Here is a 191,947-nt window from a genome sequence, read left to right on the forward strand (position 1 = left end):
GCTCCAGGCCGTCATCGGTTTCGGGCAAGCGCGCCCAGGCCCGCAACGGGATCTCGGGGATCGGCCACGGCCACGGCGCCAGGCCGCTGGACAGGTCGAGCCAATCAGCCTCGGCAATCCCGTAGTGCATCACTGCCTTGCGCAGCCGGCCACCGTGTTCAAGCATAAAATTGCGCCCCCGCGCAGAGGATCAGCAGCCACAACCAAACGCCGCGCTGCACCAGTTGCCAGCCGCGGTCGATGGAGTCCGCACTTGCCGGCGAGCCTTCGCCAAGTGGCGGGCGCTGGTGAAGTTCACCGTGATAAATCGCCGCGCCACCCAACTCGACGCCCAATGCGCCGGCACCTGCCGCCATTACCGGTCCGGCGTTGGGGCTATCCCATGTCGGGCCTTGGGTGCGCCAGCATTTAAGCGCCAGGCCGGTTTTGCCGAGTACGGCGTAGGTCAACGCGACCAGCCGTGCAGGAATATAATTGAGTACATCGTCAATCTTTGCCGCCGCCCAGCCGAAGCGCTCAAAGCGTTCATTGCGATAGCCCCACATGGCGTCGAGGGTGTTGCTCAGGCGGTAAAGCACCACGCCCGGCACACCGGCGACTACAAACCAGAACAACGCAGCGAACACCGCATCGCTGCCGTTTTCGAGTACCGATTCCGTCGCAGCACGCGCCACTTCGGTGCTGTCCAGCTCGCTGGTCTGGCGGCTTACCAAGTAACTCACGCGCTTGCGCGCTTCATCCAGGTCATCACTGCGCAGCGCCTGCGCCACCGGAATCACATGCTCGCCGAGGCTGCGCATGCCGAGCGCCAGGTACAACGCCAGAATCTCGAGGACCCAGCCGATATACGGCGCCCACGACAACGCGGTGGCCAGCAGGGTCAGCGGCACCACCGCAATACACCACGCGGTCACGCCATGGCTGCGCCAGCCACGGCCACCGGTATTAAAACGTTGCTCGATGCGCCCGGCGAAATTGCCGAACGCCACCAGCGGGTGCCAGCGCCTGGGCTCGCCCAGCAGCGCGTCCAGCGCCACGGCAGCCACACACAGCAAGGCCACACTCATTGACTTACTCCCCACACATTCTCATACAACATGTCACTCAAAGGCCGCGGTTCGGTCCAGCCTTCGAGCTGCAACATCGGTGCCGGGTAGAACTCCTCGACCGGCCCCAAGCACAACACCGCCAGGGGTTTTGCGCCGGGCGGCAAGCCCAGCAGGTCGGCCAGCGCTTGCGGTTCGAACAGCGACACCCAGCCCATCCCGAGGCCTTCAACACGCGCCGCCAGCCACAGGTTCTGGATCGCACAGGAGAGTGACGCCAGGTCCATTTCCGGCAAGGTGCGACGGCCAAAGATGTGGCGCTCGCGGTCATCCATCAGCGCCGCCACCAGCACTTCGGCGCAGTCGTGGATGCCTTCGACCTTGAGTTTCATGAACGCGTCGGAGCGCTCGCCGAGTGCTTCGGCGGTGCGGATGCGCTCTGCTTCCACCAGGTGTTGAATCTGCCCGCGCAGGTGGCGGTCGCTGATGCGGATGAACCGCCAGGGCTGCATCAGGCCGACACTGGGCGCCTGGTGCGCGGCCTGGAGCAAGCGATGGAGCAGTTCGGGGGCGACGCTGCCGCCGATGAAGTGGCGCATGTCGCGGCGTTCGGCGATGGCGCGGTACACGGCATCGCGTTCGGCTTGGGGGAAGGCGTTGTCGGTCATGGCCTCATCGGGAGCAAGCCCCCTCCCACAGTGGATGGGGTTCCAACCAGGTCAATTGTAGAAGGGCGCTTGCTCCCTGCCACAGGGGATGGCGGTTCAACCCGGTCAATTGTAGGAAGGGGCTTGCTACCTCCCACAGTGGATGGCGGTTCAACTCGATCAATTGTAGGAGCGGGCTTGCTCCCTTCCACAGTGGATGGCGGTTCAACTCGGTCAAGTGTAGGGAGGGCCTTGCTCCCTTCCACAGTGGATGGCGGTTCAACTCGGTCATTTGTAGGAAGGGGCTTGCTCCCTTCCACAGTGGATGGCGGTTCAACTCGGTCATTTGTAGGAAGGGGCTTGCTCCCTTCCACAGTGGATGGCGGTTCAACCCGGTCAATTGTAGAAGAGGGCTTGCTCCCTTCCACAGCGGATGGGGTTTCAACTCGGTCAATTGCAGAAGGGGGCTGGCTACCTTCCACAGTGGATGGCGGTTCAACTCGGTCAATTGTAGGAAGGGGTTTGCTACCTTCCACAGTGGATGGCGGTTCAACTCGGTCATTTGTAGGAAGGGGCTTGCTCCCTTCCACAGTGGATGGCGGTTCAACTCGGTCATTTGTAGGAAGGGGCTTGCTCCCTTCCACAGTGGATGGCGGTTCAACTCGGTCAATTGTGGGAGGGGGCTTGCTCCCTTCCACAGTGGATGGCGGTTCAACTCGGTCAATTGTGGGAGGGGGCTTGCTCCCGATGGCGGCTTGGCGGTCAGGCGCAAACAATGCGGCCACAGCGCTCGGGTTGGACGGGAAATAAAAATGCACGTAGGAAGCCGTCAGCCGCCCCTGCCGGTACACCGCCTCGGCGCCGCGCCCGCCATTCGGGCTCAGGCCACGGGCGATCGGCTGCCACTCGGTGCTGGTCAGGGAATGGTGATAGGTGTGGCCACGCAACGTGCCTTCCGGCAATTCCACACTTTGCAGGGCCAACGCCGCGAGCTTCTTTTGCATCACCGCATCGCCTTGCAGCAGGCCGACCAGTTCGGCACGTTTGCCATCGACGTCAGTGAGCGAATCGAGCAAATACAACATGCCGCCGCATTCAGCGAGCAACGGTTTGCCGGCCACGTGGTGGCGGCGAATGGCGTCAAGCATCGAGGTATTTTCCGACAATGCCTGGTGGTGCAGTTCCGGATAGCCACCGGGTAAATAGAGACTGTCGACCTCAGGCAATGCGCGATCATGAATCGGTGAAAAGAAGTGCAACTCAGCGCCCATCGCCCGCAACAAATCCAGGCTGGCGCCGTAGGTGAAGGCGAAGGCTTCGTCGCGGGCCACGGCGATGCGCACGCCCGTCAACAACGGCTCGGCCTCGACCACTTCAGGCGCGGCAAACGTCACCGGCGGCGGTACTGCGACTTCACAACTGCTGCCCAGCGCCTGCGCGGCGGCGTCCAGGCGCACGTCGAGGTCATTCAATTCGCTGGCTTGCACCAGCCCCAAATGGCGGCTGGGTAACTCAATTCCGGTTTCACGCGACAACGCGCCGTACCAGCGCAGGCCTTCGGTGAGGCTGCCTTCGAGCAGTTGCGCATGGCGCAGGGTGCCGACGCGGTTGGCCAGCACGCCCGCGAACGGCAGGTCTGGCTGGTAACGCGCCAGGCCCAGGGCCAGGGCGCCGAAGGTTTGGGCCATGGCAGTGCCGTCGATCACACCGAGCACCGGCACGCCGAAGTGGCGCGCCAGGTCAGCACTGGAAGGCGTGCCGTCGAACAGGCCCATCACGCCTTCGATCAGAATCAAATCGGCCTCGCCCGCCGCTTCCCACAGCAACCGGCGACTTTCCTGTTCGCCCACCATCCACATGTCCAATTGATACACGGGTGCACCGCTGGCGCGCTCGTGAATCATCGGGTCGAGAAAGTCCGGCCCGCATTTGAACACGCGAACCTTGCGCCCCAAGTTACGGTGCAAGCGCGCAAGAGCAGCAGTGACGGTGGTTTTGCCCTGGCCAGACGCCGGTGCGGCGATCAATACGGCCGGGCAATGACGGGGCTGATTCAAAGTTCGACGCCCTTCTGTGCCTTGATACCGGCCTGAAACGCGTGCTTGAGCATGCCCATTTCGGTGACGGTATCGCCCAGTTCGATCATTTCAGGCTTGGCACCACGGCCGGTGACCACCACATGCTGCATCGGCGGGCGCGCTTGCAGGTCGCTGAGCACGCGGTCGAGGTCGAGGTAGCCGTGTTTGAGCGCGATATTCAGCTCGTCCAGCACCACCAGGCCGATGCTCGGGTCTTGCAGCATCTCGCGGGAAACCGCCCAGGCGGCTTCGGCGGCGGCGATGTCGCGCTGGCGGTCTTGGGTTTCCCAGGTAAAGCCTTCGCCCATCACGTGAAAACGCACCTGCTCGGGGAAGCGACGGAAGAACATCTCCTCGCCGGTACTAAAGCGCCCTTTGATGAACTGCACCACGCCGCACTGCAGATCGTGGCCCATCGCCCTGGCGAGCATGCCAAAGGCCGAGCTGCTCTTGCCCTTGCCGTTGCCGGTCAATACCAGCAGCAACCCGCACTCATTGGGGGAATTGGCGATGCGCTCGTCGATCACGGCTTTTTTGCGCAGCATGCGCGCCAGGTGGCGTTCGTCGCGGTCGGGGGAATCGGTCATGGCAGCGCTCCGTTGGGGCTGGACAAAAACGGCGGGCAGGAAAAATAAATACAGACAGCCAAGCATCGCCCACCGTGATGCTGTTGGATGATCCAGGCCGGTCTCCGGGCTCATGAGTGGCGCGTTTGCTCTTATAGAGACAGAACAGGCCGACGGCGCGCCTTCCCATATCGCGCACGATACAGTGGCAAAAAGCACCGCTTTGACTCATTTACCGTTGCGGGGGCAGCGCCGGAATCGCGGCAGCACTGTGTACAAGTGCGCTCACTCACCGGCTTCCCTGTTTCACTCTGTCGGCACATGGGCCACAGAGCACCTGGAACACGCCGCGAAGGGTAGTGGGTTGGGGGTGGAGCGTCAATTAAAGCTGGCGTTGCACTTGAACCATCGCATCGCCGCACTCCTCTACCCTTACAGGTATTCAGGAGAAAACCATGCAAAAAACAAGACTCGCCTTACTGATCATGGTCGCAGGCACCCTCGCCGCCTGCGGAGAAAGCTCAACCCTGCAGGTCTCGGACGGCACCGGGCCTTCGCCCACACTGCCTGCGCCGAACAAAACGCTGATCCCCACCGTGAACATCGCCCCCGCTATCGGCTGGCCGGACGGCGTTAAGCCAACCGCGGCGGCGGGTACTCAGGTGGCGGCGTTTGCCGAAGGCCTTGATCACCCGCGCTGGCTGTATGTGTTGCCTAACGGTGATGTGCTGGTAGCGGAAACCAACGCGCCGCCCAAGCCGGATGATTCCAAGGGCATTCGCGGCTGGGTCATGGAGAAGGTCATGGGTCGCGCGGGCGCCGGTGTGCCGAGCCCGAACCGCATCACGCTGCTGCGCGATGCTGATCACGACGGCGTCGCTGAGACCCGTACGGTGTTCCTGCAGAATCTCAACTCGCCGTTCGGCATGACCCTGGTCGGCAACGACTTGTACGTAGCCGACGCAGACAAATTGCTGCGCTTCCCGTATCAGCCGGGCGAAACCGCAATCACCGCAGCCGGCGCCAAAGTCGTCGACTTGCCCGGCGGCAGCATCAACCACCACTGGACAAAAAACGTGGTGGCCAGCAAAGACGGGAGCAAGCTGTACGTGAGCGTCGGCTCCAACAGCAACGTCGGCGAGAACGGCATGGAGGCCGAGCAAGGCCGGGCCGCGATCTGGGAAGTCGACCGCGCCAGCGGCCAACACCGCATTTTCGCCTCTGGCCTGCGCAACCCCAACGGCATGGCGTGGGAACCGCAAAGCGGCAAGCTGTGGACCGCCGTGAATGAGCGCGATGAAATCGGCAGCGACCTGGTGCCGGACTACATCACGTCGGTGAAGGATGGCGCATTCTATGGCTGGCCGTTCAGCTACTACGGGCAGCATGTAGATGTGAGGGTAAACCCGCAAAACCTGGAGATGGTCGCCAAGGCAATCGCGCCGGATTACGCAGTAGGCCCGCACACCGCTTCGTTAGGCCTGACCTTTGCCGAGGGCAGCAAACTGCCGGCGCAGTTCAGCAACGGCGCGTTTATCGGCCAGCATGGTTCGTGGAACCGCAAGCCGCACAGTGGCTACAAGGTGATCTTCGTGCCGTTTGAGGCTGGCCAACCCAAAGGGCAGCCAGTGGATGTGCTGACCGGGTTCCTCGACAAAGACGAGAAAGCCATGGGCCGGCCGGTGGGCGTGGTGATCGATCAGCAGGGGGACTTGCTGGTGGCGGATGACGTGGGGAACAAGGTGTGGCGAGTGTCGGCGACCAAATAGCCCGCCTCAAGCGTCCTGCAAAACTGAAGGTGGGAGGGGCAAGCCCCTCCCACCTTTGAACCTGTGCAATAGCGTCTAGGGATTGCGCGCCAGGCTAGCAGGCAGCACTCGCTTGGCGCCCAGGTAGGCATTCTGCCAATAGGCCTTGGCCAAGGTGTCGAGTTTTACCGTGCCGCCGGTTTGCGGGGCGTGCACAAAGCGGCCCTCGCCCACGTAGATGGCTGCATGGCTGACCCGTGAGCCGCCACCGGTGGCGAAGAACAGCAAATCACCGGCCTGCAGGTTTTGTTCACTGACGTCTTGAGCGCGCATCACGATCAATTCCCGGGTGGTACGCGGCAAGGAGATGCCCGCTGCGTCACGGTAGACGAAGCCGATCAGGCCACTGCAATCAAACCCCGCGTCCGGTGTGTTGCCGCCCCAGCGATAAGGCGTGCCGACCAGGCCCAGCGCACGAAAGAGCACGTCTTCGGCAACTGGCGAGAAATTCTGCGTGGCATAGTTGAACACCGGCTTGGGCTTGACGGCGACAGGCGCAGGCGGCGGTGGGCGGCTTGCGCAGGCGCTCAGAAGCGCGGCGCAAACAAGCAGGATGAGACGGGCCGAGGTCGACATGTGCAAAACAATCCTGGTCTGGATGCGGCTTTCGCTGCCGAACGCTGAAAACCAGAACGCGCAAGCAAAGCTCGCGCGAACGGATTACAACAATGTCCAGGGATTCTAGCGCTTACACGTCAAACTTCAAGTATCACTTTAACTTTACTTACTAGCGGTAACCGCCGCTGGGGCCATCGCGAGTGCGCGCTTGGCCTCAATGAAGGTTTTGCTCCAGTAGCTGTCACCCAGGCTGTCGATGCGAACACCGCCACTGCGACGGCTGCTGGAGTGGATAAACTGGTTATCGCCCAAGTAGATAGCGGCGTGGCTGACACGACCACGGCCCGCGGTACTAAAGAAAAGCAGATCACCGCGCTTGAGGTTATTTCGTGCGACCAACGGTGCATTCACGTTGATCATTTCACGCGTCGAGCGTGGCAGGTTCACGCCCGCCTCTTCACGGAACAGGTAGCCGATAAAACCACTGCAGTCGAAACCGGCTTCAGAGGTACCGCCGAAACGGTAACGGGTACCGATCAGGGACATGCCACGTTCGAGGATGCTGTCGGCCAGAACCGGAAGCTGGTAAGGCTTGCTGCCGGAGAAATCGGCCAGTTCACGTTCAGTCGAGACTTCTTCGTCATAAACGGTAGAAGACTGCGCAGCGACAAATTTTGCTTGGGAATACTGTTGGGTTTTTTGCTGCTCAGCCACCTGTTGAGGGTGGGAGGCGCAACCAAACAACAGGGTAACGAGTGCGAGAGGCACGAGGGGTGCGAAGCGATTTAGCATGGGCACAACCGTGGCTGATGTGTAAAGAAGCCGAGACTATGCCCACTATCACATCGATTTGCAAATTCAATCGTGATCTATGTGACTTCTGGTTTCGACTATGACATCTAAGCCCTTAACACCCTTTACACACTTTTTGTGTGGTCAAACCGGCCCAAACGCAGGTTTCAGGGTGCCTTGAATTTGCCCAAAGCGCTTAAATACAAGGGCCGGCTACCAGCCGAGGGTTTCCTTGAGGAACGGAATGGTGAGCTTGCGCTGAGCCTGCAAAGAGGCTTGATCGAGCTGTTCGAGCAAATCGAACAGTGCGCTCATGCTGCGGGTGCCACGGGTGAGGATAAAGTGCCCGACTTCGTCGGTGAGGTGCAGGCCGCGACGCGAGGCTCGAAGTTGCAAGGCACGCAGTTTGTCTTCGTCGGACAAGGGGCGCATCTGGAAGATCAGCGCCAGGGTCAGGCGCGATTTGAGGTCCGCAAGCTTCACCGGCAACTCTCGCGGTGAAGTCGAGGCCGCGATCAACAAGCGCCGGCCACTGTCACGCAGGCGGTTGAACAGATGGAACAGCGCTTCTTCCCAGTCGGCCTTGCCGGCGATTGCCTGCAGATCGTCCAGGCAAACCAGCTCGTATTGCTCAAGGTTGTCGAAGATGCCGATACCACGGTCCATCAACTCGGCCAACGGCAGGTAAACCGCCGGCTCACCCATTTGCTCAAAGCGCAGGCACGCGGCCTGCAACAGGTGGGTGCGCCCCACGCCATGCTTGCCCCACAGATAGATCAGGCTTTCAGTCCACCCGGCGTCGGCTTCGCATAGTCGCTCAACATAGCCGAGTGCAGCGGCATTGGCGCCTGGGTAGTAATTGATAAAGGTGGCGTCGTCACGCAGACGCACACCCAAGGGCAGCTGAATCGGTTTCATGCTGACTGAACGGCGCTAAACGAACCGTTAGTGGCCTCTGTGTGAAGTTTGCAAAGTTTATACCCGTGGCGCCGGGCGCACAATGCAGCAGACCACAAGCAAAATCAAAGGTTTGCGTTAACTTGGGGGATTTGCGCAAATTATTTGACACGCCGCTCCAGAAACAACAAACCCGGCCTGAGCCGGGTGTGTGATGCAGCGATTACAGATCGGGGTCTTCGACACCCGTGTATACATCCGAATCTTTGTACAGATCGTGCACGTGACGCACCAGCACCATGATCACCGCCGCTACCGGCAGCGCGAGCAGAATGCCAGTAAAACCAAACAGCTCACCGCCGGCCAGGATCGCGAAAATCACCGCAACCGGGTGCAAGCCAATTCGGTCGCCCACCAGCAATGGCGTCAGCACCATGCCTTCCAGCGCTTGGCCGACCATGAACACCGCAACAATCCCCAGCATCGGGTAAAGGTCGCCGCCAAACTGGAACAGCCCCGCCACCAGCGCTGCGCCGATACCGATCACAAAGCCCATGTACGGCACGATGGCAGCCAGGCCTGCGATCAAGCCGATCAACAGCCCCAGCTCCAGACCAATCGCCATCAACCCTGCAGCGTAGATGATGCCGAGTGCGAGCATCACCAGCAGTTGGCCGCGCACGAATGCGCCGAGTACTTCATGGCATTCACCGGCCAGCGAGACCACTTGCTCTTCACGGTCGCGCGGCAACAGGCTGCGGATCTTGGCCATCATGATGTCCCAGTCACGCAGCAAGTAGAACGCCACCACCGGGATCAACACCAGGTTGGTCAGCCACCCGATCAACGCCAAGCTGGAGGCCGTGGCCTGGCTGAGCACCACACCGACAATATCGGTGGTTTGGCCCATGTGTTCACTGATCGCCGCCTTGACCTTGTCGAACTTCCAGAAGCCATCCGCCAGCCCCAGTTTGGACTGGGCCCACGGCATTGCCGTGTGCTGCAGCCAGTCGAGCATTTGCGGCGCCAGCTCGTACAGGCGAAACAGTTGCTTGGCGAGCATCGGCACCAGCACCAACACCAGTGCGGTGATGATCAACGTGAACAAGGCAAATACCGTCACCACACCCCAGGTGCGTGACATGCCGAGTTTTTCCAGGCGATCCACCACGGGATCGAACAGATAAGCGAGCAGCAACGCGACCAGAAACGGCGTGAGTATCGAATGCAGCAAAAATACAAACCCGCACAGCAGGACAATCCCGCCAAGCCACACCCAACGACGCATATCCGCCATACACCACTCCACCTGTTTATTTACTTGCAGCTTCTATATAGGAAGAAAGCTGAACATTTACCAACGAAAACGCAATTGCGCCTGGGGTTCAGGGGCGGCGGCCGGTTGTGCGCCTTCCGCCAGCGGCGGTTGGGCTGACGCCTCACCCGCGGGCACCTCCTGCAACCTGGACAGGCTCAACTGCGTACGCAACTGATCGGCGCTGCCGTTGACGCGATACACAATGCGATCGCCATCGACCCACTGCGGCTGGCCACCAAAAGGTTCGAGCAAATGACTCAGGGCGGCGTAGCGCTCCAGGTTCATGCCCTGCACTTCCAATAATTGTTCGGTACTCACGCCCGGTTTGACGGCAAAGCGTGGCGCGAGCTTTTCGCTGACCGCGAGCAACACGGCATCGGCCACGGCGGCGGTGTCGGCGCCTTGCGCGGTGCCCTGCTCAGTCTTGTCGCCCAGCCACAAGCGCCATTTGGCCTGCCATTGGTTGCCTTCCTGGCGCGCATGCACGGCGAGCAACGCGTCAGCACCGTAGCGCTCGGAGGCTGCGCGCAGCGGTGCTGCGTCGGCACTTTCAAGGTTCGGGGCGGTGGCGACCACCTGTTCGTCAAGGTCACCCAGCGGCAGGCGCAGCGGCAAACCACGGTGTTGCGCGGCGCGGCGCAACGCGCCGGCAACGGCCTGACCATCACCGACCAGGCTGCTGCCTTCGGTGGAGTCGTTAAGCCACCAGCCGAGAATCGACGGGCGATTACTGCCCCAGATCGACAGGCCCGCTTCACGCAGGGCGCGATCGGTGCTCACCGGGTCGAAATCTACTTGCAGGCTTTCCGGCGGGCCGGCGTCGTAGCCGTATTGGCTGATGATTTGCTGCGGCTCTTTGCGAATGGCCGCCAGGCCCGGGCCGTCGGCGGCCTTGGCGTCGCCAGTGAGGCGAATCACCAGGGTTTGCACGGCGCGCTGGGTGGCTTGGTCGCGCTCTTGCGGCGATTGGCTGGTGACCGGTTCAAGTACTTGATAAAGGCCATTGAGGGTTTCGGCGTGACTCGCCAGGCTGACCAACGACAAGCAGCCTACAAAGAACAATTGACACAGACGCATGGAAGATTCCCGAACGACAAATTTAGCGGCTGGAACAGACCGCGTGAACTCGGTTTGGCAAGGCTGTGACCACAGCAACCGGTAAAACATTCACAGGGTCGCGGCAAGTTTTAGCACTGTCATAACGATAGCGTGTTAAAGGCTATACCTTAATACGCACCAAAGCAGACCCGATCAGGATTTTTTTAACCCGCACTTTTTTAAGCGATATGGCCCTGCCCGTCGGCGCGAGGATGGTCGCTGCCCCTCAAGCCTGATAAAATCGCGCGCCTTCGCAGACCGTCAACGGCTGGGCCTTTTACAAAAAGCGCCTGCCCACCCGGTCGTAACCCAGAAATCCCCCCTAAAGGCCTGGATCATGAGCAAGCAACCCTCCCTGAGCTACAAGGACGCCGGTGTAGACATCGACGCCGGTGAAGCATTGGTCGAACGCATCAAGAGCGTCGCCAAGCGCACTGCGCGCCCCGAAGTCATGGGCGGCCTGGGCGGTTTTGGCGCCCTCTGCGAAATCCCGGCCGGCTACAAGCAGCCTGTATTGGTCTCCGGCACCGACGGTGTGGGCACCAAGCTGCGCCTGGCACTGAACCTGAACAAGCACGACAGCATCGGCATCGACCTCGTGGCCATGTGCGTTAACGACTTGGTGGTGTGCGGCGCAGAGCCGCTGTTCTTCCTCGATTACTACGCCACCGGCAAGCTCAATGTCGAAACCGCGACCCAGGTAGTGACCGGTATCGGTGCTGGCTGCGAGCTGTCGGGCTGCTCATTGGTCGGCGGCGAAACCGCTGAAATGCCAGGCATGTACGAAGGCGAAGACTACGACCTGGCTGGCTTCTGCGTCGGCGTGGTGGAAAAATCCGAAATCATCGACGGCTCCAAAGTCGCTGCCGGTGACGCCCTGCTCGCCCTGCCATCGTCCGGCCCGCACTCCAACGGTTACTCGCTGATCCGCAAGATCATCGAAGTGTCCGGGGCCGACATCGAAACCATTCAGCTCGACGGCAAGCCTCTGACCGACCTGTTGATGGCCCCGACGCGTATCTACGTCAAGCCATTGCTCAAGCTGATCAAGGACACTGGCGCGGTTAAAGCCATGGCCCACATCACCGGCGGTGGCCTGCTCGACAACATCCCGCGCGTGCTGCCAAAAGGCGCCCAGGCGATTGTCGACGTGGCCAGCTGGCAGCGCCCGGCAGTCTTCGACTGGCTGCAAGCGCAAGGCAACGTCAACGAAACCGAAATGCACCGCGTGCTGAACTGCGGCGTGGGCATGGTCATCTGCGTGGCCCAGGAACACGTTGAAACCGCGCTGAACGTACTGCGTGAAGCCGGCGAGCAGCCTTGGGTGATTGGCCAGATCGCAACTGCACCGGAAGGCGCGGCTCAGGTTGAACTGAAAAACCTTAAGGCACACTGATGCCAGAGCAGATGCCTGCACGCTGTGATGTCGTGGTGCTGCTGTCCGGCACCGGCAGTAACTTGCAGGCGCTGATCGACAGCACGCGCATCGGCGACAGCCCGGTGCGCATCGCTGCGGTGATTTCCAACCGCAGCGACGCCTACGGCTTGCAACGCGCAAGGGACGCGGGTATCGAAACCCGCTCGCTTGACCACAAGGCGTTCGACGGCCGCGAGGCCTTCGACGGCGCCCTGGTCGAGCTGATCGACACCTTCAACCCCAAACTCGTGGTACTGGCAGGCTTCATGCGCATTCTCAGCGCTGCTTTCGTGCGGCACTACGAAGGGCGCCTGCTGAATATCCACCCTTCCCTGCTGCCCAAGTACAAAGGCATGCACACGCATCAGCGCGCGCTCGACGCGGGCGACAGCGAGCATGGCTGCAGCGTGCACTTTGTGACCGAGGAACTCGATGGCGGGCCTCTGGTCGTACAGGCAGTGGTTCCGGTAGAGTCACACGATTCAGCGCAGACACTTGCGCAACGGGTTCATACCCAGGAACACAAGATTTACCCGCTGGCTGTTCGCTGGTTTGCCGAAGGACGATTGATTCTCGGCGAACAGGGTGCATTATTGGACGGTCAGTTACTCGCGGCCAGCGGCCACTTGATTCGAACCTAGGAGATTTTATGCGTCGCGCCTTGCTCTTCGCTTTTGCGCTGTTCGCCTTGCCTGCCGTGCAAGCAGCAGACCTTCACCCTTTCTCCGCCAGCTACACGGCCGACTGGAAGCAGTTGCCCATGAGTGGTTCGGCCGAACGCAGCCTGACCAAAAATGACAACGGCTCCTGGACCTTGAATTTCAAGGCTTCCATGATGATCGCCAGCCTCACCGAAACCAGCGTCATCCGTTTCGACAAAGATACCTTGCAGCCGGTGAGCTATAGCTTCGAACGTGGCGGCCTGGGCAAGTCGAAGAAGATCAACCTGGACTTCGACCCGGCGGCTAATAAAGTCACCGGCTTTGAAAACAAAGACCCGGTCAACGTCGCCCTGCAAAGCGGCATGCTCGACAAGTCGACCTACCAGTTGGCGCTGCAGCGTGATGTGGCTGCGGGCAAAAAGAGCATGAGCTACAACGTGGTTGAAGGGACAGACGTAGACACCTACGACTTCCGTGTAATCGGCCCCGAAAAGGTCCAAACCAAGGCCGGCACCATCGACGCTATCAAGGTTGAGCGTGTGCGTGACCCAACTCAAAGCAAGCGCATCACCCAGATGTGGTTTGCCAAGGATTGGGGCGGCATTCTGGTTGCCCTGCGCCAGGTCGAAACAGACGGTAAGGAATACAACATCATGCTGCTGGACGGCACCGTTGACGGCAAGGCTGTCAAAGGTAACTGATGCACTGATGCGTGAAAGGGCCTCGCTGAACGCGGGGCTTTTTTTCGCCTGCACTAAAGGCGACCTGAATGGCGGGAGCAAAACGCTTTTTTGTGGAAGCGGGCTTGCTCGCGATGCAGGCACCTCGAAGCATCAGATACACCGAGTTGATGCCATCGCGGGCAAGCCCGCTCCCACACTTGAGCGCCTTCAACATGAAACTTTTGTCATACAAGCCAAGCACCTGCGACGCAATGTCGCGGTTTATGCGGCCTGTAGGACTGTTGCGTTTTTTGCAATGAATAGTTGCGCGCAAAACCAGTTTACTTAGCAAGCTAACAAAACATATAACAAAGGCCTGCGACGACTTGCCGCAGATCAACCAGAGATTGGAGCAAGCAGATGACTGTAAAAGTAACTGAACGCGACGATGCACATATGTCCCACGAAGCGTTGGGCCATGGGATTCACATCTGGGATGTACATCAACAAGACATGCTGGTCGGCATGTTTCACAACGAGAGCGACGCTCATAATTATAAAAACGAGCTGGAAACCCTCGAAATGAAACGCCAGGCACAAAGCTCCTGAAACTTGAAATCTCGCAGCCGCCCGGTTGTGGCGAGCTTGTCGTACCGCTGCGGTTCGACAAGCTCCCAACCAGGGCCGCCTGCAAACAAAAACCCCGCCTGTTGAGCGGGGTTTGTTGTTTTTAACGCTTTACCACATCAAGTCATCCGGGATCTGGTAGGCGGCGTACGGATCATCTGCATCCGGCACCTGGGTTTCGGTGAGGACATTCAGCTGGACGATACGCTCCGGCGCGCGCTCCTGGATCTTCAGCGCCGCTTCACGCGGGATCACCTCGTAACTGCCGCCGTGGTGCACAATCGCCAGCGAGCCGTTGCTCAGCTTGTTGCGCATCAGCGTGTTGACCGACAGGCGCTTGACCTTCTTGTCGTCGACGAAGTTGTAGTAATCCTCGGTGGTCAGCTTGGGCAGGCGCGAGGTCTCGATCAGTTGCTTGACCTGAGCCGTGCGCGCCTTGGCCTCGGCTTTTTCCTGCTGCTGGCGGTTCAGTTCCTGGTCACGCTTGACCTTCTCGGCCTGCGCTTGCTGAGCCTGACGCGCCTGAGTGTCATCGGCCTCGACCTGGCCCTTGTGGACCAGGCGCTGCTGCTTCTGCTTCTCTTTGCCGACCTGCTTGGCCTGCTTTTGGTTGACCAGGCCTGCTTTGAGCAACTGGTCGCGAAGGGAAATGCTCATGGTGCTTACTCACTTAGTTCCTGGCGTTTGGCTTCGCCCCACAGGGCGTCCAACGTTTCGAGGGTGCAATCTTCTATGGGTTGATGCGTGTCGCGCAATGCCTGTTCGATAAATCGGAAACGTCGTTCGAATTTGGCGTTGGCGCCACGCAGCGCAGCTTCCGGGTCTACCTTGAGGTGGCGGGCCAGGTTGACCGCTGCAAACAGCAGGTCACCGACTTCATCGGCGATGGCCACCGCGTCGTTATCAGCCATGGCTTCAAGCACTTCATCGAGCTCTTCGCGCACGTTATCCACCACCGGCAACGCCGCTGGCCAGTCGAAGCCGACCTGGCTGGCGCGCTTTTGCAATTTGGCGGCACGCGATAGTGATGGCAAGGCCATGGGCACGTCGTCGAGCAGGGAAAGTTGCTGCGGTGCGGCGGATTTTTCGGCGCGTTCTTCGGCCTTGATCTGCTCCCAGCGCTGCTTGACCTGTTCTTCACTGAGTTGTGGACTATCCAGCGGCGCGTACAAATCGCCCGTCGGGAACACGTGGGGATGCCGGCGAATAAGTTTGCGCGTGATGCTGTCGATCACCCCGGCAAATTCGAAACGCCCTTCTTCGCGCGCCAACTGGCTGTAATACACCACCTGAAACAACAAATCGCCCAGCTCACCCTGCAGGTGATCAAAGTCGCCGCGCTCGATGGCATCGGCCACTTCGTAGGCTTCTTCCAGAGTGTGCGGCACGATGCTCGCGTAAGTTTGCTTGATGTCCCACGGGCAACCGTATTGCGGGTCGCGCAGGCGGCTCATCAGGTGCAGCAGGTCTTCAAGTGAATACATCAATCAATCTCTGCTGAATTTTTGGCAGCACCACTGTTCAAGTGTGGGAGTTCCCACACTTTCAGTCGGACTTCATGGCGTACGGTTGCGCCGCGTCTCGATGATGTTCGGCAATTGCGAAAGCCGCCCCAGCAGGCGCCCCAACGCGTCCAGCCCAGGAATCTCGATGGTCAAGGACATCGATGCAGTGTTGTCCTCTTTGTTCGAGCGGGTGTTCACCGCCAGCACGTTGATGCGCTCATTGAGCAGCACTTGCGAAACGTCACGCAGCAAACCGGAACGGTCGTAAGCACGAATCACGATGTCCACCGGGTAGGTGAGCACCGGCACCGGGCCCCAACTGACCTGGATGATGCGCTCCGGCTCGCGCCCGCCGAGCTGCAGCACCGAGGCGCAGTCCTGGCGGTGAATACTCACGCCACGGCCCTGGGTGATGTAACCGACAATGGCGTCGCCCGGCAATGGCTGGCAGCAGCCGGCCATTTGCGTCATCAAGTTGCCCACGCCCTGGATCTGAATGTCGCCGCGCTTGCCCGGTTTGTAGCCGGTGGCTTTACGCGGGATCAGCTCCAACTGTTCGCTGCCGCGCTCCGGCTCGACCAGTTGTTGCGCCAGGTTGACCAGTTGCGCCAAGCGCAGGTCGCCGGCGCCCAAGGCTGCGAACATGTCCTCGGCGATCTTCATGTTGGCTTTTTCGGCCAGCTTGTCGAAGTCCACTTGCGGCAGGCCCAAACGGCCCAGTTCACGCTCAAGCAAGGTTTTACCGGCGGCGACGTTCTGGTCGCGCGCCTGCAATTTGAACCAATGAACGATCTTCGCACGTGCCCGCGACGTGGTGATGTAGCCCAGGTTCGGGTTCAGCCAGTCGCGGCTCGGCGTGCCGTGTTTGCTGGTGATGATCTCGACCTGTTCGCCGGTCTGCAGGCTGTAGTTGAGCGGCACGATGCGCCCGTTGATCTTGGCGCCCCGGCAGTTGTGACCGATTTCGGTGTGCACGCGGTAGGCAAAGTCCAGCGGCGTAGAGCCTTTGGGCAAGTCGATGGCGTGGCCGTCGGGGGTGAAGATGTAAACCCGGTCGGGCTCGATGTCCACGCGCAATTGCTCGGCCAGGCCGCCGATGTCGCCAAGTTCTTCGTGCCATTCGAGCACTTGGCGCAGCCAGGAAATTTTCTCTTCGTACTGGTTGGAGCCGGCCTTGACGTCGGTGCCCTTGTAGCGCCAGTGCGCGCAAACGCCCAGCTCTGCCTCTTCGTGCATGGCGTGGGTGCGGATCTGCACTTCGAGCACCTTGCCCTCGGGGCCGATGACCGCGGTGTGCAACGAGCGGTAGCCGTTTTCCTTGGGGTTGGCGATGTAGTCGTCAAACTCCTTGGGAATATGCCGCCACAAGGTGTGGACGATGCCCAGCGCGGTATAGCAATCGCGCATCTCCGGCACCAGCACGCGCACGGCACGCACGTCGTAGATCTGGCTGAAGGCCAGGCCCTTGCGCTGCATTTTGCGCCAGATGGAATAGATGTGTTTGGCGCGGCCACTGATGTCGGCTTCGACGCCGGTGGCCTGCAACTCGGAACGCAACTGGCCCATCACGTCGCTGATAAAGCGCTCGCGGTCGAGCCGCCGCTCGTGCAGCAGCGTGGCAATCTGTTTGTATTGATCGGGTTCGAGGTAGCGGAAGGACAAGTCCTCCAGCTCCCACTTGATATGGCCGATGCCCAGGCGGTGTGCCAGCGGCGCGTAAATATCGAACACTTCGCGGGCCACACGGTTGCGCTTTTCGTCGTCGGCGGTCTTCACCGCGCGAATCGCGCAGGTACGCTCAGCCAGTTTGATCAGCGCGACACGCACGTCGTCGACCATCGCCACGAGCATTTTGCGCAGGTTTTCGACTTGGCCCTGGGTGCCCAGCACCATCGATTGGCGCGGGCTGAGGCTGGCACTGATGGCGGCCATGCGCAGCACGCCGTCGATCAGCTTGGCCACCACGGTGCCGAAACGCTGGCTGACCAATGGCAACGCGATATGCCCTTCGCGAACGCCGCGATAGAGCACGGCGGCGATCAGCGAATCCTGGTCGAGCTTGAGATCGGCGAGGATCTCGGCGATTTCCAACCCGGTGCGAAAACTTGACGTGCCTTCGGCCCAGAGATTCTTGGCCGCATTATTTTGCTGCTCGGACTCACGCGCGAACTCGCAAGCGGCCTTCAAGGCTTCACGGTCCAGTGCCGGGTCGACACTGACGGCATGATCCAGCCATGCCTCGAGATTGATACTGCCGTCGGTGTTGATCGGCTGGTGTGCTCTCACCTGTACCATCTTGCTTACCTTCCCTACGACGCACCTTGAATGCGCCAAAAAACATCGCTGACCTGCTTTGCAACCTTAGGCTACGCACGTTCCCTGACAGGTCACAGCCCAGGAGACTACAGGCCAGTCGGATTAAACGGGCATCCTAGCCCGCTTCAAATAACGCCATGGCCTCGACGTGTGCCGTTTGCGGAAACATGTCGAGGATCCCGGCACGTTTTAGCCGGTAGCCTTGCTTGACCAACTCAACCGTGTCCCGCGCCAGCGTGGCCGGGTTGCAGGACACATACACCACGCGCTTGGCCCCAAGGGTCGCAAGCTTGCGCACAACCTCCAGCGCACCATCACGCGGTGGGTCCAAGAGTACCGCAGAAAAGCCCTGTTTGGCCCACTGCGCGTCGCTCAAAGGCTGAGACAAATCGGCCTGAAAAAACTCTACATTGTGATGCAAATTATTGCTGATGGCGTTGAGTGCGGCCCGATCCACCATGGCTTGCACACCTTCCACCGCCACCACTTCACGCGCCTGTTTTGCCAATGGCAGGGCAAAATTGCCGAGCCCGCAGAACAAGTCCAGCACCCGCTCATCAGGCTGCGGCGCAAGCCATTCCAGCGCCTGGGCGATCATTGCCGCGTTGACGGCGGCATTCACTTGTACAAAATCGCCCGGCCGATAGGCCAGTTCCAGGCCCCACTGATCCAACCGATAACCCAACGCGGTATGCGCCTCGACCGGTTCCGGCTGGCCTTCGCCATGCAGCCACAATTGGGCTTCATGGAAGGCGCAGAATTCTTTGAGTATCAGCAGGTCGGCGTCCGACAATGGCGACATATGCCGCAACAACACCGCAATCGACGAACCGCTGAATAGCTCCACATGCCCCAGCGCCTGAGGTTTGCTCAAGCGGCGCAGCATGTTCGGCAAACGCTGCATGAGCGGTTGCAAGGCCTGTACCAGCACCGGGCAATCATCGATGGCGATGATGTCCTGGCTGGCCACCGCGCGAAAACCCACTTCCAGTTGCCTGGCCTTCGCGTCCCAACGCACGGCCACGCGGGCACGGCGACGGTAGGCAAATTCCGGCCCGCTTAAAGGTGCGGCCCACTCTTGCGGTTCGACACCGGCCACGCGAGACAGTTGCTCGGCGAGCATGCGCTGTTTCAGGGCGAGTTGTTCGTCTTGGGGCAGGTGCTGCACGCTGCAACCGCCGCAGCGGCCAAAGTGCGCGCACGGCGCCGGGCGGCGTAACTCACTGGCCTTGAACACACGCTCGGTGCGCGCTTCGACCACTTTGCCGTGGGCGCCCAATACCCGCGCTTCGACTTCTTCGCCGGCCAGCGCGCCGTTCACAAACCAGGTGCGGCCTTCAAAAAAAACAATGCCGCGCCCATCGTTGGCCAAACGCTCGATGCTCAGGCGTTGTTTTTTGCCCACCGGAATCTGTGGCGCCCGGCTGCCGCCCGTAGGCTGGAAACGCAGGCCTCTCTCGTGCTTGGCCATCAGTTGGGTTCGTCGAAAATGCCGGTCGACAGGTAACGGTCGCCACGGTCACAGATGATCCCGACGATCACCGCGTTTTCCAGTTCTTTAGACAAACGCAACATACCTGCCACGGCACCACCGGCAGACACACCGCAGAAGATGCCTTCTTCACGCGCCAACCGGCGGGTGGTGTCTTCGGCTTCACGCTGGGCCATGTCGATGATGCGGTCCACGCGCACGGCCTCGTAGATCTTCGGCAGGTACTCTTGCGGCCAGCGGCGAATGCCGGGGATGGACGCGCCTTCCATCGGTTGCAGGCCGACAATCTGAATCGCCGGGTTCTGCTCCTTGAGGTAGCGCGAATTGCCCATGATGGTGCCGGTGGTGCCCATGGAGCTGACGAAATGAGTAATGCTGCCGTGGGTCTGACGCCAGATTTCGGGGCCGGTGGAGGTGTAATGCGCCTCGGGATTGTCGCCGTTGGCGAACTGGTCGAGCACTTGGCCACGGCCTTCGGCCGCCATGCGCTCGGCGAGGTCGCGGGCGCCTTCCATGCCCTCTTCCTGGGTAACCAGCACCAACTCGGCGCCGTAAGCGGTCATCGCCGCCTTGCGCTCGGCGCTGCCGTTGTCGGGCATGATCAGCACCATCTTATAACCCTTGATCGCCGCGGCCATGGCCAGGGCGATGCCGGTGTTACCCGAGGTGGCTTCGATCAGGGTGTCGCCGGGTTTGATCTGCCCGCGCAGCTCGGCGCGGGTGATCATCGACAGCGCCGGGCGGTCCTTGACGGAACCGGCCGGGTTGTTTCCCTCAAGCTTGAGCAACAGGGTATTGCTGGTTTCACCCGCCATGCGTTGCAAGCGGACCAGGGGCGTGTTGCCGACGCAATCGGCGATTGTAGGGTACTGCAAGGTCATGGCGTATTCGCAATCCAGACTGCGGGGGCGAACATCATACCGGGAAAGACTGGCAGGCCATATCACGCAAAGTGCGGTGCTTATGGCTTAAAGGAATAAGCAGGCTGACAGCCCTTGTCAGCCGTGGTTTTTCTGGAACACCGCAGGTCCCATGGCTGCGATCTGGCCGTCGATCAGGGCATCGAACGGCGCGAGCAAGGGTTCGAAAGACACCGGCGCTTCCAGCACCTGCAAGGCTTGTACGATCGCCTCCACCGTCGACAACGCCCCTGGCCCCGGCGCCTTGCGCAGCCGGTAGCGGGACGCCGCGCCCTCGGCCAGCGTGACGCGGGGCAAGGCCGCCAACAATGGGTTGAGGTGCAAGAGTTTGCGCGCCTTGCGCCACGTGCCGTCGGGCACCACCAGCAACAGCGGCGGGTCGCCGGGTACATACGTTTGCAGCGGCAGCGCATCGTCAGACGGAAACAACAGCCACGCTTGATAGCCGGGTGGGTTCAACAAGGTCGGCAGGTCCTCGAACACCTCACCCACCACCAACTGCGCATTGTTCAACCCCAACGCGGCCAGCCGCGCGGTATTCAGCGCATGGTTAACCTCACTCGGGTGCTGCAAGAGCAACACGCGGGTGCGACTGTCGAGAGTGGGGATCAGCGGGCACAAACAATGGGTGACGGGCCTGAGGCAGCGGGAGCATTGAGGTCTGGACATGAATTTCAGGAATACAACTATAAGAGCAGGCTTATGTGGAAGCCAGGTGTGTGTGCGGGAGCCGTGCTTGCCGGCGATTCAGGCGCCTCGGTGCATCAGGCAGACCGAGGTGATGCTATCGCAGGCAGGCTGGCTCCCACAAAAGCCAGTGCCCACCTCAACGCCTGTTTCGACCTGCGCTTACCTGCGACGCGGCCTGCGCTGCTCGTCGTCCGTGCGAATCGGCACAGGTTGCAGCGGCGGCTCAATCAAGCCCAGCGCAACGCCGAGGTCATGGAGCCAGTTTTGAATTTTGTCTTTCATGGTTGCCCCCTTTGAGGGTAGTGCGGGTCGGCGGTGGCTATGCAGCCTTACGAAATGTCGCCGCTTCGTACAGATAGTAGCCCTAAGTCCTACGCAATGCTTGAACGAAACCACAACGAACTATTACTGAATTGATTCAAATCCTGACGGATCGTTCAAGCAATCGCGCGCGCGTCCTACAGCACATCGGCGTTGCCTTCGCGCTGCAGGTCAATCCATGCATTGAGGTTAGCGCCGAGCATACCCTTTCGCCACATCAGCCAGGTGGTCGCAGTAGCAAAAGGCCCTGTCAGCGGATGAACGGACACGCCGTCCTTGCCTGGCAGGCTGTCGAGCATGGATTGGGACATCAACGCCACCCCAGAACCGGCAATCACGCAGGCGAGCATGCCCTGATAAGACTCGATCTCAATCGCCCGGCCCATGGCCACGTGCTCGTGCGAAAACCACGCCTCCAGCCGCGTGCGATAGGCGCAACTGCGGCGGAAGGTGAACACCGAGCGCCCGGCAACATCCTGAGGCCCGCGCACGGGTGGGTGATCCGCCTCGCAAATCAGCACCAGGCGCTCTTCGCACAGCGGCACGCCGTCCAGGGTGGCGATGGTCAGCGGGCCATCCACCAGCGCCGCATCCAGACGCCCGGTGATTAAACCTTCCAGCAGTTCACCACTGGGCGCCATTTGCACCTGCAAGTTCACCTTCGGATAAGCCTTGTGATAACGCGCCAACAGCTTGGGTAAATGAATCGCGGCGGTGCTGTACATGCTGCCCAACACAAAGTCGCCGGCCGGTTGCCCACCCTGCACCGCGCCGCAGGCTTCGTCATGCAACGCAAGCAAGCGGGCGCTGTAGTCGAGCAGCACCTTGCCCGCAGGAGAAAGCTGCAAACGCTGGCGCTCACGCACGAACAACTCGACGCCGAGTTGCTCCTCCATCTGCTTGAGGCGTGTCGACAGGTTCGAGGGCACGCGATGCAGGCGCTCGGCAGCGCGTGTGATGGAGCCCTCTTGCGCCACGGCCTGGAAAATCCGCAATTGACTGAACTCCATACCTTTCTCCAAAACTGAACAAGTTACTAACTATTATTCATTTTTACAGAAAGTCAAAGCGTTTTAGGCTGACGGTCTTCGCTTGCACACAGGAAACCTGAGCATGTCACCGCTTATTCGTTTACTCGCGAGTTTTATCGCGCTGATGATGGCCATGGGCATTGGCCGCTTCGCCCTCACCCCGCAAATGCCGCATTTGCTCAGCGAAGGGCAAATCGACCTGACCGGCGCCGGGCTGATCGCCGCCGCCAATTACCTGGGCTATTTTGTGGGTGCCGTGGACTCGACTTTTGCGCGCAGCCACCAGCATGTGCGTGGCCGCCTGTACGGCGGGCTGTGGCTCTGCGTGCTACTGACCCTGGCATCGTATTGGGCCAACGGGTTCTGGCCGCATCTGTTGCTGCGTTTTGGCACCGGTGTCGCCAGTGCGTGGGCATTGGTGATGATCACCAGTTTGAGCCAGCCGCTGGCGATTGCCGCAGGGCGGCCACGCTTGGGTGCATTGGTGTTTGCCGGGCCCGGGTTGGGGATTGTGCTGACCGGGTTGCTGGCGCTGGGCTCGAATGTGCTGGGGCAAAGCTCTGCAACGTTGTGGCTGGTGTATGGGGTGGTGGCGTTGGTCATGCTGTTGGCGATCCTGCCTTTCTTGCCGCAGCCGACCGTTAATAGCGCACCCGCCTCCAGCGTCGGCAGCAATCAAAGCATCGCGCACCTGTGCTGGGTTTATTTCCTGTACGGCTTGGGCTACATCATCCCGGCGACCTTCCTGTCACAGATGGCCACTGCGCAGTTCGACGGCGCGTGGCAGGCGGATTTGTTCTGGCCATGCTTTGGCTTGGCCGCGGCGCTTGGCGTGGTGGTGGTGAGCCTGCGCCGCAAGAGTCCACAGAGCACTCGTCGCTGGCTGATGACAACGTTATGGCTGCAAGCGGTCGGCGTATTCGCCTGCCTGCTGGGCAATGGCTGGGGCCTGGCGTTGGGCGTGTTGCTGTGCGGTGCGCCGTTTCTGGCGTGCATGATGCTGGTGATGCAACGCTTGCGAGATATAGCGCCGCACGGCTATCAGCGCAGCACCGGGCTGTTGACCGCGAGCTTTGCCATCGGCCAGTTGAGCGGCTCGCTGCTCGCCTCGGTGAGCAGCCATCTGAGCGGCGGCCTGCAACCGGCTTTGCTGGTTGCAGGCGCAGGCCTGTTGCTGGCGGGCGCGGTGTTACTGCGCCCTGCCGCTGCTGTCAGCCGACCACCAGCGGCGCGGCTACGCGCACCTGTTCTCGGCGCGCCAGCAACAGAAAAAATAGCCCACCGAGGAAGCACCCGGTAAACCAGGCGAAGTTGGCCATGCCCTGCAACGCCGGTGTGAAGGTAATGGCGACGCCCACCAGCGTCGCGGGAACCAGCGCTTTAACCGCCGTCCAGTTGACCCCGCCGTCGAAATAATAGCGGCCGTTGGGGCTGTCATCGAACAGCGCAGCCACATCGATCTGCTGCTTTTTGATCAGGTAGAAGTCCACCAGCAGGATGCCGAACAACGGCCCGATAAACGCGGCCAGGATATCCAGGGTGTAGTGGATCATCAGCGGGTTGTTAAACAGGTTCCACGGCGTGATAAAGATCGACGCCACGGCCGCGATCATGCCGCCCGCACGCCAGCTGATTTTGCTCGGCGCGACGTTGGCGAAGTCGAATGCCGGCGATACAAAATTGGCGACGATATTGATGCCGATGGTCGCTGTGACAAAGGCAAACGCGCCGAGTAATACCGCCACGCTGTTGTCGATGCGCGACACCGTGGCGATCGGGTCATGCAGCATTTCACCGAACACCGGCAACGTGCCCGAGACGATCACCACGGTGACCAGCGAGAACGCCAGGAAATTCACCGGCAGCCCCCAGAAGTTACCGCGTCGCACGTCTTGCATGCTGCGGCAGTAGCGGCTGAAATCACCGAAATTCAACGTAGGGCCAGAGAAGTACGACACCACCAGCGCTGTCGCTACAACCACTTGGCCAAAGGCCTGCCAGCCCGACAGCGATTTTTCCGACAGGGTAAAGCTGATATTCGCCCAGCCGGCCTTGAACACAATCCAGCCTGCCAGGGCAAACATCACGGCATAGACCAGCGGGCCCGCCCAGTCGATAAAGCGGCGGATGGACTCCATACCCGCCCAGAACACCGCAGCCTGCACTGCCCACAAGCTGAGAAAGCCAAACCAGCCCAAGTAGGATAATCCTGCGAAATGCGGTTCTGCGTACGCCGCCATTTGTGGGAAAAATCGCAGCACCACGATGATCAAGGCACTCGACGCCAAGTAGGTCTGAATACCGTACCAGGCCACGGCGATCAGGCCACGGATCACTGCCGGAATATTCGCCCCGAACACACCGAATGCCAGCCGGCAAATCACCGGATAGGGTACGGCAGCCTGCTGGCTGGGTTTGGCGACCAGATTGGCGATCACCTGCACAATGCAAATGCCCGCGAGCAACGCGATCAACACCTGCCAACTGGCCAGCCCGAGGGCGAACAGGCTGGCGGCGAACACATAGCCGCCGACGCTGTGCACGTCGCTCATCCAGAAGGCAAAAATGTTGTACCAGGTCCACTTTTGCGGCAGTGGGCCAAGGTCTTTGTTGTACAGGCGCGGGCTGTAGCCGTTGGGCAAGTGTTCGGTCATCGCGTGGCTCCTCGAAATACCGGCCTGCGCTCCCGTAACCGTGTGCATACGGGAGGCGGCTCAAGTTGTATACGAGAAGGTCAGCAGAATGCGTGCCAATAGAACACAATCCTTTTGCAACTGGGCTGCATAAGGGTCTAAAGAGATTTAACAGCTGAGGTTATGCTCGGCAACGGTGCACAGCAAACCTGTACACAATCACTTGCGCACCCGATCTGCGCACAGGTAGCCGACCGTGCAGCACATGGCCGTCAGGAACGTACCCCAGGCCATGTCCATGACCGCAAGGCCAGCCGACCAGCCTTGCAGCGTGGCCCAATTGCTCAGGTCGTAAGTGCCATAGGCCACCAGGCCCAACAGCGCACCGAGGCGTGCGGCGCGTTGCCAACTAGCGCTTGGCAACACCACGAACACCACGCAGCCCGTCACATATAAAAGATAGAACAGCACGGCGGGCAACAGGCGTGGCTGATCAAGCATCAGCGAGCCCAGCAGGGACTTGTAGGTCGGGCCCATCAGGACGCCCAGCCAAAGGCCGTCGAGCACCAGGAAGGCGAGCAACGTGCCGAGGTAAGCAAACAGTGTTTTCTTGGTCATTGACGCAAACCTCTGTAGAAGCGAGCCAGAACCGGGCGTTCTCCTCGCTTCTAACAGAGAGCAAACAGCACTTAGCTTAGTTCAATGCGATCCGCGTGAATCACAATCTGGCCTTGCTTGTAGAGCGCACCAATGGCCTTCTTGAAATTGCCCTTGCTGACGCCGAACAAATTGCTGATCACGGCGGGGTCGCTTTTATCGCTGACCGGCAAGCTGCCGTTGTTTTCGCGCAACTTGGCGAGGATCTTCGAGTTGAGGCTGGAGGCCGCTTCCTGGCCAACGGGTTGCAGGCTCAGGCTGATGTTGCCATCGGCGCGGATCTCTTTGATAAAGCCTCTCTCTTCCTTGCCCGGGCGCAGGAACTTGAACACTTCGTTCTTGTGGATCAAGCCCCAGTGCTTGTTGTTGATGATCGCCTTGAAGCCCATGTCGGTGGCTTCGGCCACCAACAGGTCGACCTCCTGGCCCACCTGATAATTGGCAGGCGTCTTGTCCAGGTAGCGGTCGAGGCGCGCGGTAGCAGTGATGCGTTTGGTGTGCTTGTCGAGGTAGACGTGCACGATGCAGTATTCACCGGCAGTCATCTGGCGTTTTTCTTCGGAATACGGCAGCAACAGATCCTTGGGCAAACCCCAGTCGAGGAATACGCCAATGCTGTTGACTTCGACTACTTTCAGACTGGCAAATTCGCCGACCTGGACTTTCGGCGTTTCAGTCGTCGCGATCAGTTTGTCGTCGCTGTCCAGGTAAATGAAAACGTTGAGCCAGTCTTCATCTTCACTGGGGGTATCCTTTGGGATATACCGATTAGGCAAGAGGATTTCACCGTCTTGCGCACCGTCCAGGTACAAACCAAAGTTAGTGTGTTTAACCACTTGCAAGCTGTTGTAGCGCCCGATTAGAGCCATTTCAAATACCCTCATTGCGTGGGCGGCATTCTACCCGAGTTGTGCTCGACACGCCCGCGCGCCTGAAAATCTTAGGCCTGCGCGGCGTGCTGCTGCGCATTGCTCCGCTCGTCTGATACGCCCGCGCCGATTATTTTTGAAGGATATTTGCCAAGCAATTGTCAAGTATTTCCTGTACGATGCCTGGCCAAGTTAATTTTCTACAGGTTAGTGGCCGCCATGCGCGTAAAAGCATCCAACAGCAAAGCAAAGCCAGCTCCCGCCGTTGAAACCAGCGAATCGATCAACAGCCAGATTGCTGCGTTCCTCAAGTCCGGCGGCGAAATCCAGCAAATTGCCAAGGGCGTGAGCGGCCAGACTTTCGGCCCGTCCAAGCAGATCAGCCTGGGTAAAAAGTAACACCCCGCACTGCAACTGGTCCCTAAGCGCCTTGCACTCAAGGCGCTAGGACTAGAGCCTGAAAAACCCCTCTGCACTACCCGGTTTTACGCTAATCGACGAACGGGACTCACCGCCTGGTATTCGCCGGTATGCTTGCACACGTCTAGCACGGGCATTTGCCCGATTTTCCCGGTCACTGCTCCTCGCTTTTCATGGAGTGAAGCATGCTTAAGCCCTGCTTTTTTCTGATAACTGCCCTAGCGGCAAGCCCCTTGGCCGAAGCGCAGGTTTTTCAGCGTGAATTGGGCGATTTCGACCTGAAATTGGGCACTACGCCGAGCCGTAGCATGGCCCAAGGCCTGGTTAAACCGACCAGCCCCGGCAGCGACTCATTTCACGGCGGCCTCGACCTGAGCCACGGCAGCGGCCTGTATATCGGCCAATTTTCACCGAACATGGGCCTTTCATCGGCCGACAACATTGAAGTCGACTCCTACATGGGCTTCAAACGCCCCTTCGACCAGACTCTGGGCTACGAAGTAGGCTTGATCCACTACAGCTATCCCAAGCTCAGCCCGCTCGACAGCCAGGAGTTCTATGGCGGCCTGAACTTGCTGGGCAACCGCTTTGGCGTGTCCTTCAGCAACGACCCGGACCGTCAGGACAGCACATTGTTTGCCGACCTCAGCGGCACGCAGCCCTTCGGTATCGGCGTCAGCATGAAGTACACCACGCATCAGTTGGGCACTCCGGCCGCCGTGGAAGGCGGCTCTATCAGCAGTTTCAGCGATTGGTCGGTACAGTTCTCGCGCGCGTGGAAGGGCGTTGACCTGGACCTGATCTACAGCGGCTCCAGCCTCAGCGGCGGCGATTGCTCAGCCTACTCCGGACACAATTCGCAATGCGATGGCCTGTTGACCTTGAAGGCTGTGCGGTCGTTTTATTGACGGGCTGAACTGTCGCGAGGTGCGTGGGTTCACATGCATTAACCCCCTCTGCGCAAGGACTCGCCCATGTTGCGTCGGCTCAAACTTCTGCTGGTACTGATGACCCTGAGCCTGGTGCTCGCCGGCTGCAATCGCGTGGGCCTGGCCTACCGCAATCTGGATGTGATTATTCCCTGGACCCTCAACGACTACCTGGACATGAATGCCGGGCAGAAGAGCTGGTTCAACGACAAACTCAAGGAACACCTGGCCTGGCATTGCACCACGCAACTGCCGGGCTACCTGGACTGGCTCGACCGTCTGCAACAGATGGTCGACAACAACCAGGTCACCGACGCCGCCCTGCAAGCCCGCACCGTCGAAGCCAAACAGGCGATTGCCGACGTCGCGCGGGAGATTACGCCGTCGGCCACTCAACTGCTGCAGGGCCTGGATGATCAGCAGGTCAAGGAGATGAATGAAGCCTTGGCCAAAGACTTGCGCAAGCGCCAGGACGAATACCTCAAGCCGCCCCTCGTCCAGCAGATCAAGGAACGTGCCGAGCGTATGAGCAAACGCCTGGATGCCTGGATGGGCCCGCTGAGTGCCAGCCAACAAAACCGGGTCACCGCGTGGTCCATCGCCTTGGGCGACCAGAACACCGCGTGGATCGGCAACCGCGCCCATTGGCAGGCGCAATTTATTGCCGCGGTGCAGCAACGCCAGAGCGCCGGTTTCGCGCAGAAAATCGAGCAATTACTGGTTGATCGCGAAAGCCTGTGGACACCGGACTACCGCGCTGCGTATGCCCAAACGGAAACGGCGGCACGCGGTTTGATCGTCGACCTGATGGCCGAGAGCACCGCGCAGCAACGCTTGAAGCTGACGCAGAAGATTGACAGCGTGCGCAGCGACTTCAAAGCCCTGAAATGCCTTAAGGCTGCCAGCAATAGCTGATATTTATAGGAGCGTATTTGTGGAAATTGCTCGCGATCGCGGTGCGTCAGTTGAAAACTACTTACCTGACACACCGCAATCGCGAGCAAGCCCGCTCCCACATTTTGACTGTGTTCTGCTGGTGGGATTGGGTCGGCTTTTCCCGCTTTTGATGGGTAAAATCAGGCAATTGCAGCCTTCGACGCCACTTGATCAAATGTCGCCGGTTCCAGCGCATCGGCCTGCTCGTCCAACACCTGACGCGGGTGGTCGTTACCGGGAATCGAGCTGTCTATCAGCGACAGCAATTGCGAGCCGCGCGGGGTCAGGATGAAGTTCTCACCGTTGCCGCCCTCTTCTTCCGGCCGCGACTCGATAAACCCGCGCTTGAGCAGCAGCGCCTCGTAATCGGCAGCGGTCTTTTTCAGTGTGTCCAGGTTACCGATGGATTCGCCCGCCGTGGCCTTCTCCGCGGCTTCCTGTTCAGCATATTTGCGCGGGGCAAAGCTGCCCTCGCCGTTCTGCACTTCATGCAGCAACCGTTCGATCAAATCCCAGTTGTAAGTCGTCATCCTGATTCCTCCTGTGGGGCGATGGAAAAATAGCCCGTCAAGCGGTGGACAGGCTGCACTTCTCGCCGTTCAGTCGATCAGACGAAGCCGCCAATACTGCGCATAAAAAAACCGGACATTGTCCGGTTTTTTCATATCAAACCAGCGCTACTCGGCAGACGGCGCTTCTGGCTTGCGACGCTTGAGCGGCGCCATGCCGTCCTTGCTCACGAGCGACAGGTTGTCGGTCTTCGGTCGGTTGGCGATCTTGCGCTTGGTCGGCGACTTGGCACCGGCTTTCTTCTTGTCGCCTTTGGCGTCGACTTTTTTCTTCTTCACGCCAACGGCCTTGCCTGAAGCCTTAACCTTCTTCGGCCCGGTGTAGGTGCCTTTGACTTCCTTGATGGTGCGGCGCTCGAACGACTGCTTCAAGTAGCGTTCGATGCTCGACATCAGGTTCCAATCGCCATGGCAGATCAGCGAGATCGCCAGGCCATCGTTACCGGCACGCCCGGTGCGACCGATACGGTGCACGTATTCATCGCCGCTGCGTGGCATGTCGAAGTTGATGACCATGTCCAGGCCATCCACGTCCAGGCCGCGCGCGGCAACGTCGGTAGCAACCAAAATTTTCACACCGCCAGCCTTGAGGCGGTCGATCGCCAGCTTGCGGTCCTTTTGGTCTTTCTCACCGTGCAGCACGAATGCTTTGTAGTCCTGTGCCACCAGGCGACCATAAATACGGTCAGCCGCAGCGCGGGTGTTGGTGAATACGATGGCTTTCTGATAGATCTCGTTGGCCAACAGCCAGTTGAGGATTTGCTCTTTGTGCACATTGTGGTCGGCGGTCACGATCTGCTGACGCGTGGTCGCGTTCAGGTCGCTGACGTTGTTGACCTGCAAGTGCTCCGGGTTATTCAGCACCTTGGCGACCATGTCACGCAGGGTCGAGCCGCCGGTGGTGGCAGAGAACAACATGGTCTGCTGGCGGTTCACACATTCAGCGACAAGGCGTTGCACGTCGTCGGCAAACCCCATGTCGAGCATGCGGTCGGCTTCGTCGAGCACCAGCACTTCGACTTCCTTGAGGTCGAGGTTGCCGGCGTTGAGTTGCTCGATCATGCGGCCTGGCGTGCCGATCAGAATATCCGGCACCTTGCGCAGCATGGCGGCCTGCACCTTGAAGTCTTCGCCACCAGTGATCAGGCCGGACTTGATGAAGGTGAACTGCGAGAAGCGCTCCACTTCCTTCAAGGTCTGCTGGGCCAGCTCACGGGTTGGCAACAGGATCAGGGTTTTGATGCTGACCCGAACTTTGGCCGGGCCGATCAGGCGGTTCAGAATCGGCAGAACGAAAGCGGCGGTTTTGCCACTCCCGGTTTGAGCCGTCACCCGCAGGTCACGCCCCTCGAGCGCGAGCGGGATGGCCGCTGCTTGCACCGGCGTAGGCTCGACAAATTTAAGCTCGGCCACGGCTTTGAGCAGGCGTTCGTGCAGGGCGAATTGGGAAAACACGGGTGCTACCTCGAAGAAATACAAAATATCAGCTGCATAGGGTAACGGTTTCGGGCGTCCAAACCGAGTTTCTTTACGCGAACGGCGCTAATCAGCTGCTTTTTTGTTAAGACATTTGTCCGCGCAACCAACTTCCTCGCACTTAAATGCTCTAATCGGCCCGTGTTGTCTTACAGAAGAATCGGTTTCATCCATGGATATCAAACAGCTCTGGCTCAACGTCCAAGACCTTTGGGGCGCCCTCGACCAGCACCCGCTGCTGCATTCCAGCCTGGGTTTGCTGGTGTTACTGGTCGTGGCCCTGGTGCTTGGAAGGGTCGCGCGCTACCTCATTCTGCATGCGGTCAAATTGCTCGGTCGCCAGCCCGCCCTGCACTGGCTGAATGACCTGCGGCACAACAAAGTCTTCCACCGACTGGCGCAGATGACGCCGTCTCTGGTGATTCAGTTCGGCCTGTACCTGGTGCCCGCCCTGGGCAAGACCGCCACGCTTTTTATCGGCAATGTAGCGCTGGCGTTCACCATCCTGTTCATGACGCTGGCCGTGAGCGCCCTGCTCAACGCCCTGCTGGACATCTACGCGCGCACCGAACATGCACGCACGCGATCGATCAAGGGCTACGTGCAACTGGCGAAGATGGTGCTGTTCGTGTTTGCCGCGATCATTATCGTCGCCACCCTGATCGACCGCTCGCCGCTGTTGCTGCTATCGGGCCTGGGTGCGATGTCGGCGGTAATCTTGTTGGTCTACAAGGACACACTGTTGTCCTTCGTCGCCAGCGTACAACTGACCAGCAACGACATGCTGCGGGTTGGCGACTGGATCGAAATGCCACAGGTCGGCGCCGACGGCGATGTAGTGGACATCACCCTGCACACGGTGAAGGTGCAGAACTTCGACAAGACCATCGTCTCCATCCCGACCTGGCGCCTGATGTCCGAGTCGTTCAAAAACTGGCGCGGCATGCAGGCGTCCGGCGGGCGCCGCATCAAGCGCAGCCTGTATATAGACGCCAGCGGCGTGCGCTTCCTGAATGACGACGAGGAAGTGCGCATGACCCAAGTGCACCTGCTCACCGATTACGTCAGCCGCAAGCAAGCCGAACTCAAGGCCTGGAACGACGCTCAGGGCAACAGCGCGCAACTGTCGGCCAACCGTCGCCGCATGACCAACCTCGGCACCTTTCGCGCCTACGCCTTGGCGTACCTGAAAAGCCACCCCGACATCCAGCCGAACATGACTTGCATGGTGCGCCAGATGCAAACCACCGCCCAAGGCGTGCCGCTGGAAATCTACTGCTTCACCCGCACCACGGCGTGGGCCGATTACGAGCGAATCCAGGGGGATATTTTCGATTATTTGCTGGCGGTGCTGCCGGAGTTCGGCTTGAGTTTGTATCAGCAGCCGAGTGGCAATGATTTAAGGGCCGGGATGTTGCCGGCGGTGTTGGGCGCCAGTCATTTGCCTGCGCCGGACCAGCATCCAACATAAAAGCGCATCTTCCCTGTGGGAGCGGGCTTGCTCGCGATTACGCTGTGTCAGTCGAAAACTACTTGTCTGATGTACAGCAATCGCGAGCAAGCCCGCTCCCACGGCTTGGGTGGCTTCAGCGGTGGGCAGGCGCGTTACGCAGGCCCAACCGGCTGATCCACACCGCCCCCAGAATCACCAACCCGCCCAACGCAAGCCTGCCAAGCGGCTCATGCTGGTTCCAGATCAGCAAATTCAGCAACAGCCCGACCGGCACATGCAGGTTGTTCATCACCGCCAGGGTGCCGCCGTTAACCAGGCACGCGCCCTTGTTCCACCAGTACATGCCCAGCGCCGTGCTGACCAACCCAAGGAACACCAACACGCCCCATTGCAGCGGCGCTTCGGGCAGAAAATTGGTTTTGCCGAACATCAAAAATGCCGGCAACACCACGATCAAGGCACCCACGTAAAAATAACCGAAGCGCCGGTAATGCGGCAGGTCACTCGGGTAGCGTGCCACCAAATGTTTGTACATTACCTGCCCGCAGGCGTAGGTGAAGTTGGCCAATTGCAGCAGCAAAAAACCCATCAGGAAGTGCGGTGTGATCTGGTCGAAACGAATCACTGCCGCACCACCCACCGCCACCAGCGCGGCGATCAGCGCCCAAGGGTTGAAGCGCCGGTTGAGCGCGTCTTCGATCAGGGTCACGTGCAGGGGCGTGAGGATGGTAAAAAGCAGCACTTCCGGCACCGTCAGCACACGAAAGCTCAGGTACAGGCACACGTAGGTCACGCCGAATTGCAGCGCGCCGATCAGCAGCATGCCGCGCATGAACGCAGGTTCTACCGAGCGCCAGCGCGTCAGCGGGATAAATACCAGCCCGGCCAGCACCACGCGCACCAGCACTGCAAAGTAGCTGTCGACGTGACCAGCGAGGTATTCGCCAATCAAGCTGAAGGAAAATGCCTGAATCAGGGTGACAACCAGTAGATAGCCCATGCGCGCCTCATTTCGAATGGGCGGCACCTTAAAGGTTTTCGGCACGTCACGAAACTCGGGGCAAAAAAAACCCGACCTCGCTATAGCGGCAGTCGGGCAGGAGCACTCAGGAGCTACAAGTGCAAAGGGAGGTTCGATACGCTTACTTGAAGGGTTTGCGTGGGGCGATATAAACACCGCACGATTATGTGACGATTAAACGATTAAGCAGCTCACGCAACGAGCTGGGCAAGCAGCGCTTTGGCGTGGTTGATGCCCTTTTCCTGGAAATCGCCGCTCAAGTTCACGCCTTCGGCATGAATGAAGGTGACGTCGTGAATCCCGATAAACGCCATCACCTGACGCAAGTAAGGTTCCTGGTGATCGGTGCTGGCGCCAGTGTGAAGGCCGCCGCGTGCGGTCAACACGATGGCGCGCTTGCCGGTGAGCAAGCCCTGAGGGCCGGTGGCGGTGTATTTAAAGGTCACGCCGGCACGCAACACGTGGTCGAGCCAGGCTTTGAGGGTGCTGGGGATGGCGAAGTTGTACATCGGGGCGGCCATGACCAACACGTCGGCGGCGAGCAATTCGTCGGTCAATTGGTTAGAGCGGTCCAGGCAAGCCTGTTCGATTTCGTTGCGCTGGTCGGCAGGTTTCATCCAGCCGCCGAGCAAGTTGGCGTCCAGGTGCGGCACTGGGTTAAGCGCCACGTCACGCACGCTGATCTGATCCGCCGGGTGCGCAACCTGCCATTGGCTGATGAACTGTTGGGTCAGTTGGCGGGAGATCGAATCCTGCTGGCGGGCGCTGCTTTCGATGATCAGAACATTAGACATGGCTACGTAGGCTCCATCTGTAATTGCTGTAAGGCGATAGAGAAAAGATTAACCAGGGCTCATTCGATAAAAAAGCGCAAAAAACTGCTACAACCCATCCATAAATTTGTTTATAAGCGCAGTATTGCTGTGAACCTGCGCAGCTTGCCGGTTATTTCGGAGCGCACGCCAAAGCGATGCGCATCTTGATAATCGCGCGGGTGAACTTGACCGTGGTGTTGGTGCTTTTACCCGCCGCAACCGTGACTTTGCGAGTACGTGGTGATTCCGGGCCGTTGGTGAAGGTTACCGAACACACGGCATCGTTGGTGCCGTAATTGTTTAGCCGGATCGAACTGATGTCGCCGTCCACGTCGGAAGCGTTGTAGTCCACTTGCACGCCGTCGATCTTTTTAGTCACGTCGATGGGGTACGCAAACGCCGTCATTGGCAGCAGCGACAGCAACACACAACAGAATTTTCTCATTCGGCAGTCTCCAATAAGGACCGCCAGCTTAGGACAAGAGGAGCTCATCTTGAAAGCGCCCCGCGTTACCCTCGATCAATGGCGCACGCTGCAAGCCGTGGTCGACCATGGCGGCTTTGCCCAAGCGGCTGAAGCGCTGCACCGTTCACAATCCTCGGTGAGTTACACCGTGGCGCGTATGCAAGACCAACTCGGCGTGCCGCTGCTACGCATCGACGGGCGCAAGGCGGTGCTCACCGAGGCCGGTGAAGTGCTGTTGCGCCGCTCACGGCAACTGGTCAAAAACGCCAGCCAGCTGGAAGATCTTGCCCACCATATGGAACAGGGTTGGGAGGCCGAAGTGCGGCTGGTGGTGGACGCGGCGTACCCGAACGCGCGGCTGGTACGGGCGCTCACCGCGTTTATGCCGCAGAGCCGTGGTTGCCGCGTACGCCTGCGCGAAGAAGTGCTGTCGGGCGTCGAAGAGCTGTTGATCGAAGGCGTGGCAGACTTGGCGATCAGTGGTTTCAGCATTCCAGGCTACTTGGGCACGGAAATGAGCGACGTCGAATTCATCGCCGTGGCCCATCCCGACCACGCGTTGCACCGCATGAACCGCGAATTGAGCTTTCAGGACCTGGAGAGCCAGATGCAGGTGGTGATCCGCGACTCGGGCCGGCAACAGCCACGCGACGTTGGCTGGCTCGGCGCCGAACAGCGCTGGACCGTTGGCAGCCTGGCCACCGCCGCCACCTTTGTCGGCAGCGGCCTGGGCTTTGCCTGGCTGCCAAGGCACATGATCGAGCGCGAACTCGCCGAAGGTCTGCTCAAGCAGCTACCCTTGGAACAGGGCGGCAGCCGCCACCCCACGTTTTATCTGTATTCAAACAAAGACAAACCGCTGGGGCCAGCCACGCAGATTCTCGTGGAATTGCTGCGCACCTTTGACACCGCGCCACTCGACGCGCCCTTTGCCGCTCCCCGGCAGGCCTGAAACGGAGTTCATGCATGGCCTGGTTCGATCATCAAGGCTGCAGCCTGCATTACGCGGAATATGGCCACGGCACCCCGCTGATCCTGGTGGATGTGCGCGGCCACGGGCGCTCCGACAAAACGCGCGAACGCTACAGCATCCAGGTTGTGGGCTGGGGTGTGCAGGAACGACTGTCGAAAATTACCTGTCCAACGCTGGTCATCAGCGCCGACCACGACGACACCTCCGTGGCGCAGAAACAAATCTATGTAAAACTGCTACCCGATGCGCGACTGGCGGTGATCGAGAATTCCCGCCATGCCACGCCCTTGGATCAACCCGAAGTCTTTAACGCTACCTTGCTCGATTTTCTAAAGACAGTCGAAACCACTACCCAGGATCACTGACCCATGTTGAAAAAAATCGCCTTCTTTGCCGGCTCCGTGCTGTTCGCTGCGAACCTGATGGCCGCCGAGCCCGTCAAGGCACCGCATGTGCTGATCAGCACCACCAATGGTGACATCGAAATCGAACTGGACCCGGTCAAGGCGCCGATCAGTACCAAGAACTTTCTGGCCTATGTCGACAAAGGTTTCTACACCAATACTATTTTTCACCGCGTAATTCCTGGCTTCATGGTTCAGGGCGGCGGGTTCACCACGCAGATGTCGCAGAAGCCGACCGATGCGCCAATCAAGAACGAAGCCAGCAACGGCCTGCATAACGTGCGTGGCACCTTGTCGATGGCGCGCACGAATGACCCGAACTCGGCGACCAGCCAGTTCTTCATCAACGTCGCCGACAATGCGTTCCTCGACCCAGGCCGTGACGCCGGTTATGCCGTGTTCGCCAAAGTGGTCAAGGGCATGGACGTGGTCGACATCATCGTCAACTCGCAGACCACCACCAAGCAAGGCATGCAGAACGTGCCTATCGATCCTGTCCTGATCAAGTCGGCCAAGCGCATCGACTGAGGTCTGCAGGTAGTTTCGTGCGGTGCCCCCAAGGCACCGCGCGCATTTAAACAGGAGAGCCCGCCAGGCGGGCGTCAACTCTAATGCTCTATCGCCGTTTCGAACAACTGATCGATATTTTCCGCGACGCGCCCAGCGCCGCTCCTCCCGACCAAGTCCTGCCCTTTTACCTCTACTACCTGCGCCAGGTGTGGCCGCACTTCGCCGCCTTGCTGGTGGTTGGCCTGATCGGCGCGCTGATCGAAGTGGCGTTGTTCAGTTACTTGAGCCGCATCATCGACCTGGCCCAGGGCACACCGCCCGCTGACTTTTTTCAGGTTCACAGCACCGAGCTGATCTGGATGGCCGTGGTCGCCCTGCTGCTGCGCCCGATCTTCGGCGCCCTGCATGACCTGCTGGTGCACCAGACCATCAGCCCCGGCATGACCAGCCTGATCCGCTGGCAAAACCACAGCTATGTGCTGAAGCAGAGCCTGAACTTCTTCCAGAACGACTTCGCCGGGCGCATCGCTCAGCGCATCATGCAAACCGGCAACTCCCTGCGCGACTCCGCAGTCGCGGCGGTGGATGCGATCTGGCACGTGGCGATCTACGCGATCAGCGCACTGGTATTGTTTGCCGATGCCGACTGGCGGCTGATGATTCCACTGGTGACCTGGATCATCTGCTACAGCCTGGCGTTGCGTTACTTCGTGCCACGGGTAAAAGAACGCTCGGTGATTTCCTCCGAAGCGCGCTCCAAACTGATGGGCCGCATCGTTGACGGCTACACCAACATCACCACCTTGAAGCTGTTTGCGCACACCCAATCCGAGCAGGAGTACGCCAAGGAAGCGATCATCGAGCAGACCGAAAAAACCCAGTTGGCCAGCCGTGTGGTCACCAGCATGGACATCGTGATCACCAGCATGAACGGCCTGCTGATTGTCACCACCACCGGGCTTGCGCTGTGGCTGTGGACGCAGTCGCTGATTTCGGTGGGCGCCATCGCGCTGGCTACCGGCCTGGTGATTCGTATCGTCAACATGTCCGGCTGGATCATGTGGGTGGTCAACGGTATTTTCGAAAACATCGGCATGGTCCAGGACGGCCTGAAAACCATCGCCCAGCCGCTGGCGGTGACCGACCGCGACAACGCGCCGCGCTTGAATGTGCCGCAAGGCGAAGTGCGCTTCGAGCAGGTGGATTTTCACTACGGCAAGCAGAGCGGGATCATTGGCGGCTTGAACCTTGAGATCAAGGCCGGTGAAAAAATCGGCCTGATCGGCCCATCCGGTGCCGGCAAGTCGACCATGGTCAACCTGCTGCTGCGCCTGTATGACCTGCAAGGCGGGCGGATCTTGATCGACGGCCAAAATATCGCCGAGGTGGCCCAGGAGACCCTTCGCGAACAGATCGGCATGATCACCCAAGACACCTCGCTGCTGCATCGTTCAATCCGCGACAACTTGCTGTATGGCAAGCCGGACGCTACCGACGAAGAACTGCTGGCCGCGATTCACAAGGCCCGCGCCGATGAGTTCATCCCGCTGCTGTCAGACGCCGAAGGGCGTACCGGGCTGGATGCGCATGTCGGTGAACGCGGGGTGAAACTCTCGGGTGGGCAACGTCAGCGTATTGCCATCGCCCGCGTGCTGCTCAAGGATGCGCCGATCCTGATCATGGACGAGGCCACCTCCGCGCTGGACTCGGAAGTCGAGGCGGCGATTCAGGAAAGCCTTGAAACCCTGATGCAGGGCAAGACGGTGATCGCGATTGCGCACCGCTTGTCGACCATCGCGCGCATGGACAGGTTGGTGGTGCTCGAGAAAGGCCAGATTGCCGAGACCGGTAGCCACGCCGAGCTGATCGCGCATGGCGGGCTGTATGCCCGGTTGTGGCAGCACCAGACCGGCGGGGTCGTCGGCATCGACTGAAGGCACACTGCCAAAACCCAAGAGGCCCCTGTTCAGCCCTGCCGATAAGGCAGGGCTGCCCTTGCCTCTTCGGCGTAGGCCAAAATCCCCACCCGCTCTTGCGTCAGAAAATCCTCCACTGCATTTTTCAAACCCGGATGGCGCAGGTAATGCCACGAGCGGGTAATCACCGGTTCAAACCCACGAATCAATTTGTGCTCGCCCTGCGCACCCGCGTCAAAGCGTTGCAGGCCGTGGGCAATGGCGTAGTCCATGCCTTGGTAAAAGCAGGTTTCGAAATGCAGGCGGTCGAACTCTGCCAGGCAACCCCAGTAACGACCGTAGAAGCTGTCGCCACCGATCAGGCTGAACGCCATGGCCACCGGGCGTGAACCTTGTTTGGCCAGTACCACGCGAATGGCTTCGGGCATGCGCTCGGCCAACAGGCTGAAAAACTCACGGGTCAAGTAGGGCGACTGGCGGCGCACCGCGTAGGTGTTGGCGTAGCACGCGTAGACAAAATCCCACTGCGCCTCGCTCAACTCATGGCCGTGTAACCATTCGAACTCGATGCCCTGCCCGGCCACCTGCTCGCGCTCTTTGCGCATCTGTTTGCGCTTGCGCGAACTCAAGGCGTCGAGAAAATCCTGAAAGTCGCGGTAGCCGCGATTTTGCCAATGAAACTGGCAACCCAAACGCTGCAACCATCCAGGCTGCACCGCCAGTGCTGCGTCGGCCAACGGGTCGGCGAAGTTGATGTGGGCGCTGGAAAGGCCTTCGATTTCCAGATAGCCCGGCAGGCTGTTCAGCAGTTCAAAACCGTCCTCGGCGCTCCTCGCCAGCAAACGCGGGCCGCTGACCGGGCTGAACGGCACTGCCGTCAGCAACTTGGGGTAGTAATCAATGCCCGCACGGTTACACGCATCCGCCCAACCGTGATCAAACACGTACTCGCCGTAGGAATGCCATTTGCGGTAACTGGGCAGTGCCGCCACCAGGCGCGCGCCCTCCCACTGCAGCAAATGCTCAGGCTGCCAGCCCGATTGCGGGCTCAGGCTGGCGCTGTCTTCGAGCGCGCTCAAGAACGCATGCCGAACAAACGGTTGGGCCTGCGGCACCAGGGCGTCCCAATCCTGCGGGGCGATTTCTGACAGGCTGTTCAGGCGTTGCAACGGCATCGGCATCCTCACTACTTCAGGGCGTGAAAGCCTTGCGAGTATCGCTGATCGCTGCACTTAGCACACCTTGAAATCGCAGGACAAGGCTCGATACGGATAGTTCATTTCTAAATATTTTGTCATCTAGATGACATCACTTTGCCACTCACCCGTCATAAACGATAGTGATACTGGCGCCAGTTTTTAGAGCGCTTGGTTATAGCAAGCGGCTATTTTTCCGTCCGTCATCGGTCGGTTGTGTCCTGGATGGTTTGCCATCCCTCCTCACTTTCGGAGATTGATATGCGTCTTGCTTCCACTAAAACTGCGGCGGTCCTGTGCGGCGGCCTGTTGCTGGCCCTCAGCGTTCCGGCCAGCGCTGCAGTCGACGCTAAATTGCTCGACATGCTCAAGGCCAATGGCCAAATTACCGCTGCGCAGTACACCGAACTGCAAGGCGAATTGGCCAAGGATCAAAAGGAAAAGCAGATCGCACAGCAAGCTCAACAAGAGACCAACGAGCAGATCGCGGCCACCACGAAAAAAACCAACGACCTGAGCGTGTTCGACCAGAAGCTGGCCTGGGCCGCCAAGACTCAGTTCAAGGGTGACGTGCGCTTCCGTCAGGAAACCGTGAAGATCCAGGGCGAATCCAACAACGGTGGCCGCGACAAGGACCGTCAGCGCATCCGTGCCCGCCTGGGTGCCTATACCGAGATCAACTCGCAGGTCGACACCGGCATCCGTGTTGCCACCGGCAGCAGCGACGATGCCCGCTCCACCAACCAGGACCAGGACAACTACTTCGACAAAAAGTCGATCTGGCTAGACCTCGGCTACATCGACTACCACCCGACCCAGATCAAAAACCTGCATGTGATCGGCGGCAAAATGCTGCAGCCGTGGGTCAACATGGGCGACGTGATCTGGGATAGCGACATCAACCCGGAAGGTCTGGCACTCACCTACAAATACCCGCTGGGTAGCAGTGCCGAGCTGTTCGGCAGCATTGGTAACTACAACCTCAAGGACAACGTCGACGGCGACGGCGTGCAGTTTCGTCACGACCTGCGCCTGACTGCCGGCCAGTTGGGGACGCGTTTCTCGGTCACCGACAACCTGAAGATGACCCTGGGCGGCAGCGTTTACGCCTACCAGAACGACAAGGACAGCACTTGCACCACGACCTCCTCGCCTTGCGCACTGGCGGTCAACGGTAACTCGGCCAACGAACAGTTCCGTCTGTACGAAGGTTTTGCCCAGGCAGACATCGGCGGCCTGGCCGTGCCATTGGCGTTCTACGGCCAGTACGTGAAAAACAACGACGCTTCAACCGATCAGGACACTGCCTGGTTGCTGGGTGCCAAGTCCAAGGTGTTTGGTTTCAACCTGGACTACAACTACCGCGATACGCAGCGTAACGCAGTGGTTGGCGCCTTCACCGACTCGGACTTCGCCAACGGCACGACCGGTTCGCGTGGCCACAAGATGAAGGTCAGCTACGACATCGACAAGAACTTCGCCCTCGGCGCCACGTACTTCCTGACCAAGGCTGACTTCGCCAGCCGCACTCAGCGTGATGCCAACACCAACACCCTGCAGCTGGATGCTGAAGCCAAGTTCTAAAAAAAGCAGCGGCAAGTCTCAAGCTTCAAGCGGCAAGCTTCAAGCTTCAAGCTTGCGGCTTGTGGCTTGCCGCTTGTGGCTTGCCGCTTGCCGCTTGCCGCTTTACAAATCTTTCAGGCGCTCGGCCACTAGCCGGTCAGCCACCGCATCAGCATCCTCTACCGGCGCGTCCGGCATGAGCTTCAACGTCGCCTGCAGCAGGCGCATCTGGCGGATGAATCGCCGGCAGTTACGGCAAAACATCAAATGATGGCGCACCAGCAGACGCTCACGAAAGGTCAATTGCCCATCGAGATAGTCACTGGAACGTGCCACTTGTTCTTTACAGGTCAACATTCGCCGGTTTCCTCAAAATGTTCCACCGTGGCAAAGACTTTAAGCCGTGCTCGATGCAACAGCACACGCACATTGGAGAGCGAGAGCGTCAGAAGATTACAAATGTCTTCCAATTCCAGGCCCTGGCGTTCACGCAAGACCAGCACACTGCTTTGCAGCTCCGACAAACTCAGCAACGTATGCTCCAGGCATTTACGCAGCTCTTCTTCGGTCAGCAACGCTTCCGGCGTGTCTTGGTGCCAGGCATAAGGGGCGACGGCCCAGTGGCCATCGTCGGGAACGAAGCGATCATCCCCGAGCGTGCCGTGGGGCGAGGGCAAATCGTCGAGCAATACTTCCCGACGATTCTTTTTATAGCGGCCCTTGGCGGAGTTGGCGGTGATGGTCAGCAGCCAGGTTTTAAGGCTTGAACGCCCTTCGAACCTGGAAAGGTTGCGCACCACCGAAAGCCAGGCGTCTTGAACCACTTCATCGGCATGGCGCTGGCCGACGATGGCATAGGCCACAGCCCGCATCGCGCTCTGGTAGGTCGTGACCATTTCCTTGTAGGCCCGCTGCTCACCCTTTAGCAGGCGTTCAAGCAGGTGCGCATCGTCTGCTGCCGCCATGTAAAACCTCATTGTTCAAGGTGCACGCCGTGTGCAAGATCAGCGCTTGCGCAAGATAACGCTGCCGATCGAGTAACCCGCGCCAAACGAGCTGAGCACCGCCACGGCGCCCTTGGGCAAGTCATCCTGATAGGTGTGGAACGCAATCACCGAGCCGGCCGAGCTGGTATTGGCGTACGTGTCCAGAATCACCGGGGCTTCTTCCACCGTGGCTTCGCGGCCGAGCAGTTTTTTAACGATCAGGTGGTTCATGCTCAGGTTGGCCTGGTGCAGCCAAAAGCGCTTCACATCGCTGACGTTCAACTGGTTTTGCGCAAGGTGCGTACCAATCAGTTCAGCGACCATCGGGCAGACATCACGGAAGACTTTGCGGCCTTCCTGCACGAACAGTTTGTCGGGTGCGCCGATGCCTTCTGGCGCCGTGCGGTTGAGGAAACCAAAGTTATTGCGGATGTTGTTCGAGAACTTGGTCAGCAGCTTGGTGCTCACCACGTCGAACTGATGCTCGGAGGTCGCCAAGTCGGCGCGTTCGAGGATCACCGCCGTGGCGGCGTCACCAAAGATGAAATGGCTGTCGCGGTCGCGAAAATTCAGGTGGCCGGTGCAGACTTCCGGGTTAACCATCAAAATCGCCCGCGCCTGGCCCAACTGAATGCTGTTGGCGGCGTTTTGGATGCCGAAGGTCGCCGATGAGCAGGCCACGTTCATGTCAAAACCGAACCCTTCGATGCCTAGGGCTTCCTGGACTTCGATGGCAATCGCCGGGTAGGCGCGCTGCAAGTTGGAACAGGCGACAATCACGCCGTCAATATCGGCAGCGGTCTTGCCTGCGCGTTGCAGGGCTTGTTCGGCGGCGCCGATCGCCATCTGGCAGAGTACCGACCACTCGTCATTGCTGCGCTCGGGCAAGCGCGGGGCCATGCGCTGCGGGTCAAGAATGCCGTCCTTGTCCATGACAAAGCGGCTCTTGATGCCCGACGCCTTCTCGATAAAGGCCGCGCTGGACTCGGTCAAGGCCTGCACTTCACCGCGCTCGATGGCGGCGGCATTGTCAGTATTGAACTGCTGCACGTAGGTATTGAAAGACTGCACCAGCTCTTCGTTGGAGATGCTGTTGGCCGGGGTGTACAGGCCAGTGCCGCTGATGACGACGTTATGCACGGTCGTTCCTCTAAATCTGTCAGGCAGAAGATATTGGTACCGTCGTACCACATTTTAAGTCGTTCGATTCCGTCCAGCGGGCATCAAACTGGCAACGCTTTATTCCATCGCGCCGCGGCTGAACCAGCCCATTACGACGATCCCGGCATTTATAGCCGCCAAGTTTGCCACAAACCCGGAGGTTTAGCGCCATGTCCAGCAAAACCGGACAGGTCTCGGTGGGCGCCTGCTGTGTTGCGAGGTGAAGGTTCACTGTGGCGAGCGGGCTTGCTCGCGTTGGGCTGCGAAGCGGCCCCTTTTACTAACGACCGAGTTTTAACTAATACACCTCGGTGACTGGTTTTGGGGCCGCTGCGCAGCCCAACGCGAGCAAGCCCGCTCGCCACAACAAGCCCGCTTGCCACAACTGTCAGGCTTCGACCAGGCTCCATTGTTTGCTCAGACGTTTGTCGGAAATCGGCACCTTGGTGCCCAATTGCTGGGCAAACAGCGACACCCGGTATTCCTCCAGCCACCAGCGGTAAACCTCCAACTGAGGGTCGCGCTTACCTTCTTGCGTGTGTTTATTCAGGCGGTTCTGGTACTGCGCCCACAACCCGCTCAGCTCGGTGCTCCACACGCGATCTTTTTGCACCTGGCTCGGCAGTTTCTCCAGGCGCAGCTCGATGGCTTTAAGAAAACGCGGCAATTCCTTGAACCACTGCGCCGGGGTTTCCCGCACAAAACCTGGGTACACCAAATGACTCAGTTGTTGCTTGATGTCGTTCAAGGCCACGGCTTGAGCCAAATCGATCTTGCCTTTGAAGCGTTTCTGCAACGCGTGCCAAAGCTTGAGTACTTCAAGGGTCAAGCGTGCCAGGCGCTCGGCGTGCTCGGTCCAGGCGCCGCGCTTGCGTTCGGCCAGGGCGGCCAGACCCGCGCCGTCACGCGGCAGGCTGGTTTCGCCTTCGAGTATGCACGTGTCGAGGCTGGCCAGCAGAATCTCCTCGACCAACCCATCGATGCGCCCCAGCTCGCGGTACATCAGCCCCAACTCAGTGAGGCCCGGCAACTTACCGCGGAGGAATTTCGCCGGTTCGGCCAATTGCTGCATCAACAAACGCTGCAAGGCGCGGCGGTGCTGGAACTCGGCCTCGGCGGCGGTAGAGAAGCGCCCTTCTTTGACCGTGCCGTTGTCTTCGACCAGCGCCGGGTACACCGTCATCGACAGGCCGGCGATCTTTTGCTGGGTCTTTTCAGCCACCGCCGCAAACACCTTGGCCTCCACTGGCTGCTGGCTTTTCGCGGTATTCGGCACGGCCAACGCGGCCTGGCTGGCTTCGGCAAAACGCGCAGTCAGCTCTGCCAAGTCGCGGCCTTCGCCGAGGAACTTGCCTTGCCCGTCGACCACTTCCAGGTTCATCTTCAGATGGTTTTCCACCTGTTGCGCGGCCTCGGCCCACGCTTCATCGCTGACCCGCGCGCCGGTCATGCGCAACAGTTCACGCCCCAGCGCCTGGGGCAATGAACCCTGGGCAAACTCGATACGTTGCAGCGCCGCCTTGACGAAGTCCGGCACCGGCACGAAGTTCTTGCGCAACGCTTTAGGCAGGTTGCGCACCAGCGCGATGCACTTGGCTTCGATCACGCCCGGCACCAGCCACTCCAGCCGCTCCGGCGGCAACGCCGGCAACAGCGGTGCCGGCACGCGCAGGGTCACGCCGTCACGCGGGTGGTTGGGCTCAAAGTGGTAACTCAGCGCCAACGCCAGGTCGCCCAGGTGCAAGGTGTCCGGGTAATGCGCGGCGGTGACTTCACTGGCCTCGCGGGCCAGCACGTCCTCTTCGCGCATGATCAGCAACTGCGGGTCTTTTTGGCTGTTGACCTTGTACCAACTGTCGAACGTTGCGGTCTGGTGAATCTCCGCCGGCAAGCGCGCATCGTAGAAGGCGTACAGCGTTTCTTCGTCGGCAAGGATGTCGCGACGACGCGCCTTGGCCTCCAGTTCATCGAGCTGTTCCAACAATTGCTGATTAGCCGTCAGGCACTTGGCCCTGGATTGAATCTCGCCGCGCACCAAGCCTTCACGAATAAACAGCTCGCGCGACACCACCGGGTCAATCGGCCCGTAATGCACTGGCCGACGCCCGACCACAATCAGCCCAAACAGGGTGATCTGCTCAAACGCGACCACTTGGCCGCGTTTCTTCTCCCAATGCGGTTCGAAGTGGTTTTTCTTGATCAGGTGCCCGGCCAGCGGCTCGATCCAGTCAGCATCGATCTTCGCCACCATGCGCGCATACAGCTTGGTGGTTTCTACCAGCTCAGCGGCCATCAGCCACTGCGGGCGTTTTTTACCGATGCCCGATGACGGGTGAATCCAGAAGCGCCGCTGGCGTGCACCGAGGTAATCGCCGTCTTCGGTCTTTTGTCCAATCTGGCTGAGCAAGCCCGACAACACGGCCTTGTGCAGCTTGGCAAAGTCCGCCGGTTCTTTATTGACGGTCAACTGCATGTCGCGGCAGATCAGGCTGAGCTGGCGGTGGGAGTCGCGCCACTCGCGCAGCCGCAGGTAATTCAGGAAGTTCTTGCGGCACCAGTTACGCAACGGGCTGGCGGTGAGTGCCTGGCGCTGTTCTTCAAAGCCGCGCCACAGGTTCACCAAACCGGCGAAGTCCGAATCGGCGTCCTTCCACTGTGCGTGGGCCTGGTCGGCGGCTTGTTGACGCTCCGGCGGGCGCTCGCGCGGGTCCTGAATCGACATCGCGCTGGCGACGATCAGCACTTCCTGCAAGCTGCCGAGCTTGGCGGCCTCAAGCAGCATGCGGCCCATGCGCGGGTCCACCGGCAAGCGCGCCAGTTGGCGACCCAGCGGCGTGAGCTGGCTGTTGCGGTCCACCGCCGAAAGCTCTTGCAGCAAGTTAAAGCCGTCGCTGATCGCCTTGCCGTCCGGCGGCTCGATGAACGGGAAATCGGTGATTTCGCCGAGCCGCAGGTGCAGCATCTGCAGGATTACGGCGGCGAGGTTGGTGCGCAGGATTTCCGGGTCGGTAAATTCCGGGCGGCCGATAAAATCTTCTTCGCTGAACAAGCGAATGCAAATACCCGGCTCAACCCGGCCGCAACGGCCTTTACGCTGGTTGGCGCTGGCCTGGGAAATCGCTTCAATCGGCAGGCGCTGCACCTTGGCGCGGTAGCTGTAGCGGCTGATGCGCGCGGTGCCGCTGTCGATTACATAACGAATGCCTGGCACCGTCAGCGAAGTTTCCGCGACGTTGGTGGCCAGCACCACACGCCGCCCAGGGTGGGACTGAAAAATGCGCTGCTGTTCGGCCGGCGACAAGCGCGCGTACAGCGGCAAAATTTCGGTGTGCTTCAGTTGAGCTTTGCGCAGCATCTCGGCGGCGTCGCGAATCTCGCGCTCGCCCGGCAAAAACACCAGCACATCGCCGGGGCTGCGCCGCTCGCTACGCTCATAAGCGGCGATTTCATCAAGCGTGGCGAGGATCGCCTGATCGACGGTCAAGTCGTCCTCGACGCGGTTGCCCTCCTCGTCCTGCTCCAGCGTCAGCGGGCGATACCAGGTGTCCACCGGGAACGTACGGCCCGAGACCTCGACAATCGGCGCGTCGTCGAAGTGTTTGGAAAAGCGCTCCAGGTCGATGGTCGCCGAGGTGATGATGACTTTAAGGTCGGGGCGGCGCGGCAACAGGGTTTTCAGGTAGCCGAGCAAAAAATCGATGTTCAGGCTGCGCTCGTGGGCTTCGTCGACGATGATCGTGTCGTAGCGCTCGAGGTAGCGGTCGTTCTGGGTTTCCGCCAGCAGGATGCCGTCGGTCATCAGCTTGATCAGGGTATTGGCGTCGCTCTGGTCTTCGAACCGTACTTGGTAGCCGACCAGCGCGCCAAGCGGCGTGGCCAGTTCTTCGGCGACGCGGCTGGCGACGCTGCGCGCGGCAATTCGGCGCGGCTGCGTGTGGCCGATCAGGCCGTATTGGCCACGGCCGATTTCCAGGCAGATTTTCGGCAGTTGGGTGGTTTTACCCGAACCGGTCTCGCCGGCAATGATCAGCACCTGATGCTTGAGCAGCGCGGCCTTGATTTCGTCGCGCTTGGCGGCGATCGGCAGGCTGTCGTCGTAACGAATCACCGGCAGGCTGGCGCGCCGCGCCGTCACCTGGGCGCAAGACGCCTGCATGCGCGCGACCCACTGCGCGAGTTTCTGCTCATCGGGCTTCTTGCGCAGCTCAAGCAACTGACGCCGCAAGCGTTGGCGGTCGGCGAGCATGGCGTGATCAAGGTTTTTCAGCAGTTGGTCGATAGTGGGCGCTTGGTCAGTCATCAGGTGCGTTTTGGTCATCTATTTATGCAGGGGGCCGATTGTCGCAGAAAAGCAGCGGCAAGCGGCAAGCTTCAAGCGGCAAGTACCTGCCGAATTGCGTTTGCTTGCAGCTTACGGCTTTCCGCTTAATTAGCAATTGTGTCGAGCGGGCCTCTGCGCAACACTCCGCCGCCTTATTGATGGAGGAGCGTTTCGTGAAACCTGTCGACATCCTGTACCTGTTGGGGCTGGCTGCCATCTGGGGCGCTAGTTTCTTGTTCATGCGCGTCATCGCGCCGGAAATCGGCAGCGTGCCGACCGCGTTTTTTCGCGTCTCGATTGCGGCCGCCGGCTTGCTGGTGATCCTTGCGGCAATGCGCGTGAACTGGGACTTTCAGGGCAAATTCAAGACCATCCTGCTGCTGGGTGTGATCAACTCCGGGCTTCCCGCAACCCTGTATTCGCTGGCAGCCCAAGTGCTGCCCGCGGGGTATTCGGCGATCTTCAACGCCACGACGCCGTTGATGGGCGTGTTGATCGGCGGGCTGTTCTTCAGCGAACGCCTCACCCCGTCGAAAATCGCCGGGGTCACGCTGGGCCTGTTCGGCGTGGGCGTGCTGACCCGTGCCGGGCCAGTGGCTTTTGACATGCAATTGCTGATGGGCGCACTCGCCTGCCTCCTGGCCACCACCTGTTACGGCTTTGCCGGTTTTCTCGCGCGGCGTTGGCTGGACCAGCGCGGCGGGCTGGACAGCCGGCTCGCGGCGCTGGGCAGCATGCTGGGCGCTACGCTGTTCCTGCTGCCGTTGTTTGCCTACAGCGCCATCAGCCATCCGCCGGCCAGTTGGGGCGGCGGGCAAGTGTGGTGGTCATTGCTGGGATTGGGGCTGGTGTGCACGGCGTTTGCCTACATTCTTTACTTCCGCCTGCTGTCATCCATCGGGCCGGTTAGGTCGATGACCGTGACCTTCATGATTCCGCCGTTCGGCGTGCTCTGGGGCGCGTTGCTGCTGGATGAACCGTTGTCGATGGCGCATCTGTACGGCGGGGTGTTGATTGCCGGGGCGTTGTGGCTGGTGTTGCGACCGGGAAAAGCCGCCAAAGCGCTATAGCGGCGCACCCAGGCCAATTGCGCGCAAGAGTTTCATACAGCCAACGCAGGTCGCTCGCTACAATGCCTGCCAGTTTTTTTGGAGGCATTCCCATGCTCGCTCTGCCCTGGCTGTACCTGATGCTGCTTTCGATTGGCTACCTAGTGGCGTTGACCTATGGGCAACTGGGCATGCTGGCAGCGGTTTCGATCGCCCTGCTGCTGATCGCCGGGTACGCCGTTCGCCAGCAGCACAACCCTTGGGCGCGTTACCTCGGGCACGGCTTGTTTGTTGTGTTGGCGCTGGGCCTGGCGCTGCACTGGCTGCCGGGTTTCTACAACGGCCTGGGCATCGCGCCGCAGCGTTTTACGCCAGACTCCGTGCCGTTTTCGATGTACCTGAACCAGGACAAACCGCTGATTGGCTTCTGGTTGCTGATGGCCTGCCCATGGCTGGTGGCGCGGCGCTCATTGCGCCTGTCGATCTACGTGACGGCACTGGCATTGACGCTCACGGCAATCACTGCGCTGGGTGGCGCAGCGTTGCTGGGGATCATCAGTTGGGCACCAAAATGGCCGGCGCAAGCCTGGCTGTGGGTACTCAACAACCTGCTGCTGGTCACGCTGGTGGAAGAGGCGCTGTTCCGGGGTTATATCCAGGGCGGCCTGAGCCGGCGCTTCCAGCACCTGCCCTACGGCGAGAACCTGGCCTTGTTGCTGGCCTCGCTGTTGTTCGGCCTGGCGCACGTGGGCGCGGGTGGGTATTGGGTGCTGTTGGCAGGCATTGCAGGCGTGGGTTACGGCCTGGCGTATCGTTTTGGTGGGCTGGGTGCGGCAATTGCCACGCACTTTGGGCTGAATCTGCTTCACTTCGGGTTGTTCACCTACCCGATGCTGGCCGGCTGATTTTCTTGATTGCAAAAGCGCGCACCGTCGATTGTTGCAAATTCAAGTTAAATAAATGCAGATTCCGGCCGACAACCCCTGAAAGCCTTGCGGATTGAACTCTCATGCGTAATAACCAACCCGTTACCCAGCGCGAACGCACCTTCCCCGCTCAGCAACGGTTGATCTCCACCACAGATGCCAAAGGCACGATTACCTACTGCAACGACGCCTTCGTCGAGATCAGTGGGTTCACCCATGACGAACTGGTTCGTGCCCCGCACAACGTGGTACGTCACCCGGATGTTCCGGCGGCCGTGTTCGCACACATGTGGTCAACGCTCAAACAAGGCTTGCCATGGATGGGCATTGTCAAGAACCGCTGCAAGAGTGGCGATCACTACTGGGTTAACGCCTATGTGACGCCGGTCTTCGATGGCAACCAGGTGATCGGCTACGAATCGGTGCGCATCAAGCCCACCGCCGAGCAGATCCGCCGGGCCGAAGCGCTCTACCAACGCATCAACAAGGGCAAGTCTGCCGTGCCACAGCGCGACAAGTGGCTGCCGATTTTGCAGGACTGGCTGCCGTTTATTCTGGTCAGCCAGTTGAGCTTCATGATCGGTGCCTCACTCAACTCGCACTGGGGCTTTGCCCTGGCAGCCGGGTTGTCGGTGCCGCTCGGCCTGCTCGGCCTGAGCTGGCAGCAACGTGGCCTCAAGCGTTTGCTGCGCCTGGCCGAGCAGACCACCTCCGACCCGTTGATTGCGCAGATGTACACCGACAGCCGAGGCGCACAAGCGCGGCTGGAGATGTCGATTCTCAGCCAGGAAGCCCGTCTGAAGACCTGCCTCACGCGCTTGCAGGACACTGCCGAACACCTCAACGCCCAGGCGGCGCAGTCCAACACCCTGGCGCATAACAGCTCCAGCGGCCTGGAACGCCAGCGCGTGGAAACCGAGCAGGTGGCCACTGCCGTCAACCAGATGGCGGCGACCACACAGGAAGTGGCCAGCCACGTGCAGCGCACGGCGGACGCCACTCAGGAGGCCAATCGCTTGACCGGCCGTGGCCGCGACATCGCCGGCGAAACCCGCGAGGCGATTCAGCGCCTGTCCGTGGCCGTGGGCGAGACCGGTGTGACGGTCACCCAACTGGCCAAGGACAGCGACGAAATCGGCGGCGTCGTCGATGTGATCAAAGGCATTGCCGACCAAACCAACCTGCTGGCGTTGAACGCCGCGATTGAAGCGGCGCGTGCCGGTGAGATGGGCCGTGGTTTTGCGGTGGTGGCGGACGAAGTGCGTCAACTGGCGCAGCGTACGGCTGAATCCACCGGGCAAATTCATGCCCTGATCGCCAAGCTGCAGCACACCGCTGCTGCCGCTGTGCAAACCATGGACGCCGGGCATCGCCAGGCCGAAGAGGGTGTGGCGCGGGTGATGGAGGCCGACAAGGCGTTGGTGGGGATCAGTGAAGCGGTGGCGCATATCACCGACATGACCACGCAAATCGCGGCGGCGACCGAAGAGCAAAGCTCGGTGGCCGAAGAGATCAGCCGTAACATCAGCACCATTGCGCTGTTGGCGGATCAGACCTCGGAACAGGCCATGAACTCGGCGCAGTTGAGTGAAGAGCTGACGCATACCGCCAATACTCAGTACTCGCTGGTGGAGCGTTTTAACCGGTAGACCGCTATCGGGAGCAAGCCCCCTCCCACATGTTGAAATGTGTGAACACAGTTCAACATGTGGGAGGGGCTTGCTCCCGATGGGGCCTTAACAGCTGACCAAAAACTCAGCCACTTGCGCCGCCGCAGCCTCCAAATGCTGCGCATGACTAAACCCCGAAGCCTTCAGCGGCTTCAAGTCATGATCCCCCGCCACCAGCCACATCACCTTGATGTTCGGCGATAAGTCATACCCTTCCACCGCCGCACGATTACCCAGCGCATCACGCTCACCTTGCACAACCAGCGTCGGCGTCTTCAGCCCGGCCAGATGCTCGACCCTCGGCTTTTCCGGCTTGCCCACCGCATAAAACGGATAACCCAGGCACACCAACCCATCAGCACCCAGTTCATCGGCCAACAGACTGGCCATGCGCCCGCCCATCGACTTGCCGCCCATCGCCAGTTTCCCAGCGACATGACGCCGCACCTCGGCATGCACCTCGCGCCAGGCATCGAGCAGTTTGGGCGCCGGGTTCGGCGGGCGTTTACCGCCGTCCAGGCGGCGTTGCGCCATGTACGGGAACTCGAAGCGCAACACGTTCACGCCATGCCCGGCAAGGCGTGCAGCCATGTCGTGCATAAAGGCCGAGTCCATCGGTGCACCGGCGCCGTGGGCCAGGATCAACGTGACGGGCTCGCCCGTCGCCGCAGGCGTCGCGACATCCCACAACCAGCCGCGTTCGCGCACACACTGCGCCCATTGATCCCCGTCAATACTGGCCTTGTGCTCTTTGCCCATGCTTGCCTCGCTTTTTAGTCTGCCTATAACTCCAGCCCAAGTGCCGCATTGGCTTGGGTTGAACCGTGGATGGGGAACCATGAACACTACTTTAAGTACCGCCTATAACTACAAGGTGGTCCGCCAATTCGCCATTATGACGGTGGTGTGGGGCATCGTCGGCATGGGGCTCGGGGTTTTTCTCGCGGCTCAATTGGTTTGGCCTGCACTGAACTTCGACTTGCCCTGGACCAGCTTCGGCCGCCTGCGCCCGCTGCACACCAACGCGGTGATCTTTGCGTTCGGCGGCTGCGCCTTGTTCGCCAGCTCGTTTTACTCGGTACAACGCACCTGCCAAACCCGGCTATTCGCGCCAAAAATCGCCGCGTTCTGCTTCTGGGGCTGGCAGTTGGTGATTGTGTTGGCCGCCATCACCTTGCCGCTGGGCTACACCAGTTCCAAGGAATACGCAGAACTTGAATGGCCGATCGACATCCTGATCACCATCGTCTGGGTCGCCTATGCCATCGTATTTTTCGGCACGGTGATGAAGCGCACCACCAAGCACATCTACGTCGGCAACTGGTTCTTCGGTGCGTTCATCATCACCGTGGCCATCCTGCACATCGTCAACAACCTGGAAATACCGGTCAGCCTGACCAAGTCCTACTCCCTCTACGGCGGTGCGACGGATGCCATGGTGCAGTGGTGGTACGGGCATAACGCGGTAGGCTTTTTCCTCACCGCGGGCTTTCTGGGGATGATGTATTACTTCGTGCCCAAGCAGGCCGAGCGCCCGGTGTACTCCTATCGCTTGTCCATCGTGCACTTCTGGGCGCTGATCACCCTGTACATCTGGGCTGGCCCGCACCATTTGCACTACACCGCGCTGCCGGACTGGGCGCAGTCGCTGGGCATGGTGATGTCGCTGGTGCTGCTGGCACCGAGCTGGGGCGGCATGATCAACGGCATGATGACGCTGTCGGGCGCCTGGCATAAGTTGCGCAGCGACCCGATCCTGCGCTTTTTGGTGGTGTCGCTGGCGTTCTACGGCATGTCGACCTTCGAAGGCCCGATGATGGCGATCAAGACCGTCAACGCCCTCTCCCACTACACCGACTGGACCATCGGCCACGTACACGCCGGGGCGCTGGGTTGGGTGGCGATGATCTCGATCGGCGCGTTGTACCACATGATCCCGAAAGTCTTCGGTCGCGAGCAGATGTACAGCCTCGGGTTGATCAACGCTCACTTCTGGCTGGCCACCATCGGCACCGTGCTCTACATCGCCTCAATGTGGGTCAACGGCATCGCCCAGGGCCTGATGTGGCGGGCGGTCAATGAAGACGGCACCTTGACCTACTCCTTCGTCGAAACCCTGGTGGCCAGCCACCCTGGCTTTATCGTGCGGCTGGTGGGCGGTGCCGTGTTCCTCAGCGGCATGTTGCTGATGGCTTACAACACCTGGCGCACCGTGCGTTCGGCGCAACCGGTCGAAGCCGCGCCTGTCGCGCAGATGGCCTGAGGAGACTGCGATGAAACACGAAACGATTGAAAAAAACGTCGGCCTGCTGATGCTGCTGATGGTGCTCGCCGTGAGCATCGGCGGCTTGACCCAGATTGTCCCGCTGTTCTTCCAGGACGTGACCAACACACCCGTCGAGGGCATGAAGCCGTACACCGCGCTGCAACTGGAAGGCCGCGACATTTACATCCGCGAAGGCTGCGTGCAGTGCCACTCGCAGATGATCCGCCCGTTCCGCGCCGAAACCGAACGCTACGGCCACTACTCGGTGGCGGGCGAAAGCGTGTGGGACCACCCGTTCCTGTGGGGCTCCAAGCGCACCGGGCCGGACTTGGCCCGCGTTGGCGCGCGCTACTCGGACGACTGGCACCGTGCGCACTTGTACAACCCGCGCAACGTGGTGCCCGAGTCAAAAATGCCGGCCTACCCGTGGCTGGTCACAGCGAAGGTCGACAGCAGCCACACCGAGACCAAGTTGAAGGTGATGCGCACCCTCGGCGTGCCCTACACCGACGACGACATCAGTGGCGCGGTTGCCAGCCTCAAGGGCAAGACCGAGATGGACGCGCTGGTTGCATACCTGCAAGTGCTCGGCACTGCCATCAAGAGCAAGAGGTGAGCCATGGGATTTGAATTCGATGCGGGGACTATTCGCGGCCTAGGCACGCTGGTGGTCGCCATCGCGTTTATCGGCCTGTCGCTGTGGGTGTTCAACAACCGCCGCAACGCAGACTTCGAGCAGGCACGCCTGCTGCCGTTTGCCGATGAACCTTCTCCAACCGACGCTCAACCAGAGCCAGCAACAAGGAGCAACCAGCCATGACACCTTTCTGGAGTGCATGGATTTGCGTACTGACCCTCGGCAGCCTGATCGGCCTGACGTGGCTGTTGATCGGCACCCGCAAGGGCGAAACCAAGGGCAGCGTCGACCAGACCATGGGCCACGCTTTCGACGGCATCGAGGAATACGACAACCCGCTGCCGCAGTGGTGGTTCATGCTGTTCGCCGGCACGCTGGTGTTCGCGGTCGGCTACCTGATCCTCTACCCGGGCCTGGGCAACTGGAAAGGCGTGCTGCCGGGCTACGAAGACGGCTGGACCTCGGCCAAGGAGTGGGACAAGGAAATGGCCCGCGCCGACACCCGGTTCGGGCCGATCTTCGCCAAATTCGCGGCAATGCCGGTGGAAGCAGTCGCCAAAGACCCGCAAGCCTTGAAGATGGGCGGTCGGTTGTTCGCCTCCAACTGCGCGGTGTGCCACGGCTCGGATGCCAAGGGCGGCTACGGCTTCCCGAACCTTTCCGACAACCTGTGGCGCTGGGGCGGCTCGGCCGAGGCAATCAAAGCCACCATCCTGAACGGTCGCCACGCGGCGATGCCGGCCTGGGGTGAAGTGCTGGGCGAAGACGCGGTGAAAAACCTTGCCGCCTACGTGCGCCACGACCTGGCCAAACTGCCATTGCCAGCCGACAACAGCGCCGACCTCGTCGCCGGTCAAGCCGCGTTCAGCAGCACCTGCGTCGCTTGCCACGGCCCGCAAGGCCACGGCGTAGAAGCCATGGGCGCGCCGAACCTGACCGAGCCCGGAGGCTTTATCTACGGCACCAGTTTGGCGCAGTTGCAACAGACCATCCGCCACGGCCGCCAGGGCCAGATGCCAGCGCAGGACGTGCTGCAAGGCAATGACAAGGTGCACCTGCTGGCGGCGTACGTGTACAGCCTGTCCCACCCCGCGCAATAACTACTCGCCCTGCTTGCAATGGTGGCGAGCGGGCTTGCTCGCGTTGGAGTGCGCAGCGCTCCCGGGATTTTGGGGCTGCTGCGCAGCCCATCGGGAGCAAGCCCCCTCGCCACATTTAGCCTGCTGACCACAGGTGATTGCTTGTGTTGGTCCAATACATCCCTGTCCCCTACTGCCATTGAGGTCTACGCTTCCCTGCACAGCGGCCCGATTTTAGTGCGCCTAACCAAGCGCTTCGCAACCTGCTATATTTCTTGTCCACTCGATCAGCTTTAGATTTCTGAAATGTCCTTACACCACATATGGAAAGGGCGCAGAATCTGGCGTGGAACGCATCGGCAGCGGTCAGCCATTGCGTTGCAATGGCCCCTCGATTTCTACATACTGCGGCCAAATTTCAACTATAAAAATACTTAAACCGTGGAACCTTAGAATGAGCGCAGCAATCAGCCCGACTGCTTATAACTATAAGGTGGTTCGTCAGTTCGCCATCATGACGGTGGTCTGGGGAATCCTTGGCATGGGGCTCGGGGTGTTCATTGCCTCGCAACTGGTGTGGCCGGAACTGAATTTCGGTTTGCCATGGACGACCTTTGGCCGCCTGCGCCCGCTGCACACCAACCTGGTGATTTTCGCCTTCGGTGGTTGTGCGCTGTTTGCCACGTCCTACTATGTTGTGCAGCGCACCTGCCAGGCGCGACTGATCTCTGATGGCCTCGCCGCCTTCACCTTCTGGGGCTGGCAAGCGGTTATCCTCGGCGCCATCATCACCCTGCCGCTGGGTTACACCACCACCAAGGAATACGCCGAGCTGGAATGGCCAATCGCGATTTTGCTGGCGATCGTCTGGGTCATCTACGCCGTGGTGTTCTTCGGCACCATCGTCAAGCGCAAGACCAGGCACATCTATGTGGGTAACTGGTTTTACGGTGCGTTTATTCTGGTGACGGCGATGCTGCACATCGTCAACCACGCGTCACTGCCGGTCAGTTGGTTCAAGTCCTACTCGGCCTACGCCGGGGCGACCGACGCGATGATCCAGTGGTGGTACGGCCACAACGCCGTGGGCTTTTTCCTGACTACCGGTTTTCTCGGGATGATGTATTACTTCGTGCCCAAACAGGCCGAGCGTCCTATTTATTCGTATCGCCTGTCCATCGTGCACTTCTGGGCGCTGATCACCCTGTACATCTGGGCCGGCCCGCACCACTTGCACTACACCGCGCTGCCGGACTGGGCACAATCGCTGGGCATGGCGATGTCGATCATCCTGCTGGCGCCGAGCTGGGGCGGCATGATCAACGGCATGATGACGCTGTCGGGCGCCTGGCATAAGTTGCGCACCGATCCGATCCTGCGCTTTTTGGTGGTGTCGCTGGCGTTCTACGGCATGTCGACCTTCGAAGGGCCGATGATGGCCATCAAAACCGTTAACTCTCTGTCGCATTACACCGACTGGACCATCGGCCATGTGCACGCCGGTGCCCTCGGTTGGGTGGCGATGATCTCCATCGGCGCGCTGTACCACATGATCCCCAAACTGTTCGGCCGTGCGCAGATGCACAGCGTCGGGCTGATCAACACGCACTTCTGGCTGGCGACCATCGGCACCGTGCTCTACATCGCCTCGATGTGGGTCAACGGCATCACCCAAGGCCTGATGTGGCGCGCGATCAACGATGACGGCACGCTCACCTACTCCTTCGTCGAAGCGCTGCAAGCCAGCCACCCCGGCTACATCGTGCGCGCCGTGGGCGGTACGTTCTTCGCCAGCGGCATGCTGTTCATGGCCTACAACGTCTGGCGCACCGTGCGGGCTTCGGACCCCAAAGAAGCCGAAGCCGCCGCCAGGATCGCCGTTGTGGGAGCGCACTGATGAAGCATGAAGTCGTCGAAAAAAATATCGGCCTGCTGGCTTTTCTCATGGTTATAGCCGTGAGCATCGGCGGCCTGACGCAGATCGTTCCGCTGTTTTTCCAGGACGTGACCAACAAGCCGGTGGAAGGCATGAAGCCGCGCACCGCGCTTGAACTGGAAGGCCGCGACGTGTACATCGCCAACGGTTGCGTGGGCTGCCATTCGCAGATGATCCGCCCGTTCCGCGCTGAAACCGAGCGTTATGGCCACTATTCGGTCGCCGGTGAAAGCGTGTGGGACCACCCGTTTCTGTGGGGTTCCAAACGTACCGGCCCGGACCTCGCCCGCGTCGGCGCACGTTACTCGGACGACTGGCACCGCGCGCACCTGTACAACCCGCGCAACGTGGTGCCCGAGTCGAAAATGCCGGCGTACCCGTTCCTCGTCGAAAACAAGCTGGACGGCAAGGACACCGCGAAGAAGATGGAAGTCTTGCGCACCCTGGGCGTGCCCTACACCGACGAAGACATCGCCGGTGCCGCCGCAGCGGTCAAGGGCAAGACCGAAATGGACGCATTGGTGGCCTACCTGCAAGGCCTCGGCACCCTCATTAAAAGCAAACGGTGACCTGCATGGATATCGGGATGATTCGTGGCCTGGGCACCGTGGTGGTGATGGTGGCCTTTATCGGCCTGGCGTTGTGGGTATTCAGCCCCAAGCGCAAGGCGGAGTTCGACGAGGCGACCCTGCTGCCTTTTGCGGATGACCCACACGCCGTGAAGCAAGACGAGCAAGCGTCCAGGAGCAACAACCAATGACTGCATTCTGGAGCCTGTACGTCACAGTCCTCACCCTGGGGACTATTTTCGCGCTGACCTGGCTGCTGTTGTCGACCCGCAAAGGCCAACGCACCGAACAAACGGACGAGACCGTCGGCCACTCGTTTGACGGCATCGAGGAATACGACAACCCGCTGCCCAAGTGGTGGTTCATGCTGTTTGTTGGCACCATCATTTTCGCCCTCGGCTACCTGGTGCTTTACCCCGGCCTGGGCAACTGGAAAGGCCTGCTGCCGGGCTACAACTACCTCGACAACGACACGCAAACCCACTTCGCCAATGGCAAAACCGGCTGGACCGGCGTGCACGAGTGGGAAAAGGAAATGGCCAGGTCAGAGGCCAGGTTCGGCCCGATCTTCGCCAAATTTGCCTCAATGCCGATTGAAGCAGTCGCCAAAGACCCGCAAGCCTTGAAGATGGGCGGCCGCCTGTTCGCCTCCAACTGCTCGGTGTGCCACGGCTCCGACGCCAAAGGCGCCTACGGTTTCCCTAACCTGACCGACGCCGACTGGCGCTGGGGCGGCGAACCCGACGCCATCAAGGAAAGCATCCTCAAAGGCCGCCACGCGGTGATGCCGCCTTGGGCCGACATTATTGGCGAGCAAGGCGTGGCCGACGTTTCGGGCTTTGTGGTAACCACGCTGGACGGTCGCACACTGCCTGAAGGCGCCAAGGCCGATGTGGCCAACGGCGCCAAGCTGTTTGCCGCCAACTGCGTGGCCTGCCACGGCCCGGCCGGTAAAGGCACGCCCGCCATGGGCGCGCCCGACCTCACCCACCCCGGCGCGTTTATTTATGGGTCGAGCTTCGCGCAATTGCAGCAGACCATCCGTTATGGCCGTCAGGGCCAGATGCCTGCGCAGGAGCAGTTGCAGGGCAATGACAAAGTGCACTTGCTGGCAGCGTATGTGTACAGCTTGTCGCATCCGGACAAACCTGCCGATACCGAATAACGCCGTAGGGTTTCTGCCCCCCAGGAGAGCCCCATGACCACTCGTAGCTTCGGGCTTGCGGCGCCACAGCGCTAAGTAGTAACGTAACTACATTAAGCCCGATGAAGGGGAATCCCCCATGACAGTCACTACCATTTCCAGCCGTGAATTCAATCAAGACACAAGCGGTGCCAAAAAAGCCGCCCGCCATGGGCCGGTTTTTATCACTGATCGAGGCAAGCCCGCGCATGTACTGCTAAGCATTGAGGACTACCAGAAACTGACAGGCCTCAATGCCGACATCGTTGACCTGTTGGTGATGGCGGAAGCGGCCGAAATAGACTTCAAAACCGAGCGCGCCGTGATCACTCACCGACCCGTGGACCTCTCTTGATGTATCTACTCGATACCAACGTCATCTCTGAACTTCGTAAACCCCACGCGGACGCAAACGTGGTCGCCTGGGCCAAAAGCGTCATTGCGCTGCATCTGTTTATCTCCGCGATTACGCTTAAAGAATTGGAAACAGGCGTACTGCGCATGGAGCGCAAAGACCCGGCCCAGGGAAAGGTGTTGCGTACCTGGCTAAAGCGCCATGTGATACCGGCGTTCGACGCAAGAATCCTGCCGGTCGATGCCGCCGTCGCGCTGCGTTGCGCTCACCTGCAGGTGCCGGACCAGGCCAACGAAAGTGACGCATTGATTGCCGCAACCGCGCTGGTGCATGGCCTCACCGTCGTCACGCGCAATGTCAGAGACTTTATATCCAGCGGCGTTCGGGTGATTAATCCGTGGGATGAATGACCAGCCTGCGCGTAAAAACCGGCGATACTCGCAAAGTCAATTGATCCAGGTCACATACACCATCAATTGATTTACCCCAACGCGACCAAAGGTCGCACCTTTCCAGCGCCATCGAGGGCGTATCATTACGCCACCGCAACACCCCTTGTTTGACCCCGGTTGGCACGTACTGGCCGAGGCAAATTTCCACTGCCGTGGGATGCAATGATGAGCAACCAAATACCGGTAAATGACGTTACCCCGCCTGCCAAAACCGTCGACCTCTATGCCTCGCGAGAGAAAATCTACACGCGCGCTTTTACCGGCGTTTTTCGCAATTTGCGCATGCTCGGCGGCGCCGCGTTGTTCCTGCTGTACTTCGGTACCGTGTGGCTGAACTGGGGCGGCCACCAGGCGGTGTGGTGGAACCTGCCGGAGCGTAAATTCTTCATTTTTGGCGCGACGTTCTGGCCACAGGATTTCATCCTGCTTTCGGGCATTCTCATCGTTGCAGCCTTTGGCCTGTTCTTTATCACCGTGTACGCAGGGCGCGTGTGGTGTGGTTATACCTGCCCGCAAAGCGTGTGGACGTGGATTTTCATGTGGTGCGAAAAGGTCACCGAAGGCGACCGCAACCAACGCATCAAGCTCGACAAAATGCCGATGGGCGCGAGCAAATTCCTGCGCAAATTCAGCAAGCACACGCTGTGGCTGTTGATCGGTTTTGCCACCGGCATGACCTTCGTCGGCTACTTCTCGCCGATCCGTGAACTGGTGTTCGAGTTCTTCACCGGCCAGGCCGATGGCTGGTCGTATTTCTGGGTGGGTTTCTTCACACTCGCCACCTATGGCAATGCCGGTTGGCTGCGCGAACAGGTGTGCATCTACATGTGCCCGTACGCGCGCTTCCAAAGCGTGATGTTCGATAAAGACACGCTGATCGTGTCGTACGACCCACGCCGTGGTGAAGTACGTGGCCCGCGTAAAAAAGGCATCGACTATGAGGCTCAAGGCCTTGGCGATTGCATCGACTGCACGATGTGCGTGCAGGTATGCCCCACCGGTATCGACATCCGCGACGGCCTGCAAATCGAGTGCATCGGTTGCGCGGCGTGTATCGACGCCTGCGACACCATCATGGACAAGATGGACTACCCGCGCGGCCTGATCAGCTACACCACCGAACACAACCTTTCCGGGCAGAAAACCCATACCTTGCGCCCGCGCCTGATCGGCTACGCGCTGGTATTGCTGGCGATGATCGGCCTGTTGGCGGGTGCATTCTTCATGCGTTCGCTGGTCGGTTTTGACGTCAGCAAGGACCGTGTGCTGTACCGCGAAAACGCTGAAGGGCGGATCGAAAACGTCTACAGCTTGAAGATCATGAACAAGGACCAGCGCGACCACACCTACGTGCTCGACGCTTCGGGCCTGCCGGACCTCAAGCTGCAAGGGCGGCGTGAAATCAAGGTCGCGGCCGGAGAGATTTTCAGCATGCCGGTAGAGCTGTCGAGCGCGCCGGAACAGATGCCGTCGACCACCAACGAGGTGAAATTCATCCTGCGCGATGCGGACGACGACAGCGTGCACATTGAAGCCAAGAGCCGATTCATCGGCCCACAGGTCCGTTAACAGGAAGAGCGCAAAACAATGCCCATCGCTAACGCCGCAAGCCCTTGGTACAAGCACCTTTGGCCCTGGATCATCATCGCCATACTGGCCTGCTCGGTGACCTTGACATTGTCCATGGTGACCATCGCGGTAAACAACCCCGATAACCTGGTCAACGACAACTACTACGAGGCTGGTAAAGGCATAAACCGCTCGCTGGACCGCGAGCTGCTCGCGCAAACCCTGCAACTGCGCGCCAAAATGCACCTGGACGCGCTGACCGGCGAAGTCGAGTTGCACCTGACCGGCAACAGCAACCCGGCCACGCTGGAACTCAACCTGATTTCCCCGACGCAGCCCGAGAAGGATCGCAAGATCAACCTGGCGCGCAGTGCCAGCGAACCCGGCCGCTATATCGGCCAGGTCACCGACACGGTCGAAGGCCGGCGCTTCGTCGAGTTGCTCGGCGTCGAGGGCGACAGAACCTGGCGCCTGTTCGAAGAAGAACAGGTCAGCCACGACAAGGACTTGCAGCTGGGTGATGAACCGCTGCAAGGTGCTGAAGAGCTGAAAAAATAAAACCCTGCGCTTCGCGATGAGGCCCTGCCCGCCACTATAGATTTCAAACCATGACCACCCCCTGCTACCACTGCGCCCTGCCCGTGCCATCGGGCAGCCGCTTCACGGCCGTGATCCTCGGCGAACCCCGCGAGCTTTGCTGCCCGGGCTGCCAGGCGGTGGCCGAAGCGATTGTGGCCGGTGGCCTGCAACACTATTACCAGCACCGCAGCGAAGCCTCGGCCAACCCAGAGGCGCTGCCGGTGCAACTGGTGGACGAACTGGCGCTGTATGACCGCGCCGACGTGCAAAAACCCTTCGTGCGCCACGACGGTGAGCTGTCTGAAACCACGCTGCTGATGGAAGGCATCAGTTGCGCCGCGTGTGGCTGGCTGATCGAAAAACACCTGCGCCGCCTGCCCGCCGTGGCCGAGGCGCGGCTGAACCTGTCCAACCACCGCTTGCAGGTCCGCTGGGCCGCTGCGCAATTGCCGTTGAGCCAGCTACTGAGCGAGCTGCGCCATATCGGCTACGTCGCCCACCCGTATCAAGCCGACCGCGCCGCCGAGCAACTGGCCAGCGACAATCGCCTGGCCCTGCGCCAACTCGGCGTCGCCGGGCTGTTGTGGTTCCAGGCGATGATGGCAACCATGGCCACCTGGCCCGAATTCAATATCGACCTGAGCCCGGAGCTGCATGTGATCCTGCGCTGGGTTGCGATGTTTCTGACAACGCCCATCGTGTTTTACAGCTGCGCGCCATTTTTCAAAGGCGCTATGCGCGACCTGCGCACGCGCCACCTGACCATGGACGTGTCGGTGTCGCTGGCGATTGGCGGCGCGTATTTGGCGGGTATCTGGACCGCGCTTACCGGCGTGGGCGAGCTGTATTTCGACGCGGTGGGCATGTTCGCGCTGTTCCTGCTCGCAGGCCGCTACCTGGAGCGCCGCGCCCGCGAACGCACGGCGGCGGCCACCGCGCAATTGGTTAACGTATTGCCCGCCTCGTGCCTGCGCCTCAAAGGCGACGGCCAGAGCGAACGCATCCTGCTGAGCGAACTGGCGTTGGGCGACCGCGTGCTGGTACACCCCGGCGCAGTGCTGCCGGCGGACGGCGTGATCCTCGACGGCCAGTCGAGCATCGATGAGTCGCTGCTCACGGGCGAATACCTGCCGCAACCCCGGCGCAGCGGCGACAGCGTCACCGCGGGCACGCTCAACGTCGACGGCGCGCTGACCGTAGAAGTGCGTGCGTTGGGCCATGCCACGCGCTTGTCCGCCATCGTGCGCCTGCTGGAGCGCGCCCAGGCCGAGAAGCCACGCCTGGCGCAAATCGCCGACCGCGCCGCGCAGTGGTTTTTGCTCTGCTCGCTGATCGCGGCGCTGGTGATTGGCGTGGTGTGGTGGCAACTGGATTCAGCGCGGGCGTTCTGGATCGTCCTGGCCATGCTGGTCGCAACCTGCCCCTGCGCACTGTCGTTGGCCACGCCGACCGCGCTCACCGCCGCCACCGGCACCCTGCACACACTCGGGCTGTTGCTGACGCGCGGGCATGTGCTGGAAGGCCTGAACCAGATCGACACGGTCATTTTCGACAAGACCGGCACCCTCACCGAAGGCGGCCTGGCATTGCGCGCGATTCGCGCCTTGAGCGCGTTAAACAGCGATGACTGCCTGAGCCTTGCTGCCGCGCTGGAGAACCGCTCGGAACACCCGATTGCGCGCGCCTTTGGCCGTGCGCCGCTGGCCGCCGAGGCAGTCTTGAGTTTTCCAGGGCTAGGCCTTGAAGGCCGCGTGGGCGAACGCCTGTTGCGCATTGGCCAGCCCGCTTTTGTTTGCCAACTGAGTGGTTGCACACCGCCCGCATCACCGGACGACGCCGGGCAATGGCTGCTGCTCGGCGACCGCGAAGGCGCCCTCGCCTGGTTCGTGCTGGATGACCGCCTGCGCAGCGACGCACCCGCGCTGCTGGCCGCGTGCAAGGCGCGTGGCTGGCGTACGCTGTTGCTGTCGGGCGACAGCTCCCCGATGGTCGCCAGTGTCGCGTTGGCGCTGGGCATCGACGAAGCTCACGGCGGCCTGCCCCCGGATGGCAAGCTTGCGGTGCTGCAACGGCTGCACAAGGAGGGCCGCAAGGTATTGATGCTCGGCGATGGCGTCAACGATGTGCCGGTGCTCGCCGCCGCCGACATCAGTGTGGCCATGGGCTCGGCCACCGACCTTGCGAAAACCAGCGCCGATGCGGTGCTGCTGTCCAACCGCCTCGACGCGCTGGTGCAAGCCTTTACCCTGGCGCGGCGTACGCGGCGGGTCATCATCGAAAACCTGCTGTGGGCCGGGCTGTACAATGGGCTTATGCTGCCGTTTGCCGCGCTGGGGTGGATAACCCCGATCTGGGCAGCCATCGGCATGTCGTTCAGTTCGTTGATCGTGGTGCTCAACGCCCTGCGCCTGACCCGCCTGCCTGGCGTGCAGGTTAACCGCGCCACCTTGGTAAACCGCCCGCTGCCGGCTTGAGCCGGCCGGGCATGGAGTGCAGATGCCAGCTCTATACGTGATGATTCCGGCGGCGCTGCTGTTGGTGGGCGTGGCCATTTACGTGTTCTTCTGGGCGGTGGACAGCGGCCAGTACGATGACCTCGACGGCCCTGCCCACAGCGTGCTGTTTGACGATCAAGACCCGAACCACTTGGCGGCCGTCGACCAGGCCAACGGCGCCGAGCGACCGCGCAAAGATCCGCCGCATGCTTGAACTCGCGCCGCTGCTGGTCTCGGCCCTTATTCTCGGCCTGTTGGGCGGTGGCCATTGCCTGGGCATGTGCGGCGGGCTGATGGGCGCGCTGACGCTGGCGATTCCCAAAGCGCAAAGCCACCGCAAGTTCCGCCTGCTGCTGGCGTACAACCTGGGGCGCATCCTCAGCTATGCCGCGGCCGGGTTACTCATCGGGCTGGCCGGTTGGGCCTTGGCCAACAGCCCCGCGGCCATATTCATGCGCGTGCTGGCCGGGCTGCTGCTGATTTGCATGGGGTTATACCTGGCCGGCTGGTGGAGCGGCCTTACGCGTATAGAACGCCTCGGGCGCGGCCTGTGGCGGCACATCCAGCCGGTCGCCAACCGTTTGTTGCCGGTCAGCAGCCTGCCGCGCGCCGTGTTGCTGGGCGCGCTTTGGGGCTGGTTGCCGTGCGGTTTGGTCTACAGCACGCTGCTGTGGGCGGCGAGCCAGGGCAATGCGCTGCACAGTGCACTGCTGATGCTCGCGTTCGGGCTGGGCACCTGGCCGGTGTTGCTCGCCACCGGTTTGGCCGCCGAGCGTGTCACCGCGTTATTGCGTCAACGCAGTGTGCGTGTGGGCGGCGGGTTACTGGTGATCGTGTTTGGTCTGTGGACCTTGCCCGGCCCGCATCAACACTGGCTGATGGGGCATTAAATCGCGGTGTGGCAGAGCGCCGCTCGCCGTTGATGCAAGTCAACATGCCATCGCCCGCGCACGCCTAGACTCGGCCCCCTAGCCTATCCGGGGGACCGCCCGCATGCTCGACGCCATTCGTTGGGACACTGATCTGATTCACCGCTACGACTTGGCGGGGCCGCGCTATACGTCCTACCCCACGGCCGTGCAATTCGACAGCCAGGTCGGCACCTTCGACCTGCTGCATGCCCTGCGCGACAGCCGCAAGGCGGCACGGCCATTGTCGCTGTACGTGCATGTGCCGTTCTGCGCGAACATTTGTTACTACTGCGCCTGCAACAAAGTCATCACCAAGGACCGCGGCCGCGCCCACGCCTACCTGCAGCGCCTGGAGCAGGAAATCCAACTGGTGGCCTGCCACCTCGACCCGAAACAGCCGGTGCAGCAGTTGCATTTTGGCGGCGGCACGCCCACCTTCCTCAGCCACGACGAACTGCGCCAAGTGATGGCCAGGCTGCGCCAGCAGTTCAATTTGCTTAACGATGATTCCGGCGACTACGGCATCGAGATCGACCCGCGCGAAGCCGACTGGGCGACCATGGGCCTGTTGCGTGAACTGGGCTTCAACCGCGTCAGCATCGGCCTGCAAGACCTCGACCCCGAGGTACAACGTGCGGTCAACCGCCTGCAGAGCCTGGAAGAAACCCGTGCGGTGATCGACGCGGCACGCACCCTGCAGTTTCGCTCGATCAATATCGACCTGATCTACGGCCTGCCCAAGCAAACGCCGATCAACTTCGCGCGCACTGTCGAGGAGGTAATCAGCCTGCAACCGGATCGCCTGTCGGTGTTCAACTACGCGCACCTGCCGGAGCGCTTCATGCCTCAGCGGCGTATCAACAGCGACGACCTGCCCTCCCCGGCAACCAAGCTGTTGATGCTGCAAACCACCATTGAACAGTTGACCCAGGCCGGTTACCGCTACATCGGCATGGACCACTTCGCACTGCCGGATGACGAGCTGGCGATCGCCCAGGAAGAAGGCACGCTGCAGCGCAATTTCCAGGGTTACACCACCCACGGGCATTGTGATTTGATTGGGCTGGGCGTGTCGGCGATCAGCCAGATTGGCGACCTGTATTGCCAGAACAGCAGTGACCTTAATCACTACCAGAACGCACTCGCCGGCGCGCAACTGGCCACCAGCCGTGGCTGGGTGTGCACCACGGATGACCGGTTACGCCGGGAAGTGATTCAGCAGTTGATCTGCAACTTCAGCCTGGAATTCGAGCGGATCGAACAGGCATTCAACATCGATTTTCGTGGCTACTTCGATGCGCTGTGGCCGCAGTTGGAGGCGGTGGCCGCAGACGGCCTGATCGAACTCGATGCACTGGGCATTCGCGTTCTGCCAGCCGGGCGCCTGTTGGTGCGCTCGGTGTGCATGGTGTTCGACGCCCACCTGGAGCACCAGAACCGGCAGCGATTTTCGCGGGTGATCTGATCACATCGACAACGAGGCAACCTTCATCGAGTCCTCGGCGCTCATGCCTTTCATGGCTTTGGCCAGCGAGGTCTGGGCGCTCATCAGCCCGGCCTGCAGCATGTTGATTTCGCCTTGAATTGCACTGGCTCTGATCCGCGCTTCTTCTGGCGAGAGGCTGCTGTTGGCCGCAACGGCAGCCAGTTGAGCCTGTTTCTCGGCGATCTGCTGCTTCAATTGACGGATCATTTTCAGCACTTGCTTGACGTTATCGGCAAGGCCGCTTTCGTCGATATCGGCATTGGCACTTTTGGCCGAACCCGCGGCCTTGAATGCATTGGCGGAAATAGTCACCGCCACCGCTGGGCTTTCAGGCGCCAGCGCAGTGCCCGAGGCTTGTTTGTCGGTCTCGGCAACCGGCTTGGCGTCCGGCACGTAAGGTACACGGATGGCAGAGGTGTAGGCGGCTATAACAGACATGATCCAGGCTCCGTTGAATAGATATGTCGACTGTATCGGCCGCGATACATAAATATTTATACCGTTGCTGCTTTTTTGTACACGCTGGCCTGATCCACCCCCGGTGCGTTACCCTTACGTCTTATGTGTGTTTTCCCACAAGGATTTAAGAAATGTCCGAGCCAGTTAAACTGCGCGCTCACAGCCAGGCTCACTGCAAGGATTGCAGCCTCGCCCCCCTCTGCCTGCCACTTTCGTTGAATTTGGAAGACATGGATGCGCTGGACGAAATTGTTAAACGCGGTCGCCCGCTGAAAAAAGGCGAGTTTCTGTTTCGCCAAGGGGACAAATTCGACTCGGTTTATGCAGTGCGTTCGGGCGCGTTGAAGACCTTCAGCCTGAGCGACGGCGGCGAAGAACAGATCACCGGCTTCCACCTGCCCAGCGAGCTTGTCGGGTTGTCAGGCATGGGCACCGACATTCACCCCGTGTCGGCCCAGGCCCTGGAGACCACCTCGGTGTGCGAAATCCCCTTCGAGCGTCTCGATGAATTGGCCCTGCAGTTGCCGCAACTGCGTCGCCAACTGATGCGCGTAATGAGCCGCGAGATTCGTGACGACCAACAGATGATGTTGCTGTTATCGAAAAAAACCGCCGACGAGCGCATCGCCACGTTTCTGGTCAACCTGTCGGCGCGTTTCCGCGCACGTGGTTTCTCGGCCAACCAGTTTCGCCTGAGCATGTCGCGCAACGAAATCGGCAATTACCTGGGCCTCGCGGTGGAAACCGTGTCGCGCGTGTTCACGCGTTTTCAGCAGAATGAGTTGCTTGCCGCTGAAGGCAAGGAAGTGCATATCCTCGACCCGATCCAGTTGTGTGCCCTGGCCGGCGGCACACTCGACGGTTGATCCAGACACGTGCGGCCGAGCCAATCGGCGAGGCCGCAGGTATACTTCGAGTCCGTTTTCCGCCTTCAGGACTCTTCGACGATGACCTTCGACTCGTTCGACATCAAATCCTTGATTCGCCCTGTCATCGACTTCCCCAAGCCTGGGGTGATCTTTCGTGACATCACGCCGCTGTTCCAATCGCCCCGTGCCCTGCGCCTGGTGGCTGACAGCTTTGCGCAACGCTACGTCGAGGCCGACTTCAGCCATATCGGCGCGATGGATGCGCGGGGCTTTTTGATCGGTTCGATCATCGCCTACCAACTCAACAAGCCGCTGATCCTGTTCCGCAAGCAAGGCAAGCTGCCGGCTGACGTGCTGGCCGAGGGTTACCAGACCGAATACGGCGAAGCCTTCCTGGAAGTGCACGCCGACAGCCTGTGCGAAGGCGACTCGGTATTGATGTTCGATGACCTTATTGCGACAGGCGGCACCTTGATCGCCGCTGCCAACCTGGTACGGCGCATGGGCGCGAAGATCTTCGAAGCGGCTGCAATCATCGACCTGCCGGAACTGGGCGGCTCACAGCGCCTGCAAGACATGGGCATTCCGACGTTTTGCCTGACGCAGTTTGCGCTGACTGAACGATAAGCGCTTGCCTGGCCTACCGGGCCTGTATGCTTTTGTGGAAAGCGGGCGAGTGTGGCGAGCGGGCTTGCTCGCGTTGGGCTGCGAAGCGGCCCCAAAACCTGCTGACGAGTTTTTCAGGTACACCGCATTGGATTCATGGGGCTGCTGCGCAACCCAACGCGAGCAAGCCCGCTCGCCACAAAAAGCGCGTCGCTACAGTGAATCCAGACTATCCGAGCGCGATCGGCTTACGCCCGGCGAACGAGTGCGCCAAGGTGCCGCCATCCACCAACTCCAGCTCGCCACCCAACGGCACGCCATGGGCAATCCGCGAGGTGATCAGGCCTTTATTGCTGAGTAACTGCGCGATGTAATGCGCGGTCGCCTCGCCTTCGACCGTCGGGTTGGTCGCCAGGATCACTTCGGTAAACGTGCCCTGCGCTTCAATTCGCGCCACCAACTGTGGAATTCCGATAGCTTCCGGCCCCAACCCGTCGAGCGGCGACAAATGCCCCTTGAGCACAAAGTAGCGCCCGCGGTAACCGGTCTGCTCCACCGCGTACACGTCCATCGGCCCTTCGACCACGCACAGCAGCGTGTCGTCGCGGCGTGGGTCGGCGCATTGCGGGCAAAGGTCTTCTTCGGTGAGGGTGCGGCACTGGCGGCAGTGGCCGACGCCAACCATCGCCTGGCTCAACGCTTGGGCCAACCGTGTGCCACCGCTGCGATCACGCTCCAGCAGTTGCAGCGCCATGCGCTGGGCGGTTTTCTGACCCACGCCTGGCAAGGTGCGCAGGGCGTCGATCAATTGACGAATCAGAGGGCTGAAGCTCATGGGCAAAGGTCCGGCAAAACAACGAGACGCGGTTTATACCCGCGCCCCGGTTTAGCGTCAAATGATCAATCCTGCGCGACGCGCACCACCAACTTGCCGAAGTTGCGCCCCTCAAGCAAACCGATAAAGGCTTCCGGGGCCTGTTCCAGCCCGTCGACCACGTCTTCGCGGAACTTGATCTTGCCATCACGCACCCACGGCGCCATGGCGCTGAGGAATTCGGGCTGGCGGTCGCCGTAGTCGTCGAACACGATAAAACCCTGAATGCGCACGCGCTTGGTCAGCAAGGTGCGCTGCAGCGCCGGCAGACGGTCTGGCCCGCTCGGGGCTTCATGCGCGTTGTAACCGGCGATCAGGCCGCACAGCGGAATTCGCGCCTTGGCGTTGAGCAGCGGCAGCACGGCGTCAAACACTTTGCCACCGACGTTTTCATAGTAGATGTCCACGCCGTTGAAGCACGCTGCGGCCAGCTCGTTGGCAAAATCGTCGCTTTTGTGATCCACGCAGGCATCAAAGCCCAGCTCATCGACCACATAGCGGCACTTGTCGGCGCCACCGGCAATACCGACCACGCGCAGGCCTTTGAGTTTGGCCACCTGCCCGACCACCGAGCCCACGGCACCGGACGCTGCCGCCACCACCAGGGTTTCGCCGGCCTTGGGCTGGCCGATGTCCATCAGGCCCATGTAGGCGGTCATGCCCGGCATGCCCAGCACACCCAGCGCCATCGACGGGCTGGCCAAGCCGTTGGGCACCGGCATCAAGTTACGGCCGTCCGAAATGCTGTGGGTCTGCCAACCGGTGGAGCCGACCACCAGGTCACCGACTTCGAATTTCGGATGGCGTGACTGCTCGATACGGCTGACAGCGCCACCGGTCATCACCTCGTCGATTTCCACCGGCGCGGCGTAGGACGGCGCGTCACTCATGCGCCCACGCATATAGGGGTCGAGGGACAGGTACAGCGTTTTCAGCAGCACCTGGCCGTCGGCGAGTTCTGGCAAGTTGACGCGCTCCAGGCGGAAGTTTTCCGGGGTCGGCGCGCCTTGAGGGCGTGAAACCAGGACAATGCGCTGGTTCAAAATGGCTTCTTGAGACATCAAAGGGCTCCTTTATCGAATTCATCGGTATAGGGTGCAGACCGTAAACGCAGCGCCAGGGTTCATATTGAACGCGCACCGCGAGCGTCCTTCTTGTCTGAAGGCTTACGCCAGAAACAAAAATACCAGGCGCATGGCCTGGCATTTGAGTGTCGCCAAGCTAACCCATCAGAACGGCAGCTTCATCCCCGGTGGCAGTTGCATGCCGGAGGTGACACCGGACATTTTGTCCTGGCTGTTGGCTTCGATCTTGCGCACGGCGTCGTTGACGGCCGCAGCGAACAGCGCTTCGAGCATTTCCAGGTCGTCTTCACTGGCGCCTGGCAATACGCTTGGGTCGATGCTCACGCGTTTGATGTCGTGACGACCGGTCATCACCACACTGACCATATCGCCACCGGCTTTACCGGTGACTTCGGCGTTGGCCAGTTCTTCCTGCATTTTGGCCATCTTTTCCTGCATCTGCTGTGCCTGCTTCATCAGGCCGGCCATGCCACCTTTCATCATGGGAATCACCTCAAAGTACGTGGATCAAGTTAGTAGCCCGGTGTTATGACGCTTGGGGCACCGGGGCTTCGACAGGTTCAATAGTATCCTCACGCACGACCGCACCAAACTGTTGCATCAATTGCTGGATGAGCGGATCAGCGTGAATCGAGTTTTCTGCATCACGTTGTCGGTTGATACGCCGGCGGGTCGCGGCCTGGGCCGGGGTTTCCTGCTCGGGCTTGATCAACTCGATGGTAATGGTCAGCGTGCGTGCATGGTACTGGTTCAGGGCGTCATTGAGGCGGCGTTGCTGGGTGGCATTGAACAGGGCGCTGTGGGCCGGGTCCAGGTGCAGCAACCAGTGGTCGCCTTCAATCGAAATCAAGGTGCAGTTGGCGGCGATGCTGCCGGTCATGCCGGAGATCGGCAGTTTCGGGAACAGCTCCAGCCATTGCAATGCCAGGCCGGTGGCCGGGGCCGCAGCGGGCTCCGCCTCGGGCTCGGGTGCAGGCTCGGCGGCGTGCTCACTGGCCAACTCGTCCAGGTAGCTGTAGGCCGAGTCGATGTCCGGCTCGATGTAGTCTTCGTCCAGCGGCGGTTCGTCATCCAGATCAATGCCGGGCGTGGCGGCGTCGACTTGCGCGACGGTTGGCTCGGGCACCGGCGCAGACACCCATTCCGGCGCAGCCGGTACCACGCTGTCTGGCGCAGGCGCCGGCATGGGCGTCAGTTCGGGCTGCTCGCCGGCGGTTTCCAGCACCGGCTCAACGAAAGGCTGCAACTCGGCCTCGGGCTCTGCGGCGTCGTTCCACGGCAAGTCGACCACCGGGGCCGGTTGCGGCTCAGGCTCGATGACCGGTTGCGGTTCGACCACCGGCGCGACCGTTACAGGCGCAGGTTCAGGCACCGGCGCAGGTGTCGCAGGTGTCGCAACCACTGGCGCGACTGCCGCCGTGCCAGCCACTGGTTGGGCGGAATCAACTGTGGCCTGGCTGATCCCCACTGGCTTTAGCGGCTGTCTCGGCGCGTCTGCGACATCGGCGGGCCGGAACGCCAGCATCCGCAGCAGGACCATTTCGAAGCCACCGCGCGGGTCCGGCGCGAGGGGCAAGTCCCTGCGGCCGATCAGGCCCATCTGGTAATAAAACTGCACGTCTTCGGCCGGCAAGGCCTGGGCCAGCGCCAACACGCGGTCGCGGTCGCCATGGCCGTTGTCGACACCTTCAGGCAGCGCCTGAGCAATGGCAACACGGTGCAGCACATTGAGGATTTCCGAGAGCACGCCATTCCAGTCCGGGCCTTGCTCCGACAAATGGCGCACGGCCTCAAGCAGCGCCTTGGCGTCACCTTCGATCAGCGCGTGCAGCACGTCAAAGACCTGGCCGTGGTCGAGGGTGCCGAGCATCGCACGCACGTCGGCGGCCATGACCTTGCCTTCACCAAAGGCGATGGCCTGGTCGGTGAGGCTCATGGCATCGCGCATCGAACCGTCGGCGGCGCGGCCGAGCAGCCACAGTGCATCGTCTTCGAACGGCACGTTCTCGACGCCCAGCACGTGGGTCAAATGCTCGACCACACGTTCAGGAGTCATGTTTTTCAGGGAGAACTGCAGGCAACGCGACAAAATCGTTGCCGGAAGCTTCTGCGGGTCGGTGGTGGCCAGAATGAATTTGACGTAGGGCGGCGGCTCTTCCAGGGTTTTCAACAGCGCGTTGAAGGAATGACTGGAAAGCATGTGCACTTCGTCGATCAGGTAGACCTTGAAGCGGCCACGGCTGGGCGCGTACTGCACGTTGTCGAGCAGCTCGCGGGTGTCTTCCACCTTGGTGCGGCTGGCGGCGTCGATCTCGATCAGGTCGACAAACCGCCCTTCGTCGATCTCGCGGCACACCGAACAGGTGCCGCACGGCGTCGAGGTAATACCGGTTTCACAGTTCAGGCATTTGGCGATGATGCGCGCAATGGTGGTCTTGCCCACCCCTCGAGTACCGGTGAACAGGTAGGCGTGGTGCAGCCGCTGGCTGTCCAAGGCATTGATCAGAGCCTTCAGCACATGGGTCTGGCCGACCATTTCGCGGAACGAGCGCGGGCGCCATTTACGTGCAAGAACCTGATAACTCATCGAAAACCGTCGCAACTGGGAAGCGGAAGCGGGTAATGCTAGCGGAGCAAGGAGAAAATTGCATCCGGCACGCTCGTCTAATCTGACCAGGCTCTGCTGGCTGGCCACGCAAAGGCCTGAACCCGGAGCGTGCAGGCGCGTCGTTCTGGCGCTTTATGGATGTTTTCGCTTGCCGCCCTCGGCGCGGCGCGACGCTTACCCGAGAGGCTTTCGGCTAACGCAGAACAACCCCTTTACGTTATTCTTTCGCGAAATTAATTCAAAATGTAAGGGACTACCATGAACTACTTGCGCTTATTAATAGCGGCGAGCGCACTCACCCTGTGTGTCGCTCCCGCTTTCGCGGCACCCGCACCGGCTCCCGCTGAAGCCAGTGCACCGGCCGAAACCGCCGAACACTTTCTCGGTTCACTCAAGCAAAAGACCGGCTTGATCACCCTGCCGAGTGGCATTGCAACCCTCAAGCTCAACGACGAGTTTTACTACCTCGACCCCGCCGACACCGAGCGCTTGTTAACCGATGGCTGGGGCAACCCGCCCGGCTTCAAAACGCTGGGCATGATCGTGCCAAAGGCCGTCAGCCCGTTATCGGAGCGCGGCTGGGGCGTGATCGTCAGCTACAACGCCGACGGCCACGTTTCCGACGAGGATGCGGCGAAAATCGACTACGCCGAAATGCTCAAGCAAATGCAGGAAGAAGACGTCGAAGACAACAAGCAACGTCAGAAACAAGGCTACGCAGGCCTGCACCTGCTGGGCTGGGCCGAGCCGCCGCACTACGATGACAGCACCCATAAAATGTACTGGGCGCGCGAACTGAAAGCCGATGATGCCAACCAGAACACCCTCAACTACAGCATCCGCGTGCTGGGCCGTGAAGGCGTGCTGGAACTCAACGCAGTCGCCGCCATGGCCGACCTGCCGGTGATCAAGCAGGAGTTGCCCAAGGTGCTGGCCTTTACCAACTTCACCGACGGCAACCTGTACACCGACTTCAACCCGAGCACCGACAAGCTCGCCACGTATGGTTTGGCTGCTTTGGTGGCCGGCGGTATCGCCGCAAAGGCGGGTTTGTTCGCCAAGATCGGCCTTTTCCTGCTGGCCGCGAAGAAGTTTCTGGTGATCGGCGTTGTGGCGCTGCTGGCAATGATCCGCAAGCTGTTCAACCGCAACAAGGCGTAAACCGCACACACAAAAACGCCGCGGTGTGCTTGGCACACTGCGGCGTCCACGGCTCGCTCACGCAACCCGAGGCGCTACTCAGCTATTGGGCGCAGACGGCCGGTTGTATTGATCCTGGCTGATCCAACCGGTGAACGAACGGCCCTTGGCATTAGTGAATTCAACCTGCGCCCAGCCGTCCTTGAATGCCAGCACACCGACTACATCACCCTTGACGATATACGGGCGCTTGTCGGCGTTGGCGGCTGGCGCTTCCAACAAGTGAGCCTTGTCGGCAGTCACGGTCACAAGGCCGATCCATTGCCTGGCGACGGTTTGGGTCAGTTCCAGACCGCTGGCAATTTCAGGCATCAATACGCTGAAGCAGCCGGGATGCTGGCGCCCCTGCTCCACCGTCAACGTCACGCCGTCGGGCGCCGCCGCCACGCTGCCGGGATAGGCCTCGTCGAGCCAGGTCGTCAGCGCTTCGGGCTTGCCTTGCAAATAGAACGCGCAACTGCGGCTCACACCTTCGCCCATTTCTTGCGCGTAAAAGCCCTCCACCTGATGCTCGGGCGTCACCGCCAGCATCAGCCCTTCGTACTGGCCCGAATGCAACTCGGCGCCGCCGGAAACTGCAGGCACCATGGCACACAACGACAACACGCCAATGGCTGGAAAACGGCTCATAGTATTTTTTCCTTCAAGTGCGCTGCGGGCCCGAGCACGTCATCGTCAAGGGCTGACCGCAGCCGGTGCACGGCGTGGTAGAGGTGGCTGGCGGAAACTAACAAGACCGCTTTGGGTTGTCCATCCGGCGTTGCTGCCGGTGAGACCGCTACCAGCGCGGTGCAATACTGCGAAGAGCCACTATCGCACTGCTATTTTTTCTCCAGCGCATCAAAGGCTTTTTTGATTCGTTTGTCGTAGTCGCCGTAGTCCTTGCCGTTATAAAGGGAAGCCATGCCCACGTAGTCCTTGTTCTTCATGGCTTTGACCAACGCCGGGTTCTTGCGGCAAAAGCCGACGAACGCCATCAATTGCTGGCCGGCATTGACCTTCATCACGGTCACATATTCGACCACGGACGCGTATCCGCACGCGGCGAAGTTGAAACCCATGATCTGAAACATGCCCCAGGACGCCGACATCAGCGCCGCGTTCGGGTCCAGGTTAAACGCTGCAATCAGGGTTTCCCACGCCTTCGCCTGGTCCTTGTTATTGGCTCGCCATTGCGGGCCGGCCTTCTGCGTGTAGGGGTAGGACAGCAAGGGATAGGTGGCGTCGTATTTCTGCTGGGTGTACTTGCGAAAGATGTGCCCCTCAAACGCGATCACCGGCATTTTGGCTGGCCCGAACCCTGATCGACCACCGGATTCGACCGTGGCAAACGCCTTGATGAGATTCACCGAAATACCATTGCCCAATTGCGCGGCGGCGCCCTGAAAGTCGGCCTCGGTGAGGGTCACGTTGCCGTCACAGGTGGAGCGCGTGACCAACTGCTGCTTGTCTTGTTCCGGCCGCACCGGCGCGGGCACGGGCGGGCGTTCAGGCGCTCGAACAGCCGCCTGCGCCTTGCGCAGATCCTCGACCAGGCTGTTAAACGTACGGCCTGCCGGGTCAATCACACCGTCGGGCCGACTGACATTGAGGCGACTCGACTGATAATCGCTGATGCGGCGCACCAACTGGGCGTCGCACTTGCCGTTCTCCAACAAGGGCACCGCGGGTTTGGGCGTGATCAGATTAAACAGTCGCTGAATGTATTGAATATCGGCAGGCACATTGCGCGCCTTGCCAAGGGTGCCGACTGATGCAGTGATGCGCGGGGGTAAACTTTGAGGGCTGTTCATGGCAATCATCCTTGTCCAAGAAATGGGCGCCATCACTTCCTTACTACTCCAGCACCACGGTTTTTTTAAAAATACGCATGATTGAAGCTAGCAGGCGGCTGGAGGTTGTCCAGCGCAAAGCCGTCAGCGCTGCGCAACAAGACTGGGCAGGTGACCGAATGAAAGATTTTTTGATTTGAAACAGGAGGGTTGCTTCGAGGAAGAGCGTTATGGAGGCAACCCCACCAGCCACACCCCGGCACACAATGTTCCCGCTGTGGCTGCTGCCTTCCGGCTCTGACCAGGTTCACGGGTAATCGTTGCGGGGGGACCGATGGGGTCACCATAACGACGCTTGCCTCTCGGCAAGCGGGGCCATTGTACCGATCTGATCGGAACTTACAACCGTTGGTGCCAGATTAAAAATATTCGATGGTTCAAGCACTTGCCCACTGCTTTCGTGCAGATCCCGGCAGGCCGGGGCGTGCTTGCGACTACAGCAGAACGGCTTTATCCGCCCTGCCGCCCTCTTCCTGGATCACCAGGTGAATAAAGTGCAGTTTGGCGATCACCGCCGGCGGCAGCACGAACGGGTAGAAATCTGGCTGGCCCATGCTGCGTGACAGTTCGTTGAGCATGCCCGCCAGTTCGATCCAGGCGTTGACGAACGACAAAAACGCCGCACCGCCCGGGTGTTCGGGGTCATACAGGCTGGACAGCGGGAACGGCAGGTAATCCAGGTCCATCTCGCGGGCGCTCATGCCAAAGCCCAGCGCGGTGTCGACGGCATCCATCATGTGCAGGTAGTGGGCCCAGGTTTCGGCCCAATCTTCCCAAGGGTGCATGGTCGCGTAGGCGCTGACACAGGTTTGCTGCCAGTCGGGGCGCGGGCCTTCCTGGTAATGCTGGTCCAGAGCGTCGGCGTAACTGGCGCGTTCGTCGCCGAACAGGTGACGAAACGGTTCGAGCCAGTGGCTGTTGGCGATCAGCCGGTCCCAATAGTAATGGCCGACCTCATGGCGAAAGTGGCCGAGCAAGGTGCGGTAGGGTTCGCGCATCTGCACGCGGATCTTCTCGCGGTGGGCGTCGTCGGCCTCTTTGATGTCGAGGGTGATCAAACCGTTGGCGTGGCCGGTGGTCGGCGCGTTGCCTTGCAGGTCAACGCCGACAAAGTCGAAGGCCAGGCCGGTGGCCTCGTCGACGCTTTTGGGCAGCACTTGCAGGCCCAGGCCGATCAGTTGCGCGACCAGCCGGCGCTTGGCCGTTTCGACTTTGCGCCAGCGCTCGGCGTTTTCCAGAATCGACAGGTCGGGGATCGTGCGATTCAGGCTGCACGCCACGCACAGTGTCGCAGTGCTGTGGGCCGGTATCAGCCAGTTACACGCAGCCGGGGTGTCAAGGTTGGCGCAGCGGCGAAAGGCGCCGGCGTCGAGGTTGTCGTCTTGTAGCCAGGTGCCAGCGACGGGGCCAGGTTGCAGCGAGGCTAACCGACTCTGTTGCGGCTGGTAACCCAGCAGTGCCTGGCACGCCAGGCACTGGCTGTTGCGAAAGAACAGTGCTTGCCCGCAACGGCATTGCCAGACCTTGCTGTTGCGCGAAGATTCGACCATGAACGGCGCGGCGATGCGTGAACTGAGTTGCTCGAAATAGCGGAACATGGCGATCTCTCCCTGGGTGACCAAGACTAGATCATTCAGCCCTCAAAATCGTTCCACTTTATTCAAGGGGCTGCCTTGCAGCCCAACGGGAGCATGCTGCGTCGCCGCAGCAAACGATCAGACGCTGATGTTGTGTGTGGCCAGGAACGCCACAAACGCCTCCTCATCCAGCACCTTGAGCCCCAGCTCGCTGGCCTTGGCCAGTTTCGAACCGGCGCCCGGCCCCGCCACCACGCAATGCGTTTTCGCCGACACCGAACCCGCCACCTTGGCGCCGAGGCTTTCGAGCTTGTCCTTGGCCACATCGCGGCTCATCAGCTCCAGCGAGCCGGTCAGCACCCAGGTGTGCCCGGCTTCCGGCAAGCCTTCGACGAGCTTTTTTTCGCTCTGCCAGTGCATGCCAAAGTCCTTGAGCTGCTGCTCAATGGCAAGGGCGCGATGGGCATTGTCTGCGTTATCAAAAAACTCGCGTACCGCCTTGGCCTGCTTCTCGGGCAGCGCCTGGCGCATGTCGAGCCAGTCCGCCTTGATCACGCCTTCGAGGGTGGTGAATTTATCCGCGAGTTTTTGCGCGGCACCGGGGCCGACGCTTGGCACGTGCAGCTTGTCGAGCAAACCGCCCAAGGTGGTGCTGGCGGCGAATTCGGCGCTCAGGTCGCCCTGCTCCTGCAATTGCAAGGCGCATTCATCCGGCGACAGCAATGCGCCGATCACTTGCTGGTTATGCCCGTCTTCAAAAAAGCTGTGAATCTCGTGAGCCACTTCCAGGCCCACGTCCGGCAGGTAGGTCAGCACTTCGGGCAAGGCCTGCTGCACGCGCGCCAGCGATGCCAGCGAGCGCGCCAGCACCTTGGCCGTTTCCTCGCCCACATCGGGAATGCCCAACGCATAGATAAACCGCGCCAGAGTTGGCATCTTGCTGTTTTCGATGGCGGTGATCAGCTTCTTGCTGGAAATATCGGCAAAGCCTTCCAGGTCGATAATCTGCTCATACTTGAGCTTATAAAGGTCGGCCGGCGAACCGATGAGCTTTTCGTCGACCAACTGCTCGATGGTTTTATCGCCCAGCCCGTCGATGTCCATGGCGCGGCGCGAGACGAAGTGAATAATCGCCTGCTTGAGCTGCGCGCCACAGGCCAGGCGGCCAACGCAGCGGTACACCGCGCCTTCGCTGACGGTTTCCTTGCCCTTGCTGCGCTTGACCAGTTGCGTGCGCTCCACGTGGGAGCCGCACACCGGGCAGCGCTCGGGGATCGGCACGGCTCGGGCCGTTTCGGGGCGGCGTTCAAGCACCACCGAAACCACCTGCGGGATCACATCACCGGCGCGGCGGATGATCACGGTGTCGCCGATCATCACGCCCAGACGCGCGACTTCATCCATGTTATGCAAGGTGGCGTTGGAGACGGTCACACCGGCCACCTTGACCGGCTTCAAGCGTGCCACCGGGGTGACCGCACCGGTGCGGCCAACCTGGAATTCCACGTCAAGCAGCTCGGTCAGTTCTTCCATCGCAGGGAATTTATGCGCAATGGCCCAGCGCGGCTCACGCGCGCGAAAGCCCAGTTCACGCTGGGAGGCGATGCTGTTGACCTTGAACACCACGCCGTCGATTTCATACGGCAGGCTGTTACGCCGCTCGCCGATGTCGCGGTAGTAGTCCAGGCAATCCTGAATACCCTTGGCCAGCTTCAGCTCATGGCTGATCGGCATGCCCCATTTCTGTAGCTGGTGCAGGTTGCCAATATGCGTATCACTGATGTCGGTGGTCACGCCGTAGCAGCAGAACTCCAGCGGGCGGCTGGCGGTGATCTTCGAGTCCAACTGGCGCAGGCTGCCAGCGGCGGCATTGCGCGGGTTGGCAAAGGTCTTGCCGCCCACTTCCAGTTGCGAGGCGTTCAGCCGCTCGAAACCGGTTTTGGACATGAACACTTCGCCGCGTACTTCCAGGGTCGCCGGCCAGCCGCTGCCGTGCAGCTTCAACGGGATATTGCGCACGGTGCGCACGTTGACGCTGATGTCTTCGCCGGTGGTGCCATCACCGCGCGTGGCGCCGCGCACCAGTTCGCCGTCCTGATACAGCAAGCTGACCGCCAGGCCGTCCAGCTTCGGCTCGCAGCTGTATTCGACCGCCGCGCCAGCGCCAAACAGATCGCCCACCGGCAGGTCGAGACCTTCGGTAACCCGGCGATCAAACTCCAGCAGGGTGGTTTCATCAAAGGCGTTGCCGAGGCTGAGCATCGGGACCTCATGCTTCACCTGAGTAAACGCCGAGAGCGCCGCACTGCCGACCCGCTGCGTCGGAGAATCACGCGTGACCAGCTCCGGGTGCGCTGCTTCCAGTGCCTTGAGCTCGTGGAACAACCGATCATACTCGGCGTCCGGGATGCTCGGCTCGTCGAGGACGTGGTAGCGGTAATTGTGCTGATCCAGTTCAGCGCGCAGTTCAAGGATGCGGGTGTGGGCGGCGGTCATGGGTGTTCTCTCAGAAAGCAAAAGAGCAGCCGAAGCTGCTCAAATGGTAGTGCGCTTATTCTATCGACAACGCTGTGAGGCAATCCTCAGCGTTTTTGTGTCAGGGCGCGACGCTCAAACTCAACGATGCGCTGACGGTAGTGCTCGATGGTCTGGGCGGTGAGCACGCTGCGTTGGTCATCCTTAAGCTCGCCATTGAGTTCCTGCGACAGCTTGCGCGCTGCGGCCACCATCACGTCGAACGCTTGCTTGGGGTGACGCGGGCCTGGCAGGCCGAGGAAGAAGCTCACCGCCGGGGTGCTGAACAGGTCAATATCGTCCAGGTCGAAGGTGCCCGGCTTGACCGCATTGGCCATCGAGAACAGCACTTCGCCGTTACCGGCCATGCTTTCGTGACGGTGGAAAATATCCATCTCGCCGAAACGCAGGCCGCTTTCCAGAATGTTCTGCAACAACGCCGGGCCTTTGAAGCCGGCGGTGTCACGGCAGATCACGCTGATCACCAACACTTCTTCGGCGGCCGGCTGGTCGTTCACCGATTGGCGTGGCGCACTTTTGGCCGGCGCCTCGTCAGGGAAGTCGTCGTCGCGGCTGCTGAAGCTCGGGCCGTCATCGGCGTCGAGGTTCAAGTCACCCTGATGCGGCTCAGCCACCGCCGCACTCCCGCGTTTGCCACGCTTGGCGGCAGGTTCACGCGCTTCACGCATAGGCGCGCTCATCGACGGCAAGTCATGCTCGTCCAGTTGCGGCTCTTTATGGGTGTCCAGCACACGCGGTGGCCCCAGCAACTCGGCGCTGCCGTCGTCGTCGGGCAAATTGGACAGGTTGCGGTCCAAACGGAATTTAAGCTTGCCCTTGCCACCGCGCATGCGGCGCCAGCCATCAAAAAGAATACCGGCAATGACAATAATGCCGATGACGATCAGCCACTCGCGCAGACCGATTTCCATGTAATCCCGTGCCTCTAATAAAAAATGCTGAAAAATAAGGGGTTTAGCACCGTGCAAACCGCTTTAAAACGTGGCGCCAACTCTATGTTCTGACTGACGTTTTGCCCACGCACACGAAAATTTGACATTAAACTAGCACGACCGTTACACCGTTGGCGAGAAGTGTGTCGGTTTGCCATATTTCTACCCTCGGGAAGATATCTGACTAACCTCGCCAACGGTGAGCTACAAGGTGATAGCTACAAGATGATAGCTACAAGCCGCAAGCTGCAAGCTACAAGTGAGTCGGCTTTTCGCTTGTAGCTTGTAGCTTGTAGCTTGTAGCTTGTAGCTTGCCGCTTGCCGCTTGCCGCTTGTAGCTTGCCGCTTGCCGCTACGCCGCTAGGCGTCCACCATCGCCATCGCCTCTTCCACATCCACCGCCACCAAGCGCGAACAACCCGGCTCGTGCATCGTGACGCCCATCAACTGGTCCGCCATTTCCATGGCGATCTTGTTGTGCGTGATGTAGATGAACTGCACGGTCTGCGACATCTCTTTGACCAACCGCGCATAGCGCCCGACGTTTGCGTCATCCAGCGGCGCATCAACTTCGTCGAGCATGCAAAACGGCGCCGGGTTCAGCTTGAAGATGGCAAATACCAGCGCCAATGCGGTCAGGGCTTTTTCACCACCGGACAACAAATGGATGGTGCTGTTCTTCTTGCCCGGCGGCCGCGCCATGATCGTCACCCCTGTATCGAGTAGATCTTCGCCCGTCAGTTCCAAGTAAGCGCTGCCACCGCCGAAAACTTTCGGGAATAACGCCTGTAAACCGCCATTAATCTGATCAAAGGTATCTTTGAAACGATTACGCGTTTCCTTGTCGATCTTGCGAATCACGTTTTCCAGGGTGTCCAGCGCTTCGACCAAGTCGGCGTTCTGCGCGTCCAGATAGCGTTTACGCTCGGACTGCTGCTGGTATTCATCAATGGCCGCAAGGTTGATCGCGCCCAGCCGTTGGATACGTGCCGCAATGCGCTCTAGTTCTTCTTCGGCATCTTTTTCGTTGGCCTGGGCGGTCAGCGTATTGAGTACGCCATGCAGGTCGTAGCCGTCTTCCAGCAATTGGTCTTGCAGGGTTTTGCGGCGCACGGTCAAGGCTTGCCATTCCATGCGCTGTTGTTCGAGTTGGCCGCGAATCAGTTGCGATTGCTGCTCGGCCTGGGTGCGGCGCTTTTCGGCATCACGCAGTTCGCGGTCGGCATCTTCTAGGGCGATCTGCGCAGTCTTGAGTTCTTCGTCGACCGTCATGCGCTTATCGAGTAGCTCTTCAAGCTTGAGCCGCAGCTCTTCAAGCGGCGCTTCGCCCTCTTCCAGGTTGAGGCTCAGTTGCTCGCGCTTTTCGGTGAGGCGTTCAGACTGCATCTCCAGGCGCTCAAGCGCTTGGGCGGTGGACGTGTGTTGAGCGCGCAACGAGCCGAGGCGCACTGCCAATTGGTGCGCGTGGTCCTTGTGCTGGCGGGCTTCCTGGCGCACGCGGTCGAGGCGTTCGCGCAGGCTGTCGCGCTCCGCTAACAGCAGCTCACGCTGCTCGGTGTCGAGGGCCATGCTGTCGAGGGCGTCTTGCAACTGCAGGCGCGCTTCGCCGATTTGCTCGTGTTCGAGGGCGCGCTGCTCGGCCATTTCCACGACCTCTTCGTCGAGGCGCGTGCGGCGCAGGGTCAATTGCTCGACCTTGGCCTTGCTCGCCGACAATTGTGCTTTCAGCTCGCCTTGCTGGCGTGCTTCGTCCTGCAACAGGCGGCGCAGGTGTTCGCGGCCGGTCTCTTGCTGGCGCTGCGTGGCGCGCAGGGTTTGCAGTTCGGTTTCAAGGCTTTCGAGGGTGGCTTCACGCTCTTCGCGTTCGGCGCTCAGGCTGACGATTTCCTGGCCGCGCGCCAATACACCGCTTTGCGCATCGCTCGCGCGGCGCACGCGCAAAAAGTGCCGGCCAACCCAATAGCCGTCGCGGCTGATCAGGCTTTCGCCGGCGGCCAGTTGCCTGCGCTGGGCCAGGGCCTGCTCAAGTGTTTCAACCGGCCGAACCTGGCCCAGCCAAGGCGACAGGTCAATCGCCGCCTCGACCTTGTCGAGCAAACTGCCGGGCACGCGGCTGCCATCGGCGGCCGGGCTGAGCAAGCGCAAATCGCCTTGGGCAAACCCGGCCAGGTCAAAGTCGCCAAAGTCATCCACCAGTACGGCTTGCAGGTCGGCGCCGAGCACGGTCTCTACCGCCAGCTCCCAACCCGCTTCTACTGTCAAGCCTTCAGCCAGGCGTGGGCGCTCGGCCAAGTGCTGGTCGCGCAGCCATTCGGCAGTGCCGGTGCCGGGGTCGAGCGCGGCTTGCTGCAACGCTTCAAGCGAGGCCAAACGGCCGTTCAGCCGCTGCAAATCGCCCTGCGCTTGCTGCTGGGCCTGGGTCGCGTGGTGCAGTTGCTGACGCAATTGCTCCAGGCGCTCCACTTGCTGTTCTTCGCTGGCTTCCAACTCCTCCAGCGTCATCTCGCTTTCGGCCAGTTGCTCGCTCAACTGCATGATCGCCGCGTCTTCCGGGTCGGCGGCGAGCAATACGCGCTCATCCTGCAAACGGCGCTGGCGTTCGGCCAAGCGCTCCATGCTGGTTTCCAGCTGTTGGATGCGCGACTGCTGCACCTCGGCCTGACGCCGCGGTTCGGCGGAGTGCAGGTTGAAGGTGTCCCAGCGCTCCTGCCAACCGTGCAGGGTGGTTTCGGATTCTTCCAGTGCTGCGGCTGCTTCTTCGGCAGCAGCACTGGTGATTTCCTGCTCGGGGGTGAGCATGTCCAGCTCTTCGCCGAGGGTCAGCAATAAAGTACGGTCATGGCCCAAGTGCGATTCGGTTTCGAGGCGCGCGCGCTCGGCTTCCTTCAAATCATCCTGCAACTGGCGCAGCCGCTGCTGGCCGTGCTGGATGCTTTGCTCGACGCGGGCAATATCGCCGCCCACCGAATAGAAGCGCCCCTGCACCAGATTGAAGCGCTCGGACAGGTCATGGTGCCCGTCGCGCAGGCGCTCGATACTCGCGTCGGCATTGCGTTGTTCGGCCACCAACGCTTCAAAGCTGATTTCCTGGGTGCCGATAATTGCTTCGCGCTGGCCCACCTGATCGTTCAGTGCCTGCCAGCGCAACGCCGACAGTTGCGCCTTGAGCTGGCGCTCTTCGCCTTTGTATTCCTGATACTTCTCGGCGGCCTGGGCCTGGCGGTGCAGTCGCTCAAGTTGACGCTCCAGCTCTTCGCGCAGGTCGGTCAGGCGGGCGAGGTTTTCGTGGGTGCGGCGGATACGGTTTTCGGTTTCGCGGCGGCGCTCCTTGTACTTGGAGATGCCGGCCGCTTCTTCAATAAAATTACGCAGGTCTTCGGGCTTGGCTTCGATCAGCTTGGAGATCATGCCCTGCTCGATGATCGAGTAGCTGCGCGGGCCGAGGCCGGTGCCGAGGAAAATATCGGTAATGTCGCGGCGGCGGCACTTGGTGCCGTTGAGAAAGTAGCTGTTCTGGCTGTCGCGCGTGACTTTGCGGCGGATGGAAATTTCCGCGTACGCCGCGTATTCGCCGACCAGCGTGCCGTCGGAATTATCAAACACCAGTTCGATGCTGGCCTGGCTAACGGGCTTGCGGCTGGTGGAGCCGTTGAAGATGACGTCGGTCATCGACTCGCCACGCAGGTTTTTCGCCGAGCTCTCGCCCATCACCCAGCGTACGGCGTCGATGATGTTCGACTTGCCGCAGCCATTGGGCCCCACCACCGCCGCCATGTTACTGGGGAAGTTCACCGTGGTCGGGTCGACGAAGGATTTGAACCCCGCCAGTTTGATGCACTTGAGCCGCATGTTTAGGCGTCCGCCAACGCAGCGATGACCAACGAGCTGCTGCGGTGGCAGTAGGCCGACAGCACCAGGCGAATCTGCGCAAAGTCACGCGCCAGCACGGCCGCGAGCAATTGCTCAAACAATGCCAGGTACTCGCTCATCTCTGCCTTGCGCTGGTCCAGCGCCAGGTAATAGGCGCGGCTCATCGCCGGTTGCAGGTTATCGACGGTTTCCTGCAAATACGGGTTATTGGCGAACGGGTACGCAGCACGCATCACGTTGAAGCTTTCTTCGACGAAGGCGCGGATGTCCTCACGCTCGAAACTGCTCACCAGGCGTTGCTGGATGTGCAGGAACGGCGCCATGTCGGCCTGCACCTGCCAACCCTCGGCAACCGCATTGCCCAGCAGGATGTACAGCTCGCCCATCAGCGTGCACAGGCTCTGCACCTTGTGCGCGGTAAGTTCGGTAACGTGGGCGCCACGGCGCGGCAGGATCGCGACGAGGTGGCGGCGTTCAAGGATCAATAAGGCTTCACGCACGGAACCACGGCTGACATTCAGCGCCAGCGTGACCTTCTGCTCCTGGATCCGCTCTCCAGGCTTGAGATCGCCGCGAATAATACGTTCGGCGAGGTGGTGAGCGATTTGCTCGGCGAGACTGTCCGGCGCCTTGAACGTCATGTTTTCCCTTCGAAATCTTCTATCGGTACAAGCGCGGCAGTGTAGCGCATTGGCCCGCTGATGGCGCTACGCCCACCTTGGCGAATTTGGCATGAAATAAGCAAAGATCAATCACCAGAAGAAGCCTGAAAGCCTTCAAAAACACTGGCTGCGAAAGACTGGGCTTTAATTAAAGGTGTTGTGATCGGATTTTCTTGACCCTTAGGTCAGAAACTCATTGACCGAAAAGTCAGACATGACTAGATTCGGCGCAATGCGGTTTACAACAATAATGACTCTGTGAGGCCTTCCGTGATCCAGTTTTTACTTAACCAGGAACTCCGTAGCGAGCACAGCCTGGACCCGAACCTCACCGTGCTCAACTATTTGCGCGAGCACGTGGGCAAACCCGGAACCAAGGAAGGCTGCGCCAGCGGCGATTGCGGCGCGTGCACCGTGGTGGTCGGCGAGTTGCACAGCGACGCGCAAGGCACCGAGCAGATGCGTTATCGCAGCCTCAACTCCTGCCTGACGTTTGTATCGTCATTGCACGGCAAACAGCTGATCAGCGTCGAAGACCTCAAACATCAAGGCCAACTGCACAGCGTTCAGCAAGCCATGGTCGAGTGCCATGGCTCGCAATGCGGTTTTTGCACGCCAGGTTTTGTGATGTCGTTGTTTGCCCTGCAAAAGAACAGCGACGCCCCCGACAGCCAAAAAGCCCATGAAGCGCTGGCCGGCAACCTGTGCCGCTGCACCGGCTATCGGCCGATTCTGGCGGCTGCCGAACGGGCCTGCTGCAACAAGCCTCAAGACCAGTTCGACAGCCGTGAGGCGCAGACCATTGCTCGCCTTAAAGCCATCGCGCCAACCCACACCGGCGAACTCAACAGCGGTGACAAGCGCTGCCTGGTGCCGCTGACCGTCGCCGACCTGGCCGACCTTTACGACGCTTACCCGCAAGCACGGCTACTCGCTGGCGGGACGGATTTAGCACTCGAAGTGACGCAGTTTCACCGCAGCTTGCCGGTGATGATCTACGTCGGCAACATCGAGGAGATGAAGCGCATCGAGTCGTTTGACGACCGCCTGGAAATCGGCGCTGCCACCTCGCTGTCTGATTGCTACAGCGCGCTGCACCACGAATACGCGGATTTTGGCGAGCTGTTGCAGCGCTTCGCCTCACTGCAAATACGCAACCAGGGCACCTTGGGCGGCAATATCGGCAACGCATCACCGATTGGTGATTCGCCGCCGCTGCTGATCGCGCTGGGCGCGCAAATCGTGCTGTGCAAAGGCACCGCGCGCCGCACCTTGGCGCTGGAAGACTACTTTATCGACTACCGGGTCACCGCGCGCCAGGACAGCGAGTTCATCGAGAAGATCATCGTGCCCAAGGGCCATACCTTGTTTCGCGCCTACAAGGTTTCCAAGCGCCTGGACGATGATATTTCTGCGGTGTGCGCGGCCTTCAACCTGAAGCTTGAGAACGGCGTGATCCGCGAGGCGCGTGTTGCCTTCGGCGGCATGGCCGCCACGCCCAAACGCGCGAAAAGCTGCGAGGCGGTGCTGGTCGGCGCCACGTGGAATTCGGCCACCGTAGAAAAAGCCTGCGCCGCCCTGGCCGAGGATTTCACCCCGCTCTCGGACTTTCGCGCGAGCAAGGAATACCGCCTGCTCAGCGCGCAAAACCTGCTGCGCAAATACTTCATCGAACTGCAAACGCCGCACATCGAGACTCGGGTGACCGCTTATGTCTAACCATCATGCCGTGGTAAAAACCCAGGCCGAACTCGCCGAGCTTTTTGCCCAGGACCTGACCTCCGGCGTCGGCCGCAGCGTCAAGCATGACAGCGCCGCCAAGCACGTCAGCGGCGAAGCGCAGTACATTGACGACCGCCTGGAATTCCCCAATCAGTTGCACCTGTATGCGCGCATGTCCGACCGCGCCCACGCCAGAATCATCAGCATCGACACCGCGCCCTGCTACGCGTTTGACGGCGTGCGCATTGCTATCACGCACGCAGACGTGCCGGGCCTGAAAGACATCGGCCCGTTGCTGCCCGGCGACCCGTTGCTGGCCATCGACACGGTGCAATTCGTCGGCCAAGTGGTGCTGGCGGTTGCCGCCCGCGACCTTGAAACCGCACGCAAAGCCGCGATGGCCGCGGTGATCGAATACGCAGACCTGGAGCCGGTGCTGGACGTGGTCGAGGCGTTTCGCAACAAGCATTTCGTGCTCGACAGCCACACCCACCAACGCGGTGATTCGGCGGGCGCGCTGGCCACGGCGAAGAACCGCCTGCAGGGCACGTTGCACATCGGTGGCCAGGAACACTTTTACCTGGAGACGCAGATTTCGTCGGTGATGCCCACCGAAGACGGCGGCATGATCGTCTACTGCTCCACGCAAAACCCCACCGAAGTGCAGAAGCTGGTGGCCGAAGTGCTCGACGTGTCGATGAACAAAATCGTCGTCGACATGCGCCGCATGGGCGGCGGTTTCGGCGGCAAAGAAACCCAGGCGGCCAGCCCCGCGTGCCTGTGCGCGGTGGTCGCGCGCCTCACCGGCCAGCCGACCAAAATGCGCCTGCCGCGCGTCGAAGACATGCTGATGACCGGCAAGCGTCACCCCTTCTATATTGAATACGATGTGGGCTTTGACGACAGCGGCCGCCTGCACGGCATCAACCTGGAATTGGCAGGTAACTGCGGCTGCTCGCCGGACCTGTCGAACTCGATTGTCGACCGCGCAATGTTCCACGCCGACAACGCGTACTACTTGGGCGACGCCACCGTCAACGGCCATCGCTGCAAGACCAACACCGCCTCAAACACCGCTTACCGCGGCTTCGGCGGCCCGCAAGGCATGGTCGCCATTGAAGAAGTGATGGACGCCATCGCCCGCCACCTGGGCCTGGACCCGCTGGCCGTGCGCAAGGCCAATTACTACGGCAAGACCGAGCGCAACGTCACCCATTATTACCAGACCGTCGAGCACAACATGCTCGAAGAAATGACCGCCGAGCTTGAGGCCAGCAGCCAATACGCCGAGCGCCGTGAGGCGATTCGGCTGTACAACGCACACAGCCCGATCCTGAAAAAAGGCCTGGCGCTGACCCCGGTTAAATTCGGCATTTCGTTCACCGCCAGCTTCCTCAATCAGGCGGGCGCGCTGATTCATATCTACACCGACGGCAGCATCCACCTCAACCACGGCGGCACCGAAATGGGCCAGGGTTTGAACACCAAAGTTGCGCAGGTGGTGGCCGAAGTGTTCCAGGTTGACATCGACCGCGTGCAGATCACCGCGACCAACACCGACAAAGTGCCCAACACCTCGCCGACCGCTGCGTCCAGTGGCGCCGACCTGAACGGCAAGGCCGCGCAGAACGCCGCCGAAACCATCAAGCAGCGCCTGGTGGAATTCGCCGCGCGCAAGTACGACGTGAGTGAAGCGGATGTGCAATTTCGCAACGGCCATGTGCGCGTGCGTGAGCAGATCCTGACGTTTGAGGCGCTGATTCAGCAGGCGTATTTCGGTCAAGTGTCGCTGTCGAGTACCGGCTTCTACAAAACCCCGAAAATCTTCTACGACCGCAGCCAGGCGCGTGGTCGGCCGTTCTATTATTTTGCGTTCGGCGCCGCCTGTTGCGAGGTGATCGTCGACACCCTGACGGGCGAGTACAAGATGCTGCGCACCGACATCCTCCACGATGTGGGCGCCTCGCTGAACCCGGCCATCGACATCGGCCAGGTCGAGGGCGGCTTTATCCAGGGCATGGGCTGGCTGACCATGGAAGAGCTGGTGTGGAACAACAAAGGCAAGTTGATGACCAACGGGCCGGCCAGCTACAAGATCCCCGCCGTCGCGGACATGCCGCTGGATTTGCGCGTGAAGCTGGTGGAAAACCGCAAGAACCCGGAAGACACGGTGTTCCATTCCAAGGCCGTGGGCGAGCCGCCATTTATGCTCGGCATTGCCTCGTGGTGTGCGATCAAGGACGCCGTGGCGAGCTTGGGCGACTATCGACATCAGCCGAAGATTGACGCGCCAGCCACGCCCGAGCGGGTGTTGTGGGGGTGCGAGCAGATGCGCCAATTGACTGTGGCGAAGGTGGTTGGGGCTGATACCGAGATGGCTTCGCTTTAGATCGAGGCGCCGCCATCGGGGGCAAGCCCCCTCCCACACAGGAATGTACTCGCAGCTCTAAATGTGGGAGGGGGCTTGCTCCCGATGACGGCCGAACTGACAACAGAAATGTTGAGGTAAACATGAACAACTGGATCAGCGCCCTTGCCGACCTGCAAAACCAGGGTGAGCCCTGCGTACTGGTGACCATCATCGAAGAGCTCGGCTCTACGCCACGCAATGCCGGTTCGAAGATGGTCATCAGCGCCGCGCAGACCTTCGACACCATCGGTGGTGGGCACCTGGAATACAAGGCGATGCAGACCGCCCGCGACATGCTCTTGCGCGGCCAACAGAACACTCATCTGGAGCGCTTCAGCCTCGGCGCGAGTCTGGGCCAATGCTGCGGCGGCGTGACCGTGCTGCTGTTCGAACCGATGGGCCAGGTGCAGGCGCAGATCGCGGTGTTTGGCGCAGGCCATGTTGGCCGCGCGCTGGTGCCGCTGCTGGCCAGCCTGCCGTGCCGGATACGCTGGATCGATTCGCGTGATCAGGAGTTTCCGCAACATATCCCGCAAGGCGTGCGTAAAATCGTCAGCGAAGACCCGCTCGACGAAATTGCCGACTTGCCCGTGGGCAGTTACTGCATCGTCATGACCCACAATCACGCGCTGGACCTGGAACTGACCGCCGCGCTGCTCAAGCGCAATGACTTTACCTACTTCGGCCTGATCGGCTCAAAGACCAAACGGGTCAAGTTCGAACACCGCCTGCGTGATCGCGGTTTCGACACCGCGCACATGCAACGCATGCGTTGCCCCATGGGCCTCAGCGAGGTCAAGGGCAAATTGCCGGTGGAGATTGCCATCTCTATCGCCGGTGAAATCATCGCCACCTATAACGCGAATTTCGGCCAGCACACTGCGAGCGCCGAACCGATTGCCAAACTGCTGCCGGCTTCACGCCGCAGCCAAGCTTCTGTTGCCAAGAATTGAGATAACCATGCCTTTGACTCGCAAAGCCTACCGAGCCGCCATCCTGCACAGCATCGCCGACCCTGCCGAGGTGGGCGTCGACGCCTCTTATGAGTATTTTGAAGACGGCCTGCTGGTGATCGATAACGGCCAGATCAGCGCTTTGGGCCACGCCGGTGACTTACTGGCGAGCCTGCCCGACGACATCACCGTGACGCATTACCCGGATGCACTGATCACCCCCGGCCTGATCGACACGCACATCCACCTGCCGCAAACCGGCATGATCGGCGCCTATGGCGAGCAGTTGCTGGACTGGCTCAACACCTACACGTTCCCGTGTGAAAGCCAGTTCGCCGACCAGGCGCATGCCGAAGAAGTCGCGGATATTTTCATCAAGGAACTGCTGCGCAATGGCACCACCACCGCGCTGGTGTTTGGCAGTGTGCACCCGCAGTCGGTGGAGGCGTTTTTTGAAGCGGCGCAAAAACTCGACCTGCGCATGATCGCCGGCAAAGTGATGATGGACCGCAACGCGCCGGACTATTTGACCGACACCGCCGAAACCAGCTACCAGCAAAGCAAGGCGCTGATCGAGCGCTGGCACGGCAAAGGCCGCCTGCACTACGCGGTGACGCCGCGCTTTGCACCGACCAGCACACCTGCGCAGTTAGCGCTGGCCGGGCAACTGCTCGGCGAGTATCCGGGCTTGTATATGCAGACGCACATCAGTGAGAACACCCAGGAAGTCGAATGGGTGAAGGAGCTGTTCCCGGAGCGCAGCGGCTACCTGGATGTGTACGACCACTACCAATTGCTCGGTGAACGCTCGGTGTTCGCCCACGGCGTACACCTGTGTGATGACGAGTGCGCACGGCTGGCGCAAACCGGTTCGGCGGTGGCGTTCTGCCCGACCTCAAACCTGTTCCTCGGCAGTGGTTTGTTCAACCTGCCGATGGCCGAGAAACACAAGTTGAACGTGGGCCTGGGCACGGACGTCGGCGGCGGTACCAGCTTCTCGCTCCTGCAAACGCTGAACGAAGCGTACAAGGTCATGCAGTTGCAGGGCGCACGGTTGAGCCCATTCAAGTCGCTGTACCTGGCCACGCTGGGCGGTGCACGGGCGCTGCGCCTGGAAGACAAGATCGGCACCTTGCAGCCAGGCACCGACGCAGACTTTTTAGTGCTGGACTACAACGCGACGCCGCTGCTCAGCTATCGCTTGAAGCAAGCGAACAGCATTGCCGAGACCTTGTTTGTGTTGATGACGCTGGGGGATGACCGCACGATTCTGCAGACCTACGCGGCCGGCAATCTCGTGCATCAACGCTGATCTAAAGCACACCGAAAAACAAATGTGGGAGCGGGCTTGCTCGCGAATGCGGTAGATCAGTCAATGCATCTGGTGACTGACACTCCGTATTCGCGAGCAAGCCCGCTCCCACATTTCTTGGCCCTGGTGAGTCAGGGAAATTATAGTTTTACTGAGGAGCGCCCTGGCTTTTTGGTCTGCAACAGGTGCGAGAACACCGCGTGCAAATCATCCGACGCGCTTTCCTCATCGAGGTTGAGTTTGCTGTCGATGTGATCCATGTGGTGCATCATCAGGTTCACCGCCAGCACCGCGTCCCGCGCTTCGATCGCATCGATCAACTGGGTGTGTTCATCGTAGGAACAGTGCGAGCGGTTGCCGCTTTCGTACTGGGCAATGATCAACGAGGTCTGCGACACCAAGCTGCGCTGGAAGCTGATCAGCGGTGCGTTTTTTGCCGCTTCTGCCAACTTCAAATGGAATTCGCCGGAGAGGCGGATACCGGCACCGCGATCGCCACGCGAGAAGCTGTCGCGCTCGTCGTTGACCATCTGGCGCAACTCGGCCAACTGCTCGGCGGTAGCGTGCTGCACCGCCAACTCCGTGATTGCCCGCTCGACCAGACGCCGGGCCAGGAACACCTGACGCGCTTCTTCGACACTCGGGCTGGCCACTACCGCGCCGCGATTGGGCCGCAGCAACACCACGCCTTCATGGGCCAGGCGCGACAGCGCTCGGCGAATGATGGTGCGGCTGACGCCAAAGATTTCGCCCAGTGCCTCTTCACTCAATTTGGTTCCGGGTGCCAGGCGCTGTTCAAGGATTGCCTCGAAGATATGCGCGTAGACGATGTCGTCCTGGGTTCCGGTGCGACCGACCTTGCCGGCCCGCGGTTGTTTCTTGAGAGGTTGCAACTGTTCGTTCATGGGCACTCGGGTTTGGAGAACGGCGGCGAATTAACGGTAATACGGCAACGGCGAGCCGCTGGCAAGTATCACCTAAAAACACGGCATATTGTACACAACCGAATGCGCCAACACACTGTACGGCTGTTTGCGGCCCCGGCTGTATCGCAATGGCTCGCTGCGTTTAAGTTTAGGCTTGAATCTGCGCCTTCACCGGCAAACACCCAGGTAAAAGGAACACCGCCCCATGACCGACGCCACCCAAGCGCCGTTGCGCCCGCTGGCCGACACCTCTGCGTCGGCCGTTGTCGCAGGCTTTATTGCGATGCTGACCGGCTACACCAGTTCGCTGGTGCTGATGTTCCAGGCGGGTCAAGCCGCCGGGCTGACCACGGCGCAGATTTCCTCGTGGATCTGGGCCATTTCCATCGGCATGGCGGTGTGCAGCATCGGCCTGTCGCTGCGCTATCGCACGCCGATCACCATTGCGTGGTCGACGCCGGGCGCGGCGTTGCTGATCACAAGCCTGGGCGGCGTGAGTTACGGCGAAGCGATTGGCGCCTACATCACCTGCGCAGTGCTGGTGACGCTTTGCGGGCTGACCGGCAGCTTCGAAAAACTCGTCAAGCGCATTCCGGCATCGCTGGCGGCGGCCTTGCTGGCGGGCATTCTGTTCAAGATCGGCAGCGAGATTTTCGTCGCCGCCCAACATCGCACCGGGCTGGTGCTGGGGATGTTTTTTACTTACCTGATCATCAAGCGTCTGTCGCCGCGTTATGCGGTGCTGGCTGCGCTGGTGATCGGCAGCGTGCTGTCGGGCTTGATGGGGCTGCTGGATTTCAGCCACTTTCACCTGGAAGTGGCAACGCCGGTATGGACCACGCCGCACTTTTCGCTGGCGGCAACCATCAGCATCGGCATCCCGCTGTTCGTGGTGGCGATGACCTCGCAGAACATGCCCGGCGTCGCCGTGTTGCGCGCCGACGGCTACAGCGTGCCCGCCTCGCCATTGATCACAGTGACTGGCCTGGCCTCGTTGGTGCTCGCACCCTTCGGCTCCCACGGGATCAATTTAGCGGCGATCAGTGCAGCCATCTGCACCGGGCCGCATGCCCATGAAGACCGCAACAAGCGCTACACCGCTGCCGTGTGGTGCGGGGTGTTCTACGGCATTGCCGGGGTATTTGGCGCGACCCTGGCGGCATTGTTCGCAGCCTTGCCCAAGGAGCTGGTGCTGTCGATTGCGGCGCTGGCGTTGTTTGGCTCGATCATCAATGGCTTGAGCATCGCCATGAATGAGCCGAAGGAACGCGAAGCGGCGCTGATCACCTTTATGGTCACTGCGTCAGGCTTGACGTTGTTTTCTATCGGGTCGGCGTTTTGGGGGATTGTGGCGGGCGTGTTGACGCTGCTGATTTTGAACGGGCGCAAGGCATAAAAAAACGGCGACCCGAGGGTCGCCGTTTTTTCAGTATCACTTAGCCGCGTTGATCGGCTTTTCCGGATACCACACGTCCAGCAACGGGCTGACTTCAGCCTTGGTCAGCTCGGAACGGGTTTTCAGCCAAGCTTCAACAGCAGCACGCTGCTCTTCGGAGACCGAGCCACGCTTCTGCAGGCAAACCAGACCGTAGTCGTCGCCGCCGACATAGCCCAGACCGTTGGCTTCCATGGCTTCTTTGATGAATGCTTCGAGGAAAGCGTCGATAGCTTCTTCACTCAGGCCTTCTTTGAAGTCCAGGTTCAGTTCGAAACCCAGCTCTTGAAATTCATCAACGCACAGTTTTTTGCGCAGACGCTGGGAACGGTTAGTCGCCATTGGAACAATCCTCATAAGTAATAACGGGCGGCACTTTAGCAGTTTAAGGTGACGTTTGCCCGACTCTCTAAGACGGGCGGCCAATAGCCGCTAAAAAAAACGCTGATTTGCAGCTATCGTTCAGCTACAACTGGATCCACCTTGGGGCATAATGCCGACACTTTCGTGACCAATGAGGGATTTTCTTGCATACCCCTCGCCTTTTTTCGCCCTTTCCGCTGTAGGGTCTTATTCCTTATGATCAAATCGTTGCGTTGCCTTTCTTTACGTCCTCAGTCTTTTCGTTCAGCACTACTCGCCAGCTTTCTTCTGCCACTGGCTTTTTCCGTGACTGCCGCGCCGATCAATACCACCCTGCCGCCGAATGTTCAGCAGGCCCTGCAGAAAGCCAAAATACCCAATACCTCGCTGTCGCTGGTGATGTTGCCCCTCACCGGCCCTGGTACGCCGACCGTGTTCAACGCCGATGTTTCGGTGAACCCGGCCTCTACCATGAAACTGGTCACCACCTACGCGGCCCTGGAAATGCTCGGCCCCAACCACCAGTGGAAAACCGAGTTCTACACCGACGGCACCCTCAGCGGTGGCGTGTTGCACGGCAACCTGTACCTCAAGGGCGGCGGCGACCCCAAGCTGAACATGGAAAAACTCTGGCTGTTGATGCGCGACCTGCGCGCCAACGGCGTGCAACAAGTCACCGGCGACCTGGTGCTCGACCGCAGCTTCTTCAACCCGCCGCAATTGCCCGAATTCAATGACGACGGCAATGACGAGAACAAACCGTTCCTGGTCAAGCCGGATGCCCTGTTGGTCAACCTCAAAGCCCTGCGCTTCGTCACCCGCAATGATTCTGGCCGGGTAATCGTGTCGGTCGAGCCGCCGATTGCGAGCATTCGCATCGACAACCAGGTGAAAGTGTCCAACGCCAAGCAGTGCACCGGCGACGTGCGCTACAGCCCGGTAACCGCCGCCGATGGCAGCGTGACTGTGACCGTCAGCGGGCAGTTGGGCGATGGTTGCAGTTCGCAAACCTACTTGTCGCTGCTCGACCACGCCACCTACACCGCCGGCGCCGTGCGCGCGATCTGGAAAGAATTGGGCGGCACTATCCAGGGCCGTGACATTCAGGCACCCGTGCCCAAAGACGCCAAAGTGCTGGCCCGTGCGTTTTCGCCGGACCTGGCGGAAATCATCCGCGACATCAATAAATACAGTAACAACACCATGGCCCAGCAGTTGTTCCTGAGCCTGGGCGCGCAGTTTCGCAACGATGCCGACGGCGACGACGCCAAGGCGGCGCAACGTGTGGTGCGCCAGTGGTTGGCGAAAAAGGGTATTACTGCGCCGCACCTGGTGATGGAGAACGGCTCTGGCCTGTCCCGCGCCGAACGCGTCAGCGCGCGCGAGATGGCCGCGATGCTGCAGGCTGCCTGGAGAGGCCCGTATGCGGCGGAATACATCAGCTCACTGCCGATTGCAGGCACCGACGGCACGATGCGCAAGCGCCTGAAAACCACCGCCATGCGTGGGGAAGCTCACGTTAAAACGGGCACCCTGAACACCGTGCGCGCTATTTCCGGGTTTAGTCGCGACAACAATGGGAACAGCTGGGTGGTGGTTGCGATCCTCAACGATTCGAAGCCTTGGGGCGCCTCATCGGTACTCGATCAAGTGCTGCTGGACTTGTATCGCCAGCCAAAGCTGACGGCTGCTGCGCCAGTGCTCTAGAGTGAGTACGCATAGGTTATTTGGATAAAGCAGCAAGCTGCCTGTGTGGGAGCGGGCCTGCTCGCGATAGCGCTGTGTCAGGTAAATATTTTTCAACTGACACACCTCGATCGGGAGCAAGCCCCCTCCCACAGAAAGCAAAAAAAAAGCAGATCTGCTTTGTTCTCCAGAGCCGCCTTTGATCTGCTTCTGATCCGCTTCAACCACTCAGGTCGGCTTTCAGGCCGCCGTGCTCTTGCTTTTGATCTACTTTGTTCTCCAGAGCCGCCTTTGATCTGCTTCTGATCCGCTTCAACCACTCAGGTCGGCTTTCAGGCCGCCGTGCTCTTGCTTTTGATCTTGATCTGAGAAGCGCCCCGTTAAACCACGATGGCCGCACGCAGGCTTGAATCCGTGGGTAACCCGGCAGGACGCCGGGTTAGCCGCGCTGGGCCAAGGATGGCCCATCGCGGCGGCCCACGGATTCAAGCCTGCGTGCGGGCATGCCGAGCCCAAGCGAGGCACCGAGTGGTGGGGCGAGAGCGTTTTGGTTACTTTTGCGCTCTATCAAAAGTGACTCGCTGTAAGAGCGAAACCAAGCGAGGCACCGAGTGGTGGGGCGAGAGCGTTTTGGTTACTTTTGCGCTCTATCAAAAGTGACTCGCTGTAAGAGCGAAACCAATACAAGCCATCACCAAACAACGGATATGTAAGAAAATCCAAAGAACACCCCAAGCCCGCTTGCCGCGCGACAGCGCTACACCCAAGACGCAGTGGCGCCTCCCACATTTGAAACGTGACCATCACACCCGCAATTGCTCCGCCTCAACCCGGTCCCTGCCCGACTGTTTGGCTACATACACCGCCGAGTCCGCGCGCAGCAACAGTTCGTCGATGCCTTCATCCCCGCGCCAACTGGCCACCCCAAAACTGGCGGTCACCCGCGTAACGGACTCCATCGGTGCACTGCGCAGCGACTGCCACAACTCCATCGCCAGGTTGTGCGCCTGATCGCCATGGGTCTGGGGGCACAGCACCACGAATTCTTCGCCACCCAAGCGACAGAACACATCAGTGCGACGCAGACGCTGGCCAATGCGCTTGCACACTTCCTGCAAAACAGCGTCCCCCACCGCATGGCCGTACTGGTCGTTGATGCGCTTGAAGTGATCGATATCGAGCATGATCAACGACAACGCCCCCGATGAACGATTGAGCCTGACCATCTCGGCCCTGAGGCGATCCTGGAAGTAGCGCCGGTTGTGGATGCCCGTCAGCGAGTCGGTAATGGAGAGCGCACGCAGCTCCTCCTCCACCCGCTTGAGATCGGAAATATCCGACACGTAACCGTGCCACAACGTACCGCCTCCGGCTAATTCTTCCGGCGTGGCCTCGCCGCGAATCCAGCGCAGGCCGCGTTGCGGTAACAGCACGCGGTACTCTTCGCGCCAATGGCTCAACTGCAGCGCCGACAAACGAATCGACTCGCGCACCCGTTCCAGGTCCAGCGGGTGGATGCGTTGGAAAACCCTGTTCGCGTCCTGCTGCAACTCCCCTGGATCGATTTCATAAATATCGCTCATGCCATCGCTGGCGTAGATAAAACGCGCACTGCCCTTGGGCTCAAGGATGAACTGGAAGATGCCGCCGGGCACGTGGGAGCTGAGCTTTTTGAGCAAACGGTCGCGTGCTGCGAGCGCCTCGTAGGCGCGCTTTTGCTCGGTGATGTCGAGGTAAATCGCCAAGTGCCCGACCCACAGGCCAAAGTCATCGAGTAACACGGTAGCGAGCATGTTGACCGTCAAATGACTGCCATCCTGACGCACCAGCGTCCACTCTCGAGCCTCATGCTGGGCGTCCGGGCTCTCCACCAACATCGCCTGGCTCGGCGGGATGCGCTTGCCCATGGTGACTCTCAAACTGGCCGCGTGCGCGTCAAGTTCGGTGCCCAGGTGCAGGCTCTCCAGGGTCATCCGCCCCAGTACCTGTTCGGACTTGAACCCAAGCATCTGCTCGGCACCGGCATTGAACGTATTGATCACGCCGCGCAAGTCTGTGGCGATGATCGCGACCTGAGTGGCGGCGTTCAGCATGCTGCGCAACTGCCCATGCGCCCCGCGCAACTCCTTCTCGCGCTGGCGCAATTCCACGGTACGCTGCTCGACCATCTTTAACGCGCGCTGGCGCTGGCTGACCAACACGTACAGCAACACGCTGAGCAGCAGGCTGAGAAGCCCGCCCATGGCCAAAATCATGCTCACCGAGGAATGATTGGCCTGATCGAAAATGTGGCTGGTACGCAATGTCAGCGCGTACACATGGTCGCCGAGGGTCAGGCGGCGCACGGCTGTCAGGTCGCTGATGCCAACTGCATTGCTGGACGCGAACAACACGTGCGGCTGGCTGCCGGAGGTGTCGTCGATTTGCATCACCAGGTTGTCCCGGTTCGGCTTGGGCAAACCGTCGGCGACCAACTGGCGCATGCTGATCACCGCCATGACAAAACCGAAAGGCTCTGTATCGGTTGGCTTGCTCACCGGCGCCACCAGCAATACGCCGGCGGCATAGGCCGGCTCAACCCCCACCAACTGCATGGGCTGGGACACCGCAGGCTTGCCACTGCGTTGCGCACGCTCGAGGGTCGAACGCCGCAGCGGCTGCGCCAGCAAGTCAAAACCCAACGGCGAGCCCAGCAGGCTTTGGGTCTGGCTGTACAACACCGGCACGTATTCATCCCGCTCGGCCGCAGGCGCCAAATCGCCCGACGCATTCAATTCACGGATGACGAAAGGTGCGCCGCGTTGGCGCGAAATGTCTTGTTCAAACTGGCTGCGTTGATTGCGAAACACCCGCGGTGCCCAGGCGTAGGCGCGGGCGTGCAACAACAAGGGTTGGGCGAAACCGTCAAACTCTGCGCTGGACACCTCATCGGAGTTGGCGAAAAACCGCTGCAGGCTGGCCAGGCGTTGCTCCTGGTCTTCGAAGCGTTCTTGAAGGCGGGTGTAACGCTCGTTGACCAGCAACTGGAAGCGTTGACGAACCTGTTGCTGATAGAGGTCGGCGGCCGCCCAGGCGATGATCGAGGTCAGCGCGCAACCTGCCGATAACACCACCAATGCAACCAGCCAAGCCGACGCCTGTTCACTGATAAAGCCAAGGATTTTAGGGCGAACGGCTTGCATCGGCATAGGCAACACTCACAACGCCAGCGTGCGGGGGGTGCCACTTTGGCTAGGCCTTAGTTATAGCCATCGGCCCAACATTTGACCAGCGCAAAAAAGCCGCAAGCCCGGAATATTCCGGGGTTGCGGCTTTTTGGCTACGACGATCAGCGAGCGGTGATTTTCCAGGCCCGATGGATCTTCGCGTTACGCGCAAAATCCGGGTCGAGAGTCTTGTCGCTGATTTCCTCAACCGCGTAACGTTCGCTGAGGTTGTCCTCCAGCGCGAACTTGCGGAAGTTGTTCGAGAAGTACAGCACGCCGCCCGGTGCCAGCCGGGCCATGGCCAGGTCGAGCAGTTGCACATGGTCGCGCTGCACATCGAAGATGCCTTCCATGCGCTTGGAGTTGGAGAACGTCGGCGGGTCGATGAAGATCAAGTCGAACTCATCGCGGCTGGCTTCCAGCCATGCCATCACATCACCCTGCTCCAGACGGTTTTTGTCAGAGAAACCGTTGAGCGAGAAGTTGCGACGCGCCCAGTCCAGGTAAGTCTTCGACAAGTCGACGCTGGTGGTGCTGCGCGCGCCGCCCTTGGCTGCGTGCACGCTGGCGGTGGCGGTGTAGCAATACAGGTTGAGGAAACGCTTGCCGGCGGCTTCTTTCTGGATGCGCATGCGCATCGGGCGGTGATCCAGAAACAGGCCGGTGTCCAGGTAGTCGGTGAGGTTGACCAGCAGCTTCACGCCACCTTCGCTGACCTCAGTGAACTTGCCCTGCGCGCTCTGGCGCTCGTATTGCTTGGTGCCGCTTTGGCGCTCACGACGCTTGACCACCACGCGGCTCTTGTCGACGTTCAGCGCCTGCGGAATCGCCGCCAAGGCATCGAACATACGCGCGGAGGCTTTTTCCGGGTCGATGGATTTAGGCGCGGCGTATTCCTGCACATGCACCCAATCGTGGTAGAGGTCGATGGCCATCGAGTATTCCGGCATGTCGGCATCGTACACACGGTAGCAGTCCACGCCTTCGCGCTTGGCCCATTTGCCGAGCAGCTTCAGGTTCTTCTGCAAGCGGTTGGCGAACATCTGCCCGCCTTCGCTCAGGCGCGCCTGTTCAACCACGGGCGCAGGCGCCGGGGCAGGTTTGATCGGGTTGCCGTTCTTGTTGTACTGGCGCTCTTGCGGCTCGGTCGGGGTCTGGTCGTAAGCCGCTTGCTCACGCTCGGCCTGACGTTGCTCCGGCGTGCGGCGCTCGCCGGTCACGAACTGGTCCGGGTTGACCTTTATCAGCAGCAATTTGCACGGCAAGGCGCCGTTCCAGAATGAATACTGTTTGTGGCTGCGGATGCCCATGCGCTTGCCGAGGTCCGGCGCGCCGGTGAACACCGCCGCTTCCCAGCCCATGCAGGCCTGGCGCAAACGCTCACCGAGGTTCTGGTAGAGATACAACAGGCTGGCTTCGTCACCCAAACGCTCGCCGTAAGGAGGGTTGCAGATCACCAGGCCCTTCTGGTTCTGGTCAGGGCGCGGCTCGAAGGTGCCGACTTCGCCCTGGTACACCTTGATCCAGTGGCTTAAGCCTGCGCGTTCGATGTTGTTGCGTGCCGGTTGAATCAAACGCGGGTCGGCTTCATAGCCACGCACCCACAACGGCGCTTTGTTCATGCCGATAGCGGCACGCTCGGAGGCCTCGGTGTGCAGCTTCTTCCAAAGCGCCGGGACGTGGCCAAGCCAGGTGGTGAAACCCCACAGTTCACGGTTGAGGTTGGGCGCCATGTCGGCGGCAATCATCGCGCCTTCCACCAGGAAGGTGCCCACGCCGCACATCGGGTCGGTCAGCGCGCCGCCTTCGGCAGCAATGCGTGGCCAGCCGGCACGAATCAGAATCGCCGCCGCGAGGTTTTCTTTCAACGGCGCGGCGCCCTGCTGCAAGCGGTAGCCGCGCTGGTGCAGGCTGTGGCCAGAGAGGTCGAGGGAGAGGATTGCTTCGCCACGGTCCAGGCGCAAATGGATGCGCAGGTCCGGGTTGATCTTGTCGATGGACGGGCGTTCGCCGGTGGGCGTGCGCAGCTTGTCGACAATTGCATCCTTGACCTTCAGCGCGCCGAAGTGGGTGTTGTCGATGCCCGAGCCGTGGCCACTGAACTCCACCGCCAGCGAACCGTCGGCAACCATGTGGTCTGCCCATTCGATGTCCAGCACGCCGTGGTAAAGGTCTTCGGCGTCCTTCATCGGGAAGCGCTTGAGCACCAGCAACACGCGGTTCGCCAGGCGCGACCAGAGACACAGGCGGTAGGCGGTTTCCATGTCGGCCATGCCGCGCACGGCCGAGGTGTGCTCGCGGGCTTCCTCAAGGCCAAGCCCGACGGCTTCCTCGATCAGCAGGCCTTCGAGGCCCTTGGGGCAGGTGAGGAAGAGTTCAAAACGGTCCGACATGGGTAATCCAGGCTTTTCAGCAATAAATGAACGGGCGACGCATCGCCGGCTCGGTTTTCAATCAAGCACTTTTCTTGAAGAGTGCTCGCGTGGCACGAATGTGCCGTTCCACCCCGGCTGCCGGGCCTTTGGGCCTTGAATGCAGGGGCAGATCAATAATTGATGCAACAAAAAGAAATATTCCGACCCTTCGTCGAATAATAACCGACTGCAACGGGCGGACATTCTCACTAACAGGTGAAACCCATCCTGTTTGCAGGGCACATCATAGCTGGGTTTACCTGATAATTGGGGCGAAAAGCCATCCCAGCTTATGGCTATAGCATCGTTATCGTTACGTGCTTATGACAAAACGATCATTGAATCCATGTGGCCTATTGGTTAGAACTCAACACAGGTCAGCGCCGTAACGGCACTGACACACAGGCTCGCCACGCCGGCAGCGAGCCCACCAACGGCAGAAAACTCTGCCTGGCCTCGCACGAGGCCGAAGGATATCAAGACAGTCAACAAGTGAGGGAAACACCCTATGAGAAGACTTAAGCGTGATCCGTTGGAAAGAGCATTTTTACGCGGATATCAGTATGGCGTTCATGGCAAATCCCGTGAGCTTTGCCCATTTACTCTACCGTCGGTACGCCAAGCCTGGATCAACGGCTGGCGAGAAGGACGCGGCGACAATTGGGACGGTATGACCGGCACTGCGGGGATCCACAGACTCAACGAACTTCACGCCGTCGGCTAACACAGGGCATTTAATCCGACATATCAGCTTAAATACCACGTGACGACTTAACCACGCACGCCCCATCCGGGCGGCGGGCTTCGGCCCAGGGGCTCCTTTATGGAGCCCTTTTTAATGGGTAACGCGCCAGCCTCAGGCCTTGGGCAACGCCGCAATCGCATCCACCGACTGGCGAATCAGCGCCGGGCCTTTGTAGATGAAGCCCGAGTAGAGCTGCACCAGGCTTGCGCCGGCGGCGATTTTTTCGGCCGCATGCTTGCCCTCGGTGATGCCGCCGACCGCGATGATCGGCAAACGCCCCGCCAGTTCAGCGGCGAGTACCTTGACGATGTGGGTGCTCTTGTCGCGTACCGGTGCGCCCGACAGCCCGCCCGCTTGATCGGCCTGCGCCAACCCTTCAACACCGACACGGCTGAGGGTGGTGTTGGTCGCGATCACCGCATCCATGCCCGAATCCACCAGGGCCTGCGCCACCAGCACGGTTTCTTCATCGCTCATGTCCGGCGCAATCTTGATGGCCAGCGGCACGTGTTTGCCATAACGAGCCGCCAACGCTTGTTGACGCTGACGCAAGGCTTCGAGCAACTGCTTAAGCGAATCGCCGAACTGCAGGCTGCGCAGGCCAGGGGTATTTGGCGAGCTGACGTTAACCGTGACGTAGCTGGCGTGCGCGTAAACCTTGTCCAGGCAGATCAGGTAATCATCCACCGCGCGCTCTACCGGGGTATCGAAGTTCTTGCCGATATTGATACCGAGAATGCCTTTGTACTTCGCCGCTTGAACACGCGACAGCAAATGGTCAACGCCCAGGTTATTGAAGCCCATGCGGTTAATGATTGCCTCGGCTTCCGGCAAGCGAAAAATGCGTGGCTTGGGGTTGCCCGGTTGTGGCCGTGGCGTCACGGTGCCCACTTCGACAAACCCGAAGCCCAGTTGCGCAAAACCGTCGATGGCCGTGCCGTTCTTGTCCAGGCCGGCCGCCAACCCGACCGGGTTCGGAAAATCGAGCCCCATCACCGACACCGGCAGTTTTACCGGCGCCTTGCATACCAGACCATTAAGCCCCAGGCGGCCACCGGCACCGATCAGGTCCAGGGACAGATCGTGCGAGGTTTCCGGGGAGAGTTTGAACAACAACTGGCGGGCCAAGGTATACATGGGCGGGCGAGACTCGGATGGCGGCAAAAGGTGGCGCCGATTATAGCCGGGGTGGCGCGCCAGGTGCGAGGTGCGCCGCCCAATCGTCAGTGGCGCTGCGCAACCAACGCCTCATACCGAGCCCATATTTTTTCGGCATAACGCATGCGTAACGTCTCACGCTCAGGTGAGCCGCCTGCGTTGTAGGAGCCCACGGCGGTCCAGTTGTAGCCGAAACGCTGAATGAACTCGGCAAGGATCGAGGCCGCCACTTCGACTGACAAACACGGTTCACTCAACAGCCGGTCTTCGGTAATGCCCAGCTTGAGCAGACGCGGCAGATGCATGCTGTTGATCTGCATCAGGCCAATATCCCGCGAGCCATCGGTGTTGCTATGGTTCATCGCTTCTGTGCGGTAACCCGATTCCACGGCGGCGATGGCCTGCAGCAACTCCGGTTCGATGTCGTAGCGGCTGGCTACCTCATTCCAACAACTGGCCCAGGCCTGATGGCTGCCCATCATGACGCACAGCAGCAAGCCTTGGCTCAGACGCTTAATCATGGGTCACCTGGCCACAGGCCGAACAGACGTGCCGCACGCCCGCACGCCCGCGCGCTCGGGGTTGCGCGGTTCGTGACGCTCAATGTGCACGGCGCAGGTAAAGCGGTAACCCTGGCCATAGATGGTCTTGATAAACCCTTTGTCTTGCTTGAGGTATTTACGCAACGCATAGATGCAGCGGGTCAGCGACTCTTCTGCGACCTCACCACGCGGCCAGACCACTTCAAGCAAACGATCCTTGGTGATCAATGCCCCCTCGGCGTCCAACAGCAGCCGCAGCACATGCCACTCTTTGGGCGGCAGCTGAATATCGACGCTTTCGCCGGTCAAGCGGCCATCGCCCTGCAAGGTCCAACCGGCAAACACCCGTGAGGCCGCAAGCGCTTCATTCACGAGGGTCATACACACCTCTGCATCCGACTACTGACATTGAATTCCTTGCTTCCAAAAACGGCCGATACGGCAACATCACGACTATAAAAACCTGAGTCGCTAACAACGTTAGGAAAAAACCCATTTGATCGAGGCATTTGGCATGCGCTGCGTAGGACTTTTCGCAGTCATGCGCAGCAAGCGCTTGGGCAAGCGTCAAGATGTACGCTTAAGTCGGCTATTTCATTCAGCGACCTCACGGTTTTCACGCACAAACGCACGCTGCACACGCTCATATTGGCCCTGAGTCAGCGATGGCGGGCCGACGGCGCCAGCCAACATCCTGGTGTCGAGCCCTACCGCACGCGCCTGGATCACAAATAGCCGTACTTGCGCACGTCGGCCGCGCGCGCTCGCCTCGTCGTCACGCCGAAAAGCGCCCAGCCAAAGACGCTTGCCCTGAGGCACGCGCACCACCGTGCTGATACCGACTCGCCCCACCCCACCTGCCGCGCCGGGTTTGAGTTTGCTGTCGAGCTGACGGTCATCCTTCAGGGTCAGCAGCATTTCGATCTGATTCGATTCGACAAAACGCGCAAGCACACTGGCATCAGTGCCATACCGCACGGGCTGCCAGTCTCGGTCATCGTCCCCGGAGCCTTGCAGGTAAAACGTATGGTTATCCTGGAAAACCGCCGGAACGTTTTCCTCTGTGAGCACCACGGGGAACGCGGTAACCCGGGCTTTACGGCGACGCTCCAGCGCACCGAGCTGCAGCATCAAGCGCTTGTCGTCCAACGGTTCCAACACGCGCTTCGGCGACGGCGAATCGTTGCTGCCCTGAGCCCAGGACGCATCGATTTTCTGAAGTTCGTCGCGGTCTACGTCTACCTGCCACAGCGACACTTCAACCGGCCGCTTGGGTGTGTCGAGCGCCTCCACCAGCGCCTCAATCACTGCCACCTGGTCGGGTTTGCCCTTGACCAACAAGCTGTTGGAGTCAGGGTAGGCCATCACCAACAGGCTCCTGTCGGCCAGTAAACTCACGGGGCGCTGCGCGCCGCCCTTCTGCTCGATGGCCAACAGGGCGTCGATCATCGAGGCCATGCCCGGCACAATGACCTTCTCGTCAGCCATGGCGTACTGACGGTCGGCCACGTGGGTATTGAACACCTGCACCACACCGAAGGTCTGCGCACCTACGCGCACCTCGCGGGGTGGTTTGTCCATCAGTTGGGACAGGTGCAGTACCTGGTCGACATAATCAGGTGGCCCGGACACATAGAACGTGCGCGCACCGCTCTCGCGCAGGGGGAAGCGTGATTCATCCAGCCCCGATCGGCGCATATACCCTCGCAGCCTGTCGACAGCGATATGCCGCAGTGCCACCGCAGAGCTTTTCGCCTCGCCTGCGTCATAGAGATAAAACACTTGCCCGTTGCTGTACCAGATCAGCCCTTGCTGCTGCGCAACCGCCTCGAGCGTGAGTTGCGGCGCCGCCAGATCGAAGGCCCCGGAAATGCGTTTACGTGCGACTTCGCGGCTGACCACTACAGGCAAGCCCAGCGGCACCGACAGCGCGGTAAAAAAAGTGTGCAAGCTTTCATCCCGCGCCAGGTAGCTGTCGCCCTGGGCATGAACATTTGCTGACAACAATGCGAGGCACATTAACCAGACATGCAACCAGTGATGCGGCCAGTGGTGGCGCATCATGGCCGGGGAATCGATAAACACCGTGGGGTTCCTGGCAGTCTGGCGTAAAGAGGCGGCCATACTGAAAGGCAGACGCGTTTGAATCTTGATGGAAAGCTGACGGAGACTGCGCCTGCCTGCGCGTGGCATGTGCCTTGCTACGAACTCCGCATAAGCGCGCGCACCAACGTCGGAGCGTGCCTACCGACAAAGGCGTCGTTATCCTGCAATGGCCTGTAGCGCCATCCCGGGAAACGACGCTTTTTTTTGACAGATAAGGTAGGTGTTGATGAACGATTCGGTCGACAACAGCCCAGTGAACAATCCGCTGGCTTGGGTAAATGGCAGTGACGCTCCGGAAAAGAGCAGCCTCGACCTGGGCTTCATGGCGCTGACCGACTGCGCCTCACTGGTGGTGGCCGCGACCCAAGGCTTCGCCCAACCGTTCGGCCTGACCTTGAACCTCAAGCGCCAATCATCCTGGGCCAACCTGCGCGACAAGTTGGTCAGCGGTGAACTGGACGCGGCGCAAAGCCTGTATGGGCTGGTTTACGCGGTGCATTTGGGCATTGGCGGCGTAGCGCCTACCGACATGGCCGTACTGATGGGGCTCAACCAAAACGGCCAGAGCATCAACCTGTCAAACAGCCTGCAACAGCAGGGGGTGGTCACTCCTGAGGCACTCGATCGCCACGTGCACCAAAGCCGTACAAAACTGACTTTCGCTCAAACATTCCCCACCGGCACGCACGCCATGTGGCTGTATTACTGGCTGGCGAGCCAAGGCATTCATCCGTTGCAGGATGTGAACAGCGTAGTGGTGCCGCCGCCGCAGATGGTCGCGCACCTGCAAGCCGGGCGCATCGATGGCTTCTGTGCCGGCGAACCGTGGTGCGCCAGTGCGGTAAAACACCACCAGGGCTTTACCCTGGCAACCACACAGGCGATCTGGCCGGACCATCCAGAAAAAGTCCTCGGCTGCACTCAGGCCTTTGTCGACCAATACCCCAATACCGCGCGCGTGCTGGTGATGGCGGTACTTGAAGCCAGCCGCTTTATCGAACAAAGCCAGGAAAACCGCCGTTCTACCGCGCAGTTGTTGAGCGCCCGCGAATACCTTGACGCACCGCTTGATTGCATCGAGCCGCGCTTGCTGGGGGCCTATGATGACGGTCTGGGCAACCAATGGCAGGACCCGCATGCATTGCGCTTTTTCGGTGATGGCGAGGTGAACCTGCCCTACCTGTCAGACGGCATGTGGTTCATGACTCAATTCCGCCGTTGGGGGTTGCTGCGTGAAGACCCGGACTACGTGGGCATCGCGCGTCAGGTGCAGCAATTGGACCTGTATCGCCAGGCCGCCAACGCTGTCGGCGTGCCAGCAACCCCCGAGGACATGCGCAGCAGCCAATTGATCGACGGCAAAATCTGGAACGGCTCCGACCCCGCCGCCTACGCCCGCAGCTTCCGCTTGCATGCGATGGCGGACGATTCCAGCCGCCAAGCGCTGCGCTGACAGGACGACCGATATGTTGCGAATACTGTTGATCAACGACACCCCGCGCAAGGTCGGCCGTCTCAAGGCTGCGCTGACGGAGGCCGGGTTTGAGGTGATCGATGAGTCCGGCCTGACCATCGACCTGCCCGCGCGCGTCGAAACAGTGCGCCCGGACGTGATTCTGATCGATACCGAGTCACCTGGCCGCGATGTGATGGAGCAAGTGGTGCTGGTCAGCCGCGACCAACCACGGCCAATCGTGATGTTTACCGACGAACACGACCCCAGCGTCATGCGCCAGGCGATCAAGTCCGGCGTCAGCGCGTATATCGTCGAAGGCATCCAGGCCCAGCGCCTGCAACCGATCCTTGATGTGGCCATGGCGCGCTTTGAAAGTGACCAGTCGTTGCGCGCGCAGCTGCACGCACGCGACCAGCAGTTGGCCGAACGTAAACGCATCGAGCTGGCCAAAGGCATGCTGATGAAAATGAAGCACTGCAATGAGGAAGAGGCCTACACCCTGATGCGCCGCCAAGCCATGAGCCGCCAGCAGAAACTGATTCAGGTGGCGGAGCAGATCATCGCAATGAGCGAGTTGCTCGGCTGAACAAACGATCGCGTTGGCGCAGGACTTGCTAAGCATTCATTACAGGTAACCAACGGCGGTTGCCCCCTCTACGACAAAGACGTCGCCCATCCGGTTTGCCGAGCAAACCCGGTGGCGGCGTTTTTTCGTTTTGGCCCCAGTTCATGGGGCCGGTGGGGCGGCCTCAACCGGCTGTTCCATCACCGGCCTTCTTACAAGACTCCCAACCGTTGAGGTGCGTGATGAAATCAAGCTTCTGGAAATCCGGGCACACCCCGACCCTGTTTGCCGCGTTCCTGTATTTCGACCTGAGCTTCATGGTCTGGTACTTGTTAGGCCCACTGGCGATACAGATCGCGGCCGACTTGCACCTGACCACTCAGCAACGTGGCCTGATGGTAGCGACGCCGATTCTGGCGGGCGCGGTGCTGCGCTTTCTGATGGGCATGCTGGCCGACAAACTGTCGCCCAAGACCGCCGGGCTGATCGGCCAGGTGATTGTGATCGCAGCCTTGTTCGGGGCTTGGAAACTCGGGGTGCACAGCTACGAGCAAGCCCTGCTGCTGGGCGTATTCCTCGGCATGGCCGGTGCGTCTTTTGCGGTCGCCCTGCCGTTAGCCTCCCAGTGGTACCCGGCCGAACACCAAGGCAAGGCCATGGGCATCGCCGGCGCTGGCAACTCCGGCACCGTGTTTGCTGCATTGCTCGCGCCGTTATTGGCTGCGGCGTATGGCTGGAGCAATGTGTTTGGCTTCGCGCTGATTCCGTTGATTCTCACCCTGATCGTCTTCGCGTGGCTGGCACGCAATGCGCCTGAACGCCCGAAAGCCAAATCCATGGCCGACTATTTTAAAGCCTTGGGCGACCGTGACAGCTGGTGGTTCATGTTCTTCTACAGCGTGACCTTTGGCGGTTTTATCGGCCTGGCCAGCGCCCTGCCCGGCTACTTCAACGACCAATACGGCCTGAGCGCGGTGACCGCCGGTTACTACACCGCCGCTTGCGTGTTTGGCGGCAGCCTGATGCGCCCACTGGGTGGCGCGCTGGCTGACCGTTTCGGCGGTATTCGGACCCTGCTCGGCATGTACGGCGTGGCAGCCGTGTGCATCGCTGCGGTGGGTTTCAACCTGCCAAGTTCTTACGCTGCACTGGCGCTCTTCGTCTGCACCATGCTCGGCCTCGGCGCAGGCAATGGCGCAGTGTTCCAACTGGTGCCGCAACGCTTTCGCCGCGAGATCGGCGTAATGACCGGCCTGATCGGCATGGCTGGTGGTATCGGCGGCTTCGCCCTGGCGGCCGGCATGGGCGCAATCAAACAGAGCACCGGCAGTTATCAGATGGCCCTGTGGTTGTTCGCCAGCCTTGGTGTATTGGCCTGGTTCGGCCTGCACGGTGTTAAACGCCGTTGGAGAACCACGTGGGGTTCGGCCGCGGTGACTGCCGCACGCGTCTGATGAGCTTGCAACTGAGCGTCGCCCAAGCCAGCGCTATCGGCCCTCGGGCGGAAAACCAGGACGCACTGCGGGTGGTCACTCCCGTGGCGGAACTGGCCGCGAGTAAGGGCTACCTGTGCGCCATCGCCGATGGCGTCAGCCAATGCGCCGACGGTGGCCTGGCCGCGCGTTCGACCTTGCAAGCACTGGCCCTGGACTACTACGCCACGCCGCAAACCTGGGGTGTGGCGCAGGCACTCGAACGTTTATTGCTCGCACAAAATCGCTGGCTGCAGGCCAACGGCGGTGGTCAGCCGTTGCTGACCACGCTCAGTGCGCTGGTATTTCGTGGCCAGCGTTTTACCCTGGCGCATGTCGGTGATTGCCGGGTGTATCGCTGGCTGGACGGCGAGTTGCAGCGCATCAGCGAAGACCATGTGTGGGAACAACCGGGCATGCAGCATGTGCTCAAGCGCGCCCTGGGTCTGGACCAACATTTGGTGCTGGATTTTCTCGACGGTGAACTGCGCGAGGGTGAGTGTTTCCTGCTTCTTAGCGATGGCGTGTGGGCCACGTTGGGCGATCACAGCATCAGCGCGATTTTGCGCGAGCAAACTGACCTCGACCTGGCAGTCAACACACTGGTTAACGCCGCGCATTTGGCTGCCAGCCAGGATAACGCCAGCGCCTTACTGGTGCGCATCGACAAGCTCGGCGCCGCCACGCTTGGCGATGCGCTGGTGCAGTTACAGCAATGGCCACTGCCACCGCCACTGAAAGCCGGGCAGCGCTTTGAAGGCTGGCAGGTTGAAAGCGTGCTGGCGCAGAGTCGGCAGTCGCTGCTGTACCGGGTACGCGATGCCCAACAGCAACCCTGGCTACTGAAAACCTTGCCGCTCAGCCGCGACGATGACAACGATGCGGGCCAAGCCTTGCTGGCGGAGGAATGGTTTTTGCGCAGGGTTGCCGGGCGCGCGTTCCCTGAAGTGCATGCGGCCAGCGGGCGTCAGCATTTGTACTATGTAATGCGCGAGTACCCAGGGCTTACCCTTGCCGCGCTGTTCCAGCGCCAAGGCCCGCTGCCCTTGGCGCAATGGCAGTCAATCGCCGAGCGTTTGCTACGCGCCGTGGGCTTGTTGCACCGACGCCAGATACTGCACCGCGACATAAAACCGGAAAACCTGCTGCTGGGCGACGATGGCGAACTGCGCGTGCTGGATTTCGGCCTCGCCTACTGCCCGGGGCTCTCCGAAGACCGCGCGCACTTGCTGCCTGGCACGCCGAGCTTTATTGCACCCGAGGCGTTCAGTGGCGAGCGTCCTACGCCGCAACAGGATTTGTACAGTGTTGGCGTGAGCCTGTATTACCTGCTGACCGGGCATTACCCCTACGGCGAAATCGAAGCCTTCCAACGACCGCGTTTCGCCCAGCCTGTCAGCGCCAGTCGCTATCGCCCCGACCTGCCGGATTGGTTGCCACTCAGCTTGGAACGCGCGGTAGCGGCGCAACCGGGACAACGTTATGAAACCGCTGAAGAATGGTTACTGGTGCTGGAGCAGGCAGACCGCCGCGAATTAAACGTGCGGCCACGGCCGTTGCTGGAGCGTGAGCCGCTCAAGGTCTGGCAAACCCTGGCCACGGTCTCGCTGCTGGTCAATCTGGTGCTGCTGTACTGGTTGTTGCACCACTAAAAGGCAAATCCTTAGGTTGTTTCGACACCGAGCCGAATAAAACCGCTACCGGCTGACTTGGCACAGCCGCTGCATTGGTTAACCCAACAACATACATATACCCGCCCGTTCAACGTTGAAGGGGCGCGTTTCCCGAGAGAACGGGACCAGGACAAAGGCGTCCTCGCTAGGTAACCAGCGAGGACGCCTTTTTTGTTTGCGCGTGATGGGTCAAGCCGTTGCGCAGACAACAGCGCCTGGGTTCGCATAACCGTCAGCGAGAATGCTGTGAGGAGAACGACATGAACGCAAAAGTCTGGCTGGTGGGCGCAGGGCCTGGTGACCCGGAGTTATTGACCCTCAAGGCAGTGCGCGCCCTGCGCGAGGCCGACGTGGTGCTGATTGATGATTTGGTGAATTGTGCGGTACTCGAACACTGCGTTAACGCACGCGTGATCACCGTCGGCAAGCGCGGCGGTTGCCGTTCGACGCCGCAGGATTTTATCCACCGCCTGATGCTGCGTTACGCGCGCCAAGGCAAGTGCGTGGTACGCCTGAAGGGCGGTGACCCGTGTATTTTCGGTCGCGGCGGCGAAGAGGCGATGTGGCTACGCGAACGCGGGGTTGACGTTGAACTGGTCAACGGGATCACAGCGGGTTTGGCGGGCGCGACGAATTTCGATATTCCGCTGACGTTGCGCGGTGTAAGCCGCGGCGTAACGCTGGTCACGGCGCATACCCAGGATGACAGCAGCCTGAACTGGCGCGCACTGGCCGAGGGCGGGACGACATTGGTTGTGTACATGGGGGTGGCGAAGCTCGAAGAGGTTCGTCAACAGCTGCTGGACGGAGGGATGGCTGCAGACATGCCGGTGGCCATGATCGAAAACGCATCGCTGCCGCAACAGCGCGAATGCCGCAGCGACCTGTCACACATGCATAGGGATGCGCTGGCGTTCGCTCTCAAGAGCCCGGCCATTTTAGTGATCGGCAGTGTTGCCGCCACTGCGCAGGCCGCGTGCGTTGCAGCATCAGCCAGCGCTTGAGACAAATTGCAGGCGAAAAAAAGCCCGGCCTAAGCCGGGCTTTTTTCTACCACTCAGTAATTACTGAGCAGCTTGTGCTTCAACCGACGCTTCTACACGACGGTTAACAGCGCGACCAGCTTCAGTTGCGTTATCAGCAACTGGGCGGGATTCGCCGTAACCTACCGAAGTGATGCGGGAAGGAGCAACGCCATCTTTAACCAGGACTTGCTTAACAGCGTCAGCACGACGCTGCGACAGCTTCTGGTTGTAGGCGTCTGGACCGATGGAGTCAGTGTGACCAGCAACTTCTACGTTGGTAGCTGGGTACTGAGCCATGAAGTCGGCCAGGTTTTTCACGTCGCCGTAGCTGTTAGGCTTAACAACCGACTTGTCGAAGTCGAACTTCACGTCCAGCTCAACACGAACAACCTGAGCAACTGGAGCTTCTGGCTCTGGAGTTGGCTCTGGAGCTGGTGCTGGGGTAGGAGCTGGAGCTACTGCGCCAGCGTTACCGCCGAAGTTCACACCCAGGCCGACCAGTGCGGAGTAATCCCACTTGCCGTTGTCCAGAGCGTAGTCAGCTTCAACACCGGCACGAGCGTACAGGTTGTTGGTGAAGTAGTACTTCACACCAGCGCCAGCGATAGCCAGGGTGGACTGGTCGCGACCGCTGTGGCCGTCAGCTTGAACGTTGGTACGGCTCTGGTGGCCGAAACCGCCTTCAACGTACGGACGCAGGCTGTCAACGCCAGCCTGACCGAAGTGGTACTGAGCAGTCAGGCTGCCAGTGTCACCTTTGATCTTCTGGCTGCCAGTGCCGTCGTTCGAACGGGTGTGGTTAGTCTTGTCGTACGACAGGTTCAGCTCAAGGTCGTCGGTCAGGAAGTAACCAATACGAGCGCCTGGGTTGAAGCCGTCTTCGATGTGCTTAACGCTATCGTTGAACTGCTTTTTGTAGAACAGCTCGCCTTCAACTGCGCCTTGGCCTTGTGCCAGTGCGCCGAAAGAAGTAGCGGCAATAAGAGTACCAATGGCCAAGCCCAAGGTGTTTTTCAGTTTCATCCGTTAAATCCCCATCTGGTGATTGTAAAGCAGTCCCACAAACCGGGGGACAACTCGGCGACAAGTCTAACAGAACTTGCCTACACGTAAGAGATATTTGCCACGCACTAAGTTTCAGTCTCGCCCGCAAATTTCTCACGTAATTTATCAAGAGCACGTTTGTAACGCATTTTTGTAGCACTCAAGCCCATATGCATGATGTCAGCAATCTCCTGAAACTCGAGCTCTGCGACAAATCGCAGCACCAGAATTTCCCGGTCAATTGGATTCACATGCACCAGCCAGCGATCGAGCCCGGCCTTTTCCTCGGGTACCGGCGCCTTTTCTTCAGACGCTTCCTCAAGGGGGTCCAGGCTCAAAGCGTCCATCAAGCGACGCTTTCGCCGTTCCTTCCGATACTGTGTGATGCATTCGTTGTACGTGATGCTGTACAGCCAGGTCTTGAACTTCGATTTACCCTCGAAATTTTTCAAGCCGTACAACACCTTAAGCATCACTTCCTGACAGACATCGTCCGCATCTCTATCGTTCCCCAAATACCTTGAACAAACGTTGAACAGAGTGCGTTGATACCTGCGCATTAATTCTTCGTACGCACGGGTTACGTGAAAAAGCTCCGTGTGTGCACGCGCGACCAGCTCCTCATCAGAGAGCTCACGGGGGTCATAGCGCGTAGACAGCGTTTGGGCTTTATTCAAAACAACTCGTGCCGACAGTCAGGTCAATGTGCGCTACACCCGGTCAGCCGGGTTTGCGGCGGCGTACATTAGCAGGATGCCGGGTTAGCGGCTACTGACCTGCTGCTCCAGGAGAATTCGATTGGACAGCGACACCAGGTCCCCGTCATCGGTCAGCACCGTCGTCTTGACTGTGCCGATCTCCTCAATTTGCCCTTCGACCTCGCCTACACGTATCTGTTGCCCAACCTGATACAACTCACGCACATAGATCCCCGCAAGGATCTGACCGGCAATTTGCCGGCTCCCCAAGCCCATGGCCAGCGCAACAGCCAGACCAACGGTAATCAAAACAATCACGATCACGTGGTTGAGCAGGTCGGTTTTGACCTCCAACTGGCTGATCGCGACGGAAATGCTGATGATGATCACCAGCCCCTGAGCGATTCGCCCCAGGCCCGCAGCGTAGTCCAGCCCAACACCTTCGGCAGCCCCGCGCACCAGCCCATTGGCCAGTTGCGCCAGCAAAACGCCTACCAGCAGCACCAGCGCGCCGCCAAAAACTTTCGGCAAATACAGCGCAAGCATGTCGAGCGTAGCTGAAACTCGCTCAAGTCCAAGCGATTGAGCTGCAGAAACCAGAAAAATAAGTAAAACAAACCAATAGACGATCTTCCCGACCAGGGTAGAGATCGGCACTTGCAGCCCGGCGCGGCCTAACAGCTTGGTCAGGCCGGTGCCTCCCATCAATCGGTCGAGGCCCAGTTTTGCGAGTAATTTGGAGAGCAAGGTGTCGAGCAGCTTGGCCACCACAAAACCCAGCAACACCAGCACCAGTGCGCCAAACAGGTTGGGAATGAAATTCGCCACCTTCGTCCACAGCGCAGTCATCGCGGTGAACAGGCTCTGGGTCCAGAGATTAATTTCCATATTCAATCAGCCTTATCAGCAGTGCGAGCAACAGGTTTACGACGGGAAACCGGGGATATATGGGCCGAACCATTGTTCAGGGCCATCATCAACGCCGGCAACCAGCGACCGAGCAGACCGAACAGGTCACCCGCCCCCACCTGACGGTTGGCGGTTTTCAACACGCGGCCCAGGCATGCATCGTCGTCACGGTTGGACGGCGAAGCATTGAGCATGTCACGTAAAGACTGTTCGAACGGATCGTGCATAAAGACCTCTCGCAAGTGTTTTAAAAGACGAGGGTAAAATTCCTGAGGTCACATAAGACCTTTACTGCGTTCAGGCCATATTCAGCTCAAACCCAGCGCAATCGTCGAAACAGCCACCACTGCCCCAGTGCTACAGCCACCATCATCAGGCACGCAATCATAAAACCATAAGGGCTTGCGGAGAACGGAATACCGCCCACATTTATACCCAGCAAGCCGGTCAAAAAACTCATCGGCAGGAAGATTCCGGTGATGATCCCGAAGCGGTACATGGTGCGATTCATGCGCACGCTCAAGCGCCGATCCTCAGCCTCAAGCACAAGCCCCACGCGCTCCCGGGCCAATTCGAGCTCCTCCAGGTAGCGGGTCAGGCTGTTGTGTAGCTCGTTCCAATAATCGGCATCATCGTCACAGAACCACGGCAATTTGATCCGCGTCAGTTGCGCGAAAATATCCCGCTGCGGCGCAAGGAAACGCTTCAGGCCAGCGGCACGCCGGCGGATCTGCAAAACACTGCCATGCTCCGGCGTATACCGTTCGTCGGTATCAAGTTTTTCTTCCTCGAAATCGACGATTTCGGACAGGTCAGTCACCAGATCCTGCACTTTATTGGTCAGGTACTGCGCCATATAAAGGATGAGTTCGGACGCAGTTTTTGGGCCTTTGCCGTCCGCCAGCTGCACCAGCAATTCATCGGTTGCGCGCAGCGGGCGCAGGCGAAGTGAAATCACGCGGCTGGCCGCCGCAAAAATACGCACCGACACCATGTCTTCAGGTTCTGCGCCCGGGTTGAGGTTGACCCCACGCAGGAACAGCAGTAATTCGGCCTCCGGCAGTGGCAACAGGCGCGGGCGGGTGTTTTCCTCCAGCAGCAAGTCACAGGCGAACTCGCTCAAGCCACTGGCTTTGCGCAGCCAGGTCTGGGTTTGCGGATGGCTGCGATCCCAGTGCAGCCACAGGCTTTCCTGCGGCTGCAACTGCAAGTCGTCGAGCTCAGTCCGGGCAATCCAACGCGCACCGCCTTTACCGTCCAGCACCAGGGCATGCACCAGCCCCCATTGCGCGTTTTCTTCCTCGAACATCCTCACCCCTATCGGCTACTGCAGTTTTTATTCAGGCATTTTCAGCGGGCTTGGCGATACGATCACGCCATTATTGTCGGCGTAGAGGTACTCGCCCGGGCGGAACGTCACACCCGCGAAAGTCACCGCCACGTTGAGGTCGCCAATACCGCGCTTGTCGGTTTTCATCGGGTGAGTCGCCAGTGCCTGCACGCCCAAGTCGGTTTGGGCGATGACATCGACATCACGGATGCAGCCGTAAATCACCAGCCCTTCCCAACCATTTTTGGCGGCTTTCTCGGCGAGCATATCGCCCAACAAGGCGCGACGCAGGGAACCCCCACCGTCGACCACCAGCACCTTGCCAGCGCCTGGCTGATCAACCTGTTCCTTGACCAGAGAATTGTCTTCGAAGCATTTGAGGGTGACGATTTCGCCACCGAAGGAGTCTCGGCCGCCGAAATTACTGAACATCGGCTCGACTACCTGCACCAGGTCCGGGTAGGCGTCGCACAGGTCGGGCGTCACGTAATGGTTCATCGAGAAACTCCTGTTATCAAAGAAGAGGTCCAACATCCCAAGGTGTACATTAGAAAAACGCGTCGCAACAGGCATTCTTTAAGTGTTCCGCGTTTGACGGCGGCCATGATCAGACCCACCCCGGCGCAACGCAATAGGCACTGAGCGACTGAATATGACCAGAAGCGTTTAACGCGTCATAGTTTAGCCGCAACCACGCGCGAGTGAAACGCTTCGCGTAGAGCCTTGCGTCACGCCGTTTCCAACACCTGCGGGTGCGTTCCGGATAGAGGTGTCAGCGGATCTTTCAACCACCGCGCCACCAATGGCCACACTTCTGCCTGGGCGGCTTTGCTGACCAGCATCTCGACATGCCCGAAGTCGCTGGTAAAGCCCTGCCGGCGCCCCAGGCACAGGTATTGGCGATGCTCGGCGCCGACTTGTTCAAACAGCTTGCGGCACGCCCAATCCGGGTCTTGCTGATCACCCGCCGCACTGACGGCCAACAGCGGCACATCGACGTCGGCCAAGCCCTTCCACCAATCGCGTTCGGCGTCACCAAAGCGGCCGAACAGGCCATTCCAGCGCATCGCTTCAATCAGCACGCCCGCCGGTTCATCTTCGGGGCCGCGCTTAAGCGTCGGCCCGGACAGCTGGGCAAAACGTTTCAGGAGGAAACGGCCGCTCCACTCCACCAGCGGAATTTTCAGCGGCCAATGGCTGCGGCTGACCTGGCAGCCAAACAACGCCACGGACGCAGCCGCCGCCGCGCCCAAATGCTGACCACCCAGAGCCGCAGCCAGCGTGGTAGCGCCGAGCGAATGGCCGACCCAATGCGCAATCTGCCCGTTTTGCTCATGCACAAACGCGCCAATCGCAGGCAAATCGTAGCGTGCATAGTCTGCAACACGGTTTTTGGCGTACTGCTGATTGCGCTTGGACAAGCCATGCCCGCGCATTTCCGGGATCCACACATCAAACCCCTGGCGTGCCAAATAGGCACCCAGGCCGATGCCTTTGGGTGAGTACCAGAAACGCCGATTGGAAAAGCTACCGTGCAATAAAATCACCGGCGTGCCCCGGTTTTCCGGGACATCGGCCAAACCCAAACGGGTCAAGGCGAGCTCGACGGTACCGTCGGGGCTGTTGCCGGGTTTAAGCCGGTAAACATCTTCACTCAGGTCGCCGCGACGTTCAGCACTGATCAGGGCGACGGGAAACAGGTTGCTACTGCTTTGCATAATGCTCTTGCACAAAAAAGGGCGGCGTCCGGAAGGAGTTCCGCCCTGCACAGATAAGAATGCCGGTCACCCTTGACGGGTGACCGGCACTTTTTAAGGGTCAACCTTAAGCGGGCGCTTGGCCTTCTGCCAGGAAGAACCAGGTTTCCAGCACGGAATCGGGGTTCAGCGAGACACTCTCGATGCCCTGTTCCATCAGCCACAGGGCCAGGTCCGGGTGGTCGGAAGGGCCTTGGCCGCAAATGCCGATGTACTTGCCGGCCTTGTTACACGCCTGGATAGCGTTGGACAGCAGCTTCTTGACCGCAGGGTTACGCTCATCAAACAGGTGGGCGATGATCCCCGAGTCGCGGTCCAGGCCCAGCGTCAACTGGGTCAGGTCGTTGGAGCCGATAGAGAAGCCGTCGAAGAATTCGAGGAATTCCTCGGCCAGAATCGCATTGGAGGGCAGCTCGCACATCATGATCACGCGCAAGCCGTTTTCACCACGCGACAGACCGTTCTCCGCCAGCAGGTCGATCACCTGGCTCGCTTCGCCCAAGGTGCGCACGAACGGCACCATGATTTCAACGTTGGTCAGGCCCATCTCGTTGCGCACGCGCTTGAGGGCGCGGCACTCCAGCTCAAAGCAGTCGCGGAACGCTTCGCTGATGTAACGCGAGGCACCCCGGAAGCCCAGCATCGGGTTTTCTTCTTCCGGCTCATACAGCTTGCCGCCGATCAGGTTGGCGTATTCATTGGACTTGAAGTCCGACAGCCGCACGATGACTTTTTTCGGGTAAAACGCCGCTGCCAGGGTGCTGATGCCTTCGACCAGTTTCTCGACGTAAAAGCCTACCGGGTCGTTGTAACCGGCAATGCGCTTGTCGACGCTTTCCTTGATCTCCAGCGGCAGGCCGTCGTAGTTGAGCAGGGCCTTGGGGTGCACGCCGATCATGCGGTTGATGATGAACTCCAGGCGGGCCAGGCCCACACCGGCGTTCGGCAATTGCGCGAAGTCGAAGGCACGGTCCGGGTTGCCGACGTTCATCATGATCTTGAACGGCAGGTCGGGCATGGCATCGATGGAGTTTTGCTTGATGTCGAAGCCCAGCTCGCCTTCAAAGATGAAGCCGGTGTCGCCTTCAGCGCAGGAAACCGTGACGCCCTGGCCGTCTTTCAACAGCTGGGTGGCGTTGCCGCAACCGACGACTGCAGGAATACCCAGCTCACGCGCAATGATCGCCGCGTGGCAGGTACGCCCGCCACGGTTGGTGACGATGGCACTGGCGCGCTTCATCACCGGTTCCCAGTCCGGGTCGGTCATGTCGGACACCAACACGTCGCCTGGCTGAACCTTGTCCATCTCGGACACGTCCTTGATGATGCGCACCTTGCCCGCGCCGATGCGCTGGCCGATGGCACGGCCTTCGACCAGCACGGTGCCGGTTTCCTTGAGCAGGTAGCGTTCCATGACGTTGGCCGACGTGCGGCTTTTCACGGTTTCCGGGCGCGCCTGCACGATGTACAGCTTGCCGTCGTCACCGTCTTTGGCCCACTCGATGTCCATCGGGCACTTGTAGTGCTTTTCGATGATCATCGCTTGCTTGGCCAACTCGCTGACTTCGGCGTCGGTCAGGCAGAAGCGCGCGCGTTCGGCCTTGTCGACGTCAACGGTTTTCACCGAGCGACCGGCCTTGGCCTCGTCGCCGTAAATCATCTTGATCGCCTTGCTGCCCAGGTTGCGGCGCAGGATCGCCGGGCGACCGGCTTCAAGCGTATGTTTGTGTACGTAGAATTCGTCCGGGTTGACCGCGCCCTGCACGACCGTTTCGCCCAGGCCGTAGGCGCCGGTGATAAACACCACGTCACGAAAGCCGGATTCGGTGTCGAGGGTGAACATCACGCCGGCGGTGCCGGTTTCCGAACGCACCATGCGCTGCACACCGGCAGACAAGGCCACCAGCTTATGGTCGAAACCCTGGTGTACGCGGTAGGAAATGGCCCGGTCGTTGAACAGCGAGGCGAACACTTCCTTGGCCGCGCGAATCACGTTTTCGACGCCGCGAATATTCAGAAAGGTCTCTTGCTGGCCGGCAAACGAGGCGTCCGGCAGGTCTTCGGCGGTGGCCGAGGAGCGCACGGCGACGGCCATGTCCGGGTTGCCGGCCGACAGCGTGGCGAAGGCTACGCGGATTTCTTCGTTGAGCTTCTCCGGGAACTCGGCTTCCATGATCCATTGGCGGATCTGGCTGCCGGTCTTGGCCAGGGCGTTGACGTCGTCGACATCCAAAGCGTCCAGCGCAGCGTGGATCTGGTCGTTGAGGCCGCTCAGTTCGAGGAAATCGCGGTAAGCCTGGGCAGTGGTGGCGAAACCACCGGGCACCGAAACACCAGCGCCTGCAAGGTTACTGATCATCTCGCCGAGGGATGCGTTCTTGCCCCCCACATGCTCTACATCATGGACGCCGAGCTTATCGAGGGAAACTACGTACTCTACCAAGGTGATCTCTCCACTTTCTGTGTTGGAAAAGCTCAGGACGCCGGTTGCTCAGTAGGAGCATTCGCCAGCGCTTGTGGCCTGGACCTGGAAAATAAGTGAGAATGCGGCCCACTGCGGGACGGCAAAATCGCGCCTATCATATCCAAGATTCGCCATCAGCTTAAGGCCCAGGGCTCAAATGAAACGATCTGCTTTCTTTATCTCGGACGGCACTGGCATTACCGCCGAAACATTGGGTCAAAGCCTGCTCGCGCAGTTCGAAAACATTACCTTCGCCAAATTCACGCGGCCCTACATAGACAGCGTAGATAAAGCGCGGGCCATGGTACAACAAATCAATCTGGCGGCCGAAAAAGACGGCTTTCGGCCGATCATTTTTGACACCATCGTCAATCAAGACATCCGTGAGATCCTGGCGACCTCCAATGGTTTCATGATCGACATCTTCTCCACGTTCCTGGCGCCGCTGGAACAAGAGCTGAGCGAACATTCCTCCTACTCGGTGGGCAAGTCCCATTCCATTGGCCACAACTCCAATTATATGGAGCGCATCGAGGCAGTGAATTTCGCCCTCGACAACGACGACGGCGCCCGCACGCATTACTACGACAAGGCCGATTTGATCCTGGTGGGCGTGTCGCGCTGCGGCAAAACCCCGACGTGCCTGTACATGGCCATGCAATTCGGCATCCGCGCGGCCAACTACCCGCTGACCGAGGACGACATGGAGCACCTGACGCTGCCCGCCGCCCTGCGCGCGCACCAGCACAAGCTGTTCGGCCTGACCATCGACCCGGACCGCCTTACCGCGATTCGCAACGAGCGCAAGCCCAACAGCCGCTATTCGAGCTACGCCCAGTGCGAGTTCGAAGTGCGTGAAGTGGAAAATCTGTTCCGGCGCGAGAATATTGCGCACATCAATTCCACGCATTTTTCGGTGGAGGAAATTTCGGCGAAGATCTTGGTCGAGAAAGGCGTGGAGCGGCGTTTCAAATAATCTTCATTGCCTGACCTGACGCCTTCGCGAGCAAGCCCGCTCCCACAGGGGAATGAAATGCCTTCCACATGTGGGAGCGGGCTTGCTCGCAAAGAACGATGATGCGGTCTTAAAGGTGGAACCGCCCGCCGCCCTGCCCCAGCGCGGTGGCCAGTGCATCAAACCCCGCCCTGAGCAATTGATCATCGCCCGACGTATTACAAATACTCGCCCGAATAAACTGCGGCACGGCCGTTTGCCCCACGGCAAATGCCTCGGCGGTGGCGATCAGGTAATTATTCTGCTTGAGCTCCGCCTCGATTTCCGACGCACGCCACGGCTCCGGCACTTCGATCCAAAAGTGCGGGCTATTCAGATGAGTGCGGTATTGCAGGCCCGCCAGCAGGTCCCGCACGAGGGCTTTGCGTCGGCTGATCTCGCTGATCTGCTGGCTCAACAGGTATTGCGCGGTGCCGTTTTCGATCCACTGCGTCGCCAGTTCCAACGTCACCGGCGTGGCCATCCAGCAGGTCGAGCGCAACGCCGCCGAAACACGGCTGACCAAGGCCGGTGGCGCATGCACATAACCCACCCGTAACCCGGCGGACACCGCCTTGCTCAAGCTACTGATCAAAATCGTACGCTCCGGCGCGAAAAAACTCATCGGCGGCGGCCGGTCTTCCACCAATACGCCGTGGGCTTCGTCTTCAAGAATCAGCAGGTTGTGTTCGCGACAGACTTTCGCCAACGCTTCGCGGCGCGGGATCGACAGCACCGCCGTGGTCGGGTTTTGGATAGTCGGCGTGCAGTACATCGCTGAAACCCGGTGATTACGACAGACCTCATCCAACGCGCTGGGCAACACGCCTTCTTCGTCCATTTCCAGGCCAATCAAGCGCACGCCGAGCATGCGCGCGGCGGTGATCAGGCCGGGGTAAGTGAGCTGTTCGGTCACCACCGTATCGCCCGCGCGCAGCAGCGCCATCATTGCGCAGAGCAAACCATGCTGGCCGCCGTTGACGCAGATGACCTGCTCGGGGATCGGATGAAAATCGCGCTGTACCAGCCACTGCGCGCCGGCCTCACGGTAGCGCGGCAAGCCCGCGTCCGGGGTATAGGCGCTGATGTCCTGGAGGAATTTGGCGTTGCTCGACAAGGTTTGGAAGCTCTGCGCCAGAAACATCGTTTCTTGCCCAGGAATATGCATGTTACGGCTCATATCGAAGTACTGGCGCGGCTCATCGCTGACGTTGCGAAAGCCTTCATCACGCTGGCGCTCCATCCCGCGCTTGCGCACGAACGTGCCGTCACCGACGCGCGCCACCACCAACCCCAAGCGTTCCAGCTCGCCGTAGGCCCGGCTGATGGTGCCGATGGTGACGCCTAAATTGTCGGAAAGCACCCGATGCGGCGGCAGTTTTCGTCCCGGCTCAATCAGGCCTTCGAGGATGCCCCGTTCCATCACATCGGACAGGCGCTTGTACTTCACGCCCTGCCCGCTGGACAAGCCCTCACGCATAATTGACACCATGTCAATATTTGTTTTGACAGCCATCTTTTGCCCTAATAGTGTGCTTTTTCGGGTTCAATCACGCAGTGAAACAACTTAATACACAGTCAATATAGAGTTCAATTCCGGCTCAGGGAAGTAATAAACGATGCCAATGTCCGCCGTTCTGGAAAACACTACAAAAACAAAAACTCAGAAACAGTGGCTGGCCGGCCTGGTCACCAGCGTGATGTTTCTTATCGTGTGCCTGAGTTGGGGCACCACGTGGCTGGGCATCAAGATCGCCGTCGAAAGCGTGCCACCGCTAACCTCTGCGGGCTTGCGCTTCCTGATCGCCTTTCCGCTGTTCCTGTGTTTTGCCCTGGCGCGCCGCGAGCCGATCCTGTTCCCACGTGAAAGCCGCTGGTTCTTTGTGTTCGTGACGCTGTGCTACTTCAGCGTTCCGTATTACTTGCTCAACTACGGCGAGATGCATGTCTCATCCGGCCTTACCGCATTGCTGTTCAGCTGCATGCCGGTATTTATCCTGATTTTTTCCGCGCTGTTTCTGCGCGAGCGAATCTACTTTTCCCAAATAATCGGCATCGGCATCGGTTTCGGCAGCCTCTACATGATCATCCGGGGCCAGGGCCTGCACTTGGACCACGCCGAGTTTTTCGGGGTGCTGGCGATTCTGACCGCAGCGGTCATGCACGCCTTGTGCTACGTGATTACCAAGCAAAAAGGCAGCGCCATCAGTGTGATCACCTACAACACCTTGCCCATCGGGATTGCCGGGTTGATGCTGTTTATGGCCGGCCTGTGGTTTGAAACACCGACCTTCGACACCATCACCCTGCGCTCCTGGAGCGCGCTGTTCTACTTGGGGCTGGTGGCGTCGGTGGGCGGGTTCATCGTGTACTTCATGCTGCTCAAGCGCTTGAGCCCGATCATCTTGTCCTTCGTGTTCATCATCTTCCCGGTGTTCGCGGTGATCATCGGCGCCTGGTACGAAGGCGTGGCGATTTCGCGTGACCTGATGCTGTACTCGGCGATTCTGCTGGCCGGTTTTGCGATCACCAAATTGCCCATCGAAAAATTCCTGGCCAAGAAAAATTGATGCCTCATCAACCCGAGAGAAGCATGGACGTGCTCCGCCCCGCCGCCCTGGAACAGATCTACGCCCACGCCAGCCGTAGCTATCCGGAGGAATGCTGCGGTTTTGTGTTCGCCGACGGCAGCGTGTACCTGGGCAGCAATATTCAGAATGAGTTGCACCACAAGAACCCCGAGAGGTACCCGCGCAGCGCGGCCAATGGCTACACCTTTTGCGTCGCCGACACGCTGCTGATGAACAAGGCGTTTCGCAGTGATAACCCGGTGGTGGTGATCTACCACTCCCACCCGGACGTTGGCGCCTATTTCAGTGATGAAGACCAAGACAAGGCGCTGTTCCTCGGCGAGCCGATTTACCCGGTCAGTTACCTGGTGGTGGACGTTCGCCAGGGCCAGGCGCTGGGTTCAAAGCTGTTTGCCTGGGATGGCAAGCATTTCGCCCTTAACCCTTTCAACGACCTGCACACGGAGCTGTCCATGAACGCTGTCTCTTTCCCCGACATTCTGGTTCGCGTGGCCAAGCTGTCGGAATCGACCCTTGAGGGCACCGGATCGACATTGCGCGAAGTCATTGAAAACCTCTGCGACCGCCATCCGCAGTTGCGCCAGCACCTGTTTCACGCACACAACCACCAGCTCAAGGACCACTTCCTGTTTACCGCCGGGGAAGCGCTGATCGATGCCGACGAACCTTTACCGGAAAACGCCAAAATCGAAGTGCTGCTCGCCACTTCCGGCGGCATTGACGCAGAGACCCTGAGCAATGAAGAAGTGCAGCGCTACGTGCGCCACATCACGCTGCCCGGCGTGGGACGCGAAGGTCAGTTGAACCTTAAAAAAGCCAAAGTATTGATCATCGGCACGGGCGGCCTCGGCTCGCCGATCAGCCTGTACCTGGCGGCGGCCGGTGTCGGCACGCTGGGCCTGGTGGATTTTGATGTGGTGGAAAGCAGCAACCTGCAACGCCAGGTCGTCCACGGCAACAGCACGTTGGGCATGCCCAAGGTCGAGTCCGCCAAGCAGCGCCTGCAAGACCTCAACCGGCATATCCAGATCAACGCCCATAACACTGCCCTCACCGCCGACAACGCACTGCAACTGGTGGGCGCCTATGACCTGGTGATCGACGGCACCGACAATTTCGACACGCGCTACGTGGTCAATGACGCCTGCGTGCAGCTCGGCAAACCCTTGGTGTACGGCGCCATCTACCGTTTTGACGGGCAGATCAGCGTGTTCAACCATAAAGGCGGGCCGTGCTACCGCTGCTTGTTCCCCTCGGCGCCGCCGGCTGAACTGGCCCCCAACTGCAACGCAGGCGGCGTGATCGGTGTGCTGCCGGGCGTGGTCGGGATGATCCAGGCCACTGAAGCCATCAAGTTGCTGATCGGCATTGGTGAGCCGTTGTCCGGCCGCTTGATGCGCTTCGATGCACTGGCGATGAAGTTCAGCGAGGTACGCTTCAAGCGCCGCGCCGACTGCCCCTGCTGCTCGGCGCTGCGCCACAGCGCCGCCGTGGCGCCAGCGGTTTGCGCAGATGCGATTGCCGGCGCACCCGCGCTGGCCGAAGAACGCTACATCAAACCACGGGTACTCAAGCAACTGCTCGAACACCCGCGCAGCGCCGACGTACTGCTGGATGTGCGCGACGCCAGCGAACTCGAAGTGTGCAAATTGCCGGGCGTGGTGAATATCCCCCTTGCTGAACTGGATGCGCAGCTCGGCAGCCTCAGCCGCGACAACACCCACTACTTGATCTGCTACGCCGGCACCCGCGCCGAGCAAGCCGCCAGCACCTTGCTGGCGGCCGGTTTCGCCAATACCAAGGTCCTGCAGGGCGGCATGAAACACTGGGTGCGTGACGTCGAACCCGACATGCCGTTGTACTGAGCGGGGGCTGACTGATGTTGCATGACTCAATTCTCGACGTGATCGGCCACACGCCGATCGTGCGCCTGGCACAGTTTTCCGAAACCCTCGGCATCGAGGTCTACGCCAAGCTGGAATCACTCAACCCCGGTGGCAGCCACAAGACGCGCATCGCCTTGGGCATGATCCTCGACGCTGAACGCCGTGGCGTGCTGCTGCGTAATAGCGGGCAAACCCTGATCGAACCCAGCGGCGGCAACACCGGCATCGGTTTGGTCATGGCCGCGAATGTGCTGGGCTACAAAGTGGTGCTGGTGATCCCGGACAACTACAGCCCCGAAAAGCAGAAGCTGCTGCGCCTGTACGGCGCCGAGGTGGTGCTGTCAGACAGCCGCCTCGGGAATAACTCCCACGGCGAAAAGTGCATGGAGCTGCAGCTGGAAAACCCCGGCTACGTGATGCTCAACCAGCAACGTAATAGCGCCAACCCGCAAACCCACCGCGACAGCACCGCGCCGGAAATCATCCGCGCGTTCGGTGAGCGGCGCGTGGATTACTTCGTCAGCGGCATCGGCACCGGCGGCCATATCACCGGCATCGGCGAAACCCTCAAAGCCACCTGGCCGGCGATCCGCGTGATGGGCGTGGAACCCGAGGAATGTGACCTGCTGAAAAACCAGCACGCGCCGCACCATATCCAGGGCCTGTCGATTGGCTTGATCCCGAGCATTCTCAACATGGGCGTGATTGACGGCATGCTCAAAGTGTCACGCCAGGCGTGTACCGACATGATCAAACACATCATGCGCACCGACGCCATCAGCCTCGGGCTGTCCTCGGCCGCAAACATGGTTGCCATCGCCCAGCTCGCCCCCGAACTGCCGCGCAAAACGGTGGTACTGACCCTGGTCTACGACAATGCCGACAGCTACCTGCCCCATTTCGACTAACCGGTTTGCCAACCATCCAGAATGCGGGGGTGCCTCCATGGGATGTTTTATCGACATGCAACAACTGCATGATGAGTTGCTCACCCACCTCATCCAGACCCTGACGCCTGCGCAGATGAAGCAGCTGGAACCGCACCTGGCGCCGCTGATCCAAAACGCCGCCCAGGCCGTGGCCGACGACTTGATCGCTTATGCCTATCGCGACCCGGCATCGCGCGGGCGCGGCGAGTTGATTCTGGAGGCTTACGCCTCGTTCAAAGCGGTGTTGTATTACCGGCTTGCGCACCTGATATGGCATTTTGGGGAGCACACCAGCGGCGTGTTTTCGGGCATCGCCCTGACGCTCAGCAACCAGGGCAAAATCCTCTCGGGCGCAGAGATTCACCCGGCAGCACGCATCGGCCGCCGCTTTGTGCTGGACCACGGCTACGGCACCGTCATCGGCGAAACCTGCGAGATCGGCAACGACTGCTACATCCTCTGCGGCGTCACGTTGGGCGCCCGCGGCATTGCCAACAACCCGGATGGCAAACGCCACCCGCGCCTGGGCAACAATGTCGAGGTTGGCGCCGGCGCCCGCGTGCTGGGCTATGTGTTGATCGGCGATAACGTGTTTATCAGCCCCTCGTGTGTGATCACTCAGGATGTGCCAGCGGGCACAAAGGTCAAGGTCGTCAACCAGGTTCAATTGCAAAAAAACACCGAAGCGGACAGCAGCCATTACCTCGGCGCGTTCGCCCTGGACGAGCGCTTGCACGTGGTCGGCGAAGTCAGCACCAGCCATAAAGTCACGGTGCTGGACGCCGACTTCCACCCGTTGCAGGGGCTGATGCTGGAACCCACGGTGAAGGAGCGGCATCACTTGCAATTTCGCCTGCGCCGCCTCGACATCAGCGACCACCTGCCGCGCCTGCCGCTGAACCTGAAAGTCAGCGCGCCGGAATTTGAAATCACCCTGCTCTCCCCACCTGGCTTGAGTGCAATGGTGCGCCACCTGTTGCAAGCCAGCCCAATCATTGTCGGAGGTTGAACGTGTCCATGCACAGCATGCAAACCCTGGCGCTGTTCGACAGCGCGCCCTACCAGAACGCTTTTAACGCGCGGGTGATCGCCGTCAGCGAACAGGGCATCGCCCTGGAACACACGCTGTTCTACCCCACGGGCGGCGGGCAACCCGGCGACACCGGGCACCTGACCCTGGCCGATGGCACGCGCGTCGACGTGATCGGCACCGTGCGCGACCCGTTGTTGCGCGCGGTCATCTGGCATCAAGTGCAACACTGCCCCGAGCAGTTGACCGCCGGGGTGCAAGTGGATGCCAGCCTGGATTGGGCGCGGCGCTACCAGCACATGAAGATGCACACGTGCCTGCATCTGCTGTGCTCGATCATTGATGCGCCTGTCACCGGTTGCAGCATCAGCCCCGACAAGGGCCGCCTGGATTTCGACCTGCCGGAAATGACCCTCGACAAAGACCGCATCACCCACGACCTTAACGCCCTGATCGAGCAGGCCCACACGGTGAAAACCCTGTCGATGCCCGCCTCGGAGTACTCGACACTGCTGCAGATCACCCGCACGCAGGCGGTCGCACCACCGGCTATCCAGGGCTCGGTTCGGGTGATCGAAATCGCCGGGGTCGATATTCAGCCCTGCGGCGGCACCCACGTGCTCAACACCGAAGAAATCGGCCGGGTGTTCTGCGAGAAAATCGAGAAGAAGAGCAAGCACAACCGGCGGGTGATCCTGCGCTTTGAGGCATAGCTCTAATCGAAGGGCCAGTGGGGTTCACCGCCACGCTGGCCGACTCCGTGCTTCCTAGCCTTTTTGCTGAAGTTGGCGAGTCAGGTTATCAACCTGCTGTTGAAGTTTTGAAATTGTGTCCTGAAATAAACCATCCATCTTAGTGAGCTGGGCTTCCAGTTTTGCGTTTTCCTGACTGAGCTTTTCAGCAGTGTCAGCAGCAGGCGCTGATGGCTCATCGGCCTCCGCTGGCTGGTTGTGTGGAGCAATCGGCGTTTGCGGCTGTACGTCGTCTGACGGGGTCGTCTGGGGGCTGTCCGCCTGCTCGGGAGGCGTCTGGCTGTCAGGAATGTTCATAGCGTTGACCCGCTGCACCAAATTATTAATAGTGTTAGTCAGTGTTTCAATTATCGAATTGAACTTGGTGAGTAATCCGTCAAGCTTGCTGCTGAATTCACTGGTTACGCGGGTCAACGCTTCAAGACTTCCAGACTGGCCCGGCTCCGTCACCGGCGTATCCGCGGGGTCTGGAGCAGGAGGCGTACCCGGCGCATTCTGTTGGGGAGGTGTTTCAGGAGGCGCTACATTCTGATCATCGCCACGGCGGTTCTCAGGCTGAGGTCCAGGCGCAACCGGCGCGTCTTTAACGTTTTTTTCTGACGCGTCAACGTGCGCCGTCAGGTCTATTATTTTCTGATTAAGTTGCCTGAGCATCGGATCAAATTTGCTCAGCAACGCATCGTATTTGGCGTGAAGCTCTTTGTTTTTGTTCGTCAGCTCTGCCATCTGGCCTGTTGCATCAGCCCCTTGCGGCTGCGGCTGGTTAACGATTTTACTGTGGCTGGAAAACTGCCCCCGCTGCTCTGGCCCCATCGGCGGACGGGGCGGCGTTGAATCTGCCGAGCTATCGGGGGTGTTGGCGTGTGGGCCGGGGGTGTCGCCGGAGCGAACAGGCGGCGGCGTGGGCGGCATTTCGTAGCCGTATTGGGGAGCATACTGTTGATTACTGACATTATTCATGTAGTACCTCTTGAGTTCCACGCGTGGTCCGCGTGCAGGTTTTTCGGACGACTTGGCGTACCCCGTCATTCAGCTAGTTTATTGGCCTGTCGCGCAAACCAGTTCCAAGGAAGCAAAAATCTGCGTTCGCGTGTGTCAGGGTCAATATCCGTCTGCGCCCAAACCACGGTTTCGTACAGGAAACTGACAGCAAATTTATGTGCTTGTAACATTCAGAAACGTACAATTCCGTCAGCAACGCCTCGTTGCCGTTGACTGACGAAAACAGCGCCCGTCCTTCTCGGTTGGGCATTCGTGCAGCAGCCAAGCTCACTCTCACCGCGCCTTTTTAACCTGAACGCTGCAGGACTGACTGCCTATGAACAGAGTGTTCCGTGACTATTTACCGGCGTCCACACTGCGCTTGCTACCCAACCGCTGGGACTTGGTTGCCCTGCCTCTGGTCATCGGCTTTCTACTGTTTTTTTCGATCACCGCCCGCGAAACCTGGGCACCCATCGCCACCTTGCAAAGTGAAGTCATCTCCCTCGACCCGGCCAACCTGCCGGAATACGCGATGCGCACCACCTTGCGCATGCTCGCGGCCATGGTTGCCGCGCTGATTTTCACCCTGTTGTACGGCACCCTGGCCGCCAAAAGCCGGCGCGCCGAGAAACTGCTGGTGCCGGTACTCGACATCCTGCAATCGGTGCCGGTGCTCGGGTACATCTCGTTTACGGTGACCTTCTTCCTGTTGTTGTTTCCGGGGCGCGTGCTGGGCGCCGAGTTCGCTGCAATCTTTGCGATCTTTACCAGCCAGGCCTGGAACATGACGTTCAGCTTCTACCAGTCGCTGCGCATGCTGCCGCATGACCTGGTGGAAGTGTCGACCAACCTGCGGCTGTCCGGCTGGCAAAAGTTCTGGAAGCTCGACGTGCCGTTCGCCATGCCGGGGCTGGTGTGGAACATGATGATGAGCATGTCCGGCGGCTGGTTTTTTGTGGTCGCCTCAGAAGCGATCACCGTCGGCGACAAGACCATCACCCTGCCGGGGGTGGGTTCGTACCTGGCCCTGGCGATTGCCGAAAAAGACCTGTACGCCGTGGGCTACGTCATCCTCGCGATGATTGCGGTGATCCTGCTGTACGACCAGTTGCTGTTCCGCCCGCTGGTGGCCTGGGCCGACAAGTTCCGCATGGAAACCACCGCCTCGCAAGGCGCTGCGCCGCAATCCTGGTTGCTTAACCTGATTCAGCGCACGCGCGTGGTGCAGCGCATGCTGCGCCCTGTCACGCGCACCATCAGCCGCATCGGCAACAAACGCTTCAGCCTGGCTGGCGGCGCGCTCAAGGCGTTGCCGGTGGAAACCCCGGCAGCCTCAAAAGTGATCGACTGGGTGTGGGGCACACTGATTGCGCTGTTGGCCGCGTATGCGCTGTATCACATCGTGCAGTACGTCGGCACTGAGGTGACCCTAGCCGAAGTCGGCCATGTGTGTGTGCTGGGCCTGATCACGCTGCTGCGAGTGGTCGGGTTGATCCTGATCGCCTCGCTGATCTGGGTGCCTTTGGGCGTGATGATCGGCTTGCGCCCAAAGCTTGCGGAAAAAATTCAGCCGCTGGCGCAGTTCCTCGCGGCGTTCCCGGCGAACCTGCTGTTCCCGGTGTTCGTCATCGTGATCCTGCATTACAACCTCAACCCGGATATTTGGCTGAGCCCGCTGATCGTGCTGGGCACCCAGTGGTACATCCTGTTTAACGTGATCGCCGGGGCCAGCGCGTTTCCGAATGACTTCAAGGAAGCCGCCGCGAACTTCCGCATTCGCGGCTGGTTGTGGTGGCGCAAGGTGATGCTGCCGGGGATTTTTCCGTATTACGTGACCGGCGCCATTACCGCCTCGGGCGGTGCGTGGAACGCCAGTATCGTCTCCGAGTACGTGTCTTGGGGCCAGGACAACGTGGTTGCCCACGGGCTGGGCGCCTACATCGCGCAGACCACCGCCGCCGGCGACTTCCCGAAAATCGCGCTGGGCGTGGTGGTGATGTCGATCTTTGTCGTGGCCTTCAACCGCGCGGTATGGCGACCGATGTACGCCATTGCTGAAAACAAACTTCGTTTGAATTGACGGGATTCGCCGTGATGACTACCTATACCGCACACGCTGCCGCCACGCCGGAAATCTACTCGCTGAAAAACGTCAACCGGGTGTTCGGTAAAGGCAAAGACGAACTGCAAGTACTCAGCGGCGTCGACCTGAGCCTGCACGAAGGCGAGATCGTCGGCATGCTCGGTCGTTCCGGGTCCGGCAAGTCCACGCTGCTGCGCATTATTGCAGGCTTGATCCAGCCGTCTTCGGGCGAAGTGCTTTACAACGGCGCGCCATTGAACGGCCCGGCCGAAGGCGTGGCCATGGTGTTCCAGACCTTTGCACTGTTCCCCTGGCTGACCGTGCTGGAAAACGTCGAAGCCGGCCTGCAAGCCTTGCAAGTCGAGCGCAAGGAAACCCGTCGGCGCGCCCTGGCGGCGATCGACCTGATCGGCCTGGACGGCTTTGAAAACGCTTACCCGCGCGAGTTGTCTGGCGGCATGCGGCAGCGCGTGGGCTTTGCCCGCGGCCTGGTGGTTAACCCGACGTTGCTGCTGATGGACGAACCCTTCTCCGCCCTCGACGTGCTCACCGCCGAAACCCTGCGCACCGACTTGCTGGACTTGTGGAGCGGCAAACAACTGCCGATCAAGTCGATCCTGATCGTGACCCACAACATCGAAGAAGCGGTGCTGATGTGCGACCGCATCCTGGTGCTGTCATCCAACCCCGGCCGCGTGGTCGCCGAGATCAAAGTGCCGTTCGCACACCCGCGCAACCGGCTCGACCCGGTCTTTCGGCAAATGGTCGACGACATCTATGCGCTGATGACCGACCGGCGCAGCGCCGATGCCAGCCGGGGTTTACCCGAGCTGAAAATGGGCAGCCTGCTGCCGGAGGTCTCGACCAACCTGATGGCCGGTTTGATTGAAACCCTCGCCGCCGAGCCCTATAACGGCCACGCCGGTTTGCCCACCGTGGCCGAGCGGCGCCTGCTGGAAGTCGACGACCTGTTCCCGGTGGCGGAGATGCTTGAGCACCTGGGCTTCGCCGAACTCAAGGGCGCCGACATCACCCTCACCGAGGCCGGCAAACTGTTCGCCGACTACGGCACCCAAGAGCGCAAAACCCTGTTCGCCGAGCACCTGATCCAGCACGTGCCGTTGGCCGCGCGCATTCATCAGGTACTGCTCGAACGCAGCGGGCACCGCGCGCCACGCGTGCGTTTCGAGCAGGAACTGGAAGACTCGATGACCGAAGCGTTCGTCGAAAAAACCCTCGAAAGCGTGGTGGCGTGGGGGCGCTATGCGGAGATTTTTTCGTATGACGACCACACCGAGACATTCAGCCTGGACGATGTTGAAGGCAGCATGTGATTGCTTGAGGCCAACCCCGATTCGAATGTGAGATAAGGCTTTTGTGGGAGGAGCAAGCCTCCTCCCACACAACCTCCTGCCCACATCAGTTTTTTAGGGGTCGTCAGATCACAAACAGGTCGACGAAGCGGTTCACCGGGGTCGCCTCAAGCCGCGCCTGGTCTTTGCACAACGCGAAAATTTCATCACTGCGCTGTGCGGTAAACCGCGTGGCCAAATTGGCCCTGAACTTGTCCTCCAGCAACGGGATGCCATCCGCCCGCCGCCGCCGATGCCCAATCGGGTATTCCACCGCGACTGGCTCGGTGCTCGTACCGTCAGTGAAAAACACCTGCAGCGCATTGGCGATCGAGCGCTTGTCCGCTTCCAGGTATTCACGGCTGTAGCGCGGGTCCTCGACGACAACCATCTTTTCGCGCAACACATCGATGATCGGGTGCGCGGCGTGAAACGCGTCTTCGTACTGCTCCGCCACCAGGTTGCCGAAGGCCAGCGGCACGGCGGTCATGTATTGCAGGCAGTGATCGCGGTCGGCGGCGTTGGCCAGTGGGCCGACCTTGGAAATGATGCGAATCGCCGACTCGTGAGTGGTGATCACGATGCGCTCGATTTCATGCAGGCGGTTCTTGACCAATGGGTGCAAGGTGACTGCCGCTTCGCACGCGGTTTGCGCGTGGAATTCGGCGGGAAAGCTGATCTTGAACAGCACGTTTTCCATCACGTAAGTACCGTACGGCTGGGACAGGCTGAACGCGCGCTTGTCCGCAGGCTTGAGTGCCAGGTCGTTGTTGCTGTGGCTGAACAGCACGTCATAAAAACCCCATTGCGGCGCGCTCAACACGCTTGGGATGCCCATCTCGCCGCGCAGCGCGATGTCCGCCAGGCGCACGCCACGGCTGGATGCATCACCCGCCGCCCAGGATTTGCGCGAACCGGCGTTCGGCGCGTGGCGGTAAGTGCGCAGCGCCTGGCCATCGACAAACGCGTGCGACAACGCCGCGAGCAACTGCTCACGGTTGGCGCCCATCAGCTTGGCGGTGACGGCGGTGGAAGCGACTTTGACCAATAACACATGGTCAAGGCCGACGCGGTTGAAAGAGTTTTCCAGCGCAATCACCCCCTGGATTTCATGGGCCATGATCATCGCCTCCAGCACCGCGCGCACGGTCAACGGCGCATCGCCATTGGCCACGCGCTTCTGCGACAGGTGATCGGCCACCGCGAGGATGCCGCCCAGGTTATCCGAAGGGTGGCCCCATTCGGCAGCGAGCCAGGTGTCGTTGTAGTCGAGCCAGCGCACGATGCAGCCGATGTCCCACGCAGCTTTTACCGGGTCCAGGCGCAACGAGGTGCCCGGCACGCGCGCGCCGAACGGCACCACCGTGCCCTCGACAATCGGCCCCAGGTGCTTGGTGCACTCCGGGAAACGCAAGGCCAGAAGGCCGCAGCCTAGGGTGTCCATCAGGCAGTTGCGCGCAGTGTCCAATGCGGCTTGGGACTCGATCCGGTAACTGAGGACGTAGTCGGCGATGTCCTGCAGAACCTGGTCGTAGTCGGGGCGGTTGTTCTGGTCGACGTTGGCGCTCATGGCAGTACTCCAAAAGGGTTGGGTTTAATCCTCAGGCTCAGGGTTGATCATGTGTTGGCAGGTCTGCTTGCCTGCTTATGTATTGCTGGCACCACCCAACCTTGTGGGAGGGGGCTTGCTCCCTCTCACACAAGCCCATTCCCACAACAGGGCGGCGGTGGGTTTTAGAATGCATCGCCGGGCACGCGTACGAAGCCTTCCATTAACACCCGGGCGCTGCGGCTCATGATGGCTTTTTTCACCACCCATTCGCCGTCGACCTGACTGGCCTCAGCGCCAACGCGCAAGGTGCCGGACGGGTGCCCGAAACGCACCGCGCTGCGCTCCCCACCGCCAGCGGCGAGGTTGACCAAGGTGCCGGAAATCGCCGCCGCCGTGCCAATCGCCACGGCCGCCGTGCCCATCATCGCGTGGTGCAGCTTGCCCATCGACAGCGCGCGCACCAACACATCAATATCAGCGGCCTTGATCGCCTTGCCACTCGATGCCACGTAGTCCAAAGGCTTGGCCACAAACGCGACCTTGGGTGTGTGCTGGCGCTGGGCGGCTTCATCAAGATGCTTGATCAAACCCATGCGCAATGCGCCATAGGCGCGCACCGTCTCAAACATCGCCAGGGCTTTTGGATCACTGTTGATCGCGCCTTGCAGTTCGGCGCCGGTGTAGCCGAGGTCTTCGGCATTGATGAAAATCGTCGGAATGCCCGCGTTGATCAGCGTCGCCTTGAAGGTGCCGATACCCGGCACTTCGAGGTCGTCGATCAGGTTGCCGGTGGGGAACATCGAACCCCCGCCGCCCTCTTCTTCGGCGGCCGGGTCGATGAACTCCAACTGCACTTCGGCAGCCGCAAAGGTCACGCCGTCGAGTTCAAAGTCGCCGGTTTCCTGCACCGCGCCGTCGGTGATCGGCACGTGGGCAATAATCGTCTTGCCGATATTCGCCTGCCACACGCGCACCATCGCCACACCGTTGTGCGGCACGCGCGCCGGGTGGACCAAGCCTGCGCTGATGGCGAACGAGCCGACCGCCGCCGACAGGTTGCCGCAGTTGCCGCTCCAGTCCACAAACGGCTTGTCGATCGACACCTGACCAAACAAGTAGTCCACGTCGTGATCGGCGCGCGTGCTTTTGGCCACGATCACGCTTTTGCTGGTGCTGGATGTGGCGCCGCCCATGCCGTCAATTTGCTTGTCATACGGGTCTGGGCTGCCGATCACGCGCAGCAGCAAGGCATCGCGCGCGGCGCCTGGCACCCGCGCTGATTCGGGCAGGTCTTGCAGGCTGAAAAACACGCCCTTGCTGGTGCCGCCACGCATATAGGTGGCGGGGATCTTGATTTGCGCTACGTGTGCCATGGTCATCCTCTTCAGGCGGTCGCCGCCGATTCCAGGAAGTCTTGGGCGAAACGTTGCAACACGCCGCCCGCCTCGTAAATCGACACTTCTTCGGCGGTGTCCAGGCGGCACGTCACCGGCACGTCGACACGCTCGCCATGCTTGCGGTTGATCACCAGCGTCAGCGTCGCGCCCGGCGTGCGTTCACCGATCACGTCATAGGTTTCGCTGCCATCGATCTGCAAGGTGTGACGGTCGGTGCCCGGCAGAAACTCCAGCGGCAACACGCCCATGCCCACCAGGTTGGTGCGGTGGATGCGCTCGAAGCCTTCGGCGGCAATCGCTTCCACACCGGCCAGGCGCACGCCCTTGGCCGCCCAGTCACGCGACGAGCCCTGGCCATAGTCGGCGCCGGCAATGATGATCAGCGGCTGCTTGCGCTGCATGTAGGTTTCGATGGCTTCCCACATCCGCGTGACACGGCCTTCGGGTTCGATACGCGCGAGTGAACCCTGCTTGACCTTGCCGTTTTCAACCACCATTTCGTTGAACAGTTTCGGGTTGGCAAAGGTTGCGCGTTGCGCGGTCAGGTGGTCGCCGCGATGGGTTGCGTAGGAGTTGAAGTCGACTTCCGGCAAGCCCATCTTCGCCAGGTACTCGCCGGCGGCGCTGTCGAGCATGATCGCGTTGGACGGCGACAAGTGATCGGTGGTGATGTTGTCCGGCAGCACCGCCAGCGGGCGCATGCCCTTGAGCGGTCGGGCACCGGCCAGCGCGCCTTCCCAGTACGGCGGGCGGCGGATATAGGTGCTTTGCGGGCGCCAGTCGTACAGCGGCGCAACTTTGGGGCCGGTGTCTGGGTGGATCGCAAACATCGGAATGTAGACCTTGCGAAACTGCTCCGGCTTGACCGACGCCTTGACCACTGCGTCGATCTCTTCGTCGCTCGGCCAGATGTCCTTCAGGCGGATTTCCTTGCCGTTGGCGTCCATGCCGAGCACGTCTTTTTCGATGTCGAAACGGATGGTGCCGGCAATCGCGTAAGCCACCACCAGTGGCGGCGAAGCGAGGAACGCCTGCTTGGCATACGGGTGAATACGCCCGTCAAAGTTGCGGTTGCCCGAGAGCACGGCGGTGGCGTACAGGTCGCGGTCGATGATCTCTTGCTGGATCACCGGGTCGAGTGCGCCGGACATGCCGTTGCAGGTGGTGCAGGCAAACGCCACCACGCCAAAGCCCAACTGCTCAAGCTCGGTGGTCAACCCGGCTTCGTCGAGGTACATGGCGACGGTTTTAGAACCCGGCGCCAACGACGATTTAACCCACGGTTTGCGCGCCAGCCCAAGCCGGTTGGCGTTGCGCGCCAACAGGCCAGCGGCGATTACGTTGCGCGGGTTGCTGGTGTTGGTGCAACTGGTGATCGCCGCGATAATCACCGCGCCATCGGGCATTTGCCCCGGCACGTCATCCCACTGGCCGGAAATGCCCTTGGCCGCCAGATCGCTGGTGGCCACGCGCGCATGCGGGTTGCTCGGGCCGGCCATGTTGCGCACGACGCTGGACAGGTCGAAGCGCAGGCCGCGCTCGTACTGCGCGCCACTCAGGTCGTCCGCCCACAGGCCGGTGTGGCGTGCATATTGCTCGACCAGGGTGACTTGTTCGTCTTCGCGGCCGGTGAGTTTGAGGTAGGTGATGGTCTGCTGGTCGATGTAAAACATCGCCGCCGTGGCGCCGTATTCCGGGGCCATGTTGGAGATGGTAGCGCGGTCACCCAGCGTCAGCCTGGATGCGCCTTCGCCGAAGAATTCCAACCACGCGCCCACCACTTTTTGTTGGCGCAGGAACTCGGTGAGCGCCAGCACCATGTCGGTGGCGGTGATGCCCGGTTGCAGCTTGCCCGTCAGCTCGACGCCGACAATTTCCGGCAGGCGCATCCACGAGGCGCGGCCGAGCATCACGCTTTCAGCTTCAAGGCCGCCGACGCCGATGGCGATCACGCCCAACGCGTCCACATGCGGCGTGTGGCTGTCGGTGCCCACGCAGGTATCCGGGAAGGCGACGCCGTCGCGCACCTGAATCACCGGCGACATTTTCTCCAGGTTGATCTGGTGCATGATGCCGTTGCCGGGCGGGATCACGTCGACATTCTTGAAGGCCTTTTTGGTCCACTCGATAAAGTGAAAACGGTCTTCGTTGCGGCGGTCTTCGATGGCACGGTTTTTCTCAAAGGCGTCCGGGTCAAAACCACCGGCTTCGACGGCCAGCGAGTGGTCGACGATCAGTTGAGTCGGCACCACCGGATTGACCTGCGCCGGGTCGCCACCTTGCAATGCGATGGCATCGCGCAGGCCGGCGAGGTCAACCAGCGCGGTTTGGCCGAGGATGTCGTGGCACACCACGCGCGCCGGGAACCACGGGAAGTCGAGGTCACGCTTGCGCTCGATCAGTTGGCTCAGCGACGCGTTGAGGCTGGCGGGGTCGCAACGGCGCACGAGGTTTTCCGCGAGTACGCGGGAGGTGTAAGGCAAGGTGGCGTAGGCACCGGGGCTGATTGCCTCGACTGCCGCACGGGCGTCGAAGAAATCCAGGCGGCTGCCGGGCAGCGGTTTGCGAAATTCAGTGTTCATCGTCAGGACTCGGTCACGGTAAGTACAGGGAGCCGACTGATCCAAAGGTGAAAACCGATCCCAATGTGGGCGCGGGCTTGCTCGCGATAGCGGTGTGTCATTCAACACATCGAGTGACTGTTACACCGCCATCGGGAGCAAGCCCCCTCCCACCGTTGACCGGGTTTACAACCCTGGAATCGCCGGTCTTCAGCGACGTTCGATTGGCACGAACTTGCGCTGCTCGACGCCGATGTACTCGGCGCTTGGACGGATGATGCGGTTATTCGCGCGCTGCTCAAACACATGCGCAGCCCAGCCGGTGAGGCGCGAGCACACGAAAATCGGCGTGAACAACGGTGTCGGGATGCCCATGAAGTGGTACGCCGAGGCATGGTAGAAGTCGGCGTTGGGGAACAGTTTTTTCTGCTCCCACATGGTCTTGTCGATGGCTTCGGACACCGGGAACAACACGCTGTCGCCCACTTCGTCAGCGAGCTTTTTCGCCCAGCCCTTGATCACTTCATTACGCGGGTCGTTGTCTTTATAGATCGCATGGCCGAAGCCCATGATCTTGTCTTTGCGCTCAAGCATGCCGAGGGTGCCTTTGACCGCGGCTTGCGGCGAATCAAACTTAGCGATCATCTCCATCGCCGCTTCGTTGGCGCCGCCGTGCAGCGGGCCGCGCAGCGAACCGATGGCAGCGGTGACGCAAGAGTACAAATCGGACAGCGTGGAAGCACACACGCGGGCGGTAAACGTCGAGGCGTTGAATTCGTGTTCGGCGTAAAGAATCAGCGACACGTTCATGACCTTTTCATGCAGCTCGCTGGGCTTTTTGCCGTGCAACAGGTGCAGGAAGTGGCCACCGAGGCTTGGCTCGTCGGTCACGCAATCAATGCGCTTGCCGTCGTGGCTGAAGCGATACCAGTAGCACATGATCGCAGGGAAGGCTGCGAGCAAGCGGTCGGTCACATCGTGCTGCAGGCTGAAGTCTTTCTCGGGCTCGATATTGCCCAGAAACGAGCAACCGGTGCGCATCACGTCCATCGGGTGGGCGTCGGCAGGGATGCGTTCCAGCACCTCTTTCAGCGCTTGGGGCAGGTCGCGCAATGCGCCGAGCTTTTTGCTGTAGGCGGCCAGTTCGGCCTTGTTCGGCAGTTCGCCATAGAGCAGCAGGTACGCCACTTCTTCAAACTGTGCGTCGGCAGCCAGTTCGCGCACGTCATAGCCACGGTAGGTCAGCCCGGCACCCGCCTGGCCCACGGTAGACAGCGCGGTTTGCCCGGCCACCTGACCACGCAGGCCGGCACCACTCAATACTTTTGCTTCAGCCATCATTCTTCTCCAATTTTGTGATTATTCAGGGAGCCGCGTGTGGGAGCAGGCTTACTTCTTCGCGGCGAACAGCGCGTCGAGCTTTTGCTCGAAAGTGTGGTAGTCGATGCGATCGTAAAGCTCCATGCGCGTTTGCATGGTGTCGATCACGTTCTGCTGGGTGCCGTCGCGGCGAATCGCGGTGTACACATTCTCGGCGGCCTTGTTCATGGCGCGGAAGGCCGAGAGCGGGTACAGCACGATAGAAACATCAGCCGCTTTCAACTGGTCAACGGTGTACAGCGGCGTCGAGCCGAATTCGGTGATGTTGGCCAGGATCGGCGCGTTGACGCGGGAGGCGAACAGCTTGTACATGTCCAGCTCAGTGATGGCTTCCGGAAACACCATATCGGCGCCAGCCTCGATGCACGCGGCGGCGCGTTCCAGCGCCGACTCCAGCCCTTCGACCGCCAGCGCGTCGGTGCGCGCCATGATCACAAAGCTGTCATCGGTGCGTGCATCGACAGCGGCCTTGATGCGGTCGACCATTTCCTGTTGCGACACAATTTCTTTGTTCGGGCGGTGACCGCAGCGCTTGGCGCCCACCTGGTCTTCGATGTGGATAGCGGCGGCGCCGAACTTGATCATCGACTTGACGGTGCGCGCGACGTTAAACGCCGAGGAGCCAAAGCCCGTGTCCACGTCCACCAGCAGCGGCAGGTCGCACACATCGGTGATGCGGCGCACGTCGGTCAGCACGTCATCCAGGCCGGTGATGCCCAGATCCGGAACGCCGAGGGAACCGGCAGCCACCCCGCCGCCCGACAGGTAGATCGCCTTGAAACCGGCGCGCTTGGCCAGCAACGCGTGGTTGGCGTTGATCGCGCCGACCACTTGCAACGGTTGCTCGCTGGCGACCGCGTCACGAAAACGTTGGCCGGGAGTGCTGTTATTGTTGGAACTCATGACTCACCTCGTGTTGAAGGCGCGCCGCCTGGGAAATGACGGGCGATATTGCGTTTGGAAGCGCCGATATGGCGGCGCATCAACAATTCGGCCAGTTCACCGTCGCGGTCGGCAATCGCGTCAAGAATGCGGTGATGCTCGGCAAAGGCCTGGCGGGGACGATTAGGTGTGGCGGAAAACTGGATGCGGTACATGCGCACCAATTGGTACAGGTCGCCGCAGAGCATTTGGGTGAGCGTGCGGTTGCCGGCGCCTTGAATGATGCGGTAGTGGAAGTCGAAATCGCCTTCCTGCTGGTAGTAGCCGAGGCCGGCCTGAAAAGCTTCGTCGCGCTCATGGGTGTGCAGCACTTGGCGCAGCTCTTCGATTTCAGCGTCGGTCATACGCTCTGCGGCCAAGCGACAGGCCATGCCTTCGAGGGATTCGCGAATTTCATAGAGCTCCACAAGCTCGGCGTGGCTCAGCGACACCACGCGCGCGCCCACATGCGGCACGCGCACCAGCAGGCGCTGGCCTTCCAGGCGGTGGATCGCCTCACGCAACGGGCCGCGACTGATGCCGTAGGTGCGCGCCAGCTCCGGCTCGGAGATTTTGCTGCCGGGTGCGATCTCACCCTTGACGATAGCCGCCTGGATACGCCGGAAGACATTCTCTGACATGGTCTGCGAATCGTCTTGCACCACCACTGGGGTTTGCAGCTGAACCCGCATATTGTCGACACCTTTCAAAGCAATGCGACAAAAACTAGTCAATCAGCCCACGATAGTCAAAGAATAAATCCACATTGTCGACAATCGTCTAATAACCCTTTCTGCACTTAATCGGGCATGGCCGCCTGCCAGCGCTGGCGCCGAAAAAGCATCATGTTAGAATGCCCGCCGCTTTTGCCTGACATCACTTGATGAACCGGCGCACCAGAGATTGCGCAGCAATGCCAGTCGCCATGAATGGAACATCGCACTGCACTGCCCCGGGATCTATGAGACTCAAGCCCTTCCCCCTGTTTTGCCTACTGTCCATACCGGCGCTGCTACCGGCACTCTGCGTTGGCGCCGAGAAGACCGTGTATGGCCTGAACGAATACGCCAAACTGGCAGGCATCGACCTGGAAGTGGCGGCCAAACTCGACACTGGCGCCAAAACCGCGTCGTTAAGCGCCCGCGACATCAAGCGGTTCAAGCGCAACGGCGAATCCTGGGTACGCTTTTACCTGGCCATCGACACCGCCCATTCCCACCCCATCGAACGCCCGCTGGCACGCGTGAGCAAAATCAAGCGCCGCGCCGGTGATTACGACCCCGATGAGGACAAGAACTACACCGCCCGCCCAGTGATCGCCCTGGACATTTGCATGGGCAGCGCTTTACGCAGCATCGAAGTGAACTTGACTGACCGCAGTGCATTCCAATATCCGCTGCTGATCGGCTCCGAAGCCTTGAAACGCTTTGATGCGCTGGTTGACCCCAGTCTTAAATACGCAGCGGGCAAACCCGCCTGCGCCGCCGACGCTCATACCGCCGAGTAAACTGAATGCGCTCTCTGACCCTGCACCTGAAAATCCTCATCACCATTTTGGTGGTGCTGGGTATTTCGGTCACCGCCTACCAGATTTTCGTGCTGGGGATCCCCGTCACCGAGGACGCCACCGACGACCTGTGGAACATCGACGCCAAGGTCGAGTTCGTCGCCAACCCCAAAGACCCGGTAAAAATCACGATGTTCGTGCCGCCGCTGAGCCGCGACTTCGTCAGCCTCAATGAAAGTTTCATCTCGAACAATTACGGCGTAAGCGTCAACCGCACTGACGGTAACCGCAAGGTCACCTGGTCGGCCCGCCGCGCCAAGGGCAACCAGACGCTGTATTACCGGCTGGTGCTGACCAAGCGTTACAGCGGCGAAAAGGTCAAGATCAAAGGCCCGACCTTCCGTGACAGCATCGCGGTGGAAGGCCCCGAAAAAATCGCCGCCGAAGCCCTGTTGGCGCCGATCCGCCAGCACTCGGCCGACGTCGAAACCTTTATCACCGAAGCCATCAAGCGCACCAACAACCTCAGCGACGACAACGTGAAACTGCTGCTGGCGGGCGACCCGTCGACGCCGCACAAGGCCAAGATCGTCGAGCTGCTGCTGTCCATCGCGCATGTACCGGTCGAAAAAGTCCACACCATTCGTTTGGTCGCCGACCAGCCGCAAACCCCGGAACTGTGGTTGCGCAGCTTCAATGGCAGTGACTGGCTGTATTTCAACCCGGAGACCGGCGAGCAAGGCCTGCCGTCTGACCGCCTGTTGTGGTGGACCGGCGATGAAAACCTGATCACCGTCGACGGCGGCAAAAAAGCCATGGTGACCTTCAGTCTCAACAACAGCGAAATGAACGCGATTCGCCTGGCCAAGCTGACCGACGAAAACACCGACGCCAACTTCCTCGAATACTCGCTGTACGGCCTGCCGCTGCAGACCCAGCAGACCTTCATGATCATGGTGATGATCCCGATTGGCGTGCTGGTGATTCTGATCCTGCGCAACCTGATCGGCCTGCAGACGCTGGGCACCTTTACTCCGGTGCTGATCGCCCTGGCGTTTCGCGAGACGCAATTGGGCTTCGGCATTGTGCTGTTTACGATTATTACCGCGCTGGGCTTATCGCTCAGGTCGTACCTGGAACACTTGAAGCTGCAGATGCTGCCGAGGCTGTCGGTGGTACTGACCTTCGTGGTGGTGCTGATTGCGGCCATCAGCCTGTTCAGCCACAAGCTGGGCCTGGAGCGCGGGCTGTCGGTGGCGCTGTTCCCGATGGTGATTTTGACCATGACCATCGAACGCCTGTCGATCACTTGGGAAGAGCGCGGCGCCAACCATGCGCTGAAAGTGGCGATTGGTACGCTGTTCGCCGCATCGCTCGCGCACATCATCATGAGCGTGCCGGAGCTGATCTACTTTGTGTTCACCTTCCCGGCGATCCTGCTGATTCTGGTGGGTTTCATGCTGGCCATGGGTCGTTATCGCGGCTACCGCCTGACCGAGCTGGTGCGTTTCAAAGCCTTCTTGAAGGCTGACCAGTAATGTTCGGCTTCTGGAAGACCTGGAAGGCCCTCGAAGCGCGGGGGATTATGGGCATCAATCGGCGTAACGCCGACTATGTGCTCAAGTACAACAAGCGCAGCCTGTACCCGATTGTGGATGACAAGATCATCACCAAGGAACGGGCGATCGCGGCCGGTATTCATGTGCCGGAAATGTACGGGATCATTTCTACCGAAAAAGAAATCGACAAGCTCGAAGACATCCTCAAAGGGCGCACCGACTTCGTGATCAAGCCGGCGCAAGGCGCTGGCGGTGACGGCATCCTGGTGATCGCCGACCGTTTTGAGGGGCGCTATCGCACGGTGTCGGGCAAGTTGCTGACCCACGAGGAAATCCAGCATCAGATTTCCAGCATCCTCACCGGCTTGTATTCGTTGGGCGGCCACCGTGACCGCGCGCTGATCGAATACCGCGTGGTGCCCGACCAGATCTTCAAGAGCATCAGTTACGAAGGCGTGCCGGACATCCGCATCATCGTGCTGATGGGCTATCCGGTGATGGCCATGCTGCGCTTGCCGACCCGCCAGTCCGGCGGCAAGGCCAACCTGCACCAGGGCGCGATTGGCGTGGGCGTCGACCTGGCCACCGGCCTGACCCTGCGCGGCACCTGGTTGAACAGCATCATCACCAAACACCCCGATACCACCAACGCGGTGGACGGCGTGCAATTGCCCAACTGGGACGGTTTCATGAAGCTCGCCGCCAGTTGCTACGAGCTGTGCGGGCTCGGTTATATCGGCGTAGACATGGTGCTGGACCAGGAAAAAGGCCCGCTGATTCTTGAGCTGAATGCGCGGCCGGGGCTGAATATCCAGATCGCCAACGACTGCGGCCTGACCCTGCGCACGCATGCGGTGGAAGCGCGCCTGGAGGCATTAAAAGTCGCCGGCGTGACGGAGACCCCGCAAGAACGGGTGAATTTTGCGCAAGAGATGTTTGGACACATCCCGCCGGTTGAAGGCTGAACACCCATCCAATGTGGGAGCGGGCTCTAGGACCAAACCCTTCGGGAGACTACAATCGCCTCCCCCACGTCAACGGCTGATCCACCCCGCATGTCGACCTGTTCCGTACACCCGCTGCCCTATCGGGCCAACCCCGCAGAGTACTTTGCGACGATTCGCCATGCCCCAGGCGCCGTGCTTCTAGACAGCGGCCGCCCGGTTGCCGAGCGCGGGCGTTATGACGTGCTGAGCGCCTGGCCAGAAACGACGTTGACGGTAGCGCCTGACGAAAGCGGAAGTGATTTCCTGCAACGACTGCGCAAAAATCTGACGCAGTTGGGTAAAGCGGCGCTGCCCGCAGGTTACGAGCTTCCGTTTGCCGGCGGCTTGATCGGCTACCTGAGCTACGACTTTGGCCGGCACCTGGAGCAAATGCCACACCCGGCCGTAGACGATTTGCACCTGCCGGATGCGCGCTTTGGGTTGTATGCCTGGGCGCTGGTCAGCGATCACCAGGCGCAGACCAGCCAACTGGTGTTTCACCCCTCGCTGGCTGACAGCCACCGGCAACGGTTGATCGCGTTGTTCAGCCAGCGCGTTGTAGACACACCCGCGACGTTTAAACTGCAAGGCCCAATGGCCCCGGACCTGACTGCCGAGGCTTACCGTGAAGCCATCGTGCGCATCCAGAACTACATTCAGGCGGGCGATTGCTACCAGGTCAACTTCGCACAGCGCTTTCGCGCGCCGTACAGCGGCGATCCGTGGGTCGCCTATTGCGCCCTGCGTGAAGCCTGCCCTACGCCGTTTTCCGGCTTCCAACGCCTGCCGGATGACGGCGCGGTGCTGAGCCTGTCGCCGGAGCGCTTCGTCAAGATCAGCGAACGCCAGGTCGAAACCCGGCCGATCAAAGGCACTCGCCCGCGCGGCTTGACGCCCGAAGAAGACGCCGCCAACGCCGCCGAACTCCTGGCCAGCCCCAAGGATCGCGCAGAAAACCTGATGATCGTCGACCTGCTGCGCAACGACCTCGGCCGCACCTGCCGCACGGGCTCGGTGAAGGTGCCGGAGTTGTTCAGCCTCGAAAGCTACCCCAACGTGCACCACTTGGTGAGCAGCGTGACCGGCGAGTTGGCCGACGATAAAGACGCGCTCGACCTGATTGCCGGCAGCTTCCCCGGCGGCTCCATCACCGGCGCCCCGAAGATTCGCGCGATGCACATCATCGACGAGCTGGAGCCGACCCGACGCGGGTTGTACTGCGGTTCGCTGGTGTACCTGGACGTGCGCGGCGAGATGGACAGTTCTATCGCGATTCGCAGCCTGCTGGCCAAGGATGGGCAGGTCTGCTGCTGGGGCGGCGGCGGAATTGTGGCCGACTCGCAGTGGGAAGCGGAATATCAGGAGTCGCTGACCAAGGTGCGCGTGTTGTTACACACTTTGGAAAGCCTGTAGCGCCCCGCACTTGCTGGCTGTGCAACCTTGAGCCGAACACTGGCAAAAGCCTGAATCAGAACGGCGGTGGACGCAGTATCAGCCGGAGGATAGCGTCCGGCAGTTCATCCGCCGTCTGTGAAGGATCACATGAAGCGACTGCCTACTCGTCAGAAATTATTTCCGGGATTGCATATCCTCCGAACCACACCTAATATCTCCCGTATTGGGAGGTGCCAGCGATGCGCATAATCGCTTTATCTACCCTGCGAATTTTCTGGGAAAGCCACCCCGCTTATGCGGATGCGAAAACGCCGCTGGCTGAGCTGTATCGGCATCTGGAAAAGGCCCTTTACCCGACACCACAAGCACTCAAGGCCGCGCTCAGAACCGCGAGCATTCTTAAAAGCGGCAGGGTTGTATTCAACGTGGGCGGCAACAAGTATCGAGTAATCATAGCGATCGATTATCAGCGACAGCTTGGGTTCATACGCTTTGTAGGCACCCATGCCCAGTACGATCAGATCAACGCGGAGACCGTGTAATGAACATCAAACCGATTCATTCCCAAGAAGATCTGGCCGCTGCCCTGGCGCGCGTGGAGCAGCTATGGGGAGCCGCCCTCGGCTCACCCGAGGGCGACGAGCTGGAAATTCTTGCCGTGCTTATTGAGAAGTACGAGGCGGAACATATTCCAATGCCGGCGTCGGACCCGGTGGAAGCGATTAAATTTCGCATGGAGCAATTAGGCCTTACCGCGCGTGACCTTGAGCCCTTTATAGGCACGAGCGGGCGCGTTTCCGAAGTGTTGAACCACAAGCGCAAGCTGAGCTTGTCGATGATCAAGCGTCTGCACGCCGGCCTGCGCATTCCTTACGAGCGCCTGCTCGCAGAGGCTTGACACATTCAAATGTGGGGCTTGTTCGCGATGAGACCATCAGCCCCACCCCATCCCCTGCAGGCTCAACGGCCGATTCAAGCTCGCCACCGCAACGCAAGGCGGTTTTTGATACCATCGTTCCCCTATAGAGCGCCAAGCGCCACTGACCTGCAGGAACCGTGCTGATGAACCAAGCCTTCGACGTCGCTGAACTCGCCGCGACTTATGCCAACAAATCCGCCCAGGACATTCTCAAACTGGCGTTCAGCCAGTTCGGTGATGACCTGTGGATTTCCTTCAGCGGTGCCGAAGACGTGGTGCTGGTAGACATGGCCTGGAAGCTGAACAAGCAGGTCAAAGTCTTCAGCCTCGACACCGGCCGCCTGCACCCGGAAACCTACCGGTTTATCGAGCAGGTGCGCGAGTTCTACAAGATCGACATCGAACTGATTTCGCCGGACCAAAGCAAGCTGGAACCGTTCGTCAAGCAAAAGGGCCTGTTCAGCTTCTATAAGGACGGCCATGGCGAATGCTGCGGCGTGCGCAAGATTGAGCCGCTGCGGCGCAAACTCTCCGGCGTGAGTGCCTGGGCCACCGGCCAACGCCGCGACCAGAGCCCCGGCACCCGCAGCCAGGTGGCGGCGCTGGAAATCGACACGGCGTTCTCGACCGCGGAACGCACCCTGTACAAATTCAACCCGCTGGCGCAGATGACCAGCGAGGAAGTCTGGGGTTACATCCGCATGCTGGAGCTGCCGTATAACAGCCTGCATGAGCGCGGTTTTATCAGCATTGGCTGCGAGCCCTGCACCCGCCCGGTGCTGCCGAACCAGCACGAGCGCGAAGGCCGCTGGTGGTGGGAAGAAGCCACACAAAAGGAGTGCGGGTTGCACGCCGGGAATATCATCAGCAAGGCGTGAGCTAACGCCAGTCATCAACCAGGGGCAGTTCATGCGCATCCTCGTGGTCAACGTCAACACTACTGAATCCATCACCGAAACCATCGCCCAGCAGGCCCGGGCCGTGGCCTCGCCAGGCACCGAGATTGTCGGGCTCACGCCGTACTTTGGCGCCGAATCGGTAGAGGGCAATTTTGAGAGTTACCTGGCGGCCATCGCGGTGATGGACCGGGTGATGGCCTACGACCAGCCGTTTGATGCGGTGATTCAGGCAGGTTACGGCGAACACGGCCGTGAAGGTTTGCAGGAATTACTCAACGTGCCGGTGGTGGACATCACCGAGGCCGCCGCCAGCACCGCCATGTTTCTGGGGCATGCCTATTCGGTGGTTACCACCCTGGACCGCACCGTGCCGCTGATCGAGGACCGCCTGAAACTTGCAGGCCTGTACCAGCGCTGCGCTTCGGTGCGCGCCAGCGGCATGGCGGTGCTGGAACTGGAAGAAGACCCGCTGGCCGCAATGGAAGCCATCGTGCGCCAGGCGGAACTGGCCATCCGTGATGACAAGGCTGAGGTAATCTGCCTGGGCTGCGGCGGCATGGCCGGGCTGGATGAACAGATTCGCCAGCGCACCGGCGTGCCGGTAGTGGATGGCGTGACGGCGGCAGTGACCATTGCCGAATCGCTGGTGCGGTTGGGGTTGTCGACGTCGAAGATCAGGACCTATGCCACGCCACGCCCGAAAAAGATCATCGGTTGGCCGCGCTGAACCGAGGCGCGGCCATCGCGAGCAAGCCCGGCTCCCACAGGGCCGCAAGCTGGTTACGTCACCGCGGCCAGCCGGACCATTGATGGCGATTTCAGCGCGTAGGTTTCAAGCGGCACGGCAACAGGGGGCGCGAGCCCCCTTCCACCTTAGCGCAGGGGCGGCAGGCCGTAGGCTGCGAGATCAAAGTCTGCGAGTTTGCGGATGATCTGGTCGGCGTGGTGGTACTTGCTGTCGGCCATGGCTTCATCCGGCACGGCGATGGCGGTCATGTTGGCGGCCTTCGCGGCGGTTACACCGAACGGCGAATCCTCGAACACCAGGCAATCCTGCGGCGCTACGCCCAGGCGGCGCGCGGCGGTCAGGAAGATGTCCGGCGAGGGTTTGGCGGCGCCGACTTCCGGGTCGTCAGCGGTGACGATGGTGCCGAACAGGCTAAACCACTCGCGGTGCAACGTGGTTTTGTGGCCAAACGAATTGCGCGACGAACTGGTGCCCACCGCGATGGGGATGTTATGCGCCTTCAAGTGGCGCACCAACGCCTCGGCGCCAGGCATGCCCAACGCCTTGGGGAACCGCTCGCTCATCAACGGCTCACGAATTTTCAGAAACTCAGCCGGCGTGATCGGCAAACCCAGGGCCTTGACCACGTACTCGGCCAAGTCCTGGGCGCCACGGCCGATGATGTGCTGCTTGATCCCCCAGTCATAGGTACGACCATAACGTTCGGCGATGATCTGTGTGACTTCGGTGTAGATGCCTTCGGTATCCAGCAACAACCCGTCCATATCGAAAATCACGGCCTTGATCGGACCGACTGCAGTACGCGGTGCATTCATCACAACAAAACCTTGAGCGGAAGACAAAAAGGATTCAGCACAATAACGGCCACGCTCACCGGCAAGCAACCCTTTAGACTGTGCGCCTGCCCTTTTGAAGTGCCCGTGATGCTCTACCGTCTAGCCGCCGACAGCCTGGTGCTGTTCCACTTGAGTTTTATTCTGTTCGTGCTGTTCGGCGGCCTGCTTGCGCTCAAGTGGCGCCCAGTGCTGTGGCTGCACCTACCGGCGGTGGCGTGGGGCATTGCGGTCGAAATGCTCCACCTGCCCTGCCCGCTGACCCGCTGGGAAAACCTCTTTCGCCACCTCGCCGGGCAAGACGGCTACGGCGGCGGGTTTATCGAGCACTACATTCTCGCGCTGATTTATCCCGCAGGGCTGACCCCGAACATTCAATTGATGCTGGGAACGGTGGTGGTGGTGATCAACATCGCGGTGTATGTGCGATTGATCAAAAAAGCCTAGGCCTGGACAGGTTTGAGACAGCTTGGCTGGTGAAGAATCAGTCTCCCTCATTCCGTTCGTAGACGCGCCCATGTCCGAAGCCTTTGAAGTCCCCAGCCCCCACGAAAAACACATCGAACACACCACCGAACATGCCCACGGCCGGGGCGACAATTTCGCCAGCCGCATCGCCGTGATGACCGCGCTGATGGCCACCCTGGGCGCGATGCTCAGCTACCAGGCCGGCTCCACCGAAAGCGAAGCGGCGATGGACAAAAACAACGCCGCCATCATCAAGACCGAAGCTGCCAACCAATGGAACTACTACCAGGCCAAATCCAGCCGACAAAACCTGGCGGAGTTGGCCACGCATATTCCGGGGGTTGATGCTGCGCATTACAAGGACGAAATTGAGCGCTACAAGAGCCAGAAAGAACAGGTGCGCCAGCAAGCCGAGAAGCTTGAGGCCACCTCAAAGGCCTGGGATGAGAAATCCGAAGAAGCGCTGCACCAGCACCACCGCTGGGCACAGGCGATGACTGCGATTCAGATCGCGATTTCGTTGGCGGCAATCACCTTGCTGACGCGCAAGGAATGGTTGAAGCGCATGTCATACACCGCAGGCGGCCTCGCCGTGGTGCTCGGCAGCCTGGCGTGGCTGCACCTCTAAACGCATAACCCTCCCCCGTGGCGAGCGGGCTTGCTCGCGTTGGGCTGCGCAGCAGCCCCAAAACCATTCACCGAGGAATGCCCGACACAGCGCATTCGTCTCAAAAGGGGCCGCTTCGCAGTCCAACGCGAGCAAGCCCGCTCGCCATAAGGCCGGTGGCCTGGCTTGGGTCTGCCCCCTAAACGTGAAAGCCAGCCAGCCAGCCCGCGATACACAAAACCCAAAGCCAGACACCCTCCCCTGTGGCGAGCGGGCTTGCTCGCGTTGGGCTGCGCAGCAGCCCCAAAACCATTCACCGAGGGATGCCTGACACAGCGCATTCGTCTCAAAAGGGGCCGCTTCGCAGCCCAACGCGAGCAAGCCCGCTCGCCACAAGGCCGGTGGCGTGGCCGTGGGTCTGCACCTCTAAACGTGAAAGCCGGCCAGCCCGCGATACACAAATCCCAAAGCCAGACACCCTCCCCTGTGGCGAGCGGGCTTGCTCGCGTTGGGCTGCGCAGCAGCCCCAAAACCATTCACCGAGGGATGCCTGACACAGTGCATTCGTCTCAAAAGGGGCCGCTACGCAGCCCAACGCGAGCAAGCCCGCTCGCCACAACAACAACAACAACAACAACGGCGCTATCACCTTGAACGCTGTTATCTTCAAGTTGGGCTCTGCCATCGCATCGCTATATAGTAAAAGAAATAACGACCAGCACAGCCTGATTTGAGGACATACCGGTGACTGCACAACCCAAAGAAGCCGTGGGCGCCGCCTACACCATCGACTCCATGCGTTATGCCCAAGCGATGACCTGGCAAGCCATCGAACAGCTCGCCCAGCGCATCCGCCCCGGCATGCTTGAATCCGAAGCGCGCGAGCTGGGCAAGCAAGTGCTTGCCGACCTCGACATGCAGCGCATCTGGCACCCACTGCTGGTGCGATTCGGCGCCAATACCCTCAAGACCTTCAAGCAACGCTCCGAAGGCGACCCGGTGCTCGGCGAAAACGATATTTTTTTCATCGACATGGGCGCCGTGTGGCAGGGCCACGAAGGTGACGCCGGGGCCACGTTCAGCACCGGCAACGACGCGCAAATGATCGCCTGCGCCAGCGCCGCCAAAGCACTCTTCGACCGCGTACAATCGCGCTGGAAAAACGACCGGCTCGCAGGCCTCGAACTCTACCGCTACGCCGAAGAACAGGCGCACGCCATGGGCTGGCAACTGAACCTCGACATCAAAGGCCACCGCGTCAGCGACTTCCCGCACGCCATCCATCGCGGCGGCGACCTCGGCCAGTTCGAGCATTACCCGAATGCCGGGCTGTGGATCCTGGAAATCCAGATCGCCCACCCAAGCAAGCCCTACGGCGCCTTCTACGAAGACTTACTCGCCTGACCCTTTAAGGACTACCCATGGAACACTCCACCCAATTCCCTGTGCTGTTGTTTTCCTACGGCACCTTGCAAGACAAAGCCGTACAACTCGCCAACTTCGGCCGCGAACTGGTCGGCCAACACTACGCGATGCTCGGCTATTCGCAAAGCTGGGTAGAAATCACCGACCCCGACGTACTCGCCACCAGCGGCAAAACCCATCACCCTATCGTCGCGCCCACCACCGAACCGGCGGCCAGCGTTGAAGGCAGCGTCTTTCAGATCAACCAAGAGGAGCTTGCGGCGGCGGATGCTTACGAAGTGTCGGACTACAAACGCGTGTCGGTGGCGCTGGCGTCGGGGCTGACCGCGTGGGTGTACGTGCAAGCCTGAAGATGAAAATTGCGGGGAAGTGATTTCAATCCGCCAGCGCGGCGATTAGAGTGGCGCGCTTTCGAGAATTGAGTCTCGATTTTTGCCCATGGAGTTACCCCGTGAAGTACGTCAGTAAAGTGGTTGCAGCAGCCGTTCTTGGTTTCACCCTCGCAGGCTGCACCGGCACCGCCATCAAATCCCCGCAGTACGACAGCAGCCAATACACCGTTTTGGGCCACAGTGAAGCCAGCGCCACCGGCATCATGCTGTTCGGGATTATCCCGATCGGCCAGAACAGCCGTTTCGTACGCGCCCAGACTGCAGCCATCAAGGCCAAAGGCGGCGACGCGCTGATCAACACCCAAGTACAGGAAAACTGGTTCTGGGCTTGGGTGCTGAGCGGTTACACCACCAAGATTTCGGGTGACGTAATCAAGCTGAAAACCGCGCAATAAGTGTGAACTTGCCAAGGCGCTGACCCTGGCAAGCGACGTATCATGGGCCAGACTTTCGAGGACGGCCCATGAACCTCAGCATTCTTTACGCACTCGCCGCCGCCGCCCTGTTCGGCGCCAGCACCCCGCTCGCCAAAAGCCTCGGCCTGGGCCTCTCGCCCGTGCTACTCGCCGGCCTGCTTTACCTCGGCAGCGGCATAGGCCTCGCCTGCGTGCGCCTTTTGCGTGATCGCGGCTGGAAACCCAGCGGACTGACACCTTCTGAATGGCCCTGGCTGATCGGCGCCATCGCGTTCGGCGGCATCCTCGGGCCGGTCGCGTTGATGTTCGGCCTGACCCGCACCGCTGGCGCGACCGCCTCCCTGATGCTCAACCTTGAATCGGTACTGACCGCCGTAATCGCCTGGCTGGTGTTTAAAGAAAACGCCGACCGGCGAATCGTCCTCGGGATGCTCGCCATCGTGCTCGGCGGCGTGGTGTTGTCGTGGGCCGACGGTGGCGGAACACATCAGGATTGGACCGGGCCGTTTGCCGTTGCGCTGGCGTGTGTGTGCTGGGGGATTGATAACAACCTCACGCGCAAAGTTTCAGCCGGCGACGCGCTGTTTATCGCTGGCGCCAAAGGCCTGATTGCAGGGTGGGTCAATTGCAGTTTGGCGCTGTACCTCGGCGCGCAGATTCCAAGTGTGGCGCAGTTGGCGCCTATCCTGTTGGTCGGGTTTCTGGGCTATGGCATCAGCCTGGTGATGTTTGTGCTGGCGTTACGCGGGCTGGGCAGTGCGCGCACGGGTGCGTACTTCTCGACAGCACCGTTCCTCGGTGCGGCGGTGGCCTTGCTGGCGTTCGGCGAGTCGGTGACCGTGGCGTTCTGGATTGCCTCGGCGTTGATGGCCGTGGGCGTGTGGCTGCACCTGACGGAACGCCACGCGCATGAGCATCAACACGAGGCTACGGAACATGCGCATCGGCATGTGCACGATGAACACCATCAGCATGAGCATGGGTTTGAGTGGGATTCGGCAGAGCCGCATAGCCATGTGCATGTGCACAGCGTGACGCGGCATAGCCATGCACATTTTCCGGATGTGCATCATCGGCACCGGCATTGAGGCTGGGCGCGTATCAAACCAACAGATTTGGGCAACGTCCTACACTCCATTCGGAAGCGTCGGCCTGTCGCTTCAAAATTGCCGAGCCTATAGTCACGCGGTCGCCCACAAGGCGGCCGGGTTTGGCGACTCGACTACAAGACGGAATGCAAACGACGTTATTCCAGGCGACTGCCGTTTTTGGCCGTGGCTCGTGAAAAAGCTTCGTTGTTATTTATCTTTGTCTTAATGGAGTCACCCGTGAACCAATACATCGCCCTGACCAGCAACGACAGCGCCACCCCTGCCCTTTTTATCGACACCACCGTGCCGCTGGAAATACTCCTCGACGCCGCTACTTGCAGGCTTCGGGCGGTCACCCAAGTCCTTGAGAACCTTGCACTACGCAGTGAAATAAGTACTGATGCCGTCGTACTCAGCGATTTCGCGTTGCTCTGCTCAGTTCCCCTGCGCGACGGGTGCGACTTGCTCGATGTCATTGCGCGGCGGATGGATATGCCACGCGAGTGATCTAACAACCGCACACTTTCAAAATCCATAAACACAAAACCCCTGATTTCTCCCGAAACCAGGGGTTTTTTTATCCGATATTGGGGGGTGATGCGCCGGAAATGAACCTGCACGTTTCCATAAGATGATTCGTGGCGCGGGCAACCAGCGATTGGAAATCCTGCAGGTCACTCCCTCGCGGCACGCTCGGCTTGGCCGATGGCTTTTGCCACTTCCTCAGCCAGTTCAGCACCTGCGGCAAATACCGCCTCAAGCGTTTGCCGCGCATCGTCGTGCAACCGTTGCATCTCCAGCGGCGGCGTCTCGCCGACATTAGCCTTGGCCAGCGCTGATATGGACGCATCCCAGGCGTGGCGGGCTGACTGATAGGCATCACTGGCGGGTTTGAGCGGTTTACTGTCGATCATAGGCAAGGTCGTGGTTCCTTTCACGCGTAATTAAAGTCTATGAATAGCCGCGTTTCCAACACGGTTTTCACTTTCCAGCGTAGCAAGGTGAATGGTGAGATCCTTTAAGAAAATTCTTAAAAATTACTGTTTGATTTGGCCGAATCTGCGGGAGCCAGCGTTAGAGCTTTTCAATAGTGGGGCGAATGACCCTTGCCGATGTCGAGTCGGGTTTGATGACGTTTCGCGGCAGGTTCGAAGCATCAACTGGCGCAGATTGAGCGGTCTCTTTTAATCATCAGCTCGTCCCTGCTTATAAAACGCCAGCCCCGTAGGCCTATTTTGGGGATGCCAAAAACCACAACCCCCGACTTTCTCTAGGAAAGTCAGGGGTGTGTGTTTACATAATGTGGCGTTATTCGTAACGCACTTACAGCCCTTCGTTGGCCTTGGCCAGAGCGGCGGCCGAAATTTTCATCGGGGCCTTGGTCGCTTGCTCGGACTTGCCAAACACATAGCGCGCCCCTCCATCGCTGTCAGACACAACTGCAATCAGGGTCCAGCCTTCGGACAATGCCTGATTGGCTGCGCTGGTTGTCGACACCGACTTCACTTCTTCCACTTCATGCAACTGCATAGGTACTACTCCTTGTGATGACGGCAGAGTGTAGTACTTCCTTGATTTGCTAGTAGTCGGAATTCTGGGAATTAAGAACAGCCATGAACCGCCAGCCAATACCCGGGACCTTGCTAACCAGGTCTGGGATCATCCAACCCACAATCGCGAATACAGCTATGCCCACAACCCAGCCAATTACCGTCAGCTTGGACATTCTGCCAGCGTACATCCCTATCCAGATAGAAAGTCCTAGGCAAAGAAACAAGACGGGCAGGTAGAGAGCATGTGTAAGAGTCCAGAGCGCAAAGGACGAAAGAAAGTGGCGACTCCCCCATGCGGAGGCGACTGCTGACAGCAGACACAAAATGGCATAGCCAATCAGTATCTCTTTCCACCTTCCGTATCTGTGCTTTTCAATGAAGCGCCTTATGTAATCCACTGCGCTATCTCCCTGAATTCGGCTTATGACTGCCCTTTGTAACCTTTTCTACGACTGTCCGCTTTTCGCACCAAAATAGCGCGCCAGTCCCATGGTGGTCCCATGGAGCCTTTTTGGGCGTACCAAAAACCAAAAACCCCCGACTTTCTCTAGGAAAATCAGGGGTTTGTGTTTACATAATATGGCGGTGAAGGAGAGATTCGAACTCTCGATACAATTTCTTGTATACACACTTTCCAGGCGTGCTCCTTAAGCCACTCGGACACTTCACCGTATCTCGTCAAACCAGTTCAGTCTGTCGAGGCGCGCTAATGTAGTCGAAAGCCTTTCTGATGGCAAAGGTTTTTTTGAGAATTTTCATGCGCTTAGACAGTAATGCAGCTACCCGCTCAGCGAGGGGTGGCGATTGTGCCATTCTCGGGCACCGGCGCTGTGCGTTTGGGACGGCGGCTGCGCCCTGCTCCGGGCCGTCTACCCTTGGCGATGCGGCAAACGCCTGACTGGGCAGTCAGTCACGGCGCTTTACCGGGGCGGGCGTGGTGGGTAACGTCTGTGTATGCATGGCTATAAACAGCCTCTTTATAACAAGCCTTACAAGGAACCGCGTCATGAGTGAGTTGATTGCTTACCACCTCGAAGACGGTATCGCGACCCTGACCTTGAGCAACGGCAAGGTGAATGCCATTTCTCCGGCGGTGGTCAGCGAGTTTAATGCGGCGCTGGATCGGGCCGAGCAGGATCGGGCGGTGGTGATCATCACCGGGACGCCGGGCATTCTGTCGGGTGGTTATGATTTGAAGGTGATGACGGCTGGCCCTAAAGAGGCAATCGGGCTGGTGACGGCGGGCTCGACGTTGGCGCGTCGTTTGTTGTCGCACCCGTTTCCGGTGATTGTGGCGTGCCCTGGGCATGCGGTGGCCAAGGGCGCGTTCCTGTTGCTGTCGGCGGATTATCGGATTGGTGTGGAAGGCCCGTTCAGTATTGGCCTGAATGAAGTGGCGATTGGCATGACCATGCACCATGCCGGTATCGAGTTGGCACGTGATCGCCTGCGCAAGTCGGCGTTTCATCGGTCGGTGATCAATGCCGAGATGTTTGACCCGCAGGGCGCGTTGGGTGCTGGCTTCCTCGATAAGGTGGTGGCACCGGAGGCGCTACACGCAGCGGCGCTGGAAGCGGCGCGGCAGTTGAAAAAGATCAACATGACCGCTCACAAGCAGACCAAATTGAAGGTGCGTAAGGCGCTGCTGGAAGCGTTGGATGATGCAATCATCCAGGATCAGGGCCATATCCTGAGCTGACACCGTTGCATGTGCTGCGCTGGAGCCCAACCTTGAGTTGGGCTTTTTCTTACAAAAAAATCCGAAACCTCTTTAGCCGCTCTGGCCGGGTGGTGTTTGCATACGCTGAAACATGTGCTTAAACATCGCCTATCTCCTACGTCCGTAGGGGCAATTGCCGAACACAGTGCACGTCCGTACACTGCGCCAACTTTTGTCCCGATGGGCCGTATCGATGCTTTTTTTGTTACGTATGTTGTTGATGAGCCTGCACTTTATGCTTGCCGGTGTGCTGGGCGTGCTGTTAGGGATCTGCCGGCCGTTCAACCCGGACAACAGTCGCCTGTGCGCGCGTTTATACGCAATTCCTGCGATGTGGATGTTGCGTTTAAACGTCAAGGCTGATGTCGACTCCCTGCGTAACAAGCCTGGCCCGTGTGTGATCATCGCCAACCACCAGTCCAACTATGACCTGTTTGTGCTCGGCACCGTGGTGCCTCATCGCACCGTGTGTATCGCCAAAAAAAGCCTGAAATGGGTGCCGTTGTTTGGCCAGTTGTTCTGGCTGGCGGGCAATGTGTTGATCGACCGCGGCAACGCGCACAAGGCTCGCCGCGCGATGCTCACCACCACCCATACCTTGCAGCACGAGGACACCTCGATTTGGGTGTTCCCGGAAGGCACGCGTAACGTGGGCAAGGGCCTGTTGCCGTTCAAGAAAGGCGCGTTTCATATGGCGATTACGGCCGGCGTGCCGATCGTGCAGGTGTGCGTGAGCAATTATGTGACCCACATGCGGCTTAATCGCTGGAACAGTGGTGATGTACTCATACGCTCGTTGCCGCCAATTCCTACCGCCGGACTGACTTCGGATGACGTCCCACGCCTGATGCAGAGCTGCCAGGAGCAGATGAATGAGGCTATCGCAGCGCTGGACCGTCAGCTGAAAACCGACTGATTTACTCGCCACAAAAAGCGCCCACCTACACGCACCAATGGAACGCCATTCAGGCTAAGCTGCCCAACTCCTGTCCTCCCAATCAGAAGCGATCAGCACCATGGGTAGAGTTGTTGCGGCCGCCGTGTACAGCGCCGGTAAGAAAGTTACTGATATTACCCTCGACGAAGGCGCGGCCTGGGCCGCCAAACCCGATCACTTTGTGTGGATCGGCCTGGAAGAGCCCAATGAGCAGGAGCTGAATAACCTGCAACGCCAGTTCAACCTGCATGAATTGGCTATCGAAGACGCGCTGGAAAAGCACAGCCGCCCGAAGCTTGAAACCTTCGGCGACGCGCTGTTTATCGTCACTTACTCACCGGTGCGCGACAACGGCAAACTGGTGTTTATCGAGACGCATATTTTTGCCGGCAAGGGCTACATCATCACCGCCCGCAACGGTCACTCAGCGTCCTACGGCTATGTGCGCCAGCGCTGTGAGGCGCGGCCGCTGTTACTGGAACATGGGGAAGATTTCGTACTGTATGCGCTGCTGGATTTTGTCACCGAGAACTACCAGCCGGTCAGCGAGGCGATCCACGCGGAGATCGATGAGCTGGAGCGCAACGTGCTGTGCAATTCGTTGAACGAGCGTGACATTCAGAACCTCCACGGCCTGCGCCGCGACGTGCTGCGCTTGCGCCGGTATGTAGCGCCGATGGTGGAGATCAGCGAGGAACTGCAGAAACTGAGTTTCCCGTTTATCGACAAGAACATGCGCCCGTATTTTCGCGATGTGCAGATCCACGTCACGCGGCAAATGGAAGACCTTGCCACGTTGCGCGATATTGCCAGCGAAACCATCGAGATCGGCGTGTTACTGGAGGCTTCGCGGCAGAGCGTGGTGCAACGCAAGTTCGCCGCGTGGGCGGCAATCCTGGCGTTCCCTACGGCGGTGGCGGGGATTTACGGGATGAACTTTCAGAACATGCCCGAGCTGCAATGGCACTACGGCTATTTTGCGGTGCTCGGGTTTATTGGCGTGGGCTGCACCAGTTTGTGGGCCAGCTTCAAGCGTTCGGGCTGGCTTTAACCGCCGCGCGTGGCGTGTGCGCGACAAAGCGCATCATCCATTCCGCCACGGTGGCGCCGTGGTGGTCGCGCGCCAGGCTGGCAACACCATTGGTGTAGACCTTTTCGCCCAGCGTTGTCTGAAGAATCTCAAGCAACTCACGGGAATAGTCGTGGATGAATTCCGGGTGGCCCTGAAAGCACAGCACTTGGTCTTCGATGTGGTACGCGGCAAATGGGCAAAAATCGCTGGAGGCGATCACCGTGGCATTGTCCGGCAGGTGGGTCACTTGGTCTTGGTGGCTGATCAACAGGGTCAGCTCCTCCACCACCGGGCTCATCCAGGGTGCCTTGGCGTTGAGCTTATAGTCGTGAATGCCGATGCCCCAGCCCTTGCTCGCGCGTTCGGTTTTACCGCCCAGCAGCAGCGCGAGTAATTGATGACCAAAACAGATGCCCAGCAACTTGTCACCGCGCGCGTAGCGGTCGAGCACGTAGGTCTTGAGGGTCTGGATCCACGGGTCGCTGCCGAAAGAATCGGCCTTGCTGCCGGTGATCAGGTACGCATCAAACACTTCATCATCCGACGGGTATTCGCCCTGCACCACGTTGTAGATGACAAATTCTGCGGCGATCGGCTGTTTGGAGAACAGGCTTTTGAACATCTGCCCATACCCTTGGTATTGATCGATCAAGCCTGGACGCAGGATATCGGTTTCCAGGATACAGACGCGTAGCGACATAAAATACCTGACACAGTGATTGGAATAATGAACAGCTCAGAGCCTGCCTTGAAATACCCTGCCAACGCAACCCCGGCGGATGCACTTTGCGATCGGCGCCACAGCCCGATTGACACGGTTTCATTGGCGAAGGCGCTGGTTGCTGTTGACCTGATCACTCGGACGAACGGTAGGCAGCCACCGCAAACCGCTGATTAATCGTTTTAGCTGTCTAGCCGAGGCATTGGCGCGAATATGGCGATAGGCCTCATGCATTTTTTAGCGAAAAAAATTACCCGTTGATACGAAATGGATCTAAGGCGCGAAGAACGAGGGCTCTAAGGTTCAATCAGTAAGGAAGTTGCTGCCGGGTTTTGCCGGAGTAGCTGTAAGAAAAGTGCAACGTCATATCGCGATACTGGAATTCTCCGACACGCGTTTGACGCTCAGGAATAACAACAAAAGGCAGTCAGCCATGTTCAAACATTCGAAAGTACGTCAGGCGGGACTTATTCTTTTCGCCACCACACTGATTCTGATTTTGCCCAACTTAACCAAAATCATTGGTTAACGGCCCGACCCTCACCTTCCGTGCACACCGTGCACCAGGACTGCAGCTTTTGGCAGCACCTGCCGGGACATTGCGAATAGCGGTCCTGTTGCAGGGGCTGCCTTTTTACGTATAAATTTCGGCTGGCATTCGCCTCATCGCCACTTAGAAAGGGCGCCCTCTTGAAACCGATCCTCGCCTTGTTCGCAGCCCTGCTGGCCCTGCCCGCGTGGGCCGCGCAATTGACCATTGAGCTGGACCACACCAGCACGACCTGGCAGACCGCTGATCTGCTCACGCACCCGGATGTGCAAACGGTGCAGATCACCGATGACGTTTCCTACAAGCGCAACATGACCTATCGCGCAGTGCCGTTGGCGGCGCTGTTACCCGGCCTGACGCCTGCCAATCATCTGCAGGCCGTGGCACTCGATGGTTTTGCGGCAGAGCTGACGGCTGCGCCGCTGCTGCAAACGCACGGCGCGCGTGCCTGGTTGGCGGTGGAAGACCCGGCAAACCCTTGGCCGGCACTGGCGGAGGGCAAGCCGAGTGCGGGGCCGTTTTATCTGGTGTGGACCGATCCGCAGGCAGGAAAAATCGGCCCGGAACAGTGGCCGTTCCAGATCGTGGGGATCAAGCAGTTGAAGACGCTGGCCGAGCGCTTTCCGGCGTTGCTGCCGGACCCGACGTTGGCCGCGAATGATCCGATTAACCAGGGGTTTTTGGTGTTCCAGAAAAACTGCCTGGCGTGCCACCGCCTGAATGGTGCGGGTGATGCGCACGTGGGGCCGGACCTGAATATTCCCTATAACCCCACGGAGTATTTCAGTGGCGACTTTCTCAAGCGCTATATCCGCAACCCGCAAAGCCTGCGGCAGTGGCCACAGGCGAAAATGCCGGCGTTCGCAGCCAGCGTGCTGCCTGACGGCGAGCTGGATTTGTTGCTGGGGTATTTGAAGCATATGGCGGGGCGCAAGCAACAGCCTTGAAAGGTTCTAGTCTGACCAGGCCGGGCTTGTAGGGAGAGCAGGTTTCTGTGGAGAACGGGCTTCTGTGGCGAGCAAGCCCGCTCGCCACAAAAAGCCTGATCTTCAAAACAAGTCAGATCTTCACAAAAAGCCTGATTTTCACACCACGTCAGATCATCACAACAAGCCGGCTGCCCGCGGCACCCGCGCCCTACTGCTGCTGCACTGACACCACCGGCGTCGGCGCTACGAACACCTTGGCGTGCATCTGCTCGTGCCCGCCGCCACGGCGCATGCCGCGTACCGGGCACGCGTCCAAATAATCCAGGCCCACCGCCAGTTTCAAATGCCGCTCCGGTCGGGCCAGTTGGTTGGTCACGTCAAAGCTGTACCAGGCGTCATCCAACCAGGCTTCGGCCCAGGCGTGGCTGGCCAGATGGGTGCTGTCTTCGGTGTACAAATACCCCGACACATACCGCGCGGGAATGCCCAGGCTGCGCGCGCACGCCAGGAACGCATGGGTGTGGTCCTGGCACACGCCTGCACGCCCGGCGAAGGCCTTGGCGGCGCAGGTGTCGACTTCAGTGGCGCCGGGCGTGTAGACCATCGATTGGTTGAGCGCATGCATCAGGTCGATCAACGCGGTGCGGTCGCGACGTTGGTGGCAGTGCTGCGCGGCGAAGCGCCGCAAGGCCTCGTCGGGCTCGGTCAGGCGGGTGCTGCGCAGGAACGGGAACGCCGACTGGCTTTCGTGTTCGGCCTCGCGCAACTCATCAATATCCACTTGGCCACGCGCACCGATGATGATGGCATCGTGGGGTTCGTCCAGGGTCAGCACATGCAGGATGTTGCCGAACGGGTCGACCTGCGCGCGCACCGGGCGCGGCAGGTCGAGCTGCCAACTGATGACGTGCTGGCGCTCGCTGTCGTGTGGCGTGAGGCGCAGGTACTGAATGCTCGCGCGCACCTTGTCTTCGTAGTGGTAGGTGGTTTCGTGGCTGATGGAGAGTCTCATGCGGCCTCCAGGTAGGAACTGTAGATGGCGTCGCCCAACTGGCGGACCAAGGGGATGAAGTCGGTCAGCCAGGCGTGCAGGCCTTCCTCGAGGATTTCGTCGATGGCGGTAAAGCGCAGGCGTGCGTCCATCTCGGCGGCCAGGCGCTGCGCCGGGCGGCCATTAAGGCCGGGCAGGCTGGCAAGGATCTGGTCGATCTCCTCGCTGCATGCGCGCAGCGAACGCGGCACATCGGCGCGCAACAGCAGCAGTTCGGCCACTTGCCGGGCGCCGGGAGCGTCGCGATAAATCTCGGTGTAGGCCTCGAACGACGACAACGCACGCAGCAACGCGCTCCACTGGTAGTAAGCGTGGGCGGTGCCATCGGTGACCGCTGCGACTTGATCGCCAGCCATTTCGTAGCGCGCGTCGAGCAGGCGCAGGGTGTTGTCGGCGCGCTCGATAAACGTGCCCAAACGGATAAAACGGAAGGCATCGTTACGCATGATGGTGCCGTAGGTGGCGCCCCGGAACAGGTGCGAACGCTCCTTGACCCACTCACAGAAGCGGCTCATGCCATAACGGCTAAGCCCTTGCTGGGCGATCTCGCGAATATCCAGCCAGGTGGCGTTGATGTTTTCCCACATGTCGGCGGTAATTCGCCCACGCACCGCATGCGCGCTGGCCCGCGCGGCGCCGAGGCAACTGTAGATGCTGGCCGGGTTGGCCGCGTCCAGCGCAAAAAAGTGCAGCAGGCGTTCGGCATGCAGTTCACCGTGGCGCGCGTGGTAATCCTCCAGCGTGCCGGTGATCAACAGCGGCATGGCCAATTCATGCAGGCCATCACCGCGCCCATCCTGGGGCATCAGCGACAGCGAATAGCTGACATCGAGCATGCGCGCGAGGTTTTCCGCGCGCTCCAGGTAGCGCGACATCCAGTACAAATCCGAGGCAGTTCTACTCAACATGTCATCAGTCCTCGACCACCCAGGTGTCTTTGGTGCCGCCGCCCTGGGACGAGTTGACCACCAGCGAACCTTCGCGCAGGGCCACGCGGGTCAAGCCGCCGGGCACCACACGGGTTTCCTTGCCGGACAAGACGAACGGGCGCAGGTCGATGTGGCGCGGCGCAATGCCGTTTTCGACAAAGGTTGGGCAGGTGGATAAACACAGGGTCGGCTGCGCGATATAGGCATGCGGCTTGGCCTTGATGCGGGCGCGGAAGGCTTCGATTTCGGCCTTTGAAGACGCTGGCCCCACGAGCATGCCGTAGCCGCCGGAGCCTTGGGTTTCCTTGACCACCAGGTCTGGCAGGTTGGCCAGCACGTGGGACAATTCGTCGGGCTTACGGCACTGAAACGTCGGAACGTTCTTCAGAATCGGCTCTTCATCCAGGTAAAAACGGATCATCTCGGTGACGAACGGGTACACCGACTTGTCATCCGCAACCCCGGTGCCAATCGCATTGGCCAGCACCACATTGCCGCAGCGATACGCCGCGAGCAGGCCGGGCACGCCGAGCATCGAGTCCGGGTTGAACGCCAGCGGGTCGAGGAACGCATCGTCGAGGCGACGGTAGATCACGTCCACCGCTTTGGGGCCGTCGGTGGTGCGCATGAACACGCGGTCATCGCGCACGAACAGGTCGGCGCCTTCCACCAACTCCACGCCCATTTCGCGGGCCAGAAACGCGTGTTCGAAGAACGCGCTGTTGAAACGCCCCGGCGTCAGCACCACCACGCTGGGGTTATCCAGCGGGCTGGAGCTTTTCAGGGTGTCGAGCAGCAGGTTGGGGTAGTGGTCAATCGGCGCAATACGCTGGGCGGCGAACAGTTCGGGGAACAGCCGCATCATCATCTTGCGGTCTTCAAGCATGTAGCTGACGCCGCTCGGTGTACGCAGGTTGTCTTCGAGCACGTAGTAGGTGCCGTCACCATCACGCACCAGATCGACGCCAGAGACGTGGGAATACAGGCCGCGGTGCAGGTTCAAGCCCTGCATTGCCAATTGGTATTGCTCGTTGGCCAACACCTGTTCGGCGGGGATTATCCCGGCCTTGATGATGCGTTGATCGTGGTACAGGTCGGCGAGGAACATGTTCAGCGCCTTGACCCGTTGAATACAGCCACGTTCGACCACCCGCCACTCACTCGCCGGAATGCTGCGCGGGATGGTGTCGAAGGGAATCAGGCGCTCGGTGCCCTGCTCATCCCCGTAAAGGGTGAAGGTGATGCCTGCGCGGTGGAACAGTAAATCGGCCTCACGCCGACGCTGTGCCAGCAGTTCGGGTGGGGTTTCGGCCAACCAGCGGGCGAACTCGCGGTAGTGAGGCCGAACCTGGCCTGCCCCGTCGTACATTTCATCGTAATAAGTGCGGATCATGCCGTACTCCTTGTCACCCGGACGCAAGAACCATCGCAAGGCCCGTGCCAGCGGCATAAACACTTAAGAATCAGTTAGTTGAATTACAACCGAGATCTGCTCGCACCGTCCTGGTGCGCAGAATGCCCGCCCTTACGCCGCGCGCTTCATTGCAATGCGAGCTTTGGCTATCAACAGCATAGTCAGAGTTGATTTCACTGCGCGGCGACCCTTGCGGATAATCACCACCATCTGCTGAACAGGACGCGTCCTGAGGCTTCAGCGCAACGCTCTTCCCTTTCGGCCACCCTCTTTGGGTGGCTTTTTTTTGGTGCAGAAAATGGCACCGCAAGTTCCGAATATTTTTGCTGTACCACACACAAAATCGGCCGACCCAAAGGTCAGCCGATTCGCTGCGGTTTTCATACAACATGCGCTGAATTACATGGGTAACCCACGCACCTCTTGCTTGACGCCCCATCCTTCGATAATCCCGCCCAGCGGCTCGACCACCGCTTCAAAATCTTGCTCGAAGTCTCCTATGCCGTCGTAGGTTGCGAACATGATTTTGCTCAGTTCCAGGTACCAGGCGCCATCATCGCGCGCTCTGACCTGGGCGTTCAGGGACTCTCCACGAAATCGACCCGCAGCCCTGCGCGCCCGTTCCTCATCCGGGAAAATGGCGTAGAACTCGATGGGGTGAAAACGTGAGAAGTCGAAGCCGCCCTCTTTCATGCGGCGCAGAACGTTGGTGCTGATGTCTTCTTGATAGGCTGTGCTCATGAAACGTCCTCCTCAAACTGATGGATAGACTTTCCGTGCTTCCCGAAGCCCGCGCCCTACTGGCGCGGGTGCGACGGCAATGACATCACCGCTGGAAAACAAGCATGTAGCTGACAAGACCAGACCTTAGCGAATCATTCGCTGATCTCAATAGCAGAGTAGCGTGAACCTGGCACCTCCACCAGAGGCGCTTGAACGGCAAACAGGGAATGTTCAGGCGGCGGGTGAGATCTCGAGGATCTGAATACTGTTCTGGTCTTTAAGGATCTTGACCGTAGGCTCGGGTTTGCGGCCTTCCAGGTCATTGAGGTCCAGCTCCGCAGCCACCGGAACCAGCTTGTTGCGAATCATGTGCGCCGCATCTTCGAGGGTTGGCTTTTGATCGCAGGTGAACTGCTCTACGGACTGTACGCCGTGATCATCAACGAAGGTAATCTGCCACTTTTGCATCGGTGCCTCCTCGATAAAACCCGTGTGTGGGCTCACAACTATCTGGACCTTGAGCGTTTGGCAAACGTTCCACTCACGTCAGGAGGCACCTGATTAATGCGACTTATTTTTCAGCGTGTTGCTTCAAGGCTTTCAGCGTGTTGAACGGTGCGTCCACCACAAACTTGTTGGCCAGCCACGACGGCACGCTGCCACCCGGCTCGGTGTGCACCTGGTAAGTCACTTCGGTCTGGTTGTCGCCTTTGGGCACCAGCTTCCAAAAACCCTCTACCTGGGCAACACGCACGTAACCTTTAACCTCTGGCTGGTAGGTCGGCACTTCGAGCAATGTGCGCGTGATGCTGCCATCGGCGCCCTTGGAGGTGGTGATCTGAAGGATCGAGTCGCGGTCGGTCACCGGGAACGGTGCCTTGAACTGGGTGTAGGTCCAGCTCTTGTCGCCTTCGGTCTTGAGCAGTTTTTGCGACTTGCATTCGTGGATCCAGGCGCAGGCAGCGGCCACGTCTTCCTGCAGGGCCTGGATCTTTGCAATCGGTGCCTTGATCACGGTCACACCGCGATACGCCTTGTACTTGGAGCCGGCGATTTCGCTCAACGACACTTTGATACCGTCTTCGTCCTTGGCGACTTGCCAATCTTCAGCCTGGGCAGTGGCGGCGAACAACAGCGTAAAACCGCACAGCACAGCCATTCGTTTCAGCGAACCCATTGTTGTATTCCTTATTGTTGAAGTTCCGAGAGTAAAGCCCATCAAGCCGCCGTCATCTGCTCCCACCAGCCGATCAACCGGATCGCATCGGGCTGGTCGGTGCCGCACACCTCAATGTCGGCCTTGAAATCACTGCACACCGCTGGTCGCTCCGGTTGCCCGAACAGCTGGCACAGCTGTTCGACCGACAAGTGCAGGCAGCGTTCGCCCGCAGGTTTGCCCATGGGCATTCCCGGTAATGGCGAACTGATAGAGGGGGCAATGCAGCAAGCGCCACAGCCTTCACGGCATTTCATGACCAGCAGGTCCTCGACGACTCAATAGGATGGCGGGGTTAGAGTACGCCCTAAAACAGCCGTTTTAAAATGGTCCAACAGGGGTTTTTCGCAAAAACCAAAGTGACTGACCAGTCTCCGACAGAGGGTCAGTGGCAGGCGTCACGTTTAGCCGGAAGTTTATTGCTTGAATTCGAAATCCAGCGCAGCGCCTTCCACATCACGGCGCTCATCGCTGCGCAATTGCAGCTTCATTTCGTTGCTCAGCAAGCGCCCATTGATCTGGAACGCGCTGTTATCGGACGGCTTCTCGCCAAACATCGGCGGTAGCAATGGCACGCTTTTGGGTTTGGGCATGGTGCCGATGGGCTGCAAATGCTTGACCATGTCTGACGGCAGGGACAGGTCCAATTGGGCCGGTGGCAGTTTGGTCTTGGCCACTTCGTGCGCCGACTTTGACTTGCTCGCTATCGGCTTGCGCTTTTTAACCGCGGCGGCTTTCTTTTTGGTTTCGGGCGCCTTTTTCGCCGGTGCGGGTTTCTTCGCCGGTGCCTTCTGCCCGGCACTCGCGGCAGGCTTGCTTTCAGTCACGGCAGCGGCCGCCAGCGCCGTGCCGACGTTACACAGGCTTAATAAACCAACCACCACAGCAGCGTGAAAAATAGAGGTCATAGTGCCAACAGCATTAACGGCAGAAGGCCATATGCTCGCTTGTTGTGCGCGGCATGACAAGCCTATTGATTGAGCAGGCGCTTGGGCGGTGTCCCGGTTGTGCGCCTCAACCGGGCGTCAAAAGCCTGCGGCTGCGGTTTCCTGGCAGAGCTGGCTGGCCAGCATTCCCAACGTCATCAACGCCCGCTCCGCCTCGCGGTTCCACGGCGTACCGCAGTTGAGGCGAATACAGTGGTTGAACTGTTCGGTGTTACTGAAAATCACCCCCGGCGCAATGCTGATGCCCTGTTGCAGTGCGCGCACGTGCAGTTCTTGAGTATTGACCCGCCCCGGTAAACTGACCCACAAGATAAAGCCGCCGGTGGGGCGGGTCATCTGTGTACCTTCGGGGAAGTACTGCTGCACGGCCAGTTGGAAGGCACTGAGGTTCTTGCGGTATTCCTGGCGGATGTGGCGCAGGTGCCGGTCGTAACCGCCGTTCTCCAGGTAAGCCGCAACGCCCATCTGCGTGACGCTGCACGCCGAATGGGTGCTGAACATCTGCAGCCGCTGGATTTCCTGCTGGTATTTACCAGCGATCATCCAGCCGATGCGCACACCGGGCGACAAGGTCTTGGAAAAACTTGAGCAGTAGATCACCCGGTCGAGGCGGTCATAGGCTTTCAGCGCCTTGGTGCGGCCCGGTTCAAACATCAGTTCGCCGTAAATATCGTCCTCGACGATCTGGATATCGAAATCCGAGGCCAGGCGCAGCAACTGTTTCTGTCGCTCCTCGGGCATGGTCGCGCCCAACGGGTTGCTCAGGCGCGTGGTCAATACCAGGGCCTTGATCGACCATTGGTTGGCGGCCAGTTGCAGGGCCTCAAGGCTCATGCCGGTGGCCGGGTCGCTGGGAATCTCGATGACCTTGAGGCCCAACAGGTCGGCCAGTTGCAGCAAGCCGTAATAGGTCGGTGACTCGGCGGCGATCAAGTCGCCAGGGCGGGTCAGCACCCGCAAGGACATCTGCAATGCATCGACGCAGCCGTGGGTGATCACCACTTCAGACGGGTCGACCACCACGCCGGCATCGCGCATGCGAATCGCCACTTGGCGGCGCAGTGGTTCAAACCCCGGGCTGAACATGTAACTGAATGCCCGCGGGCTTTGAAACCGCGTGACCTTGGCCAACTGCTGGTGCAGCGCCCGCACGGGCAGGTAGTCGACACTCGGCACGGCGGCGCCCAACGGGAATACGCCCTCGCGGCGCGACTCGACCAACACTTGCTGGATGATGCTGCTGCGGGTGACCAACCCCGGGCGTTCGACCCGCGCGATGTCTGGCGTGGGCGCCGTGAGCGCAGGCGTCTGGTGCACGTAATAACCCGATTGCGGCCGCGCCCGGATCAGCCCCTGATCTTCCAGGTTGGCGTAGGCCTGCAACACGGTGGCATGGCTGACGTTGAGCTGTGAGCTCATTTTGCGTACCGAAGGCACACGCTCACCGGGTTGATAGACACCGCGCCGGATGTCCTCAGCCAGTTGCTGGGCGATACGTTGGTAAAGCAACAGATTGGTCATGACGCAGCACTCGATTTCACGGGCATTTTATTTTTGTGTGAAACATACCAGCACAGTTTAGAAGTGTACGGGGACAGTTGCCACAATAGTCGAGCGCGGGCGGCAGTGATAGAGAAAATTAAAAGGGTGTTGAACAGCGTTTCAGGTCTACACCGAGGGGACCTGTGGGAGGGGGCCTGCTCCCGATGGCGGTGGTTCAGCCAGCATCTTGGGTGCCTGACACTCCGCCATCGGGAGCAAGCCCCCTCCCACAGTTTTTCTGCACCAGCCCTGAATTTTTTCCTGCATGAGCCCTGCACAGGCCCTGAATTTTTTTCCTGCATGAGCCCTGCACAGCGCGCGTAACGGGCAGGCTGTTAGCGGGCGGCGCCGAGCTGGCCTTTGGCGTCGGAGAAGACGATTTCGACGCGGCGGTTCTGCGCGCGGCCACGTTCGGAGGCGTTGGCTTCTACCGGGTATTGGTCGCCATACCCTTCAACCTGAATGCGCTTATCGTCGACCCCCAGGTCCATCAGCACGTCAGCCACAGACTGCGCGCGGTCACGTGACAGTTTGAGGTTTTCCTGCTCGCCACCGGTGTTGTCGGTGTAGCCCTCGATGCGCACCACGCGCTTGGGGTTGAGTTGCAGGAACTGCACGATTTTCAACACGGTGCGGTTGGCCGAGTTTTGCAACTGCGCTTCGCCGGTGTCGAACAACACGTCGCCCAAGGTCATCACCAGGCCGCGATCGGTTTGCGTGGTGGTCAGGCTGGCGATTTGGTCTTCGAGCCATTTGCCTTGCTGTTGCACACTGGCCAGCTTGGTTTCACGCAGCGCCAGTTGCAGGCGCTGACGCTCCAGTTCGAGCTGGGTGCCGCGCTCTGCATTCAAGCCCTGCTGGGTATGTTCGCGGGCAATCGCACTGTAACGCTGGCTCAGGTAGGCGTAATGCACCACGTCGGCGCCGCTGCCCCAATAACTCGACAACCGGTCGGCACGCGCCAGCGACTCACCGGCGCGAATCACATCCTTGGGCGCGAAACGCAGCACGTTCGCGTCTTCCTTGACCTTCTGAAAATCACTGCCGGCCTGCTGCAACGCTTGCTCACTGTTCGGCTGGCTGGCGCAACCGCCCAACACCGCGCTGCCCAACAGCACAGCACAGCTCACACCACGAATGATCGGGCTCATTGGGCTTCTCCCAACTGCAATTGCTTGCGCAGGCGAGTGATGCGCGTGTTGAGCACATTGAGTTGTTCCTGGCTCTTGCGGGTCAGCACTTGGGCTTCGGCGAGGCGCGCGTCCAACTCGGCTTGTTCGGCCTGCATGCGCGCGTGCTTGTAGGATTGGTCGGCCATGTCGGCCTTGGCCTTGGCGAACTTGTCTTCGGCCAGCTTCAGTTCAGGCGATTCGTCGGTGCTGGCACCCACCGCGTTGGCTTGCTCCAGCGCTTGCTGGGTCAGGCGTACTTGTTCGTTCGGCGCAGGATCGGCTGCACATCCCGCCAAAGCGACAACGGCGAGGGCCGCGAAAAGAGGTCGAAGAGTCACTGTAAATCCTTACTTTGCTGGGGTGCCGACGGGTTGCTGCAATTGCGCCTTCCAGCGCTCGAGGTTGCGCTGCGTTGCCGCTTGCGCCACACCGGACGCGTGCAATTCTGTCATCTTTTTCGCCAACTGTCCGCGCAGCCACGGATCGTTGCAGGCCGAGTTGTGCGAAATCGCCAGGTACAAACCGGGCCGATCGACCGGCACGTCGCGCGCGATCAGGTCGTTGCTCATGCCCAGCGTCTGGGCCATGGCCATGCCGGAATAACGCCCGGCCAGCACATAGTCGACCTCCCCCAGCAGCAGCTTCTGAAAGGCCGGCGTCAAGCTGGGCAGGCGTTGCAGGCTGAGCTGCTGGCCGGCAAAGGTTTCAAAGTCGGCGCTCAAGCGCGCGCGCTCCGAGACCGCGCCCTTATGCCCCTGCAGGTCGGCGGCCGTGGTGTAGGCCAACGGCGAATCCTTGCGGGTCCATACCCGGTAATCAATCTGCATCAGCGCTGGGTGAATGTAGTCGAGGGTGTCCAGCTCGCCGAGGTTCAGCGGCGCATCGGCGAGAATGTCCATGCGCCCGCTGCGCACTTCATCCAGTGCCAGGGAGCGTTTGCCGCCGTAGAGCAGGTCGATTTTCAGCCCGAGGTCGCTGGCAACTTGTTGCAAAACATCCGCAGTGGCGCCGATCAGGTGCGTCGGGTCTTGCGGGTCACGCCACAACAGCGGCGGCGCGTCGGGGCTGCCGGTGATCACCAGGCGCTCACATTTGCCGGCGGCCAGCGCAACGCTTGGCAGCAGCGTGAGGCCCAGCAGTACGGCCCACGGGCGCAGTTGCATGGCGGTTTCTCCCGAAATCAAAAAGGTGTGCAAAAAAAAGCCCGGTCCAAAGACCGGGCTCTTTATAAGTGAAGCGACTGGATTAGACCAGCTTCTCCAACTCAGGGACGGCTTCGAACAAGTCCGCCACCAGGCCGTAATCGGCTACCTGGAAGATCGGCGCTTCTTCGTCCTTGTTGATCGCGACGATCACTTTGGAGTCTTTCATGCCGGCCAGGTGCTGGATCGCGCCGGAAATACCGACGGCGATGTACAGCTGTGGCGCAACGATTTTGCCGGTCTGGCCGACCTGCATGTCGTTGGGTACAAAACCTGCGTCGACGGCAGCGCGCGAAGCGCCGACCGCAGCGCCCAGCTTGTCGGCCAGGGCGTACAGGTGCTTGAAGTTGTCACCGTTCTGCATGCCACGCCCGCCGGAAACGACGATCTTGGCAGCGGTCAGCTCAGGGCGGTCCGACGTGGCCAGCTCTTCGCCGACAAAGCTCGAAGTGCCAGCGTCGTGGGCAGCGGAAACGGCTTCAACGGCAGCCGAACCACCTTCAGCGGCAACCGGGTCGAAACCGGTAGCACGCACGGTGATGACTTTGATCGCGGCAGTCGATTGCACGGTGGCAATCGCGTTACCGGCGTAGATCGGGCGCGTGAACGTGTCAGCGCTTTCTACCGAAACGATCTCGGAGATCTGATCAACGTCCAACTGCGCAGCAACGCGCGGCAGGATGTTTTTGCCGTTGGAGGTAGCGGCAGCCAGAATGTGGCTGTAGCCGGCACCCAACTCTGCTACCAGCGGGGCAACGTTTTCCGGCAACTGGTGAGCGTAGGCGGCGTTGTCGGCGGCCAGTACTTTGCTCACGCCGGCAATTTTTGCAGCGGCGTCAGCCACGGCGCCAACGTTCTGGCCAGCAACCAGCACGTGGATGTCGCCGCCGATTTTTGCGGCAGCGGCCACGGTGTTCAGGGTGGCCGGGGCCAGCACCTTGTTATCGTGTTCGGCGATTACGAGGATAGTCATGATTAGATCACCTTCGCTTCGTTTTTCAGTTTCTCGACCAGTTCAGCCACCGACTTGACCTTGATGCCTGCGCTGCGTGCAGCCGGCGCTTCAACTTTTACGGTCTTGTTGGTGGAGGCGGTGGAAACGCCCAAAGCATCCGGAGTCAGCACTTCGAGAGGCTTCTTCTTGGCTTTCATGATGTTTGGCAGGGACGCGTAGCGCGGCTCGTTCAAACGCAGGTCGGTGGTGACGATGGCCGGCAGTTTCAGCGAAACTGTCTGCGCGCCGCCGTCGATTTCACGGGTCACAGCCACGCTGTCGCCGCTCACTTCTACCTTCGACGCGAAGGTGCCCTGGCCGTAACCGGTCAGTGCAGCCAGCATCTGGCCGGTCTGGTTGTTGTCGCTGTCGATCGCTTGTTTGCCAAGGATCACCAGCTGAGGCTGTTCCTTGTCGACAACCGCTTTGAGCAACTTGGCCACGGCCAGCGAGGTCAGTTCTTCAGCGGACTCAACCAGGATGGCGCGGTCGGCGCCCAATGCCAGGGCGGTACGCAGCTGCTCTTGGGCAGTGGCAGGGCCGATGGAAACCACGACGATTTCAGTCGCCACGCCTTTCTCTTTCAGGCGTACGGCTTCTTCCACAGCGATTTCGCAGAAAGGGTTCATCGACATCTTGACGTTAGCGAGGTCGACGCCGGAATTGTCCGCCTTGACGCGAACTTTCACGTTGTAATCGACAACGCGTTTGACAGCTACAAGAACCTTCATGGATTCCTCGTTACTCTCCGGTGAAAAGAAAGTCGCCTAGGCGAACCTGGCGGTTGATGCTCATCGGCACACAAGGGCACCTCCAAAAACCGCGGCGGGTGGCCTTGCTCACGGGAAGTGATGACCGTTCGTCAGTGGTGACTGAGAGGCCATTCTTTATCGCGGCGTGTAAACTGCGCGCCATCAATTAAACGCGCGTGACCTGTTTTGCCATTGCCGTGCTTTTGGACGTGCTCTTGAAACCTGCGGTATGCCTACGGTATGCGCAAAACCGACCGTATATTGACCGGAACGCCTATTCTGGTCAATACGCCAAAATAGCCCGTCATAAGCCGCGTTGCTTTGATTTACCTAGCCTGCGGCCAATTCAAACAAACGTTTGTATTGGACGCTGACAGTGGTGTAGATATAATGCTCCACCTAGAGAGAAAGGTGGGTCATCGCCTGCCCCGGATGCAGCGATGACGGACACGACACCGAACCTCCACCCATTAGAAAAAAGCCTGTTGAGCCTTGAGTAGGAGATAGCCTGTGGAACGCGAATACATGGAATTCGACGTGGTCATCGTCGGCGCTGGCCCGGCAGGCCTGTCTGCCGCCTGCCGACTGAAGCAGAAGGCCGCCGAAGCCGGTAAAGAAATCAGCGTCTGCGTGGTCGAGAAAGGCTCCGAAGTCGGCGCACACATCCTCTCCGGTGCCGTGTTTGAACCGCGCGCCCTGAACGAATTGTTCCCGGACTGGCAAGCACTCGGCGCCCCGCTCAACACGCCGGTGGTGCGCGATGACATCTATGTACTGCGCAGCGCTGACGCCTCCACCAAGGTGCCTGAGTTTTTTGTGCCCAAGACCATGCACAACGAAGGCAACTATATTATTTCCCTGGGCAACCTGTGCCGCTGGCTGGCCCAGCAGGCCGAGAACCTCGGCGTCGAAATTTACCCGGGCTTCGCCGCCCAGGAAGCCTTGTTCGACGAGAACGGCGTGGTGCGCGGGATCATCACCGGCGACCTCGGTGTCGACCGCGAAGGCAACCCAAAAGAAGGCCTGTACACCCCGGGCATGGAACTGCGCGGCAAGTACACGCTGTTCGCCGAAGGTTGCCGTGGGCACATCGGCAAGCAACTGATCGAGCGCTTCAACCTCGCCAGCGACGCAGACGCCCAACACTACGGCATCGGCCTCAAGGAGATCTGGGAAATCGACCCTGCCAAGCACCAACCCGGCCTGGTGGTGCACACCGCCGGTTGGCCGCTGGACATCATGGGCAACGAAAACACCGGTGGCTCGTTCCTGTATCACCTGGAAAACAACCAGGTGGTGGTCGGCCTGATCGTCGACCTGTCTTACAGCAACACCTTTTTATCGCCGTTCGATGAGTTCCAGCGCCTCAAGCATCACCCGGTGCTGGCCCAATACCTGGAAGGCGGCAAGCGCATCAGCTATGGCGCCCGTGCCATCTGCAAAGGCGGCCTGAACTCGCTGCCGAAGATGGTCTTCAACGGCGGCGCGCTGATCGGTTGCGACCTCGGCACCCTGAACTTTGCCAAGATCAAAGGCAGCCACACCGCGATGAAGTCCGGCATGCTCGCCGCCGACGCCGTGGCCGACCGCCTGTTTGCAGACTCCGAAGGCGGTGATGAACTGACCCATTACGTCGACAGCTTCAAGGCCAGCTGGCTCTACGAAGAACTGTTCGCCAGCCGCAATTTCGGCCCGGCGGTGCACAAGTTCGGCGCGATCATCGGTGGTGGTTTCAACTGGTTCGACCAGAACATCCTCGGCGGCAAAATGCCGTTTACCCTGCACGACAACAAGCCGGATTACGCGTGCCTCAAGCTGGCCAAAGACAGCCAGAAAATCAACTACCCCAAACCTGACGGCAAGCTGAGCTTCGACAAGCTGAGTTCGGTGTTCATCTCCGGCACCAACCACGAAGAAGAGCAACCGTGCCACTTGAAGTTGAAAGACCCGAGCATCCCGATCGGCACCAACTTGCCGCTTTATGATGAACCGGCGCAGCGCTACTGCCCGGCCGGTGTGTATGAAGTGGTCACCAAGGAAGACGGCGAGAAGCGCTTCCAGATCAACGCCCAGAACTGCGTGCACTGCAAGACCTGTGACATCAAGGACCCTTCGCAGAACATCACGTGGGTGACACCGGAAGGCTCGGGCGGGCCGACCTACCCGAATATGTAAGGCGGGTGGTTAAACAAAAGGCTCCCGAATGGGAGCCTTTTTTTGTGCCCTGCAGTCAGGGTATGTTTGGCCTGGAATAACTACGCGGCGCGCTCTTCGCCGGGGTTGCGCAGGAAGTAGCGTTTGTATTCGCGGCTGAACTGCGACGTACTCTGGTACCCGACGCTGTGCGCCGCCTGTGCCACGCTCATGCTTTCTGCCAACAACAACTTCTGCGCCTTGAGCAAACGCAAACGCTTGAGGTACTGCACCGGCGACAACAAGGTGCAGCGCTTGAAATGCTCGTGAAAGGTCGATGCACTCATGTGCGCATAACCCGCGAGGGTTTCGATGTTCAGCGGCTCGGCGTAATGCGCGTGCAGGTGGTTCAACGAGGTGGCGATGCGCGAAAACTGCCCCTGCTGTTCCACTAATGCACGCAGCACATCCGCCTGTGGTCCGCGCAAGGCGGTGAACAACAATTCGCGCACCCGCGCCGGGCCCATGATCCGGCTTTCCAGCGGATCGTGCAGGCACTGCAACAGCCGCTCCACGCAGCCGCGCATGGCGTTGTCGAGCACCACCGAGCTCATCGATTCGAGGGTCTGCGCTGCGGGCGGCGGGCCTGCCTGAATACCCATGGCCATGACCAATTCGCCCAGCACTGCGCGGTCAATCCCCACCGCCACGCCATACAGCGGAGCATTAGGCATGGCAAAAGTCTCGCACTCGAAGGGCACCGGCATCGCCTGGATCAAGTAATGCCCCGCGCCATACTCCAGCGTGCGCTGGCCCAAATACGCCACTTTACTGCCTTGGGCGATGATCATCAGGCTGGGTTCGTAGATCTGCGGCCCACGGGCGACGTTGCAACTGGCGCGCAATACCTGAACCCCCGGCAGGCTGGTCGGGGAAAAACCGTCGCGAGGCGTAAGCCCCTTGACCAGGGAAACCAGGGTGGCGTTGGCGTCGAGATGGCGGGTCAACAACATAAAAGCAGTTCTCGTAAGTTTTCAAATCGCAGCGCCTGCAAGCTTAAAGCTTCAAGCTGCAAGGCGCGCACTCAGTGTATAGCTTGCAGCTTAAGGCTTGACACTTTTGGCTGCCCTTCGGAGCTTTAGGCATGAGACTCGGAGCAATCGCCATGGCCGCATCCACCCTTGGCGCGGAGAATGCACCGCCTCTGTGATCATTTTCATTTGCGAGGTTTCCCCATGTATACCGCCATCGGTTATGCCGCCAAGTCGGCTACCACTCCCCTCGCCCCCATGTCGTTCGAACGCCGCAGCCCGCGCGCCGATGACGTGGCCATCGAAATCATGTACTGCGGCGTGTGCCACTCCGACATTCACCAGGCGCGCAACGAGTGGGGCATCGCTGTATACCCGCTGATGCCCGGCCACGAAATTGTCGGCAAAGTCACCGCCGTCGGCGCCAACGTCACCGCGCACAAAATCGGCGACCTGGTCGGCGTAGGCTGCATGGTTGACTCGTGCCGCACGTGCGACGCCTGCCACGCGGACCTTGAGCAATATTGCCTCGAAGGCCCGACCATGACCTATGCCACCCCGGACCGTGTGGATGGCAGCAACACCATGGGCGGTTACTCCGACAGCATCGTGGTCAGCGAACACTTCGTGGTGAAGATCCCGGCCAAGCTCGACCTGGCCAGCGCTGCGCCGATCCTGTGCGCGGGCATCACCACTTACTCGCCGCTCAAGCACTACGGCGTAAAGCCTGGCGACAAGGTCGGCATCCTCGGCATGGGCGGCCTGGGCCACATGGGCATCAAGTTCGCCAAGGCCATGGGCGCTGAAGTCACGCTGTTCACCCGCTCCGCGAGCAAGGCTGAAGAAGGCATGCGCCAGGGCGCCGATCACGTGATCGTGTCGACCAACGCCGAACAAATGCAAAACGCCGCCGGGTATTTCGACTTCCTGCTGGACACCATTCCGGTGCAGCACGACCTGAACCCCTACCTCGACGTGCTGCGCTTTGACGGCGTGCATATTCTGGTCGGCCTGATCGAGCCGGTAGACCCGCCGGTCAACGCTGCCAAGCTGGTATTGGGCCGCAAGGTGTTGGCAGGTTCCCTGATCGGTGGCATTGCCGAAACCCAGGAAGTCCTGGATTTCTGCGCCGAGCACGGCATCACCTGCGACATCGAAATGCTCGACATCCGCGAGATCAACGAGGCTTACACGCGCATGATCGCTGGCGATGTGAAGTACCGCTTTGTCATCGACATGGCGACCTTGAAGGCCTGATCAGGCCTTCGCGCCCAACTCCGCCGACAGCCGAGCTGCGACCTGTTTGATCACGGGGATCAGCTCGGCCATTTTGCTCAGCGGCATGTAGGGCACGGTACTGGCGATGCTGATGCCGGCGACGATTCGCCGGCTGGCATCGCGCACCGGTGCCGCCACACAACGGATCGACGGTTCGTTGTCTTCCAGATCGAACGCATACCCGCCCTCTGCGTATTCGCGCATGCGCTGCTCGAACTGCGCCCACGATTGCTCCGGGTGCTGCGGCCACTGCAGGCTTTTTCCGCCCGCTGGCAGGCTGACGTCGTACAGCCGCTGCCACTCCTCGACCGAATCATCCAACAGCAACGCCTTGCCGATGCCGGTACGCGCCAGCGGCATGCGATGGCCAACCCGCGAACGCATTTCCGGGCCATTACGGCCGGGATTTTTGTGCAGGTAGAGCACGTCGTCGTATTCGCGAATCGCCAAGTGGATGGTGTCGCCGGTCAGCGCCGACAGCTCATCCAGATACGGTATGGCCAAGGTCACCAGCGGCAACTCATCGCGCGCCTGAAACCCCAGCTCGATCAGCTTCGGCCCGAGCAGGTAACCGACTTGCGGCACTACGCGCAAATAACGCTCATCCACCAGGCAACTGGCCAGGCGGTGGGTGGTGCTGCGGGTGGTGCCGATGCGCCGGGCAATCTCTTTCAGATCGCGCGCACCCGCCGCCACCGCTTGCACCACGCCCAGGCCACGCAGCAGGGTTTGGGTGCCGGTGGGCGCGGCGTCTTTGACGGGGGTGTGGGCGTTTTCCTGCATATCGAGCCTATTGGGAAGTACGAAAACGGCGCCATTATGGCAAATACCGAACCTCAATACAGCGCAGATCCTAATGTGCGAGGGGGCTTGCTCCCGATGGCGGTCTATCAAAGACAAACGTGCAAACTGACACACCGCTATCGGGAGCAAGCCCCCTCCCACAAGGTACTGTGATGTCCTTTTTAGCGCTGCTTCATGCGGTCGATGATCACCGCCAGCAACAGGATCGAACCGCGGATCACGTACTGGTAAAAGGTGTCGATATTCTTCAGGTTCATCGCGTTCTCGATGATCGCCAGAATCAGCACCCCGGCGATCACATGGCGGATCATGCCGATGCCGCCGCTCAGCGACACCCCGCCGAGCACGCAAGCCGAGATCACCGTCAGTTCAAAGCCCTGGCCGATCATCGGCTGGCCCGAGGTCATGCGCGAGGCGAGAATCACCCCGGCCAAGGCACCGATCAAACCGTGCACGGCAAAGATGATGATCTTGGTGCGGTCGACATTCACCCCGGCGAGCAACGCCGCTTCCTGGTTACCGCCGATGGCCATGGTGTTGCGCCCGTAGGTGGTGTAGTTGAGCAGCCAGCCGAAGAACATGAAGCACAGCACGGTGATGATAATCGGCACCGGCACGCCCAACAGTTGGCCGTTGCCGAACACGAAGAACCGCTCGTCCATCACGCCAACGGCTTTGCCGTTGGAGAAGATGTAGGCCAGGCCGCGTACGATCTGCATGGTCGCCAAGGTCGCGATCAACGCATTAATGCGCAGCTTGGCGATCACGATGCCATTAATCAGCCCCACCACCAGGCCCATGGCCAACGCCGCCGAGACGCCGAGCACCACGCTGTCGGTGTCGCGAATCACAATGCCCGCCACTACGCCGGAGCAGGCAATGACCGAGCCCACCGACAAGTCGAAGTGCCCCGACGCCAGGCAAAACAACATGGTGCAGGCGGCGATGCCCACCGTTGAAATGGCCAGGCCAAGGCCGCGCATATTCAGCGGTGAGAGGAAGTTGTCGATAAACACTGCGCTGAGCACGAAGATGCCCAACGCGGCGAGCAACATCACCCAATCATCAAGAAACTTGCGCTGGTTAAAACCCGACCAAACGCTTTTTGTAGTTTTTATTTGCGACATCATTCACCTCGAATTCTTCAAGCCCGCGTACGCGGAAGTGCCAATTGCAATAGCCGTGCTTCGTCCGCCTGATCGCGGTTCAACTCGCCGGTCAGGGCGCCTTCACTCATCACCAGAATGCGGTCGGAGATGCCCATCACTTCCATCAAGTCGCTGGACACCACGATCACCGCAATGCCGCTGGCCGCCAGGTTATGAATGATTTGGTAGATCTCCGACTTGGCGCCGATGTCGATGCCGCGCGTGGGTTCGTCCAACAGCAGCACTTTCATCGGCATCGACAACCAGCGGCCGAGAATGGCCTTTTGCTGGTTGCCGCCCGACAGGTACATGATTTTTTGTTGCGCGTTCGGCGTTTTGACTTTCATCGCCTGAATTTGCTGGTCGGCGTTGCGCTTCTCCCAGCCATCCCGCAACAGCCAGCCAAACGCGGAATGGCTACCACGTGCACTGATATTGATGTTCTCGGCGACGCTGGCCAGCGGAATAATCCCCTCTTTTTTGCGGTCTTCGGGGCAGAGCAGCACGCCGGCCGCAATCGCATCGCGCGGTGAGCGCAGTTGCAGTGGCTGGCCACAGAGTTGCAACTGCCCGGCGCTCGCGCGCTGCAACCCGCTGAGCAAACGAAACAGCTCGGTACGCCCTGCTCCGACCAAGCCGAACAGGCCCAGAATCTCGCCTTTGTGCACCTGAAAACTCACCGGCTCGCGCAAGCCTGGGCCGAGCAAACCCTCAACCTTTAACCCAACCTCGCCGCGCTCGCGCGGGCGGTAATCGTAGATGTCCTGAATGTCGCGGCCGACCATGCAGGTCACCAACTGGTCATGCGTCAGCGTGCTCATGTCGTCAAACGTGCGCACGTAGCGCCCGTCCTTGAACACCGTGACGGCATTGCAGATGCGGAACACTTCTTCCATGCGGTGCGACACGTAAAGCACCACTTTGCCTTCGTCGCGCAGGCGCGTGATGATCGCCATCAAGCGATCAATTTCGCGTGCGGACAAGCTGCTGGTGGGTTCATCAAAGGCAATCACATGCGCGCCACGCGACAGCGCCTTGGCGATTTCCACCAGTTGGCGTTGGCCGAGTGACAAGCGGCCAAGCTTCTCTTCAGGGTCGATTTCATCGGCCAGGCCCTTGAGGCAGGCCAGCGCCTGCTGGCGCAGCAAACCCCGGTTGACCACGCCGAAGCGCGACGGCAAATGCCCGAGAAACAGGTTCTCGGCCACGGTCATTTCCGGCACCAGGTGCAATTCCTGATGGATCACCGCGACGCCGCTGGCGATGCTGTCGGCGGCGCATTTGAAGGCCATGGTGTGCTCGCCGATTTGCACTGTGCCGCTGCTCGGAATGTAGGCGCCGCCAAGAATTTTCAGCAAGGTCGACTTGCCCGCGCCGTTCTCGCCCATCAGCGCATGCACTTCGTGCGGCCGCGCTTCAAAGCTGATCTGCGCGAGGGCTTTAACCCCGGGGAATTCTTTGCCGATGGCGTTGAAACGCAGGGCCGCGCCGGTCATTTCCACAGACCAATTTTGCTCAACTCTTGCTTGAAGTTGGTGCGGGTGATCAGGGTCACGTTATCCAGCGCGGTGAACTTGGCGGGCTCGACGCCCTTGGTCACCCACTCGAACATCGCGGTGGCGGTTTTGTAGCCCGACGCGTCAGGGCTCAAGAGCATCGAGCCGTAGAAGCCGGTGTCGGATTTCTTCAGTTCCTCAATCGCATCGGTGCCGTTGATACCGACGCCGATCACGTTGGCCGCCTTGAAACCTGCGCTTTCGGTGGCGCGCACGCCGCCGAGTACGGCGCTGTCGTTCATGCCGCCGATAATCAGGTTTTTCGCGCCACTCGGCAGTTTCACCAGCGCCGAGTTGGTGGCGTCCATGCTGCCCGGCACGTCGAGAGTTTTCTGCGCGCTGAACAGGATGTGGTCAGCCGGCAAGCCTGCGGCCTTGAGACCTTCTACCGAACCGTCGGTGCGCTTTTTGCCGGTTTCCAGCTCGTCAAACGTGTTGATGACGGCGTAGGTGTCCTTCCAGTCCCAGTTGCGATGCTTGGCTTCGGTGGCCATGGCCTCGCCCTGTTTTTGGCCGATCTTGTAGGCGTCCAGGCCGACGTAAGGCACGTCTTCCATGGGCTTGCCCTTGGCGTCGACGAAGCGGTCGTCCACCGCCAGCACTTTCAAACCGTTGAGCTTGGCCTTGGCCATGATCGCAGGCCCGAGCGACACATCCGGCGGGCAAATCACGAAGCCCTTGGCGCCATTCGCGGCGAGGGTATCGATGGCTGAAAGGGTTTTTTCGCCGTCGGGCACGGCGATTTTGATCACGGTGAAGCCCTGGTCCTTGCCGGCCTTTTCGGCGAACGCCCATTCGGTCTGGAACCACGGTTCTTCAGCTTGCTTGACCAGAAAACCGATTTTGACTTCTTCGGCAGATACCAACCCGCTGAACGCCATCGCAAGCGCCAACGCGCCGAGCGTTTTCTTGAACCCGTTTTTTACGAGCATGGGGCACCTCTTGTTGTTTTTAGTCGTGGTACATCACAGAACGCCCGCCATCGATCATCAGGCAGGTCGCGTTGATAAAAGGCGCCTCGTCGGTGGCTAAAAACAACGCCGTCATCGCCACCTCAATCGGCTGGCCGATGCGCTTGGGCGGGTGCAAGTCGAAGGCGCGCTGACGCTCGGCGTGCGGGTCGGCAAAACCGTTCCAGTAATCGACATTCAGCTGGGTTTCGATATAGCCCGGCGCGATGGCATTCACGCGAATGCCCTTGGGCGCGTATTCGATGCCGAGGGCGCGCGTCAGGCCGAGCAGGCCATGTTTGGCCACCGGGTACGGGAAGCAACCGGGAATGATGTGGCTGGAATGGGTGGAGGCGATGTTGATGATGTTGCCGATGCCCTGCTCGATCATGTGTGGCAACACACTGCGGCAACCAAACCAGGCGCCGTCGAGGTCGATGGCGAAGCAGCGGCGCCAGTCTTCGTCGGTCATCTGCAACGGGTCGCAGAACACATTGACCCCGGCGCAGTTGACCAGTACGTCCACCCGGCCAAACCGTTCGATGGCCAGGTTAACCAGCGACTGCCATTGCTCTTTGGAGGTGATATCGACCGCTTGCGCGACGATGTCGGCGCCGCGTTCGCGCCAATGCGCGGCGACTTTTTCGACTTTTTCGCCCTGAATATCCGCAATCACCAAGCGCGCCTGCTGGGCCTGGAAGCAGGCGACAATCGCCTCGCCAATGCCTTGGGCAGCGCCGGTGATGATCACTACTTTGTTGTTCAGCCGCGCGCCATAGGTAGGCTCGGGCACCGCGGGTAACGACAACGGTTGGGGCTGCATCGCTTCACCTGTTTTATTTTTGGCAGTGAGTGCTGATGCAGCCGACTATAAACCCAGACCTTAAAATATCTCAATATATAAATTTGCATCCCATATTATGAGAAAAACCTGACGAGAACCCGAACCAAACTGTGGGAGGGGGCTTGCTCCCGGTAGCGGTCGGTCAGCCAAAAATGTACTGACTGACACAGTACTATCGGGAGCAAGCCCCCTCCCACAGTTGATGCTCAACACTTGATCCTGGGTATTTTCAGGCGCGTGGCTTCAGCCTTCGGCGAAGTCGCGTAACGCATTGCCTTCCATGCGGTAGCGCACCCACTCTTCCTGCGGCTGGGCGCCGATGGATTTGTAAAAGGCAATCGCCGGTTCGTTCCAGTCGAGCACGCTCCACTCAAAACGCCCACAGCCGTTGTCGCAGGCGATTTTCGCCAAATGGCGCAGCAACTTCTTGCCCGCCCCGCCGCCGCGCTGCTCGGGGTTGATGTACAGGTCTTCGAGGTACAGGCAGTTGCTGCCCAACCACGTGGAGTAGCTGAAAAAGAACACCGCAAAACCAATCGGCAAGCCGTCCCGCGAGCAGATCAGGCCATGCGCGGTGGCGCCCTCGCTGAACAGGCTGCGCTCAATGTCCACCACACTGGCAATCACTTCATGGCGGGCCTTTTCGTACTCGGCAAGCTCGGTGATAAACGTCAGGATCTGCGCAGCATCGCTGGGCACGGCGGGGCGAATCTCGATGGTCATGGGCGAGCCTTGGGCAAATTCAGAGCGCACATACTAAGGCGGATTCATCACCGATTGCAGTGCAATTTGAGCCTGGCGAGCTGGCTGTGCCCGGTCGCGCAGCACTCGGCACACAAAATCTTACAGGTGCACCAATACCGTTCGTCGACATCAAGGCACCAACCACAAATGGGGGCTGACCAATAAAGGGTAAGGACATTAATCATATGGAGACACCCCAATGAAGCATTCCAAATTTGCTGCCCTGGCCCTCACCGGCCTGCTGTCTGCCGCCTCGCTGAGCGCCTTCGCCGCGACCTCGTCGACCGGCACCACTAACCCTGCCACGTCCGAATCGCAAAAATCGATGGGCACCGGCATGGACACCAATGGCGGCGCGGTGATCGATAACACCAATGGCGCAGACCCGCGCACCCAAGGCCATGACGCTGGTCGTCAAAGCCCGCCAGCAGTGGGCAACGGCAAAATGGGCCCTGCGGTCAACGACCCGAAAGTTAACAAAGGCGATGACTCGAACATCCCTGGCGCGCCTAAACAGCCTGCGCCTTAAGGCATCTACTGCAGCACCAACACCCGATCATTTCCCAGTGAAGAGGTACGCATGAACGTCGATAGAAACCTTGAAAAAGAAGTCCTCACCCGCCTGTTGCACGCCCACCCGCATGGTTTGGGCAAGGAGGTGCTGGACAATTACCGCGGCGAAAAAGAGGTCGCCAGTGTCTTGGCGTTTCTGCAGGACCGCGGGCTTATCAAGGATGGGCATGTGACCACCGATGCTGCCGGTGAATACGCGTTGAACTTGCCGATCAAGCTGACCGCGTCCGGCGTGGACGAGGCGCGTAAGCTGGAAGGCCAAAGTACGCACTGATCCAGCTGCCGATGAAGGCCGAGCAACCTCGGCCTTTCAGGCACTGCAACACCAATGTGGGAGCCCTGCTCCCACATTTTTTTTGTTTATTGAGCGAGTAACGCGTCGACTTCGAGGGTGCCAGGTGAAGTCGCCGGGCCCCATCGCATCACCGCCAACGCTGCCGCCGCATTCGCCCGGCGCGCCGCTTGAGCAGGCTGCAAACCATTCGCCAACCCGGCAACAAAGACCCCGGCGTGCGCATCGCCTGCGCCATTGCTGTCGACCGCATTCACTTCGAACCCCGGCACATGCTCGGCGTTGCCGTGACGGCTCACCCAACAGCCATTCGCCCCATCGCGCACCAACAGCAACGTCTCGGCAGGCAGGTGACGATTGAGCGCGACCAGCGCCTCGGCCAGCGAACTGGCGCCAGTGAACCCAAGTGCTTCCGGCCCGTTGCTGGTCCAAATGTCGATACGCGGCAGCAACGCCAGCATCAGCGCCGAATCCGCCGCCTTGACCATCGGCCCCGGGTCGAACACCACACAGATGTCACGCGGCAGCGCCAGCAACCAATCCAGCAACGCCTGCGCCTTGTTTTCGAGCATCAGGCTGTAGCCGCTGACGTACACGTAGTCGTCCGCGCGCGGCACCACGCGCGCCAAGTCGTCGGCGCTCAAATCGCCTTCCGCGCCGATATGCGAAATAAACGTGCGCTCGGTGCTGGCTTCGGTCAGCGCCACGCACACGCCGGTGTCCTTGCCCTGACTGGCCGCTTGGGCCATCTCAACGCCTTCGGCCTGCATCGCCGCGCGCGCCTGGTCGCCGAAACGCCCTTCGCCATGACGGCCCAGATACACCACGGGCAGGCCGTTGCGCCGTGCGGCGGCCATGACGTTGAAACCGCCGCCCACTTCAAAACTGGCGGATTTGGCGAGTACGTCGCCGCCCGTCGCAGGCAGCGTGTCGAGGGCCATTACCAGGTCGACGATGACTTGGCCGGTGTGCAGTAACCTAGACATCAGGCCGCTCTACCAACGCGGGGCGGCGATCTGCCGCGCCGCCCAATACTGCATAAATACCGCCAGCCACCAGGAAAGTGACAATCCAGCCCAAGCCGTTATGGCCCAGCCAGGAGTCAGCCAACGGCCCGGCGAACCAAATATTTTCAGCGGTGGTGCCGAGCGTGGTGAAGCTGAAACCCAGCACAATCGCCACGGCCCACGCGCCGAACGCACGCCATTCCACGCCGCCGCGATACCAATAGGCGCTGGTTGGGCTGACGTCCAACAGGTCAGTGGGGCTGTAGTAATGACGGTGAATCAGGTCGACCACAAAAATCCCGACCCACGCGGTAATCGGCACCGCCAGCAGCGAGATGAAGGTAATGAATGGGGCGTAGAAACTGTCGGCAATCAGCATGAAGTAAATCGAACCGGCAAAAATCGCCACGATGTCGACGATCACCGCGTGCACGCGTTTGACCTTCAAGCCGAGGGTCAAGGTGGTGAGGCCCGCCGAGTACACCGACAGGTTGTTGGACAGCAGCAACCCGCCAAACGCGGTGATCAGGTACGGCACGGCCATCCACGTCGGCAGCATGTCGCGTATCGCGATAATCGGGTCAGTCGCCGACGCCAGGTCGTTGTTGCCCACCGAGAGCAGGCCGCCGAGGGTGATCAACAGCACCAGCGGAATACCCGCACCGAATGCGGCAGACGCGACCAGGCGCACCGCGGTGACGCTGCGATGTTGATAGCGCGACATGTCGGCACCGGCGTTGGCCCAGCCGATACCGGTGCCGGCCGCCATGGTGCCGACGCCGATAATCATTGCACTCAGGGGTGCCGGGGTGGCGTTGAACACCGCACTCCAGTCGATGGTGGCGCAGAGAAAGCCGCCGACCAGAATGTTCAACGCGCCGAATACGTAAGTCGCCCACTTCTGGATCACCAGCAGCGTGGCATGGCCAAGGCCGGACACCGAGAGGGTCAGCAGCACGAAGATCGCGATGAACAGCAGCGTCAGGATCGGAGCGCTTTTGGCCTCGACCGGCGAGTTGAACAGAATCGAACACAGCGACAGCAACACGAAGGCGGCTGTCGTGGTGTTGACGGTTTCCCAACCCAGGCGCGACATCAGCGACACAATCGTCGGGCCGATGTTGCCACGCACACCGAAAATGGCCCGCGACAAGGTCAGGCTCGGTGCGCGCCCACGACGGCCTGCGATGGAGATGATGCCGACCACCGCAAAAGAGCCGGCAGCGCCGAGGACAGCAACGATGATCGCCTGCCAGATGGCCAGGCCACGAAACGCAACAAGGGTGGCGCCGAGCGGCAAACCGAGAATGCTGATGTTGGCGGCAAACCACACCCAGAACAGTTGCAGCGGATGGCCGTTGCACTCGCCTTCGGGGACCGGCTCGATGCCGCGTGTTTCCAATTGCCCGGCGCTTTGGCCGGAAGACGGGGTACTCATGAAGGGTGCTCCTGGTGCCTGTATTGTTGTGGCTGTGGCAAATTCTTAAGGTGGTGATTGTTCCCACGCTCTGCGTGGGAGCGCTCAGCGACCTGTTTAACGCAATTGGAGCAAACCCTGGACCAGTGGCTGCAAGTCGAGGCGGTTGACGTGCTTGACCTGCTCAACCATCGCCTGCGGCCAGCACTGCATGCCCAAACACGCGCCCAACATAGCGCCGAGGATCGCGGCAATCGTGTCCGTGTCGCCGCCAAGGCTCGCGGCCAGGCACAGGCTTTCGAACGCATTCATCTCGCCGATCGCCACTTGCTGCGCGAGGGCAAACGACACCACCACTGATTCCTGAGACGCGACGGAGGTGCCGATCAACTCGTACAGCAGGTCGGCAAACAGGGCTTTATCGCCGCTGCCGACGCTCAAGGTTCGCGCCCAACTGATGCGGGTCGACATACGCCCGCCCGCCACCCAGTGCCCATGGCTTTCCGCCTGCTGGGCGATCTGCGTGCCGATGTTCAGCGCTTCACCCAGGTCCACGCCGTTGATACCGGCCGAGACCACGGCCGCCACCGCCGCCGCGCTGGAGATGCCCAACGTGGTGTTATGCGTGACCTGGCAAGCCTGGATAACCGCTTGGATAAACTGCGCCGGGTGGCTGACATCAGCGGCGATCCCCACCGGCGTGATGCGCATGGCAGCGCCATTGGTGGTGCCGTAGCGCCCGGATTCTTCCGGGGTGTGGCCGGCGAGGATCATGTCGATCGCGCGTTTGGTCGACGGCCCCAACAAATCCTGTGAGCCTTTGGCACGCATCAGCGCTTCCCACTCGATCAGGCGTTGCGCGAGCACCGTCGGTTCGATCGTGCCCTGACCGTCCACCAGCAATTGGCCGACCAGAATCGCCTGCTCGGTGTCATCGGTGATCGAGCCAGCCGGCATATTCGGTGCAATGGGCTGGTCGGCATCGGCGTCTTCCAACGTGGTGATGGCGCCAAAGCGTGCCCTGACCTGCTCGCGGCTCAAGGACTGGGTGGGCATGCCCAACGCATCACCCAACGCCAAGCCGTAGAAGGCGCCGAGCGCGCGGGTATTCGGGGTCATTTTGAAGCTCCAAACTGTAGGTGCAGGCGAAAGTGCACAGGGTCGAGCAAGCTTTCGACGTACTCCATGAAGCGCTCGCGGCGGTCGTACGTGGTGCGCGAGGCCTTGAGAAACACGGTGCCAGCAGGCCGCCCAAGCAGCTCTGCGTCTTCGGCGCTGAGGGGCTCGGCGCCGATCCATTGGTCACCTTCGGCGCCCACATAGCCGTAGGCCGCCAGGGTGATGGTCAGGGAATTGTCGATCAAGCCGACCCGCGGCAGGCTTTCCAGGTTACCGCCAGCCGGCATCAGCGAGCGTTCCAGCGACACCGCAGTGCCATCGGTGGTACGCCGGCGGCGGTCGAGGGCGATGAATTGGTCGCTGCCCAAGCGGCTGAGCAAGTCTGGGCGGGTCACGGCCTCCAGGCGCAAGATCTCGGTGGTGACCAGCGCGCCAGTGTCGGCCAGCGCCTGAGCCCAACCGCTGTTTTGGTCGAGGACGATGCCGTCAAAGGTGACGATGGAGCCGACGCCGCTCTGCGTGGCGATGTAGTTGCGCCGTTTGAGCTCCGCCAAGGCTTCGCGCAAGGTGCCGCGGCTGACCGCGAATTCTTCGGCCAACTGATGCTCGCCCGGCAGCAGGAAACCGTCGGCCATCACCCCACCTTCAATGCGGCGGATGAGCTCGTCGACGACGCGTTGTTTTTTATCGAATCGAACCTGTCTAATCATGTACAAACTGATAACCGAAAGCGCCCGGTCAGCGCAAGCGAATTATGTCAGAAGCATGAAAAAGCCGGCCTCAGGGCTCCAGGCCAATGCGGAAAAATTCGCCGCCACTCCATACACCCAGCCAGTTCTGACCATTGATCGTGCGGCTGACGGCCAACTCGACCAATTGGTAAAACGCATTACGGTGCACAAGTGCTTCGAGGTTGCTGCGCACCCGCAAGTACGGCGCGGGCTCTTCAGTCACAGGGTCGATCACCACCCGCAACGGATGTTCAAGACCGGCCTCGATCTGCTCATCAACGTTGGTGGTGAAGCGCAATACCTGGCTTTCGCCTTGCCCTTCAACGTCGAGCGTCAGCGCGACAAACGGCGCGTCATCGACGCTGATGCCGACCTTTTCCACCGGGGTAACAAGGAAATATTCATCGCCATCGCGGCGAATGATATTGGAGAACAACTTGACCATCGGCTTACGCCCGATCGGCGTGCCCTGGTAAAACCAGGTGCCGTCGCGGGCAATGCGCATGTCGATGTGGCCGCAAAAATCCGGGTTCCACAAGTGCACCGGCGCCGGCCCCTTGCCTTTGGGCAGTTGGGCCAATAGATCATTGGCCTTGGCGGTATCGGTCATGAGGTGCTCCTGGCTTACTGATCGCTCATGCCCAACAAGCCCCGAGCGTACTGCGCCAAAGGCCGGGCAATCAGATCTTGTGGCGTGTTGTCGTGGAACGTCAGTAAACCGCCACGACTGCGAATACGTGCAGTATCAATCAAATACTGGGTGCTGGTCTCGATCAACATGATCTGGATTACCCCGCTGTCCAGGCCAACACGGTCCAGCGCCTGTTGATCGGTCCACTCATCAGCGTTGCCGATACGGTCATCGGCTGCCGCAAAGCGGCAATACAGCAGGTAATGTGCCCCTGCCCCACGTGCTTCGGACATTGCCTGTTCCAGCCCTTCAGGCTTGCGGGCGCGGCGTACCATCGGGAAATACTCGACGAAGCCGTTGAAGGCCTCTTCGGCCACCACGTTAGGCCGCGGGTAGGCGCTGCCCGGCGGCACAAACGCGCCTTGGGCGATAAACACAAAGGAATCCGGCTGTATGCGAACAGAGGCGGTGCGGCGCGTATCACTGTGGTCCAGCAAGCCTGCGTCACTCATCTGATAGCGAGTGCCTTCGGCCATATCGCTGACGGTCATGCAACCACTCAGCGTCAATGACGCCAGCAACAAAACCAGACTACGCATCCTAATCCTCCAGAAGCCGGTGACGGAAATCCGGCGAATGGGCACGAGATGCAGAATCCGCGCCATCCAAAGGTGCGCATCGTAAATGTGGGAGCGGGCTCGCTCGCGATTGCAGTGTGTCAGATAAATATTTTTCAACTGACACACCGCTATCGGGAGCAAGCCCCCTCCCACAAAAAGCAGAAAAAGCAGAACAAGCAGAACAAGCAGAACAAGCAAAAAAAGCAGACCTACCGCGTATGCAAAACCCGCCCTTGATCTGCTTCAACCACTCAGGTCGGCTTTCAGGCCGCCGTGCTCTTGCTTTTGATCTTACCGCGTATGCAAAACCCGCCCTTGATCTGCTTCAACCACTCAGGTCGGCTTTCAGGCCGCCGTGCTCTTGCTTTTGATCTTGATCTGAGAAGCGCCCCGTTAAACCACGATGGCCGCACGCAGGCTTGAATCCGTNCGCAGGCTTGAATCCGTGGGTAACCCGGCAGGACGCCGGGTTAGCCGCGCTGGGCCAAGGATGGCCCATCGCGGCGGCCCACGGATTCAAGCCTGTGTGCGGGTATGCCGAGCCTAAGCGAGGCACCGAGTGGTGGGGCAAGAGCGTTTTGGTTACTTTTGCGCTGTTCAAAAGTGACTCGCTGTAAGAGC

Annotated in this window: 180 protein-coding genes, 1 tRNA gene, 1 other RNA gene, 1 pseudogene and 1 riboswitch (1 of these 184 cut by a window edge); of the genes and pseudogenes, 82 read left to right on the plus strand and 101 right to left on the minus strand. The window is 60.2% G+C overall.

The genetic code is table 11. The annotated features are described in order from the left end of the window. From cobD to cobO, 5 genes and pseudogenes are all read right to left on the minus strand, one after another. On the minus strand, window positions 1-166 hold the 5' portion of the coding sequence (gene cobD, locus AO240_RS26295; RefSeq protein WP_099240475.1) for a threonine-phosphate decarboxylase CobD. It extends 824 nt beyond the left edge of the window; the window shows 166 of its 990 coding nt (coding positions 1-166); the start codon lies at window positions 164-166; its stop codon lies beyond the left edge, outside the window. Further along, window positions 159-1,067: an adenosylcobinamide-phosphate synthase CbiB gene (cbiB, locus tag AO240_RS26300; RefSeq protein ID WP_099240477.1), complete on the minus strand. Its 909-nt coding sequence runs from the start codon at window positions 1,065-1,067 to the stop codon at window positions 159-161. Before cbiB ends, cobD begins: the two co-directional genes overlap by 8 nt. Continuing rightward, on the minus strand, window positions 1,064-1,714 hold the full coding sequence (gene bluB, locus AO240_RS26305; RefSeq protein WP_099240480.1) for a 5,6-dimethylbenzimidazole synthase: 651 nt from the start codon (window positions 1,712-1,714) through the stop codon (window positions 1,064-1,066). The genes cbiB and bluB overlap by 4 nt, the downstream gene beginning before the upstream one ends. Window positions 1,715-2,388: 674 nt before the next feature. Then, window positions 2,389-3,750 (minus strand): annotated as a pseudogene (locus AO240_RS26310) (cobyrinate a,c-diamide synthase); the annotation flags it as partial. Then, a complete protein-coding gene (gene cobO / locus AO240_RS26315; RefSeq protein ID WP_099240482.1) occupies window positions 3,747-4,358 on the minus strand; it encodes a cob(I)yrinic acid a,c-diamide adenosyltransferase in 612 nt (203 codons plus the stop codon). The gene cobO and the pseudogene AO240_RS26310, both read right to left, overlap by 4 nt. A 77-nt stretch (window positions 4,359-4,435) precedes the next feature. Beyond that, a riboswitch (cobalamin riboswitch) is annotated at window positions 4,436-4,693 on the minus strand. Between the two features lie 99 nt (window positions 4,694-4,792). Between cobO and AO240_RS26320 the strand changes: the two genes are divergently transcribed. Further along, on the plus strand, window positions 4,793-6,106 hold the full coding sequence (locus AO240_RS26320) for a sorbosone dehydrogenase family protein (protein ID WP_099240484.1): 1,314 nt from the start codon (window positions 4,793-4,795) through the stop codon (window positions 6,104-6,106). Between the two features lie 75 nt (window positions 6,107-6,181). Here AO240_RS26320 and AO240_RS26325 read toward each other — a convergent pair whose 3' ends face one another. From AO240_RS26325 to AO240_RS26345, 5 genes are all read right to left on the minus strand, one after another. Then, complete coding sequence (locus AO240_RS26325; RefSeq protein WP_099240487.1) at window positions 6,182-6,721, minus strand: C40 family peptidase; 540 nt, start codon at window positions 6,719-6,721, stop codon at window positions 6,182-6,184. 144 nt (window positions 6,722-6,865) lie between these two features. Beyond that, window positions 6,866-7,495: a C40 family peptidase gene (locus AO240_RS26330; protein ID WP_099240490.1), complete on the minus strand. Its 630-nt coding sequence runs from the start codon at window positions 7,493-7,495 to the stop codon at window positions 6,866-6,868. A gap of 213 nt (window positions 7,496-7,708) precedes the next feature. Continuing rightward, window positions 7,709-8,413, minus strand: coding sequence for a DnaA regulatory inactivator Hda (gene hda / locus AO240_RS26335; protein WP_032887783.1), 705 nt, complete (start codon window positions 8,411-8,413; stop codon window positions 7,709-7,711). A gap of 202 nt (window positions 8,414-8,615) precedes the next feature. Then, on the minus strand, window positions 8,616-9,689 hold the full coding sequence (locus AO240_RS26340) for an AI-2E family transporter (RefSeq protein ID WP_058412165.1): 1,074 nt from the start codon (window positions 9,687-9,689) through the stop codon (window positions 8,616-8,618). Window positions 9,690-9,746: 57 nt separating this feature from the next. Then, window positions 9,747-10,787: a DUF2066 domain-containing protein gene (locus AO240_RS26345; protein ID WP_099240493.1), complete on the minus strand. Its 1,041-nt coding sequence runs from the start codon at window positions 10,785-10,787 to the stop codon at window positions 9,747-9,749. Window positions 10,788-11,145: 358 nt separating this feature from the next. Between AO240_RS26345 and purM the strand changes: the two genes are divergently transcribed. The 4 genes from purM to AO240_RS26370 all read left to right on the plus strand — a co-directional run bounded on the left by purM (window position 11,146) and on the right by AO240_RS26370 (window position 14,158). After that, window positions 11,146-12,204 (plus strand): phosphoribosylformylglycinamidine cyclo-ligase, encoded by a 1,059-nt coding sequence (gene purM / locus AO240_RS26350; protein ID WP_099240496.1) that lies wholly within the window; start codon window positions 11,146-11,148, stop codon window positions 12,202-12,204. 11 nt (window positions 12,205-12,215) lie between these two features. Then, window positions 12,216-12,866, plus strand: coding sequence for a phosphoribosylglycinamide formyltransferase (purN, locus tag AO240_RS26355; protein WP_099240806.1), 651 nt, complete (start codon window positions 12,216-12,218; stop codon window positions 12,864-12,866). An 8-nt stretch (window positions 12,867-12,874) separates the two neighbouring features. Next, on the plus strand, window positions 12,875-13,588 hold the full coding sequence (locus AO240_RS26360; RefSeq protein ID WP_058412168.1) for a DUF3108 domain-containing protein: 714 nt from the start codon (window positions 12,875-12,877) through the stop codon (window positions 13,586-13,588). 381 nt (window positions 13,589-13,969) lie between these two features. Then, window positions 13,970-14,158: a hypothetical protein gene (locus tag AO240_RS26370; protein WP_099240501.1), complete on the plus strand. Its 189-nt coding sequence runs from the start codon at window positions 13,970-13,972 to the stop codon at window positions 14,156-14,158. Window positions 14,159-14,287: 129 nt separating this feature from the next. Here the strand turns inward: AO240_RS26370 and AO240_RS26375 are convergent, their stop codons facing one another. The 8 genes from AO240_RS26375 to AO240_RS26410 all read right to left on the minus strand — a co-directional run bounded on the left by AO240_RS26375 (window position 14,288) and on the right by AO240_RS26410 (window position 22,430). Next, entirely contained in the window at window positions 14,288-14,833 is a 546-nt protein-coding gene (locus AO240_RS26375) for a DUF2058 domain-containing protein (RefSeq protein ID WP_099240503.1), read from the minus strand. A gap of 5 nt (window positions 14,834-14,838) precedes the next feature. Continuing rightward, a complete protein-coding gene (gene mazG, locus AO240_RS26380) occupies window positions 14,839-15,660 on the minus strand; it encodes a nucleoside triphosphate pyrophosphohydrolase (RefSeq protein ID WP_099240505.1) in 822 nt (273 codons plus the stop codon). 72 nt (window positions 15,661-15,732) lie between these two features. Beyond that, window positions 15,733-17,976, minus strand: coding sequence for a GTP diphosphokinase (relA, locus tag AO240_RS26385; protein ID WP_058412172.1), 2,244 nt, complete (start codon window positions 17,974-17,976; stop codon window positions 15,733-15,735). 136 nt (window positions 17,977-18,112) lie between these two features. Next, window positions 18,113-19,468, minus strand: coding sequence for a 23S rRNA (uracil(1939)-C(5))-methyltransferase RlmD (rlmD, locus tag AO240_RS26390; protein ID WP_099240508.1), 1,356 nt, complete (start codon window positions 19,466-19,468; stop codon window positions 18,113-18,115). Next, window positions 19,468-20,370: a cysteine synthase CysM gene (gene cysM, locus AO240_RS26395; protein WP_058412174.1), complete on the minus strand. Its 903-nt coding sequence runs from the start codon at window positions 20,368-20,370 to the stop codon at window positions 19,468-19,470. Before cysM ends, rlmD begins: the two co-directional genes overlap by 1 nt. Before the next feature lie 117 nt (window positions 20,371-20,487). Next, a complete protein-coding gene (locus AO240_RS26400) occupies window positions 20,488-21,078 on the minus strand; it encodes a tRNA-uridine aminocarboxypropyltransferase (protein ID WP_099240511.1) in 591 nt (196 codons plus the stop codon). Between the two features lie 180 nt (window positions 21,079-21,258). Next, on the minus strand, window positions 21,259-21,381 hold the full coding sequence (locus AO240_RS29120) for a PA1414 family protein (RefSeq protein ID WP_256586059.1): 123 nt from the start codon (window positions 21,379-21,381) through the stop codon (window positions 21,259-21,261). Between the two features lie 176 nt (window positions 21,382-21,557). After that, window positions 21,558-22,430, minus strand: coding sequence for a LysR family transcriptional regulator (locus AO240_RS26410; RefSeq protein WP_099240518.1), 873 nt, complete (start codon window positions 22,428-22,430; stop codon window positions 21,558-21,560). 103 nt (window positions 22,431-22,533) lie between these two features. On the opposite strand from AO240_RS26410, the gene AO240_RS26415 reads away from it, so the two are divergent. After that, entirely contained in the window at window positions 22,534-23,751 is a 1,218-nt protein-coding gene (locus tag AO240_RS26415; RefSeq protein ID WP_099240521.1) for an MFS transporter, read from the plus strand. Here the strand turns inward: AO240_RS26415 and AO240_RS26420 are convergent. From AO240_RS26420 to AO240_RS26430, 3 genes are all read right to left on the minus strand, one after another. After that, window positions 23,663-25,105 (minus strand): NCS1 family nucleobase:cation symporter-1, encoded by a 1,443-nt coding sequence (locus tag AO240_RS26420; protein WP_099240524.1) that lies wholly within the window; start codon window positions 25,103-25,105, stop codon window positions 23,663-23,665. The genes AO240_RS26415 and AO240_RS26420 overlap by 89 nt on opposite strands. Before the next feature lie 198 nt (window positions 25,106-25,303). Continuing rightward, window positions 25,304-25,702, minus strand: a complete 399-nt coding sequence (locus tag AO240_RS26425) for a DUF2177 family protein (RefSeq protein ID WP_058412179.1) — start codon at window positions 25,700-25,702, stop codon at window positions 25,304-25,306. 71 nt (window positions 25,703-25,773) lie between these two features. Then, complete coding sequence (locus AO240_RS26430; RefSeq protein WP_099240526.1) at window positions 25,774-26,610, minus strand: S1 RNA-binding domain-containing protein; 837 nt, start codon at window positions 26,608-26,610, stop codon at window positions 25,774-25,776. Between the two features lie 219 nt (window positions 26,611-26,829). Between AO240_RS26430 and AO240_RS26435 the strand changes: the two genes are divergently transcribed. The 3 genes from AO240_RS26435 (at window position 26,830) to AO240_RS26445 (ending at window position 28,874) form a co-directional block, all read left to right on the plus strand. Further along, window positions 26,830-27,009, plus strand: coding sequence for a hypothetical protein (locus AO240_RS26435; protein WP_003193095.1), 180 nt, complete (start codon window positions 26,830-26,832; stop codon window positions 27,007-27,009). Between the two features lie 206 nt (window positions 27,010-27,215). Continuing rightward, window positions 27,216-27,938: a TorF family putative porin gene (locus tag AO240_RS26440; protein WP_099240529.1), complete on the plus strand. Its 723-nt coding sequence runs from the start codon at window positions 27,216-27,218 to the stop codon at window positions 27,936-27,938. Window positions 27,939-28,004: 66 nt separating this feature from the next. After that, a complete protein-coding gene (locus AO240_RS26445; protein WP_099240531.1) occupies window positions 28,005-28,874 on the plus strand; it encodes a DUF6279 family lipoprotein in 870 nt (289 codons plus the stop codon). Between the two features lie 161 nt (window positions 28,875-29,035). Here the strand turns inward: AO240_RS26445 and AO240_RS26450 are convergent, their stop codons facing one another. Beyond that, on the minus strand, window positions 29,036-29,425 hold the full coding sequence (locus tag AO240_RS26450) for a hypothetical protein (protein ID WP_058412183.1): 390 nt from the start codon (window positions 29,423-29,425) through the stop codon (window positions 29,036-29,038). A gap of 147 nt (window positions 29,426-29,572) precedes the next feature. Continuing rightward, a complete protein-coding gene (locus tag AO240_RS26455; RefSeq protein WP_099240534.1) occupies window positions 29,573-30,919 on the minus strand; it encodes a DEAD/DEAH box helicase in 1,347 nt (448 codons plus the stop codon). 193 nt (window positions 30,920-31,112) lie between these two features. On the opposite strand from AO240_RS26455, the gene AO240_RS26460 reads away from it, so the two are divergent. After that, a complete protein-coding gene (locus tag AO240_RS26460; protein WP_099240537.1) occupies window positions 31,113-32,411 on the plus strand; it encodes a mechanosensitive ion channel family protein in 1,299 nt (432 codons plus the stop codon). A 115-nt stretch (window positions 32,412-32,526) separates the two neighbouring features. Here AO240_RS26460 and AO240_RS26465 read toward each other — a convergent pair whose 3' ends face one another. The 3 genes from AO240_RS26465 to AO240_RS26475 all read right to left on the minus strand — a co-directional run bounded on the left by AO240_RS26465 (window position 32,527) and on the right by AO240_RS26475 (window position 34,674). Next, on the minus strand, window positions 32,527-33,393 hold the full coding sequence (locus tag AO240_RS26465; protein WP_099240539.1) for a carboxylate/amino acid/amine transporter: 867 nt from the start codon (window positions 33,391-33,393) through the stop codon (window positions 32,527-32,529). Between the two features lie 212 nt (window positions 33,394-33,605). Next, window positions 33,606-34,208 carry an FMN-dependent NADH-azoreductase gene (locus tag AO240_RS26470; protein ID WP_099240541.1) on the minus strand — a complete coding sequence of 201 codons (603 nt, stop codon included), beginning with the start codon at window positions 34,206-34,208 and terminating at the stop codon, window positions 33,606-33,608. A gap of 151 nt (window positions 34,209-34,359) precedes the next feature. Then, entirely contained in the window at window positions 34,360-34,674 is a 315-nt protein-coding gene (locus AO240_RS26475; protein WP_099240544.1) for a 3-phosphoglycerate kinase, read from the minus strand. Window positions 34,675-34,723: 49 nt separating this feature from the next. Here AO240_RS26475 and AO240_RS26480 point away from each other — a divergent pair, with 49 nt between their 5' ends. The 4 genes from AO240_RS26480 to AO240_RS26495 all read left to right on the plus strand — a co-directional run bounded on the left by AO240_RS26480 (window position 34,724) and on the right by AO240_RS26495 (window position 38,516). After that, complete coding sequence (locus AO240_RS26480) at window positions 34,724-35,647, plus strand: LysR family transcriptional regulator (protein WP_058412206.1); 924 nt, start codon at window positions 34,724-34,726, stop codon at window positions 35,645-35,647. A 14-nt stretch (window positions 35,648-35,661) separates the two neighbouring features. After that, window positions 35,662-36,033: an alpha/beta fold hydrolase gene (locus AO240_RS26485; protein ID WP_099240547.1), complete on the plus strand. Its 372-nt coding sequence runs from the start codon at window positions 35,662-35,664 to the stop codon at window positions 36,031-36,033. A gap of 3 nt (window positions 36,034-36,036) precedes the next feature. After that, window positions 36,037-36,600, plus strand: coding sequence for a peptidylprolyl isomerase (locus AO240_RS26490; protein ID WP_058412208.1), 564 nt, complete (start codon window positions 36,037-36,039; stop codon window positions 36,598-36,600). Window positions 36,601-36,683: 83 nt separating this feature from the next. Continuing rightward, window positions 36,684-38,516, plus strand: a complete 1,833-nt coding sequence (locus AO240_RS26495; RefSeq protein WP_099240549.1) for an ABC transporter ATP-binding protein — start codon at window positions 36,684-36,686, stop codon at window positions 38,514-38,516. Window positions 38,517-38,548: 32 nt separating this feature from the next. Here AO240_RS26495 and AO240_RS26500 read toward each other — a convergent pair whose 3' ends face one another. Next, window positions 38,549-39,673: a GNAT family N-acetyltransferase gene (locus tag AO240_RS26500; RefSeq protein ID WP_099240553.1), complete on the minus strand. Its 1,125-nt coding sequence runs from the start codon at window positions 39,671-39,673 to the stop codon at window positions 38,549-38,551. Between the two features lie 282 nt (window positions 39,674-39,955). Here AO240_RS26500 and AO240_RS26505 point away from each other — a divergent pair, with 282 nt between their 5' ends. After that, complete coding sequence (locus AO240_RS26505; protein WP_099240555.1) at window positions 39,956-41,278, plus strand: putative porin; 1,323 nt, start codon at window positions 39,956-39,958, stop codon at window positions 41,276-41,278. A gap of 102 nt (window positions 41,279-41,380) precedes the next feature. Here the strand turns inward: AO240_RS26505 and AO240_RS26510 are convergent, their stop codons facing one another. The 4 genes from AO240_RS26510 to hrpA form a co-directional block, all read right to left on the minus strand. After that, the gene (locus AO240_RS26510) at window positions 41,381-41,614 is read right to left on the minus strand and encodes a zf-HC2 domain-containing protein (RefSeq protein WP_099240558.1); all 234 of its coding nucleotides are present in this window, start codon (window positions 41,612-41,614) and stop codon (window positions 41,381-41,383) included. After that, window positions 41,608-42,222, minus strand: coding sequence for an RNA polymerase sigma factor (locus AO240_RS26515; RefSeq protein ID WP_099240561.1), 615 nt, complete (start codon window positions 42,220-42,222; stop codon window positions 41,608-41,610). Before AO240_RS26515 ends, AO240_RS26510 begins: the two co-directional genes overlap by 7 nt. 39 nt (window positions 42,223-42,261) lie before the next feature. Further along, window positions 42,262-43,383 carry a beta-ketoacyl-ACP synthase III gene (locus tag AO240_RS26520; RefSeq protein WP_099240564.1) on the minus strand — a complete coding sequence of 374 codons (1,122 nt, stop codon included), beginning with the start codon at window positions 43,381-43,383 and terminating at the stop codon, window positions 42,262-42,264. Between the two features lie 409 nt (window positions 43,384-43,792). After that, complete coding sequence (gene hrpA / locus AO240_RS26525) at window positions 43,793-47,704, minus strand: ATP-dependent RNA helicase HrpA (protein ID WP_099240808.1); 3,912 nt, start codon at window positions 47,702-47,704, stop codon at window positions 43,793-43,795. Window positions 47,705-47,898: 194 nt separating this feature from the next. Here hrpA and AO240_RS26530 point away from each other — a divergent pair, with 194 nt between their 5' ends. The 3 genes from AO240_RS26530 (at window position 47,899) to AO240_RS26540 (ending at window position 51,349) form a co-directional block, all read left to right on the plus strand. Then, window positions 47,899-48,795, plus strand: a complete 897-nt coding sequence (locus tag AO240_RS26530; RefSeq protein WP_099240566.1) for a DMT family transporter — start codon at window positions 47,899-47,901, stop codon at window positions 48,793-48,795. 92 nt (window positions 48,796-48,887) lie between these two features. Further along, entirely contained in the window at window positions 48,888-49,679 is a 792-nt protein-coding gene (locus AO240_RS26535) for a type II CAAX prenyl endopeptidase Rce1 family protein (RefSeq protein WP_099240569.1), read from the plus strand. 104 nt (window positions 49,680-49,783) lie between these two features. Beyond that, a complete protein-coding gene (locus AO240_RS26540; protein ID WP_099240571.1) occupies window positions 49,784-51,349 on the plus strand; it encodes a PAS domain-containing methyl-accepting chemotaxis protein in 1,566 nt (521 codons plus the stop codon). An 87-nt stretch (window positions 51,350-51,436) separates the two neighbouring features. On the opposite strand, the gene AO240_RS26545 is transcribed toward AO240_RS26540, so the two are convergent. Further along, complete coding sequence (locus tag AO240_RS26545) at window positions 51,437-52,129, minus strand: alpha/beta family hydrolase (RefSeq protein ID WP_099240574.1); 693 nt, start codon at window positions 52,127-52,129, stop codon at window positions 51,437-51,439. A gap of 79 nt (window positions 52,130-52,208) precedes the next feature. Between AO240_RS26545 and ccoN (AO240_RS26550) the strand changes: the two genes are divergently transcribed. The 16 genes from ccoN (AO240_RS26550) to hemN all read left to right on the plus strand — a co-directional run bounded on the left by ccoN (AO240_RS26550) (window position 52,209) and on the right by hemN (window position 66,866). Further along, entirely contained in the window at window positions 52,209-53,633 is a 1,425-nt protein-coding gene (gene ccoN, locus AO240_RS26550; RefSeq protein ID WP_099240576.1) for a cytochrome-c oxidase, cbb3-type subunit I, read from the plus strand. A gap of 10 nt (window positions 53,634-53,643) precedes the next feature. Next, on the plus strand, window positions 53,644-54,252 hold the full coding sequence (gene ccoO, locus AO240_RS26555) for a cytochrome-c oxidase, cbb3-type subunit II (protein WP_099240579.1): 609 nt from the start codon (window positions 53,644-53,646) through the stop codon (window positions 54,250-54,252). A 3-nt stretch (window positions 54,253-54,255) separates the two neighbouring features. Further along, a complete protein-coding gene (locus AO240_RS26560; protein WP_099240581.1) occupies window positions 54,256-54,456 on the plus strand; it encodes a cbb3-type cytochrome c oxidase subunit 3 in 201 nt (66 codons plus the stop codon). Next, window positions 54,453-55,373, plus strand: coding sequence for a cytochrome-c oxidase, cbb3-type subunit III (gene ccoP / locus AO240_RS26565; protein WP_099240584.1), 921 nt, complete (start codon window positions 54,453-54,455; stop codon window positions 55,371-55,373). Before AO240_RS26560 ends, ccoP (AO240_RS26565) begins: the two co-directional genes overlap by 4 nt. A gap of 433 nt (window positions 55,374-55,806) precedes the next feature. Further along, window positions 55,807-57,249, plus strand: coding sequence for a cytochrome-c oxidase, cbb3-type subunit I (ccoN, locus tag AO240_RS26570; protein WP_058412222.1), 1,443 nt, complete (start codon window positions 55,807-55,809; stop codon window positions 57,247-57,249). Beyond that, complete coding sequence (ccoO, locus tag AO240_RS26575) at window positions 57,249-57,857, plus strand: cytochrome-c oxidase, cbb3-type subunit II (RefSeq protein WP_058412223.1); 609 nt, start codon at window positions 57,249-57,251, stop codon at window positions 57,855-57,857. The genes ccoN (AO240_RS26570) and ccoO (AO240_RS26575) overlap by 1 nt, the downstream gene beginning before the upstream one ends. 5 nt (window positions 57,858-57,862) lie before the next feature. Continuing rightward, a complete protein-coding gene (locus AO240_RS26580; protein ID WP_099240587.1) occupies window positions 57,863-58,048 on the plus strand; it encodes a cbb3-type cytochrome c oxidase subunit 3 in 186 nt (61 codons plus the stop codon). Continuing rightward, window positions 58,045-59,022, plus strand: coding sequence for a cytochrome-c oxidase, cbb3-type subunit III (ccoP, locus tag AO240_RS26585; RefSeq protein WP_099240589.1), 978 nt, complete (start codon window positions 58,045-58,047; stop codon window positions 59,020-59,022). The genes AO240_RS26580 and ccoP (AO240_RS26585) overlap by 4 nt, the downstream gene beginning before the upstream one ends. Window positions 59,023-59,140: 118 nt before the next feature. After that, a complete protein-coding gene (locus tag AO240_RS26590) occupies window positions 59,141-59,395 on the plus strand; it encodes a type II toxin-antitoxin system Phd/YefM family antitoxin (RefSeq protein WP_099240592.1) in 255 nt (84 codons plus the stop codon). Continuing rightward, on the plus strand, window positions 59,395-59,805 hold the full coding sequence (locus tag AO240_RS26595; protein WP_099240595.1) for a type II toxin-antitoxin system VapC family toxin: 411 nt from the start codon (window positions 59,395-59,397) through the stop codon (window positions 59,803-59,805). The genes AO240_RS26590 and AO240_RS26595 overlap by 1 nt, the downstream gene beginning before the upstream one ends. A 207-nt stretch (window positions 59,806-60,012) precedes the next feature. Beyond that, window positions 60,013-61,416, plus strand: a complete 1,404-nt coding sequence (gene ccoG, locus AO240_RS26600) for a cytochrome c oxidase accessory protein CcoG (protein ID WP_099240597.1) — start codon at window positions 60,013-60,015, stop codon at window positions 61,414-61,416. 18 nt (window positions 61,417-61,434) lie between these two features. After that, the gene (locus tag AO240_RS26605) at window positions 61,435-61,974 is read left to right on the plus strand and encodes a FixH family protein (protein ID WP_099240599.1); all 540 of its coding nucleotides are present in this window, start codon (window positions 61,435-61,437) and stop codon (window positions 61,972-61,974) included. A 50-nt stretch (window positions 61,975-62,024) separates the two neighbouring features. Next, window positions 62,025-64,469 (plus strand): heavy metal translocating P-type ATPase, encoded by a 2,445-nt coding sequence (locus AO240_RS26610; RefSeq protein WP_099240602.1) that lies wholly within the window; start codon window positions 62,025-62,027, stop codon window positions 64,467-64,469. A 22-nt stretch (window positions 64,470-64,491) separates the two neighbouring features. Further along, entirely contained in the window at window positions 64,492-64,704 is a 213-nt protein-coding gene (ccoS, locus tag AO240_RS26615) for a cbb3-type cytochrome oxidase assembly protein CcoS (RefSeq protein WP_099240604.1), read from the plus strand. Further along, on the plus strand, window positions 64,697-65,380 hold the full coding sequence (locus AO240_RS26620) for a sulfite exporter TauE/SafE family protein (protein WP_099240607.1): 684 nt from the start codon (window positions 64,697-64,699) through the stop codon (window positions 65,378-65,380). Before ccoS ends, AO240_RS26620 begins: the two co-directional genes overlap by 8 nt. Before the next feature lie 103 nt (window positions 65,381-65,483). After that, window positions 65,484-66,866, plus strand: coding sequence for an oxygen-independent coproporphyrinogen III oxidase (gene hemN / locus AO240_RS26625; RefSeq protein ID WP_099240609.1), 1,383 nt, complete (start codon window positions 65,484-65,486; stop codon window positions 66,864-66,866). On the opposite strand, the gene AO240_RS26630 is transcribed toward hemN, so the two are convergent. Continuing rightward, window positions 66,867-67,325, minus strand: a complete 459-nt coding sequence (locus tag AO240_RS26630; RefSeq protein ID WP_099240611.1) for a FlxA-like family protein — start codon at window positions 67,323-67,325, stop codon at window positions 66,867-66,869. 152 nt (window positions 67,326-67,477) lie between these two features. Here AO240_RS26630 and fnr point away from each other — a divergent pair, with 152 nt between their 5' ends. Both fnr and AO240_RS26640 read left to right on the plus strand, forming a co-directional pair. Continuing rightward, complete coding sequence (gene fnr / locus AO240_RS26635) at window positions 67,478-68,212, plus strand: fumarate/nitrate reduction transcriptional regulator Fnr (protein ID WP_058412235.1); 735 nt, start codon at window positions 67,478-67,480, stop codon at window positions 68,210-68,212. 81 nt (window positions 68,213-68,293) lie between these two features. After that, entirely contained in the window at window positions 68,294-68,842 is a 549-nt protein-coding gene (locus AO240_RS26640) for an adenine phosphoribosyltransferase (RefSeq protein WP_083357366.1), read from the plus strand. A gap of 208 nt (window positions 68,843-69,050) precedes the next feature. Here the strand turns inward: AO240_RS26640 and recR are convergent, their stop codons facing one another. From recR to dnaX, 4 genes are all read right to left on the minus strand, one after another. Further along, window positions 69,051-69,656, minus strand: coding sequence for a recombination mediator RecR (gene recR, locus AO240_RS26645; RefSeq protein WP_099240614.1), 606 nt, complete (start codon window positions 69,654-69,656; stop codon window positions 69,051-69,053). A gap of 65 nt (window positions 69,657-69,721) precedes the next feature. Beyond that, the gene (locus AO240_RS26650; protein WP_099240616.1) at window positions 69,722-70,756 is read right to left on the minus strand and encodes an NADP-dependent oxidoreductase; all 1,035 of its coding nucleotides are present in this window, start codon (window positions 70,754-70,756) and stop codon (window positions 69,722-69,724) included. 168 nt (window positions 70,757-70,924) lie between these two features. Then, the gene (locus AO240_RS26655; protein WP_058412239.1) at window positions 70,925-71,263 is read right to left on the minus strand and encodes a YbaB/EbfC family nucleoid-associated protein; all 339 of its coding nucleotides are present in this window, start codon (window positions 71,261-71,263) and stop codon (window positions 70,925-70,927) included. Window positions 71,264-71,306: 43 nt separating this feature from the next. Next, window positions 71,307-73,367 carry a DNA polymerase III subunit gamma/tau gene (gene dnaX / locus AO240_RS26660; RefSeq protein ID WP_099240618.1) on the minus strand — a complete coding sequence of 687 codons (2,061 nt, stop codon included), beginning with the start codon at window positions 73,365-73,367 and terminating at the stop codon, window positions 71,307-71,309. Window positions 73,368-73,646: 279 nt separating this feature from the next. Here dnaX and AO240_RS26665 point away from each other — a divergent pair, with 279 nt between their 5' ends. Beyond that, a complete protein-coding gene (locus AO240_RS26665) occupies window positions 73,647-74,549 on the plus strand; it encodes a DUF2167 domain-containing protein (protein ID WP_099240620.1) in 903 nt (300 codons plus the stop codon). Window positions 74,550-74,627: 78 nt separating this feature from the next. Here AO240_RS26665 and AO240_RS26670 read toward each other — a convergent pair whose 3' ends face one another. Beyond that, window positions 74,628-75,218: a hypothetical protein gene (locus AO240_RS26670; protein ID WP_099240622.1), complete on the minus strand. Its 591-nt coding sequence runs from the start codon at window positions 75,216-75,218 to the stop codon at window positions 74,628-74,630. A 191-nt stretch (window positions 75,219-75,409) separates the two neighbouring features. After that, window positions 75,410-76,381, minus strand: coding sequence for an N-acetylmuramidase family protein (locus AO240_RS26675; RefSeq protein ID WP_099240810.1), 972 nt, complete (start codon window positions 76,379-76,381; stop codon window positions 75,410-75,412). A gap of 11 nt (window positions 76,382-76,392) precedes the next feature. Between AO240_RS26675 and AO240_RS28575 the strand changes: the two genes are divergently transcribed. Further along, complete coding sequence (locus AO240_RS28575; RefSeq protein WP_158231404.1) at window positions 76,393-76,560, plus strand: hypothetical protein; 168 nt, start codon at window positions 76,393-76,395, stop codon at window positions 76,558-76,560. A gap of 40 nt (window positions 76,561-76,600) precedes the next feature. Here the strand turns inward: AO240_RS28575 and ffs are convergent. The 6 genes from ffs to AO240_RS26710 all read right to left on the minus strand — a co-directional run bounded on the left by ffs (window position 76,601) and on the right by AO240_RS26710 (window position 85,975). Continuing rightward, an RNA gene (ffs, locus tag AO240_RS26680) (signal recognition particle sRNA small type) lies at window positions 76,601-76,697 on the minus strand. A gap of 157 nt (window positions 76,698-76,854) precedes the next feature. Then, entirely contained in the window at window positions 76,855-78,018 is a 1,164-nt protein-coding gene (locus AO240_RS26685; protein ID WP_099240624.1) for a putative zinc-binding metallopeptidase, read from the minus strand. 117 nt (window positions 78,019-78,135) lie between these two features. Next, complete coding sequence (gene ligA / locus AO240_RS26690; protein WP_099240627.1) at window positions 78,136-80,493, minus strand: NAD-dependent DNA ligase LigA; 2,358 nt, start codon at window positions 80,491-80,493, stop codon at window positions 78,136-78,138. A gap of 86 nt (window positions 80,494-80,579) precedes the next feature. Then, window positions 80,580-81,443 (minus strand): cell division protein ZipA, encoded by an 864-nt coding sequence (gene zipA / locus AO240_RS26695; protein ID WP_058412245.1) that lies wholly within the window; start codon window positions 81,441-81,443, stop codon window positions 80,580-80,582. A gap of 381 nt (window positions 81,444-81,824) precedes the next feature. Then, complete coding sequence (gene smc / locus AO240_RS26705; protein ID WP_099240629.1) at window positions 81,825-85,313, minus strand: chromosome segregation protein SMC; 3,489 nt, start codon at window positions 85,311-85,313, stop codon at window positions 81,825-81,827. A gap of 2 nt (window positions 85,314-85,315) precedes the next feature. Further along, a complete protein-coding gene (locus tag AO240_RS26710) occupies window positions 85,316-85,975 on the minus strand; it encodes a GntR family transcriptional regulator (RefSeq protein ID WP_099240631.1) in 660 nt (219 codons plus the stop codon). A 291-nt stretch (window positions 85,976-86,266) separates the two neighbouring features. Between AO240_RS26710 and xdhA the strand changes: the two genes are divergently transcribed. The 4 genes from xdhA (at window position 86,267) to guaD (ending at window position 92,393) form a co-directional block, all read left to right on the plus strand. Beyond that, window positions 86,267-87,715, plus strand: a complete 1,449-nt coding sequence (gene xdhA / locus AO240_RS26715) for a xanthine dehydrogenase small subunit (protein ID WP_099240634.1) — start codon at window positions 86,267-86,269, stop codon at window positions 87,713-87,715. Then, window positions 87,708-90,107, plus strand: a complete 2,400-nt coding sequence (gene xdhB / locus AO240_RS26720) for a xanthine dehydrogenase molybdopterin binding subunit (protein ID WP_099240637.1) — start codon at window positions 87,708-87,710, stop codon at window positions 90,105-90,107. The genes xdhA and xdhB overlap by 8 nt, the downstream gene beginning before the upstream one ends. 122 nt (window positions 90,108-90,229) lie before the next feature. Further along, on the plus strand, window positions 90,230-91,081 hold the full coding sequence (gene xdhC / locus AO240_RS26725; protein ID WP_099240639.1) for a xanthine dehydrogenase accessory protein XdhC: 852 nt from the start codon (window positions 90,230-90,232) through the stop codon (window positions 91,079-91,081). Between the two features lie 7 nt (window positions 91,082-91,088). Next, window positions 91,089-92,393, plus strand: coding sequence for a guanine deaminase (guaD, locus tag AO240_RS26730; protein WP_099240641.1), 1,305 nt, complete (start codon window positions 91,089-91,091; stop codon window positions 92,391-92,393). A 140-nt stretch (window positions 92,394-92,533) separates the two neighbouring features. On the opposite strand, the gene AO240_RS26735 is transcribed toward guaD, so the two are convergent. Then, complete coding sequence (locus AO240_RS26735) at window positions 92,534-93,298, minus strand: GntR family transcriptional regulator (protein WP_058412252.1); 765 nt, start codon at window positions 93,296-93,298, stop codon at window positions 92,534-92,536. Between the two features lie 226 nt (window positions 93,299-93,524). On the opposite strand from AO240_RS26735, the gene AO240_RS26740 reads away from it, so the two are divergent. Next, complete coding sequence (locus AO240_RS26740) at window positions 93,525-94,715, plus strand: benzoate/H(+) symporter BenE family transporter (RefSeq protein ID WP_099240644.1); 1,191 nt, start codon at window positions 93,525-93,527, stop codon at window positions 94,713-94,715. 36 nt (window positions 94,716-94,751) lie between these two features. On the opposite strand, the gene AO240_RS26745 is transcribed toward AO240_RS26740, so the two are convergent. Continuing rightward, a complete protein-coding gene (locus AO240_RS26745) occupies window positions 94,752-95,096 on the minus strand; it encodes a YggL family protein (RefSeq protein WP_010208515.1) in 345 nt (114 codons plus the stop codon). A 237-nt stretch (window positions 95,097-95,333) separates the two neighbouring features. Here AO240_RS26745 and dacB point away from each other — a divergent pair, with 237 nt between their 5' ends. Further along, window positions 95,334-96,824: a D-alanyl-D-alanine carboxypeptidase/D-alanyl-D-alanine-endopeptidase gene (dacB, locus tag AO240_RS26750; RefSeq protein WP_099240647.1), complete on the plus strand. Its 1,491-nt coding sequence runs from the start codon at window positions 95,334-95,336 to the stop codon at window positions 96,822-96,824. 782 nt (window positions 96,825-97,606) lie between these two features. Here dacB and AO240_RS26760 read toward each other — a convergent pair. Next, complete coding sequence (locus AO240_RS26760; RefSeq protein ID WP_099240649.1) at window positions 97,607-99,991, minus strand: diguanylate cyclase; 2,385 nt, start codon at window positions 99,989-99,991, stop codon at window positions 97,607-97,609. 140 nt (window positions 99,992-100,131) lie between these two features. After that, a complete protein-coding gene (rlmKL, locus tag AO240_RS26765) occupies window positions 100,132-102,402 on the minus strand; it encodes a bifunctional 23S rRNA (guanine(2069)-N(7))-methyltransferase RlmK/23S rRNA (guanine(2445)-N(2))-methyltransferase RlmL (protein ID WP_099240652.1) in 2,271 nt (756 codons plus the stop codon). 529 nt (window positions 102,403-102,931) lie between these two features. On the opposite strand from rlmKL, the gene rmf reads away from it, so the two are divergent. Then, window positions 102,932-103,147: a ribosome modulation factor gene (gene rmf, locus AO240_RS26770; RefSeq protein WP_002553055.1), complete on the plus strand. Its 216-nt coding sequence runs from the start codon at window positions 102,932-102,934 to the stop codon at window positions 103,145-103,147. Window positions 103,148-103,279: 132 nt separating this feature from the next. Here rmf and AO240_RS26775 read toward each other — a convergent pair whose 3' ends face one another. The 4 genes from AO240_RS26775 to sctC all read right to left on the minus strand — a co-directional run bounded on the left by AO240_RS26775 (window position 103,280) and on the right by sctC (window position 106,953). Continuing rightward, window positions 103,280-104,305: a quinone-dependent dihydroorotate dehydrogenase gene (locus AO240_RS26775; protein WP_099240655.1), complete on the minus strand. Its 1,026-nt coding sequence runs from the start codon at window positions 104,303-104,305 to the stop codon at window positions 103,280-103,282. A gap of 86 nt (window positions 104,306-104,391) precedes the next feature. Further along, entirely contained in the window at window positions 104,392-104,847 is a 456-nt protein-coding gene (locus AO240_RS26780; RefSeq protein WP_099240658.1) for a transglycosylase SLT domain-containing protein, read from the minus strand. Between the two features lie 3 nt (window positions 104,848-104,850). Then, window positions 104,851-105,249 carry a winged helix-turn-helix domain-containing protein gene (locus AO240_RS26785; RefSeq protein WP_099240661.1) on the minus strand — a complete coding sequence of 133 codons (399 nt, stop codon included), beginning with the start codon at window positions 105,247-105,249 and terminating at the stop codon, window positions 104,851-104,853. A 213-nt stretch (window positions 105,250-105,462) separates the two neighbouring features. Continuing rightward, window positions 105,463-106,953, minus strand: coding sequence for a type III secretion system outer membrane ring subunit SctC (gene sctC, locus AO240_RS26790; protein WP_099240664.1), 1,491 nt, complete (start codon window positions 106,951-106,953; stop codon window positions 105,463-105,465). A 247-nt stretch (window positions 106,954-107,200) separates the two neighbouring features. Here sctC and AO240_RS26795 point away from each other — a divergent pair, with 247 nt between their 5' ends. From AO240_RS26795 to cobA, 5 genes are all read left to right on the plus strand, one after another. Next, window positions 107,201-108,427: a CmpA/NrtA family ABC transporter substrate-binding protein gene (locus AO240_RS26795; protein ID WP_099240666.1), complete on the plus strand. Its 1,227-nt coding sequence runs from the start codon at window positions 107,201-107,203 to the stop codon at window positions 108,425-108,427. Window positions 108,428-108,440: 13 nt separating this feature from the next. Next, on the plus strand, window positions 108,441-109,016 hold the full coding sequence (locus AO240_RS26800; protein WP_058412261.1) for an ANTAR domain-containing response regulator: 576 nt from the start codon (window positions 108,441-108,443) through the stop codon (window positions 109,014-109,016). Between the two features lie 221 nt (window positions 109,017-109,237). Further along, window positions 109,238-110,449: a NarK/NasA family nitrate transporter gene (locus AO240_RS26805; RefSeq protein WP_099240668.1), complete on the plus strand. Its 1,212-nt coding sequence runs from the start codon at window positions 109,238-109,240 to the stop codon at window positions 110,447-110,449. Beyond that, window positions 110,449-112,119 (plus strand): bifunctional protein-serine/threonine kinase/phosphatase, encoded by a 1,671-nt coding sequence (locus AO240_RS26810; RefSeq protein WP_099240670.1) that lies wholly within the window; start codon window positions 110,449-110,451, stop codon window positions 112,117-112,119. The genes AO240_RS26805 and AO240_RS26810 overlap by 1 nt, the downstream gene beginning before the upstream one ends. Before the next feature lie 281 nt (window positions 112,120-112,400). Further along, entirely contained in the window at window positions 112,401-113,144 is a 744-nt protein-coding gene (gene cobA, locus AO240_RS26815) for a uroporphyrinogen-III C-methyltransferase (RefSeq protein ID WP_099240672.1), read from the plus strand. A 60-nt stretch (window positions 113,145-113,204) separates the two neighbouring features. Here the strand turns inward: cobA and AO240_RS26820 are convergent, their stop codons facing one another. From AO240_RS26820 to ppsA, 8 genes are all read right to left on the minus strand, one after another. After that, entirely contained in the window at window positions 113,205-114,188 is a 984-nt protein-coding gene (locus AO240_RS26820; RefSeq protein ID WP_099240674.1) for an OmpA family protein, read from the minus strand. 107 nt (window positions 114,189-114,295) lie between these two features. Continuing rightward, complete coding sequence (gene sigX, locus AO240_RS26825; protein ID WP_058412266.1) at window positions 114,296-114,886, minus strand: RNA polymerase sigma factor SigX; 591 nt, start codon at window positions 114,884-114,886, stop codon at window positions 114,296-114,298. A gap of 84 nt (window positions 114,887-114,970) precedes the next feature. Continuing rightward, complete coding sequence (locus AO240_RS26830) at window positions 114,971-115,795, minus strand: mechanosensitive ion channel domain-containing protein (RefSeq protein WP_058412267.1); 825 nt, start codon at window positions 115,793-115,795, stop codon at window positions 114,971-114,973. A gap of 2 nt (window positions 115,796-115,797) precedes the next feature. Beyond that, entirely contained in the window at window positions 115,798-116,043 is a 246-nt protein-coding gene (locus tag AO240_RS26835; protein ID WP_099240676.1) for a CrfX protein, read from the minus strand. A gap of 86 nt (window positions 116,044-116,129) precedes the next feature. Then, the gene (locus AO240_RS26840; protein WP_099240678.1) at window positions 116,130-117,125 is read right to left on the minus strand and encodes a zinc transporter ZntB; all 996 of its coding nucleotides are present in this window, start codon (window positions 117,123-117,125) and stop codon (window positions 116,130-116,132) included. A gap of 27 nt (window positions 117,126-117,152) precedes the next feature. After that, window positions 117,153-117,644, minus strand: a complete 492-nt coding sequence (rraA, locus tag AO240_RS26845) for a ribonuclease E activity regulator RraA (protein WP_058412270.1) — start codon at window positions 117,642-117,644, stop codon at window positions 117,153-117,155. A 230-nt stretch (window positions 117,645-117,874) separates the two neighbouring features. Then, complete coding sequence (locus AO240_RS26850) at window positions 117,875-118,864, minus strand: alpha/beta fold hydrolase (RefSeq protein WP_099240680.1); 990 nt, start codon at window positions 118,862-118,864, stop codon at window positions 117,875-117,877. Window positions 118,865-118,970: 106 nt separating this feature from the next. After that, window positions 118,971-121,346, minus strand: coding sequence for a phosphoenolpyruvate synthase (gene ppsA / locus AO240_RS26855; protein WP_099240682.1), 2,376 nt, complete (start codon window positions 121,344-121,346; stop codon window positions 118,971-118,973). A 178-nt stretch (window positions 121,347-121,524) separates the two neighbouring features. Here ppsA and AO240_RS26860 point away from each other — a divergent pair, with 178 nt between their 5' ends. After that, on the plus strand, window positions 121,525-122,343 hold the full coding sequence (locus AO240_RS26860) for a pyruvate, water dikinase regulatory protein (RefSeq protein ID WP_058412273.1): 819 nt from the start codon (window positions 121,525-121,527) through the stop codon (window positions 122,341-122,343). Between the two features lie 109 nt (window positions 122,344-122,452). Here AO240_RS26860 and AO240_RS26865 read toward each other — a convergent pair whose 3' ends face one another. Continuing rightward, a complete protein-coding gene (locus AO240_RS26865; RefSeq protein ID WP_099240684.1) occupies window positions 122,453-123,877 on the minus strand; it encodes a PLP-dependent aminotransferase family protein in 1,425 nt (474 codons plus the stop codon). A gap of 160 nt (window positions 123,878-124,037) precedes the next feature. Between AO240_RS26865 and AO240_RS26870 the strand changes: the two genes are divergently transcribed. Genes AO240_RS26870 through AO240_RS26890 form a run of 5 tightly spaced genes read left to right on the plus strand, consistent with a single transcriptional unit; the run spans window position 124,038 to window position 129,510 of the window. Beyond that, window positions 124,038-124,931 (plus strand): DMT family transporter, encoded by an 894-nt coding sequence (locus AO240_RS26870; protein WP_177445878.1) that lies wholly within the window; start codon window positions 124,038-124,040, stop codon window positions 124,929-124,931. 23 nt (window positions 124,932-124,954) lie between these two features. After that, window positions 124,955-126,817: a molybdopterin-synthase adenylyltransferase MoeB gene (gene moeB / locus AO240_RS26875; protein ID WP_099240688.1), complete on the plus strand. Its 1,863-nt coding sequence runs from the start codon at window positions 124,955-124,957 to the stop codon at window positions 126,815-126,817. Between the two features lie 14 nt (window positions 126,818-126,831). Further along, window positions 126,832-127,746 carry a PLP-dependent cysteine synthase family protein gene (locus AO240_RS26880; RefSeq protein ID WP_099240690.1) on the plus strand — a complete coding sequence of 305 codons (915 nt, stop codon included), beginning with the start codon at window positions 126,832-126,834 and terminating at the stop codon, window positions 127,744-127,746. A gap of 37 nt (window positions 127,747-127,783) precedes the next feature. Continuing rightward, on the plus strand, window positions 127,784-128,776 hold the full coding sequence (locus AO240_RS26885) for a serine O-acetyltransferase (protein ID WP_099240692.1): 993 nt from the start codon (window positions 127,784-127,786) through the stop codon (window positions 128,774-128,776). A 2-nt stretch (window positions 128,777-128,778) separates the two neighbouring features. After that, a complete protein-coding gene (locus AO240_RS26890; RefSeq protein WP_099240694.1) occupies window positions 128,779-129,510 on the plus strand; it encodes an alanyl-tRNA editing protein in 732 nt (243 codons plus the stop codon). Between the two features lie 54 nt (window positions 129,511-129,564). On the opposite strand, the gene AO240_RS26895 is transcribed toward AO240_RS26890, so the two are convergent. Further along, window positions 129,565-130,509, minus strand: coding sequence for a hypothetical protein (locus AO240_RS26895; RefSeq protein WP_099240696.1), 945 nt, complete (start codon window positions 130,507-130,509; stop codon window positions 129,565-129,567). 358 nt (window positions 130,510-130,867) lie between these two features. Between AO240_RS26895 and AO240_RS26900 the strand changes: the two genes are divergently transcribed. Next, complete coding sequence (locus tag AO240_RS26900; RefSeq protein ID WP_099240698.1) at window positions 130,868-132,613, plus strand: ABC transporter permease subunit; 1,746 nt, start codon at window positions 130,868-130,870, stop codon at window positions 132,611-132,613. Between the two features lie 14 nt (window positions 132,614-132,627). After that, window positions 132,628-133,950, plus strand: a complete 1,323-nt coding sequence (locus AO240_RS26905; protein WP_099240700.1) for an AAA-associated domain-containing protein — start codon at window positions 132,628-132,630, stop codon at window positions 133,948-133,950. 103 nt (window positions 133,951-134,053) lie between these two features. Here the strand turns inward: AO240_RS26905 and prpD are convergent, their stop codons facing one another. The 6 genes from prpD to AO240_RS26935 form a co-directional block, all read right to left on the minus strand. Next, window positions 134,054-135,538 (minus strand): 2-methylcitrate dehydratase, encoded by a 1,485-nt coding sequence (gene prpD / locus AO240_RS26910; protein WP_099240702.1) that lies wholly within the window; start codon window positions 135,536-135,538, stop codon window positions 134,054-134,056. Between the two features lie 164 nt (window positions 135,539-135,702). Beyond that, window positions 135,703-136,893: a 2-methylaconitate cis-trans isomerase PrpF gene (gene prpF / locus AO240_RS26915; protein ID WP_099240812.1), complete on the minus strand. Its 1,191-nt coding sequence runs from the start codon at window positions 136,891-136,893 to the stop codon at window positions 135,703-135,705. Between the two features lie 11 nt (window positions 136,894-136,904). After that, window positions 136,905-139,499, minus strand: a complete 2,595-nt coding sequence (acnD, locus tag AO240_RS26920) for a Fe/S-dependent 2-methylisocitrate dehydratase AcnD (RefSeq protein ID WP_099240704.1) — start codon at window positions 139,497-139,499, stop codon at window positions 136,905-136,907. Window positions 139,500-139,688: 189 nt separating this feature from the next. Beyond that, entirely contained in the window at window positions 139,689-140,816 is a 1,128-nt protein-coding gene (gene prpC / locus AO240_RS26925) for a 2-methylcitrate synthase (protein ID WP_099240706.1), read from the minus strand. A gap of 51 nt (window positions 140,817-140,867) precedes the next feature. Beyond that, window positions 140,868-141,761, minus strand: coding sequence for a methylisocitrate lyase (gene prpB, locus AO240_RS26930; protein ID WP_058412286.1), 894 nt, complete (start codon window positions 141,759-141,761; stop codon window positions 140,868-140,870). Further along, window positions 141,758-142,471, minus strand: a complete 714-nt coding sequence (locus tag AO240_RS26935; protein ID WP_099240708.1) for a GntR family transcriptional regulator — start codon at window positions 142,469-142,471, stop codon at window positions 141,758-141,760. The genes prpB and AO240_RS26935 overlap by 4 nt, the downstream gene beginning before the upstream one ends. A 269-nt stretch (window positions 142,472-142,740) precedes the next feature. Between AO240_RS26935 and AO240_RS26940 the strand changes: the two genes are divergently transcribed. The 8 genes from AO240_RS26940 to AO240_RS26975 all read left to right on the plus strand — a co-directional run bounded on the left by AO240_RS26940 (window position 142,741) and on the right by AO240_RS26975 (window position 149,771). After that, entirely contained in the window at window positions 142,741-143,286 is a 546-nt protein-coding gene (locus tag AO240_RS26940; protein WP_099240710.1) for an ATP-dependent zinc protease, read from the plus strand. Window positions 143,287-143,291: 5 nt separating this feature from the next. Beyond that, on the plus strand, window positions 143,292-144,824 hold the full coding sequence (locus AO240_RS26945) for an inactive transglutaminase family protein (protein WP_058412289.1): 1,533 nt from the start codon (window positions 143,292-143,294) through the stop codon (window positions 144,822-144,824). Continuing rightward, complete coding sequence (locus tag AO240_RS26950) at window positions 144,824-145,810, plus strand: alpha-L-glutamate ligase-like protein (protein ID WP_099240712.1); 987 nt, start codon at window positions 144,824-144,826, stop codon at window positions 145,808-145,810. The genes AO240_RS26945 and AO240_RS26950 overlap by 1 nt, the downstream gene beginning before the upstream one ends. A 90-nt stretch (window positions 145,811-145,900) precedes the next feature. Next, window positions 145,901-147,244, plus strand: a complete 1,344-nt coding sequence (gene pabB / locus AO240_RS26955) for an aminodeoxychorismate synthase component I (RefSeq protein WP_099240714.1) — start codon at window positions 145,901-145,903, stop codon at window positions 147,242-147,244. 221 nt (window positions 147,245-147,465) lie between these two features. Further along, entirely contained in the window at window positions 147,466-147,768 is a 303-nt protein-coding gene (locus AO240_RS26960) for a type II toxin-antitoxin system HigB family toxin (protein ID WP_099240716.1), read from the plus strand. Continuing rightward, the gene (locus AO240_RS26965; RefSeq protein ID WP_099240718.1) at window positions 147,768-148,124 is read left to right on the plus strand and encodes a type II toxin-antitoxin system HigA family antitoxin; all 357 of its coding nucleotides are present in this window, start codon (window positions 147,768-147,770) and stop codon (window positions 148,122-148,124) included. Before AO240_RS26960 ends, AO240_RS26965 begins: the two co-directional genes overlap by 1 nt. 164 nt (window positions 148,125-148,288) lie before the next feature. Then, window positions 148,289-149,023, plus strand: coding sequence for a phosphoadenylyl-sulfate reductase (locus tag AO240_RS26970; RefSeq protein ID WP_058412294.1), 735 nt, complete (start codon window positions 148,289-148,291; stop codon window positions 149,021-149,023). A 31-nt stretch (window positions 149,024-149,054) separates the two neighbouring features. Further along, the gene (locus tag AO240_RS26975; RefSeq protein ID WP_099240720.1) at window positions 149,055-149,771 is read left to right on the plus strand and encodes an aspartate/glutamate racemase family protein; all 717 of its coding nucleotides are present in this window, start codon (window positions 149,055-149,057) and stop codon (window positions 149,769-149,771) included. A gap of 146 nt (window positions 149,772-149,917) precedes the next feature. Here the strand turns inward: AO240_RS26975 and AO240_RS26980 are convergent, their stop codons facing one another. After that, window positions 149,918-150,607, minus strand: coding sequence for an HAD-IA family hydrolase (locus tag AO240_RS26980; protein WP_099240722.1), 690 nt, complete (start codon window positions 150,605-150,607; stop codon window positions 149,918-149,920). A gap of 108 nt (window positions 150,608-150,715) precedes the next feature. On the opposite strand from AO240_RS26980, the gene AO240_RS26985 reads away from it, so the two are divergent. The 7 genes from AO240_RS26985 (at window position 150,716) to AO240_RS27015 (ending at window position 155,531) form a co-directional block, all read left to right on the plus strand. After that, entirely contained in the window at window positions 150,716-151,072 is a 357-nt protein-coding gene (locus AO240_RS26985; RefSeq protein ID WP_099240724.1) for a DUF2784 domain-containing protein, read from the plus strand. Window positions 151,073-151,142: 70 nt separating this feature from the next. Further along, on the plus strand, window positions 151,143-151,721 hold the full coding sequence (locus AO240_RS26990; protein WP_099240733.1) for a DUF4337 domain-containing protein: 579 nt from the start codon (window positions 151,143-151,145) through the stop codon (window positions 151,719-151,721). A 723-nt stretch (window positions 151,722-152,444) separates the two neighbouring features. Continuing rightward, a complete protein-coding gene (locus tag AO240_RS26995; RefSeq protein ID WP_099240735.1) occupies window positions 152,445-153,104 on the plus strand; it encodes a M24 family metallopeptidase in 660 nt (219 codons plus the stop codon). A 17-nt stretch (window positions 153,105-153,121) separates the two neighbouring features. Continuing rightward, window positions 153,122-153,475: a gamma-glutamylcyclotransferase family protein gene (locus AO240_RS27000; RefSeq protein WP_099240737.1), complete on the plus strand. Its 354-nt coding sequence runs from the start codon at window positions 153,122-153,124 to the stop codon at window positions 153,473-153,475. A 101-nt stretch (window positions 153,476-153,576) separates the two neighbouring features. Beyond that, window positions 153,577-153,912, plus strand: coding sequence for a hypothetical protein (locus tag AO240_RS27005; RefSeq protein WP_058412301.1), 336 nt, complete (start codon window positions 153,577-153,579; stop codon window positions 153,910-153,912). Between the two features lie 68 nt (window positions 153,913-153,980). Further along, entirely contained in the window at window positions 153,981-155,021 is a 1,041-nt protein-coding gene (locus tag AO240_RS27010; protein WP_099240739.1) for a DMT family transporter, read from the plus strand. A 240-nt stretch (window positions 155,022-155,261) separates the two neighbouring features. Next, the gene (locus AO240_RS27015; RefSeq protein ID WP_058412304.1) at window positions 155,262-155,531 is read left to right on the plus strand and encodes a hypothetical protein; all 270 of its coding nucleotides are present in this window, start codon (window positions 155,262-155,264) and stop codon (window positions 155,529-155,531) included. Between the two features lie 167 nt (window positions 155,532-155,698). On the opposite strand, the gene AO240_RS27020 is transcribed toward AO240_RS27015, so the two are convergent. The 3 genes from AO240_RS27020 to AO240_RS27035 form a co-directional block, all read right to left on the minus strand. After that, a complete protein-coding gene (locus tag AO240_RS27020; protein ID WP_099240741.1) occupies window positions 155,699-155,938 on the minus strand; it encodes a hypothetical protein in 240 nt (79 codons plus the stop codon). 409 nt (window positions 155,939-156,347) lie between these two features. Continuing rightward, window positions 156,348-156,554 carry a hypothetical protein gene (locus tag AO240_RS27025; protein WP_099240743.1) on the minus strand — a complete coding sequence of 69 codons (207 nt, stop codon included), beginning with the start codon at window positions 156,552-156,554 and terminating at the stop codon, window positions 156,348-156,350. Window positions 156,555-157,157: 603 nt separating this feature from the next. Then, a tRNA-Ser gene (locus AO240_RS27035) sits at window positions 157,158-157,247 on the minus strand. A 336-nt stretch (window positions 157,248-157,583) separates the two neighbouring features. On the opposite strand from AO240_RS27035, the gene AO240_RS27040 reads away from it, so the two are divergent. From AO240_RS27040 to AO240_RS27050, 3 genes are all read left to right on the plus strand, one after another. Next, window positions 157,584-158,276, plus strand: a complete 693-nt coding sequence (locus tag AO240_RS27040) for a crotonase/enoyl-CoA hydratase family protein (RefSeq protein ID WP_099240746.1) — start codon at window positions 157,584-157,586, stop codon at window positions 158,274-158,276. Window positions 158,277-158,490: 214 nt separating this feature from the next. Further along, window positions 158,491-159,213, plus strand: a complete 723-nt coding sequence (locus AO240_RS27045) for a 1-acyl-sn-glycerol-3-phosphate acyltransferase (protein ID WP_099240748.1) — start codon at window positions 158,491-158,493, stop codon at window positions 159,211-159,213. Window positions 159,214-159,313: 100 nt separating this feature from the next. Continuing rightward, a complete protein-coding gene (locus tag AO240_RS27050) occupies window positions 159,314-160,285 on the plus strand; it encodes a magnesium and cobalt transport protein CorA (protein WP_099240750.1) in 972 nt (323 codons plus the stop codon). Here the strand turns inward: AO240_RS27050 and AO240_RS27055 are convergent. Then, window positions 160,263-161,006: an amidotransferase gene (locus AO240_RS27055; RefSeq protein WP_099240752.1), complete on the minus strand. Its 744-nt coding sequence runs from the start codon at window positions 161,004-161,006 to the stop codon at window positions 160,263-160,265. The two genes, AO240_RS27050 and AO240_RS27055, sit on opposite strands and share 23 nt — an antisense overlap. 711 nt (window positions 161,007-161,717) lie before the next feature. Here AO240_RS27055 and AO240_RS27060 point away from each other — a divergent pair. After that, window positions 161,718-162,524 carry a cytochrome c gene (locus tag AO240_RS27060; RefSeq protein WP_099240754.1) on the plus strand — a complete coding sequence of 269 codons (807 nt, stop codon included), beginning with the start codon at window positions 161,718-161,720 and terminating at the stop codon, window positions 162,522-162,524. 190 nt (window positions 162,525-162,714) lie between these two features. Here the strand turns inward: AO240_RS27060 and AO240_RS27065 are convergent, their stop codons facing one another. From AO240_RS27065 to AO240_RS27130, 14 genes are all read right to left on the minus strand, one after another. Continuing rightward, window positions 162,715-163,518 (minus strand): transglutaminase family protein, encoded by an 804-nt coding sequence (locus AO240_RS27065; protein WP_099240756.1) that lies wholly within the window; start codon window positions 163,516-163,518, stop codon window positions 162,715-162,717. Then, complete coding sequence (locus AO240_RS27070; protein ID WP_099240758.1) at window positions 163,515-164,465, minus strand: alpha-E domain-containing protein; 951 nt, start codon at window positions 164,463-164,465, stop codon at window positions 163,515-163,517. Before AO240_RS27070 ends, AO240_RS27065 begins: the two co-directional genes overlap by 4 nt. 4 nt (window positions 164,466-164,469) lie before the next feature. Continuing rightward, on the minus strand, window positions 164,470-165,879 hold the full coding sequence (locus tag AO240_RS27075; RefSeq protein WP_099240760.1) for a circularly permuted type 2 ATP-grasp protein: 1,410 nt from the start codon (window positions 165,877-165,879) through the stop codon (window positions 164,470-164,472). Between the two features lie 420 nt (window positions 165,880-166,299). Then, window positions 166,300-166,641 carry a ribonuclease E inhibitor RraB gene (locus AO240_RS27080; RefSeq protein WP_099240762.1) on the minus strand — a complete coding sequence of 114 codons (342 nt, stop codon included), beginning with the start codon at window positions 166,639-166,641 and terminating at the stop codon, window positions 166,300-166,302. 213 nt (window positions 166,642-166,854) lie between these two features. Further along, window positions 166,855-167,091: a hypothetical protein gene (locus AO240_RS27085; RefSeq protein ID WP_099240764.1), complete on the minus strand. Its 237-nt coding sequence runs from the start codon at window positions 167,089-167,091 to the stop codon at window positions 166,855-166,857. A gap of 103 nt (window positions 167,092-167,194) precedes the next feature. Beyond that, window positions 167,195-167,800, minus strand: a complete 606-nt coding sequence (locus AO240_RS27090; RefSeq protein ID WP_099240765.1) for an START domain-containing protein — start codon at window positions 167,798-167,800, stop codon at window positions 167,195-167,197. Window positions 167,801-167,841: 41 nt separating this feature from the next. Beyond that, window positions 167,842-168,096 (minus strand): YkgJ family cysteine cluster protein, encoded by a 255-nt coding sequence (locus AO240_RS27095; protein WP_058412316.1) that lies wholly within the window; start codon window positions 168,094-168,096, stop codon window positions 167,842-167,844. 159 nt (window positions 168,097-168,255) lie between these two features. After that, window positions 168,256-168,747: a translation initiation factor 2 gene (locus tag AO240_RS27100; RefSeq protein WP_099240767.1), complete on the minus strand. Its 492-nt coding sequence runs from the start codon at window positions 168,745-168,747 to the stop codon at window positions 168,256-168,258. 117 nt (window positions 168,748-168,864) lie between these two features. Then, entirely contained in the window at window positions 168,865-170,307 is a 1,443-nt protein-coding gene (locus AO240_RS27105; protein ID WP_099240769.1) for a PLP-dependent aminotransferase family protein, read from the minus strand. Between the two features lie 356 nt (window positions 170,308-170,663). Next, window positions 170,664-171,479 (minus strand): OmpA family protein, encoded by an 816-nt coding sequence (locus AO240_RS27110; protein WP_099240771.1) that lies wholly within the window; start codon window positions 171,477-171,479, stop codon window positions 170,664-170,666. Further along, window positions 171,476-171,838, minus strand: coding sequence for a DUF4398 domain-containing protein (locus AO240_RS27115; protein WP_058412320.1), 363 nt, complete (start codon window positions 171,836-171,838; stop codon window positions 171,476-171,478). Before AO240_RS27115 ends, AO240_RS27110 begins: the two co-directional genes overlap by 4 nt. A gap of 9 nt (window positions 171,839-171,847) precedes the next feature. Continuing rightward, window positions 171,848-172,663, minus strand: a complete 816-nt coding sequence (locus AO240_RS27120) for an ABC transporter substrate-binding protein (protein WP_099240773.1) — start codon at window positions 172,661-172,663, stop codon at window positions 171,848-171,850. A gap of 82 nt (window positions 172,664-172,745) precedes the next feature. After that, on the minus strand, window positions 172,746-173,675 hold the full coding sequence (locus AO240_RS27125) for an electron transfer flavoprotein subunit alpha/FixB family protein (protein WP_099240775.1): 930 nt from the start codon (window positions 173,673-173,675) through the stop codon (window positions 172,746-172,748). A gap of 2 nt (window positions 173,676-173,677) precedes the next feature. Next, a complete protein-coding gene (locus AO240_RS27130; protein WP_058412323.1) occupies window positions 173,678-174,427 on the minus strand; it encodes an electron transfer flavoprotein subunit beta/FixA family protein in 750 nt (249 codons plus the stop codon). A 531-nt stretch (window positions 174,428-174,958) separates the two neighbouring features. On the opposite strand from AO240_RS27130, the gene AO240_RS27135 reads away from it, so the two are divergent. Continuing rightward, entirely contained in the window at window positions 174,959-176,623 is a 1,665-nt protein-coding gene (locus AO240_RS27135; protein WP_099240777.1) for an electron transfer flavoprotein-ubiquinone oxidoreductase, read from the plus strand. Window positions 176,624-176,703: 80 nt separating this feature from the next. Here AO240_RS27135 and AO240_RS27140 read toward each other — a convergent pair whose 3' ends face one another. Continuing rightward, window positions 176,704-177,594, minus strand: a complete 891-nt coding sequence (locus tag AO240_RS27140; RefSeq protein WP_058412326.1) for an AraC family transcriptional regulator — start codon at window positions 177,592-177,594, stop codon at window positions 176,704-176,706. A gap of 222 nt (window positions 177,595-177,816) precedes the next feature. Between AO240_RS27140 and AO240_RS27145 the strand changes: the two genes are divergently transcribed. After that, a complete protein-coding gene (locus tag AO240_RS27145; protein ID WP_099240779.1) occupies window positions 177,817-178,869 on the plus strand; it encodes an NAD(P)-dependent alcohol dehydrogenase in 1,053 nt (350 codons plus the stop codon). On the opposite strand, the gene AO240_RS27150 is transcribed toward AO240_RS27145, so the two are convergent. The 6 genes from AO240_RS27150 to AO240_RS27175 all read right to left on the minus strand — a co-directional run bounded on the left by AO240_RS27150 (window position 178,870) and on the right by AO240_RS27175 (window position 184,915). Next, window positions 178,870-179,673 (minus strand): IclR family transcriptional regulator, encoded by an 804-nt coding sequence (locus AO240_RS27150; protein ID WP_058412328.1) that lies wholly within the window; start codon window positions 179,671-179,673, stop codon window positions 178,870-178,872. A gap of 182 nt (window positions 179,674-179,855) precedes the next feature. Next, window positions 179,856-180,821, minus strand: coding sequence for an L-arabinose ABC transporter permease AraH (gene araH / locus AO240_RS27155; RefSeq protein ID WP_058412362.1), 966 nt, complete (start codon window positions 180,819-180,821; stop codon window positions 179,856-179,858). A gap of 17 nt (window positions 180,822-180,838) precedes the next feature. Then, window positions 180,839-182,338 carry an L-arabinose ABC transporter ATP-binding protein AraG gene (araG, locus tag AO240_RS27160; protein ID WP_099240780.1) on the minus strand — a complete coding sequence of 500 codons (1,500 nt, stop codon included), beginning with the start codon at window positions 182,336-182,338 and terminating at the stop codon, window positions 180,839-180,841. Beyond that, a complete protein-coding gene (locus AO240_RS27165; protein WP_099240782.1) occupies window positions 182,335-183,330 on the minus strand; it encodes a substrate-binding domain-containing protein in 996 nt (331 codons plus the stop codon). The genes araG and AO240_RS27165 overlap by 4 nt, the downstream gene beginning before the upstream one ends. 19 nt (window positions 183,331-183,349) lie before the next feature. Then, a complete protein-coding gene (locus AO240_RS27170) occupies window positions 183,350-184,171 on the minus strand; it encodes an SDR family oxidoreductase (RefSeq protein WP_099240784.1) in 822 nt (273 codons plus the stop codon). Window positions 184,172-184,435: 264 nt separating this feature from the next. After that, on the minus strand, window positions 184,436-184,915 hold the full coding sequence (locus AO240_RS27175; protein WP_058412332.1) for a GNAT family N-acetyltransferase: 480 nt from the start codon (window positions 184,913-184,915) through the stop codon (window positions 184,436-184,438). Between the two features lie 220 nt (window positions 184,916-185,135). On the opposite strand from AO240_RS27175, the gene AO240_RS27180 reads away from it, so the two are divergent. After that, entirely contained in the window at window positions 185,136-185,465 is a 330-nt protein-coding gene (locus AO240_RS27180) for a hypothetical protein (RefSeq protein WP_099240786.1), read from the plus strand. Window positions 185,466-185,516: 51 nt separating this feature from the next. Continuing rightward, window positions 185,517-185,783 (plus strand): hypothetical protein, encoded by a 267-nt coding sequence (locus tag AO240_RS27185; RefSeq protein ID WP_058412334.1) that lies wholly within the window; start codon window positions 185,517-185,519, stop codon window positions 185,781-185,783. Window positions 185,784-185,869: 86 nt separating this feature from the next. Here the strand turns inward: AO240_RS27185 and AO240_RS27190 are convergent, their stop codons facing one another. The 6 genes from AO240_RS27190 to AO240_RS27215 all read right to left on the minus strand — a co-directional run bounded on the left by AO240_RS27190 (window position 185,870) and on the right by AO240_RS27215 (window position 191,305). Then, entirely contained in the window at window positions 185,870-186,787 is a 918-nt protein-coding gene (locus tag AO240_RS27190) for a PfkB family carbohydrate kinase (RefSeq protein ID WP_099240788.1), read from the minus strand. Next, a complete protein-coding gene (locus tag AO240_RS27195) occupies window positions 186,780-188,246 on the minus strand; it encodes a cytosine permease (protein WP_099240790.1) in 1,467 nt (488 codons plus the stop codon). Before AO240_RS27195 ends, AO240_RS27190 begins: the two co-directional genes overlap by 8 nt. A gap of 96 nt (window positions 188,247-188,342) precedes the next feature. Continuing rightward, window positions 188,343-189,344: an ADP-ribosylglycohydrolase family protein gene (locus AO240_RS27200; protein WP_099240792.1), complete on the minus strand. Its 1,002-nt coding sequence runs from the start codon at window positions 189,342-189,344 to the stop codon at window positions 188,343-188,345. Further along, window positions 189,341-190,054, minus strand: coding sequence for a GntR family transcriptional regulator (locus tag AO240_RS27205; protein WP_099240794.1), 714 nt, complete (start codon window positions 190,052-190,054; stop codon window positions 189,341-189,343). Before AO240_RS27205 ends, AO240_RS27200 begins: the two co-directional genes overlap by 4 nt. A gap of 70 nt (window positions 190,055-190,124) precedes the next feature. Beyond that, complete coding sequence (locus AO240_RS27210) at window positions 190,125-190,685, minus strand: DUF1285 domain-containing protein (protein ID WP_099240796.1); 561 nt, start codon at window positions 190,683-190,685, stop codon at window positions 190,125-190,127. Between the two features lie 14 nt (window positions 190,686-190,699). Continuing rightward, the gene (locus AO240_RS27215; protein ID WP_099240798.1) at window positions 190,700-191,305 is read right to left on the minus strand and encodes a DUF4823 domain-containing protein; all 606 of its coding nucleotides are present in this window, start codon (window positions 191,303-191,305) and stop codon (window positions 190,700-190,702) included. A 48-nt stretch (window positions 191,306-191,353) separates the two neighbouring features. Between AO240_RS27215 and AO240_RS27220 the strand changes: the two genes are divergently transcribed. After that, window positions 191,354-191,563, plus strand: coding sequence for a hypothetical protein (locus AO240_RS27220; RefSeq protein ID WP_099240800.1), 210 nt, complete (start codon window positions 191,354-191,356; stop codon window positions 191,561-191,563). Window positions 191,564-191,947 lie beyond the last annotated feature (384 nt).

It is taken from the genome of Pseudomonas sp. ICMP 460, assembly GCF_002723595.1.
GTDB classification, from domain to species: domain Bacteria; phylum Pseudomonadota; class Gammaproteobacteria; order Pseudomonadales; family Pseudomonadaceae; genus Aquipseudomonas; species Aquipseudomonas kitaguniensis.

What these genes read in the sequence shown, in the direction of transcription:
- cbiB (WP_099240477.1), bottom strand. Translation starts at nt 1,067, where the DNA reads ATGAGTGTGGCCTTGCTGTGTGTGGCTGCCGTGGCGCTGGACGCGCTG.
- bluB (WP_099240480.1), bottom strand. Translation starts at nt 1,714, where the DNA reads ATGACCGACAACGCCTTCCCCCAAGCCGAACGCGATGCCGTGTACCGC.
- cobO (WP_099240482.1), bottom strand. Translation starts at nt 4,358, where the DNA reads ATGACCGATTCCCCCGACCGCGACGAACGCCACCTGGCGCGCATGCTG.
- AO240_RS26320 (WP_099240484.1), top strand. Translation starts at nt 4,793, where the DNA reads ATGCAAAAAACAAGACTCGCCTTACTGATCATGGTCGCAGGCACCCTC.
- AO240_RS26325 (WP_099240487.1), bottom strand. Translation starts at nt 6,721, where the DNA reads ATGTCGACCTCGGCCCGTCTCATCCTGCTTGTTTGCGCCGCGCTTCTG.
- AO240_RS26330 (WP_099240490.1), bottom strand. Translation starts at nt 7,495, where the DNA reads ATGCTAAATCGCTTCGCACCCCTCGTGCCTCTCGCACTCGTTACCCTG.
- hda (WP_032887783.1), bottom strand. Translation starts at nt 8,413, where the DNA reads ATGAAACCGATTCAGCTGCCCTTGGGTGTGCGTCTGCGTGACGACGCC.
- AO240_RS26340 (WP_058412165.1), bottom strand. Translation starts at nt 9,689, where the DNA reads ATGGCGGATATGCGTCGTTGGGTGTGGCTTGGCGGGATTGTCCTGCTG.
- AO240_RS26345 (WP_099240493.1), bottom strand. Translation starts at nt 10,787, where the DNA reads ATGCGTCTGTGTCAATTGTTCTTTGTAGGCTGCTTGTCGTTGGTCAGC.
- purM (WP_099240496.1), top strand. Translation starts at nt 11,146, where the DNA reads ATGAGCAAGCAACCCTCCCTGAGCTACAAGGACGCCGGTGTAGACATC.
- purN (WP_099240806.1), top strand. Translation starts at nt 12,216, where the DNA reads ATGCCTGCACGCTGTGATGTCGTGGTGCTGCTGTCCGGCACCGGCAGT.
- AO240_RS26360 (WP_058412168.1), top strand. Translation starts at nt 12,875, where the DNA reads ATGCGTCGCGCCTTGCTCTTCGCTTTTGCGCTGTTCGCCTTGCCTGCC.
- AO240_RS26370 (WP_099240501.1), top strand. Translation starts at nt 13,970, where the DNA reads ATGACTGTAAAAGTAACTGAACGCGACGATGCACATATGTCCCACGAA.
- AO240_RS26375 (WP_099240503.1), bottom strand. Translation starts at nt 14,833, where the DNA reads ATGAGCATTTCCCTTCGCGACCAGTTGCTCAAAGCAGGCCTGGTCAAC.
- mazG (WP_099240505.1), bottom strand. Translation starts at nt 15,660, where the DNA reads ATGTATTCACTTGAAGACCTGCTGCACCTGATGAGCCGCCTGCGCGAC.
- relA (WP_058412172.1), bottom strand. Translation starts at nt 17,976, where the DNA reads ATGGTACAGGTGAGAGCACACCAGCCGATCAACACCGACGGCAGTATC.
- rlmD (WP_099240508.1), bottom strand. Translation starts at nt 19,468, where the DNA reads ATGGCCAAGCACGAGAGAGGCCTGCGTTTCCAGCCTACGGGCGGCAGC.
- cysM (WP_058412174.1), bottom strand. Translation starts at nt 20,370, where the DNA reads ATGACCTTGCAGTACCCTACAATCGCCGATTGCGTCGGCAACACGCCC.
- AO240_RS26400 (WP_099240511.1), bottom strand. Translation starts at nt 21,078, where the DNA reads ATGTCCAGACCTCAATGCTCCCGCTGCCTCAGGCCCGTCACCCATTGT.
- AO240_RS29120 (WP_256586059.1), bottom strand. Translation starts at nt 21,381, where the DNA reads ATGAAAGACAAAATTCAAAACTGGCTCCATGACCTCGGCGTTGCGCTG.
- AO240_RS26410 (WP_099240518.1), bottom strand. Translation starts at nt 22,430, where the DNA reads ATGGAGTTCAGTCAATTGCGGATTTTCCAGGCCGTGGCGCAAGAGGGC.
- AO240_RS26415 (WP_099240521.1), top strand. Translation starts at nt 22,534, where the DNA reads ATGTCACCGCTTATTCGTTTACTCGCGAGTTTTATCGCGCTGATGATG.
- AO240_RS26420 (WP_099240524.1), bottom strand. Translation starts at nt 25,105, where the DNA reads ATGACCGAACACTTGCCCAACGGCTACAGCCCGCGCCTGTACAACAAA.
- AO240_RS26425 (WP_058412179.1), bottom strand. Translation starts at nt 25,702, where the DNA reads ATGACCAAGAAAACACTGTTTGCTTACCTCGGCACGTTGCTCGCCTTC.
- AO240_RS26430 (WP_099240526.1), bottom strand. Translation starts at nt 26,610, where the DNA reads ATGGCTCTAATCGGGCGCTACAACAGCTTGCAAGTGGTTAAACACACT.
- AO240_RS26435 (WP_003193095.1), top strand. Translation starts at nt 26,830, where the DNA reads ATGCGCGTAAAAGCATCCAACAGCAAAGCAAAGCCAGCTCCCGCCGTT.
- AO240_RS26440 (WP_099240529.1), top strand. Translation starts at nt 27,216, where the DNA reads ATGCTTAAGCCCTGCTTTTTTCTGATAACTGCCCTAGCGGCAAGCCCC.
- AO240_RS26445 (WP_099240531.1), top strand. Translation starts at nt 28,005, where the DNA reads ATGTTGCGTCGGCTCAAACTTCTGCTGGTACTGATGACCCTGAGCCTG.
- AO240_RS26450 (WP_058412183.1), bottom strand. Translation starts at nt 29,425, where the DNA reads ATGACGACTTACAACTGGGATTTGATCGAACGGTTGCTGCATGAAGTG.
- AO240_RS26460 (WP_099240537.1), top strand. Translation starts at nt 31,113, where the DNA reads ATGGATATCAAACAGCTCTGGCTCAACGTCCAAGACCTTTGGGGCGCC.
- AO240_RS26465 (WP_099240539.1), bottom strand. Translation starts at nt 33,393, where the DNA reads ATGGGCTATCTACTGGTTGTCACCCTGATTCAGGCATTTTCCTTCAGC.
- AO240_RS26470 (WP_099240541.1), bottom strand. Translation starts at nt 34,208, where the DNA reads ATGTCTAATGTTCTGATCATCGAAAGCAGCGCCCGCCAGCAGGATTCG.
- AO240_RS26475 (WP_099240544.1), bottom strand. Translation starts at nt 34,674, where the DNA reads ATGAGAAAATTCTGTTGTGTGTTGCTGTCGCTGCTGCCAATGACGGCG.
- AO240_RS26485 (WP_099240547.1), top strand. Translation starts at nt 35,662, where the DNA reads ATGGCCTGGTTCGATCATCAAGGCTGCAGCCTGCATTACGCGGAATAT.
- AO240_RS26490 (WP_058412208.1), top strand. Translation starts at nt 36,037, where the DNA reads ATGTTGAAAAAAATCGCCTTCTTTGCCGGCTCCGTGCTGTTCGCTGCG.
- AO240_RS26495 (WP_099240549.1), top strand. Translation starts at nt 36,684, where the DNA reads ATGCTCTATCGCCGTTTCGAACAACTGATCGATATTTTCCGCGACGCG.
- AO240_RS26500 (WP_099240553.1), bottom strand. Translation starts at nt 39,673, where the DNA reads ATGCCGTTGCAACGCCTGAACAGCCTGTCAGAAATCGCCCCGCAGGAT.
- AO240_RS26505 (WP_099240555.1), top strand. Translation starts at nt 39,956, where the DNA reads ATGCGTCTTGCTTCCACTAAAACTGCGGCGGTCCTGTGCGGCGGCCTG.
- AO240_RS26510 (WP_099240558.1), bottom strand. Translation starts at nt 41,614, where the DNA reads ATGTTGACCTGTAAAGAACAAGTGGCACGTTCCAGTGACTATCTCGAT.
- AO240_RS26515 (WP_099240561.1), bottom strand. Translation starts at nt 42,222, where the DNA reads ATGGCGGCAGCAGACGATGCGCACCTGCTTGAACGCCTGCTAAAGGGT.
- hrpA (WP_099240808.1), bottom strand. Translation starts at nt 47,704, where the DNA reads ATGACTGACCAAGCGCCCACTATCGACCAACTGCTGAAAAACCTTGAT.
- AO240_RS26535 (WP_099240569.1), top strand. Translation starts at nt 48,888, where the DNA reads ATGCTCGCTCTGCCCTGGCTGTACCTGATGCTGCTTTCGATTGGCTAC.
- AO240_RS26540 (WP_099240571.1), top strand. Translation starts at nt 49,784, where the DNA reads ATGCGTAATAACCAACCCGTTACCCAGCGCGAACGCACCTTCCCCGCT.
- AO240_RS26545 (WP_099240574.1), bottom strand. Translation starts at nt 52,129, where the DNA reads ATGGGCAAAGAGCACAAGGCCAGTATTGACGGGGATCAATGGGCGCAG.
- ccoN (WP_099240576.1), top strand. Translation starts at nt 52,209, where the DNA reads ATGAACACTACTTTAAGTACCGCCTATAACTACAAGGTGGTCCGCCAA.
- ccoO (WP_099240579.1), top strand. Translation starts at nt 53,644, where the DNA reads ATGAAACACGAAACGATTGAAAAAAACGTCGGCCTGCTGATGCTGCTG.
- AO240_RS26560 (WP_099240581.1), top strand. Translation starts at nt 54,256, where the DNA reads ATGGGATTTGAATTCGATGCGGGGACTATTCGCGGCCTAGGCACGCTG.
- ccoP (WP_099240584.1), top strand. Translation starts at nt 54,453, where the DNA reads ATGACACCTTTCTGGAGTGCATGGATTTGCGTACTGACCCTCGGCAGC.
- ccoN (WP_058412222.1), top strand. Translation starts at nt 55,807, where the DNA reads ATGAGCGCAGCAATCAGCCCGACTGCTTATAACTATAAGGTGGTTCGT.
- ccoO (WP_058412223.1), top strand. Translation starts at nt 57,249, where the DNA reads ATGAAGCATGAAGTCGTCGAAAAAAATATCGGCCTGCTGGCTTTTCTC.
- AO240_RS26580 (WP_099240587.1), top strand. Translation starts at nt 57,863, where the DNA reads ATGGATATCGGGATGATTCGTGGCCTGGGCACCGTGGTGGTGATGGTG.
- ccoP (WP_099240589.1), top strand. Translation starts at nt 58,045, where the DNA reads ATGACTGCATTCTGGAGCCTGTACGTCACAGTCCTCACCCTGGGGACT.
- AO240_RS26590 (WP_099240592.1), top strand. Translation starts at nt 59,141, where the DNA reads ATGACAGTCACTACCATTTCCAGCCGTGAATTCAATCAAGACACAAGC.
- AO240_RS26595 (WP_099240595.1), top strand. Translation starts at nt 59,395, where the DNA reads ATGTATCTACTCGATACCAACGTCATCTCTGAACTTCGTAAACCCCAC.
- ccoG (WP_099240597.1), top strand. Translation starts at nt 60,013, where the DNA reads ATGAGCAACCAAATACCGGTAAATGACGTTACCCCGCCTGCCAAAACC.
- AO240_RS26605 (WP_099240599.1), top strand. Translation starts at nt 61,435, where the DNA reads ATGCCCATCGCTAACGCCGCAAGCCCTTGGTACAAGCACCTTTGGCCC.
- AO240_RS26610 (WP_099240602.1), top strand. Translation starts at nt 62,025, where the DNA reads ATGACCACCCCCTGCTACCACTGCGCCCTGCCCGTGCCATCGGGCAGC.
- ccoS (WP_099240604.1), top strand. Translation starts at nt 64,492, where the DNA reads ATGCCAGCTCTATACGTGATGATTCCGGCGGCGCTGCTGTTGGTGGGC.
- AO240_RS26620 (WP_099240607.1), top strand. Translation starts at nt 64,697, where the DNA reads ATGCTTGAACTCGCGCCGCTGCTGGTCTCGGCCCTTATTCTCGGCCTG.
- hemN (WP_099240609.1), top strand. Translation starts at nt 65,484, where the DNA reads ATGCTCGACGCCATTCGTTGGGACACTGATCTGATTCACCGCTACGAC.
- AO240_RS26630 (WP_099240611.1), bottom strand. Translation starts at nt 67,325, where the DNA reads ATGTCTGTTATAGCCGCCTACACCTCTGCCATCCGTGTACCTTACGTG.
- fnr (WP_058412235.1), top strand. Translation starts at nt 67,478, where the DNA reads ATGTCCGAGCCAGTTAAACTGCGCGCTCACAGCCAGGCTCACTGCAAG.
- AO240_RS26640 (WP_083357366.1), top strand. Translation starts at nt 68,294, where the DNA reads ATGACCTTCGACTCGTTCGACATCAAATCCTTGATTCGCCCTGTCATC.
- recR (WP_099240614.1), bottom strand. Translation starts at nt 69,656, where the DNA reads ATGAGCTTCAGCCCTCTGATTCGTCAATTGATCGACGCCCTGCGCACC.
- AO240_RS26650 (WP_099240616.1), bottom strand. Translation starts at nt 70,756, where the DNA reads ATGTCTCAAGAAGCCATTTTGAACCAGCGCATTGTCCTGGTTTCACGC.
- AO240_RS26655 (WP_058412239.1), bottom strand. Translation starts at nt 71,263, where the DNA reads ATGATGAAAGGTGGCATGGCCGGCCTGATGAAGCAGGCACAGCAGATG.
- dnaX (WP_099240618.1), bottom strand. Translation starts at nt 73,367, where the DNA reads ATGAGTTATCAGGTTCTTGCACGTAAATGGCGCCCGCGCTCGTTCCGC.
- AO240_RS26665 (WP_099240620.1), top strand. Translation starts at nt 73,647, where the DNA reads ATGAACTACTTGCGCTTATTAATAGCGGCGAGCGCACTCACCCTGTGT.
- AO240_RS26670 (WP_099240622.1), bottom strand. Translation starts at nt 75,218, where the DNA reads ATGAGCCGTTTTCCAGCCATTGGCGTGTTGTCGTTGTGTGCCATGGTG.
- AO240_RS26675 (WP_099240810.1), bottom strand. Translation starts at nt 76,381, where the DNA reads ATGAACAGCCCTCAAAGTTTACCCCCGCGCATCACTGCATCAGTCGGC.
- AO240_RS26685 (WP_099240624.1), bottom strand. Translation starts at nt 78,018, where the DNA reads ATGTTCCGCTATTTCGAGCAACTCAGTTCACGCATCGCCGCGCCGTTC.
- ligA (WP_099240627.1), bottom strand. Translation starts at nt 80,493, where the DNA reads ATGACCGCCGCCCACACCCGCATCCTTGAACTGCGCGCTGAACTGGAT.
- zipA (WP_058412245.1), bottom strand. Translation starts at nt 81,443, where the DNA reads ATGGAAATCGGTCTGCGCGAGTGGCTGATCGTCATCGGCATTATTGTC.
- smc (WP_099240629.1), bottom strand. Translation starts at nt 85,313, where the DNA reads ATGCGGCTCAAGTGCATCAAACTGGCGGGGTTCAAATCCTTCGTCGAC.
- AO240_RS26710 (WP_099240631.1), bottom strand. Translation starts at nt 85,975, where the DNA reads ATGACGTTCAAGGCGCCGGACAGTCTCGCCGAGCAAATCGCTCACCAC.
- xdhB (WP_099240637.1), top strand. Translation starts at nt 87,708, where the DNA reads ATGTCTAACCATCATGCCGTGGTAAAAACCCAGGCCGAACTCGCCGAG.
- xdhC (WP_099240639.1), top strand. Translation starts at nt 90,230, where the DNA reads ATGAACAACTGGATCAGCGCCCTTGCCGACCTGCAAAACCAGGGTGAG.
- guaD (WP_099240641.1), top strand. Translation starts at nt 91,089, where the DNA reads ATGCCTTTGACTCGCAAAGCCTACCGAGCCGCCATCCTGCACAGCATC.
- AO240_RS26735 (WP_058412252.1), bottom strand. Translation starts at nt 93,298, where the DNA reads ATGAACGAACAGTTGCAACCTCTCAAGAAACAACCGCGGGCCGGCAAG.
- AO240_RS26740 (WP_099240644.1), top strand. Translation starts at nt 93,525, where the DNA reads ATGACCGACGCCACCCAAGCGCCGTTGCGCCCGCTGGCCGACACCTCT.
- AO240_RS26745 (WP_010208515.1), bottom strand. Translation starts at nt 95,096, where the DNA reads ATGGCGACTAACCGTTCCCAGCGTCTGCGCAAAAAACTGTGCGTTGAT.
- dacB (WP_099240647.1), top strand. Translation starts at nt 95,334, where the DNA reads ATGATCAAATCGTTGCGTTGCCTTTCTTTACGTCCTCAGTCTTTTCGT.
- AO240_RS26760 (WP_099240649.1), bottom strand. Translation starts at nt 99,991, where the DNA reads ATGCCGATGCAAGCCGTTCGCCCTAAAATCCTTGGCTTTATCAGTGAA.
- rlmKL (WP_099240652.1), bottom strand. Translation starts at nt 102,402, where the DNA reads ATGTCGGACCGTTTTGAACTCTTCCTCACCTGCCCCAAGGGCCTCGAA.
- rmf (WP_002553055.1), top strand. Translation starts at nt 102,932, where the DNA reads ATGAGAAGACTTAAGCGTGATCCGTTGGAAAGAGCATTTTTACGCGGA.
- AO240_RS26775 (WP_099240655.1), bottom strand. Translation starts at nt 104,305, where the DNA reads ATGTATACCTTGGCCCGCCAGTTGTTGTTCAAACTCTCCCCGGAAACC.
- AO240_RS26780 (WP_099240658.1), bottom strand. Translation starts at nt 104,847, where the DNA reads ATGATTAAGCGTCTGAGCCAAGGCTTGCTGCTGTGCGTCATGATGGGC.
- AO240_RS26785 (WP_099240661.1), bottom strand. Translation starts at nt 105,249, where the DNA reads ATGACCCTCGTGAATGAAGCGCTTGCGGCCTCACGGGTGTTTGCCGGT.
- AO240_RS26795 (WP_099240666.1), top strand. Translation starts at nt 107,201, where the DNA reads ATGAACGATTCGGTCGACAACAGCCCAGTGAACAATCCGCTGGCTTGG.
- AO240_RS26800 (WP_058412261.1), top strand. Translation starts at nt 108,441, where the DNA reads ATGTTGCGAATACTGTTGATCAACGACACCCCGCGCAAGGTCGGCCGT.
- AO240_RS26805 (WP_099240668.1), top strand. Translation starts at nt 109,238, where the DNA reads ATGAAATCAAGCTTCTGGAAATCCGGGCACACCCCGACCCTGTTTGCC.
- AO240_RS26810 (WP_099240670.1), top strand. Translation starts at nt 110,449, where the DNA reads ATGAGCTTGCAACTGAGCGTCGCCCAAGCCAGCGCTATCGGCCCTCGG.
- cobA (WP_099240672.1), top strand. Translation starts at nt 112,401, where the DNA reads ATGAACGCAAAAGTCTGGCTGGTGGGCGCAGGGCCTGGTGACCCGGAG.
- AO240_RS26820 (WP_099240674.1), bottom strand. Translation starts at nt 114,188, where the DNA reads ATGAAACTGAAAAACACCTTGGGCTTGGCCATTGGTACTCTTATTGCC.
- AO240_RS26830 (WP_058412267.1), bottom strand. Translation starts at nt 115,795, where the DNA reads ATGGAAATTAATCTCTGGACCCAGAGCCTGTTCACCGCGATGACTGCG.
- AO240_RS26835 (WP_099240676.1), bottom strand. Translation starts at nt 116,043, where the DNA reads ATGCACGATCCGTTCGAACAGTCTTTACGTGACATGCTCAATGCTTCG.
- AO240_RS26840 (WP_099240678.1), bottom strand. Translation starts at nt 117,125, where the DNA reads ATGTTCGAGGAAGAAAACGCGCAATGGGGGCTGGTGCATGCCCTGGTG.
- rraA (WP_058412270.1), bottom strand. Translation starts at nt 117,644, where the DNA reads ATGAACCATTACGTGACGCCCGACCTGTGCGACGCCTACCCGGACCTG.
- AO240_RS26850 (WP_099240680.1), bottom strand. Translation starts at nt 118,864, where the DNA reads ATGCAAAGCAGTAGCAACCTGTTTCCCGTCGCCCTGATCAGTGCTGAA.
- AO240_RS26860 (WP_058412273.1), top strand. Translation starts at nt 121,525, where the DNA reads ATGAAACGATCTGCTTTCTTTATCTCGGACGGCACTGGCATTACCGCC.
- AO240_RS26865 (WP_099240684.1), bottom strand. Translation starts at nt 123,877, where the DNA reads ATGGCTGTCAAAACAAATATTGACATGGTGTCAATTATGCGTGAGGGC.
- moeB (WP_099240688.1), top strand. Translation starts at nt 124,955, where the DNA reads ATGGACGTGCTCCGCCCCGCCGCCCTGGAACAGATCTACGCCCACGCC.
- AO240_RS26880 (WP_099240690.1), top strand. Translation starts at nt 126,832, where the DNA reads ATGTTGCATGACTCAATTCTCGACGTGATCGGCCACACGCCGATCGTG.
- AO240_RS26885 (WP_099240692.1), top strand. Translation starts at nt 127,784, where the DNA reads ATGGGATGTTTTATCGACATGCAACAACTGCATGATGAGTTGCTCACC.
- AO240_RS26895 (WP_099240696.1), bottom strand. Translation starts at nt 130,509, where the DNA reads ATGAATAATGTCAGTAATCAACAGTATGCTCCCCAATACGGCTACGAA.
- AO240_RS26900 (WP_099240698.1), top strand. Translation starts at nt 130,868, where the DNA reads ATGAACAGAGTGTTCCGTGACTATTTACCGGCGTCCACACTGCGCTTG.
- AO240_RS26905 (WP_099240700.1), top strand. Translation starts at nt 132,628, where the DNA reads ATGACTACCTATACCGCACACGCTGCCGCCACGCCGGAAATCTACTCG.
- prpD (WP_099240702.1), bottom strand. Translation starts at nt 135,538, where the DNA reads ATGAGCGCCAACGTCGACCAGAACAACCGCCCCGACTACGACCAGGTT.
- prpF (WP_099240812.1), bottom strand. Translation starts at nt 136,893, where the DNA reads ATGGCACACGTAGCGCAAATCAAGATCCCCGCCACCTATATGCGTGGC.
- acnD (WP_099240704.1), bottom strand. Translation starts at nt 139,499, where the DNA reads ATGAACACTGAATTTCGCAAACCGCTGCCCGGCAGCCGCCTGGATTTC.
- prpC (WP_099240706.1), bottom strand. Translation starts at nt 140,816, where the DNA reads ATGGCTGAAGCAAAAGTATTGAGTGGTGCCGGCCTGCGTGGTCAGGTG.
- prpB (WP_058412286.1), bottom strand. Translation starts at nt 141,761, where the DNA reads ATGAGTTCCAACAATAACAGCACTCCCGGCCAACGTTTTCGTGACGCG.
- AO240_RS26935 (WP_099240708.1), bottom strand. Translation starts at nt 142,471, where the DNA reads ATGCGGGTTCAGCTGCAAACCCCAGTGGTGGTGCAAGACGATTCGCAG.
- AO240_RS26940 (WP_099240710.1), top strand. Translation starts at nt 142,741, where the DNA reads ATGAGACTCAAGCCCTTCCCCCTGTTTTGCCTACTGTCCATACCGGCG.
- AO240_RS26945 (WP_058412289.1), top strand. Translation starts at nt 143,292, where the DNA reads ATGCGCTCTCTGACCCTGCACCTGAAAATCCTCATCACCATTTTGGTG.
- AO240_RS26950 (WP_099240712.1), top strand. Translation starts at nt 144,824, where the DNA reads ATGTTCGGCTTCTGGAAGACCTGGAAGGCCCTCGAAGCGCGGGGGATT.
- pabB (WP_099240714.1), top strand. Translation starts at nt 145,901, where the DNA reads ATGTCGACCTGTTCCGTACACCCGCTGCCCTATCGGGCCAACCCCGCA.
- AO240_RS26960 (WP_099240716.1), top strand. Translation starts at nt 147,466, where the DNA reads ATGCGCATAATCGCTTTATCTACCCTGCGAATTTTCTGGGAAAGCCAC.
- AO240_RS26965 (WP_099240718.1), top strand. Translation starts at nt 147,768, where the DNA reads ATGAACATCAAACCGATTCATTCCCAAGAAGATCTGGCCGCTGCCCTG.
- AO240_RS26970 (WP_058412294.1), top strand. Translation starts at nt 148,289, where the DNA reads ATGAACCAAGCCTTCGACGTCGCTGAACTCGCCGCGACTTATGCCAAC.
- AO240_RS26975 (WP_099240720.1), top strand. Translation starts at nt 149,055, where the DNA reads ATGCGCATCCTCGTGGTCAACGTCAACACTACTGAATCCATCACCGAA.
- AO240_RS26980 (WP_099240722.1), bottom strand. Translation starts at nt 150,607, where the DNA reads ATGAATGCACCGCGTACTGCAGTCGGTCCGATCAAGGCCGTGATTTTC.
- AO240_RS26985 (WP_099240724.1), top strand. Translation starts at nt 150,716, where the DNA reads ATGCTCTACCGTCTAGCCGCCGACAGCCTGGTGCTGTTCCACTTGAGT.
- AO240_RS26990 (WP_099240733.1), top strand. Translation starts at nt 151,143, where the DNA reads ATGTCCGAAGCCTTTGAAGTCCCCAGCCCCCACGAAAAACACATCGAA.
- AO240_RS27000 (WP_099240737.1), top strand. Translation starts at nt 153,122, where the DNA reads ATGGAACACTCCACCCAATTCCCTGTGCTGTTGTTTTCCTACGGCACC.
- AO240_RS27010 (WP_099240739.1), top strand. Translation starts at nt 153,981, where the DNA reads ATGAACCTCAGCATTCTTTACGCACTCGCCGCCGCCGCCCTGTTCGGC.
- AO240_RS27020 (WP_099240741.1), bottom strand. Translation starts at nt 155,938, where the DNA reads ATGATCGACAGTAAACCGCTCAAACCCGCCAGTGATGCCTATCAGTCA.
- AO240_RS27025 (WP_099240743.1), bottom strand. Translation starts at nt 156,554, where the DNA reads ATGCAGTTGCATGAAGTGGAAGAAGTGAAGTCGGTGTCGACAACCAGC.
- AO240_RS27040 (WP_099240746.1), top strand. Translation starts at nt 157,584, where the DNA reads ATGAGTGAGTTGATTGCTTACCACCTCGAAGACGGTATCGCGACCCTG.
- AO240_RS27045 (WP_099240748.1), top strand. Translation starts at nt 158,491, where the DNA reads ATGCTTTTTTTGTTACGTATGTTGTTGATGAGCCTGCACTTTATGCTT.
- AO240_RS27050 (WP_099240750.1), top strand. Translation starts at nt 159,314, where the DNA reads ATGGGTAGAGTTGTTGCGGCCGCCGTGTACAGCGCCGGTAAGAAAGTT.
- AO240_RS27055 (WP_099240752.1), bottom strand. Translation starts at nt 161,006, where the DNA reads ATGTCGCTACGCGTCTGTATCCTGGAAACCGATATCCTGCGTCCAGGC.
- AO240_RS27065 (WP_099240756.1), bottom strand. Translation starts at nt 163,518, where the DNA reads ATGAGACTCTCCATCAGCCACGAAACCACCTACCACTACGAAGACAAG.
- AO240_RS27070 (WP_099240758.1), bottom strand. Translation starts at nt 164,465, where the DNA reads ATGTTGAGTAGAACTGCCTCGGATTTGTACTGGATGTCGCGCTACCTG.
- AO240_RS27075 (WP_099240760.1), bottom strand. Translation starts at nt 165,879, where the DNA reads ATGATCCGCACTTATTACGATGAAATGTACGACGGGGCAGGCCAGGTT.
- AO240_RS27080 (WP_099240762.1), bottom strand. Translation starts at nt 166,641, where the DNA reads ATGAGCACAGCCTATCAAGAAGACATCAGCACCAACGTTCTGCGCCGC.
- AO240_RS27085 (WP_099240764.1), bottom strand. Translation starts at nt 167,091, where the DNA reads ATGCAAAAGTGGCAGATTACCTTCGTTGATGATCACGGCGTACAGTCC.
- AO240_RS27090 (WP_099240765.1), bottom strand. Translation starts at nt 167,800, where the DNA reads ATGGGTTCGCTGAAACGAATGGCTGTGCTGTGCGGTTTTACGCTGTTG.
- AO240_RS27095 (WP_058412316.1), bottom strand. Translation starts at nt 168,096, where the DNA reads ATGAAATGCCGTGAAGGCTGTGGCGCTTGCTGCATTGCCCCCTCTATC.
- AO240_RS27100 (WP_099240767.1), bottom strand. Translation starts at nt 168,747, where the DNA reads ATGACCTCTATTTTTCACGCTGCTGTGGTGGTTGGTTTATTAAGCCTG.
- AO240_RS27105 (WP_099240769.1), bottom strand. Translation starts at nt 170,307, where the DNA reads ATGACCAATCTGTTGCTTTACCAACGTATCGCCCAGCAACTGGCTGAG.
- AO240_RS27110 (WP_099240771.1), bottom strand. Translation starts at nt 171,479, where the DNA reads ATGAGCCCGATCATTCGTGGTGTGAGCTGTGCTGTGCTGTTGGGCAGC.
- AO240_RS27120 (WP_099240773.1), bottom strand. Translation starts at nt 172,663, where the DNA reads ATGCAACTGCGCCCGTGGGCCGTACTGCTGGGCCTCACGCTGCTGCCA.
- AO240_RS27125 (WP_099240775.1), bottom strand. Translation starts at nt 173,675, where the DNA reads ATGACTATCCTCGTAATCGCCGAACACGATAACAAGGTGCTGGCCCCG.
- AO240_RS27130 (WP_058412323.1), bottom strand. Translation starts at nt 174,427, where the DNA reads ATGAAGGTTCTTGTAGCTGTCAAACGCGTTGTCGATTACAACGTGAAA.
- AO240_RS27140 (WP_058412326.1), bottom strand. Translation starts at nt 177,594, where the DNA reads ATGTTGTTGACCCGCCATCTCGACGCCAACGCCACCCTGGTTTCCCTG.
- AO240_RS27145 (WP_099240779.1), top strand. Translation starts at nt 177,817, where the DNA reads ATGTATACCGCCATCGGTTATGCCGCCAAGTCGGCTACCACTCCCCTC.
- AO240_RS27150 (WP_058412328.1), bottom strand. Translation starts at nt 179,673, where the DNA reads ATGCAGGAAAACGCCCACACCCCCGTCAAAGACGCCGCGCCCACCGGC.
- araH (WP_058412362.1), bottom strand. Translation starts at nt 180,821, where the DNA reads ATGTCGCAAATAAAAACTACAAAAAGCGTTTGGTCGGGTTTTAACCAG.
- araG (WP_099240780.1), bottom strand. Translation starts at nt 182,338, where the DNA reads ATGACCGGCGCGGCCCTGCGTTTCAACGCCATCGGCAAAGAATTCCCC.
- AO240_RS27165 (WP_099240782.1), bottom strand. Translation starts at nt 183,330, where the DNA reads ATGCTCGTAAAAAACGGGTTCAAGAAAACGCTCGGCGCGTTGGCGCTT.
- AO240_RS27170 (WP_099240784.1), bottom strand. Translation starts at nt 184,171, where the DNA reads ATGCAGCCCCAACCGTTGTCGTTACCCGCGGTGCCCGAGCCTACCTAT.
- AO240_RS27175 (WP_058412332.1), bottom strand. Translation starts at nt 184,915, where the DNA reads ATGACCATCGAGATTCGCCCCGCCGTGCCCAGCGATGCTGCGCAGATC.
- AO240_RS27180 (WP_099240786.1), top strand. Translation starts at nt 185,136, where the DNA reads ATGAAGCATTCCAAATTTGCTGCCCTGGCCCTCACCGGCCTGCTGTCT.
- AO240_RS27185 (WP_058412334.1), top strand. Translation starts at nt 185,517, where the DNA reads ATGAACGTCGATAGAAACCTTGAAAAAGAAGTCCTCACCCGCCTGTTG.
- AO240_RS27190 (WP_099240788.1), bottom strand. Translation starts at nt 186,787, where the DNA reads ATGTCTAGGTTACTGCACACCGGCCAAGTCATCGTCGACCTGGTAATG.
- AO240_RS27195 (WP_099240790.1), bottom strand. Translation starts at nt 188,246, where the DNA reads ATGAGTACCCCGTCTTCCGGCCAAAGCGCCGGGCAATTGGAAACACGC.
- AO240_RS27200 (WP_099240792.1), bottom strand. Translation starts at nt 189,344, where the DNA reads ATGACCCCGAATACCCGCGCGCTCGGCGCCTTCTACGGCTTGGCGTTG.
- AO240_RS27205 (WP_099240794.1), bottom strand. Translation starts at nt 190,054, where the DNA reads ATGATTAGACAGGTTCGATTCGATAAAAAACAACGCGTCGTCGACGAG.
- AO240_RS27210 (WP_099240796.1), bottom strand. Translation starts at nt 190,685, where the DNA reads ATGACCGATACCGCCAAGGCCAATGATCTATTGGCCCAACTGCCCAAA.
- AO240_RS27215 (WP_099240798.1), bottom strand. Translation starts at nt 191,305, where the DNA reads ATGCGTAGTCTGGTTTTGTTGCTGGCGTCATTGACGCTGAGTGGTTGC.
- AO240_RS27220 (WP_099240800.1), top strand. Translation starts at nt 191,354, where the DNA reads ATGCAGAATCCGCGCCATCCAAAGGTGCGCATCGTAAATGTGGGAGCG.